This window comes from Halohasta litorea, from assembly GCF_024494645.1.
GTDB classification, from domain to species: Archaea; Halobacteriota; Halobacteria; order Halobacteriales; family Haloferacaceae; genus Halohasta; species Halohasta litorea.
Window position 1 is genome coordinate 53,858 of sequence record NZ_JANHDJ010000003.1, and the last position, 223,401, is coordinate 277,258.

225 protein-coding genes, 3 tRNA genes, 1 pseudogene and 1 CRISPR repeat array (2 of these 230 only partly in view) are annotated in these 223,401 nt (G+C 62.0%); of the genes and pseudogenes, 104 read left to right on the top strand and 125 right to left on the bottom strand.

Annotation, left to right across the window (positions count from 1 at the left end):
- On the top strand, positions 1-426 hold the end of the coding sequence (locus NO877_RS08595; RefSeq protein ID WP_256395923.1) for a M50 family metallopeptidase. Its footprint begins 762 nt before the window's first position; only the last 426 of its 1,188 coding nucleotides appear in the window; its start codon lies off the left edge, out of view; it ends in the stop codon at positions 424-426.
- A gap of 27 nt (positions 427-453) precedes the next feature.
- Here NO877_RS08595 and NO877_RS08600 read toward each other — a convergent pair whose 3' ends face one another.
- Together NO877_RS08600 and NO877_RS08605 are read right to left on the bottom strand one after the other, a co-directional pair.
- Positions 454-1,125, bottom strand: coding sequence for an ArsR/SmtB family transcription factor (locus tag NO877_RS08600; RefSeq protein WP_256395924.1), 672 nt, complete (start codon positions 1,123-1,125; stop codon positions 454-456).
- Between the two features lie 586 nt (positions 1,126-1,711).
- A tRNA-His gene (locus tag NO877_RS08605) sits at positions 1,712-1,784 on the bottom strand.
- A gap of 156 nt (positions 1,785-1,940) precedes the next feature.
- Here NO877_RS08605 and NO877_RS08610 point away from each other — a divergent pair.
- Positions 1,941-2,399, top strand: a complete 459-nt coding sequence (locus NO877_RS08610; protein WP_256395925.1) for a DUF5814 domain-containing protein — start codon at positions 1,941-1,943, stop codon at positions 2,397-2,399.
- A gap of 17 nt (positions 2,400-2,416) precedes the next feature.
- On the opposite strand, the gene NO877_RS08615 is transcribed toward NO877_RS08610, so the two are convergent.
- The 3 genes from NO877_RS08615 to NO877_RS08625 form a co-directional block, all read right to left on the bottom strand.
- Positions 2,417-2,821 carry a DUF8146 domain-containing protein gene (locus tag NO877_RS08615; protein WP_256395926.1) on the bottom strand — a complete coding sequence of 135 codons (405 nt, stop codon included), beginning with the start codon at positions 2,819-2,821 and terminating at the stop codon, positions 2,417-2,419.
- A gap of 117 nt (positions 2,822-2,938) precedes the next feature.
- Positions 2,939-3,574, bottom strand: a complete 636-nt coding sequence (locus NO877_RS08620) for an RPA family protein (protein WP_256395927.1) — start codon at positions 3,572-3,574, stop codon at positions 2,939-2,941.
- A complete protein-coding gene (locus tag NO877_RS08625; protein WP_256395928.1) occupies positions 3,571-4,503 on the bottom strand; it encodes a replication factor A in 933 nt (310 codons plus the stop codon). The genes NO877_RS08620 and NO877_RS08625 overlap by 4 nt, the downstream gene beginning before the upstream one ends.
- Positions 4,504-4,701: 198 nt before the next feature.
- Here NO877_RS08625 and NO877_RS08630 point away from each other — a divergent pair, with 198 nt between their 5' ends.
- Positions 4,702-5,016: a DUF7091 family protein gene (locus NO877_RS08630; protein ID WP_256395929.1), complete on the top strand. Its 315-nt coding sequence runs from the start codon at positions 4,702-4,704 to the stop codon at positions 5,014-5,016.
- On the opposite strand, the gene NO877_RS08635 is transcribed toward NO877_RS08630, so the two are convergent.
- Positions 5,017-5,535: a Tfx family DNA-binding protein gene (locus tag NO877_RS08635; RefSeq protein ID WP_256395930.1), complete on the bottom strand. Its 519-nt coding sequence runs from the start codon at positions 5,533-5,535 to the stop codon at positions 5,017-5,019.
- Between the two features lie 78 nt (positions 5,536-5,613).
- On the bottom strand, positions 5,614-6,090 hold the full coding sequence (locus NO877_RS08640) for a TRAM domain-containing protein (RefSeq protein ID WP_256395931.1): 477 nt from the start codon (positions 6,088-6,090) through the stop codon (positions 5,614-5,616).
- Positions 6,091-6,178: 88 nt separating this feature from the next.
- Here NO877_RS08640 and NO877_RS08645 point away from each other — a divergent pair, with 88 nt between their 5' ends.
- Positions 6,179-6,856, top strand: a complete 678-nt coding sequence (locus NO877_RS08645; protein WP_256395932.1) for a hypothetical protein — start codon at positions 6,179-6,181, stop codon at positions 6,854-6,856.
- Positions 6,857-6,916: 60 nt separating this feature from the next.
- The gene (locus NO877_RS08650) at positions 6,917-7,276 is read left to right on the top strand and encodes a response regulator (protein WP_256395933.1); all 360 of its coding nucleotides are present in this window, start codon (positions 6,917-6,919) and stop codon (positions 7,274-7,276) included.
- 56 nt (positions 7,277-7,332) lie between these two features.
- Here NO877_RS08650 and NO877_RS08655 read toward each other — a convergent pair whose 3' ends face one another.
- A complete protein-coding gene (locus tag NO877_RS08655; RefSeq protein WP_256395934.1) occupies positions 7,333-7,680 on the bottom strand; it encodes a metal-binding protein in 348 nt (115 codons plus the stop codon).
- Between the two features lie 87 nt (positions 7,681-7,767).
- Here NO877_RS08655 and NO877_RS08660 point away from each other — a divergent pair, with 87 nt between their 5' ends.
- The 3 genes from NO877_RS08660 (at position 7,768) to NO877_RS08670 (ending at position 11,337) form a co-directional block, all read left to right on the top strand.
- Complete coding sequence (locus tag NO877_RS08660; RefSeq protein ID WP_256395935.1) at positions 7,768-8,898, top strand: tRNA (guanine(26)-N(2))-dimethyltransferase; 1,131 nt, start codon at positions 7,768-7,770, stop codon at positions 8,896-8,898.
- Between the two features lie 109 nt (positions 8,899-9,007).
- Entirely contained in the window at positions 9,008-10,360 is a 1,353-nt protein-coding gene (locus tag NO877_RS08665) for a YihY/virulence factor BrkB family protein (protein WP_256396247.1), read from the top strand.
- Between the two features lie 53 nt (positions 10,361-10,413).
- A complete protein-coding gene (locus tag NO877_RS08670) occupies positions 10,414-11,337 on the top strand; it encodes a phosphatase PAP2 family protein (RefSeq protein ID WP_256395936.1) in 924 nt (307 codons plus the stop codon).
- On the opposite strand, the gene glnA is transcribed toward NO877_RS08670, so the two are convergent.
- Positions 11,334-12,704 carry a type I glutamate--ammonia ligase gene (gene glnA / locus NO877_RS08675; RefSeq protein WP_256395937.1) on the bottom strand — a complete coding sequence of 457 codons (1,371 nt, stop codon included), beginning with the start codon at positions 12,702-12,704 and terminating at the stop codon, positions 11,334-11,336. The genes NO877_RS08670 and glnA overlap by 4 nt on opposite strands.
- A gap of 125 nt (positions 12,705-12,829) precedes the next feature.
- On the opposite strand from glnA, the gene lrp reads away from it, so the two are divergent.
- The 3 genes from lrp (at position 12,830) to NO877_RS08690 (ending at position 15,621) form a co-directional block, all read left to right on the top strand.
- Positions 12,830-13,291, top strand: coding sequence for an HTH-type transcriptional regulator Lrp (gene lrp / locus NO877_RS08680; protein WP_256395938.1), 462 nt, complete (start codon positions 12,830-12,832; stop codon positions 13,289-13,291).
- A 114-nt stretch (positions 13,292-13,405) separates the two neighbouring features.
- Positions 13,406-14,608: a mechanosensitive ion channel family protein gene (locus NO877_RS08685; protein WP_256395939.1), complete on the top strand. Its 1,203-nt coding sequence runs from the start codon at positions 13,406-13,408 to the stop codon at positions 14,606-14,608.
- Between the two features lie 95 nt (positions 14,609-14,703).
- Positions 14,704-15,621 (top strand): cation diffusion facilitator family transporter, encoded by a 918-nt coding sequence (locus NO877_RS08690; RefSeq protein ID WP_256395940.1) that lies wholly within the window; start codon positions 14,704-14,706, stop codon positions 15,619-15,621.
- Here the strand turns inward: NO877_RS08690 and NO877_RS08695 are convergent, their stop codons facing one another.
- The 5 genes from NO877_RS08695 to NO877_RS08715 form a co-directional block, all read right to left on the bottom strand.
- A complete protein-coding gene (locus NO877_RS08695) occupies positions 15,622-15,984 on the bottom strand; it encodes a thioredoxin family protein (RefSeq protein WP_256395941.1) in 363 nt (120 codons plus the stop codon).
- Between the two features lie 53 nt (positions 15,985-16,037).
- Positions 16,038-16,592, bottom strand: a complete 555-nt coding sequence (locus tag NO877_RS08700) for a PH domain-containing protein (protein WP_256395942.1) — start codon at positions 16,590-16,592, stop codon at positions 16,038-16,040.
- Complete coding sequence (locus tag NO877_RS08705) at positions 16,589-17,275, bottom strand: PH domain-containing protein (RefSeq protein WP_256395943.1); 687 nt, start codon at positions 17,273-17,275, stop codon at positions 16,589-16,591. Before NO877_RS08705 ends, NO877_RS08700 begins: the two co-directional genes overlap by 4 nt.
- Positions 17,276-17,421: 146 nt before the next feature.
- Positions 17,422-18,477: a DUF2092 domain-containing protein gene (locus NO877_RS08710; protein WP_256395944.1), complete on the bottom strand. Its 1,056-nt coding sequence runs from the start codon at positions 18,475-18,477 to the stop codon at positions 17,422-17,424.
- An 86-nt stretch (positions 18,478-18,563) separates the two neighbouring features.
- A complete protein-coding gene (locus NO877_RS08715; protein ID WP_256395945.1) occupies positions 18,564-19,445 on the bottom strand; it encodes an alpha/beta hydrolase in 882 nt (293 codons plus the stop codon).
- Positions 19,446-19,530: 85 nt separating this feature from the next.
- On the opposite strand from NO877_RS08715, the gene NO877_RS08720 reads away from it, so the two are divergent.
- Complete coding sequence (locus NO877_RS08720; RefSeq protein ID WP_256395946.1) at positions 19,531-20,187, top strand: helix-turn-helix domain-containing protein; 657 nt, start codon at positions 19,531-19,533, stop codon at positions 20,185-20,187.
- Positions 20,188-20,226: 39 nt separating this feature from the next.
- Here the strand turns inward: NO877_RS08720 and NO877_RS08725 are convergent, their stop codons facing one another.
- From NO877_RS08725 to NO877_RS08735, 3 genes are all read right to left on the bottom strand, one after another.
- Positions 20,227-20,658 (bottom strand): DUF5518 domain-containing protein, encoded by a 432-nt coding sequence (locus NO877_RS08725; RefSeq protein ID WP_256395947.1) that lies wholly within the window; start codon positions 20,656-20,658, stop codon positions 20,227-20,229.
- 88 nt (positions 20,659-20,746) lie between these two features.
- Positions 20,747-21,814: a hemolysin family protein gene (locus tag NO877_RS08730; RefSeq protein ID WP_256395948.1), complete on the bottom strand. Its 1,068-nt coding sequence runs from the start codon at positions 21,812-21,814 to the stop codon at positions 20,747-20,749.
- Positions 21,815-21,924: 110 nt separating this feature from the next.
- Complete coding sequence (locus NO877_RS08735; RefSeq protein ID WP_256395949.1) at positions 21,925-22,839, bottom strand: 1,4-dihydroxy-2-naphthoyl-CoA synthase; 915 nt, start codon at positions 22,837-22,839, stop codon at positions 21,925-21,927.
- Positions 22,840-22,928: 89 nt separating this feature from the next.
- Here NO877_RS08735 and NO877_RS08740 point away from each other — a divergent pair, with 89 nt between their 5' ends.
- The gene (locus NO877_RS08740) at positions 22,929-24,506 is read left to right on the top strand and encodes an ATP-binding protein (RefSeq protein WP_256395950.1); all 1,578 of its coding nucleotides are present in this window, start codon (positions 22,929-22,931) and stop codon (positions 24,504-24,506) included.
- Between the two features lie 11 nt (positions 24,507-24,517).
- Here NO877_RS08740 and NO877_RS08745 read toward each other — a convergent pair whose 3' ends face one another.
- The 5 genes and pseudogenes from NO877_RS08745 to NO877_RS08765 form a co-directional block, all read right to left on the bottom strand.
- Positions 24,518-24,835 carry a DUF7964 domain-containing protein gene (locus NO877_RS08745; protein WP_256395951.1) on the bottom strand — a complete coding sequence of 106 codons (318 nt, stop codon included), beginning with the start codon at positions 24,833-24,835 and terminating at the stop codon, positions 24,518-24,520.
- Between the two features lie 246 nt (positions 24,836-25,081).
- Positions 25,082-25,729 carry a PrsW family glutamic-type intramembrane protease gene (locus tag NO877_RS08750; RefSeq protein WP_256395952.1) on the bottom strand — a complete coding sequence of 216 codons (648 nt, stop codon included), beginning with the start codon at positions 25,727-25,729 and terminating at the stop codon, positions 25,082-25,084.
- Positions 25,726-26,469, bottom strand: a complete 744-nt coding sequence (locus tag NO877_RS08755; protein ID WP_256395953.1) for a hypothetical protein — start codon at positions 26,467-26,469, stop codon at positions 25,726-25,728. The genes NO877_RS08750 and NO877_RS08755 overlap by 4 nt, the downstream gene beginning before the upstream one ends.
- 302 nt (positions 26,470-26,771) lie before the next feature.
- A pseudogene (locus tag NO877_RS08760) lies at positions 26,772-26,978 on the bottom strand (restriction endonuclease); the annotation flags it as partial.
- Positions 26,979-27,165: 187 nt separating this feature from the next.
- Positions 27,166-27,417: a DUF8015 family protein gene (locus NO877_RS08765; RefSeq protein WP_256395955.1), complete on the bottom strand. Its 252-nt coding sequence runs from the start codon at positions 27,415-27,417 to the stop codon at positions 27,166-27,168.
- 132 nt (positions 27,418-27,549) lie between these two features.
- Between NO877_RS08765 and NO877_RS08770 the strand changes: the two genes are divergently transcribed.
- Entirely contained in the window at positions 27,550-27,927 is a 378-nt protein-coding gene (locus NO877_RS08770; protein ID WP_256395956.1) for an SHOCT domain-containing protein, read from the top strand.
- Between the two features lie 7 nt (positions 27,928-27,934).
- On the opposite strand, the gene NO877_RS08775 is transcribed toward NO877_RS08770, so the two are convergent.
- Entirely contained in the window at positions 27,935-28,204 is a 270-nt protein-coding gene (locus NO877_RS08775) for a DUF7553 family protein (protein WP_256395957.1), read from the bottom strand.
- Positions 28,205-28,256: 52 nt separating this feature from the next.
- The gene (menD, locus tag NO877_RS08780; protein ID WP_256395958.1) at positions 28,257-30,014 is read right to left on the bottom strand and encodes a 2-succinyl-5-enolpyruvyl-6-hydroxy-3-cyclohexene-1-carboxylic-acid synthase; all 1,758 of its coding nucleotides are present in this window, start codon (positions 30,012-30,014) and stop codon (positions 28,257-28,259) included.
- Positions 30,015-30,388: 374 nt separating this feature from the next.
- Between menD and NO877_RS08785 the strand changes: the two genes are divergently transcribed.
- Positions 30,389-32,152 carry an ABC transporter substrate-binding protein gene (locus NO877_RS08785; protein ID WP_256395959.1) on the top strand — a complete coding sequence of 588 codons (1,764 nt, stop codon included), beginning with the start codon at positions 30,389-30,391 and terminating at the stop codon, positions 32,150-32,152.
- The gene (locus tag NO877_RS19810; RefSeq protein ID WP_256395960.1) at positions 32,152-33,042 is read left to right on the top strand and encodes a phosphatase PAP2 family protein; all 891 of its coding nucleotides are present in this window, start codon (positions 32,152-32,154) and stop codon (positions 33,040-33,042) included. Before NO877_RS08785 ends, NO877_RS19810 begins: the two co-directional genes overlap by 1 nt.
- 118 nt (positions 33,043-33,160) lie before the next feature.
- Here NO877_RS19810 and NO877_RS08795 read toward each other — a convergent pair whose 3' ends face one another.
- Together NO877_RS08795 and NO877_RS08800 are read right to left on the bottom strand one after the other, a co-directional pair.
- A complete protein-coding gene (locus tag NO877_RS08795; protein WP_256395961.1) occupies positions 33,161-34,564 on the bottom strand; it encodes an isochorismate synthase in 1,404 nt (467 codons plus the stop codon).
- Positions 34,565-34,615: 51 nt separating this feature from the next.
- On the bottom strand, positions 34,616-35,209 hold the full coding sequence (locus NO877_RS08800) for a sulfite oxidase-like oxidoreductase (protein WP_256395962.1): 594 nt from the start codon (positions 35,207-35,209) through the stop codon (positions 34,616-34,618).
- Positions 35,210-35,320: 111 nt separating this feature from the next.
- On the opposite strand from NO877_RS08800, the gene NO877_RS08805 reads away from it, so the two are divergent.
- The 3 genes from NO877_RS08805 (at position 35,321) to NO877_RS08815 (ending at position 37,792) form a co-directional block, all read left to right on the top strand.
- Positions 35,321-35,554, top strand: a complete 234-nt coding sequence (locus tag NO877_RS08805; protein ID WP_256395963.1) for a DUF7120 family protein — start codon at positions 35,321-35,323, stop codon at positions 35,552-35,554.
- Between the two features lie 62 nt (positions 35,555-35,616).
- Positions 35,617-35,895 carry a UPF0058 family protein gene (locus NO877_RS08810; RefSeq protein ID WP_256395964.1) on the top strand — a complete coding sequence of 93 codons (279 nt, stop codon included), beginning with the start codon at positions 35,617-35,619 and terminating at the stop codon, positions 35,893-35,895.
- Positions 35,896-35,932: 37 nt separating this feature from the next.
- Complete coding sequence (locus tag NO877_RS08815; RefSeq protein WP_256395965.1) at positions 35,933-37,792, top strand: rhomboid family intramembrane serine protease; 1,860 nt, start codon at positions 35,933-35,935, stop codon at positions 37,790-37,792.
- A gap of 9 nt (positions 37,793-37,801) precedes the next feature.
- On the opposite strand, the gene NO877_RS08820 is transcribed toward NO877_RS08815, so the two are convergent.
- Positions 37,802-38,908, bottom strand: a complete 1,107-nt coding sequence (locus tag NO877_RS08820; RefSeq protein ID WP_256395966.1) for a PAS domain-containing sensor histidine kinase — start codon at positions 38,906-38,908, stop codon at positions 37,802-37,804.
- Positions 38,909-39,244: 336 nt separating this feature from the next.
- A complete protein-coding gene (locus NO877_RS08825; RefSeq protein ID WP_256395967.1) occupies positions 39,245-39,871 on the bottom strand; it encodes an METTL5 family protein in 627 nt (208 codons plus the stop codon).
- 374 nt (positions 39,872-40,245) lie between these two features.
- On the opposite strand from NO877_RS08825, the gene NO877_RS08830 reads away from it, so the two are divergent.
- From NO877_RS08830 to NO877_RS08840, 3 genes are all read left to right on the top strand, one after another.
- Positions 40,246-41,199, top strand: coding sequence for a transcription initiation factor IIB (locus tag NO877_RS08830; protein WP_256395968.1), 954 nt, complete (start codon positions 40,246-40,248; stop codon positions 41,197-41,199).
- Positions 41,200-41,300: 101 nt separating this feature from the next.
- Positions 41,301-41,945: a DUF6517 family protein gene (locus NO877_RS08835; RefSeq protein ID WP_256395969.1), complete on the top strand. Its 645-nt coding sequence runs from the start codon at positions 41,301-41,303 to the stop codon at positions 41,943-41,945.
- A 173-nt stretch (positions 41,946-42,118) separates the two neighbouring features.
- Positions 42,119-42,313 carry a cold-shock protein gene (locus NO877_RS08840; RefSeq protein ID WP_256395970.1) on the top strand — a complete coding sequence of 65 codons (195 nt, stop codon included), beginning with the start codon at positions 42,119-42,121 and terminating at the stop codon, positions 42,311-42,313.
- 79 nt (positions 42,314-42,392) lie between these two features.
- On the opposite strand, the gene NO877_RS08845 is transcribed toward NO877_RS08840, so the two are convergent.
- On the bottom strand, positions 42,393-42,833 hold the full coding sequence (locus NO877_RS08845) for a DUF8009 family protein (protein WP_256395971.1): 441 nt from the start codon (positions 42,831-42,833) through the stop codon (positions 42,393-42,395).
- A gap of 94 nt (positions 42,834-42,927) precedes the next feature.
- On the opposite strand from NO877_RS08845, the gene NO877_RS08850 reads away from it, so the two are divergent.
- The 3 genes from NO877_RS08850 (at position 42,928) to NO877_RS08860 (ending at position 44,033) form a co-directional block, all read left to right on the top strand.
- The gene (locus tag NO877_RS08850; RefSeq protein WP_256395972.1) at positions 42,928-43,107 is read left to right on the top strand and encodes an HVO_2753 family zinc finger protein; all 180 of its coding nucleotides are present in this window, start codon (positions 42,928-42,930) and stop codon (positions 43,105-43,107) included.
- Between the two features lies 1 nt (position 43,108).
- Positions 43,109-43,375, top strand: a complete 267-nt coding sequence (locus tag NO877_RS08855; RefSeq protein ID WP_256395973.1) for an elongation factor 1-beta — start codon at positions 43,109-43,111, stop codon at positions 43,373-43,375.
- A gap of 178 nt (positions 43,376-43,553) precedes the next feature.
- A complete protein-coding gene (locus NO877_RS08860) occupies positions 43,554-44,033 on the top strand; it encodes a hypothetical protein (RefSeq protein ID WP_256395974.1) in 480 nt (159 codons plus the stop codon).
- 89 nt (positions 44,034-44,122) lie between these two features.
- On the opposite strand, the gene NO877_RS08865 is transcribed toward NO877_RS08860, so the two are convergent.
- From NO877_RS08865 to NO877_RS08875, 3 genes are all read right to left on the bottom strand, one after another.
- Positions 44,123-44,596 (bottom strand): FKBP-type peptidyl-prolyl cis-trans isomerase, encoded by a 474-nt coding sequence (locus NO877_RS08865; protein WP_256395975.1) that lies wholly within the window; start codon positions 44,594-44,596, stop codon positions 44,123-44,125.
- 67 nt (positions 44,597-44,663) lie between these two features.
- Positions 44,664-45,575, bottom strand: a complete 912-nt coding sequence (locus tag NO877_RS08870) for an SDR family NAD(P)-dependent oxidoreductase (RefSeq protein ID WP_256395976.1) — start codon at positions 45,573-45,575, stop codon at positions 44,664-44,666.
- A gap of 48 nt (positions 45,576-45,623) precedes the next feature.
- Positions 45,624-46,259, bottom strand: coding sequence for a DsbA family oxidoreductase (locus tag NO877_RS08875; protein WP_256395977.1), 636 nt, complete (start codon positions 46,257-46,259; stop codon positions 45,624-45,626).
- Between the two features lie 117 nt (positions 46,260-46,376).
- Between NO877_RS08875 and NO877_RS08880 the strand changes: the two genes are divergently transcribed.
- Together NO877_RS08880 and NO877_RS08885 are read left to right on the top strand one after the other, a co-directional pair.
- A complete protein-coding gene (locus NO877_RS08880) occupies positions 46,377-46,895 on the top strand; it encodes a hypothetical protein (RefSeq protein WP_256395978.1) in 519 nt (172 codons plus the stop codon).
- 85 nt (positions 46,896-46,980) lie between these two features.
- Positions 46,981-47,352 carry a GIY-YIG nuclease family protein gene (locus NO877_RS08885; RefSeq protein WP_256395979.1) on the top strand — a complete coding sequence of 124 codons (372 nt, stop codon included), beginning with the start codon at positions 46,981-46,983 and terminating at the stop codon, positions 47,350-47,352.
- 133 nt (positions 47,353-47,485) lie between these two features.
- Here NO877_RS08885 and NO877_RS08890 read toward each other — a convergent pair.
- The 7 genes from NO877_RS08890 to NO877_RS08920 form a co-directional block, all read right to left on the bottom strand.
- A tRNA-Ser gene (locus NO877_RS08890) sits at positions 47,486-47,568 on the bottom strand.
- Positions 47,569-47,627: 59 nt separating this feature from the next.
- Positions 47,628-48,062, bottom strand: coding sequence for a hypothetical protein (locus NO877_RS08895; protein ID WP_256395980.1), 435 nt, complete (start codon positions 48,060-48,062; stop codon positions 47,628-47,630).
- A 101-nt stretch (positions 48,063-48,163) separates the two neighbouring features.
- Entirely contained in the window at positions 48,164-48,925 is a 762-nt protein-coding gene (locus tag NO877_RS08900; protein WP_256395981.1) for a TIGR04282 family arsenosugar biosynthesis glycosyltransferase, read from the bottom strand.
- A 51-nt stretch (positions 48,926-48,976) separates the two neighbouring features.
- Positions 48,977-49,609: a uracil-DNA glycosylase gene (locus tag NO877_RS08905; protein ID WP_256395982.1), complete on the bottom strand. Its 633-nt coding sequence runs from the start codon at positions 49,607-49,609 to the stop codon at positions 48,977-48,979.
- Positions 49,610-49,678: 69 nt separating this feature from the next.
- On the bottom strand, positions 49,679-50,512 hold the full coding sequence (locus NO877_RS08910; RefSeq protein ID WP_256395983.1) for a CPBP family intramembrane glutamic endopeptidase: 834 nt from the start codon (positions 50,510-50,512) through the stop codon (positions 49,679-49,681).
- A 126-nt stretch (positions 50,513-50,638) separates the two neighbouring features.
- A complete protein-coding gene (locus NO877_RS08915) occupies positions 50,639-50,812 on the bottom strand; it encodes a hypothetical protein (RefSeq protein WP_256395984.1) in 174 nt (57 codons plus the stop codon).
- 39 nt (positions 50,813-50,851) lie between these two features.
- Positions 50,852-51,358 (bottom strand): metal-dependent hydrolase, encoded by a 507-nt coding sequence (locus NO877_RS08920; RefSeq protein ID WP_256395985.1) that lies wholly within the window; start codon positions 51,356-51,358, stop codon positions 50,852-50,854.
- A gap of 153 nt (positions 51,359-51,511) precedes the next feature.
- On the opposite strand from NO877_RS08920, the gene eif1A reads away from it, so the two are divergent.
- Positions 51,512-51,796, top strand: coding sequence for a translation initiation factor eIF-1A (gene eif1A, locus NO877_RS08925; RefSeq protein ID WP_256395986.1), 285 nt, complete (start codon positions 51,512-51,514; stop codon positions 51,794-51,796).
- 51 nt (positions 51,797-51,847) lie between these two features.
- On the opposite strand, the gene NO877_RS08930 is transcribed toward eif1A, so the two are convergent.
- On the bottom strand, positions 51,848-54,100 hold the full coding sequence (locus NO877_RS08930) for a histidine kinase N-terminal 7TM domain-containing protein (RefSeq protein WP_256395987.1): 2,253 nt from the start codon (positions 54,098-54,100) through the stop codon (positions 51,848-51,850).
- Positions 54,101-54,246: 146 nt separating this feature from the next.
- Between NO877_RS08930 and NO877_RS08935 the strand changes: the two genes are divergently transcribed.
- Together NO877_RS08935 and NO877_RS08940 are read left to right on the top strand one after the other, a co-directional pair.
- Positions 54,247-55,059 carry an RIO1 family regulatory kinase/ATPase domain-containing protein gene (locus tag NO877_RS08935; RefSeq protein ID WP_256395988.1) on the top strand — a complete coding sequence of 271 codons (813 nt, stop codon included), beginning with the start codon at positions 54,247-54,249 and terminating at the stop codon, positions 55,057-55,059.
- 123 nt (positions 55,060-55,182) lie between these two features.
- A complete protein-coding gene (locus NO877_RS08940; RefSeq protein WP_256395989.1) occupies positions 55,183-56,706 on the top strand; it encodes an aldehyde dehydrogenase family protein in 1,524 nt (507 codons plus the stop codon).
- 3 nt (positions 56,707-56,709) lie between these two features.
- On the opposite strand, the gene NO877_RS08945 is transcribed toward NO877_RS08940, so the two are convergent.
- From NO877_RS08945 to fer, 3 genes are all read right to left on the bottom strand, one after another.
- A complete protein-coding gene (locus NO877_RS08945) occupies positions 56,710-57,483 on the bottom strand; it encodes a DICT sensory domain-containing protein (protein WP_256395990.1) in 774 nt (257 codons plus the stop codon).
- 74 nt (positions 57,484-57,557) lie between these two features.
- Positions 57,558-58,004, bottom strand: coding sequence for a DUF7960 family protein (locus NO877_RS08950; protein ID WP_256395991.1), 447 nt, complete (start codon positions 58,002-58,004; stop codon positions 57,558-57,560).
- 47 nt (positions 58,005-58,051) lie between these two features.
- Positions 58,052-58,708: a ferredoxin Fer gene (gene fer / locus NO877_RS08955; protein ID WP_256395992.1), complete on the bottom strand. Its 657-nt coding sequence runs from the start codon at positions 58,706-58,708 to the stop codon at positions 58,052-58,054.
- A 117-nt stretch (positions 58,709-58,825) separates the two neighbouring features.
- On the opposite strand from fer, the gene NO877_RS08960 reads away from it, so the two are divergent.
- The 5 genes from NO877_RS08960 to NO877_RS08980 all read left to right on the top strand — a co-directional run bounded on the left by NO877_RS08960 (position 58,826) and on the right by NO877_RS08980 (position 61,636).
- Positions 58,826-59,599, top strand: a complete 774-nt coding sequence (locus tag NO877_RS08960; protein WP_256395993.1) for an alpha/beta fold hydrolase — start codon at positions 58,826-58,828, stop codon at positions 59,597-59,599.
- Between the two features lie 67 nt (positions 59,600-59,666).
- Complete coding sequence (locus NO877_RS08965; protein ID WP_256395994.1) at positions 59,667-60,380, top strand: type 1 glutamine amidotransferase; 714 nt, start codon at positions 59,667-59,669, stop codon at positions 60,378-60,380.
- An 81-nt stretch (positions 60,381-60,461) separates the two neighbouring features.
- Positions 60,462-60,779 (top strand): 4Fe-4S dicluster domain-containing protein, encoded by a 318-nt coding sequence (locus tag NO877_RS08970; protein WP_256395995.1) that lies wholly within the window; start codon positions 60,462-60,464, stop codon positions 60,777-60,779.
- A gap of 118 nt (positions 60,780-60,897) precedes the next feature.
- Positions 60,898-61,350: a CBS domain-containing protein gene (locus NO877_RS08975; protein ID WP_256395996.1), complete on the top strand. Its 453-nt coding sequence runs from the start codon at positions 60,898-60,900 to the stop codon at positions 61,348-61,350.
- Positions 61,351-61,408: 58 nt separating this feature from the next.
- A complete protein-coding gene (locus tag NO877_RS08980; protein WP_256395997.1) occupies positions 61,409-61,636 on the top strand; it encodes a DUF8066 domain-containing protein in 228 nt (75 codons plus the stop codon).
- A gap of 7 nt (positions 61,637-61,643) precedes the next feature.
- Here the strand turns inward: NO877_RS08980 and NO877_RS08985 are convergent, their stop codons facing one another.
- The 4 genes from NO877_RS08985 to NO877_RS09000 are packed head-to-tail and all read right to left on the bottom strand — an operon-like array spanning position 61,644 to position 63,898.
- A complete protein-coding gene (locus NO877_RS08985; RefSeq protein WP_256395998.1) occupies positions 61,644-61,799 on the bottom strand; it encodes a hypothetical protein in 156 nt (51 codons plus the stop codon).
- A gap of 41 nt (positions 61,800-61,840) precedes the next feature.
- On the bottom strand, positions 61,841-62,572 hold the full coding sequence (locus NO877_RS08990) for an energy-coupling factor transporter transmembrane component T family protein (protein WP_256395999.1): 732 nt from the start codon (positions 62,570-62,572) through the stop codon (positions 61,841-61,843).
- 1 nt (position 62,573) lies between these two features.
- Complete coding sequence (locus NO877_RS08995) at positions 62,574-63,311, bottom strand: energy-coupling factor ABC transporter ATP-binding protein (RefSeq protein WP_256396000.1); 738 nt, start codon at positions 63,309-63,311, stop codon at positions 62,574-62,576.
- Positions 63,311-63,898, bottom strand: a complete 588-nt coding sequence (locus tag NO877_RS09000) for a biotin transporter BioY (protein ID WP_256396001.1) — start codon at positions 63,896-63,898, stop codon at positions 63,311-63,313. The genes NO877_RS08995 and NO877_RS09000 overlap by 1 nt, the downstream gene beginning before the upstream one ends.
- Positions 63,899-64,055: 157 nt before the next feature.
- On the opposite strand from NO877_RS09000, the gene NO877_RS09005 reads away from it, so the two are divergent.
- Entirely contained in the window at positions 64,056-64,655 is a 600-nt protein-coding gene (locus NO877_RS09005; RefSeq protein ID WP_256396002.1) for a conditioned medium-induced protein 4, read from the top strand.
- A gap of 57 nt (positions 64,656-64,712) precedes the next feature.
- Positions 64,713-65,366, top strand: coding sequence for a CRISPR-associated protein Cas4 (locus NO877_RS09010; RefSeq protein WP_256396003.1), 654 nt, complete (start codon positions 64,713-64,715; stop codon positions 65,364-65,366).
- Between the two features lie 2 nt (positions 65,367-65,368).
- Here the strand turns inward: NO877_RS09010 and NO877_RS09015 are convergent, their stop codons facing one another.
- The 4 genes from NO877_RS09015 to NO877_RS09030 form a co-directional block, all read right to left on the bottom strand.
- Positions 65,369-67,087 (bottom strand): AAA family ATPase, encoded by a 1,719-nt coding sequence (locus tag NO877_RS09015; RefSeq protein ID WP_256396004.1) that lies wholly within the window; start codon positions 67,085-67,087, stop codon positions 65,369-65,371.
- 98 nt (positions 67,088-67,185) lie between these two features.
- On the bottom strand, positions 67,186-67,788 hold the full coding sequence (locus NO877_RS09020) for an L-threonylcarbamoyladenylate synthase (RefSeq protein ID WP_256396005.1): 603 nt from the start codon (positions 67,786-67,788) through the stop codon (positions 67,186-67,188).
- A 100-nt stretch (positions 67,789-67,888) separates the two neighbouring features.
- Positions 67,889-68,842: a DUF7958 family protein gene (locus NO877_RS09025; protein WP_256396006.1), complete on the bottom strand. Its 954-nt coding sequence runs from the start codon at positions 68,840-68,842 to the stop codon at positions 67,889-67,891.
- Between the two features lie 5 nt (positions 68,843-68,847).
- Positions 68,848-70,203, bottom strand: a complete 1,356-nt coding sequence (locus tag NO877_RS09030; protein ID WP_379827309.1) for an eCIS core domain-containing protein — start codon at positions 70,201-70,203, stop codon at positions 68,848-68,850.
- 130 nt (positions 70,204-70,333) lie between these two features.
- Between NO877_RS09030 and NO877_RS09035 the strand changes: the two genes are divergently transcribed.
- The 5 genes from NO877_RS09035 to NO877_RS09055 all read left to right on the top strand — a co-directional run bounded on the left by NO877_RS09035 (position 70,334) and on the right by NO877_RS09055 (position 76,445).
- Positions 70,334-72,862 (top strand): ATP-binding protein, encoded by a 2,529-nt coding sequence (locus NO877_RS09035; protein WP_256396007.1) that lies wholly within the window; start codon positions 70,334-70,336, stop codon positions 72,860-72,862.
- 73 nt (positions 72,863-72,935) lie between these two features.
- A complete protein-coding gene (locus NO877_RS09040; protein WP_256396008.1) occupies positions 72,936-73,853 on the top strand; it encodes a thiamine-phosphate synthase family protein in 918 nt (305 codons plus the stop codon).
- A 38-nt stretch (positions 73,854-73,891) separates the two neighbouring features.
- On the top strand, positions 73,892-74,167 hold the full coding sequence (locus tag NO877_RS09045) for a DUF7385 family protein (protein ID WP_256396009.1): 276 nt from the start codon (positions 73,892-73,894) through the stop codon (positions 74,165-74,167).
- Positions 74,168-74,266: 99 nt separating this feature from the next.
- Positions 74,267-74,854 carry a hypothetical protein gene (locus tag NO877_RS09050; RefSeq protein WP_256396010.1) on the top strand — a complete coding sequence of 196 codons (588 nt, stop codon included), beginning with the start codon at positions 74,267-74,269 and terminating at the stop codon, positions 74,852-74,854.
- Between the two features lie 70 nt (positions 74,855-74,924).
- A complete protein-coding gene (locus NO877_RS09055) occupies positions 74,925-76,445 on the top strand; it encodes a glutamate-cysteine ligase family protein (RefSeq protein WP_256396011.1) in 1,521 nt (506 codons plus the stop codon).
- Between the two features lie 140 nt (positions 76,446-76,585).
- Here NO877_RS09055 and NO877_RS09060 read toward each other — a convergent pair whose 3' ends face one another.
- Entirely contained in the window at positions 76,586-76,726 is a 141-nt protein-coding gene (locus NO877_RS09060; RefSeq protein WP_256396012.1) for a hypothetical protein, read from the bottom strand.
- A gap of 121 nt (positions 76,727-76,847) precedes the next feature.
- Between NO877_RS09060 and NO877_RS09065 the strand changes: the two genes are divergently transcribed.
- Positions 76,848-78,077 (top strand): cytochrome P450, encoded by a 1,230-nt coding sequence (locus NO877_RS09065; RefSeq protein WP_256396014.1) that lies wholly within the window; start codon positions 76,848-76,850, stop codon positions 78,075-78,077.
- Positions 78,078-78,095: 18 nt separating this feature from the next.
- Here NO877_RS09065 and ilvD read toward each other — a convergent pair whose 3' ends face one another.
- Positions 78,096-79,841, bottom strand: a complete 1,746-nt coding sequence (gene ilvD, locus NO877_RS09070) for a dihydroxy-acid dehydratase (protein WP_256396015.1) — start codon at positions 79,839-79,841, stop codon at positions 78,096-78,098.
- Positions 79,842-79,947: 106 nt separating this feature from the next.
- On the opposite strand from ilvD, the gene NO877_RS09075 reads away from it, so the two are divergent.
- Positions 79,948-80,268, top strand: coding sequence for a DUF7977 family protein (locus NO877_RS09075; protein ID WP_256396016.1), 321 nt, complete (start codon positions 79,948-79,950; stop codon positions 80,266-80,268).
- 27 nt (positions 80,269-80,295) lie between these two features.
- Here NO877_RS09075 and NO877_RS09080 read toward each other — a convergent pair whose 3' ends face one another.
- The 4 genes from NO877_RS09080 to NO877_RS09095 all read right to left on the bottom strand — a co-directional run bounded on the left by NO877_RS09080 (position 80,296) and on the right by NO877_RS09095 (position 84,970).
- The gene (locus NO877_RS09080) at positions 80,296-81,489 is read right to left on the bottom strand and encodes a TIGR04347 family pseudo-SAM/SPASM protein (protein WP_256396017.1); all 1,194 of its coding nucleotides are present in this window, start codon (positions 81,487-81,489) and stop codon (positions 80,296-80,298) included.
- Positions 81,490-81,611: 122 nt separating this feature from the next.
- Positions 81,612-83,030, bottom strand: a complete 1,419-nt coding sequence (locus tag NO877_RS09085) for an NCS2 family permease (RefSeq protein WP_256396018.1) — start codon at positions 83,028-83,030, stop codon at positions 81,612-81,614.
- A gap of 198 nt (positions 83,031-83,228) precedes the next feature.
- The gene (locus NO877_RS09090) at positions 83,229-84,572 is read right to left on the bottom strand and encodes an RNase J family beta-CASP ribonuclease (protein ID WP_256396019.1); all 1,344 of its coding nucleotides are present in this window, start codon (positions 84,570-84,572) and stop codon (positions 83,229-83,231) included.
- A gap of 227 nt (positions 84,573-84,799) precedes the next feature.
- A complete protein-coding gene (locus tag NO877_RS09095) occupies positions 84,800-84,970 on the bottom strand; it encodes an HEWD family protein (protein WP_256396020.1) in 171 nt (56 codons plus the stop codon).
- Between the two features lie 234 nt (positions 84,971-85,204).
- Between NO877_RS09095 and NO877_RS09100 the strand changes: the two genes are divergently transcribed.
- A complete protein-coding gene (locus tag NO877_RS09100) occupies positions 85,205-85,360 on the top strand; it encodes a rubrerythrin-like domain-containing protein (RefSeq protein ID WP_256396021.1) in 156 nt (51 codons plus the stop codon).
- A gap of 25 nt (positions 85,361-85,385) precedes the next feature.
- Here NO877_RS09100 and NO877_RS09105 read toward each other — a convergent pair whose 3' ends face one another.
- Positions 85,386-86,351, bottom strand: coding sequence for a DUF368 domain-containing protein (locus NO877_RS09105; RefSeq protein WP_256396022.1), 966 nt, complete (start codon positions 86,349-86,351; stop codon positions 85,386-85,388).
- Positions 86,352-86,487: 136 nt separating this feature from the next.
- A complete protein-coding gene (locus NO877_RS09110; protein ID WP_256396023.1) occupies positions 86,488-89,505 on the bottom strand; it encodes an oligosaccharyl transferase, archaeosortase A system-associated in 3,018 nt (1,005 codons plus the stop codon).
- Positions 89,506-89,626: 121 nt separating this feature from the next.
- On the opposite strand from NO877_RS09110, the gene aglG reads away from it, so the two are divergent.
- The 3 genes from aglG to NO877_RS09125 are packed head-to-tail and all read left to right on the top strand — an operon-like array spanning position 89,627 to position 91,973.
- Positions 89,627-90,547 (top strand): glucosyl-dolichyl phosphate glucuronosyltransferase, encoded by a 921-nt coding sequence (aglG, locus tag NO877_RS09115; RefSeq protein ID WP_256396024.1) that lies wholly within the window; start codon positions 89,627-89,629, stop codon positions 90,545-90,547.
- Between the two features lie 38 nt (positions 90,548-90,585).
- A complete protein-coding gene (locus tag NO877_RS09120; protein ID WP_256396025.1) occupies positions 90,586-91,743 on the top strand; it encodes a glycosyltransferase family 4 protein in 1,158 nt (385 codons plus the stop codon).
- A gap of 35 nt (positions 91,744-91,778) precedes the next feature.
- Positions 91,779-91,973: a hypothetical protein gene (locus NO877_RS09125; RefSeq protein WP_256396026.1), complete on the top strand. Its 195-nt coding sequence runs from the start codon at positions 91,779-91,781 to the stop codon at positions 91,971-91,973.
- Here the strand turns inward: NO877_RS09125 and NO877_RS09130 are convergent.
- Positions 91,970-93,505, bottom strand: coding sequence for an alkaline phosphatase family protein (locus NO877_RS09130; protein WP_256396027.1), 1,536 nt, complete (start codon positions 93,503-93,505; stop codon positions 91,970-91,972). The genes NO877_RS09125 and NO877_RS09130 overlap by 4 nt on opposite strands.
- Positions 93,506-93,566: 61 nt before the next feature.
- On the opposite strand from NO877_RS09130, the gene NO877_RS09135 reads away from it, so the two are divergent.
- Positions 93,567-94,475, top strand: a complete 909-nt coding sequence (locus tag NO877_RS09135; RefSeq protein WP_256396028.1) for a polysaccharide deacetylase family protein — start codon at positions 93,567-93,569, stop codon at positions 94,473-94,475.
- On the opposite strand, the gene NO877_RS09140 is transcribed toward NO877_RS09135, so the two are convergent.
- Positions 94,476-95,465 (bottom strand): alkaline phosphatase family protein, encoded by a 990-nt coding sequence (locus NO877_RS09140; RefSeq protein WP_256396029.1) that lies wholly within the window; start codon positions 95,463-95,465, stop codon positions 94,476-94,478.
- 202 nt (positions 95,466-95,667) lie between these two features.
- Positions 95,668-97,167: a sulfatase gene (locus tag NO877_RS09145; protein WP_256396030.1), complete on the bottom strand. Its 1,500-nt coding sequence runs from the start codon at positions 97,165-97,167 to the stop codon at positions 95,668-95,670.
- Positions 97,168-97,305: 138 nt separating this feature from the next.
- Here NO877_RS09145 and NO877_RS09150 point away from each other — a divergent pair, with 138 nt between their 5' ends.
- The 3 genes from NO877_RS09150 (at position 97,306) to NO877_RS09160 (ending at position 101,543) form a co-directional block, all read left to right on the top strand.
- Positions 97,306-99,030 (top strand): carbamoyltransferase family protein, encoded by a 1,725-nt coding sequence (locus tag NO877_RS09150; protein ID WP_256396031.1) that lies wholly within the window; start codon positions 97,306-97,308, stop codon positions 99,028-99,030.
- 2 nt (positions 99,031-99,032) lie between these two features.
- Complete coding sequence (locus tag NO877_RS09155) at positions 99,033-100,205, top strand: glycosyltransferase family 4 protein (RefSeq protein WP_256396032.1); 1,173 nt, start codon at positions 99,033-99,035, stop codon at positions 100,203-100,205.
- Between the two features lie 180 nt (positions 100,206-100,385).
- The gene (locus NO877_RS09160; RefSeq protein ID WP_256396249.1) at positions 100,386-101,543 is read left to right on the top strand and encodes a glycosyltransferase; all 1,158 of its coding nucleotides are present in this window, start codon (positions 100,386-100,388) and stop codon (positions 101,541-101,543) included.
- A 23-nt stretch (positions 101,544-101,566) separates the two neighbouring features.
- Here the strand turns inward: NO877_RS09160 and NO877_RS09165 are convergent, their stop codons facing one another.
- From NO877_RS09165 to NO877_RS09190, 6 genes are all read right to left on the bottom strand, one after another.
- Positions 101,567-102,364, bottom strand: coding sequence for an alkaline phosphatase family protein (locus NO877_RS09165; RefSeq protein ID WP_256396033.1), 798 nt, complete (start codon positions 102,362-102,364; stop codon positions 101,567-101,569).
- Positions 102,365-102,528: 164 nt separating this feature from the next.
- A complete protein-coding gene (locus NO877_RS09170; protein ID WP_256396034.1) occupies positions 102,529-103,962 on the bottom strand; it encodes an oligosaccharide flippase family protein in 1,434 nt (477 codons plus the stop codon).
- Positions 103,963-104,111: 149 nt separating this feature from the next.
- Positions 104,112-105,134 (bottom strand): NAD-dependent epimerase/dehydratase family protein, encoded by a 1,023-nt coding sequence (locus NO877_RS09175; RefSeq protein WP_256396035.1) that lies wholly within the window; start codon positions 105,132-105,134, stop codon positions 104,112-104,114.
- Positions 105,131-106,087 carry an NAD-dependent epimerase/dehydratase family protein gene (locus tag NO877_RS09180; RefSeq protein ID WP_256396036.1) on the bottom strand — a complete coding sequence of 319 codons (957 nt, stop codon included), beginning with the start codon at positions 106,085-106,087 and terminating at the stop codon, positions 105,131-105,133. Before NO877_RS09180 ends, NO877_RS09175 begins: the two co-directional genes overlap by 4 nt.
- Complete coding sequence (locus tag NO877_RS09185) at positions 106,080-107,228, bottom strand: NAD-dependent epimerase/dehydratase family protein (RefSeq protein WP_256396037.1); 1,149 nt, start codon at positions 107,226-107,228, stop codon at positions 106,080-106,082. The genes NO877_RS09180 and NO877_RS09185 overlap by 8 nt, the downstream gene beginning before the upstream one ends.
- Before the next feature lie 189 nt (positions 107,229-107,417).
- Positions 107,418-108,266, bottom strand: coding sequence for a TrmB family transcriptional regulator (locus tag NO877_RS09190; protein ID WP_256396038.1), 849 nt, complete (start codon positions 108,264-108,266; stop codon positions 107,418-107,420).
- A gap of 261 nt (positions 108,267-108,527) precedes the next feature.
- Here NO877_RS09190 and NO877_RS09195 point away from each other — a divergent pair, with 261 nt between their 5' ends.
- Together NO877_RS09195 and glmS are read left to right on the top strand one after the other, a co-directional pair.
- Positions 108,528-109,742, top strand: coding sequence for a sugar phosphate nucleotidyltransferase (locus tag NO877_RS09195; RefSeq protein ID WP_256396040.1), 1,215 nt, complete (start codon positions 108,528-108,530; stop codon positions 109,740-109,742).
- Positions 109,742-111,538: a glutamine--fructose-6-phosphate transaminase (isomerizing) gene (glmS, locus tag NO877_RS09200; protein WP_256396041.1), complete on the top strand. Its 1,797-nt coding sequence runs from the start codon at positions 109,742-109,744 to the stop codon at positions 111,536-111,538. Before NO877_RS09195 ends, glmS begins: the two co-directional genes overlap by 1 nt.
- A 3-nt stretch (positions 111,539-111,541) precedes the next feature.
- Here glmS and aglF read toward each other — a convergent pair whose 3' ends face one another.
- A complete protein-coding gene (aglF, locus tag NO877_RS09205) occupies positions 111,542-112,288 on the bottom strand; it encodes a UTP--glucose-1-phosphate uridylyltransferase AglF (protein ID WP_256396042.1) in 747 nt (248 codons plus the stop codon).
- Positions 112,289-112,388: 100 nt separating this feature from the next.
- On the opposite strand from aglF, the gene aglM reads away from it, so the two are divergent.
- Both aglM and NO877_RS09215 read left to right on the top strand, forming a co-directional pair.
- Positions 112,389-113,672 (top strand): UDP-glucose 6-dehydrogenase AglM, encoded by a 1,284-nt coding sequence (gene aglM / locus NO877_RS09210; RefSeq protein WP_256396043.1) that lies wholly within the window; start codon positions 112,389-112,391, stop codon positions 113,670-113,672.
- A gap of 52 nt (positions 113,673-113,724) precedes the next feature.
- On the top strand, positions 113,725-115,527 hold the full coding sequence (locus NO877_RS09215) for an ABC transporter ATP-binding protein (RefSeq protein ID WP_256396044.1): 1,803 nt from the start codon (positions 113,725-113,727) through the stop codon (positions 115,525-115,527).
- Between the two features lie 67 nt (positions 115,528-115,594).
- Here the strand turns inward: NO877_RS09215 and NO877_RS09220 are convergent, their stop codons facing one another.
- Positions 115,595-116,140 (bottom strand): type II toxin-antitoxin system RatA family toxin, encoded by a 546-nt coding sequence (locus NO877_RS09220; RefSeq protein WP_256396045.1) that lies wholly within the window; start codon positions 116,138-116,140, stop codon positions 115,595-115,597.
- A gap of 92 nt (positions 116,141-116,232) precedes the next feature.
- Between NO877_RS09220 and NO877_RS09225 the strand changes: the two genes are divergently transcribed.
- On the top strand, positions 116,233-116,517 hold the full coding sequence (locus NO877_RS09225) for a DUF7545 family protein (RefSeq protein WP_256396046.1): 285 nt from the start codon (positions 116,233-116,235) through the stop codon (positions 116,515-116,517).
- Between the two features lie 38 nt (positions 116,518-116,555).
- Here NO877_RS09225 and NO877_RS09230 read toward each other — a convergent pair whose 3' ends face one another.
- From NO877_RS09230 to NO877_RS09240, 3 genes are read right to left on the bottom strand one after another with little or no spacing between them, the layout of a single operon-like run.
- Positions 116,556-117,653: a metal ABC transporter permease gene (locus NO877_RS09230; protein ID WP_256396047.1), complete on the bottom strand. Its 1,098-nt coding sequence runs from the start codon at positions 117,651-117,653 to the stop codon at positions 116,556-116,558.
- Positions 117,653-118,393: a metal ABC transporter ATP-binding protein gene (locus NO877_RS09235; protein ID WP_256396048.1), complete on the bottom strand. Its 741-nt coding sequence runs from the start codon at positions 118,391-118,393 to the stop codon at positions 117,653-117,655. Before NO877_RS09235 ends, NO877_RS09230 begins: the two co-directional genes overlap by 1 nt.
- A gap of 50 nt (positions 118,394-118,443) precedes the next feature.
- Positions 118,444-119,568, bottom strand: a complete 1,125-nt coding sequence (locus NO877_RS09240; RefSeq protein WP_256396049.1) for a metal ABC transporter solute-binding protein, Zn/Mn family — start codon at positions 119,566-119,568, stop codon at positions 118,444-118,446.
- Between the two features lie 264 nt (positions 119,569-119,832).
- Here NO877_RS09240 and NO877_RS09245 point away from each other — a divergent pair, with 264 nt between their 5' ends.
- The 3 genes from NO877_RS09245 to NO877_RS09255 all read left to right on the top strand — a co-directional run bounded on the left by NO877_RS09245 (position 119,833) and on the right by NO877_RS09255 (position 123,240).
- Positions 119,833-121,926: an acetate--CoA ligase family protein gene (locus NO877_RS09245; protein WP_256396050.1), complete on the top strand. Its 2,094-nt coding sequence runs from the start codon at positions 119,833-119,835 to the stop codon at positions 121,924-121,926.
- Positions 121,923-122,999 (top strand): phosphotransacetylase family protein, encoded by a 1,077-nt coding sequence (locus NO877_RS09250; protein WP_256396051.1) that lies wholly within the window; start codon positions 121,923-121,925, stop codon positions 122,997-122,999. The genes NO877_RS09245 and NO877_RS09250 overlap by 4 nt, the downstream gene beginning before the upstream one ends.
- Positions 123,000-123,066: 67 nt before the next feature.
- Positions 123,067-123,240 (top strand): hypothetical protein, encoded by a 174-nt coding sequence (locus NO877_RS09255; RefSeq protein ID WP_256396052.1) that lies wholly within the window; start codon positions 123,067-123,069, stop codon positions 123,238-123,240.
- Between the two features lie 12 nt (positions 123,241-123,252).
- Here the strand turns inward: NO877_RS09255 and NO877_RS09260 are convergent, their stop codons facing one another.
- Positions 123,253-123,606 carry a helix-turn-helix transcriptional regulator gene (locus tag NO877_RS09260; protein ID WP_256396053.1) on the bottom strand — a complete coding sequence of 118 codons (354 nt, stop codon included), beginning with the start codon at positions 123,604-123,606 and terminating at the stop codon, positions 123,253-123,255.
- Positions 123,607-123,765: 159 nt separating this feature from the next.
- On the opposite strand from NO877_RS09260, the gene NO877_RS09265 reads away from it, so the two are divergent.
- From NO877_RS09265 to NO877_RS09275, 3 genes are read left to right on the top strand one after another with little or no spacing between them, the layout of a single operon-like run.
- Entirely contained in the window at positions 123,766-124,821 is a 1,056-nt protein-coding gene (locus NO877_RS09265; protein ID WP_256396054.1) for a thiamine ABC transporter substrate-binding protein, read from the top strand.
- A gap of 2 nt (positions 124,822-124,823) precedes the next feature.
- Positions 124,824-126,608, top strand: coding sequence for an ABC transporter permease (locus NO877_RS09270; RefSeq protein ID WP_256396055.1), 1,785 nt, complete (start codon positions 124,824-124,826; stop codon positions 126,606-126,608).
- On the top strand, positions 126,605-127,747 hold the full coding sequence (locus NO877_RS09275) for an ABC transporter ATP-binding protein (protein ID WP_256396056.1): 1,143 nt from the start codon (positions 126,605-126,607) through the stop codon (positions 127,745-127,747). Before NO877_RS09270 ends, NO877_RS09275 begins: the two co-directional genes overlap by 4 nt.
- On the opposite strand, the gene NO877_RS09280 is transcribed toward NO877_RS09275, so the two are convergent.
- The gene (locus NO877_RS09280) at positions 127,684-128,427 is read right to left on the bottom strand and encodes an NRDE family protein (RefSeq protein ID WP_256396057.1); all 744 of its coding nucleotides are present in this window, start codon (positions 128,425-128,427) and stop codon (positions 127,684-127,686) included. The two genes, NO877_RS09275 and NO877_RS09280, sit on opposite strands and share 64 nt — an antisense overlap.
- A 233-nt stretch (positions 128,428-128,660) precedes the next feature.
- Between NO877_RS09280 and proC the strand changes: the two genes are divergently transcribed.
- From proC to NO877_RS09295, 3 genes are read left to right on the top strand one after another with little or no spacing between them, the layout of a single operon-like run.
- On the top strand, positions 128,661-129,437 hold the full coding sequence (gene proC, locus NO877_RS09285; RefSeq protein ID WP_256396058.1) for a pyrroline-5-carboxylate reductase: 777 nt from the start codon (positions 128,661-128,663) through the stop codon (positions 129,435-129,437).
- Between the two features lie 12 nt (positions 129,438-129,449).
- Complete coding sequence (gene proB, locus NO877_RS09290; protein ID WP_256396059.1) at positions 129,450-130,313, top strand: glutamate 5-kinase; 864 nt, start codon at positions 129,450-129,452, stop codon at positions 130,311-130,313.
- Positions 130,306-131,649: a glutamate-5-semialdehyde dehydrogenase gene (locus NO877_RS09295; protein WP_256396060.1), complete on the top strand. Its 1,344-nt coding sequence runs from the start codon at positions 130,306-130,308 to the stop codon at positions 131,647-131,649. Before proB ends, NO877_RS09295 begins: the two co-directional genes overlap by 8 nt.
- A 436-nt stretch (positions 131,650-132,085) precedes the next feature.
- Here the strand turns inward: NO877_RS09295 and NO877_RS09300 are convergent, their stop codons facing one another.
- Entirely contained in the window at positions 132,086-133,447 is a 1,362-nt protein-coding gene (locus NO877_RS09300) for a cytochrome P450 (RefSeq protein ID WP_256396061.1), read from the bottom strand.
- Between the two features lie 88 nt (positions 133,448-133,535).
- On the opposite strand from NO877_RS09300, the gene NO877_RS09305 reads away from it, so the two are divergent.
- Together NO877_RS09305 and NO877_RS09310 are read left to right on the top strand one after the other, a co-directional pair.
- On the top strand, positions 133,536-133,976 hold the full coding sequence (locus tag NO877_RS09305; protein WP_256396062.1) for a universal stress protein: 441 nt from the start codon (positions 133,536-133,538) through the stop codon (positions 133,974-133,976).
- 81 nt (positions 133,977-134,057) lie between these two features.
- Positions 134,058-135,719: a tRNA uridine(34) 5-carboxymethylaminomethyl modification radical SAM/GNAT enzyme Elp3 gene (locus NO877_RS09310; protein WP_256396063.1), complete on the top strand. Its 1,662-nt coding sequence runs from the start codon at positions 134,058-134,060 to the stop codon at positions 135,717-135,719.
- Between the two features lie 24 nt (positions 135,720-135,743).
- Here the strand turns inward: NO877_RS09310 and NO877_RS09315 are convergent, their stop codons facing one another.
- Positions 135,744-136,520, bottom strand: a complete 777-nt coding sequence (locus tag NO877_RS09315; RefSeq protein WP_256396064.1) for a class I SAM-dependent methyltransferase — start codon at positions 136,518-136,520, stop codon at positions 135,744-135,746.
- 37 nt (positions 136,521-136,557) lie between these two features.
- Entirely contained in the window at positions 136,558-137,259 is a 702-nt protein-coding gene (locus NO877_RS09320; protein WP_256396065.1) for a hypothetical protein, read from the bottom strand.
- Positions 137,260-137,369: 110 nt separating this feature from the next.
- Between NO877_RS09320 and NO877_RS09325 the strand changes: the two genes are divergently transcribed.
- Positions 137,370-138,149, top strand: coding sequence for an SDR family oxidoreductase (locus tag NO877_RS09325; RefSeq protein WP_256396066.1), 780 nt, complete (start codon positions 137,370-137,372; stop codon positions 138,147-138,149).
- 39 nt (positions 138,150-138,188) lie between these two features.
- Positions 138,189-139,019, top strand: coding sequence for a lipoate--protein ligase family protein (locus NO877_RS09330; protein ID WP_256396067.1), 831 nt, complete (start codon positions 138,189-138,191; stop codon positions 139,017-139,019).
- A 164-nt stretch (positions 139,020-139,183) separates the two neighbouring features.
- Here NO877_RS09330 and NO877_RS09335 read toward each other — a convergent pair whose 3' ends face one another.
- Positions 139,184-140,596, bottom strand: coding sequence for an FAD-binding oxidoreductase (locus tag NO877_RS09335; RefSeq protein WP_256396068.1), 1,413 nt, complete (start codon positions 140,594-140,596; stop codon positions 139,184-139,186).
- Positions 140,597-140,807: 211 nt separating this feature from the next.
- Between NO877_RS09335 and NO877_RS09340 the strand changes: the two genes are divergently transcribed.
- Entirely contained in the window at positions 140,808-141,677 is an 870-nt protein-coding gene (locus NO877_RS09340) for a deoxyribonuclease IV (protein WP_256396069.1), read from the top strand.
- Between the two features lie 5 nt (positions 141,678-141,682).
- A complete protein-coding gene (locus NO877_RS09345) occupies positions 141,683-142,486 on the top strand; it encodes a class I SAM-dependent methyltransferase (RefSeq protein WP_256396070.1) in 804 nt (267 codons plus the stop codon).
- Here the strand turns inward: NO877_RS09345 and NO877_RS09350 are convergent.
- Positions 142,478-142,993 carry a CNNM domain-containing protein gene (locus NO877_RS09350; protein WP_256396071.1) on the bottom strand — a complete coding sequence of 172 codons (516 nt, stop codon included), beginning with the start codon at positions 142,991-142,993 and terminating at the stop codon, positions 142,478-142,480. The genes NO877_RS09345 and NO877_RS09350 overlap by 9 nt on opposite strands.
- A 142-nt stretch (positions 142,994-143,135) precedes the next feature.
- Here NO877_RS09350 and NO877_RS09355 point away from each other — a divergent pair, with 142 nt between their 5' ends.
- Entirely contained in the window at positions 143,136-143,531 is a 396-nt protein-coding gene (locus NO877_RS09355; protein ID WP_256396072.1) for a hypothetical protein, read from the top strand.
- A gap of 37 nt (positions 143,532-143,568) precedes the next feature.
- On the opposite strand, the gene NO877_RS09360 is transcribed toward NO877_RS09355, so the two are convergent.
- The 9 genes from NO877_RS09360 to NO877_RS09400 all read right to left on the bottom strand — a co-directional run bounded on the left by NO877_RS09360 (position 143,569) and on the right by NO877_RS09400 (position 157,229).
- Complete coding sequence (locus NO877_RS09360; protein WP_256396073.1) at positions 143,569-144,396, bottom strand: phosphosulfolactate synthase; 828 nt, start codon at positions 144,394-144,396, stop codon at positions 143,569-143,571.
- Positions 144,397-144,449: 53 nt separating this feature from the next.
- Positions 144,450-145,844, bottom strand: coding sequence for an MmgE/PrpD family protein (locus NO877_RS09365; protein ID WP_256396074.1), 1,395 nt, complete (start codon positions 145,842-145,844; stop codon positions 144,450-144,452).
- A 105-nt stretch (positions 145,845-145,949) separates the two neighbouring features.
- A complete protein-coding gene (locus tag NO877_RS09370) occupies positions 145,950-146,612 on the bottom strand; it encodes a DUF7095 family protein (RefSeq protein WP_256396075.1) in 663 nt (220 codons plus the stop codon).
- A 2,333-nt stretch (positions 146,613-148,945) separates the two neighbouring features.
- A complete protein-coding gene (locus NO877_RS09375) occupies positions 148,946-151,807 on the bottom strand; it encodes a CRISPR-associated endonuclease Cas3'' (RefSeq protein ID WP_256396076.1) in 2,862 nt (953 codons plus the stop codon).
- 14 nt (positions 151,808-151,821) lie between these two features.
- On the bottom strand, positions 151,822-152,760 hold the full coding sequence (cas5b, locus tag NO877_RS09380; protein WP_256396077.1) for a type I-B CRISPR-associated protein Cas5b: 939 nt from the start codon (positions 152,758-152,760) through the stop codon (positions 151,822-151,824).
- 16 nt (positions 152,761-152,776) lie between these two features.
- Complete coding sequence (gene cas7b, locus NO877_RS09385; RefSeq protein ID WP_256396078.1) at positions 152,777-153,892, bottom strand: type I-B CRISPR-associated protein Cas7/Csh2; 1,116 nt, start codon at positions 153,890-153,892, stop codon at positions 152,777-152,779.
- Between the two features lie 22 nt (positions 153,893-153,914).
- A complete protein-coding gene (locus NO877_RS09390) occupies positions 153,915-156,161 on the bottom strand; it encodes a TM1802 family CRISPR-associated protein (protein WP_256396079.1) in 2,247 nt (748 codons plus the stop codon).
- 4 nt (positions 156,162-156,165) lie between these two features.
- Positions 156,166-156,972, bottom strand: coding sequence for a CRISPR-associated endoribonuclease Cas6 (gene cas6, locus NO877_RS09395; RefSeq protein ID WP_256396080.1), 807 nt, complete (start codon positions 156,970-156,972; stop codon positions 156,166-156,168).
- Positions 156,969-157,229: a winged helix-turn-helix domain-containing protein gene (locus NO877_RS09400; RefSeq protein ID WP_256396081.1), complete on the bottom strand. Its 261-nt coding sequence runs from the start codon at positions 157,227-157,229 to the stop codon at positions 156,969-156,971. Before NO877_RS09400 ends, cas6 begins: the two co-directional genes overlap by 4 nt.
- A gap of 161 nt (positions 157,230-157,390) precedes the next feature.
- Positions 157,391-158,021: a CRISPR direct-repeat array (repeat unit 31 nt; unit sequence GGTTCGGATGTACCTCTGGTAGGTTTGAAAC).
- Between the two features lie 879 nt (positions 158,022-158,900).
- On the opposite strand from NO877_RS09400, the gene NO877_RS09405 reads away from it, so the two are divergent.
- Positions 158,901-159,905 (top strand): Cdc6/Cdc18 family protein, encoded by a 1,005-nt coding sequence (locus NO877_RS09405; RefSeq protein WP_256396082.1) that lies wholly within the window; start codon positions 158,901-158,903, stop codon positions 159,903-159,905.
- A 30-nt stretch (positions 159,906-159,935) separates the two neighbouring features.
- Here the strand turns inward: NO877_RS09405 and NO877_RS09410 are convergent, their stop codons facing one another.
- A complete protein-coding gene (locus NO877_RS09410) occupies positions 159,936-160,163 on the bottom strand; it encodes a hypothetical protein (RefSeq protein ID WP_256396083.1) in 228 nt (75 codons plus the stop codon).
- 127 nt (positions 160,164-160,290) lie between these two features.
- Here NO877_RS09410 and NO877_RS09415 point away from each other — a divergent pair, with 127 nt between their 5' ends.
- Positions 160,291-160,935, top strand: a complete 645-nt coding sequence (locus NO877_RS09415; protein WP_256396084.1) for a hypothetical protein — start codon at positions 160,291-160,293, stop codon at positions 160,933-160,935.
- On the opposite strand, the gene NO877_RS09420 is transcribed toward NO877_RS09415, so the two are convergent.
- Positions 160,932-161,447, bottom strand: a complete 516-nt coding sequence (locus NO877_RS09420) for a hypothetical protein (RefSeq protein WP_256396085.1) — start codon at positions 161,445-161,447, stop codon at positions 160,932-160,934. The two genes, NO877_RS09415 and NO877_RS09420, sit on opposite strands and share 4 nt — an antisense overlap.
- Before the next feature lie 256 nt (positions 161,448-161,703).
- Between NO877_RS09420 and NO877_RS09425 the strand changes: the two genes are divergently transcribed.
- From NO877_RS09425 to NO877_RS09435, 3 genes are all read left to right on the top strand, one after another.
- Positions 161,704-163,434 (top strand): transposase, encoded by a 1,731-nt coding sequence (locus NO877_RS09425; RefSeq protein WP_256396086.1) that lies wholly within the window; start codon positions 161,704-161,706, stop codon positions 163,432-163,434.
- Positions 163,435-163,715: 281 nt separating this feature from the next.
- On the top strand, positions 163,716-164,681 hold the full coding sequence (gene ncsA, locus NO877_RS09430; protein ID WP_256396087.1) for a tRNA 2-thiolation protein NcsA: 966 nt from the start codon (positions 163,716-163,718) through the stop codon (positions 164,679-164,681).
- A 118-nt stretch (positions 164,682-164,799) separates the two neighbouring features.
- Complete coding sequence (locus NO877_RS09435) at positions 164,800-165,468, top strand: AIM24 family protein (RefSeq protein ID WP_256396088.1); 669 nt, start codon at positions 164,800-164,802, stop codon at positions 165,466-165,468.
- 56 nt (positions 165,469-165,524) lie between these two features.
- Here the strand turns inward: NO877_RS09435 and ftsZ are convergent, their stop codons facing one another.
- From ftsZ to NO877_RS09450, 3 genes are all read right to left on the bottom strand, one after another.
- Positions 165,525-166,712: a cell division protein FtsZ gene (ftsZ, locus tag NO877_RS09440; protein ID WP_256396089.1), complete on the bottom strand. Its 1,188-nt coding sequence runs from the start codon at positions 166,710-166,712 to the stop codon at positions 165,525-165,527.
- A complete protein-coding gene (locus tag NO877_RS09445) occupies positions 166,712-166,894 on the bottom strand; it encodes a ribbon-helix-helix domain-containing protein (protein WP_256396090.1) in 183 nt (60 codons plus the stop codon). The genes ftsZ and NO877_RS09445 overlap by 1 nt, the downstream gene beginning before the upstream one ends.
- Before the next feature lie 211 nt (positions 166,895-167,105).
- Positions 167,106-167,660, bottom strand: a complete 555-nt coding sequence (locus NO877_RS09450) for a double zinc ribbon domain-containing protein (RefSeq protein WP_256396091.1) — start codon at positions 167,658-167,660, stop codon at positions 167,106-167,108.
- 111 nt (positions 167,661-167,771) lie between these two features.
- Here NO877_RS09450 and NO877_RS09455 point away from each other — a divergent pair.
- The 7 genes from NO877_RS09455 (at position 167,772) to NO877_RS09485 (ending at position 172,781) form a co-directional block, all read left to right on the top strand.
- Positions 167,772-167,845 (top strand) — tRNA-Tyr (locus NO877_RS09455).
- 209 nt (positions 167,846-168,054) lie between these two features.
- Positions 168,055-168,663 (top strand): translation initiation factor IF-2 subunit beta, encoded by a 609-nt coding sequence (locus NO877_RS09460; protein WP_256396092.1) that lies wholly within the window; start codon positions 168,055-168,057, stop codon positions 168,661-168,663.
- 66 nt (positions 168,664-168,729) lie between these two features.
- Complete coding sequence (locus NO877_RS09465; protein WP_256396093.1) at positions 168,730-169,371, top strand: HAD family hydrolase; 642 nt, start codon at positions 168,730-168,732, stop codon at positions 169,369-169,371.
- Between the two features lie 31 nt (positions 169,372-169,402).
- Positions 169,403-170,332 carry an adenosylcobinamide-phosphate synthase CbiB gene (cbiB, locus tag NO877_RS09470; RefSeq protein WP_256396094.1) on the top strand — a complete coding sequence of 310 codons (930 nt, stop codon included), beginning with the start codon at positions 169,403-169,405 and terminating at the stop codon, positions 170,330-170,332.
- On the top strand, positions 170,325-171,086 hold the full coding sequence (gene cobS / locus NO877_RS09475) for an adenosylcobinamide-GDP ribazoletransferase (RefSeq protein WP_256396095.1): 762 nt from the start codon (positions 170,325-170,327) through the stop codon (positions 171,084-171,086). The genes cbiB and cobS overlap by 8 nt, the downstream gene beginning before the upstream one ends.
- Before the next feature lie 15 nt (positions 171,087-171,101).
- Entirely contained in the window at positions 171,102-171,680 is a 579-nt protein-coding gene (locus tag NO877_RS09480) for an NTP transferase domain-containing protein (RefSeq protein ID WP_256396096.1), read from the top strand.
- 96 nt (positions 171,681-171,776) lie between these two features.
- Complete coding sequence (locus NO877_RS09485; RefSeq protein ID WP_256396097.1) at positions 171,777-172,781, top strand: threonine-phosphate decarboxylase; 1,005 nt, start codon at positions 171,777-171,779, stop codon at positions 172,779-172,781.
- Here NO877_RS09485 and NO877_RS09490 read toward each other — a convergent pair.
- The 3 genes from NO877_RS09490 to NO877_RS09500 all read right to left on the bottom strand — a co-directional run bounded on the left by NO877_RS09490 (position 172,778) and on the right by NO877_RS09500 (position 176,252).
- Positions 172,778-174,328: a methyl-accepting chemotaxis protein gene (locus tag NO877_RS09490; protein WP_256396098.1), complete on the bottom strand. Its 1,551-nt coding sequence runs from the start codon at positions 174,326-174,328 to the stop codon at positions 172,778-172,780. The genes NO877_RS09485 and NO877_RS09490 overlap by 4 nt on opposite strands.
- Before the next feature lie 134 nt (positions 174,329-174,462).
- Positions 174,463-174,999 carry a hypothetical protein gene (locus tag NO877_RS09495; RefSeq protein WP_256396099.1) on the bottom strand — a complete coding sequence of 179 codons (537 nt, stop codon included), beginning with the start codon at positions 174,997-174,999 and terminating at the stop codon, positions 174,463-174,465.
- Positions 175,000-175,073: 74 nt separating this feature from the next.
- Complete coding sequence (locus tag NO877_RS09500) at positions 175,074-176,252, bottom strand: M24 family metallopeptidase (RefSeq protein ID WP_256396100.1); 1,179 nt, start codon at positions 176,250-176,252, stop codon at positions 175,074-175,076.
- 327 nt (positions 176,253-176,579) lie between these two features.
- On the opposite strand from NO877_RS09500, the gene NO877_RS09505 reads away from it, so the two are divergent.
- From NO877_RS09505 to aroA, 3 genes are read left to right on the top strand one after another with little or no spacing between them, the layout of a single operon-like run.
- Positions 176,580-177,749, top strand: coding sequence for a tubulin/FtsZ family protein (locus NO877_RS09505; protein ID WP_256396101.1), 1,170 nt, complete (start codon positions 176,580-176,582; stop codon positions 177,747-177,749).
- A 39-nt stretch (positions 177,750-177,788) separates the two neighbouring features.
- Complete coding sequence (locus tag NO877_RS09510; protein WP_256396102.1) at positions 177,789-179,267, top strand: tubulin/FtsZ family protein; 1,479 nt, start codon at positions 177,789-177,791, stop codon at positions 179,265-179,267.
- Between the two features lie 57 nt (positions 179,268-179,324).
- Positions 179,325-180,662 carry a 3-phosphoshikimate 1-carboxyvinyltransferase gene (gene aroA, locus NO877_RS09515; RefSeq protein ID WP_256396103.1) on the top strand — a complete coding sequence of 446 codons (1,338 nt, stop codon included), beginning with the start codon at positions 179,325-179,327 and terminating at the stop codon, positions 180,660-180,662.
- Between the two features lie 9 nt (positions 180,663-180,671).
- Here the strand turns inward: aroA and NO877_RS09520 are convergent, their stop codons facing one another.
- The 3 genes from NO877_RS09520 to NO877_RS09530 all read right to left on the bottom strand — a co-directional run bounded on the left by NO877_RS09520 (position 180,672) and on the right by NO877_RS09530 (position 183,968).
- Complete coding sequence (locus tag NO877_RS09520; protein WP_256396104.1) at positions 180,672-181,472, bottom strand: DUF6517 family protein; 801 nt, start codon at positions 181,470-181,472, stop codon at positions 180,672-180,674.
- 79 nt (positions 181,473-181,551) lie between these two features.
- Positions 181,552-183,417: a cbb3-type cytochrome c oxidase subunit I gene (locus tag NO877_RS09525; protein ID WP_256396105.1), complete on the bottom strand. Its 1,866-nt coding sequence runs from the start codon at positions 183,415-183,417 to the stop codon at positions 181,552-181,554.
- 89 nt (positions 183,418-183,506) lie between these two features.
- Positions 183,507-183,968: a DUF6789 family protein gene (locus NO877_RS09530; protein WP_256396106.1), complete on the bottom strand. Its 462-nt coding sequence runs from the start codon at positions 183,966-183,968 to the stop codon at positions 183,507-183,509.
- A 218-nt stretch (positions 183,969-184,186) separates the two neighbouring features.
- On the opposite strand from NO877_RS09530, the gene thiD reads away from it, so the two are divergent.
- Positions 184,187-185,569 (top strand): bifunctional hydroxymethylpyrimidine kinase/phosphomethylpyrimidine kinase, encoded by a 1,383-nt coding sequence (gene thiD, locus NO877_RS19915; RefSeq protein ID WP_379827340.1) that lies wholly within the window; start codon positions 184,187-184,189, stop codon positions 185,567-185,569.
- A gap of 51 nt (positions 185,570-185,620) precedes the next feature.
- Here the strand turns inward: thiD and NO877_RS09545 are convergent, their stop codons facing one another.
- Complete coding sequence (locus NO877_RS09545) at positions 185,621-186,175, bottom strand: archaellin/type IV pilin N-terminal domain-containing protein (protein ID WP_256396107.1); 555 nt, start codon at positions 186,173-186,175, stop codon at positions 185,621-185,623.
- A gap of 225 nt (positions 186,176-186,400) precedes the next feature.
- Positions 186,401-186,922, bottom strand: a complete 522-nt coding sequence (locus NO877_RS09550; protein ID WP_256396108.1) for an archaemetzincin family Zn-dependent metalloprotease — start codon at positions 186,920-186,922, stop codon at positions 186,401-186,403.
- A gap of 130 nt (positions 186,923-187,052) precedes the next feature.
- Between NO877_RS09550 and NO877_RS09555 the strand changes: the two genes are divergently transcribed.
- Together NO877_RS09555 and npdG are read left to right on the top strand one after the other, a co-directional pair.
- Positions 187,053-187,919 (top strand): TIGR01548 family HAD-type hydrolase, encoded by an 867-nt coding sequence (locus tag NO877_RS09555; protein WP_256396109.1) that lies wholly within the window; start codon positions 187,053-187,055, stop codon positions 187,917-187,919.
- Between the two features lie 81 nt (positions 187,920-188,000).
- Entirely contained in the window at positions 188,001-188,669 is a 669-nt protein-coding gene (gene npdG / locus NO877_RS09560) for an NADPH-dependent F420 reductase (protein ID WP_256396110.1), read from the top strand.
- Between the two features lie 40 nt (positions 188,670-188,709).
- Here the strand turns inward: npdG and hisH are convergent, their stop codons facing one another.
- Positions 188,710-189,363 carry an imidazole glycerol phosphate synthase subunit HisH gene (gene hisH, locus NO877_RS09565; RefSeq protein WP_256396111.1) on the bottom strand — a complete coding sequence of 218 codons (654 nt, stop codon included), beginning with the start codon at positions 189,361-189,363 and terminating at the stop codon, positions 188,710-188,712.
- Between the two features lie 66 nt (positions 189,364-189,429).
- Positions 189,430-189,990 carry a YqaA family protein gene (locus tag NO877_RS09570; RefSeq protein WP_256396112.1) on the bottom strand — a complete coding sequence of 187 codons (561 nt, stop codon included), beginning with the start codon at positions 189,988-189,990 and terminating at the stop codon, positions 189,430-189,432.
- Between the two features lie 213 nt (positions 189,991-190,203).
- Between NO877_RS09570 and NO877_RS09575 the strand changes: the two genes are divergently transcribed.
- On the top strand, positions 190,204-190,338 hold the full coding sequence (locus tag NO877_RS09575; RefSeq protein WP_256396113.1) for a hypothetical protein: 135 nt from the start codon (positions 190,204-190,206) through the stop codon (positions 190,336-190,338).
- 2 nt (positions 190,339-190,340) lie between these two features.
- Here NO877_RS09575 and NO877_RS09580 read toward each other — a convergent pair whose 3' ends face one another.
- The 4 genes from NO877_RS09580 to NO877_RS09595 form a co-directional block, all read right to left on the bottom strand.
- Positions 190,341-190,667 carry a NifU family protein gene (locus NO877_RS09580; protein ID WP_256396114.1) on the bottom strand — a complete coding sequence of 109 codons (327 nt, stop codon included), beginning with the start codon at positions 190,665-190,667 and terminating at the stop codon, positions 190,341-190,343.
- Positions 190,668-190,740: 73 nt separating this feature from the next.
- On the bottom strand, positions 190,741-191,709 hold the full coding sequence (locus NO877_RS09585) for an ROK family protein (RefSeq protein ID WP_256396115.1): 969 nt from the start codon (positions 191,707-191,709) through the stop codon (positions 190,741-190,743).
- 114 nt (positions 191,710-191,823) lie between these two features.
- Positions 191,824-192,207, bottom strand: a complete 384-nt coding sequence (locus NO877_RS09590; RefSeq protein ID WP_256396116.1) for a DUF5611 family protein — start codon at positions 192,205-192,207, stop codon at positions 191,824-191,826.
- Between the two features lie 66 nt (positions 192,208-192,273).
- Entirely contained in the window at positions 192,274-193,248 is a 975-nt protein-coding gene (locus NO877_RS09595) for a DUF7093 family protein (protein WP_256396117.1), read from the bottom strand.
- A 117-nt stretch (positions 193,249-193,365) separates the two neighbouring features.
- Here NO877_RS09595 and NO877_RS09600 point away from each other — a divergent pair, with 117 nt between their 5' ends.
- From NO877_RS09600 to NO877_RS09615, 4 genes are all read left to right on the top strand, one after another.
- Positions 193,366-193,662 carry a DUF6432 family protein gene (locus tag NO877_RS09600; protein ID WP_256396118.1) on the top strand — a complete coding sequence of 99 codons (297 nt, stop codon included), beginning with the start codon at positions 193,366-193,368 and terminating at the stop codon, positions 193,660-193,662.
- A 64-nt stretch (positions 193,663-193,726) separates the two neighbouring features.
- Positions 193,727-194,836, top strand: coding sequence for a CAF17-like 4Fe-4S cluster assembly/insertion protein YgfZ (gene ygfZ / locus NO877_RS09605; protein ID WP_256396119.1), 1,110 nt, complete (start codon positions 193,727-193,729; stop codon positions 194,834-194,836).
- Positions 194,837-194,867: 31 nt separating this feature from the next.
- Positions 194,868-196,316 carry a DUF7125 family protein gene (locus NO877_RS09610; RefSeq protein WP_256396120.1) on the top strand — a complete coding sequence of 483 codons (1,449 nt, stop codon included), beginning with the start codon at positions 194,868-194,870 and terminating at the stop codon, positions 196,314-196,316.
- Positions 196,317-196,318: 2 nt separating this feature from the next.
- Positions 196,319-198,181 (top strand): hybrid sensor histidine kinase/response regulator, encoded by a 1,863-nt coding sequence (locus tag NO877_RS09615; protein ID WP_256396121.1) that lies wholly within the window; start codon positions 196,319-196,321, stop codon positions 198,179-198,181.
- Positions 198,182-198,192: 11 nt separating this feature from the next.
- On the opposite strand, the gene NO877_RS09620 is transcribed toward NO877_RS09615, so the two are convergent.
- The 5 genes from NO877_RS09620 to NO877_RS09640 form a co-directional block, all read right to left on the bottom strand.
- Entirely contained in the window at positions 198,193-199,278 is a 1,086-nt protein-coding gene (locus tag NO877_RS09620; protein WP_256396122.1) for a geranylgeranyl reductase family protein, read from the bottom strand.
- Positions 199,279-199,381: 103 nt separating this feature from the next.
- Positions 199,382-199,594 carry a hypothetical protein gene (locus NO877_RS09625; protein WP_256396123.1) on the bottom strand — a complete coding sequence of 71 codons (213 nt, stop codon included), beginning with the start codon at positions 199,592-199,594 and terminating at the stop codon, positions 199,382-199,384.
- A gap of 38 nt (positions 199,595-199,632) precedes the next feature.
- Positions 199,633-200,640: a WD40/YVTN/BNR-like repeat-containing protein gene (locus tag NO877_RS09630; protein ID WP_256396124.1), complete on the bottom strand. Its 1,008-nt coding sequence runs from the start codon at positions 200,638-200,640 to the stop codon at positions 199,633-199,635.
- 52 nt (positions 200,641-200,692) lie between these two features.
- Positions 200,693-203,641: an excinuclease ABC subunit UvrA gene (gene uvrA, locus NO877_RS09635; RefSeq protein WP_256396125.1), complete on the bottom strand. Its 2,949-nt coding sequence runs from the start codon at positions 203,639-203,641 to the stop codon at positions 200,693-200,695.
- Positions 203,642-203,809: 168 nt separating this feature from the next.
- A complete protein-coding gene (locus NO877_RS09640; protein ID WP_256396126.1) occupies positions 203,810-204,436 on the bottom strand; it encodes a riboflavin synthase in 627 nt (208 codons plus the stop codon).
- A gap of 84 nt (positions 204,437-204,520) precedes the next feature.
- On the opposite strand from NO877_RS09640, the gene NO877_RS09645 reads away from it, so the two are divergent.
- On the top strand, positions 204,521-204,769 hold the full coding sequence (locus tag NO877_RS09645; RefSeq protein ID WP_256396127.1) for a DUF7533 family protein: 249 nt from the start codon (positions 204,521-204,523) through the stop codon (positions 204,767-204,769).
- A 115-nt stretch (positions 204,770-204,884) separates the two neighbouring features.
- Complete coding sequence (locus NO877_RS09650; RefSeq protein WP_256396128.1) at positions 204,885-205,013, top strand: hypothetical protein; 129 nt, start codon at positions 204,885-204,887, stop codon at positions 205,011-205,013.
- Between the two features lie 7 nt (positions 205,014-205,020).
- On the opposite strand, the gene NO877_RS19815 is transcribed toward NO877_RS09650, so the two are convergent.
- The 8 genes from NO877_RS19815 to NO877_RS09690 form a co-directional block, all read right to left on the bottom strand.
- Positions 205,021-206,241 carry a M24 family metallopeptidase gene (locus NO877_RS19815; protein ID WP_256396129.1) on the bottom strand — a complete coding sequence of 407 codons (1,221 nt, stop codon included), beginning with the start codon at positions 206,239-206,241 and terminating at the stop codon, positions 205,021-205,023.
- The gene (locus tag NO877_RS09660) at positions 206,238-208,115 is read right to left on the bottom strand and encodes a UvrD-helicase domain-containing protein (RefSeq protein ID WP_256396130.1); all 1,878 of its coding nucleotides are present in this window, start codon (positions 208,113-208,115) and stop codon (positions 206,238-206,240) included. The genes NO877_RS19815 and NO877_RS09660 overlap by 4 nt, the downstream gene beginning before the upstream one ends.
- Positions 208,116-208,235: 120 nt before the next feature.
- The gene (locus NO877_RS09665; RefSeq protein ID WP_256396131.1) at positions 208,236-208,418 is read right to left on the bottom strand and encodes an HVO_0416 family zinc finger protein; all 183 of its coding nucleotides are present in this window, start codon (positions 208,416-208,418) and stop codon (positions 208,236-208,238) included.
- Positions 208,419-208,708: 290 nt separating this feature from the next.
- Positions 208,709-209,788, bottom strand: coding sequence for a hypothetical protein (locus NO877_RS09670; protein ID WP_256396132.1), 1,080 nt, complete (start codon positions 209,786-209,788; stop codon positions 208,709-208,711).
- A 226-nt stretch (positions 209,789-210,014) separates the two neighbouring features.
- Positions 210,015-210,347: a DUF7126 family protein gene (locus NO877_RS09675; protein WP_256396133.1), complete on the bottom strand. Its 333-nt coding sequence runs from the start codon at positions 210,345-210,347 to the stop codon at positions 210,015-210,017.
- The gene (gene guaA / locus NO877_RS09680) at positions 210,347-211,264 is read right to left on the bottom strand and encodes a glutamine-hydrolyzing GMP synthase (protein WP_256396134.1); all 918 of its coding nucleotides are present in this window, start codon (positions 211,262-211,264) and stop codon (positions 210,347-210,349) included. The genes NO877_RS09675 and guaA overlap by 1 nt, the downstream gene beginning before the upstream one ends.
- On the bottom strand, positions 211,265-212,929 hold the full coding sequence (gene pyrG / locus NO877_RS09685) for a CTP synthase (protein WP_256396135.1): 1,665 nt from the start codon (positions 212,927-212,929) through the stop codon (positions 211,265-211,267).
- Between the two features lie 127 nt (positions 212,930-213,056).
- Positions 213,057-214,382: a DUF389 domain-containing protein gene (locus NO877_RS09690; protein ID WP_256396136.1), complete on the bottom strand. Its 1,326-nt coding sequence runs from the start codon at positions 214,380-214,382 to the stop codon at positions 213,057-213,059.
- Between the two features lie 408 nt (positions 214,383-214,790).
- On the opposite strand from NO877_RS09690, the gene NO877_RS09695 reads away from it, so the two are divergent.
- On the top strand, positions 214,791-215,300 hold the full coding sequence (locus tag NO877_RS09695; RefSeq protein ID WP_256396137.1) for a hypothetical protein: 510 nt from the start codon (positions 214,791-214,793) through the stop codon (positions 215,298-215,300).
- An 18-nt stretch (positions 215,301-215,318) separates the two neighbouring features.
- Here NO877_RS09695 and NO877_RS09700 read toward each other — a convergent pair whose 3' ends face one another.
- The gene (locus tag NO877_RS09700; RefSeq protein WP_256396138.1) at positions 215,319-216,365 is read right to left on the bottom strand and encodes a saccharopine dehydrogenase family protein; all 1,047 of its coding nucleotides are present in this window, start codon (positions 216,363-216,365) and stop codon (positions 215,319-215,321) included.
- A gap of 98 nt (positions 216,366-216,463) precedes the next feature.
- On the opposite strand from NO877_RS09700, the gene NO877_RS09705 reads away from it, so the two are divergent.
- The 5 genes from NO877_RS09705 to NO877_RS09725 all read left to right on the top strand — a co-directional run bounded on the left by NO877_RS09705 (position 216,464) and on the right by NO877_RS09725 (position 220,356).
- Complete coding sequence (locus NO877_RS09705; RefSeq protein WP_256396139.1) at positions 216,464-217,441, top strand: beta-ribofuranosylaminobenzene 5'-phosphate synthase family protein; 978 nt, start codon at positions 216,464-216,466, stop codon at positions 217,439-217,441.
- Between the two features lie 82 nt (positions 217,442-217,523).
- Positions 217,524-218,360 carry an RAD55 family ATPase gene (locus NO877_RS09710; RefSeq protein ID WP_256396140.1) on the top strand — a complete coding sequence of 279 codons (837 nt, stop codon included), beginning with the start codon at positions 217,524-217,526 and terminating at the stop codon, positions 218,358-218,360.
- Positions 218,361-218,477: 117 nt separating this feature from the next.
- The gene (locus NO877_RS09715; RefSeq protein WP_256396141.1) at positions 218,478-219,323 is read left to right on the top strand and encodes a hypothetical protein; all 846 of its coding nucleotides are present in this window, start codon (positions 218,478-218,480) and stop codon (positions 219,321-219,323) included.
- Positions 219,320-220,003 (top strand): DUF8135 domain-containing protein, encoded by a 684-nt coding sequence (locus NO877_RS09720; RefSeq protein ID WP_256396142.1) that lies wholly within the window; start codon positions 219,320-219,322, stop codon positions 220,001-220,003. Before NO877_RS09715 ends, NO877_RS09720 begins: the two co-directional genes overlap by 4 nt.
- A gap of 23 nt (positions 220,004-220,026) precedes the next feature.
- Positions 220,027-220,356, top strand: coding sequence for a transcription factor S (locus tag NO877_RS09725; RefSeq protein WP_256396143.1), 330 nt, complete (start codon positions 220,027-220,029; stop codon positions 220,354-220,356).
- A 73-nt stretch (positions 220,357-220,429) separates the two neighbouring features.
- Here NO877_RS09725 and NO877_RS09730 read toward each other — a convergent pair whose 3' ends face one another.
- The 3 genes from NO877_RS09730 to NO877_RS09740 form a co-directional block, all read right to left on the bottom strand.
- Complete coding sequence (locus NO877_RS09730) at positions 220,430-221,164, bottom strand: hypothetical protein (RefSeq protein ID WP_256396144.1); 735 nt, start codon at positions 221,162-221,164, stop codon at positions 220,430-220,432.
- Between the two features lie 106 nt (positions 221,165-221,270).
- Positions 221,271-222,335, bottom strand: a complete 1,065-nt coding sequence (locus tag NO877_RS09735) for an acetylserotonin O-methyltransferase (RefSeq protein WP_256396145.1) — start codon at positions 222,333-222,335, stop codon at positions 221,271-221,273.
- Between the two features lie 45 nt (positions 222,336-222,380).
- Positions 222,381-223,401 carry the 3' portion of an acyltransferase gene (locus NO877_RS09740; RefSeq protein ID WP_256396146.1) on the bottom strand. It continues 92 nt past the right edge of the window, so 1,021 of the gene's 1,113 nt are visible here — the last part of the coding sequence; its start codon lies beyond the right edge, outside the window — the gene reads right to left on this strand; it ends in the stop codon at positions 222,381-222,383.

A 223,401-nucleotide genomic window follows, 5' to 3' on the forward strand; every position in this document is an offset into this window, starting at 1 on the left:
ACGCCGGGCGAGGAGCTCCACGTCGTCGAGGAGGGGACGACGGTGGCGGAACTCCTCGGTCGAATGTTCACCGAGCGACACACGGGGTATCCGGTGGTCGACACCCGCGGCGAGCTCGTCGGGATGGTCACCCTCGACGACGCCCGGACGATCCAGGAGATCGAGCGTGACGCCTACCGGGTCGAAGAGGTGATGGAACGCGACGTGAGAAGCATCACCCCCGATGCGGATGCGATCACCGCCCTGCGGACGATGCAGGAACACGGCGTCGGTCGGCTGCCCGTGGTCGACGAGCGGGGCGACCTGGCGGGAATCATCTCCAGGACGGATCTGATGACTGCGTTCAACGTGATCCAGAGCCGCGGCGACAACAGCTCGCTCATCCAGTCCGGCGGGTCGACAGCCGATCTGCCGTCGATCCGCTAACTGGCGGCACTCAGCCTCGAATGGCGGCTACTGATCGGAGTCTGCGACCGGAAACGCGACCCGAGAGTCCCGCCGACGCAGGAGGATACCTATGACGACGAGCGCGACCACACAGCCGAAAAAGAAGACGACGCCCGGTTCGGTCAGGAACTCGACGAGGCCGCCGCCGGTCGCCCCACTGGCTTCGGTTGCGGCGTCGGTCGTCTCAACGCTCATTGCGCTGGGTCCGGAGGCGGACTCGGCTGCCGACTCCGTGTCGACATACGTCGTCACGAGATACTGGACGAGGAGGCTCGCGAGTCCGAAAATCCCGAGCGCACCGAGCAGCCGCGTGATGGCGTCTTTGAGTCGGTCGGTCGTCGACTCCCGGCCAGCACAGACGACCAACGCCGACTCGGTCGGTGCGTACACCTTCATCTCGGTGCCTTTCTCGGAGTACCAGGTGTCGGCGACAGCGATCAGGTCGGCCTCCGAGAGGTTGTCGAGGTGATACCGGACGTTCTGGACCGTCGTATCGGTCGCCTCGGCGAGTTCGGCCGCCGGACGCGGCTCCTCGTAGAGCAACGAGAGGATGCGGCGGGCGGTCGACGACGAGAGCGTTTTAAAAACCTCGTCGGCGGCCGCCTCCGAGATGGAGATTACGTTCGCACCGTCTTGGGTCGGCTCCACGCGGGATGTCAGCGGCAGGAGGCTCTTCATAGTCGACTTATAAAGAGATTCCAACGATATGGGGAATAGTTTGTGGTGGGTGAAGTCGGCATTTGGGTCGGCTCGCCGAACGCTGTCAGCCGGATATACCGAACAGAGAGCATAGACGAAGACATGAAGAGAAAACCATAACGGTCGCCGGTGTGTCGGTGGATGCTACGTCAGCGGGGGACTGAGTAGCGCAGCGGGGCGGGGACATCCACGCGAAACCCACCAGCGACGTGGGGAGGGCAGACAGACCGAGGGACAACAGCACCGATGGAGGGGAGGGCCGATGGCGCTGGTCCCGGTATCTGCATCTTAAGGCAAGTCTTTGGGATACTAAACGATTCAGCCTAAGTGAGTAGGCAGAGTTATTGTTAGATACCAATCATCATAGCCCAGTTGCGCCGCTCGCGGTCTGGGTTGGTCCACTGTGCTGCAGATGGTCGTTGGTCTCCTGGATGAGTACTCCGAAAGAGTCCAGGAGCGAGAATCGAACCTCGGTCGGTCCGCTCGTATTCACTCGCTTCACTCTCCGCTTCGATTCCCTTCAGACGGAGTTTCAGCTCCTCGCGTGAGTGCTCGTCGCAGAAAGGTCCAGGGGCGAGAATCGAACCCGCGTCTCAGCCTCCACAAGGCTGAAGGATAGTCCACTACCCTACCCCGGACACGCACTCATCGCTACACTACTCGCAAAGAAATACGTTACGACTCGGGGTTCCCCGCGGGGTGGGCTCTCACACCACGCCGGTCGGCGGCCACCAGGCCGACCACACCACCGAACGCGACGTTTTTGAGGCCCCCACCGTTAGGACCGGGTAGCTGTGGCCATCACGGACAAGATCTATGTCAAAAACCACCGACAGCTCGCCTCCCAACTGGAGACGAGCTTTCCCAAGAGTGCCTTCGCGGGAGCAACCCTCGATATGCTGTTTACCGGCGATAGCCTCGCCACCCTCGATTCGACCACCCAGGATCGAGTCCTGGATTTCGCCGAGGACTTCCTGGACTGCGACTGCAAGTCCCACCCCTACTGTGGCTGTGCCGAACGCAAGTTCATCCAGTATCTCCTGGAGCTCCGCGCTCAGGGGTTCGGCCCCGACGCGATCGTCGACGTGATGGGCGACGACTACATGCTGTATGCCTACTCCGGCGACATTCTCTCCTTCCTGGATCAGTCGGTCCGCACCCTCGAAGCCGCCGAGGCACTCGCCAAAACCGAAGCCGGTGTCGACCGAAGCCAGGAGTTCTACGACGCAAAGCGGGAGTTAACCAACGGCTAATCCCGGATAAAATTCGATTACCCGATCTGGAAGGACGGTTCGTCGCGGTCGCCGTCGAGGTCTTCGAGGTAGACCACGTCTTCTTCGTCTTCCTCGTCGACCTGCTCGCGGAGATGATTCACGTACTGTTTGTGTTCTTCCAACTGTTCGCGGAGATGTTCGGCTTCGAGTTCGAGCCGTTCGTGCTCCCGAATGAAGCTCTTGGGCACCTCGACACTCGGTGGGAACTCCTCGGCGTCCTGCCGCTCGCCGAGTTCCGTTTCGGGGACGACTTCGACGCGGCCGTCGTGGTCGACCAGCATATCGACGTAGTCCCGAAACACTGCCGACAGCGAGATGTCCCGATCCTCCGCGATATCACGGAGCGTCTCGAAAGCGTCCTCGTTGACTCGGAACGAGATCGTCTTGTTTTTGTTTCCCATCCCTACAGACCTCTCTACGAGCACCTGCACACGCTGGGTATTTAATTATTTGTCAGACAGCCGGACGTGCGTGCTGAATAAAACGTATATAATTGGTCGACGGGGCGAGACCGACCGTTAGGCCTGCGGATTGCCGTCGGCAGGTGCGTCTGCAGTGTCGTCGGTGGGAACCGAATCCTCACCGTCGAGGCTTTCAAGTGCCGAAGCGACCGTCTCGGCATACGCCGAGGGGTCGTCGCCGTACTGCTCGCGGGCCATACGGGCGTACTCGTTGGCTTCGTCGTCGAAGGCCTCGATCCGGTCGAGCGTTCGCTCGGCGGTCTCGGCGACCCACCGGTCACGGGTGGCGGCGTCGACGGTCGTGATCGATTCCGGTCGTACGGAGACCGTGATCGAGCCGTCGTCGGTCTCGTAGGTTCGGGGTTTGCCGACGACCGAGACGTATGCGGGCGGTTCGAGCTCCCGCAGCGCGCTGGCGGCCTCGGGCTGGTACTGGCCCGCGTAGACGAAGAACGTCCCCGTTGGGTCGACGATTCGACCCTGCCAGTACTCGTTGTCCTCGCCGACGTCGTCGGTCTCGGTCAGCGTGCCGACGAAGAACACGCGGTTGGCTTTTTCGCCGGTCGGCAGCAGGGCGTACACCGGCGCGCGGTCGTCGTCGGACTCCTTGAAGGTGTAGCTGGCGTCGTTGAACTCCGCGGCGAAGGCCCGCTGGGAGACTTCACGCGTCGGCACTGAATCATCTTGGCTCATTGGAGGGACCTCGCTTTCGTCAGCACGGCATCGGTATCTGTCGGACTGTCCAACTGCTCGAACTCGTTGGCCAACACGTACCGCCCCAGCGTCGGTCCGGTCACGCGGTAGTAGCGACCCAGGATATCGGTCCGGATGCCGTCGGCGACGACCGAGGTGTCGAGGGCGTCTTGAGCCTGCTGTTTGGCGTCTTCGAGTCCGATCCCGGTGAGTTCCTCGGTGGCCTCCCGGTTGAAGATCACGTCCTGGACCTCGTGGCCGTCGTCGAGGACGGCCTTGATCCGGAGGTCGAACTCGCCGTCGACCTCGCCGTGTTCCGAACACCGGCCGTTCTGGAGGACGCGCGTACAGCCCTCCTCGGGACACCGCTTGATGAGGCCACTGCCGGACTGGACGTCGACCAGCGCGCCGTCGACAGTGGTCGTGCTGTCGCCGACCTCGACGTCCTCGTCGAGTTCGGTGATCGTCGTCGTCCGGTTGAGCTTGATCGAGTAGTCGCCCTGGTACTCGTCGGTGACGACGTTGCCCAGTTTGTAGCTCGCGCCTTCCTCCAGCTCGTCGAGTTCGGAGGTCTCGAAGGCGACGAATTTAATTCTCCCTGACTCGTCGCCGACGAGCCCGACCTGCGAGATCGAGTCGCTACGCGGCTCCCAGAGGTCGACGACCTTCACGGTCACGTCGACCCACTGTTCGTCCTGATCGATCTCGTCGACGAGAACCGTCTCCGCGCCGCCGCGGCCCAGCTCGTCGCGGTCGATATCTGCCTCGTCGAGCAGGCTGTTGGTGACGGTTCGCCGCGCCTCATCAATGGGGATCTTGTACTCCGAGACCACCTGATCGAGGCGCTGTTCGATCTCATCGGTCTCGACGTCGATATGGTCCGAAAACTGTGCTGCAATCTCGGCTGCGTGGGTCTGCAACTCTGTCATGGGTTCACTGCCTCCGCTCTGTTTTCAATGGGAGACATACGAAGGTTCGTGCCTCATATTATAAAAGCTATCGGGCGGAGAGTGGAAGTAAAACCGCACGACTCCGCGGGGGACTGGGCTGTCGGCACGCCGGGAATGGATCTCGGCAGGGGCGGACCTCCCAACGAACCTATACGGTCGGCGACCGACAGCGACGGTATGGACGAGGGTTTCGAGCAGTTCGTGCGCGACCGCCTCCGGAAGCTCGGGAAGGGGTACGAACGCACACGTCGCGCCTACACCGAGGGGAAAGGTGAGGCCGATGGCTCGCCGGGTGAGGGGTCGCTCCCGGTCGACGAGGCGGGACGGGCCAAACTCGTCTGTCGGCGCTACGCCGAAAAGCGCGCGGTTGAACTCGACTCGGAGGGGAAACCGGCCTGTTTCGATCCGGATCACACTGACTGTGTCGGCTGTGTAGAAGATATCCAGGACGGAGTAATCGAAACGTGGGACGACCCCCGAGGTAGGCAGTGACTACTCGCCGGAGCGGCGGACGCGAACCTCGCCGTCGTCGGTAACACCGACCAACAACTGTTCGTGAACGGCACGACCTTCGACCGCACTGTCGGCCGCCTCACTTATGTGTGTCATCAGCTCCGGAGCAGTGTGGTTGACTTTGACGTCGGCGTCGTCACAGGCGTCGTACACCATCGTTGGCACGTCGAAGAGATCGGTTCCGGCCGGAACATTCACCCTGACGGGCGAGCCGACGGCCTCGGCGAAGGCGATCGTTTCGGTGGCTCTGGTGACGTTCTCCCGGGCGCTGGCCTCGACGTTCGAGACGTTGGCCCGTGAGGTGCCGAGCCGGTCGGCGATATCCCGCTGTCGCATTCCCCGCTCGCGGAGCGCGAGGACCTCTGCCTGCCGACGTGTCAGCACGTTCGTCTCCGCATCGAAGCCAGCGCGTTCGAGCACCGCGTCGACGTCGATTCGGTCGGGGTCAGCCGCATCGGCGGCTGCCCGATCGGTCTCGGTGTCGGTCCCGTCTGTCATAGGCGGCGGTTTGTGGGCGGCGGGGAAAAAGCTACAGTTCCGACTGTCCACCGGGTTCGACTGCCGCCCCTTACGGCGTTAGCCGCCCCAGAAGTTCTCGCGGCTGCCGAGGTGTTCCCGATCGCCGTCGCGCCGGCTCGGGGAGGAATCCTCGTCGTCGACCTCGCCATCGCCGTCGGCGGTGTCGTCGGTTTCTTCGTCCTCGTCGTCTTCCTCGTCCATCGGAAGCCGTTCGACGATCTCGTTGGCTTTGGCGTGGTTCGACAGCACGCGATCGATCCGCACCTTGGCGCGGGCCTCCGGCAGCAGGCCGTCGACGAAGACGATGAAGCCATCGTCGGTCCGGCCGACACCGGCACCGCTTTCGTGCATATCGGTCACGTCGACGACGACTTCCTCGCCGGGTTTGATCGGCTGCTGTTTCAGGTCGCTGATCGGCATGTTGTAGTGTTGGCACCATTCGGCCCCACCACGATCGCCGTAATGCTGACAGCCCATCCCTTGAATCCGCTCGGAGAAGCTGGGGCAGTCATCCGCCAGTGGACAGTTCGGCATATCTCCCCGTAATCAGGGGGTCGTCTAAACGCTTCCGCTGGGTGAGCCGAATCGGGACGCTCTTTGTGATATCTCGCCAAACGTGAGTATGAACCGCTATGCCCCCGAGTTGGCGCTCATCACGGGGGGACTGCTCGGCATCGTCTTCGGCGGCTTCGTCTTGGTTTCGGTCGGCGAGTTCTACTCGGCGGCCCTGATCTGTGTGCTGTTGGGCTACCCGTTTGCCGCCTACGCGATCCACACCGACGACGAACCAACGACGGTACTCCCACCGCGGGCGGTCATTGCAGTCGCTGGCCTTGCGGCAGTCGGCGTCATCGCCGACGTTCTCCGGCTGTTCGCGCCGAGCCTCGAGTCGCTGCTGGTCGGTATCCTCGTCGCACTGGTTGTGTTCCTCCCTGTCGCCGCCTACGCGGCAGGGTACGGCACGCCGCCAGCGTGGCTGGGTTCCCGGCTGGTCGAAGCCGGTGGCACACTGCTGGCGGCGGGGCTGCTGGCGGCAGGACTCGTCAGCGGGGCAGCCGTCCCGGCGTCGACCAGTGCGGTGGCGGTGTTCGTCGCCACGATGTTGTTTGCTGCGCGGTCGACCGGCGTGAGCCCGCGCCGTCGGCGGCTGGTCCCGGTCGGGGGGCTAGTGGTGGCGGCCGGGATCCTTGCTGTCGGCGTCCTCGGCGACGGGCCGCTCGATCCGTGGGTGACGACCGCGCTGGGTGCCGTGTTCGCCCCACTGCTGTATATCGCACTGGCAACCAGTGGTCGCGCCTAACGAGTCGCTACCAGACACAGTATGGATAAGCTCTATATAGATATCCATCCGATTGCCCGTATGGCATTTCGGACGCTTGTCGTCGACGACTCGTCTTTTCAACGGACCGTCGTCTCTGATATTCTCGACGATCGGTTCGATATCATTGACACCGCCGAAAACGGCAAGGAGGCCGTCTCGAAGTTCGAAGAACACGACCCCGACGTGATCACCCTGGATATCGTGATGCCGGAGATGACCGGCATCGAGGCGCTCGAAGAGATCAAGAACCGCTCCCCGGAGACGACCGTCGTCATGTGTACGAGCGTCGAACAGGAAGAAAAAATGCGCGCCGCGGCCAAAGCCGGCGCCGACGGCTACGTGACCAAACCGATCTCCGAGACGAAACTCCTCGACGAGTTCGACTCACTACTCGAGTAGTCGGTGCCGACGATCCGCCCGCGTCCGCCAGCTCGGTCACCGCTGTCTCCCCCTCCTCACATGAACTCGCGAACGTCGGAGTACCACATATCGTGTTCGTCGACCGCCCCGAGACGGTCGGCGATGTCGACCGCCAGCGCGTGCCAACACTGCTGGCCCGGGTCCGCTGGGTCGAGGTTGTACTGGCTGTCCTTGCAGTCACAGCCGCCGTCCTCGACGACGTACTCCTCCTCGTAGCCGACGACCACGGTGAAATCACGGTACCGTTTGACCCGGCGCTCAGAGACGGCCTCGATGGCCCGCTGGCCGCGGTCGCCGTGTGCCGAGAGGATGGCGGTGACGATCTCGGGCTGTAGCTCGCCGGTCTCGGCAAGCGCGTTGCGCCAGTCGTCGATCTCGGCCACAGCGGCCCTACTCACAGGGTCAGTAAAACAGGTTCGATGCGGCTGTGGCTTCGCATCCTTTTTCGGCTCGCTGGTCCCACCCTCGGTATGCAACTTTCCGAAGGCGGCCTCGAAATCGAGGTCGACCAGCCACGCGATGGCACCCGCGAGGGCAGCGGCGACGGCGTCTTTTTCAACCCGACGATGGAGCTCAACCGGGATATCACGGTCGCGGCCCTGCGGGCCTACCAGGAGCGCGAGCCGCGGGTCGACACCTATCTGGATGCGATGGCGGCCTCGGGAATTCGGGGCGTGCGAGCCGCCAACGAGGGCTACTCGGTCACCTGCTGTGATCTCGACAGCGAGGCCGCCGAGCTCGCAGGGGAGAACCTCGCCCGCAACGATCTCAATGGGGAAGTAGAAAACCGGAACGTCAATGCCCTGCTCCACGAGTCGATGTTCGACGTGGTCGACCTCGACCCCTTCGGGACGCCGATCCCCTTTGCCGACGCCGCGTTTGCGACCACCCGCAATATGGTCTGTGTCACCGCGACCGACACCGCCCCGCTCTGTGGAGCCCACCGCAACAGCGGTATCCGAAAGTACAGTACCGTCCCCCAAAATACCGACTACCACCCCGAGATGGGGTTGCGAACGCTGCTATCGGCACTCGTTCGGACGGCCGCCCGCTACGACGTGGCCGCCACGCCGATCTGTTCGCACGTCTCGCGGCACTACGCCCGAACCTACCTCGAACTCGATCACCGGGCAACGTCGGCCGACAGCCTCCTGGAGAACCTCGGCTTCATCCACCACTGCGAGGACTGTCTCGCCCGTCGACACGAGTTCGGTCACTTCCCCGAGTCGGTCCCAGAGGAGTGTCCGGTCTGCGGCAGTAGTCGGACCCTAACGGCGGGGCCGGTGTGGCTCGGCCCGGTCGCCGACAGCGAGTTCACCGAATCGGTTATCGACCACCTAACACCCGAACTCGACGCCGCCGCCCGCGCCGAGCGGCTGTTGTCGACGGTCGCCGAAGAGATCGATACCCCGACTCACTACGACCAACACCGGCTCTGTAAGCAGTGGGGCGTCCCCGCCAATGCGATGGACGAGTTCGTCGACGATCTGCAGGCGGCGGGCTACTCGGCTTCGAAGGCCCACTACAGCGGGACGGCGTTTAAAACGACAGCAACGGTCGGAGAGATCCGCGAGGCGGCCGCACCCGACGCCGATAGCTGATCGCCCCCACTGTTTCGTTGCTGATGGATGCACCCGGTAACAACCACCTACAGACGTTCTATGTGAGTGAAATACCCTCGATACTTTTGGGTAGCTCGCAGTAACGCGTATAATGACCTCCACGCGTTCCCGACTGGCTACAGCGAAGGCCGTCGTCGAGACGGCCCGCGAACAACAGATCACGTTTCTGGCCGCCAGCGTCGCCTACTACGCGTTCGTCTCGCTGTTGCCCGCCCTCCTGTTGTTGTTGGTGCTGGCATCGACGATCGGCGGCGAGGCGTTCGCCGACCGGATCGTCGGCGCGACACAGGAGTTCCTGACGCCAGCGGGCGAAGACGCCATTACCGGCGCACTCGCGGATGCACCGGGTCGTGGCGGGGCCACCGTCGTGGGGGTCGGCGTCCTCGGCTGGAGTACCCTCAAAGTGTTTCGCGCGCTGGATACGGCGTTTCTCACCGTCTACGGGCAGATCGAGTCGGCGAGCTTCGTCGGCCAACTCAAGGATGCGACGGTCGCACTCGTCGGGATCGGCACCGGCGTCGGCGTCATGATCGCGGCGGGAGCCGTGCTGGCGGCGCTCCCGCTGGGGCCTGCCGGGCAGCTCGTGAGCATTCTGGCGCTTCCCGCGGTGCTGACGGTCGCCTTTCTGCCGATCTATCACCGGTTTCCGAACCCGCCGATCCCGTTCCGGGAGGCGCTTCCAGGAGCGGTGTTCGCGGGCGTCGGTTGGACGCTGCTGCAGGCGGGGTTTCAGATCTACGCCGCCGGGGCCGGACAGTACGAGGCCTACGGCGTCGTCGGCGGGATCTTGCTGCTCGTGACGTGGCTGTATCTCGCTGCCGTGATCGTGATTCTCGGAGCCGTCGTGAACGCCGTGCGGGCGGAAAAAACCGTGAGCCGTCCGCCGTTTCCCCCCGAAGCCGACGGCGGCAACGGACCGACGGCGGCGGCAGCCGACCGGCAGTTACAACAGGGCGGCGGCCATGAATCGAGACATATGGCGCGTGAGGGAAGCGAGGCGTCGACCGATGTCGACGCCGAGGAGACGAGTGTTGGCGAGGAGCCGAGCCGAACCGAGCCACAGGGTGCCCCCGATATCAGCGAGATCGACGAGCGGATCGACCAGCTCCGAGCTGAGTTCGACGCCTTCGAGGGCGACGTTCGGGAACGAACGGTCGACAAACCGAGCGTCGAGTCCGAACTCAAACGATACGTCCGGTCGCGGATGCGTCGCGGCCACGCCCGGGGCTGGGGGCCGTATCTCGTCTTGCTGTACGGGGTGGCACTGACACTCGGGGCGTTCTACTACCTCCAGAGCGACTGGGTCGCCATTCTGGCGATGCTCATCATCTTCCTGTCGACGCTCGGTCTCTACGTCATCTTTGTCGTCGTTGGCGTCGGGCTGAACCTGCTGGGCGTCCCCGGCAAAGCCATCGACATGGCTCGGGACCGGCGGAACTGACACCGCAACCGAAACCACACTTCCTTAATCAGTGGCTGCTGTAGCGCCGCTAGATGCTTCCACTCTCCTCCCCGACGGTACTGGTCTCGGCCCCGGAACTGCTGGTGATCGCCTTCGCGTTCATCACGCTGCTGGGTGATGCGTGGTTCGTCCTCGTCGGCCTCTCCGTCCTCTACTGGATCGGCCCACGCTACGTCGACGATGCCAGAACAGTCGCCGCCGTCTGTGTCGGCTTCGCGACGCTCGGCCTCGCCGCAGTGCTGGCATTCAAAAGCGCGACCGCGATCCCCCGGCCAGCGATGACGCCGGTCGACCCGGCTGGCCTCCCCCCGGTGATCGGCTCTTTCGTCGCAGGCGAGATCGAGTCTGACGGCTTTACGTTCCCCAGCGGCCATGCAACCGCCGCGACGGTCGTCTACGGGGGGTTGGGCCTCCTGTTGTCGGTCGGGCGGAAACGGCTCCGGTATCTACTGGCCGCCAGTCTGATCGTCCTGATCAGCCTCTCGCGGGTCGTCCTGGAGGTCCACTATCCACGGGATATCATCGCCGGAATGGTGTTGGGATCGCTGTTGATCGCAGTAGGACTCGCGGTGGGCCGCAGTAACGACCGGTTGCATCCCGACCGGCTCTTCGCACTCGGCGGCGTCGCCTCGGTGGTTGGTCTCGGGGTCGCGTTGCAGGGCGGTCACGCCGAGGAAGTTCTCCAGGCGGCTATCGGGATCGGCACCGCCATCGGCGGGGTCCTCACGTGGCGGGCCTTCGGCGATCGGCTCGTTGCGGCCCCGCCGGTGTCGCTGCCGCTTGCGGTTGTGGGACTCGCCGTCGCTGGCGGGCTGTGGATCGCAGGGTACGCCGGTGTGCTCCCGGCGGTCGGGGCGGTGGCGGCGAGTGCCGCCGCCGTCGGGATCATTCTCCTGTTGCCACTGGCAGCGGAGCGACGCAAAAAAAGCGGGAAAACGGAGACGGTCGAGGCTTAGAACTTTTCGAGGTACTCGTCGAGTTCCCACTGGGAGACGTCGACAAGGTAGTCCTTGAACTCGGCCTTCTTGGCTTCGACGAACTTCGGACCGGCGTGCTCGCCGAGCCCGTTGTAGATGACTTCGTCGTTTTCGAGCGCTTCAACGGCCTCGCCGAGGTTCGTCGGCAGCGTCGAGATGCCGTACTCTTCGCGTTTTTCCTCGTCGAACTCGTAGATGTTCTCGCGGATCGGGTCCGGCGCTTCGAGATCGCGCTCGATGCCGTCCATGCCGGCGGTGAGCAGCGCGGCGATGGCGAGGTACGGGTTACTCGAGGGGTCGGGGAAACGAGCCTCGATTCGGCTGGCCGCCGGGATACGGGCAGCCGGCTTGCGGATGAGCGCCGAGCGATTGCGGTCGGACCATGCAACGTAGACGGGGGCCTCGTAGCCGGGGACGAGGCGTTTGTAGCTGTTGACCGTCGGGTTGGTCACGGCGGTGATCGCCGGTGCGTGGTCGAGGATCCCAGCAAGGAACGAATGAGCCGTGTCGCTGAGGTCGAACTCGTCGCTGCTGTCGTGGAAGGCGTTCTCACCGTCTTCGAACAGCGAGATGTGAGTGTGCATTCCCGAGCCGTTGATTTTCGGCACCGGTTTGGGCATGAACGTCGCATGCAGGTCGTGCTGTGCGGCGACTGCACGGACGACCGTCCGGAACGTTGCCACGTTGTCGGCGGTGGTCAGCGCGTCGTCGTACTCGAAGTTGATCTCGTATTGGCCCTCGGCGACCTCGTGGTGGCTGGCCTCGATCTCGAAGCCCATGTCTTCGAGCGCGAAGATGATGTCACGCCGGACGTCGCTGGCGAGGTCCTTCGGTGCGAGGTCGAAGTAGCCTCCCTGGTCGGCGAACTCGGTGGTCGCGTAACCGTCTTCGTCGTGTTTGAACAGGAAGAACTCCGGTTCCGGGGCGACGTTGACGTCATACCCGTGTTCCTCGGCCCGGTCGATGGCCTGCTGGAGCACATAGCGTGGGTCGCCCTCGAACGGCTCGTTGGTCGAGGTATTGATGATGTCACAGATAAGCCGCGCGGAAGCACTTTCCTCGTCCTGTCTCCACGGGAGCACGGCGAAGGTATCGGGGTCGGGTTTCAGCCGCATATCGGACTCCTGGATGCGCACGAAGCCCTCGATCGACGAGCCGTCGAAGTAGATCCCGTCGGTGAAGGCTTTCTCGGCCTGCCGGGCGGGAACTGAAACGTTCTTTACGACACCGAGGATATCCGTGAACTGTAGTCGAAGGAAGTCGATTCCTTTTTCTTCGATTTCGTCAATAACTGCCTGTTCCTTTTCGGTCAATCCACCATCAGTGGCAACGTTTTCTTCCGTCATGTTATGGACGCTTGGATCATTCGCTGCCAGTATAAAGATCTTGTCGCTTAGTGCAATTACGCCGCGCAAACTGAGAAATTGGATATTCGTAAAATTCTAATGCCCCCGGTGAGTGGACAACTGTAATGACGTACGAAAACTTGGACGCCAAGTTGATCAATGCACTACTCGGAAACGGTCGGGCCAGCCTGCGAAGCCTCGGCGAGGAACTCGACGTGTCGGTGACGACCGTTTCGAATCACCTTCGAGATCTCGAAGCCGAAGGCGTCGTCAACGGCTATACGCCGATCGTCGACTACGACGCGCTGGGCTACGACGTCACCGCCGTCATCCAGCTCAAAGTCGAGGGGAGCTCGTTGCCCGAGATCACAGACCGGCTGCGCCAGCAGAAACAGATGGTCAGCGTCTACGAAGTAACGGGCGACTACGACATCATCGCGATCGGGAAGTTCACCGACACCGATGGGATGAACAGCCAGATCAAGGAGCTGCTGACCGACGTCGACATCCGGGAGTCGAACACGAGCGTCGTGCTCAACGCGGTGACCGAAAACGAACAGTTCGAACTCGATCTCAACGAGGAGTAGAAAGCGGCTCCGCCCGGGTAGACTGATCCTACTGCTCGCGCCGGACGGCGGCACAGCCGACCGGCGTGCGTACTGTATCAGTATTTCTTTTAGGCTATAGTGACTGTCACAGATATGCAGGTTTCCGGGATCGTCACGCGGTTGGAGTCGGTGTTGGGGGAGTTCGTCTCGCCGGAGGTACGGCTTGGGGTCAGTGTTGCGGTCGTGGTGATCGCCTTCGGGGCAGCCGGGTTAGTTATTCCGAGGCTCGTCACGCGAGCCCAGCGGCTGACGGCCGACTGGACCCGACAGAAGTTCGGCGATCGGGTCGCCGAAGTCGTCGAACTGATCGAGGACGTGGTGCCGGTGTCGCTGATCATCACGGTTCTGGTCAGGCTGGTCCAGTTCCTGCTGTTCGTCGGCTCGGTGGTCGCACTGCTCATCGTCTGGGGACTCGTCGACGTGGCGTGGGGACTCGTCGGGCTCCTGGAGACGGCGATTCCGGTCATCACCAAGCTTCTGATCACCGGCGGGCTGGTCATCGCCGCCGGGTTAGTCAACACCCTCCTCCAGGACGTGATCAGCGATTTCACCACCGACACCAGCCACATCTCAGCCCATCAGGAACAGATCCTCACACGGGTCGGGCAGGTCGCACTGTTGGTGGCGCTTTTGGTCGGCGTGCTCACTGTCTGGAACATCCAGATCGGCGGCGTCCTCGTCGGTGCAGGGTTCCTCGGGATCGTCGTCGGGATGGCCGCCCGCCAGACGCTGGGGTCGCTGATCGCGGGGTTCGTCCTCATGTTCTCCCGGCCCTTCGAGATCGGCGACTGGGTCGAAGTCGGCGACAATCAGGGGATCGTCACCCAGATCACGATCATGAACACCCACCTGCGGAACTTCGATGGCGAACACGTCGTCATCCCCAACGATAACGTCAACCAGCAGGCGGTCGTCAACCGGAGCCGCGACGGCAAACTCCGGATCCACGTCGAGGTCGGCGTCGACTACGAGGCCGATCCCACCCGTGCGGCCGAACTCGCCCGCGAGGCCGTCGAGGAGGCGAGCTTCGTCGACGGTAATCCGAACCCCCAGGTGTTCCCGGTGGGCTTCGGCGGCTCGGCGGTCGACCTCGACATCCGGTTTTGGATCTCGCCGCCGACCCCACAGAAACGCTGGCGGGCGACCGCCGAAGTGATCGAGGTCGTCAAAGAGCGCTTCGACACCGAGTCGATCGCCATCCCGTTCCCCCAGCGCACCGTCGGCTACCGAACCGTCGACGAGGACTCGGTTGTCGATCGCGAGGCGAACGTGGGATCGGTCGAGTCGACGGACTAATTAGACGGAGTCGAAAACGCGTGTAGAACTCACAAAGAACCCGCTTTGAGCCGGGAAACCCGAACGCTCAAGTGCCGTTTTCCGCAAGAGAGGCTATGAACGTCGACGACGCCAAACGCCGCTTTTCGCGTGCGTCGTGGGCGAACGTCCTCGGCAACGCGATCAAAATCGTCGCCGAGGGTGCCGCCGGACTCGCCTTTGGCTCAGTCGCCCTCGTTGCCGACGCGGCCCACTCGGTGGCCGATCTGGTCGCCAGCGTCGTCGTCCTCGTCTGGGGCAGCAGTTCCTTCGACCGGCCCGACGACACCCATCCACACGGCCACGCGCGGATCGAACCGCTGACGGCGCTGTTCGTGGGGGCAGTGATCGTCCTTCTGGGCCTGAACCTGCTGTATGAGTCCACACAGGGGATCATCGAGGGCGGTACTGGCGTACGGTTCAGCCCCCTCCTGCTCGGCGCGCTGGCGTTTGCGATGGTCGATATGTACCTGGTCTACTGGTACACCGTTCGGCAAAACGAGGGGGTCGAATCGACGGCGCTGTCGGCACTCGCCGCGGACTGTCTCAACGATCTGTACACGACCGTCGCCGCGATCATCGGCGTGCTGGGCGTCCTCGGCAGCTACCCGATTTTGGACCCGATCGCGGGCTGGCTGGTGAGCCTGCTGGTCGTCTATCAGGGCATCGAGATCGGCCGGGAGAACCTTGATTATCTGGTCGGGGCGGCACCCACTGGAGCCAAACGCGAGGAGATCACCGCCGAAATCAAGTCCCACCCGGATGTCGAAGGCGCACACGACCTGACGGTGTTTTACGACGGGACGGTCCTGGAGGTCGAGGCCCACGTCGAGGTCGACGGCGAGATGACCGTCCGGGAGGCCCACGACGTCGAAAGCGAGCTGGTCGACCGGCTCAGGGCGCTTGAGGAGGTTGGCGACGCCCACATCCATCTCGATCCCTCGGGGCTCGGCGAGTGGAAGGACGCCGCCGAGACCGACCACCGGAGCGACTGATCAGTATCGGTGTGCTTCGACCCATGCCGTGAGGTCGTCGCCGGGGATGAACCCCTCGGCGCGCCGGGCGACGGGCTCGCCGCCGACGAACAGGACGAAAAGCGGGACGCTGCGGACCTCGAAGCGATCGACGAGCGGCGGGTCGTCGCGCGGATTGACGAGGCCGACCGCCACATCGAGCTGTCGGGCGACGTTGCCAAGTACCGGCTCCATACTCGCACAGATCCCACAGCCGTCGGTGTAGAACTCGACGAGCGCGGTCTCGTGGTCGGCGATGAAGCGATCGACCGCGGGCTCGTCGGCGAGGTGGGTCGGGCGGGCTGGCGTCGCGCTGGCGGCCGACGAGTCGGATGTCTCAGTCATGCCAAGAGCTACGAGTGGCTGGTATCTAAGCCGTTCGCCGGGTGGCCGGTCGGCTACTCGCGGGCTGGGGGTCGGTTGTCGAACCGCTCGCGGACCTCACGAACGGCCGACAGCACGGCCTGCCACTGCTCGGGGCTGCCAGGGAGTTCGGGGGCGTCGCCGCGGTCGATCTGGTCGTTGATCGCCTCCTGAACCGAGCCGGGATCGGAGATCCGCCGGAAGTCGATGTCGTCCCCACCGGCGACCTCGACGGTGACGGTGCCGTAGCCGAAGATCGACCCCCGGATCGACTGCTCGTACGCGGTGTTCTGGACTTTCGAGAGGGTGATCCGACGGACCGACAGCCCGAGCACGCCGGTTTTGACCCAGATCGCCCGCGTCGTCACCAGATACGTCGTCCGTTGGATGTAGAGATAGGCCCAGGCAGGCAGCACGGGACCCAGCAGGCCGACCGCGGCCAGCCGTGGATCGATCGTCGCCGCGAGCCAGCCCGCACCAACGAGGATCGCCAGCCCGACGACGACGCTCCCGGCGATCGTCGTCAGCCGCGGGCGACCCTCCCAGACCTCCGTTTCCGACTCGCGAAGCCAGCGCCAGTCGTCGCTCATTGGTCGTCAGTCGGCTCAGTGACCGCAGGTTCGAAGGGATCGGCCTCGCTCGTCTCGCCGTCAGTCGAGGCTCCTGTTCCACTGTCAGTCGCGGCTTCCGGTCGACCGCTGGTCGCCTCGCCATCGAGGGCCTGTCGAATCCCTTGGAGTTCGGTCAGGATCGCTTCGAGGGTGTCGTCGACGTCGCCCTCGTTGTCACGGCCCCCGTCCTCGCGGCGCTCGATCTCTCTGGAAATGAGCTCCTGGATCTCCGCGGGGGTGGGGATGTTTCGGAACTGGAGTTCGACGCCGGAACTCCCGGCGGTGCTGATCTCGACGCTGCCGTACCCCAGTCGGGCACCGATCGCCGTCTGGCTATAGGAGATGTTTTGGACCTTGTCGAAGCCGATCTGTTTGACGTCCCGCGAGAAGATGCCGCGCTTGCGGTAGAGTCCGCGCGTCGTCACGACGTAGTTGGTGTTTTTGAACGAGAGGTAGGCAGCCGCGAGGATCGGGATACCGACGAGGACGAACGAGAGCGGAATCCCGACCACAAGCGCCGAGACGAGGCTGCTTTTGTGTGGCGTGCTCGCCCAGAGGACCTCCTCGCCGTCGTCGAGGGTCAGCCAATCGAGGTCGACGGCCGCGGTTGATTCAGTCTTCGTCTCGGGTACCTGCGGTGTCTGCCCGGTGTCCGAACTCATAGGCGGCTACAGACCGCCAACGGGCAAAATACTGTCGACGGATCATATTCGAATTGAACCGTCCGGCCAGGTGGGCGAACAGTCGAGTCATCGAACGAACGGTCGAGTCGTCCCGCGAGGTGTATATAAAAGGCAGTCCCCGCGTCTCAGCAGCTCACCGAGGCTGCACTGTCGATGAGCGTCTCGCGGTCGAGTTCGCCGCTGAGGGTGTAGCGTACCCCATCGCAGTCCCACGTCAGCGAGCGCATCTCGTCGTACTCCGAGAGCGTGCCCTCGCGGTCGCCGATCTCGACGGTCTCGCCGCTCGCCTCGTAGGCCGTGTTGTTCGTCACCGAGAAGCTCACCCGCTCGTCGTCGGCGGTATAGCTCAGATACGCCGAGCGGCTGTCACCGGCGTCGGTGATCCGGCCCTCGTGGAACTCGAAACGGTCGGGAAGCTTGGGAGCCGACACGTCGTACGGTGTCTCGTCATCAACCGCGGCCAGCGAATCGACCGTCTGTGTTTCCGGCGGCTCGTACTGCTCGACGGTCGCGTCGGCTGGCGGCTCGAATTCGAAGGTCTCGTCGTCGAGGCCCTCGTTGAACGCCACCTCCTCGAAGACCATCGTCGTCGACAGCTGCTGGTCGCCCCGCTCGGTCGTCGTCTCGTATTTCAGCGGGTACCAGAACTCCGTGTCGACCCAGACAGTCGTCGTCCGGTCGGTATCGGTGTCGGTTAGCTCGATGACGTGGACCTCACGGTCGGCAACCGTGTCGGAGCCCTCATACGAGACGTTGCTCTCGTTGAGCGCGTTGGCGATCAGCTCCTCGCTGGCGAAGGCCGCCGACTCGGGCTCATAGCTCACGTTGTACTCGGTGACGGTGTTCTCGCTGGCGTCGTACATGGACATCGTCTCGCCGTCGTTGACCGTCACGTCACCAGCCGACTGCCAGTCGCTGTTGGTTTCGAGGACTTCCTGTCTGGACTGCTCCGGCGGCCGCTCGGCGATCTCCACCACAGTGCGCTGTGTCGAGTTCGGCGTCTCGACGGTCTGGACGCGCTCGCCCTGGATATCCTCGATCTGTTCGTTTCTCTCCTCTAGTTCGTCGGCGATTCGCTCAGGGTCGGGGTCATCGCCGATGGCGGCCGCACAGCCCGCCGTCACCGTCAGGAGGGCGACGAGAAGAACTCCAATCGTCAGTCGCGGCGTCGGTCGTGTCATCAGTTCGATTTATTTCGCTACGAGTCTTATAACGCTGGCCGATAGTTTCCCAGTCAGAAACTTCGAGGGCTACGGAACTTCGGGAGCTACGGATGACATGCGAGCACGCGCTCTCGGCAGTCGAGCAGCGTCGACAGATGATCGCCGTTGAGGGTCGTTAGCTCGCTGTTCGGCAACTGCTGGCTGAGCTGCCGCACGCCCGCGAGCGGGACGTTGCTGTCCTGCTGGCCGTGCCAGAGCCGTACCGAATGGTCGAGCGACCTCGGCTCGAACCCCCACTCTTCGGCGAGCAGTCGGAATTCGGTGGCGACGCCCGGTCGCCGCCCGCCGACGGCCGCGACGAACTCGTCGGCCAGCTGATCGACGACCCGCGCGTCGAAGCTGTCGACCCCTCGATCGGTGTACTGCGAGAGGAATACGGCGGGTGTAACGTGGTCGGCGATCCACGCTTGGAGGCCAAACAGTCCGCCGAACAGCCGCGGGGTCGCGGCGGCCATCGTTGCCAGCAGTCGTTGTGGGGGTGGCGTCTCGCCGACCGACGGCGGCGTCGCCCCAGAGATCACGTCGACGCTCCGCACGCGATCGGGGTGGGTCGCCGCGATCGCCAGCGCGTGGGGGCCGCCGCCCGAAAAGCCGATCACGCCTGCCCTGTCGACGCCAGCGTCGTCCAGGACCGCCGCGACAACCGCGCCGATGTCGACGAGCGACCGTTCGGGCCACGCTTCGGAGTCGCCGTACCCCGGTCGGTCGACGGCGAGCAGCCGGACCCCCTGCTCGGCGGCCGCCGGGGCGAACAGCCCACCCACTCGGCGGCTGCCGGGCGTCCCATGCAGGAGGATGGCGGGTCGACCCGCCGGATCGCCGTAGGCGGCGTAGGCAACGGTTCGCCCCGCGACCGACACATCCACCGAATCGACTGGCCACTCGATGTCCGCCTCGACCGAGCCGGTCGTCGCTGTCTCTGCCATTACCTGTCCACTCACACGCCGGATAGAATATTATTACTCCGTACTCATGCGGTGCTTTATATACTATGGGCGGGCGAACGCAGCTATGAAGCAGGTGACGTTCACCGCGCGCTATCCCCTGGAGCTTGCTCATCCGATGCACCGGGCGCTGATCGAAAGCGAGCAGCTGTCGCGGGTGGAGCTACTGCTGTGGGGGCCGACCGAGGCGGTGACGACGCTGTGTTGGTACGACGGGCCGAAGGCGGCGGTTCGGGAGCTCCTGGAGGCCGTCGGCTCCATCGAGCGGTCGGCGCTGGTGGCGGCCGATGGTGGCACCTACGGCTTTCTCTCCCAACGCGAGTACGAACTCGCCGCCTCGGTCCTGGAGCTCGTCAGCGAGGCCGAACTGATCTTCCTCCCGCCGGTCACGTTTCTCGACAGCGGGCGGGTTCGGTTCCAGGCGGTCGGCGAGGGACCAGCACTCAGCGAGTTCTACGCCGCACTCGGCGAGGTCATCGAGACGGGCATCGAGCGCGTCCGGCCGTTCCGTCGTGGGTCGGTCGGCCGTGGCGGATCGACCGGGCGGCTCACCGACCGCCAGCGTGAGGCCCTGGCGGCGGCCGTTGAGGTCGGCTACTACGAGGTGCCGCGGACCGGCGACACCGAAGCGGTGGCGGCCGAACTCGACTGTGAGCCGAGTACGGCGGGTGAACTCCTCCGGAAGGCCGAAGCGGCGGTGGTAATCGATTCGGTTACCTCGTGAGTACGTAGTGAGCGCCGATGGAGCGATACAATAGAGCGGCTAGGTAGACTCGGCTGATGGGCGCTTTCGGACGGTTCTCACACCCACCAGCGTTCCCAGAAACCCCTGTAGTGTCGCGGCTCCAACGGCGATCAGAAGCACTAACAGTGGTGGGACGATTTCCATCGCTGTCGTCACCACCGACTGACTCGAACCGATCTCACTGGTGAGCAGCTCGAACGCAGCTGCATACTCCCACAGCGATAGAATCCCGCCGATGATTCCAGCACGAGTCCCGACACGAATCGCCCGTTTCGATTGGTGGCGGTAGTAGTAGCCAACACAGATCCCCGCAGCAAACACAGGTACCGATGTCAAAGACGGTGCATACCTGTAGAACCCGATAGAAAACGGCATTGCGGCACCGCCAGCGAGAACCGCTAGCAGCCAGACGGAGTCAGCGAGCACCGACAACCTCGCCGAGCGCGTCATACCGATTTGTTGTCGGTATTCGTCATGAATCCGTCGACAGCCGACCCAAGGCGATTGATACGCTCACCGGAACCGCCTGACAGCGGCGTCAGTCGAGTTCCTCGGGGTCGGTGTGGTCGAGCGGATCTTCGATATCGCCGATGATCGCCTCCGCGAGGTCGGTGACGGTCACCAGTCCGACGACGTCGCCGTCCTCGACGACGAGCGCCAGCTCCTGGCGTTCGGCCTGGAACTGATCGATCGCGTCGCTCACGTCGGTATCCGGCGAGAGCGTCATCGTCGGGGCCGCCAGTTCGGTGAAGTCGACGTCGCCAGCGGCCAGCTCCTCGCGGTGGGTGAACAGCGCCGGGCTGTAGACGACGCCCAGGAACTCCGTGAGATCCTTCCCAACCAGCGGATACCGCGTGTGTGGATGGGCTTCCAGTGTTTCGAGGTTCGATTCGGGGTCGGCCTCGGTCGAGAGGGCGACGATCTCCTCGCGGGGGCACATTACTTCCCGAACCGACTGCTCGCCGATCGTCAGGGCGTTGAGCACTTCCTCTTGGCGGTCACCCGCGACGTTCCCCTCTTCGAGGACCGATCCGAGCCGGTTGCGGAGGTCGGCCCGGCTCTCGATGACCTCCTGTTCGGTTTCGGTCCAGGACTGTGTCATCTCGATCCCGAACAGGCCGAGGGTCCATTTCGCCACCGAGTCGCCGACCCAGATCGCCGGGGCGAGGATCTTGGCGAACCAGTAGAGCGGTCGCGCCCCGTACTGAGCGACCTGTTTGGAGCGTTCGACACCGAGATATGTCGGCGTCTGCTCGCCGTGTGTGAGGTGGACCAGATTGATGATGAGGAAGCCAAGCAGGGAACCAGCCCCGATCGAGGCGAGGGTGGTGTTTACGAACAGCGGCTCGAACAGCGCCGCCAGTCCGGGTTCGGCGACGATCCCCAGGGCGATGCTCGTCCCGGAGATCCAGACCTGGCAGGTCGTCAGATAGAACTCCAGGTCGGTGGTCATCTCCCAGGCGAGTTCGAGGCCGGGGGTGTCGAACTCCGATTCGGGGTACTGTCTGAGGCGGGTCAGCGCGAACTCGATCGCGACAAAGTAGGCATTGACGCCGATAAGCACGATCCCACCGAGAATCCGTAACCCGATCTCAAGCGGTTCCATCGCCCTCTCGTACTGCTGGCCGATAAAAAACAGTTTTCAAACAGCTCGACCGCTCCCGGCCACTCCGGGAGACGACGTTCAGAAACCGCTGGCGGCGAGTCGGCCTGTGTTCAGTAGTGCCATGGGAACTGCCGGAAGTCGGGCTCCCGGCCCTCCAGGAAGGCGTCCCGACCCTCGGCGGCCTCGTCGGTCATGTAGGCCAGCCGCGTCGCCTCGCCCGCAAACACCTGCTGGCCGACCAGCCCGTCGTCGGTCGCGTTGAAGGCGAACTTCAACATTCGCATCGCGGTCGGGCTCTTCTGGGTCATCTCGTCGGCCCACTCCAAGGCCACGTCTTCGAGCTCTTCGTGGGCGATCGCCTCGTTGGCCATCCCCATGTCGACGGCTTCCTCCGCCGAGTAGGTCTTCCCGCGGAAGAAGACCTCGCGGGCCTTCTTCTGGCCGACCTGCTTGGCGAGATAGGCAGAGCCAAAGCCGCCATCGAAGGAGGCCACATCCGGGTCGGTCTGGAGGAACTTGGCGTGCTCGTCGGAGGCCAGCGTCAGATCACAGATCACATGGAGGGAATGGCCGCCGCCGACCGCCCAGCCCGGGACGACCGCCACGACGGGTTTGGGCATGGTTCGGATGAGCCGTTGGACCTCCAGGATGTGGAGCCGACCCGCTTTGGCCTCCCGAACGGCGGGATCATCGTCGGCGGCCGCGGCGTCGTCGGCGCGGTACTCGTAGCCCGACTCGCCCCGTACGGACTGGTCGCCGCCCGAGCAGAAGGCCCAGCCGCCGTCCTTTTCCGATGGGCCGTTGCCGGTCAGCAGGACACAGCCAATCGAGGCCTGCTTGCGGGCGTGATCGAGCGCGGTGTACAGTTCGTCGACCGTTCCCGGGCGGAAGGCATTGCGGACCTCGGGGCGGTCGAAGGCGATGCGAACGGCGGGGACGTCGGCCCCGCGGTGGTAGGTGATATCGTCGAAGTCGAAGGCCGCGACCGGCTCCCAGCGGTCGGGGTCGAACAGTTCCGAAACCATACGGGGACGAGAGCCGGAGCGAATAAAAAGCCAGCCGAACGGTCGGGGCGACCAGCACCAATAAGAAGACGGACGCCGTACAAATCAGTATGACAGACAGTCGGGGGAGTTTCAACCGGCAGACGGCCTACTCTCGGCTCTACGAGGCCATGCAGACCGACCGGCCGCTGGAGGCCCGTCTGAAAGACGCCCTCGAAATCGGCGTCGAGCAGTTCGGCGTCGACTTCGGCTACCTCACCGAGATCGATACGGAGACCAACGACTGGGAGGCCGTCATCAGCACCGAGTTACCGGACGGAATCAGCCTGACGGGGCTCCAGGAGGACCTCACCAACACCTTCTGTCTGCGGACGATTCGGGACGAAGGCATCGTCGCGTTTGCGGATGTCACCGCCGAGGGGCTCGAAGACCATCCGGGGGCCGCCGAGTACGGCGTTCACTGCTACCACGGCGCGCCGATCCTCGTCGACAACGAACCCCATGGCACGGTGTGTTTCGCCTCCTACGACCCCCGCGCGGAGGCGTTTTCGGAGGCCGAGAAATCCTTCAGCCATCTGGTCGCCCAGATGGCGGGCTACGAGATCGAACAACAGGAGTACGAGGCCGAACTCGCCGAGCGGGCGGCCCAACTCGACGAGCGAAGCGAGATCTACCGGGCGGTCATCGACGCCAGTTTCGAGATGGTGTTCCGGCTCGATCGTGACGGGAAGTTCACATACGCCTCCTCGTCGTCGGTCGAGGCGATCGGATACACCCCCGAAGAGCTCGACGGCGAGTCGATCTCGCTGGTCCACCCGAACGCGGAGGTAAGCGAGCGTGCGTGGGAGCTGTTCGAGCGGGTGTTGTCCGGGGAGACGATCGAGGAACACTACCTGCCGATCGAAACCAAGAGCGGCGAGCTGATCTACGTCGACCTTCGGGCGACGCCGATCTACGACAGCGAGGTGCCCGACGGCGAGCGCACGCCCGACGATATTGTCGCCATCCAGGCGATGAGTCGGGATGCGACCGACCGCAAGCGACGGGACGGACTGATCAGCGTCATCAACCGGGTGCTGCGGCACAACCTCCGGAACGATGTCGGCGTCATCAGCGGCTACGCGGAGATGCTCGAAGACGAACTGGAGGGCCAACAGCAGACGCTGGCCAAACGCGTTCGGACGACTTCGGACCGGCTGCTCGATCTCAGCGAGACGGCCCAGAAGCTCGAAGAGACCCTCGATGGCCCCATCGAGCGGCAGGCGATCGATCTCCGCGCGCTGGCCGAGCGGGTTGCCGACCAGCTCGGCGGGGCGTATCCCGACGCCTCGATCACGGTGAGCGGTCCCGAGACGGCCGTCGTCGACAGCGCCCCACGGCTCGAAACGGCGGTCTGGGAGCTGGTCGATAACGCTGCCAAACACGCTGGCGATCTGCCCAGTATCGAGATCAGGATCGACGAGACCGAGGCCCAGTACGAACTCTCGGTCCAGGACGACGGCCCCGGCCTCCCCGAGTTGGAGCGGTCGGTACTGCAGTCCGGCGAGGAGACACCGCTGGTCCACGGCCGGGGACTGGGGCTGTGGCTGGTCTACTGGATCGTCACCGGCGTCGACGGGACGGTTACGGTCACCGAGCCACAACGGCCGGGGACGACGATCGAACTCCGACTGCCAAAAAGCGAGTAAGGGCCGACAGACTACTCCCCGGGCGCCTCGACCAGCGAGGAGTCGCCCTGTCCGGCGACCATCGCTTCTTCGAGCACGTCGCTCGGATCGCGGTCGGTGCCATTGATGCGGTGGTCGACGGTCCACCCTTCGCCGTCGGTGTAGCTGGCGACGACGGCGACCGACTCGGTCTGGATGACCACCCGGTCGGAGATCTCCTGGCCGTCGTGGGCCTCGGCGAGCAGCGGGATCGCGGTGCGGATGGCGTCGGCGTCTTCGAGATCGGACAACAGGGCTGCCGTTACTCGACTATCGGGAAGGGATTCGAGGAGTGCGCCGTCTGTGGTCATGTCGACGGCCAGTGGGGCTGGGTATTCAAATCCACCTGTTGGCGATAGTGTTACTGCCCATCCCGAAACGCCGTTATCCAATCGTCGTCACTCGTCGCCGTCAGCGGCAGGCCGAGGGGTTCCATCGGTTTCGGGGCCCAACGATGTACAGCCGCGGTGGTTTTCTGCTATCTTAAACCCCTCATGCGCACCTACAGTGATTCGGCGAACCCCGCTCTCACTGGCTCATCGCCCGTCCAAGCCCGGTCAGTGGAGCGTCCGAAACAGGAGCCACAACACGACATACGACACGAGCCCACTCAGGATCGCAACGGTTCGGCCGAGGACCGCAAACAACACGACGAGATTGAAAAGTGCATGGAGGAGCACCGCCAGACAGTAGCTGTACAGCACGAACAGCGGTTTGAATCCGAACTCGTCGAGCAGCGGTCCCGAGACGTAGTAGAGTGCCGCTCCGATGACCCCGGTTGCCGTTCCGTGCATCACCGTCGTCGAGACGCTCCGGGTGATCACATACTGGGTCAGTGCGAGCGAACTCAGCTGTTGTTGTTGGATGAGATATGAGAAGTTCTCAACGAGACTGAAGCCGAACCCGGCGAAGACGGCGGCGAGAATGATATCTCGTCGCTGGAGGTATCTCGGGGCGATGATCGCCACTACGGCCAGCGGCACCGCTTTCAGTAGTTCCTCGACCAGCGGGGCGAACTGTATCTGGAGGGCCTGCAGGGAGAGCCCGGCGACCGCCAGCAGTTCGCTGTTGATCTCCGAGGCCAGAAAGCCCGCGATCGACCCCCAGATGAAACACACCAGGAGAAACCGAGTCTGGGCGTTATCGACGAGCAGTACTAACAACAACAGCGGGACGGTTATCGCAACCGAGAGCGCCAGCATCATTCGACGATCCCCGCCCGCTGGTAGCGAATCAGTGCGGCAGTCAGCAGCGGCGCACCCAGATACCAGACCGGGTCGACGGCGGGCACCGACAGCACGGGGTTGCTGATGGCCAACACGATATAGAGGCCGTCAGCAGCCGCAAACAGACACAGCCCAGCCCCGAACAGTCGGTACCGGGTAGCCGAAGCAAGCGAGAGCCCAAACAGCAGCACGGTCCCGATGAGCGTCGCCGACACTGTGGTGTAGACGAACAGCGACAGGCCGCTCCCGTAGGCGAGATTTGCGAGGAGGACGGCACCGACGAGCAGCGAGACTGCACCACCCAGCCAGACGGGGCGATCGACCGCAGAGCGGCGCTGTAGATGGGCGGCGGCTGGAATCGCGAGCAGATAAAACCCCTGAAAGCCGAGTTCAGCAACCGACGGGTAGCCGATGGGCTGGCCAGCCAGATAGACGTACAGCGTCCAGTAGATGTGCCCTGCCGTCCAGCTTCCGATCCCACAGCTCACGATTGCCAGGAGGCTGGTTTTCGACTGGTAGGCAGCCACGGCCAGCAGCCCCGTCGCAGCAACGAGGGCGGCGTTCATCACGAGATAGTGACCATCGAACCCCAACGGGCTCAACAGCGGCCGACCGTCCAGGAGCCGAGAGAGCATCACGCTCTCGGTGAGCAGTGCCGCGGTGGCTGCGACGGCCACAAGCAGTATCGACAGCCACTGGACAGTGTCCCGCTGGTCCATCAATCGTCACTTCTCAGCGGGGAGCGATCATGAATATATCGTCTAACCACCTTTTTCTGCGTTGGGTGGTTCGCTCCGCTCACCACCGCTCCTTGAAAAATCTGGACCAAAAAGGCCGCGTTCGCTCCTTACAGTCGCTCACGCGGTCGACTTACTCGCCGACAGCCTCCTCCACAATCTCTATTTCCTCAGTCCCACCTTTTTCCGGTTCGGGTGGCCTCACTCCGCTCGGCCACCACTCACCGCAAAAACGTGGGCGAAAAAGGCCGCGTTCGCTCCTTACAGTCGCTCACGCGGTCGACTTACTTGCCGACAGCCTCTTCCACAATCTCTATTTCTTCGTCAGTCAACCCATAGAGTTCATAGACGATTTCGTCGATCAGCGCATCAGTCTGCTCGATTTTCGCTTCTAGCTCCTCGGCTCGCTCGACAGTCTGGACGTAGCTCTCCAGCCCGGCCTCGACATCCGCCACCTTCGGCAGCGTCAGTTTCCGCAACCGATCCACCAGCTCGAAAACAGATTCGAGTTCTGGAACGGCTCGCCCCCAAGCGTGGCCTGACTCATACGAATAGCATACAGTCAGGAAGACGTGATTAAAGAACTGCTGGAGTCGACACCGAGTCCCCGAACCGAGACCCACCAGTGGGACTGACGACCGAGCCGCACGGCTGTCGCACTCACCGACGACCAAGTACTCACCCGGGGGTCACGGCGACCGCCAACAGGAGGACACCGGCGTGCCAGACGACCAGGGGCACCACCAGCGCGGGCTCGGTTGGCGGCAGCGGCGGGTGCCGGATGATGGCATCGTAGACGAACAGCGTGGCAACGAGCGTCCCGGCGAACAGCCCGGACTGAACCCCGATCCCGGTGAGGACACTCACCACCACCCCGGCGAGGATGCAGCCGACGATCGCCACGAGAATCCCATCGTAGTAGTCGACCATAGTCAATCATTAGGACTACAGTACCAACCGACGAATAGCTACGCTTCCACCCGGCTCCTGGACACTCACGCCGCCTGATGCCTCAGTGACACCAGAGGAATCATAGGCTGGGACCCCCAACCCACGGCCAGTATGCCAGTCGACCCCGAGGAAGGCCTCGTGACGGATCTCATGCTCGGCCTGATGGTTGCCTTCGGCGCGGATATCATCATTCTCGTGGGGGTTCTGTGGTATATCGGCAACGTCACGACGCTGGCCTTGGTGACCACCACCGGACTGATCGTCGGGGTTTTCGCGGCCTGGATCGGCTGGCGCTGGCGAGCGATCAGACGCATCGAGTCGGCCGACGAGCCCGAGCGGTCCGCCCTCGACGAACTCACACACCGGTATGCCACAGGCGAGATCAGCGAGGCGGCCTTCGAGCGAAAACTCGACCGCCTTGTCGACATCGAGGACCGGACCGAGCGGGACGAGATCGACGAGGAACGGGCTCCCGAACGAGCCGAGTAACGCCCGCTTACACGCCCTCGACTGTTTTCCGGAAGGCTTTGATGTGGCCGAGCGCGTCGTCGATGCCGTCACCGACCTGCTCGTCGGCCCCGTCTTGCAGTTCGCGGAGCGTGTATTCGATCCGGGCGAGTCGGCCGTGGTCGGCCCCGTGGTCCCGCTCGGCGAGGTCGGCCAGGGTCTCGGCCGTCTCGGTCAGCCCCGCCGCCCGGTCGTCCGATGCATGGTCGGCCACAGCCGCGAGCGCCTCGCTGGCGGCGATGAGTTCGTCGTGTGTCATACGGTCGATTACTGTGAGCAACCATCATAGCTACTTCGGCTCGGACGACCCCTCACTCCTCGACCAACCGCTCGACCGTTGCGGCCTGTAACTCGTCCCGAACCGCGTGGCTCGCTTCAGCATCGGTTTCGACCTCGATCACATGGGAGCCGTCGGCCGCAATCGCCTCGGCATAGGTCTCGCGGAACGCCGACCGACCCTTGACCCGCCGATAGTCGAACCCGTACAGCTCGCCAGTCGGTTCGAAATCCATCCCGTGGGGCGTTTTGAACTGCCGCGTAAACGGCGGCTCGAAGTTCTCGATGGGGAGCTGATGAAAAATCCCGCCGCCGTCGTTGTTGAGCAAGACGATCGTCGCATCGACCTCGGCGCGCCCGATTGCGAGCAGGCCGTTCATATCGTGGTAGTAGGCCAGATCGCCGATTACGAGCGTCACGTCGTCTGTCGTGCCATGCGCCGCCCCCAGGGCGGTCGAGACGATGCCGTCGATCCCCGAAGCCCCGCGGTTCCCGATCGCGGTCACAGACGTCGTGTCCGGCTCGCCGAACCGATCCAGATCCCGGACGGGCATGCTGTTGGAGACCACCAACGTCGCAGGATCGGCCAACCCATCGACCACGTCCGCGAGAATCCCGCCCTCATACAGAGTGTCGCGCCGCTCGCCGACTGCCTCGCTGTGGGCCGAGTCGGCCGCGACCCACCGGTTGCGCCACTCGGCGCTCCCGCCGCTGCGAACCAGCTGGGAGAGGTGACCACAGAGCCGGTCGGGATCGGCGACGACGAGATCGGTGGCAGTGAACTCGGCCTCCCGCCACTCGCCTGCGGGATCGACGACCAACTGCCGCGCGTCGGTCCCGGCGAGATACTTCCGGAGCGGTTTCGAGGTCGGCGACGCCCCCAGCCGCACGACGACCTCGGGATCGGGCCACGACTCGGTGACCGCGGTATCGACATAGGCGTCGTAGCCGCCGATCACGGGCGCGGCACGGGTATGGCCCCCGAAGCGGAGCCCCGAGAGCGGATCGGCGAGGATGGGGAATCCTGTTGCGTGCGAAAAAGCGGTGACGGATTCGGCGGTGAGTCCCGGCGGATCGGCCGGTCCGGCGACGATCAGCCCCCGGTTGACGCTCACGTCCTCGGCCAGCTGGCGGAGCTGCTGGTCGTCCAACTGTGGCTGACCCACTGTCCGACTCACAAAGGGCTCGTCCTCCCCACGACCCATCGCCGCGAGCCGCGAGAGATCGGCGGGAACATCCCCTGCCACCGGCGTCGGCTCCAACGGCTTTTTAAATGGAACGTTGAGATGGACCGGACCCGGAGGCGTCCCCTCGGCGGTCCCTACCGCCCGTGAGATGTCGGTCCGCAGCGACCGCAGGGTTCGGTCCTCGGCGGCCGGTTCGGGGAGGTCCTTGTACCACCGGACACTCTCCCCGTACAGTTTCTCCTGGTCCACCGTCTGGTTAGCCCCCGACTCTCGAAGCTCTGGCGGACGGTCGGCCGTCAGAAGAAGCAGCGGTACCCGACCCTGATTGGCTTCGACCACCGCCGGATGGTAGTTGGCGGCGGCGGTCCCCGAGGTCGACACGAGAACCGTCACCTCGCCCGTCCGGCGGGCCCGACCCAGCGCGAAATACGCGGCCGACCGTTCGTCGAGCGCAGAGACGGTCTGCAAGTCGTCGTGTTCGTCACAGGCAACCGTAAGGGGAGTCGACCGACTGCCCGGCGAGATACAGACGGTTCCGACACCGTTGCGGGCGAGTTCCGCAGCGATCGCCCGACCCCACAGCGTGTTTCGGTTCGGCGCAGTCATTGGTCGCCTCTTGGTCCGAACCGTGATATGTCCGGCGTGTTTCGACGGCCCCGAACGACGGTCGACGATTGGTGTACGGTCAACGAACTCATGGTATCCAACGTGGGACGTGCTTCAGCGGGCTAAACACCCCTTCGCCCCGTGAGCATCCAGTGTCAGCGAGCCACCAATAGTAAAAGACAGACAGGAGTGTGTGAGGGCAGTCATCGAAGAACATCCTGATAAAACCGCACGAGGACAACAGGCGAACGACCCGCAGCACGCCGTCACGAGCAGCCAACTGACCGCATCACCAAACAGCATCAAACGCAGTGGTAACACGATCCTAACATATACTGAAGAATTTATATGTCGATGCGACAAAAGCGTCTCAAATGGCAGCCGAAAGTGTCACCCGTCGTCGATTTCTCGCAACTACGGCGGGGGCACTTGTCACGACAAGCGGTTGTGTCGGCGGCGTCCAAAACCTCGCCGGACGCAGCCGCACGGCGCAGCTGTCGCTCCGGATCTCGACGGTTCCAGCCAGTGAGGACCCCTACGCGGTGTGGATCGCAAACCATCTGGCCGACAACCTCGAAGCCTCCGGTGTCGATACCATCGTCGATCCGATGAGTTACGACGTGTTTCTCAGGGAAGTTCTCATAAACCACGAGTTCGACATCTACATCGGCAGATACCCTCGATTAAGAGATCCCGATGAACTCCGGTCGATGCTGTACTCCGCCTACAGCGAGGAACAGGGGTGGCAGAACCCCTTCGGATTCAGCGATCCAGGAACCGACGAACTGCTCGACGAACAGCGAGCCGTGAGTGGGGACGACCGGATCGACATCACAAACGAGATTCAGCAACAAATCCTAAACGAACAGCCGTTCGTCGTCCTCGGGGTCGCCGACCGGATTTCGGCGGTCAGAACGGACCGCTTCAGCGGATGGCCGGATGGGGGACTCGACAACCCGACCGACTACCTGTTGCTCGACCGTGCCGGGGAGGAAACGACGCTCGAACTGTTGCTCCAAAACGGACGGATTACTGAAAACCGGAACCCGCTGGCGGTCGAATACCGTGACCGGGGGACGCTCGTGGGACTGTTGTACGAACCACTGGTCAGAACGCCCGACGGCGTGGATGAACCCCTCCCATGGCTCGCACGAGACATAGCGTGGGAGGAGTCGGAACCGACAGCTGCGACAGTCCGGCTCCGAGAGACGCCGTGGCACGACGGCCGCTCGGTCACCGCAGACGATGTCGCGTTTACCTACGAGTTCCTCGCGGATACGTCGCTTGGCGAGTACGACACAGCCGTCCCGACGCCGTGGCGTCGCAGTCACGTCTCGCTTGTCGAGTCCGTCACAGTCGAAGCCAACGACCGGCTCCGGATCGAATTCACGACGCCGAACCGATCGCTGGCATACCGGGGGCTTTCGGTACCGATACTCCCCGAGCATATCTGGCGTGAGCGAAGCGACGCCGCCGACCTAGCCGGAGTCGATCTCAGTAGTCGGACGACAAGCGCGCTCGTCGACCCGAACGAAGCGGCGGTCGGCAGCGGGTTCCTCCAGTTCGATGCTGCCGTTCCCAAGGAGTCGGTCTCGCTCACCGTGTTCCCTGAACACTTCCTGTGGAACGGTGATGCCAACGGGATACCGGCTCGGTTCGGCGGGACACAACCGTTTGACCGCGTCGAGTTCACCGTCGTCCCCTCCCAAGATGCCGCGGTGGAGGTGCTCGCCGAGGGGGATGCCGATGCCCCCGCCGATCGGTTACAGGCGTCTATCGTCCCTCGCATTATCGATACAGAGGGTATTTCGATGACACGCAGAGTGCCGTCCTCGTTTTATCATGTCGGTTGCAACTGCCGTCGGGCACCGCTAACTGATCCGCGGTTTCGGCAGGTACTCGCACAGCATCTCGACCGGTCTGCCATCGTCGACGAGGCGTTCGACGGGCACGGGACGCCATCGGAAGTCCCGCTTCGCGGGAAGTGGGTTCCGAAGGAACTCGAATGGAACGGGACTGCCAGCCGACCGTTTCTGGGCTCTGATGGGGATGTGGCTGTCGAGCGGACGCAGGATGCGTTCCGCAGTGCTGGCTACCAGTACGACGGCGACCAGTTGGTCCGGAGGAGCGGACAATAGTGTTCCTCTCGACTGCGGCTCAGGTAGCCGGAATCGTCTCCGTGTTTCTCGTCGTCGCAACAGTCACCATCGTCGGCCCCGACCGACTCCGTGAAACCCGACGAACCTACCGCGAACGGCTGGCGGCGGCCGCACCATACGTTGGGCTTCTCGTGCCGCTGTTGGTCGTGAACAAACTCGCCCGCGATATCGGCCCGGAACTCTCCTGGCTCGTCGGCATCCGGATCACCGGCTGGCTCCAGACGATCGATGGCCTGCTGCTGTGGCCGCTCTATCCCGAAGCGACCCCACAGGTGGTCGTGTGGCTGCAGTCGATGGCGACGCCAGCGGTGACAGCCTACTTTTCCTCGGTGTACGTCTACGGCTACGTCTTCTTGCTCGTGTTTCCGATCATCGCCTACATGTCGCTTTCGTACCCCGAGCCCTTCCGACGGACGGCGATCGCCTACGGGGCGAACTATCTCATCGGCGTGGTCTGTTATCTGGTGTTCATCGCCTACGGCCCCCGCAACCTTCTCGTCGAACAGGTCGAAGGGCTGTTGTTCACCCAGCACACACAGTATCAGTTCGTCACGGCGGCGGTCAACAACGAGACGAACGTGTTCCCGTCACTACACACGTCAATGGCAGTCACGGCGGCGTTGTTAGCCTGGAGTACTCGCGACGAGTACCCGCTGTGGGTGCCGATTGCCACCCTGCTTGCGGTCAGCGTTATCGTCTCGACGATGTACCTCGGAATTCACTGGGCGACGGACGTGATCTTCGGGATCGGACTCGGCTGGCTGAGCGTCGTCATCGGATACCGGTTCGAGGACTGGCAGCCGACGCTTACGGGAGTTAAACTCCGACTCACTGGAATCCGAAACGCCATCCGGAGTCGCCAGCGGTGAGTACAGCCCGACGGTTCCGGCTCGCCTCCGGTCAGGTGTCTCGCTAGGTCCTCGGGAAGTCGATCGGCCGAGCTGCGTCCCGGTTCGGAACGCGTGGGCGCTGCTGTCGTTCGCCACGCTACTCGGCTTCGAGTTCGTCCAGGATGGGTCGGAACTTGAGTTCGACCTCGTCCCACTCCCGGTCAGGGTCGCTGTCGCCGACGATCCCCACACCTGCAAACAGGGTCGCCCGGCGGCGCGTTGCCACGGCCGACCGGAGGCCGACGGCGAAGGTGCCGTTTCCGGCGGCGTCGATCCAGCCGATGGGGGCGGCATACCAGCCCCGGTCGAAGGGTTCGGTCTCCCGAATCGTTTCGAGGGCTCGATCCGGCGGCAGCCCGCCGACCGCGGGCGTCGGGTGCAGCGCCTCGACCAGCGACAGGACGTGGGTGTCGGCGGCCAACTCCGCGGTGATCGGGGTGTGGATGTGCTGGACGGTCGCCAGCCGCTTGATCTGCCGGTCGCCGGTCGACACCGACGCCGCGAACGGCGCGAGTTGCTCGCGGATCGTCTCGGCGACCAACGCGTGTTCGTGGACGTTCTTGGGGTCGGCCAGCAACTCGTCGGCGAGCCACTCGTCCTCGGCGGGAGTCTCCCCGCGGCCCGTGGTTCCCGCCAGCGCGTCGGTCTCGACGGTTCGGCCCCGCAGCGAGACCAGTCGCTCGGGGGTCGCCCCGAAGAAGGCGGGCGGTTCGGGGCCCTCCGGCTCGACGAGAAACCGGGTACAGGAGGGGTACTTTTCGCCGAGCCGTGAGAGGATGTCGCCGACTTCGAGATCCGCCGCGAGGTCGACCTCCAGGACCTGTGCGAGGACGACCTTCTGGAGATCCCCGGCGGCGATGCGGTCGGTGGCGGCGGTGACACCGCCGCGCCACGAGTCGGGCGTGGTGGTTCGGCGTTGATCCGTGAGCCCCGGCTGCGGCGTCTCGGGATCGGCTGCGGGCAGCGAGCAGAGTCGCTCGCGTTCGGTCTCGATGCGCTCTTCGACGGCCGCGACAGAAGCGTCGGGGCCGACCGCGTTGACCGTGAGCCACGGCCCGCGGTCGGTGATCGTCACCTGCACACGGGGAAAGACGAACCGCGCGTCGGGGAACGCCGCCCACGGGTCGGCCGACTCCGGGGTGTCCTCGGCGGGCTCGCCGCCGTCGGTGTCGAGGGCCGCCCGGTCGGTCTGGGAGGGCTGGTCAGCATGGAAGGTGAATCCCCCGAAAAGACGGGGGCAGGCGGCCTCGGTTCCGGCGTGCACGTCGCCGGAGGCGAACAGCGACTCGGCGGCCTCCCGTATATGATCGAACCGGTCGGGGCCCTCGGCGGTGAGTGTCGCGGCGGCTCCACCGGCGATCACCGTGGCTTCGCCGGGCGAGTCCCAGACGGTTCGCGGCGCGTCGAACCCCTTCAGGACCGCCCGAAACGACGGCAGCCCGCCGTCGAGGCGAACCGACCGGCTGATCAGCTGTGGATCGGCAGCACGCGGCGACTCCATTAAAAACGACTCGGGACTCCGGACTCTTGAGCGTGACTATCGGTCGACGGCCTACCCATATCGCTCCTCGTTCCACGGATCGGCCGTCGACGAGTAGCCGCGCTGCTCCCAGTAGCCCCGCTCAGGCTCGGTCAGCAGCTCGACACCGGTGACCCACTTCGCGCCTTTATATGCGTATTTGTGGGGCGTAACCACGCGCAGCGGGCCGCCGTGGTCGGCGGGGAGGTCGTCGCCGTCGTAACCGTAGGCGAACAGGACCTCCTCGCGCAAGCAATCCTCCAGCGGGAGATCGGTCGTGTAGCCATCTGCCGAGTGGAACATAACGTGGACCGCATCGCTGTCGACGCCAGCGCGCTCGGCGATGATCGGAAACGAGACGCCCGTAAACTGGCAGTCGAACTTGCTCCAGCCGGTCACGCAGTGGAAATCCTGCTTCTGAGTCTCGCCCGGGAGCTCCTGGAGTTCCTCGAACGACAGCGCCAGCGGGTCGTCGACCGCGCCGAAGACCTCGAAGCTCCACTCGGCGGGGTCGACTGCGGGCGTGCCGCCCTTCGAGAGCACTGGAAAACCGTCGGTTTGCTGTTGACCCGGCGGGAGTCTGCTGTCGCCGAACTCGGTGTAGAGATCAGTTCGGTCGGTGACCATAGTCGACCAACTGGCCCGGTGGTCGTATATATACCGCCACCGGCCGACAGCGAGCCGGTCGACAACGCCGGTGGTTTTAAATATGCACTCCGGTAACTCCCGACTGTTCAGATGCCGAAAGTCGAGATCAACATCCCCGAACATCTAGAGATGCAGATCGCCCAGCTCGTCGAACAGGACGAGTTCCTCAACCGCGAAGAAGCGATCGAGAACCTGTTGTCGACCGGGATTAAAGCCTACAAAACGAGCGGCCCGATGGACGACGAACCCGGTTCTGGCACCGGCTCCGACTCCGGCTTCGAAGAGGACGGGATGATGGGCCACGAAGACGAGTACGTCTTCTAACCAGTCGGCGTGGGTGACAGTCCCCAACAACTCTTAAATTAGCACCGTTCGTACCCACAGGTATGCACAAAGACGAACTACTGGAGCTCCACGAGCAGATGGTGACCATCATGGAGAGCTTCCGGGCCCAGGAGTCGGTCGACTCCTCGCTTTTCGACCCCTACGACGAGCTGACCGTCGAGCCCGACCACGTCCACAAATCAAAGAGCGAACACAAACACGCCGTCTTCGTCCTCGGCAACGCGCTGGCGACGGCGATGAGCGAAGACGAGTTCTCGAACGCGGGCCGGGTCGGCAAGCGGATGAAGGAGCTGGCCGACGACGCCGAGAGCAAACTGTAGCCGTGGATCGCCCAGCCCCGCAGCCGCCCGTCGATAGATGATTCCACGGATGGGCGGACCCCTGTTGTTCGCCGAGTCGGTCGGCTCAGTTGTCGCCGGACTGCCGCTCCAGCGGCTGCTGCTGGTCGCAGCGGCGCTGCTCGCGGTCGGGACGCTGCTGGTAGTGAGTCGGCCGACGGCGCGACTCACCGACCCGCTGACCGACCGTTTCGTCGCCGGGCTGCCGTGGGGGACGCTCCTCGTCAGTGGCCTGCTTGTTGGGATTTTTTATCTGGTTCAGGACGGCCTCTCGACGCCGACGAACCCGGTCGTCCTCCCGTTTCGGGCCTGGAGCTACTTCGATCCCGTCGGGATGCTGTTTGCTGGCTTTACACACGCCCATATCGGCCATCTCACGGGGAACCTCTTGGGTACCCTCGCCTTCGGCTCGCTGGCGGAGTACTGGTTTGGCCACCACGTCGACCGCCGCGTCGAGACCCCCCTGCAGGCCGTCTGGACCCATCCGGTCGCCCGTGCGGTCGTGATTTTTCCGGCAGTAACGATCCTCGTGGGAACGGTCGGAACGATGGTCGCGCTGGGGCCAGTGATTGGCTTTTCGACGGCCGTTTTCGCTTTCGCAGGCTTCGCGCTGGTTCGCTACCCGCTGGCGACGATCGTTGTGGGAGTGGGACAGGGCGTCCTTGGGCGGCTAGTCGACGCCCTCCAGACCCCACAGCAGGTGGCGGTCGCCGAGGCAACGTACAGCACGCCGTGGTGGGCCTCGGTCGCGGTTCAGGGCCACATGATCGGCCTGCTGATCGGCGTCCTGCTCGGCCTCGCGGTGCTGCGACTACGCGATGAATCGCCGCCGCCAGCGCTTCACGTCTGGACTGGCGTGCTGCTGTTCGTGGTCTCGCGGTCGCTGTGGGCGATCTACTGGTACCGCGGCAATGAAACGTACGTCCTCTACCGGGCGGTTGGACTGGCGCTGGTGTTCGTCCTCGCCGCAATCCTCACGGTCAGCATCCTCGCCAGACACCGGCCGCTGTTCCCGGCTCGGGGCGGCGACGGTGGGTGGCTGGCCGAGGCCCTCGGCTCGATCACCGGCCGCGAGGTCGGCCTGCTGCTCGTGGTCGGTGTCGCCGCCCTCGTCGCTGGCCCCGCGATACCGGTCAACCTCACGACCGCCGACGACGCGGCGCTGCCGGGCGACCCCATCGAAATCGAGGGCTACGAAGTCACCTACGGCGAAAACGTCCCAAACGGCCAGCTGAGCGTGCTTCCGGGCGAACTCGCCGGTGAGACTACCCAGCTCAACACCTCGGGGGTGATCGTCCGCAACACCGACCGCCACATCTGGTCGACGGCGGTCCCGACCGGCGAGCTGGCGGCTAACGGCGGGTCGAACGTCCGCATCGGCGGTCTGGGCTGGGACGAAACCGTGCGGGTCGACCGGACCAGCTGGCAGGCCGTTGGCGGCGGGTCAGCCTACCGGGTCTCGCTGGCCCACGCCAACACGAGCCGCCCCGTCTTCGCCTCCGGGCCCGCAACTGCCGAGCCGGTCGTCGCAGGCCACAGCGTCTCGATCAATGCCACTGACGAAGGGTTCGAGTTGGGCGTCGCGCCGGTCGAAACCGGGACGACCGAAAACGCGACTGACGCCGATACCGCCAGCGACTCACAAAACGCGACAGAAACGGATTCCGAAAACGCCACGCGTCCCGAAAACGCGACCGACGACGGGAGCGAGCCGATCGTCCTCACGAACGTCCCCAACGAGTCGGTCCGGGTCGACGGCGTCGACCTCCCGGCCCCCGGCGAGTCGGTCACGGTCGGGCCGATCCGCTTTGTTAACCGCGAGGACCGGTTGTTTGCAGTCCATGAGGGGACGGTCGTCCGAGTCGCAGCCAAAGCGTAGGCGACACGCTCAGTCGGCGACCGGGAGGTCGACGACGAAGACGGCTCCTTCGGGTTCATCATCCTGGACCCGAACCTCGCCGCCGTAGCTCTCGACGAGCGTCCGGACGAGATACAGCCCGATCCCGGTGCCAGCGCTCTCCAGGCCTTTTTCACCCTTGCCGAACAGTTCCGCCTTTTGGGAGTCGGGGATGCCGGGGCCGTTGTCGGCGACCCGAATTTCGACCCACCCGTCGCGTTCGGTCGCCGAGACGGTCACCCGTGGCTCCTCGCTCCGGTTGTGCTGGATCGCGTTGGTCAGCAGGTTCCGGACGACCGACCCCAAAAGCGAGTTGGCCACGACCGCCGTCTCCGGCAGCGATCCGTCGACCGTAATCGTCGCCCCGGGATTGACCGCTCGCACCTCCGCGATCTGCGTGTCGAGCACCTCGCTCACCACGACCGAGGTGGTCTCGGTCTGCCGACTGCGCATCACGTCGGCCAGGTCACGGGCGCTCTCGGTGAGCCCGATGGCGTTGTCGGCGCTGTCGACGATCCGCTTGCGGTGGGCCTCGCCCGTCTCGTCGACGTGGGGAGCGAGCATCTCGGCGTAGGCGGTCACCAGCTGGAGGTCGTTGCGGATGTCGTGCCGAAGGACCTGGTTGAGCACCTCCAGATCGTCGCGCTGGGCTGCGAGGCGCTGCTGGGACTCCTTGAGGTCGGTGATGTCGGCGTAGTGTTCGATCCGCCCGCCAGCCAGCGGCCCCGAGCGAATGGGCCTGCTCTGGTGGCGTAGCCACCGCTCGGCCCGCCCCTCGCCGGGGAGGACGTGGCACTCGAACTCCTCGACGTAGCTGTTGTCCCTGTAGGTGTCGATCACCGTCTCGGCGAACCGCTCGGGGCGCTCGAAGATCGAGGCGATCGTCGACTCGATCAGCGTCTGTTTGTCCTGGCCGATCACGTCCGCACGCGAGAGACCGAAATACGTCGCCGCAGTCTCGTTGATCCACTCGACGGTGAACGCCGGATCGAGAACGAAAATCCCGATGTCGACCGTCTCCAGGGTCGGGAGGAGGCCGCCCAGACCGTCGGCGAACTGCTCCGAGGGGCGGTTGGCCGTCCCGTCCTGTCCAGTCATACGACATTCTACCCAATATGAAATAAAAACGCTATCGGTTGTCGCTTAAATAGTTTCGTCTTATGGTTTCTGCAGGATATTTACCAAGATTCGTTCATTTATTCAGTAAGGTGTCGAACAACGAGTGTTGAAACGGAAGCATCTTACAGACACCTAGTCAAAGCCATACATGATTGGAGCCGGAACGCTCATCATAGGCATAACAGTTGTTGTTGCAGCGGTTCTGACGCTCGGGCTGTTACTCCGGTTGCTGAGAGCGGCTGATGGATTGTGAGTCGGGATTCGATTCGTCGACTGATACGGACGGCACCCACCAACACCAGCGACCGCGGCGACCTACCGGTCCCACTCGATCCGGTAGACTTCGGTGTCGATGGCTCGCCGCTCGTCGGTATGATGGTCGAACTGCCGGTCGACGTCGAACTCGGCAGCGAAGGCGTGGGTGACTGTGCCGCCGTTGTCGGCGGCGAAGGCCTCGATGAACTCCTGGCTCCCGGTGTTGTGCACCGAGTAGGAGACGCCTGCGATCTCCGCGGCCGTCGTTAAAAAGGCACGGTCGGCCCCCTCCTGGCCGTTCTGTGCGCCGAACGGCGGGTTCATCACGACCGTCACGGGCTCGTCGAGCCGGAGCGGTGGTCGGGTGGCATCGGCCTGGATCCAGTGAATCGGCGTCGTCGTGCCCACTCGGCGGCGGTTCTCGACGGCCGTCCGCAGCGGCCCGCCGTCGAGTTCGAGGCCGATCACCCGCCGGGGGCCGCGGAGGGCCGCCCCCAGCGCGAACATTCCGGTGCCCGCCCCGAGGTCGACGACGGTCCGATCCGTGATGTCACCCTGCAGATCTGCCAGATGGATCACGTGCGCAGCGAGTTCGGGCGGTGTCGGGTACTGTTCGAGCGACGCCTGTGGGTTCTCGAAGCCCGCGACGACCGCCAGCTGGCCTTCGAGTTCGCGTTTGGTCGCCATCTCACTGCCTCCTGACGAGCCACCAGTCGTGGTCACGCCCACTCGATGCTCCGGTACTCATCATACCGGGGGTACTCGCCGTCGACTCAAAAGTGTTGCAACGCCGAACCTCCAGTAATACAACCGACGAAAACCATCGTTCGGAGACTAACGGAACGCATAGGAAACGAGTTGACGATCCAACTCGATGGGACAATCGGCCGAGCCGAGCCAGACGCCCGACTGCCCGCTGGCGGTTCGGCTCTCGATGCCGATACCGGCCGAATCAGGCGATTTTATCGACGTGTCGACCGTCGTGTCTGACGTTTATTACATGAGACAGGTCCGTTTTATTTCAAAAACTTTTAAATAAGGTCCGAACCACAAACCTTATAATGGAACGTCCGAGCAGGCAGCGCCAACAGGAGCGAGAATCGGAGCAACAGTCGGACGAAACCTTGGAGTGTCCGGAGTGTGGGTCCGACGAGATCGTCACCGACGCCGATCAGGGCGAGTTGGTGTGTGACGACTGTGGGTTGGTGCTCGACGAACAGCAGATCGATCGCGGACCGGAGTGGCGGGCGTTCAATCACTCCGAGCGGCAGAGCAAGTCCCGTGTCGGTGCCCCGATCACCGAGACGATGCACGACCGTGGGTTGACGACCACGATCGACTGGAAGGACAAGGATGCGTATGGCCGGTCGCTGTCGTCGGAAAAGCGGAGCCAGATGCACCGGCTCCGCAAGTGGCAAGAGCGCATTCGGACAAAGGACGCGGGCGAACGGAACCTGCAGTTCGCCCTCAGCGAGATCGACCGGATGGCCTCGGCGCTCGGCGTCCCCCGGTCGGTCCGGGAGGTCGCCTCGGTGATCTACCGGCGGGCGCTCAACGAGGACCTGATTCGTGGGCGATCCATCGAGGGGGTTGCCACCGCCGCGCTGTATGCCGCCTGCCGACAGGAGGGCATTCCCCGGAGCCTCGATGAGGTCGCCGAGGTATCGCGGGTCCCACAGAAGGAGATCGGCCGCACGTATCGGTACATCTCCCAAGAGTTGGGACTCGAACTCCGGCCGGTCGACCCCAAACAGTTCGTTCCACGCTTTGCCTCCTCGCTCGGTCTCAGCGAGGAGGTACAGGCCAAGGCCACCGAGATCATCGACGTCTCGGCCGAACAGGGCCTGCTGTCGGGGAAATCGCCGACCGGATTCGCCGCAGCAGCGATCTATGCGGCCTCGTTGCTCTGCAACGAAAAGAAGACCCAGCGAGAGGTCGCCGACGTGGCCCAAGTCACCGAGGTCACCATCCGCAATCGGTATCAAGAACAGATCGAAGCGATGGGCTTCCGGTAAGCACGCAGCCGGGAAGTGACGGCCGTTCGGACGAGACAATCATGGGATTCATATTATTTTTGAACGATAACTATATCTAATACAATATCGTTGAAGCGGGTATGTATACGCGACGGCGGGCAGTAGCGATGGGAGTCATCGGTATCAGTGCGCTGAGTGGGTGTTCGGGTGCTGCCGAGCTTGCGAGAGGTGACGGACCGCTCGAACGTGAAGCCGCCCGCGCGGCAGTCAGCGAGTCGGCGATTGCAGGGACGGAGTACGAACTCAAAGAGGCGACCGACGAGGTGATCGAACAGGAGATTTCGGCCGGTGGACAGGAGCGGACGATTATCGCGACGAACAAGCTCAATCGCTACGCGAAGGCGATCGATATCTCCGAGGAGGGGAGTCTGTTCGGCGTCATATCGAGTCCAGGATTCGAGTTCGCAGGCCGAACGTTGAATCCGGTCGCCAGCCAGAGCAACAGGGAACTGCTCGAACTCGCCCGACAGCAGTTCTCGAATCTGACGATCGGGGGTTCGGTCGAGGAGACCGAACGGACGGTGCTAGGGACCGAAACGACGGTCTCGAAGTTCGAGGCGACCGCGACGTTCGGACCCGAGGAGTACGATATCTACATTCATGTCGGCTCGGTAACCAACGAGGGGGATGTCATCATCGGGCTCGGCGGCTACCCGCAGGATTTCGACGACACGGAAAACGACACCATCGCGGGCTTCTTCGGCGAGATCGAACATCCAGTCTGATCGACGGTCGCTGCCGCCGGAGGTCGACCGTGCCGCCGATTGGATGCCGTGGGAAGCCAGCAGCTGACCGAAGTGAGAGCGACGGTTCTACTGGGCGGAGTACCGGTGAACCACCGAACTGACCCATAGAATTATGTATACGAGTACCATCCCTCCGATTGGAGCAATTGCGAATGGCACAAGGTACGGTTGCGTTCTTCAACGACACAGGCGGTTACGGATTCATCGAAACAGACGACGCGGACGACGACGTGTTCTTCCATATGGAGGATGTCGGCGGTCCTGACCTCGAAGAGGGTGAGGACGTCGAGTTCGACATCGTCGAGGCGGAGAAAGGCCCCCGAGCCAAGAACCTCCAGCGCGTCTAACACACCAGCCATCCGGCTGTCGTTCCTCCATTTTTCGACCGGCGAGCAACGACTATCGGCCAGCAGCCGCCAGCCACGATCAGCCGAGTGCGTGGAGCTGTACCTCGAGCGTCCCAGTGGAATGGTCGACCGAGATCCGTTCCCGAAGCCGGTTGCGGACGGTCTCGCGCCAGGCTTCGACGCGCTCGGTGTGCCGCTGTCGACGCGCCTCGATATCGTCATCACTCGCCGACTGTTCGGCGGCCGTCTCGTCGGCGGTCGGATAGGTGGGTACTTCCGCAACGAGTGTGGCCGGATCGAGATGGATCGGCTCGGCCTCGCCCTCGTAGTCACCGCCGACGGTAGCAACGTGAATCCGGGCGCGCATCCGCCCCGAAAAGGGCGGTGTGACCCGGAGGACGGCTTCACGGTCGGCGCTTGCGTTGGCCTCGAGGGCGGTGACGACATCGTCGACAGTGACGGCGATCGAACGAATGACGGCTGGATCGGAAGACTCCCGGTCGGAACGGCGGTCGGCCATAAACACCCTTGGGCCGACGGGAAGGAAACCGTTTGGGCGGCCGCCGAGCGGTTAAAAGACAATCGTTAAAAGCCGCGCTCCGGTCTGTAGGTGTATGAGCGAATCCGCACAAGAATCCGAGCGACAGTGTGTCTCCTGTGGCATCAACGTCGCAGGCATGAACGCTGCCGCGTTCGACTGCCCGGACTGCGGCACCGAGATCCACCGCTGTGCCAAATGCCGCAAGCAGAGCAACCTCTATGAGTGTCCCGACTGCGGGTTCCGGGGGCCATAAGATGGGGAAAGTCGCCGCCAAACTCAAGGTCATGCCGGAGAGCCCCGAGATCGACCTCGATGACCTCCAGGAGAAACTCGAAGCGTCCCTCCCCGAGGGCGCACAGATCAACGGCTTCGAGCGCGACGACGTGGCCTTCGGCCTCGTCGCCCTGCTGCCGACGGTGATCGTCGCCGACGGTGCCGGTGGCACCGAAGTCGTCGAAGAGGCCTTCGGCGAAGTCGACGGCGTCGAAAGCATCTCGGTCGAAAACGTCGGCCGCGTCTAGGCCGCCACGGTTCTTGCTGAACTGTTTCGGAGCACCGATCGACTAGTGGCCGCTCTACCCTGTTGAAGCCCCCATTTTTCGGGTGTAATGTAGGACCAAACAGTCAATCGACCAGATTGGGTAGTGATCGCTGTACCCTCCACAAGGACTATTCGACACAACAGCAAACCTGACAGCAATGACTCCGTTTGAGGATCTACGCGCCTCCCCGCACGTCTTCGGGGAACCTCGAAGGAGGAGTCTGCTCCCGTTGGCAGTAGTCGGTCTCCTGGTACTCGCCTCCGTCGGATTCGTGATCGGACTGGATGTCGGCCTGTCTCTCGGCTGGATTCTGTTGACGCTCGGGATCGCTATCGTGGCAGGGCTCATCGGTGCGGGTCTCGTACCGACGATCGGTTCGCTGTGGCTTGTCGGCCTCTGGTGGTTCGTGTTCCCACCACTCGTCGGGTACGTTACCGACAGCTGGGCGGGGACGACCCGGTACAATCATCCGAGAATGTTGGGATACGGCTATCGCTCCGCACGCGCCGAGTTATTCGGTGGAATCGAGTACGGTGTCCAGTTCGGCCTCCCGTTTGCTATCGTCCTCGGACTGATCGGATACACTATCGGGATTGCCATCGGTCGGATCTCAACGCGGGCAAACGCATCCCGATGAGAATCACCCCTGTACTGACTCCGGTCCGAACGGATCGCTCTCAGGAAGGTTTCAACAGGAGCGTCGCTCTTTAAAAAGGAGTTGCGCAGCTACCAGACGCCGACGATCTCGATATCGAAGACGAGCGTCGTATCCGCGAGCTCGTGGTTGAAGTCGACCTCGACGACGTCCTCCCGAACGGCGGTCACGTCGCCGTGGAGCCCGTTTTCGGCGTGGACGTGCATTCCCACCTCGGGTGGGTTGCCGACCATTCCCTCGAACGTCTCGGGGTCGTACTCCCGGACCCAGTCGGGGTTGAACTCGCCGTATCCCTTTTCGGGTGGGATCGTGACCGACGCCTCCTCGCCCTCACTCATCCCGACGACCGCCTCGTCGAGCCCCTCGATCACGTCGCCCTCGCCGACCGTGAACGACAGCGGCCCGTAGTCGTCTTCCTCGTTTTCCTGCGCCTCGACCAGTCCGTGTTCGTCGGCGACCGCGTAGCGGGAGGTATCGAAGACGCTGCCGTCCTCGAACCGCCCGACGTACTCGATGGTGACACTGTCGCCCTCGTCGATACTCATATCCGGAGGTCAGTCGCCCCCGATACTAAAACGGGTCGTGTCGACGCCGCCAGCGACGCGGCGGCAGCTACTGACGGCCATCGGCCAGCGGCTCGTCGATCTCCAGGAGGTCGGCACTCTGTTCCCAGAGCCGACGCTGGGTGGCCCGGTCGCGAGCCGCCGCAGAGGGCTCTTTCGGCTCGCAATCGGCGAAGTATCGGCCCGACACGTCGTCGACCCGCGGCGAAGCAGCGAGAGAGACCGCCGTCGCAGCTCCCTCGGCGACCGTGGTGGTCATCGGCAGCCGATCCAACGTGGCGAACAGCCGCGGCAGCGGGCCGGGGAGGAACCGCGAAAAGCCGCTGCCGGGGATGGCTCCTGGATGAAAGGCGTTGGAACTGATCGACCGGTCGGTACGGTCGAGTCGGTGGGCCAACGCGGTCGAAAACAGGACGTTGGCGAGCTTCGAGCGCTGGTAGGCCCGGAAGCCGGAGTAGGAGTCGACCGACTCGATCGCCTCGAAATCCAGCTCCACGCCGCGGTGGGCACCCGAGGAGGTAGTGACGATTCTGGCGTCGTCGGCCAGCGTCTCCAGGAGCTCGGCGGTCAGCAGATACGGCGCGAGATGGTTGACGTGGAAGGTGTACTCGACGCCGAGATCGGTCAATCGACCGTCTCGAAAGAGGCCACCGGCGTTGTTGCAGAGCACGTCGAGGTCGTCGGTCCACTCCTGGACGGCCGCCGCGAGGCCGCGAACGTCGTCGACGCTGGCATAGTCGGCCTGTTGAAAGGTTGCCTCACGGCCCATCGCAGTGAGTTCGTCGACGACCGCTGCTCCGGCCGCAGCGTCGCGGCCATGAACCATCACGTCAGCGCCGAGCCGCCCGAGGGCGAGGGCCGTCTCGCGGCCGATCCCGCTGGTCGACCCGGTGACGAGGGCGTGTTTGCCCGCGAGGTCGACGTGCTCGACGCCAGCGATGTGTTCCGGTCGGTCTCCCATGTGGTAGACGGAGGGGCTGGACGGACAAAGGCACTCCGTCGAGGCTAGCTACTCGGTGCCTTCAACGAGCCGCTGGAGCTGTTCGGGCGGCACCGCGCCGCGGGCGGCGTAGCCGTCGTAGGCGAACGTCGGCACGCCGGTGATCCCCTGCCGCTGGGCGTTTGTCCACTCGGCTTCGATCTCCTCGCGGAGCGTCTCGTCGTCGAGCGCCGACCGGACCTCCTCGGCGTCGACGCCCACCGCGTCGGCCAGGTCGGCCAGCACGTCCGCGTCGCCGATGTCGCGGCCCTCCTGCCAGAGCGCCTCGAAGATCGCCTCGTCGAAGTCGAGCCACGTCTCGTAGGGATAGTGTTCGGCAACGTAGTAGGCGGCGATCTGGGCGTTGAAGGAGTCGACCTCGGTCGCCAAATCGAGTTCCATCTCGACATCGTACTTCTCCTGGAGGCGGCGGACGGACTCCTTGGCCTGCTCGTAGTAGTCGTCGTCCTTGCCGTCCTCAACCGAGTGGTCGATACTCCCGTCGGGATTGCGTTTCCCACTTCGGAGGTCGAACGGCTGCCAGTTGATTTCGAGTGCCTCGTCGCGTCCCTCCTGGTACCGCGACAGCGACTCGCGGCCGAGATAACAGAACGGACAGACGTAATCCGAGAAGACGGTGATCTGCTCGGTGGATTGTGTGCTCATCGTGTGATCCGAGGGGACTCAACCGGAAAAGCGGGGCGGTGGTGTGGGCTGCCGCTGCACAGCCGCGGCAGCGAGAGAACGCATATTCTCTTATCAATCGCGTCGCAATACGCAGGTATGTTCCAACAGCTCCGGGAGAGCGGTCCGGGCCTGCTTGTCCCGCTTGCGTGGCTGTTCGTCGCGGCTGCAGCGGTCGGCGTAGTTGAATCGCGGTCGATCTTCATCGCCCACCTCGTCATGGCGGCCTTTATTACGTTCTTCCTCACGACCGGCTGGGCCGATATGTCGACCGGCGCGCTCACGGGCTGGCGAGCGGTGATGGTCGTCGGCCTCGGGGTGACGCTGGCGGGAGTCGCGGGTTTTCTCGTCGACGCCGGATCGACCGTCCTCTGGACGACGAGCCTCGTCGGCTGGATGCTCCTCCCGGCCGCCGGGCTGGCCTACACCGGTCGACTGCTCGACGAAGCGGCGGAGGTTTATATTGCGAGTGCTGCCATCAGCGGGCTCGGCGCGGTGGTGTATATCCTCTCGCTGGTCGGTTATGGCGATTCGATCGGGTTTGTTGGCTTGGGAGGGCTCGCATTGGTCGGTTTGGGCCAGACCGTGGGGATCGTCGACGCCGTGGTTCGGTTTTAAAAATCGGTAGCCCTGTTTGACTCAACCAGACAAACGAATCCGCGCCAGTGAAAACATCTATCAGTGATATATTCGTCTACGGGATATGGGCTTAGACGATTTCGGGGCTGCCAGCACTGAAGTTCGGGATTATGTTGAAGCATTTAAATCAAAAGACACGGAGCCCCACATCTGGAGTGCGGTCTATGGCATTTACGATAGCCGGTCCGGAGACTGTCTTTATATTGGTGAAGCAAAATGGCTGATTAGTCGACTCAACGACCATTATAACACCCGTACTGGAAGTCAAATAAAAGCGTTCGTAGAGTCGGATGACGAGGTCGATATCGATGCGAGCAACGTGTGGGTGCGTACTGAAATCAAGTACGTGAGTGGAATTGAAGGCGGACAAAAAGGGCGAAAGCGTATCGAGTCGACTCTCATCCAAGAACTCGATCCACGCTACAACACACGGTAGTTGAGTCTATGATAAGCACGAATCGTGTCGGCGGGGACGGGGATTCGAACCCACTCGCAAATCAAAGATTTGCTCGCTGCTCAAATCCCCTCCGCCACAGCAGCCGCTCACGACAGTTGTTGGCGGTAGAATGCGGTGGGACAGGGATTCGAACCCTGGAGGCCGAAGGCCACCTGCTTTCAAGGCAGGCGCAATAGTCCACTCTGCCATCCCACCCTCGCCCGATTCTGGGTGACCGATCATCAAAACGGTTCTGGTCGACACTCCACGACCGATCAGCCACCACTATCGACCACGGTCAGATACCCCACATAGACCAGCGCCGCCAGCACAAGCGCCCCTGCCAGCACCGTCAGCCCGGCGTAGTCGTCGAGCACTACATCCGGGTTCTCCCAGAGATAGACCCCACCTTCGACCGCAACCACGAACAGCGTCCCGTAGAGCACCGTCACCGCGACCGCCCGCCCCAGCGCATACAACCCGAGCAGGCGGCTGTTTAAGAGTTCGATCACGAACAGCAGCGCGAAGACGAAGACGTAGATCGGCTCCGGCAGCGCCTCGCCCACCTCGCGGCCCGCCTCGAAGGCTTGCAGGCCGTAGTAGCCGAGTGCTAACAACACCGCGCCCACGAACGTCATCGTCACTCCGTAGCCGGTCGCCGCCGAGGCCGACGGCACGGCCGGGCCGCCGGGCGTCGACTGATCACCCATAGCCGGAGGCTACCCGACGCCCGCCTTTAGTTAGCCAGTATCAAACAACCGTCCGGCGTGGGCGGCCACCGACCGCTAGCCGTCCTCCGAGTAAGGGAGGCCTACTCGGCGTCGACGACGAGCTCCGGGCCGTCGTCACCGGGAGCCACGTCCAGCCCCTGCTCGTGAACGAAGGCCGCGGTGTACTCGGGGACGATCCGCTCGGCGGTAAACCGCGCCCGCAGCATCGGCAGCAGCGACAGCAGGTCCTGCTTGGTGTCGACACGCGGGCTCATCGGAATGAACTCGGTGTCGAGATCGGCGTCACCCGCGCGGTTGGTCAGCCGCTGGAGTTCGATCCCTTCGAAACTCTCGGTGAAGTCGACCGGTTCGGTGAAACCCGCGTAGTAGACTCGCCCGTCGGCGGCCGGGCCGAGGACGACCTCGTTGGTGCGGAGCTTCATCGCCGCCGAGTCGACCTGCAGGCGGCTCAACAGCGGCGCGGTCCCGAAGACCACCGCGGCGGAGGCGACCTCCTCATTATCGAGGAGGTGGGTGAGCGTGTTCCCAGCCCGCGCCGAAACCGTCGAGCCGACCTGCGGCTCGAACCGGACATCCGAAACGTCCTCGAGCGTGTCGGCCGCGATCGACCGGAGTTCGGCGACCGGGTCGATATCGGTGTGGTAGGCCTCGTCGAACTGGGCTTCCGGCAGGTAGTTGACGAGCAGTTCGCCGCCCGAGCGGTCGGCCGCCAGGAAGGTATCCCGAAGCATCGCTTCGTAGAACTCGGCGACGGCGGCCTCGCTCAACGGCGTGGTTGCGGCCAGTTCCGGCAGCACCAGTCCCTCGCGCGGTGGCTTTGCGAGAACAGCGATAACAGTCATAGCTCACTATGCGGGCGGCGGCGTCTTGAACGCGCTGATACGGAGCGAGGATTAGCGGCTCTGGCGGCCCTTCGTCTGGCGGTAATCCCGCGAGAAGACGTTTTCTCTGACGTGCTCGACAAAGGCCTCGCTGTCGGCGTCGGTCTGCCGCTCCAGTTCGACCATTGGCACCAACTCGAAGCCGCGCCCCCGGATCGTGGTGGCGTGTTCGGCCTCGATATCGAAGCTCTCGGGTTTCCGGGTGGTGTACTCCATCGCCAGCGACTCCAGGACGCGCTGGCCAATCGGAACGATGATCTGGGGGTTGATCATCCTGATCTCGGCATTTAAATAGGGCTCGCAGGTGTCGATCTCGGCGTCGGTCGGCGGGCGTTCGGGGTCTCGACACCGCGTCAGATACGTACAGTAGGCGTTCTGGATGTCCGGCTCGGCCGCATCGGGCTCGGAGCGGACGAAGCCCAGTTGTCCGAGGATCTCCTGGAGCCGCCGACCGTGTTCGTCGCCGGTAAACGGAATCCCGGTTCGGTCGGCCCCCTCGTGTGGTCGTTCGGCGAGGAAGAGGAACTCGCCGCCCACGTCGCCGTAGCCGTGGACGACCGTTTCGCGGTTCTCACAGAGGTCGCAGTTCGTACACTGCTCGTCCATGCCGAAGGGGTTCTCGAACTCGGGCTGATGTGCGTCCACACACCCACCAAGCGATCCGAAAATAAAACCGTACGGGTGGGCGGTCGGCGGAGCCGACGGCGTCGTCTTTTAAATTCCCAGCAGCACGGCCGCCGTCTCGGAAGTAGCCGCTAACTCCTCCATCTCGGGGCCGTAGACGGTGACGATGTACAGCAGCGTGAGCAGAATCCCGTTATAAATACCGTGAACGAGCGCGACGACAGTGAGGTTCCCGGTCCACTCGTAGATGCCGCCGAAGACGAGCGAGCCGCCGAACAGCGCAGTCAGCGAGGCGGCCGTCGACGCGAGTCCGGCCGACCCGAACCCGTGGGCGGGGAGGTGGATGGACGCGAAAATCAGGCTGGCGATCACGATCGCCCCGATCGGGCCGAAGGATTCACGCAGGCGGCCCTGGACCACACCACGGTACAGCAGTTCCTCGAAAGGACCGACGATGAGGATCATCAGCGGCACCAAATAGAGGTAGAAACTCGGGTCGACGCCGGTCAGTCCGCCGAGGGCGTGCTGTGAGGGCTCGATCCCGGCCAGCAGACTCAGCTGCGTGACGATCGCGGTGACGAAAATGATGCCGAACGGCGCAGCGACGATCATCAGTGCCTCGACGAGTGTGGGTCGACGGACCGAAACGTAGGACAGCCCGCGACCCGTCCGCAGGAGGTAGAGTACCGACACGCCGCCCATCACGAGCAGCTGGCCGATGATCAACTCGGCGGTAGTGAGGACCAGCGGCGAGTCTGGAAGCGGGATCTCGAACTCCGTGAGCAGGAACACGAGCGGGAGGATGATGACGTAGGTGAGCGCGACTGCGCCGAGGCCAAGGCCCGTGGCAACACCTGCGGTCGTGAGCTTATCGCGGGTCGAAGCGGCGTCGTCGGCCGGGGGAGAACTGACTGGCGTACTCATGGTGATGGACGTAGGAGCGATCCCGTCGACCGGTCGGGGAGACGGGGAGAAGCGATCACTGGCTGTTCGGGTGGGAGGAACATCTCTGGGGTAGTGTAGGGCTGCGACGAGCAAAAGCCTCCGGTCTCACAGGTGAAACGTATCGCCACGCCGACCGGTCGGTTTGGCTCGTGCGGCACACTCAGCACAGAACCGCAACTCGGCATCGAAATGCATCCGACAGACGATGGTCCCACAGCGCCGACAGACGGCCCCATCGGTCGGCCGTGAACAGAGCTCACAGTGGGTGTCGTCGATCATAGCTCCCCTTCGTCCTGCTGTGGGTTGAGTCTTGAGACCTTATATAACGCCAGCCGTCACGGCGACCCAGCCAGCGGTCACGACGAGGCCGAGGCCGAACAGCCCGCTGTTGGCCCACGGGTTGCTGGCTCTCGCCAGCGACACCGAGAACGTCCGTGAGGAGAGCGGCCACAGGTAGTTCACGCCCGCCGGGGTGAGCGTGTCACCGATCAGATGAGCGATCACAGTCAGTGCGCCGATAGCGAAGCCCACCGCCGGGAGTGCGAGCCCCACGCCGACCGACTCGGCGGTACCCCCGAGGACCAACTCCGCGCCGACGCCGAGGGCCGCACCTACGCCGCCGATGAGCGCCGCGAACGCCAGCGAGTGGGTCGGCCCGCGGTGTTCGATCATCGGCAGCCGGTGGTCGACGTCCGGAAGCATCACCAGCCAGAGCATGACGCCCCCGGTGAGCGCGGCGAGTTCGGGCGCGCCGAGTTCCGCCAGCGTGTAGCCGATCGGCGCGAAGACGAGCAACGAGACGCCGAGATGGCCCTTCCGGTACATACGGTCGACTGTCGGGCCGACAGGAAAAAACGGTTCGACTCTCTGCGGGTGAGACGGCCGAATCACCCGCCGGGAGCGTCCCGTGTGGGCAGTCGACGTGCGAGCCGGTCGCAGGATGCTACGGTTTAACTGTCGGCAGCGCGTACTGGGAGTGTGTCAAACGAATCAGGGAGGAAGAACCTCCGCATGCCGAACGACGACGAAATGTTCGCGGTCGTGACCAGTATGCTCGGCGGTGGCCGAGTCAGACTCCGCTGTAACGACGGCAAAGAGCGAATGGGCCGGATTCCCGGCCGAATGCGGTTCCGCACGTGGATCAACGAGGACGACGTCGTCCTCATCGAGCCGTGGGACTGGCAAGACGAGAAGGCCGACGTCGAGTGGCGCTACGACAGCCAGGACGCCCAACAGCTCCGCGAAGAAGGTCATATCGACTAACACCGCCGCTATTTTGTCGCCCCGACGCACCCCAAATTGCCCGGAGACACATCACCCGTCGCCGCGTGTCGTCGTCTGAATCGGCGCGCCCGTCCGTCGTGAGCCGACAGTATCGGTAAACTGGTCGGCCGATCTGTCGGCGTTCGATGCCGATTCGGGGGCCGACCGGTCTGCGTCGGCGGTGGCCTGCTCGACCGAGGGGAACGAGAGGGTGACGACCGAGCCGCGGGGATCGGTGTTTTCGATTCCCAGGTCGCCGTCCATCCCCTCGACGATCCATTTGACGAGCCACAGCCCGAGCCCGCTGATGTGTTCGAGCGGCGTCTCGATCCCGGCGGTGATCACGCGCTGTTCGGCCTCCGGAATCCCCGGCCCGTTGTCGCTGACCGCGAGTTCGACCCGGCCGGTCTCGGGATTCGTCGAAACCTCGACATCGACCTCGGGGTGGTCGCTGTCGTTGTGTTCGATCGCGTTCTCGATGAGGTTGGCAACCGCCGCCCGGATCAGCGTATCGCCGAGAATCGAGGCCTCCTGGATCCGGGTCCGAATCGCCGTCTCGGGATACCGCTCGTGGAGCGACCGTACCTCGTCTTCGACGATCCGCGAGAGGTCGATCCGCTTGAGCGCCCGATCGCGGCCGTGGAGCCGCTGGTCGATCTTGCGGACTTTCTCGCCCAACCGAACGAGATTGCTCGCCTTCTGCTGGATCGTCTCGGCGTGTCGCACCTGATCGGAGTCGAGGGCGTCGACCAGGATCTCGGCGTGGCCGACGACGACGTTCATATCGTTTCTGAGGTCGTGGCGGAGCACGCGGTTCATCACCCGGCGGCGCTGTTGGTGGCGGTAGCGGTCGGTGATATCGCGGGTCGTCAGGATGACACCGTCGGTGACCGGCGTCGATCGGCCACCCCGGACGGTTGTTTCGACCATTCGCCACTCGCCGTCGCCGGTCCGGATGCGGTACTGTGAGTGGACCACTTTGTCGGTGCCTTCGACGGTCGACAGCTCGGCTTCGACCGCCTCGGTGTCGTCGGGGTGGAACAGCCCGCCTACCTCGGTGCCGATGAGTTCGACCGGCGTGTACGACAGCTCGGGCTCGACGGAGGGGCTCACGTAGGTGATCCGGCCATCGGGGTCGGCGATCGTCACCACGTCGGTCGTATGCTCGATGACGGCCTGGAACTCCAGTTCCTGGTCCCGCTGGGCGGTCACGTCCCGGAACACCAGCAGTTGGCCCTCGACGGTCGTCTCGGCGGGGGCGGGTTCGGTGCTCACGATGAAGTGGCGTTCGCTCCCCTCGGTCTGGAAAAACAGTTCGAGGCCGGACGGATGCGGTCTGAGTTGGGCGGTTCCCCCGTCGGTCCGATGAGTGGTCTCCGAGCCCATCGCGTGGAGCGCGGTCTCGGGGGAGTCATTCCGGCTGGCGAACTGGAGCAACTGGTCGCCGCAGGGCAACACAGCCGCGGCATCACAGCCGATCACCGGCTCGGGGAGGGCAAGCTGGCGGCGGGCGGCCGCGTTGGCGATACGAATCCGGCCGTCGTCGTCGACCAACACCACGCCGTCTTCCATCGTCGAGAGGATGTGACCGCGAGCGGTCGGCAGCACATCGAACAGCCGGTAACGGAGCCCCCCAAGCAGGAGCATCCCACAGAACAGACTCAATACGAGCGGCGGGCCGTGAATGGCCGCGATCGTCAGACTCGATAGCTGTTGAAGCGGCCCGATCAGCGGGAGGCTCCCGGCGGCCACTAATACCAGCAGCTGTGGGTGGTAGGCCGGATCGGTGTCGCCGAGCGTTCGAATGAGCAACAGCAGCGAGAACACACCCAGCAGGAACGTATACAGCTGGTGGAAGACGAACAGCGGCCCGATCGTCGGCACCAGGACCTCGTAGCCAGCGATCGTTCCGGTCGACTGGCCGCTCAAAAACAGATCATGGGCAGGCATCGTCAGCGCGGCCAACAGGACGACCACCGGTTCGATGGCCAACAGGACGAGGATTCGTCGCTTGAACAGCGCCGCCTGATCGGTGTAGGCGATCACGAAGACGACCCACAGTGTGACGAACGGGATCGATCCGAGCCACAGCCACCGCAGTGCGGCGTAGCTCTCTGCGGGGTCGACCAGGAGATAGTTCGCGTAGCCAACCGCCCACAGGAGCCCAGCAACCCCGACGCCGACGAACGAGCCACGCACCAAGCGTGACTGACCCGCGGTCTTCCGGTAGGCGACCACCGCGAGAACCGCCGCCGAAATCCCCGAAAGAACAGCGAGTTCGAATCCGGGGAGCATCGAATACATAGATATGGTTTCTCTTCACTGTATCTGACGTTTCTATTATTAATGTATTGGTTTCAGATATCTCACCTGATAATCAGAAAACGCTCCGAAGCGGGGGCGTCCGGTCGCACTCCCTTTATCAGTGCTCCGGCCTTCAGTAGGAAGTGATGCGTCTGCGCCGCCTGGTCCGCGGCCGGATCGACTGGCCCGACCTGGAGACTGTCGTCAGCCGGATCGCCGAGCGGTACGACCGCGAGACGGTCCGGGCCCGGTTCCTGGAGGCCGACAACTGGCTCTCGACGCCGATGGTGATCGACGACGACCTGTTCGTGAAGGTGATCAGCAGACAGAACACCATCGTTCACGCGCTGTTTACGACCGGCCGAAACCTCGGGGCCGTTTCGACCGGCACCGAGGGGTTTTTCGAGTCGTTCCAAACGCCCTACGAGATGGCCCGCCACGAGCTGGAGGCCACCGAACGAATGCGGGAGTTGGGCCTCAACGCGCCCGAGCCGATCGAGGCCTTCGAGGTCGAGGGGTTCGGCGTCGTCGTCCTCGAATACCTGCCCGACTTCCGGGCGTTCGACGAGCTTGATGTCGAGACCGAAACCGAGCTGGCGGTCGACCTCTTTGGCTCCCTAAAAACGCTCCACGACGCCGGGATGGCCCACGGAGACCTGCGGGCCGAAAACGTCCTGATTCTCGACGACGAGCTGTTCTTTATTGATGCAACGAATATCAAAACGGAGAGCCAACAGTCGATCCAGTCGTACGACCTGGCCTGCGGGCTGGCCGCACTCGAACCGCTGATCGGGGCCCGGGAGGCCGTCGACGCAGCGTTGGCGGTCTATGCAGTCGAGGAGCTCCTGGAGGCAATGGACTTCCTGAGCTTCGTGAAGATCCGGCCGGATCACGATTTCGAGGCCGCCGCGCTCAGAAGCGAGATCGAAAAACGGGCGACCGATAGCCGACGGGCCTGATCGGCGAGAGCGGACTCGACACTCGACAACCACGGGGCCGTCACGCGGATCGCCTGACACACGTCCGGAATCATGGCAGAGAGTGACAAAGATACTTGGCCGAGGCGACGCTATATCGAGGGTATGTCCCACACAGACAGCGTCGACGGCCACTACATCGCTGGCGAATGGGTCACCGGCGAGGGGGAAGAATTTAACAGCGAAAACCCCGCGACCGGCGAGACGCTGGGGCGGTTCACTCGCGGGACCGACCGCGAGGTGACGGCTGCGATCGACGCCGCCGAGGCAGCCTTCGCCGAGTGGCGCGAACTCTCATATGTCGATCGGGCGGAGTACCTCTGGGAAATCTACCACGAACTCCGCGAGCGGACCGACGAACTCGGAGAGATCGTCACCCGCGAGTGCGGCAAGGAGATCAGCGAGGGGCGGGCGGACGTGGTCGAGGCCGCCCACATGGTCGAATGGGCCGCCGGTGACGCCCGCCACCCCAAGGGCGACGTGGTGCCGAGCGAGATCGCCGCCAAGGACGCCTATATGCGGCGCAAACCACGGGGCGTCGTCGGCTGTATCACCCCGTGGAACTTCCCCGTCGCCATCCCCTTCTGGCATATGGCGGTCGCGCTGGTCGAGGGCAACACCGTCGTCTGGAAACCCGCCGAGCAGACCCCGCTCTGTGGACGAATTGTCGCCGAGCTGTTCGACGACACCGGCATCCCGAACGGCGTGTTCAATATGGTCCAGGGGTTCGGCGACGCCGGGAGCGCGATCGTCGACCACGCCGTCGACACGGTGCTGTTTACCGGCTCCGTGGAAGTCGGCCATGAGATTGCCCGCGAGGTCGCCGCCCAGTCGGGAACCCGGGCGGCCTGCGAGATGGGCGGCAAGAACAACATCGTGATCACTGCCAACGCCGACCTCGAAACCGCAGTCCGGTCGGCGGTCCTCTCCAGTTTCAAAACGACGGGCCAGCGCTGTGTCTCCAGCGAGCGGCTCGTGGTGCACGAGGATGTCTACGAGGAATTCAAAAGTCGGTTCGTCGAGATGGCCCGCTCCGTCTCGGTCGGCGACCCCCTCGACGAGGGGACGTTCATGGGGCCGCTGATCGAAGCCGAACACAGGGAGAAAGTCGTGGGGTACAACGATCTCGCCCGCGAGGAGGGCGTCGACGTGCTAGTCGACCGGACAGACCTCGACAGCGAGGAGGTTCCCGAGGGCCACGAGGCAGGTCACTGGGTCGGGCCGTTCGTCTACGAGGCCGACCCCGACGCTGATCTCCGGTGTACCAGCGAGGAGGTCTTCGGCCCTCACGTCGCACTGCTCCCGTACAGCGGTGGTATCGAGCGAGCGGTTGAGATCCACAACGACACCGACTACGGCCTCGCCGGAGCGATCATCTCCGAGGACTACCGCGAGATCAACTACTACCGGGATCACGCCGAGGTCGGGCTGGCCTACGGCAATCTCCCCTGTATCGGCGCGGAGGTCCAACTCCCCTTCGGCGGCGTCAAGAAATCGGGCAACGGCTATCCATCGGCCCGGGAGGTCATCGAAGCCGTCACCGACCGGACCGCCTGGACGCTCAACAACGCCGAAGGGATCGAGCTGGCACAGGGGCTGTCGGCCGAAATCGACACCGGCGAGGAGTAGCCCTCAGACGTAGTCGGCGATGTAACGCTCGATCCGGTCGACGAGTTCGGGCCGAAAGGTCCAAAAACCGTCCCAGACGTTGGGTTCGTCCTCCAACGCGAGGAGGGCCGCATGATCGGCCGGATTGCTCCCCTCCGGCGGCTGGAAGACGACGAACCAGGAGCGTCGGTAGGGGTAGGAGGTTCCGGTGTGAACGGTTACCGGCAGCGATTCGGCGGGGGTGGCATCGCCGACGCCGTAGAGGTGGACATCGACGCCGCCCTTGCTCAGTGTTTCGTAGACTTCGTATGTACCTTTCTCGTCGTTGAGCCGCGAGAGCCGCTGGAAGGACGACCGAAGGATTCCCTCGCCGGTCTCGGCGGCGATCCGCTCGATCACCCGCGAGATGATAATCAACAGCAGTTTCTCCTTGTTCGAGGCCGGATACCCCCGCAGCCGGAACGGCACCTCGTCGAGTCCCCTGAGCACGTCCGGAAGAACGACATCGCCGAGGTCGATCGCGCCGGTCTTATATAAGTCAGAGTTGATCAACAGCACCGATTCGAGGAGTTCATCCAGCGTCGACCGCGCGAGGACCTCGCCGTCCTCGACCAGCGCGACGATATTGCGGTCGGCGGCGGCACTCTCGGTGTCGACATCACTGACCGACACCGGCTGCCCCGCTAACAACGAGTCAAGCAGATTCCGGACCGGATCGGGAGAGTCCCGATTGAGGACGACGAGGTTCCGATCGGGGGCCTCGATCTCGTCGAAAAACGACCGCAGCGAGTCAGTCATCGCTTACCGTTCTCGCTCGCCGATAATAATGGTTCCCCGCACAGAATCAGCCGTGCATGGCGGAGAGGGGCGGCTCAGGATTCGGCGGAGGGATGTACCCCGAGTTCCTCCAGTGCAACCTCGATGACGGTCGCCTCGACGAGCGCCCGCTGTTCGGTCAGTGGATCGTCGGCCGACTCCAGGACCTCGCGGCTCCGCGTGCTGAGTCGGGCTTCGAGTTCGGTCTGGTTCGGTTCCTTGGTCTCGTTCAACAGTGCCTCGAAATCCTCCCGGAGATCGAAGGAGGCGTAGGCGACATTACACCGCGACAGCGGGTGGTGGCCCATATCGAGGGCGAGATCGGCGACGAGCGCCCAGTCGTCCGCACAGAACTGGAGGGTCACCGGGCTGACGATATCCTGCCAGGCGATCGGCCCGCTGTTTTGCATCAGCGTCACCGCCCGTGGCGGCACTTCGATCCGACTGGTGGTTTTGGCCTGCCCGCAGAGACAACACGGGGTGTCGGTTCGCCCGGTGAACATACCCCCTGTAGGGGGCCATCCGCTATGGACCTTGCGTCGGCGTCGACTTATTTCCGGGCGTGGGCCTTCTCGAACCGGTCCGGTGGCAGGCGGAGATCGTCGAGATCCGGCCGGTGTTTGACGTTGTAGACGACCTGCATCTCGTCGGTCGTCGGCCGCCCGTTGCAGGACAGCCGGATACCCTGTTCTAAGAGGTCCTCCGAGAGGATGTGGTCGACCAACTGCGAGAGTTCCCCGTCCAGAAGCGAGACCGCACAGTTCGCACACGCCCCGCCGCGACAGGCATACGGCCACGCGAGGCCGTTTTCCTCGGCGGCCTCAAGCAGGGTATCGTCGCCTTCGACCTCGAAGGAACCGTAGTCGGCGGGATCTAGGCCGGCCGCCGCGGCCTTCTCGAAGAGGTCCTCGTCGTCGAGACTCCAGCCGTGGTCGTCGAGTACCTCGTAGTTGAGGAAGTCAACCTGTGTCGGTTGGTCCTCGGGCTCGGGCTCGACGTGCTGGTCGGAGACGACCGTTTCGCCGTCGAGTTGCTCGGCGGATTCGGCCTCCGACAGCCGCTGGTAGGCCCGCTCGACGCGTTTGAATTCCGCCTCGCTTCCACCGAGATCCGGATGGGTCTCCTTGACCCGGTCGCGGTAGGCCTGTTTGATATCGTCCTCGTCGGCATCGGAGTCGATTCCAAGAATATCGTACGGAGACGCCATAGATCGATAGTTGAACTACCTGATGGGAGGGCCTGCCGCAACCTTAACCCGTCGACTTTCACCGTCGAGGGCGACGGGAGTCCCACCTTTTAGACACGCTCGCCGCGAGAGAGACGTATGAGCTACGCAGACGCTGACGGCTGTGAGATATACTACGAGCGCTCGGCGGCCGACCCCGACGCGCCGACGGTCGTTTTGATCGGTGATCTCGCACTCGGCGGGTGGCAGTGGGGCTGGCAGTACAGCGCGCTGGCCGGACTCTTCGAAACCATCGTCTACGATCCTCGTGGCTGTGGTCGCTCCGACGCGCCACTGGGGCCGTATACGATGCGGGATATGGTCGGCGATCTGGAGGCCATCCTCCAGGAGACAAACACCCGCCGCGCCCACTTGGTCGGCTGTGGGCTCGGCGGCTGCATCGCGCTCGCGGCAGCCCGCTACACGAGCCGCGCCGAGAGCCTCACGCTAATCGGAACCCCCGCCTCCGGCAAAGCGTTCGACGCGTCCGATCTTCTGGCAGATCCTGCCGATACCGAGGCGCTTCGGGCCTCGACGACCGGGCTGCTGTCGACCGACTTCCGTGAGGACCAGCCCGACGTCGTCGACCGAATCGTCGAGTGGCGGAGCGAAGAAGACGCTTCCCCTGGGGCCCAGCAGGCCCAACTGGCCGCCATTGACGGGTTCGATGCCGAACCGCTGTACGAACTGACGACCCCGGCGTTCGTTGTTGCTGGCGGTGTGGATTCGGTCGTCGACGTCGCCGAGAGCAGGCGGTTGGCCGAGGAGTTGCCGCGTGGGGAGCTCCAGGAGTTCCCCGAGGCGGGCCACCTGCTCACCGTCGAGCGGTCGGCCGTACTCAACGACGAACTGGTGGGCTGGTTGGAGGCCTAGTCGACGAGACCGGCAGCACCCGCAGGCGACGCAAGGCACTTAGTGCCGCCTCCTCGACGAACAGGTAATGAAACGCCTCCGATTCGGGCTCCTGCAGGCCGCAGAGGGCGATACGAACACGACGCGTAACTTCAGACGCGAACTCGACGCCGACCTCGTCGAGTTCGACGTGAACAACGGCGAGCTTCCGCCACACACCGAGTTCGACGCGCTCGTCGTCACGGGCTCGCGGGCCTCGGTGTACTGGGACGACGACTGGATCGATCCGCTGGTAGAGTACGTCGGCAAAGCGGCGGCCGACGGCGTGCCGATCCTCGGGGTCTGTTACGGCCACCAGGTGCTCGCCGAGGCCCTCGGCGGCCGCGTGGCCGGGATGGACGACTTCGAGTTGGGCTACAACACGGTCGAGCAGGTCGACGACGATCCCCTATTTAAGCGAATCAGCGACGAGTTCACCGTCTTTACGAGCCACGGCGACGCTGTCGTCGAACTCCCGCCGGGGGCGGAACTCATCGCCCGCAACGACCACGGCGTCCACGGCTTTCGACGCGGCGACTGCTGGGGCGTTCAGTTCCACCCAGAGTACGACATCGAGACCGCCCGCGAGATCGCCGAAAGCAAGCGCGAGCGGTTGGGCGACGAGCAGGTCGACCGCGTGCTCGCGGACATCTCGCCCGAACAGTACGACGCCGCCTGCGAGGCCAAACAGCTCTTCGAGAACTTCACGACGTATATCCGCGAGCAGGTCAATGGGCGCGAGGCTCCGGAAGCGACCGCCTGATTGACGTGTTTTTAAATAGGTGGTGACGAGCCACACCCGTCAAGAACGCCCTTAAGTAGCCGCCTGTCGGACCAATGAGTAATGGCTATCGACCCGAACTTCGATGTGAACCGCGAGAAGGTGGGTGAGGAAAACGGCGTCGACGTCTGGGGGCCCGTCGATCCACCCGAGAAACTCGGCATCCACGGCACCCACGTCGCCGTCGACTACGACATCTGTGTCGCCGACGGCGCGTGTCTCGAAAATTGCCCCGTCGACGTCTTTACGTGGGTCGACACACCCGGCCACCCCGCCAGTGATGAAAAGGTCGAACCCACCCGCGAGGACCAGTGTATCGACTGTATGCTCTGTGTGGATATCTGTCCCGTCGACGCGATCGACGTCGATGGCAGCCGGTAATCGCGTCCAGTTACTCCGCTGACAGCCCCTGTGTTCGGATTGACAACTAGTCACATAGTTTTATTTTCGCCGGGCGACTAGTTCGGCGTAGTGTCGGCGGGCAGTCCAGGAGGCACCCATGAAAGTTCGAGATATCATGCGATCCGGGATGGTGACAGTGCCAGCGAGAGCCGATCTCCGAACGGCGACGCGGAAGCTGCTTAAGCGGCCGGGCCGACCGCTCACAGTCATGCATGACGGCGAGGCCGTCGGGCTGCTGACCCAGTATGCGGTGGTCAAAGCGGGCTGTCTGTCGAACCGGCCCTTCGAGCAGATCCCCGTCACGAAGGTGATGGCCCGATCGTCCGGCTCGGTCGCCCCGACGATGCCGGTTCGGGTCGCCGTCAAGCGAATGAACCGAAACCGAGTGGCGGCCCTCCCGGTCGCCGAGGAGCTGGAAGTCGTCGGCTCGCTCACGCTCAGGGATGTCGCGCGGAACTACTCGAAGCTGCTCAAGGAGGCCGAAACGGGCAGCTCCGAACTCGAAGAAGCGTGGAAAAGCGACGACCATCGAATCGAGTTCGAGAACTGACTGCTGTGATAGAAACGCGAACTGGTATTTTTTGTCAGGCAAGCAGTAACCGTCCTCCATGTCCGAATGGACTCCTCGACAACTGTCTCGCCCAGTAATCATTGGCCTCAGTATCTGTTACCTGCTCGTTCTCGCCTATTCGGTCGTCATCGCTGGCCAGCTCCTTCTCGGGGTGCTGATCGGTGCCGTCTTCGGCGTCGTGTATCTCGGCTGGCGGTTTCTCGCGGCCGTCGAGGCGATCGCCGACGCGCTCCAACGGCTCGCCCGACAGCGCGAGGGCGAGTAACTGACGGCTACCGACCCTCCGGCGGCTCGGCGTCGTCCGAAAGAAAAATGCTGTCCTGCGTCGGGTCGAAATAGACCTCTAGGGCGCGCAGTGTCCCGGCATAGGCGGCGATCATCACGAACGTAAACCCGATCAGGGCTGGCAAGACGAGTCCAACTACCATTGTCGACTGCTATCCGGCACTCTTCAAAGGGGTTTCCGTCGCTACAAAAGCGGCGAGAGCCCCGCGAGCCGTACCACTGCCGCAGTCAGCAACAGCACCGACAGCCCCACAACCGGACCGTCGATCCACCCGAACCGCAACGGCGGCAGCGTCGGGTTCCAGGAGAGACACCGCGCCTGCATCGCCATCGAGAGCCGGTCGGCCCGCCGGAAGGCGCGATTCAACCCGGCGGTCGCCACCGTGGCGATCCGCTCGCGGAGCGGCCGGTCGGTGCCGAGCCGGGCAGCCTCGGCGTCCAGGATCGCCAGCAGATCCCGCTGGAGCACCGGCAAAAAGCGGGCGACGAGTTCGATCCCGAGGCCGAGAAACTGGCCCGGTCGACCCGGCACAGTCCGCTGGATCGCCGCCCGCGAGTCGGCGATCGAGGTGGTCCGAACGTAGCCGCCACAGACGACCACCACGACGAGGTTTCGAACGCTCGCCAGTGCGGGGCCGACGCCCTCGCTGGGAACGAGCCACGGCGAGCCGAGTGTGAGCATGGCGACCAGCGGCGCGGCCAGGAGGAAGGGGAGGACGAACCGGTAGGCCCAGAGTACGCGGAGCGGGTTGGTGTCGGCTCCGGCCAGTGCGAGACCACCGAGCACGCCGACAGCGAGGAGTCCCCGCGGCGTCGTGTAGGCGAAGGCTACGGTCGCAAACGCGATCTGGAAGAGGAGTTTGGTTCGCGGATCGAGTCGGTGGGCCAGCGAATCGCCCGGCTGGTAGTGGAGCATCTTACTCGGGTGTCGATTGCCGTGTCGGCGGTGCGGTCTCGGGCGGGACGTACACGTCCAGCGCCGCCAGCTCCTCGCGGGCGGCCTCGGCGTCCGTCTCGAAGGCGATCGCCCCCTCAGTCATCCCGATCACGCGATCGGCGGCCTCCAGGACGCCCCGCAGATCGTGGGTGACGACGATCACGCTGGTCCCGTCAGCGTGGAGGGCTTCGAGCCGCGAAAGCACCGCTCGCCGGGCGGGCTCGTCGAGTCCGGTCAGCGGCTCGTCGAGTACGAGGTGGTCGGGCTCCATCGCTAATGCACCCGCGATGGCGACCCGCTCGCGCTCGCCGCCGGAGAGCCGGTCGATCCGCTCGTCCGCCCGGCCGTCGAGATTGACCGCCGCGAGCGCGGTCTCGACGCGACGGTCGATCTCGGTCTGCGAGAGTCCGAGGTTGCGTGGGCCGAACGCCACGTCAGCGCCGACGGTCGCGGCGACGAAGCTATCGCGCGGCTCCTGGAACACCATGCCGACGGCCTGCCGTGCGGCCACCAGATCCGCCTCGACCGGCGTGTCGTCGACCAGCACTGTCCCGGTGTCGGGAGCCACGAGGCCGTTGAACGTCCGAACGAGCGTCGTCTTGCCCGAGCCGTTGGGGCCGACGATGGCGACGTACGCGCCGTCGTCGATCCGCAGGGAGACCCCGTCGACGGCGGTCGTCTCGCCGTACCGGACAACGAGGTCGCGAGCCCGGATCATCAGACTGCGGCGATCGAATCGCGGCGGAGGATGCCGATGACCGCGGCGATCTTGACGGCCTCGAAGGGGACGAACGCCAGCGCCGAGACGGTGAACGACTCGACGAGCCCGAGGTCCTGGATCACCGCAAAGCCGACGGTTCCCATCGCATAAATGACGAGCGTGCCAGCGACCATCGCCCCGACGAGTAGCGGGACGCCGACCGCTGTGTAATCCTGGAGATCGGTGCCGCGGTGGACGATGAGACCGACGACGCCCGCCGCGACCGGGTACGACCAGAGGTAGCCGAGGGTCGGACTCCCGATGAGATAGCCGAGTCCCGCCGAGCCACCCGAAAACACGGGAACGCCGATGGCCCCCGCCGCCAGATAGAGGCTGATCGCACTGGTCCCCCACAGCGGGCCGAGCATGATCCCCGCGAGGAAGACGCCGACGACCTGCAGCGTGACGGGGATGTTCGGCGCGAGCGGGTTCGGGAACGAGACGTAGGAAAAGCCCGCGACGAGCGCCGCGAACAGCGCCGCCCGAGCGATGTTGCCGACGATCTCACCGTCGACGAGGTCGACTGAGTCGGTCGAAGTTGCCATACAGGACGACGACTGTAAACCATATTCAAAGGTTCGGTTTACAGCGTTCAGTCCGTCGGTGCTGATACGTCACTGCGGCTGTCTGGCATACGGACCGTCAGCGTTCGGTGGGAATGCAGACAGGTTTTTATATGCCGACACTGTGATGGTTCCATCCATGGACGACAAGACTGCCGAACTGCGGGACATCTTCATCGACGCGACCGGCTCGGATTCGGTCACCGAGAGCCAATCGGAGTCGCCGGGGTCGCTGACCGACACCGACACCGACGTGACCGATCGACTGCTCGAACTCATCGGCCGGATGCGGGAGCGCTACGGCTTCGAAACCGAGTTCGACGACGAGACGTTGTCCCGGATCGTGCAGTGGTACTACACCGACTGCACCGACCGGGAGATCGCCGCCGAACTCGAAGCCAACCCCGAGGCCGTCTTCGCGGCGCGGCTCGACCTCCATCTCGTCGACGAGGCCGACCGGGAGGCCCCCTTCGACCTCGATGATCTCCGCCGACTGGTCGTCGACGACGTATCGCTGGCCGAGCGCGCCGAGCGGCTCGATCTCACCGAGGAAACGGCCCGGCACTACAGCCGGATCGTCAAGGCGGACCTCCGGTCGACGCGGGCCAACGACCGGTTCCGCGACGAGTTCGCCGAGCTGCTGACCGACTCCGACCTCACTGGGCAACTCGCCCGTGATGCTCGCGAAGACGGGCTCCAGGAGGCAACCGAAGACATCGAAACCGACGTTTCGTTCTGAGCTGTTCTCTACTCTCTGCGGCGTACTTTCAAATACGAAGCCCCGGCCACCGACGGTATGCCGACGTTCAGCGATCTGGGTCGGGCCGCCTACTGCCCCCGACAGCTCTACTACGCCCGACGTGACGACGACCGCGGCCCGCCACCCGAAGCCGAAGCGCGGCAGACACTCGCCTTTCGGTACGACGAGCTCCGCAAGGCCGACGACGCGACACTTGCCGACCTCCCGATCGAATGCTCGCCAGCCGCCTATCGGGACGCGCTCGACGGGCTGTCGACCCGCGCCGATTGGCAGCAGCTCTGCAAACCGGCCGCACGAGACTACCACGTCGAGGGAAAGGACTGCCACGGATTGATCCACAAACTGCTGGCTGGCGATCCGCCGACCCCGACGGTGATCTCACCCGGCAGGCCGCCCGAACAGGGAGTCTGGGAGCCCCAATCGGTCCGAGCGGTGGCGGTCGCCAACGCGCTGGCGTGGGAGCGCCAGCGGGAGATCCCCCACGCGCTCGTCGAGTACCCGGCGGTCGGGATCGTCCGCGAGGTGGAGCTGACCTGTCGGCGAACCGCCGCCTACCGGCGGGTGCTGCGAACCGTGCAGTCGATGGACGGCCCGCCGCCGCGGGTCGACGACAGCCGGTGTGAGAGCTGCGACTATCGCTCCGAGTGTGGGGTCAAAACACGGTCGCTGCGCTCGCTGCTCGGCTTCTGAGATCAGCCGGTGAACTCCGCGAGCGCCGCCTCGCAGGCCTCGATACTGATCTCGTCGCCGTCGGGATCGACGAGCGTCCGGCGGGCGGCGTCGGTGACGATCTTCGTCAGATCGCGGGCCGAATAGCCCTCGGTCGCGGCGGCAAGCTCGGCGATCTCGTCGTCAGTCACCGAGTGGGCCCGATCCGAGAGGTGGGTGGCAATGATCTCCCGGCGGGTCTGTTCCTCAGGGAGCCCAACGAACAGCTCCTTATCAAATCGGCTGAGGGCTGCCGAATCGAGCTCTGCATGCACATTGGTCGCCCCCATAAACAGGATGTTCTCCTCGCCGACCTTCTCGATCTGTGTGAGGAACTCGTTGACGACCTTCTGGTCTTCGGCGTGTTGATTGGTCGACTGCCGCGTTTTTAAGACGGAGTCGATCTCATCGATGAATATCAACGCCCCGCCCGCGTGGTCGGCGATGGCTCGGGCCTCGGCGAACAGCTCGTTGACGTTCTCGGTGCTGGCGTTGATGTATCGCGACAGCATATCGCCGCCGCTGAGGGTCACATAGGGGTAGCCGATCTCCCCAGCGAGCGTCTCGGCGAGATAGGTCTTTCCGGTTCCGGGCGGACCATATAAAAGCAGGCTCGGGACGGGAACGCCGAGCTGTTTGGCCTGCTCGGGGCGGTCCCGGAACGGGACGATCACGCTGTTGCGGATGGTTTCGGTCAGCTCCGGCCGTCCGCCGTAGTCGGCCATCGTGACTTCGGACTCCTTGGTCCAGGAGTGCGAAAGCTCCAGCTCCAACCCCTCGGCCCACGGCGGTTGGTCGTCAGCTGACTCTTCGGATTCCTCGCTGTCAGCAGACTCCGTATCGGCGGCAGCCTCGTCGGAGGCGACCGTATCCGAAGACGGGCCGTCGGCTGCCGAGCCGTTCCTGGTGGTCGACTCGGAACCGTTTCGCTGGGAGGACTGAGGGCGATCCAACGGCGGCCCCTCAACCCGCGACTCCCGAGGGAAAGGGTTCGTGTCGGATTCCAGGACGGCCTTTGCGGGTACGCCGTCCGGAAGCTCGGGTCTGAACTGCCGGTATTCCGGGTACAGCAGCTCAGCCTTGTATCGGTCGCCGGTATCGGTCTCGGCGTCGTACTCGTCGAGATAGAGCCGATAGATCTCTTCGAGCGTCTCGGTGATCTCGGTGTGATAGAGAATCGTGACGTAGTCGGTGGTTTCGTTGTTGAAAATCAGGACGTCGGTCGGATGCTCGTCGCCGAACTGTCGGTTTTTGAATTGGGATTCGAAGTCGATCAGCCCGTTCCAGAACATCGTCAGCAGCTCGGTCGACTCTGGTTCGAGAATGATGTCGGCCGTATACTCGCCGTCGTCAGTCTGGAAGCCGCCGGTTACCGTCTCGCCGTCGCCGTCGGCCCAGAGGTCCGCGAACGGTTCGGGTGTGGGTGTGGGTGCGGGCCGCGAAAAGAGTCGGATCGCCCGCCGGTCGATGATCTTCACGGCTTCGAACCGCCCGATGGTCCGTGCGTCGTGAATCCCCGTGGCCACCAGTTTGAGGCCGTCGCCCTGCTGGATTTTGTCGACGACCGACTGGAGGTTCGCGCCGTACCCCTGTGTCCCGACCGTCGCTGGCTCGCCATCCGCGGAGTACATGACGAGATAGCCCGGCTCACGCCGGATGACGCGGTATTTTCCAGTGCTGGTGAGTGGGGGGTTCGTCGACATGATGCGGGTTAAGACTGATTGAGTACTAGTATCGTGACTGTCTTAATCTTTTGTACGGGCGGCCGACAACCCCACGACGAGCCTGCTGCGGTGGGTCCTCAGTGGTCGGCGAGCCAGTCCTCGATCTCTTCGACCAGCGCGCCGCGGCGAATGATCTCGTTGGCTTCGACGTCGACAACCGTGCTTTCGGTGCCGGGTGTCCGACCGGCATCGATGATCGCCCCGACGGCATCGGTGACTGACTCCGAGAGGTCGGTCGGGAGTCGCACGCTCGGCTCGCCGCTCCGGTTGGCGCTGGTGGCAGTGATCGGTCCGGCGGCCTGAGACAGCGCCAACGCGACCTCGTTATCAGCGATCCGGACGCCGACTTTGGGGCGGCCGTCGGTGAGATTGTCGGGGAGCGTGGGGTCGCGGTCAACGACGACCGTCACCGGCCCGGGGAGAAACTCCGTCATAAAGGCCAGTTCGCGGTCGGTTGGATTCGTGTACTGGCGGGCGTGGTCGCGGTCGGCGAACGCCACTGACAGCGGCTTGTCCCGCGGGCGATCCTTGATCTCGAAAACGCGGTCGACGGCCGCGGCGTCGGTGGCGTCGGCGCCCAGCCCGTAGACGGTCTCAGTCGGGTAGACGACCGCCTCGCCCGCCGCGATGGCCGCGGCCGCCTCGTCGACGGCCGTCCGTGTTTCGTCGGCCAGAGTCATACGTCGGGGGAGGGCCAGCGGCGCGAAAAGCGTACTGTTCTGGGGTGGACGGAGCGGTCAGCCGAACACGTCGCCGAGCGAATCAACCATCCTAATTCTGTCAGGCTTCGGCCCATCGGTCGAGAGCCGGATCATCGAGGTGGTAGTACTCGTCGTACATATCGAGCAACCGATATCGCATCGTCGAAGAGTACCGCCCCGGTCCGCGGACGCGGAAGGCTTCGGGTGGTTCGACGCCCATCCCGATGAACAGATCACGGATCTGACAGCGCAGATGAAACGCCAGAAACGCTTGGAACCGGTCGAGTGAGCCGGGATCGACCGATGGGAGTTCGATACGAGCATCAGGTTCACGTGCCAGTGGCGTCTCGGCAGGAACGCGTTGTTCAGTCTTCGACGTGTCCGGATACACAAGATGGATTCCCGACACCGCTGTGAGCTCCATCCCCGACAGCAGCGAGTCCTCGCTGTCGACAGCCACCTCGGCGGCTGTCTGGCCGAACTGCCGCCACGCTTCGGCGCTCGATTCGGTGGCCGGTGCGGTCAGATCGACGCTGTACTCCTCTGCTAACCGCCGTACTTCGTCGGCGAACTCGATGTTGTCCGGCTCGAATCCCAGATACAGGTCCCGCTGGTAGACGACGAGATCCTCGTCGGCTACGTCACTAGGCAGGTCGACGACCCCTTCGGAAGTGGGGTCGAAATCGCTTGTGAACTGCTGGTACAGATCGGCGAACATCGACTCGAACGTCGACGTCGACAGCCGTTTGAGTGCCCGCCGCGCAGCCTCTATACGGACGGGGTTTTCCTGCGGCGGTAGGGTGTCGTAGCCCCGTTCCTGAAAGACGTAGTAGCGAGCAAAGCGGCGGGCTTGCTCATTGTATTCGTTCTCTGTATGTGTCCGGTCATTGGGGTTGTCAGCATATTCATCGCACTGGTGATAAACAATCTCGTATGAGCCCTTCTCGAATGTGATCTCATGCTTGAAACCGTTATTATCGATCACGTCGACACCGATACCTTCCTCATTTTCGCCGGGTATAGTTGCCTGCATGTGTATCACCGAATTCCTTCAATATCCTCGCCACCATGTTTGGATCCGGTAAGGCTCCTGAGTCCAACCGTATCAGCGAGGGCGTTGAACTTCGATTTGAGAGTTTCGAGTTCCTGCTGGAACGGACTGCCCTCTTTGAGACTTCGTTCGATGCTCTGTCCGTAGAGTTCCTTGGCACCGCCTGCGAGGAACGCCCCGCCCGCACCGAACAGAGCTGCCGGGAGCGAAGCGCTAGCCACTATGCCCGCGCCACCGGCGGCGAGTGCAGGGGCGATCCCTTTGGCAGCGACCTTTTTTGTGTCGATACCGTCGTCGCCATAGACCGTTTGTTTGAGATCAGCAACATCGTCGACGACCGTCTGGAGCGTCTCCGAGAGTGATTCTGAATCGAGACTCTCGACACCTTCCTCGCCATGTTCGTACTCGTCGCCGCGCATCCACTTGGCGACTCGTTCGGCTAATCCAGTACCGTCACCACCGGTTCGGTTGCCGGAGAGATACGATGACTCCGTGTCGGCGCTCGGAATCCGTTGGACGTGGACCTCGGTATCGGCCAGCCGCTGAATCCCGAGGTCGCCACCCACCATGACACGCTGAGCAGTTTCCTCCGCCTCGCGTTCTAACGCCGGATCGGGGTCGACCTCCAACTCCATGTCCGCCTGCGGCAACATCGACACGGCCCCACCAGTCTGCTGACGGACGTGGGCCAGTTCGTGCGCTAGCACGTGTTGGCCCTCCGGCGACTTCGGATCGTACTCGCCAGCGTTGAACGCGACGTGATTGCCGACCGTGAACGCACGGGCGTTGATCGCCTCGCACGCAGTGGCTGCCTGCGGGCCGGTATGAATCCGCACGTCGCCGAGCGAATCGCCCATCCGATCTTCCATCGCCTCCTGGATCGATCCGTCGAGCGACCGGCCGGTCGACGAGAGCACCTCCCGAACCGGCTCGGGCACGCCAGCATCACCGGCCGGGGCCGTCTCGGCGGCGGCCTGCTCGCTGCGCTGCACTGACCGCTTGTTTTGCCGCTCGATATTCGTCGGCACCTCCGGTGGCCGCTCGGCCTGCCGCTGGCGAAAGGCGTCCATATCCCGCGTTTTGCCCATGATCTCGGTCGGCATCCCCTCGGCGATCCAGTCGTGAACTTTGGGTCCGAAGGTCGACTCGTGGGTCTGCAACCGCTGGAGGGTTCTGGTGTCGGGGATGGTCATCCCGAAATGCTGTTCGCCCTGTTCGATGTCGTGGGTCCAGACGGTCCCGGCCGACTGCTCGCGGTGGGCGGCCTGCTGCTGGCTCGCGACCCCACCCGAGGTAGCAGCCGACTCGCGGCTCGTGGACCGACGTGCTGATCGGAATCCCATTGGAGAGGCTCTGAGGAGGTTCGTGTCGGCTTTGTATAAATACTCTCGGACCGATATTTTAAACCGGAGAACGAACCCCAGTGCCAGTCGACATGGTTACCGACTGGCTTGTGGTCTCGACTCCTCGCCGATGAGCTACGCCGCTACGCAGGACCACCTCCTCGACGAGTGTGATCGCATCGAGGCCATCCTGGAGGCCTACGAGTCCGACGAGCCGAACGCATCGGCCGAGACGCCAACGGCGTCGGACGATACGGGGTCAACGGTCACCGGTGAGCGACTGATTCGGGAGCCCGCGGCGCTCCCGCTGGCGCTGCCGGCGGCGGCTCGCCAGGAGATTACCAAGCGGACCGAAACGATCCGCGAGCAGTGCCGAAAAACCGACGCGACGCGGCTGCGCTTGCGTGTGCTTGCCGAGACGTGTGAGTTGTCGCGCCGACATCTGGACGTGCTCATGTTGGCGATGGCCCCGGAGTTCGATGAGTCGTTTGCGAGACGGTTCCAGGAGCTTCAGAACCACCAGTCACTCGACCGACCGACCCCGCTTTTTATCGAAGACCTCTTCGGTCGCACACGGGCCGAACAGATCGCTGCGGGAGCCCTCATCAGCAGCGACTCGCCGCTCCGTCGGCACGACCTCATCGAACTTCAGCCGAGTCCTGCTCCCGCGGTCGGCAGCCGCCGTCAGCGCATCACAGTTGCCGATCGGATCGTCGAGTATCTCAAAGGCTACGACGGCGTCGACCCCGATCTCGATGCCACGCTGTCCGAGCACGCCCGGGGAAACCACAGCCAACGGGGGCTGGTCGACTGCGAGGCCACAGCCACCCTCTCGGAGCTTGCTGTCGACGACGCGCTCGGCGAGCGGCTCACGTCGCTTTCGGCGGCTGACGGCGGCCACCGCTGCTACTGGTATGGCCCCGCAAGCGAGAAACACCGGGCCGTCGAGGCCGTCTGTCCCACCGATCGGTATTTAAAAATCGACCTCGCGGCCGCACTCGACGCCGGTGTGCTCGACTGGCTGGGCCGGGAGGCCGCCCTGCTCGGTCGACCGCTCCACCTGTATAATGCGACCATGGCGACGGAGAGTCCGGAGACGCCGACGCTGGAAGCCGTTTTCGACGTGCTTGCGAACCTCGATCAGTCGGTTTTCGTGACGGGCCGCGAGTCCTGGACACCAACCGAAACCATGTCGACGGAGATCGACGCCATCATCGAGTTTCCCTACCCCTCGGTCGACCTCAGACGGGAGTTCTGGCAGAGCCATGCGGCCGAGCTTCCCGACGAGGTCGAGCCGAGGGTACTCGCCGGGACGTTTCGACTCACCCACGAGCAGCTCCGGGCGGCGCTGTCGACGGCCCGGTCGTTCGCCGACGGCGAGGTGTTGACTGCCGACGACATTTATACCGGCTGTCGTGCGCAGTCGGCCGACGAGTTGGCCGAGTTGGCCGACCGCATCGAGCCCGACAGCGAGTGGGACGAAATACAGGTACGGCCGGAGACGAGGCGGAAACTCCGACTCGTGCGGACCCACATCGCCCAGCAGGCCCGGATCTACGACGATTGGGGCTTCGCCGAACAGTTCAGCCGCGGCACCGGCGTTGTCGGGCTGTTCGAAGGCCCCTCGGGGACCGGCAAGACGATGGCCGCCGAAATCCTCGCGGGCGATCTCGGGATGGACCTCTACCGGATCGACCTCTCGTCGGTGGTCTCGAAGTACATCGGCGAGACCGAGGAGAACCTCGAAGAGATTTTCGAGGCCGCAACCAACGCGAACGCCATCCTGCTGTTCGACGAGGCCGATGCCGTCTTCGGCGAGCGAGGCGAGGTTTCGGATTCCACGGACAGATATGCCAACGCCGAGGTGAACTACCTGCTGCAGCGGATCGAAACCTACGACGGCGTGGTGCTGTTGACGACCAACTACGCCTCGGCGATCGACTCGGCCTTCCAGCGCCGACTCGATCACACGGTATCATTTAAACAGCCACAGCAGTCGACCCGGAGTGCGATCTGGCAGGATATCTTCCCCGAAGACGCGCCGCTCGGCGAGATCGACTACGGGTTTCTGTCTTCGTTCGAGTTTACCGGCGGCCGAATTAAACAGATCGCCCAGACGGCTGCAATTTTGGCGGCCGACGAGGCGCAGTCAAACGAGCCAACCATCGAGATGCGGCACCTTGTGAGAGCTATCCAGCAGGCCTTCGAATCCAGCGGCCGGATGGTCGACCCATCGACGTACGAGCCGTACCAACACCTGCTGTACGACGGCTCGGCGACCGGAGACGAGGGGCCTAACCACGAAAACGAGCGTGAGGGCGACACACAGCCACCCGGCCGAAGCCCCGAAGCGGTCGTCCGGGGGTTCGTCGATCGGCTCGACAGCGGTGATCCGGCGATTCACGACCTCTACCATCCACGGGCGGTCGCCGACCCGGTTTCGCGGAAGGAACTCCGCCGGGCGAAGACAGTCGACCACTCGATCGAAGGTGACGTCGACCGAATCGAAACAGCGTCCGATCGGGTCGTCGTCGCGTTCACTCAAAAGTGGGACGGGTCGACGACCGAGACGACGGCCGAGCTCCGACCCGAAGATGGCTCCTGGAGACTGTTCGATCTGCAACGCGAAGCGTCGGCGGAGCGTGTCGGCAGCCGCTGAGACGGTGTGAATATATAAGACCCCGACGTGAGTAGCTCCTTCAAATGAGTGCCATGTATCAACGGGGTGACCGATGACCCTCCAGTTGCCGAGCGAGATCGTCGTCGATCGGTTTCTGCCGACCGTCCGCTCGATGCTGGCGGTCGAACTCGACGATCGGGGGCTGGCCCAACAGGAGATTGCCGCCAAACTCGGGATCTCCCAAGCCGCCGTCAGCAAATACCTCAGCGGGAAACAGACGGGCGAGCCGCGGTTTGCCGAGGACCCCCGGATGGTCGAGACTGTCGAGTACATCGCCGAGGGGTTCGCCACCGGGACGCTCGACGACTACGAGGCGCTGTCGGAGCTCCTGGATCTGATCGAGGCCTTCGAGGACCGCGGGCCGATCTGTGCAGTCCACGAAGAGGAGATGCCCGCACTGGCGGGGATGGGCTGTGACCTCTGTGTGCGCGGCCAGGATCACCGACTCCAGGCCGAACGCGACGTGCTGCGGAACGTTCGCCACGCCGTCCGGCAGTTCGCCAATACGCCCGCGGTCGGCGACCACGTGCCGAACGTCGGCTCGAACATCGGGATGGCGCTGCCCGCCGCCGACGAGGAGACCGACATCGCGGCCGTTCCGGGTCGGGTCCACGCGATGGGCGGCCGGGTCAACGTCCCCTCGAACCCCGAGTTCGGGGCCTCCCAGCACGTCGCCCGAACGATTCTGGCCGTGATGGCCGTCGACTCCGAGATCCGCGGCGCGGTCAACCTCGCGACCTCCGAGGCGCTGCTCGATTCGGCCGCCGAACAGGGGCTCGATACGGTCGTCTTCGATGCGAGCTACGAGAACCGCACCGAGCGGATTCGGGCGCTCCTGGAGGATCGAGGAAGCGTCCCCCGAGTACTCTACCACGAGGGTGCCTTCGGGATCGAGCCGATCACCTACGTCGTCGGCACGAGCGCGGTCGAAGCGGTCGAAACCGCGATCGACTGTCTGCGGACCGCGTAGGCGATGTCTTTATTTTCCACGGTGTGGCTAGATATAGCATGGACGACACAGCGACGAGCGAGGCCGCGGAACCAGAGATCGACGAGGAGGAGTCGCTCGACGAGTTGGTGAACTACCTGACGCCCCGCCGGGACAACGAGATGATGGCGACCTACCAGAACACGACCTCGATCGCCTGTCCGGCCTGCGGCGACCCCTTCGACTATCTGGTTGTCTGTAAACAGGACCAGACCAGCCTCTCGCTGTCGGACGTGATGGACCTCTGTGTGAGCGCCGACCACGACGGTCGCCCGTTCCTCTTTACCCACGAGTAGCCCGCGAAGCGACAGTCCGGATTTCCCCATGGGAATAGATCCCAATAGAGCCATGGCGGCGACACAAAGGCTTTGTCGGCCGCCACGAAGAAGCCGATAATGGTGATCGCAGCACCGGTCGTCGCGACCTTCGGGCTGGTTCTGTTATATGGCGTCCTCCAACCGACCCATCGCGGTCCGGCGGCAACCTTCTGGAACCGGGGCCGGGCGGCGGTGTTGCCAGGACTCGACCGGCTGGCCACTCGGCTCGGCGTGGGGTATGCGGCCTACGAACTCAAACCGCGGGAGTATGCGGGCCGGATCGATGCGCCCGTCGAGGACGTCGACCGGCTGCTTGCGGCCCACGGCTTCGAGCGGATGCCGCTGTCGGCGTGGAAAACCCTCCCCGACGGCCGCAGCGAGGCCGGATCGTGGGCCCGGCGTGACGGGGTGTTGGCCGACCGACAGCTCCACGTCATGCTGTTTCGAACCGAGGATGGGGCAACGGACGTCTACGCCCACGACGAGTTCAACGCGTTTCATCCGCGCTACGCTGCCGAACACTACCACGGGGTCGATTACTGTCCACAGACGGGCTGCCAACAGCTCCAGGAGCTCATCGGCGAGTATCTGCACCACCCTCAGACAGAGCCACCGGGTGGGGCCGACCGGCTGGACGACGATACGGAGCCGCCGGGGTTTGCGTAGCGTCGGCCAACGGGCGCAGACGGAGCCAGAAGCACGAAACCCTATGGAACCGGACACAGTACCAGCAGGTATGGACTCCGTGGTGGCGACCGTCCGGCGGGCGCTCGACGACGACACGCAGGCGACGTTCGACCGGCGGGTCGCCGAGCAGGCCGACCGGCTCCGAGCCGAACTCGACAGGGGAGCCTTCGACAGCAGCGGGTTCGCCGTCGGGTTGGAGCTCGAACTGTACGCGGTCGGTGGGACGGGCGCGCTCACACGGATCGACGAGACGGTCTTCGCCGATAGAACATATACCCGGGAGATCGGCCGTCACAACGTCGAGCTCAACGCCAGCCCCCAGCGGTTCGATTCCGCGGGTGTCGAGGCCCAGTCAGCCGAACTGCGGGCGGCAGTCGGCGGGCTCCAGGAGACGCTGTCAGAACACGGCCAGCAGGCGATCCTCGATGGGATGTGGACGATCCCACCCACCGAAGGGAGCCTTTCGTATCTTGATTCGATCGACCACCACGGCGACATCCGGATGGCGACCAATATGCCAGCCAAGCCACGCTACTGTGCGATGGACAACACGCTCCGCCGGGCAGCCGACGGCGCGATCGAGATCACGGTGCCAGGCGCAGACCACCGGTTTTCGACGATCCTCGTCGAGTCGCTGACGACCTCGATCCAACCCCATCTTCAGGTCCCCGACACCGACCGGTTTCCGACCTATTTCAATGCGGCCGTCAGAACGCTGGGGCCGGTGCTCGCGCTGTCGACCAACTCGCCGTTTCTGCCCGGCGACCTCTACAACGCCGTCGAGGACCCCCAGCGGCTGGTCGCGGAGACGCCGCACGAACTCCGGATTCCGATCTTCGAGGGGACGGTCAACGTCGGCGACGGTCCCAAAGCCTGCTGTCCGCGGGATATCGAGACGCCGACCGATATCGTCGACCGCGTCGTCGACGACTGGACCTGCGGGCCGTTCCTCAGCGAGTGGGCCGAAACGCCGACCGACGAGACGGCCGCCGCGGTCGAACCCTACTGGGAGTTCACCCACAAGTACGGCACCTACTGGCGCTGGGTGCGGCCGATCCTCGGCGGCGATGCGGCGGGCGACGGCGGCTCGCTCCGCATCGAGTACCGCCCGCTGCCGACCCAGCCGACCGTCCAGGACGTGTTGAGCCTCCACTGGCTCACGACCGGACTGGTTCGGGGAATCGTCGCCGCCGACCACCCGCTCGTCGAGTTGGACTGGACCGATGCCGAAGGGAGCTTCTACAACGCGGTCGACGACGGACTCGACGCCGAGTTGTCCTGGATCACCACCGACGGCGAGCCGACGAGTGACCCTCAGGAGATCTATCCCGACCTGTTCGATCTCGCTCGGCGCGGCCTCCGAGAACAGGGCCTCGGCGACGGCGAGATCGAGCGGCTGCTCGCACCGATGGTCGACCGCTGGGAGCGCAGAGCGACGCCGAGCCAGTGGAAGAAAGCACGTGTACGCGAGGAACTCGACAGCGGAGCCTCGCTCACTGGGGCGATCGCAGCCATGCAGACCGACTACATTGCACACAGCCAGCGCGGCGAGCCGTTTGCCGACTGGTAGGATGTGATTACGGCGACTGTGCAGCCGGTAGACTGTGGCTACCTACCGTTCGGCTTTTATAACTGAGTCGAGGTCTGCAGTGTCACGGCGTCGTCAACAGGTGCGCAGAGTAGGAAACAGCTACTCGGAGTAGTTTGGGGCTACTCGTGGTGCGAGACGGCCGCCTCGCAGTACGGACAGCGGTCGGGATACTGACGCCCATCGACCGCTGGCACGCCGTACTCGGCGTTGTCCGGAGTCTGCCGCCGAAGCCGCCGCCCACAGCTGGGACAGTGTTTCATCAGTGGCGCTTCGGCGCTGCGTATATCAACTCACCGCCTCGGGATACTATTTTGTGATGTTGAGAGTCAGCGAATCCGACGGCTGCCAACGGTTAGGGAACTGAACTGCCACAATGAATATATGAGTGCAGCCGACCCCAGCCGACCGGCAGTGAGCTTTCCCGAAGCGTTGTCGAGCCGCGAGCAGTGGCTCGAACCGTTCGGCTGGTATCGGGAGATGCGAGCCGACTCGCCGGTTCGGTACGACGCCGACCGCGAACTGTGGGACGTGTTCCGGTACGACGACGTGAAATACGTCCTGGACAACGACGGACTGTTTTCGGCTGATCCGGCGACCGCGGGGTTCGGCGAGGAGATCGCCGACTCGGAGGGCGAACCGCCGCCGGTGTTCGATACGATGCTGTTCGCCGATCCGCCGGAACACGACCGGCTCAGGGGTGTCGTCGCGGAGTTCTTCAGCCCGCGTGCAATCAACGAGCAGGCCGATCGCATCAGGGGATTGACCGAGAGGTATCTCGACGATCTCAACGACGAGTTCGATCTCGTCTCCGAGCTGGCGTATCCGATGCCGGTCGACGTGATCGCCGAGATGCTGGGCGTCCCGACCGACGACCGCGCGATGTTCAAGCGGTGGTCCGACACCTTGATCGAACGGCCTGAGGCGACCACCGAAGCCGAGATGGAGTCCTTCCAACAACGCCAGCGGGAGACCCAACGCGAGATGAGCGAGTATTTTTCGTCGTTGATCGAGACGCGGCGGGCCGATCCACAGGACGACCTTATTACGGCGATCATCGACGCCGAGGTCGACGGCCACCGCCTTTCGGAGCGGGAAATGGTCGGCTTCTGTACCCTGCTGTTGGTCGCGGGCAACATCACGACCACGAACCTGATTACGAACGCCATGCGGTGTTTCACGTCACGGTCCGGTCTGTTCGACGAGTTCCGGAGCGGCGAGACGGAACTGTCGACCGCCATCGAGGAAGCCCTCCGCTACCGGTCGCCCGTCCAGGCGCTGTTCCGGGTGACGACCGAACCGATCGACCTCGGTGGTCGGGAGATTCCGGCTGGCGAGGGAGTGGTGGCGTGGCTCGGCTCGGCCAACCGCGACGAACGGATGTTCGACCGCCCCGACGAGTTCGTTCCGGATCGGCAACCGAATCAACACCTCTCGTTCGGCTACGGCACCCACTACTGTCTGGGCGCGCCGCTGGCTCGGCTAGAGGCGAAGATCGCCCTTGAGTCGCTGCTCGAACGGTTCGAGACGATCGAGCCGGTCGAGACCGACCTCCGGCCGATCCGGAGTTCGTTTATATATGGTGTTGAAAAGTATCCGCTTCGGATCCGGTGAACGAATCGTAGCGACTGCCTACTCGTCGTCGACGAGTCCAGGATTGGTCACTGCGCCTTTCGCCGCCGAGCCGAAGTCGCGGGCGTACTTCGCCAGCACGCCGTTGGTGTAGTTCGGCGGCCGCGGCTCCCACGCTTCGCGGCGGGCGTCGAGTTCCGCGTCGGAGAGGTCGACCGACAGTTCCCGTTCGGGGATGTCGACGGTGACGGTGTCGCCGTCTTCGAGCAGGCCAATGGGGCCGCCGTCTTTGGCTTCGGGAGCAACGTGGCCGATCATCGGGCCACGCGTTGCACCCGAGAATCGGCCGTCAGTGAGCAGTGCCACGTCGTCCTCGTGGCCCGCGCCGACAACGGCCGCGGTAACGCCGAGCATCTCCCGCATCCCGGGGCCGCCGCGTGGACCCTCGTTGCGGATGACGAGCACGTCGCCCGATTCGATGTGGCCCTCCTGGACGTAGGCCATCGCATCCTCCTCGTTTTCGAACACGCGGGCCGGGCCCTCGTGGTGGAACTTGTCGTCGCCGGTCACCTTCAGGACGCCGCCGTCGGGCGCGAGGTTGCCGGTGAGGATCTTGATCGCGCCCTCCTCGGAGTAGGGGTCGTCGACCGTATAGAGGTAGTCGGCCTCGATGGCATCGTCGTCGGGAATCAGTCCCTCCGCTTCGAGATGCGCCAGTTCCTCGGCGATGGTGCGACCGGTGACGGTCATCGCGTCGCCGTGGATCAGGTCGGCCTCCAGGAGGCGGCGCAGGACGATCGGCACGCCGCCGATCTCGAAGAGATCGTACATCACCCGGGTGCCGCCGGGCTGGAGGTTGGCGATCTTCGGTGTCCGGCGGGAGATCTCGTCGAACTCCGTGATATCGAGGTCGATGCCAGCTTCGGCGGCCATCGCGAGGATGTGAAGCACGGCGTTGGTCGAGCCGCCAGTGGCGACCTGGAGGGCGATGGCGTTCTCGAAGGATTCCTTGGTAAGGATATCCGAGGGTTTGCGGTCGTTTTCGATGGCGTCGACGGCGATCTCGCCGGCGCGCTCGGCGATCTCGTAGCGATCCTCGTGTTCGGCCGGGGCGGCCGCCGAGCCGAGCGGGGCGAGGCCGAGGGCCTCGCTGACCGAGGCCATCGTGTTGGCGGTGAACATCCCGCCGCAGGAGCCCGCGCCGGGACAGGCGTGGCGCTCCATCTCGTCGAGTTCGTCTTCCTCCATCTCGCCCTGAGCGACCGCGCCGACGCCCTCGAAGACGTTTTGGACCGTGATCTCACGGCCGTCGTGTTCGCCGGGCATGATCGAGCCGCCGTAGAGGAAGACCGAGGGGAGATCCGTCCGGATCGAGGCCATCATCATCCCCGGCATGTTCTTGTCACAGCCGCCGATGGTGACGAGGCCGTCCATCCGCTCGCCAAACGAGACGAGTTCGACGGAGTCGGCGATCATCTCACGGGAAATAAGTGAGGCCTTCATCCCCTCGGTGCCCATCGAGATCGCATCCGAGATGGTGATCGTCCCGAACTCGATCGGCATGCCGCCGAACTCGTCGACACCCTCGTAGGCGGCCTCTGCCACGTCGTCGAGGTGGACGTTACAGGGCGTGATGTCGGCGGCGGGGTTGGCGACGCCGACCATCGGCGACGAAAGGTCCTCGTCATCATAACCCATCGCCCGGAACATCGCCCGGGATGGGGCCTGATCGGTACCCTCGGTGACTTCGCTGCTCCGCAGATTCGGGTCTTTGCCCGACTGCTCGCGTGGTTCCTGCTTGCTCATGGCAGTCAGTTACACCCAGCGACTTAAAAGTCCTCGAATACCGACGAGCGGGCGACAGGCGACCGAAACCGGGAGGGCTTTGGCCCGCGAGCGACGACTTCCGACAATGAGTTCCGATTCCAGCGGTCCGGCCGACGGCGACACTGGCTACGTCCACCGGCCGGAAGGAGTCGAAGAGGCCGACTCGGCCAGCGGCTCCGAACCCTACACCGGCGAGCCGGAGGGCGAGGGGTTCGGCAAACAGGGCTGGCTGCTCGTCGCTGGCGTCGTGGTCTGCTTTCTGGTGATTCCTGGAGCGATCTACCTGTATCCGACCGCCCCGGCCCAACTCGGCTGGACCTTCTTTGCGACGTTCCTCGCCTTGCCGCTGGTCCCGGCCGTCCTGCTCGGCCTCCTGGCGGTGTGGTCGATGCAAGCGGCCTCGTAAAAAGCTGCGACAGTTCCGTCTCGTGTCTCAGTCCGCGGTAACGATCCCGATCTCCTCGTCGGAGAGGTAACACTGTGGGTCCGGCGCGAACAGATCGTCGTTGACGGTCTGTGAACGGAGCGGCGAGCCACCCCGGCAGATTTCCTTGTACTGACAGTCGGCACACCGGCCGGTGAGATACTCGGTGCGGTTGCGGAGTTTTCGGAGTACTGGGTCGGATTCATCGGTCCAGATCTCGCCGAACGTTCGCTCCCGGACGTTGCCGACCGTATAGTTCTGCCAGAACTGGTTGAGGTGTACGTCGCCGGTGGGGTCGACGTCGGCCACACGTTCGCCGGTCGGGTCGCCGCCGTTCTGCCGGAGGTAGGCCTCGACTTCTTTCGCCTGGGCCTCGCCCAGCTCCCGGCGGGCGTACTCGACGAGGAACCCGGCGTCGGCGTAGTTGCCGACCAATAGCGTCTCGATCTCCTCGCCGCGGTCGTGGTACTCCCGGGTCAGGTCGCACAGTGTCTCGACGGCCTCGCGTTTCTCTTCAGGCGTTAGGTCGGCGTCGACAATCTCCGCGCCACGGCCACCGTAGTCGAGGTGGTAGAAACAAAAGCGGTCGACGCCCACGTCGGTCAGGAGGTCGATAATGCCCTCCAGGTCGGCGTCGTTGTACTTGGTGATCGTATACCGGAGCCCGGTTTTGAGGCCGACATCGAGACAGGCCTCGATGCCGCGGACCGCGGCCTGAAACGCCCCTTCCTCGCCGCGGAACTCGTCGTTGCGAGCTTCCAGGCCGTCGACCGAGACGCCCGCGTATTTGAGGCCCGCCTCCTTGAGCTCGCGGGCTCGTTCGCGGGTCAGCAGCGTGCCGTTGGTCGACAGCACGGGCCGGATGCCGAGATCGGTGGCATACGCGACCAGTTCGGCGAGATCCTCGCGGACGAGCGGTTCGCCGCCGGAAAACAGCACGACCGGGACGCCGAAATCCGAGAGCTGTTCGAGGAGGTATTTCCCCTCGTCGGTCGACAGTTCCTCGGGAGCGGGCTCGTCGCACGCGCCAGCATAACAGTGGCTACAGTAGAGGTTACACTGTTGGGTCATGTTCCAGACGACGACCGGGCGGCGCTGCTTGGACTCGGTGATCTGGGGCTTCGAGGACTCCTCGGCGGCGGCATACCGGAGCCCGTCGCTTTCGGCATCGAGGTCACAGAGCAGTTTGCTTATCGAGATCATCCCAACGGTCGACCGATTCGAGCAGATCTACATAACCGTCCGGCGGATTCCCAGTTCACGGGAGCGCCAGCCGAACACCTCCGAGAAGACCGGGTGCGGACAGCCGAGTGCCGACTGACCGCTCAGAGTAGCATCCCGCTCGTCTGGATATAGAAGTAGACCGTCAGCGTCGCCGCCATCGTCCAGTGGCCGACGCTCACGTCGCCCCGCCCGTCGACCATGGTCTTGATGATCGGATAGCTGATGATGCCGACGGCGATCCCGTTGGCAATCGAGTAAGTCAACGGGATGACGGTCACGGTGAGCGCCGCGGGCACCGACCAGGCCGGATCGTTCCAGTCGATATCGGCGACGCCTTTGAACATGATGATCCCAACGACGACCAGCGCGGTGAACGACGCGTACGCCGGGATCGCCGCGGCGATCGAGACGAACGGGAGCATAAGCAGGAACAGCCCGGCGACCGTCAGGGCGGTCAGTCCCGTTTTCCCCCCGGCCTCGACACCGGCCGACGACTCGATGAACGTCGTGATCGTCGACGTCCCGAGCATCGCTCCGACGGTCGTCCCAATTCCGTCGGCCATCAGCGGTTTATTAATATCGGGAAGTTTGCCATCGTCGTCGAGGAAATCACCGTACTGGCCGACACCGATCAGCGCGCCAGCGGTGTCGAAGAAGTCGACGAAGAAGAAGGTTAGCACGACGAGCCCGAAGGTCAGCGGCTCGATATCCGAGAAGCCCTCAAGGAACGCCCCGGCCAGCGGCGTGATATCGTACTGAATACCGGTGACAAGCGAGACAGCCCCCTCCTCGCTTAGTCGGGTGAGGACGGATTCATCCACGAGGACGCCCGGCCCGACGAGCCCCGCAAACGTTGCCGCATACCCTGCGAGCGCGGTCGTGATGACGCCGATGAGGATCGCGCCGGTCATGCCGCGTGCCCACAGGATCAAGATTAATGCCGCCCCGAGTGCGCCCAGCAGCGCGACCGGGTTCGATCCGATATCGCCGAGGGTGACAAGCGTTGCCTCGTCGGCGACGACGACCTGGAGTTCCTGGAGACCGATCATCAACAAGAAGACGCCGATACCCGCCCCGACTGCGAACTTGACCGGTTCGGGAAACAGATTGATGATGTACTCCCGCGCGCCGGTGATTGTGAGGAGTATGAAGATCACTCCCTCGACGAAGACGGCCGCGAGCGCGGTTTGCCATGGAACGCCGAGACCCCCTGCCCCAACTCCCACGACTGTAAACGCAAAGTAGGCGTTGAGGCCGAGTCCGGGAGCGAGGCCGAACGGACGGTTCGCATACAGCCCCATCACGACCATCGCAATCGCGGAGGTGATGATCGTGACGATCGCGATCATCTGGAAGACTTCCGCGTCGGAATACCCCTCGATGCTGATCGCCGCAGACAGTATCTGCGGATTAACGACGATAATATACGACATCGCGAAAAACGTCGTCAGCCCGGCAACCAGTTCTGTTCTGACGGTTGTCCCGTGTTCACTGAGACCGAAGTACGATTGTAACCCCATCGATAGTGCATAGAACTGGCAGGGTTCCCTACTTAAGCTATTTGATACATTCTTTAATAAAATCAACATATACAGAACATCGATATCGATTGTTCAAGATAGATGGTCGAAAGGCAGCTATTCGGACCTCCAAGAGGGTTTCAGTAGCGTCGACCGTTTTCAGCGCAATAAAAAAGATGCCTCGCGCGTCCGGGTCAACTACTCGGTTATCTGATGGATGTTACCGTTCCGGCTGAGATGCATATCGCGGCCGACCTCGTAGCCGAAGGCGTTGGCGGTGTCGACGTAGCCCGACAGCCCCTTGAGGTTCTGGTGGGCCGGGATCAGCTCTTTCGGCTGCAGGGCATCGAGCATCTGGTAGTGGCCCTCCTGGCGGAGGTGGCCCGAAACGTGGATGTCGTCGTAGATGCGTGCGCCCTGCATTTTGAGGAGGCGCTCGGACTGATACCGGTTGCCCTCGTTGGTCGGCTCGGGGATGATCCCCGCCGAGAAGATCACCTTGTCGCCGTTGTCGAAGTCGTAGTTGGTCTCGCCGCGGCCCATCCGGGTGAGAAGCGCGCGTGGCTCGCCCTGGTGGCCCGTCACAATCGGCAGGAAGTTCTCCTTGCCGTCTTTCATGATGCGGTTGAGGCTCTGGTCGATGGCCCGTCGATGACCGTACATCTCGATATCGTCCGGCAGGTCGACGTCCAGATGGCTCGCCGTGCCGGTGTATTTCTCCATCGACCGACCCAGCAGGATCGGTTTGCGGCCGATCTCCTGGGCGAACTCAAGCAAGCTGGAGACGCGGGCGATGTGGCTTGCGAACGTCGTCGCCACCATCCCGCCGTCGTAGTCTTCGAGGCTGAGCATGGTGTCGTGGAGCTCCTTTCGGGCGACCGACTCGGAGGGGGTTCGGCCCTTCTTGTTGGCGTTGGTACAGTCCTCGATGTAACAGAGGACGCCGTCGCCCTCGCGGCCGATCTCCTTGAATCGCTGCATGTCGAACGGATCGCCAAGGACGGGGTCGTGGTCGATGCGTTTGTCGAGGCCGTAGACAATGGCCCCTTCAGGGGTGTGGAGCACCGGATTGATGGCGTCGATCGTCGAGTGGGTGACGTTGACGAACTCCATGTCGACCTGGTCGCCGATCCGCATGGTTTCGCCCGCGTTCATCACCTGGAGGTCGTTGCCGACGTCGAACTTGTCCTCGTCGCGGATCTGCTCGCGGACGAGTTCGATGGTAAAGGGCGTCGCAACGACGGGCGCGTCGTAGCGGTGGGCGAGTTTGGGGATCGCACCGATGTGGTCGAGGTGGCCGTGGGTCGGGACAATGGCCTTGATCTCGCCGTCGAGTTCGCTCATCACGCGGTCGTCGGGGATCGCGCCCATGTCGATGAGGTCCAGACTGTGCATGCGCTCGGTCTGGACGTTGTCGTGAATCAGTACCTGCGAGAGGTTGAGGCCCATATCGAAGACGACGATGTCGTCGTCCATCCGGACCGCCGTCATCTGTCGTCCAACTTCTTCGTAGCCGCCAACTGTTGCGATTTCGATTTCCATAGGTATGCCGAACGGAAGCGGTTCACGCGCACACAGCGGCGGAAATCGAGAGGATCAATGCAGGCCGAAAGCGAACCGCAGGAGGTCGCCGGAGCCGAGGACCCGATTCGATGTTCCGCCGCTACTGTACGGGAACCGCGCGTTGGTTACCTTCATAGCTGACCCCGAGACGTAAATAGCCGATGACTCGTGGTGACCGACCGGCGTCGACGACGCGTCGGTGTCGACTACTCGTCGAACGGCATGAATCGGCCGTTGATATCCCACTCGTGAATACAGTAGATGCTGCCCGGCTCGTCGTCGGCGATCTCCCACGAGTCGGTCGTCGGATTCCACTGCTCAGCTCTCCCACACCGTTCACACGTCCTGTCTGTCGGTCGACGAAGCGCTGCGCTCATATCGGAATCGGAGGCCGTCCTCGGATTTAAATATACCTTGTCGGAAGCCGCGCCGGTCGAGACAGGAGGCCCACAGCCGAACCTGCGACCCGATCCAGAACCGCCGAGTATTCATATGTGTGATTTTATTCGGATAAAATTGTGTATTTAACCTTAAATTGGGTTAATAAATTAGAGTATATTAGCGTATACCGGCGAAAAGGTTTATACGTTGAATGATTTCTAAGCTGTCGTATGATACCGAATAACGCGGCTGTCGACCCCTACACACCGGAGACGAACTACTTCGAATGTCTCGACTGCAGTCGCCGGACGACGAGCGACAAGCGACTGGCGACCTGCGGCGAGTGCGGTGGCCAGCTCCGAAACATTGCCGTCCCGCGGGAATAACGTAGTCGGCCAACACCCCGACCAGCTACGCGGGCTGTGAGCTACTCGGCTCGATCCCCCCAGCCAGCCGGTCGACGACGAGGACCGCGGCCGCGCCGCCGACCGCAAACAGCAGAAACAGCCCGACCGTTTCCACAGTCCAGACCGTACCCGCGTCGGCCAGTTCGATCGTCGTCTGTTCGACCGGGGCCCGCAGCGCGCCGACGATGAGACTCACCAAAAACACCAGCGTCGCCTCCCGGTAGCGGTCAAGCGCCCAGCGCACGCTGTGGGCGATCGTCAACAGACCGACGACGCCGCCAGCCATGAACGTCACCACGGGCGTTGCGGTGTCGACGACTGCACTGATACCCCCGCCGTTGAGAACGCCAGCCAGCGCGTCGGTAAACTGGCTCAGTGCGTTCGACATGAACTCGTATTGGCCGAGCATGAGCAGCAGCAACGACCCTGAGACACCGGGGAGGATCATCGCACTCACCGCCAGCCCCCCGGCGGCGAAGATCACCGGCAGCGACGAGCCAAGTGCCCCGGCCGCGTAGCCTGACAGCAGAAACGCCAGCAGGAACCCCCCGGTGGCGGCCGCCTGTCGACCGCGTGTCGCCAGCGAGACGTGGCTGTAGAGGACCGCCGCCGAGGCCCCGATCAGCCCGAAAAAGAAGCCGTAGGTCTCGACCGGGTTGGTCTCCAGGAGGACCGCAATAACCCGGAGGACGGTCACGACCGCCGTTGCAATGCCAGCACCCAGCGCGAGGAGGAACGGCGTATCGATCTCCCGAAGCGCCGCCAGCGCCTCTGGTCGCCCCTCGGCTCGCAGCCCGCCGAGAAGGGTGCGGAGCCGACTGGGGTCGACGGCGGTGATCGCCCCGATCAGTCGTTCGTAGATCCCCGTTATCAGCGCGATGGTCCCACCGGAAACCCCGGGGACTGCATCCGCCGCCCCCATACCGAGGCCGCGGAGGTAGATACCAACCAGATCGCGGAGTGTCGTCATTACCAACCGATGGGGGACCGAAGGCATTGGTAGTTCGGGTTTATCAGCATCCGAACGAGTCAGTTGCCAATAAATGAATCAGAAAACAATCGACTGCGGACGCGACTGCGAATAAATAGGTTAGCTGGCGGTCCGATTACGCACCGCTTTCGACTGCTGTTTCGCTCTCGGGGACATCGACTGATTGGTCTGTGAGTTCGACATCGACGGCGCTGTCATCCACACCGACGACCTGTGCCTCCTCAACCGATGCAGTGCCGCCTTCCCCGGTATCGCTACTGAAGACGTACTGGCCGGTTGCTTGTACGCTCGTGTTGGTGTAGCCGTTTTCCGGGCCGAACTCGTCGTACCCCGTCGTGGAGTACGGCAGCGTCATCTCGAAGTTCCCCTCGGCGTCGGCGGTCGCATACTGGGAGTAGGTGAACGTCTCACCGGATTCGGGAATCTCCATCTCGACGGTCGCACGGACTTCCGTGTCGGGTTCAGCACCCGTGCCGTCGACAGTTGCCCCGGGAACCCGTTCGAAGGTTTTCACCCAGCTCGGGCTCGTTTTAATGACCTGATTGATGTCGAGGTTGGTCGCTTGGGCCTGGTAGAACACCTCACTTTGGAAGTCACGAGAGCTTCTGAGCGCGTTCGATTCGGCGGTGTTGACCAGTCGGTAGTGTTCGAGCGCGTCGACGCGCTCGGTCGGGTTCGCACCGATTCCGCCGAGTTGGGCGTTCGGTGTCTCGTTGACGTAGTCTCGGGCCTCATCGAGCGTGTCAAACGTTTGGACACCCGACTCCGGATCGAAGCCGGGGACGGTGACCTGTTGGCCGCTGCTCGTCTGGGCGGTCTGCGGCTCAGTCTCGACGACGATTGGATCGGGGTCGACCGCGCTCCCATGGTAGTTATACAGCCGGATCATCTGGCTGTCGTAGTACCGCTGGGTGCGGAGCGTGATCGGCTGGCCGAGCTGTTGTTGACCCTGTTGGCCCTGCACAAGCGGATAGGTCTGTTCGATGAAATCACTCTCGCTGACATTATTGTTGAAGACGATCGGCGCACCGAACTTCGAACTCGGCGAGATCATTTCCCAGTCGACCATCACGTACCGGGTCTGTCCGTCTTCACCCATCTTCTCGTTGAGGGCGTCGGCAGCTTCCTGTTCGGACGGAGCCAACAGGTAGTTAGCCGCCTCAGTTGCACCCTGCTGGAAGGGATTAGCGTTCGGAATCCGTTCGCCCTGAGTTGTGATCCAGTGGCCGTAGTCCCACCATGATTGGACACCGTAGGCTCCCTCGGGATAGTCGAAGTCACCGTCGTCAGGGCGATCATAAGCACCGTAGTGTTCCATGGCGTTGTCAGCACCGCCGAGTTCACCGGGTTGGGGAGTCTCGCTGCTCATCCACTCGAACGTATCGTCCCACTGAGTGACTGCTCCTGGACCGTTTCGGTCGGCCGTAGCCCACGCCGACCCCGCGAAGGGAACCAACAGCGGTGCGGTTACGACGAGCAGCACTGCCACTGCAACCATCACCTGCCAGCCTTCGAGGCTCTGTATCGACGCCCGCAGCGATTCACCGGCGGCCGTCACGTCCAGATAACCGAACACCTGACCGACGAAGATTGCCGTGAATACCGCAACGACGACTGCGAGGTAGTAGTTGAACCGCACCTGTGTGAACGCGGCTGACGTAATGAATGCCGCCCAGACGATGAGATACAGCTCCGCCGCATCGTACCGGTGGCGCAGCGTTGCACCGACAAGAATGCCGGACGCAATGAGCAGCCCGATGATCTGCCAACTGGTGCCGAACACTCCGGCGATCGTTTCGAACACAGGGGTTGCGAGATAGATCAAGCCAATGGTGGCAAGGGAGCCGACAACGTAGCCCGTGTCCCTGATATCATCGCTCCGGATGAGCGGGCGAGCCAACACGACGATTGCCGCGATGACGGCGGTGAAGAAGGCGAGCCCGTACTCGGTGTAGATGAAATTGAAAGCGGACTGTCGGGCAAGCGGCGGCGCTGCTTCACCGATAGTCTGCGCATTGGCAGTCGCACTGAAGCCGACCCGCGTGATGAGTGATGAGAGGAGTTGCTGAACGAAACTCGAAAAGATCACGGCCAGCACGGCCAGAATTCCGACGACTGTAACGGGATACAGCAAGAGATCGATATCACGGTCATCCCATACGCGTGCGAGCGCAGCGAGGAAGACGCAGCCCAGCGCAACACCGAGCGGCAGGACCACGTGGAGCAGTGAGTTACTCGTTGCGCCTCCGATCGTGAACTGATTGAGCGGGACGAACATTAGCAGCCCGGTGACAGTCATCGACACAGCACCGACAAACGCGATCGGCTCCGGACTCGATCCGTGGTAGACGTCGCTCGTGAGTTTGACCGCAAAGAAGATACCGGTAAATCCGACCAGGAGAATGCCCGGCGGCCACGCCCACATATAAAGCGCGGCCGCGACGCCAGCCGCAACCGAGTAGGCCAGTGGTCGACGGAGCGCGTCGAAATCACGGTCGGCAACCAGCTCCCAGACCGGCTGTTCTCGTTGTGCGACCGAAAGCGCGACAACGAAACCCAGCACACCGAGCGTCTGGAAGAAGACTTCGGCCGCATGGTGGTCGTAGAATCCGACCAGCGAGTAGTTGAGGAACGTTCCTGGAAGGAGTGCGAAGACGACGACTCCGACGAGAGCAGGGCCGCGCCCGGCGAACCGTGCGGCGATATAGTAGGCCGGAACGACAGCCGCTGCAGCAAATACAGGGGCCGCAATGAGCATGATCACTCCGGCGTACTCCCCGGATGGGTTACCGAAACTCGTCAGGAGGATAAATCCAGAGACGATCTGATCGTAGAGCGTCCCGAACTGTGCCGAACTCGTTCCCGAGGGGTAGTTCGTCAGCGGATCGAACGGCATCGTCCAGGGGAAGTTGTCCAGGAGATACGACGTCTGTCGGAAATGATACCACGGGTCGTTTCCGCGGAACGTAACGCCCCCGTTAGTTTGGAAGTTACCGAGCGCACGAAGACGAACGGCCAACATGAACGCAATGACAGCACCCAGCACTGGCACGTGGTAGAGTTCTTTCAATGCCTCGCCGAGCGAGTCGGCCTGTGTTGCGTCCCGAACGGAGTCGACGATCGCGTCTTTCATTAGTTTGTCACAGATACAAACAGTCAATAAGGCTTGTGAAACTGTGCGTGGGATCCCAGTGATCAACGGTACCTATCACCGAGTCGAAACAGCTAAACGAACACCGAAATTCACGTAGAATGTGCACGTGTCGGTCGTCCTCTGTACGTACGCGGAAGATATGTACAACCATTTCAGGGAGGCAGCCGACAGCATCCTCTCGCAAACGTATGGATCTGTGGAGCTTGTCGTGATCGTCGACGGCACGGAGGCCGTGTACGATCAGGTCGTTGCTGACTACGGAACGCGCGACGACGTCGTGATCCAGTGTAACGAGGAGAATATCGGGCTACTCGAAAGTCGAAACCGGGGAGCCAGCGTAGCCAGTGGGGATGTCGTGGCGTTTATTGATGACGATGCCGTGGCGGACGAACGGTGGATCGAACGGCTGGTTCGGGCCTACAAGGACGAAGAGGCGATCGCTGCTGGCGGTAGTATGACACCGCTGTGGGTTGCCGGGAAGCCGTCGTTCCTGCCGGAGGAGTTCCATTGGCTTATCGGCGTGACTCACCGCGGGTTTGCCGAGGAACCGGGAGAGGTACGGAACACGTTCGGATCGAACATTTCGTTTCGGGCGGACGTGTTTGAGGCTCTCGACGGCTTCGATACAGATATTGGTGGACGAAAAGGTGATCGGAACCTACAGGGTGGTGAGACGGAACTGTGTGCACGGCTACATGACCAATATGGACGTGGTGTGTGGTACGAGCCTGAGGCCGAAGTAGGCCACAAGGTATTCGACTACCGAACACGACCCGAGTGGCTCCTCCAGCGGGCGTTCTGGCAGGGATACTCGAAACGGGCAATGGAAGTCCTCGTTCCCGAATCGAATACTGAAGAGTCGGCGTATCTCGTCGATCTCCTCGTTCGACATATGCCCGCCCGGTTATCGAACGCTATCCGAGGACCGTCGCTGATCGAAGCGACGAAGTTACTCATGCTTTTCGTGTTTACCTCGTGTGTCGGACTCGGATATCTGTACGCATTCACACAGTGGCGGTAGTCACAACGATTTAAACAACGGGTGATATCGTGGATAGCATGGACGCCGGAATCGAGACTGATCGGTCGGTCTGTGTGGTTACACATCCCCTGTCGACCGCGAGCGAAGCGGCTGTCGGTGGGCTTCTGGGGGTTGTGTCCGCGGCTGCGAGTTCAGTCTCTCTGATAACCGCGAACCTCCCCGAGGACTCCGATGTATGGGACAGCTACGAGGTGTGTGAAATAAGCAGCTCGGAAACGGGGGAGTCAGTCGGCACTGCAGCAGTACGATTCATACGGAACCAGATACGGATGTGCAGCGAACTCCGACGGCGCGACGAGGAGATCGTGCTGTTCTTTGGTGCCGTATCCTACCTGCTACCGATACTGCTGTCACGACTGTTAGGAAAAAGGGTCATCGTCGAACCGCGGGGGAACGTCCCCGATTCCCTCTACCGGATCTGGGCTGACCGCCTCCCCGATCGGTTGGCGTTCCTGCTTTCACGGCCGGTGTGGCTACTTGAACGCGCTGGCTACCTCGCCTCCGATGCCATCCTACTGCTTTCACCATCAATGGCCGACGATCTCGATCTGCAGGCTCCGAGATACCAGCACAAAATCCACGAACACGGCGCGCGGCCGGTCGACATCGATCGGTTTGCGCCGACGACACCGTTCGCCGACCGTGAGCGAACGATCGGCTACCTCGGCCGCCTCGACGAGGAGAAAGGCGTCGACGTGCTGACCGAGGTGGTGAAACAGCTCCCCGACGACATCGAGTTCGTCTTCGTCGGCGATGGTACTCTCCGGCCACGGATCGAAAACGAACTGGCCGAGAAGATCGACCGTGGTAGCGTCAGACTCCCCGGCTGGGTCGACCACGACGAGGTTCCAGCGTTCCTCGGCAGCTTCCGTCTACTGGTGATGACCTCACGCACCGAAGGAGTGCCGACGACGGCGCTCGAATCGATGGCCTGTGGAACACCCGTCTGTGCGACTCCCGTCGGCGGGATTCCGGACGTCGTCCACGACGGTGAAACGGGGTGGCTGCTCGAGGACGAGTCGGCGGCGGAGATAGCGGCTCGCATCGAGCGGCTGGTGCGTAACGACGAACAACTTGAGGCGGCAAGCCAGCGGGCTCGATCGTTCGTCGTCGAGCAGTATGGGTTCGATGCCGTCGTCGAGAAGTATCGGCGCGTCTTCGCGTCGGTCCGATAGCTACATTGATTTACCCGAGTGGACAACAGCAGCCCATGTCACGGACTATCGAGTTGGACGACGATCTGTACGCTCGGCTCGACGGGCGAGCGACGAACAACGGCTTCGAGTCGACCGAGGAGTACTGTCAGATGGTGCTCCGGACAGTGTTGGAAGAACTCGAAGACGGCGGAACAGCGATGGATCAGGACGTCGAAGACCGTCTCGAAGACCTCGGCTACCTCAGCTAGAACGCCGCCCGGACGGCCCGGCGGACACGCCGTTTTTCGAGGGCCGTCTCGTCTATGACCTCGTAGGACGGCTCCCGTTGGGCCGAGTCGCTGTTCGGATCGAACACATCGCCCCGAACCTCGCCGTCCATATCGGTTGGAACGTCGTAGCCACGCAGATGCAACAGCGTCGGTGCGAGATCCAGTATACTGAGCGTCTCGGCTGATCCCGTCTCGAAGCTCGGGCCGGTCGCGACGAACAACCCCTCGCGTTTGTTTTCCCCCTTCCAGCCGTCGTCGGCCGGATCGCTGAACACCTGCTGGCGTCCGATGCTTCCCTGAATGTGGACGCCGTTACGCTGGTCAATCACGATGTCGGGAATTTCGTTGCTGTACTCACCCGAATAGACGTCTTCGCCACGGTGGACGGCCGTCGCAACTGGTCGTCCATCAGGGCCAGTCAGCGATTCGAGCCGCTGTATCACCTCGGTACGGAGTTGCTCGTATCGGTCAGCATCGCGGCCGACCGTGAGATAGATCGGTCCCTGTCCGCTTGCGACAACATCGGTCCGATCCCAATCGATGTTCGAGGTCTTGCTCTCTCTGGGGAGTTCTCCCTGCTCGTCGGGAATGAGATCCAGGAGGAACTGTGGGGCGAGGCGAACCGCGAGCGCCTGTAGCCCGAACGCCGAGAGGAGTCGAAGGAGCCGGTCACGATTGATTCCGAGACGGTGGACGAGTTTCGCTGCATCCGCATCGAGTGTGAGATAGCCCTGTTGTTCCAACCAGGAATTGATGTGGAACACGGTATCGACCGCCGTCGACCCGTGATCGCTCATCAACACAACATCGTGACCCTCATCAAGGAACCAGCCGAGGTGATCGTCGATGATCTTCCACCCACGAAGGGTATACTCGTCGTCCCAGAGATAGTGTTGAAGCGAATTGATGTAGAAGGTCGTTACCTGAAGGAATGTCAAATCGTACTCCTCGAAGAGCTCACGGGCGACGGTGAACCGCGTCTCCATCACCTCGAGGATCTCCTCGGCGGCTTTATCCGGAGTCGCTCGTAGCTCGTTTTTGATGGTGACGCGGTAGTCGTGATCCTCGATGAGTCGGTCTTCGAGTGCCTCCGGGTAAGCAAACCCCTCGTTTCTGCCGTCCGGTGCGCCAGCGATCACGAATTCGTCGACGTTTTTGGGCGGATAGGTAGTCGGCACCCCCATGACACCCGGCCGCTCGTGATCCGAGAGGATCTCCCAGTACTCCCGCTGTCTGTGTTTGCGATCCTGTGGATAGTAGATGCGCCGGTCGTCGACGTCGATGTTCTCCCACCAAAAGATGCCTAACTTCCCGGGGTTTTTGCCCGTCGCATACGCTTTCCAGTTCGGAGATGTCACCGGCGGCAGGACGGATTCGAGATCAGCGGTTATCCCCGTCTCTATGGCCTGTTCGATGTTCGGTAACTCACCGGCTTCGATCCAGGGCTCGAGGAGTTCGAAATGAGCACCGTCGAGTCCGAACACGACAGTACGGGGGCGTTCATCAGCCATAGGTGCGATTAGACGGATCGACGCATATATCTTTATCACCTCCATTCTACTACTGAATCAGATGACGGCGACCGCTAGGATAAGTGTCGAGATCGAGCTAGGGTGGGGGTTTCACGACAAGAAACCCCCATCGGCAGTCGCTGAACTGAGCGACGACGGCAGTGCCGAACGTGCGGCACTGCGATGGCTGCTGGATCTGTGTGACGAGTTCGGGATTCCGATCACGTTCAACATGGTCGGTCATCTGCTGCTCGACTCGTGTGACGGCGACCACGACGGTCCCCATCCCGACGATTGGTTCGACCGTGATCCAGGAACCGATGCCGACACCGACCCACTGTTTTATGCACCCGAGATGGCCGAGTGGATTCGAGACGCCGAGGTCGACCACGAACTCTGTACCCACACGTTCAGTCACGTCCTCTGTGACGAGGTGAGCGATGCCGTCCTCAACTGGGAGTTGGATCGTGTCGCCGAACTCCACACAGAAGATGTCGTCTCGCTGGTCCCACCTCGCCACCGGAAACCGCCGTCAGACCTCCTCCAGCGACACAGCATTGGCGTGCTGCGGCTGCCAGTCGACGAACGCCCGCCGTCGAACCCCCTCGGACGGTACCTCTGGACACTCACCCGAAACAACCCCCTCGACGAGCCGACCACCGTCAACGGCGTCGTCGAAACGTACATTTCGCCGGTGATGACGCTGAGCGCGCCGTATCTTTCCCGCGGTGTATCAGCCCCACATCCAGCCTACCGTCTGCTACCTGAAGCCATTCGTCAGAGACGGCACGAAGGGTTCCTGAAATCCGGGCTGGACGCGGCGATACGTACGGAGTCGGGGGTCCACTACTGGACACATCTATACAACATTGCCCACCGTGCCCAACGGCAGCCGCTCCGCCGATTTATGATGCAGCTCGGTCGGAACGAGGGGATTACAACGGACCGGATGGCGGACCTCACGAGATAGTCACATATAGCCGAGGTCTTCGAGGTGCTGTTGGACCTCACGGCCCTTCTCGCCCTCACCGATCCGAGTGTGTGATTCCTGCTGTGCGGGCGTGTGATCCGTCTCGGAAAGCTCGGTTTCGACGGCTGATTTCAGATCGAGAATCGACTCGATATCGGCAATCAATCGCTCGTCGGTAGCCGCAACCGCGGCGGTCTCGGTGTGTTCACCCTCTTGGAGTCCGTGGTCGCTCACGAGCAAGAGTTCGTCGTCGTCGCCAAGGTCGGCCCGGAGTTCACCGACAAACTCGTCGAACTCCCTGTAGGCCCGTTCCTGTAGCCCCGGTTCGGCGTACGAAACGTGGCCGATCAGATCCAGCCCGCTGGTGTATCCGAACACGAGTTCGTATCGTTGACCCCTGAGGGCTCGCCGTGTCAGTGCGATCCGTACCATCGACATCTCCATACAGCGTTCGTAGAACTTACCCGGATCGGATGTCGTGTGCCGATGGTCGGTTTCGTCCTCCAGATCGAGCTGGAACAGCTCGCCCATGTTCTTCCGGAGTTCGTGTTCCCTGTCTTCGTCGTCGGGATCAACAACGTAGTTCGGGATCCCGATCGCCTTCGAGGTTGCGTCATCAAACACCGTTTCGAGTACGTGTTCCTCGTAGTAGGAGGCGGGCGTCCTGAAGTTCCCCTCGTCGGTGTTGTCGAGTAACCACGCACCCAACTTGACCTGTACCTGCTTCGGGAGTAGGACCGTCGACAGCCGACTGGCTGCACTGAATACCGGGTTCTCCCATGCGAGGCCTTCTTTGAGCTCAATCCCGTGAGCTTCGGGCGGCAATCCGGTGATGATGCTGGGCCACAGCTCGTGAGTGCTCGGTCGACCAGTCTGCGAGGAGAGGACGGTGTCGATCTCTTTGGAGGCGTCTAAACAGAGATTCGGGTGCTCCTCTCCGTCGAGAATATCCGGATCTAACGCATCGATTCCGAGGACAACTATGCTCATTTAGATACACCAGTGTTCCCACGATGAGTTCGTGCTGATGTCAATATAGTCCTATAGTCTTCAATAGATATAAATGATGGCTGAAGAGGGCGAATAGCAATAATGAAATGCATCATCAGCCGCTGGGTAATACAACAATAAACGCCTTTTGATATACACACATATTATATCTTGTCATACATATTGTCAGAGAATCTATTTATTACAAGTAGCCGAGTTCTTTCAATCGAGATTTAGTTTCCGGCGCTGTGTCGACTCCGGAGAGAGTCGATAGTTGCTCGCACGCATCGCGAGCAGTTCGAACAACAGTCGTCGGAGCCGTTTCGATCTCAGCTTGTTCGTCGGCATGGAAAGCTAGTTCTGTACCATCAGATTCGATGATTATTCGCCAGTCGTCTTCATACGCTGCGACAGAATTCACCGAGACACGCTGGCGCAAGTAGCTACGATCAATGTCCGGATATCTGTCGTAGAATTCGTTGTCTCCTAATGCAGGATACTCGCAGACGACTGGTTCAGAATCGGGTTCGACAGGTGTAACGTCCTCCGTCGGAACGTCCGGATCACTAGCCTGTAGGAGGAAATCATAGACATCTTTAACCGAAACTAACTCTTCGATATTTCCGTTTAGTTCCGGATGTGAAATAACAAACGGAACGCGAGCAAGAGCGTCACTGATAGATGCTTCATGACCGAAACGCTGTCGACCCATGCAGTCAGTTTCGCCGAGGTTTTCTCCATGATCGCCAACGACGACGATTGCAGTCTCGTCTCGAATACCCGCCTCATCAACAGCATCAACCAGCCGCTGGATGTGGCGATCTACAGATTCCACAGAAGCAGCATACATATGACGGAGTGTCTCGAGATCACTATCGTCGACAGCGTCGTTTTGTACGAGACGGATAAACTCCCACGGAGCTGCAACATCGTCGTTGAGTCGTTCAAACTCCGACTTCGAAATACGGTGTCCGAGATGTTTTCGCTGGAGATCAGGAGGTGATTGATACGGTCGATGAGTATCCATATAGTTGGCAAACATAAAGAACGGCTGATCTCTGGGTGCCTCCTTGTGAATCCTCTCTTCAAGCAGTGTTGTGTTTTTTTCGGGCGAATAGCTGTGTTGTGGGTTCGGTACGAACGTCTGATGGGGAATACGAGTGAGTTGAGGTAGGTACCGACGTGAGAACGCATTTATTCCAACACTGGCGAGGTTCAAACTGCTCTGTAGAGGACGGTCATGTCTCAGACAGGCTTTGATAACCGATGTCGCCATATCCGATGTGGACATATTGTCATCACGATTCCGAAGGTACGTATACGTGTCAAGACCCTTTGGGAAAGGCTCTGGTGTCTGCGTATATCGGAACGTATCGAATGCTCTGTCGAATTGCCAGAGTGGACTCACAAACCCGTTACCCGAAACGCCATGCGTTGAGTAGCCCCGCTCCGAAAACTGGTCAATGAGATCTGTCGGAGCCGTCGACTGGCTAGGTTGTGTAATACCATGTTCGTGTGGATATTTTCCGGTGAAAATTGAGGCATGTGATGGTTGGGTCCATGTTGCGGGTGCAACCGCGTTCTCAAACCAGACGCCATCTCTACCCAACTGCCGAAGATGTGGTGCGTGATCACGTGCGCGGTCTACCCGACAGGCATCCAACACAAGCAAGATAACGTTTGGCTGTGAAGCAGTAGTCATACAAAGAAGATAGATCCAATAGCAATTAAAATATTGATTGATGAAACAGAATTAACCATCACCACAAGATGGCGTTGTTCCAGTGAATCAATAATAAATATAGAAGCAGTTTTTTATCCTCACTCATATAGGTCAGTTATGACCGTCTCTTACATCTTAACATTTCGCCCATCCGGTATCGATCTATATCACAATCATGATCCAAGCGCGGCTATCTTTCGCGATGGAGAACTAGTTTTTGCAGCCGAGGAAGAACGGTACACACGACAGAAGCACGGAGAAAACCAGTTCCCAGACAACGCAATTCAGGCATGTCTAGATTTTTGTGGCATCGAACTCCACGAAGTTGATAAAATTATCATCCCTGACGATCTCCGTCTGCGACGTCATTTCCTCCCGCATCGTCTGAAGAGTAGTGTTTTCAATTCTGAAAGCTCGTTACAGACGCTCTATTGGTTGAATTCGTTATTAGTAAATCATACTCGATCACATTTTACGCCGGTGGAGCCAGTGCGACGGCATCTATCGAATACAAATCAACAGGTGCCACCAATCGAAGCCAAATCACACCATGCGTGCCACGCGGCAAGCGCGTTTCATCCCTCCGAGTTCGATAGAGCGCTTGTGGTTACAATCGATGGAGTCGGTGAGTACGACTCAACAGTTGTTTGGAGAGGTGACGAAAGCGGGATCGAACGACTCCGAACGTACAATTATCCGAACAGTTTGGGGTCGTTCTTCGGTACGGTCACCGAATTCCTCGGCTATCGGAAAAACAACGGTGAAGGAAAGGTTATGGGACTCGCTCCCTACGGCAATCCAAACACGGATATCGCCGCAACACTGCGTAGTGCCGTCGATACGGGCGTAGAGTACGATGTGACAGAGATAGTCGATCCTAAGCCCGGACAGACAATCGACGTTGCGAATCTTGAACGGTTGTTCGGCCGTCAGCGAAAAGAGACGCCGACAGAGTTCACACAGTGGGAGAAAGATCTCGCGTACGAAGCTCAAAAACTTCTCGAAGAGATTGTAACTGGAATTGTGACGTATTATGTGAATAAAACGGGTATCAATAACGTCGCACTAGCAGGTGGTGTCGCACTGAACTGTAAACTGAACAAGGCAGTAATGGACTTAGACGAGGTCGACAACGTATTTATACAGCCGGTAGCTGCGGACAACGGGCTCGCTCTCGGTGCAGGATATCTAGAGCAGAACCCAACCGATGTCGAACCAATGACGGATGTGTACTATGGCGACGAGTTCGAGACGGCGGAGATCCGCAATCTCCTTGAAACCAATAAGATAGACTACTATGAGCCGGATGATCTAGAACAGACGGTCGCTGAGCGACTTGCCGACGGAGAGCTCGTCGGATGGTTCCAAGGGAGGATGGAACTCGGCCCACGAGCATTGGGTAACAGAAGCATTCTCGCTGATCCACGAACAGAGTCCTCTCGAGATCGTGTCAATGAATTTGTGAAACATCGCGAGGGATGGCGTCCGTTTGCACCCTCGTTACGGTATGAAGACGCCGACGAATACTTAGAGGACGCTGTTGAGTCACCATTTATGATTAAAACGTTTGATATTCCTGAACACAAATGTGACGAGATCGCGGCTGTTATCCACCCCAACGACGCGACAACTCGCCCACAAACGGTTCGATCGAACCAGAATCCACGATACCACGCGCTACTCTCAGCGTTCGCAGACATCACCGATGTGCCCGTTCTTCTCAACACATCATTCAACGATCACGGCGAACCAATCATCAGGACGCCAAAAGAAGCCATCAAAGCCTTCTACGCAATGGGGCTCGATATTCTCGTACTCAATGACTTGATAATTGAAAAATAAGAATGGCCACAGACACCAGAAAGCGTATCGCGTTCGTGACAGCTGCCGATCTTTCCGGGACAACCGGTGACAGCGTTGCAACTAAAGAGATTGTGGGTGCACTCGCGGACCGTCCCGACGTCGAGGTCGAGTTGTTTAGTCAGACACCGACAAAGGAACTTCCAGCTGAGATCGAAACCGCAGTCCAACGGGCAACAGCGCTTCCAGAGAAGCCAAATGAGGCAGCCACGTGGCGAACCCTCATTTGGCACGGCCGTCTTCAGACAGCATTAGCCTGGCAGCTCGGTTGGGCTATTGGTGACCGCCAGTTCGATCTCGTTATTACAAGAATCAATCCCTCTATGATCTTTCCACCACTGCTTGCTAGCGCAACCCGAACACCATACTCAATTCTCGTCCGAGGTATGGTCTCACGGAATCTTTCTTTCGGCCGGATCGTGGACCGTGTCGTCTGTCTCAATTCCCGACTCGCAGACAACGCATACGTCGCCTACCAAGAGGTCAAAGAGATGGTCGATCGCTGTCGACCGCCAACCAAACCCCCGTCGACTGTTGTGCCAAACGCGGTCGACCCGGAGGTGTTCCATCCCATCGAGAGGACAGAACAGCGAGATGCTCTCGGCATCGACCCCGACGAGTTCGTTGTCGGATTCGTCGGGACACTACACAAACGCCACAAAACTGAGCTACTACTGCGCGGTGCAGCAGAGTCCAACTGCGATGTTTCAATTCTGATTGTCGGGGATGGACCGGAACGGGAACACTTGGAAGCCGTTGCTGACCAAGTCAGTACTGGTGGAAAGATTCAGTTTATCGGTGCAGTTGCTCACAGCGAGGTTAATCAGTACATCTCTGCATGTGACATTTGTTACGGAGTCGTCGACCCCGATCGACCATCAAATCCGATTAAATTATACGAATATCTCTCGTGTGAACGGCCGGTCATTACCTCCACAACTGACGAACTGGAATTCATTCGGCGTGAGAACTTCGGATCGGTACTTGATACCTTGTCGCTGGAGTCTGTCAGAACTGGAATTGAACAGCTGGAAGCACTCTCACCAACTGAAAGACAAGAGATGGGCCATCGTGCGAGAAACTATATCCGGAACAATCATACATGGTCAGCATTCACTCATATCGTCTGCCCAAATGAGAGAGACAATGACAAATGAATTTTAGATGCGGCAGAGCATTTCCTATAGAATTCTATACAGTATTTGATCTACACGAATTACAAAGTTTGATATCTACCGATATAAAAACAGAACAGAACAGAACATATGCAAATAGCCTACTTAGTCAACGACTTCCCGAGTGCTAGCTCTCCTGCACGTATTAATCAGATCGAAGGGATGTTTGAGAGGGGATACGACATTCACATTTATGCATCACAACGTCCTCCTGAACAGGATTACGCCCCAGTTGATGAAATGGTTTCTGATCGGATAGAGTATACGACAATACCAAAGACGAAACTGAAACGATTGTCTCACAGTAGACCACATCTTTCACGAATTATTGCAACGGATCCAACGAAACTGACAGTGCTTGCAAATTCGTTTCGGTTCGGACGGGACGCACTCTCATTGCATCCTATTTATAAAATGTCACCAATGATTGGAGAATCGTTCGATATTATCCATGCTCATCGAGGAACTACAGCTAGAATCGGAGCGATTCTCAAAGAAGCTGGCGTCTGTGATAACCTTGTGTCGACATTTCACGGATACGGCGTGCGACAGGCAAGAGAAGATCCCCAACGGTACCAGCATCTCTTTGAGACGGGAGATCACTTTATGGGAGTTTCGAAACACATATGTGATGAACTTGCAAATTTAGGTGTTGATAAACAAAAGATCAGCCGCCATTTTAATGGGATTATAATGAGCAACTTCTCATTTCGATGGACAGATACAGTAGATTCTGTTCCCGATCCGGTCAAAATAATCACAGTAGGAAATCTGAAACCAATAAAAGGGCACAAATATGGGATTAAAGCACTAGCAAAATTGCATCATAATGTAGATGTCGATTTAGAATATCACATTGTCGGTGGGGAATCAAACCGGGAAACACGCGACAAGCTGGGATCGCGAAAGGAACAACTGAGCAAACAAGCAGATGAACTTAATATCGCTGACAAAGTCATATTTCACGGTCATATACCTCGACAAGATGTGATAACGAAACTTGACAACTCACACATATATGTGTTGACAAGTATAGAAGAAGGATTACCAACAGTACTGTTGGAAGCACAAGCCGTTGGTCTCCCAGTCGTAACGACCGACGCAGGAGGGGCCGAAGACGCAGTAAGCGAGAGTGCTAGAATAGTGCCACCTCGTGACGTAGATAGACTGTATGAGAACCTACGGAGTCTTATTGAAATTCCAGAACAGTGGCCAGAGATAGGTAAAAAGGGCAGACATTTTGTGGAAAATAATTTCAGCACAGATGCGCTTAATGATGATCTCGTGGAGATCTACGAAAGAGTAGCGGCAGCTGAGTGACTTTATATTTCAATAAATAATTATTATTTATAACCGAGTGCCTCTAATCTGTGTTCTACCGTCTCAGAATCCATCTTTTCCATATTTATAGGGGGTTCTGAGACAGTATCTCGTCTTTCTCCAGAGATCTCGATCCAAGGGACTCGTGTTAGATTCGGGTGAGGGAAATCGATAATATGTCCATACATCCGCATCGGTATCGGAAATCCTCGCTCACCGATGAGGTTCGCATGATCTGCGGTCATCACCGTTTTTCCTTTTAGATATCCAACTAGCTTATCTGCGGATTCAAGTACGATTTCATGGTTTTCCTCGTACGCCTTCAGGAGCTTATGTCTTGGAATTTTGTTACCCCACATCTGTTCGTTCCAAGGGTGAGGAGAATCAGCACCTCCGAGTTCAGTACCGATACCAGCAGCAATATCTTTTCCTGTAGGACCGAGGAACGGATAATGTGGTTGCATGAAGTGAACCACAAGGCGTTTGTCAGGGAATTTTTCGCGGGCCTCTTTCGCCTTCTGCACAACAGCTTCGGGAGGGACCGTCTCTAATTCTTTGTCCCAATGGGTATCAAGAAGGTTCCATACTGCGTGGAAACTCTTGAGATCCAACGTGGTCCCTGAGTGTGGGTTGGCGGTCACATATACCGTGTCGTGATTCTCTTTTTTATTGAAAACCTTCTGCATAAACCCTCCGCTGTAGCTAGCTGGCATCTCAACTGTATCAAAGTCCGAATTCTCCATGTGACCTTTGACATATTTTTTTGTATATTCAGGTCTGGCAGCGTCGACAATCAATAGATTGTCCCAATCCTCTTGCATGGGATCGAAATCAGAGAACCCATACCTAAAACGATACCAGAATCTGTTGATTCGTATACACTTCTGTAAAAATTCTTTTTTGATAGTGTTAAGAGCCCACATGTAAATTCGTTCTACTCCGTGCTATTCCGTTATCTGGCTATGAACCTTTCCATATAATTAAATCAGTTGAGATTCCAAGGTAGATTCCGAACAAGTACTCCCCGAAACCTCCCAGATAGGACATATATAATTGTAAAATAGATCACAGCACCGAAGGATATAAGTAAAAGGAGAGAAACTATGGTCTCAGCAGATTCTACCTCGTTGATTTGAATCATGCCTTTTGCGCCATACACCCCCACTGCCATGATAACGGCAGATATGATTTGTCTAACTATTTCTCGGATAGGCGTCTTGAATTTGACCATCCGATTCAGTTGTATATATGATATGAATGTCCCGATGAACATGGTAAAGGCCGTGGCTACAGCCGCTCCGATCCAGCCAAAAAAGTAGACAAGTGCAACATTCATTACAACGTTCGTCGATATTAGAACGGCGTTGATTTTGAATGTGATATCTGGTCTGTTGAGTGCATTTATTGCACCCATCATCTGTTGTTGGTATGTGTAGAGAAGTGTTGCCAAAATAAGAATTCCCAGAACAGATGACCCCCTTACGAACTCACCTCCATAGATCAACATTATATAATCTCCGAGTACTATTCCTCCAAGCAGTCCTGGCGTCACGATCAGACCGGTGAACGCAAGTGAGTCGTTTACGTAGCCCGCTATTTCATCTTCATCTTCTTCGGGGTCAAGACCACTAATTTCGGGGAAAAGAGTGTTCCTAACAGCCATCCCGAAGAGTTCGAGGAATCTAGCGATAGTCCAAGCCACACCATAGACACCAACAAGAGACGAAGGCACTAGCGCTCCGAGCACCAGTATATCGGTGTCATTGTAGGCCCGATTCTTTACAGATCCAAGCCACGAGAACTTCGCATATTCGAAGAGACTAGAAATGTGCTTCCTCTTCGGCGTCGTTAGACTGGAAGATATGAATCCAGATCCGATTAAGCCAGAAGCTATTTCACCCAGTAAGTAACCAACTATCATACCCTCCAGACCAAACTCAAAATAAACTAGCGTTAACTGTGAGATGCTACTTATTATGAGGTTTGTAGGGGATAATAAACCGGAGATATGCACTTTGGCCTCTCCCGTGAGTGCTGATTGTATGTATGATGAGAATAATCCAGAAAGCAAGAGCAGGACGACGAAGAACCATACCTCCACCCCCACATAATTATCCACAACCTGTCGAAACAGGATTATTGCAGTCGAAAATATAATGGCAAAAAGGCCGATGACTAGCCATCCAACAGTGAAAAATTCCGATTGCTGTCTACCCTCGCTAATCCGCTTAGTAACAGCTGTTGATACCCCTATATTGCCGCCTAGTTTTAGCCACGCGACTAACGACATAGTAACAGTATAAAAACCAATTACTTCTGCACCCAAAACTCGCGCAAAGTATATTGTTGTTATGAATCCCAAAACGGATGCAAACAGTTTAGATACAAAGACCACACCAGCCTTTTGACCTATCCTCATAGTATGATCTCTATTTCCGGGACGAGATACTTATACAGTTAAGTATTAATACTCATCAGACTTCCGTATCGCTCGGAACGTCTGGCTTCTCCAAGATAAGAGGAGGTAGTACATGATCTCATTCAGTATCATTCCGGTAATATCCACAGCTAGTCTCTTGACAATCCGTATTCTTCATCGGTGAACAATTGGTTTATCGATTCGGATACCGAATATTTCGGAACCCAATAGAGGTTGTTTCGTGCTTTAGATATGTCGACACCGAACTCCTCGACCATCGTCTCGGCCGCTCGTGGATTCTCGACGAGTTCTACGTCGACCTCCGTTCCGAGTTCGTCCGCGGCTGCCTCACGAACGACCTCCGCAACCGACAGCACACTCATATCCTCCTCACCTGCGACCTCATAGGTCTCCGTACCGGTAATACCGCTCTCCAGCTGCTCTAACAGCCGTTCGGCACTCCGTACATATACCCGTGCGACATCGACAACGTGAACAAAGTTCCGTGCCTGTGTCCCTGGTTCGTACACGGTCAGCGGCTCGCCAGCAAGCGCACGGTCGACGAAGAAATTGATCACTGTCGGCTTCCGAACAGTCGTCCCGTCGACCTCATGCTCGCCATACAGATTCGATTTCAAAAACAGATGCGCCGGGAACGCACCCTCGGCGAACCCCTCGATCGTCCGCTCGCTGATCGCCTTCGTTCGACCGTACCAGTTGAGCGGGTCCCGCGGCTGGTCGGCGGTAATAGGGAACGACTGGGGATCACCAAGCACAGCCATACTAAACGGAAACGCCATTGCAGCACTGTTTTTCCGGCAGAACCACGCGACGTTATTCGTTCCTTGAATGTTCACCTCATAAGCGAGATCGGCGTTCTCCTCGCAGTCGTCGACACCACTAATCGCCGCGAGATGGCAGACGACATCCGCACCCGCAAGCGCATCCTCCAGCCAATCCCGGTTCCGAACGTCGACGTGGTCGATCTCGACATCGCCGACCGAGTCGACCTGCCCGCGGTACTGGTTGTCGATAGCGATCAGCTCCCACTCCGGGTGAGCCTCCTGCATCTCGACGATGACACGACTCCCGATGTAGCCGGCCGCGCCGGTGATCGCGATCGTCGGGTCGTCGATCGGTGCGTCCGTCTCCGTATCGGCATATTCAGTCATACGTTAACAGCCTTCTTGGATTGTAGTTCGTCAGCCATATCTCGAATCCCGTCTCGAAGCGTCCATTCGGGCTCGAAGCCTGTTTCGTCGAGCCGATCGAAGTTGACGTGGTAGGACGGACCGGGATGTTCGTCTTCGAGATACGTCACGTTCAGTTCGCGGTTGAGTTCCTCGCGGACGATTTCGGCGATTTCCGAGATACGGTAGTTGGCATCGTTCGAGCCGACGTTGTACACCTGCTGTGGCCACTGGTCCGGTTCCAGCGCGGCGTGAGCATAAGCACGGGCGGCATCACGAACGTGAATAAACGGTCGCCAGTTGCTCCCGTCGCCGTAGACCGTCAGCGGTCGGTTAGTGAGTCCACGGAACACGAAGTGGTTCACCACGAGGTTGAACCGAACGCCGGGTGACCAGCCGTAGTTGGTGCTCATCCGGAGTGCGGTGCCGTCGAACCCGTACTCGTCGACAGCCTCGCCAAGCAGTTCCTCGGCGGCGACTTTCGACTCCGCGTAGGGGTTGAGGGGGTTCTGCGGCGTTTCCTCGTCGATGTCCGTGCTTGCCGCACGCCCGTAGTTGTTACACGAGGATGCGACGACGACGTTGTCAATACCGAACTTCCCGGCCGCGGTGAGCACGTTTTCGGTCCCGTCGCGGTTGACCGCGAATGTCTCGGCACGTCGATCGTGGGTCGAGGCCGCGCCAGTAATCGCCGCGAGATGAATCACCGCGTCGACATCTCGTGTCGCGCTTTCGACATCACCATACTCGCGGACATCTCCACGGCGGAACGTCAGTGCATCCGTCACGCTCCCAGCGAGGTTTGCTGGCGATCCCGTGACCAGCGAATCGAACACGACGACTTCGTCGACGCGAGAGTCATCGAGCAGAGATGGAACGAGCGCACTGCCGATGTATCCACAGCCACCCGTGACGAGTACTCGAGTGTTACTCATCGGTCAACACGCCAGGGAGGAACCGGTCTTCGTGGGCGGCGATCCGATCTTGTTCCTCGACGAGTGTCCCAAGAACGTCGCGAATACCTGCTTCCAACTCTTGACGTTGTCCCCCAACGAGTTCGAGAAACCGATCGTTTTCCATCTTCATTTTGTGCTCTTCGTCCTCGTTGCGTGGGTTCTCATAGTGTTTCACCTCGGCATCGAGATCGAACTCCGCGCCGACCTCGGCGATCGTCTCGGCGAGTTCGACGATTGCCACGGGACGGGTCACCTGATTGTAGATGTCGATCCCGTCGTCGCCGGAGTGACCCTCCTCGACGAGTCGGACGAGGCTCTCGACGGTGTCTTCGAGACTGACCATCGGTTTCCGCTGTTCACCCTTGCCGTAGACGGTGATCGGGTAGCCAGCGACCGCCTGCGCGCAGAACCGGTTGACGACGGTCCCGAAGTAGTAGTCGAAGTCGAATCGTGTCAGGCTGTCGTGAGCACGAGTTTCGTCGGTTTCAGTTCCGTAGACGATCGCGGTGCGAACCTCACTCATCGGGAACTCGAACTGCGACTCGGCGAGTCGCATATTCGCTGCATCGAACGACTTCGTCTGGTGGTACCAGCTACCGCCCATCGCCGGAAACGGTACATCGTCGCTGCCGCCCTCGCGGTCGACCGATAGACCACCTTCGGGAATCGGGAAGTGAGGTGCTCCGTAAATCCCGGTCGTCGTGGTTTCGATGAAGTGTGTCTCGTCGAGTCCACACTCATGGAGGCCGTGGAGGAGGTTAAGATTCATCGAGATATTGTTCCGCTGAGTATACAGTGCGCGCTCGCCGTTGATCGACGAGTAGGGCGCACTCGGCTGTGAGGCCGCGTGCAGGACGGTATCGGGCTCGTGGGTGTCGAGCAGTTGGATGACGAAATCGCGGTCAGCAAGGTCGCCCTCGATGAGACTCAAATTCTCGACGGATTCGAACCGGTCTTCCGGCTCCTCGATTCGCGTCGCCGAAACGCTCCCCGATTCCGCGACCCATTCGCGTCGTGCGAAGTTGTCGACGCAGATGACACGCTCGTCGAGTCGATCTGCCAGTCGGAGTGCAGTCGGCCAGCCCAGATACCCGTCGGCACCGGTAAGTAGTACAGACATCGTTACTCAGAATTTGAGTAACCAATTATAAATGTATTGTGTTCTGTCTCTCAATAATGAAATCCGGACCGTACGGTAATCTACTCGGGATATTCTGGTTCGCGGTGAGCAGAACGTTCGAAGTACGCTCCTCAGCAGTGAAGAACAGCGGAACAATCCAGACAGTGATCTCAGATACCAGACAGGTACTCACACCGAGCCGACGGATCGGCTCTCGTGGTTCCAGAGGAGATCGAAATACTGCCACAATCCGGCAACGAACGCCGGGTTTTCGGTGACAGCAGCCTGTCGGAGATGGTTCGGAACTTCCTCCTGCTCGACGAGCAACAGCCCTTGTCCCGTCTCGTAGTGGAGATCCGGATCAACGAACGTCCCCCGCCACGGCAGGACTCGATCGGTGACCCGAACAGTTACCGACGGGAACTGTTCGGCGAGTACTGATCGAATCTCCTGTTGTTGACGGCTGTTTTCCGTAGTGAGGTGTTCTTGAGAGAGCATGAGAATGTTAATTATCACGCCGCGATCGACGGCCTCTCGCATAGCAGGCCCGACGGTTTCAATATACCCGAAACTCTTAGTGAGCATACAGACCTTTTGATCGGCTTCCCGCAATAGCCGCCGTGTCTCACGCTCGCTCGGCTCGCCGACGTCGACCACGTGGAACAGATCTTCCGTCGGACTCAGTTCATCAACCGACCGATCCTGGACCGGTGTGTAGGAGTCGATGAACGACTCGGCAACGCGGTCGACATCGTGTTTGAACTGTTCGTAGGCGTCTTGTCGGTTCGTAATCGCACGGTCGACGATTTCGCTTGGGTCGTGCGGCTGGTACTGTTTCGGGCGTCCAGGAATCACTTTCACGAATCCGGCTTCCGACAGCGAGTCGAGGACACCGTAGATCCGTGCTTTCGGTATGCCCGTCGCTTCGGCGAGATCGGGGGCAGTCGTTCGACCGAGCAATAATAGTTCTTCGAGTGCCGCTTCTTCGTACTCGGTAAGATCAAGCTTTGAAAAGAACGCATCGACGGAATCGGACATAGTAGGCCGTCCTCGTGCAACGGATAAGTAGATGGTGTTACGCAAAAGTTTTATATTTCACCCCTACACAACTTTACTCAGAATATGAGTAACCAAAAAGGGCGGGAACAAACCGAGGAAACATATCTGTCCGAACTGCCGGATGGTGCGGGCTGTACGGAGATCTGGGAACACCTTTCGGAGCAGCGCGACGAATAAAGCAGTACTTGAACCCGACTCACTTCAAACAGAACTTAAATCACCGCAGATACCACTGTCCAAATGCCACATACACCATCTTCATCTGCCAGCCGCCCGCACTCAGCAATCGTGTTGGCCGCCGGCGAGGGAATACGGCTTCGCCCCCTGACGGCAAACCGGCCGAAACCGATGCTCCCGGCCGGAACACGCCCGATTCTCGAACACGTTCTCAATGCGCTGATCGATGCTGGCGTCGACGACATCCATCTCGTCGTCGGTTACCAAGCCAATCGGGTCCGATCACATTTCGGACCGACCTACCGTGATGTTCCGATTACCTACCATACACAGGACAACCAACTCGGGAGCGGCCACGCGCTGCTCCAGGCTCGGGATGGGCCCGACGGGTCGTTTCTACTCGTCAACGGCGACCAGATCATCGACCATCGGATCGTCGAAGCGGTCGGTGATGCCCACGAGACCGCCGGGACGCTGGCGGTCGTCGAGGGGCCCGAAGCAGTCGACTACGGTGCGGTCCATCTCGACGGCGACGAGGTGACGGAACTCATCGAACAGCCCGCCAGCGGCGATTTTCGGTTATTCAACGCTGGGGTGTACGCGTTCACCCAACAGATCTTCGAAACGCTCGATACGCTGTCAGTCGAGCGTGGTGAACTCCCGCTGACCGCCGCTATCCAGCAGTTGATCGGCGACCGTTACGACATTCGTGCCGTTCGGACCGACCATTTCTGGATGGATGCGACCCACCCATGGGACCTGTTGTCGTTGTCCCGGGAACTGCTCACCCGGGGGTGGGTCGACGCCCCAGCCGTCGACAGTGACATTTACGTCGACGACGCCGCACACGTCCACCCCGAGGCGACGTTAGTTGGCCCAGTCGTCGTCGACAGCGACGCCGTGATCGAGCCCGGAGCAGTCGTCGGCCCCTACGCCGCCATCGGCGCGAGTTCGACAATCGGCTCGGGATCAGTCCTCCGTGATGTCGTCATCGACACCGACACCACTATCGGCCCCAACACTACTGCAATCGAACTGGTCGCCGGACAGGGCTGTGTGATCGGTGCCGGACTCACCGCCGGGGGTGGCCCAGCCGATGTCGTCCTGGACGACCAAGTCTACAGCGACGTCGACCTCGGCGGTGTGATCGCCGACCGTGTCGACGTCGGTGGCGGTGCGACGCTTGAACCAGGAGCCCTAATCGGCCCCGAAGCAACAGTCGGAACCGGCGTCGTCGTCCGCGGCCGTATCGATGCCGGCAGCGAGGTGGTCCGCTGATGTGTGGGATCGTCGGCTGTATCGGCCGCGGCGACCACACTGTCGACGTCCTGATGGACGGGCTGCGGAGCCTCGAATACCGCGGCTATGATTCGGCCGGGATCGCCGTCGGTCCCTCAATGGAGGTCCTCCGCAAGTCCGGCGAACTCGACGCGCTCACGGAGGTCGTCGAGGCCAACGGGCCGACCGGCACCTACGGGATCGGCCACACCCGCTGGAGCACCCACGGCCCACCGAATGATCGAAACGCCCACCCACATACCGACGAGACCGGTCGGGTCGCTGTGGTCCACAATGGCATTATCGAAAACTACGGCGAACTCAAGGCCGACCTCCAAGCAACGGGTGTTACCTTCACCAGCGACACCGACACCGAGGTCGTCCCACACCTGATCGCCCAAGCGATCGACGCCGGTGCCGACCCCGAAACCGCTTTCCACGACACGGTCGACCGCTTGGAGGGCAGCTACGCCATCGCAGCGATTATCGAGGGCAGCGAGACCGTCTATGCTGCTCGACAGGGCTCGCCACTCGTCGTCGGTGTCGGCGATGGCTGTACCTATCTGGCAAGCGACGTGCCAGCGTTCGTCGAACACACCCGCGATGTCGTCTTCCTTAACGACGGCCACCGGGTGATCGCCACAGCCGACGGCTACACCGTACTCGACGGGGATCGCGAGCCGGTCGACGTCGAGATCGAGACCGTCTCCTATACGGCCGAAGCCACCGGGAAGAGTGGCTACGACCACTATATGCTCAAAGAGATCCACGAACAGCCGACTGCACTCCGGCAGTGTTTCTCCGGCCGCAGCGACGCCCTCGAAGGCACAGTGACACTGGAGGAGATCGATGGAATTCCACAACCGAACGCGGTCCAGTTCGTCGCCTGCGGGACCTCCTATCACGCTGCCCTCTACGGCGCGGCGATCCTCCGAGAGATGGGGATTCCGGCCGAAACGTATCTCGCCAGCGAGTACGCGCTGTCGCCGCCGCCCGTCTCGCTGGGGACGCTCGTCGTGGGCATCACCCAGAGCGGCGAAACAGCCGACACGCTCGCCGCGCTCCGGGATGCCAAAGGCCGCGGTGTCAGCACACTCGCGCTCACAAACACGGTCAACTCGACGGCCGCCCGTGAGTGTGATCACGCGGTCTACATCCGCGCCGGACCAGAAATCGGGGTCGCCGCGACCAAGACCTTTTCTTCGCAGCTCGTGGGGTGTAATCTACTCGCCGAGGAGCTGGTCGATGGGCCACGGGATCTCCGCCCGCTCATCGAGTCGCTTCGGAATCTGCCGGACGATGTCCAGTCGATCCTGGATACCTCGGCCGCCGAAGAGCTCGTCGAAGAGTATGCCGACAGCGAGGCCTACTTCTTCATCGGCCGCGGGACGAACGTCGCGGTCGCCCTGGAAGGCGCACTCAAATGCAAAGAGATCAGCTACGAACACGCCGAGGGGTTCCCGGCGGGCGAACTCAAACACGGCCCGCTTGCGCTCGTGACGCCCGACACGCCGGTGTTCGCAGTTGTCACTGGTGACGACGAGCGTGCCCGGAAGACGCTCGGCAATATCAAGGAAGTCCAAGCTCGTGGGGCACCGGTAATTGCGGTCACGGATGGCCAATCCGACGCCGCCGAGATCGCTGATGAGACGCTCATGATTCCAGAAACTGACGAACGGGCGGCTCCTGTTCTCGCCAACATCCAACTACAGTTGTTCTCGTACTATCTGGCCAATGCGCTGGGTCGACCCATCGACAAACCGCGGAACCTCGCCAAAAGCGTGACTGTCGAATAGCTGTTAGTTATCAGCAGATGCTATTTCTTTGGACTCTCTTTTTTCCTGTAGCCGTCGCTCAGCCTCATCTCGATCCTCCGGATAGCCGATATCCATCCGCCAGCCATCGAGTCCGATCGCATCAATCGTTCGCCCCGAGCGAATCAACAGATCGATCGCCTCACTGATCTCGTACTCGTTGCGGTTCGAGGGCTGGACCAGATGACACGCGTGGAAGATCGCGGGGGTGAACGTATAGAAGCCAGTCATCACGAGATTCGATGGCGGCTCTTCAGGTTTCTCGACGACATCCGTGATTTCGCCGTACTTGTTTGTATCACAGACACCGTACCGGGAGGCGTCCTCCCAGTCGACTTCCTCGACCAAGAACGCCGCATCCGCACGATCCTCTCGCTGGCGACGAACGACATCCTCCAAGTTAGCCTCGAAGATGTTGTCGCCGAGAATCAGCATGAAGTCGTCGTCGATGTGTTCTTCGACGCTCAGCAGAGCATGAGCGAGACCCTTTTGTTCGCGCTGGTGGGCGTAGGTGATCGGAATGCCCTCGTACTCATCACCGTAGTGATCAATGATCACTTCTTTGAGATAGCCGACGACCACGACGAGTTCGTCCGCCCCGAGGTCGACGAGTTGGTCGAAACAGTGGGTGAGGATCGGCTGGCCGTCGACTTCGACCATCCCTTTCGGTTTGTCCTCGGTGAGTGGGCGAAGCCGCGTGCCCTTCCCGGCAGCGAGTACAACTGCTTGCATACACAGAAGAAACTAATCAGAGTACAAAGACTTTCTCATCGTTGTATAATTCGTTACAGTATCAGAACGTTCATACTCACCTCCCCAAACACCTCATACAATGCATATCACCGTCATCGGGAGCGGCTATGTGGGGACGACGGTTTCGGCGTGTTTCGCCGAAATGGGCCATACAGTGACGGCGATCGACATCGACCAAGGGATCGTCGACACGCTCAACGGTGGCGAGGCACCGATCAGCGAACCGGGCCTCGATGAGCTCATCGCCAAACACGCTGGCGGTCGATTCACTGCCTCGACAAGCTACGATGCAGTCCCCGAAACGGATATCACCTTCCTGGCGATCGGCACGCCCTCAAACGCCGACGGCAGTATCGACCTTGCAGGCCTTGAAGCGGCGGCCAAAGCGACCGGCGAAGCACTTGCCCAAAAGAGCAACCGGCATCTTGTCGTCATCAAAAGCACCGTCACTCCGCCGAGTATCCGAGCGGTACTCGAACCGGCGATCCGTTCGGGATCCAACGACAATGCAGCCATCGACATCGCAACCAATCCCGAGTTCCTCAGAGAGGGGACAGCGGTTTCGGACTTCCAGGACCCCGACAAGCTCGTCGTCGGCACGGACTCCGAGTGGGCAACCGACCGGCTCACAGCCGTCTACGAACCACTTCTCGACTCTGAGATGCCGATCGTCGACACCGATCCCGAGACCGCAGCGATGATCAAGTACGCCAACAACGCCTTTCTCGCCTCGAAAATCAGTCTGATCAACGATCTGGGGAACATCTGCAAGGAGTTCGGCCTCGATGCCTACGAGGTCGCCGACGCGATCGGCCTCGACGACCGGATCTCCGAGCAGTTCCTCAGAAGCGGTGTCGGCTGGGGCGGCTCCTGTTTCCCGAAAGACGTCAACGCACTCATCGCCGCCGCCAAAAGCGAGGGATACGAACCAGCCATGCTCGAAGCCGCCGTGACGGTCAACGACCGACAGCCCGACCGACTGGTAGCGGCCCTCCAGGAGCACGTCGATCTTGAGGGAGCCCGAATTGCCGTGCTTGGGCTCGCGTTCAAACCGGACACCGACGACATTCGGAACTCGCGGGCGATTCCCGTGATCGACGCGCTGCAAGCAGGCGGTGCCGATATCGTCGCGTACGATCCCGTTGCGGCCGAGCAGATGGCCGACCGGTTCCCCGATATCGAGTACGCCGAGACGGCCGCCGAGGCGCTCACGGGAGCCGATGGCGTGGCAGTAGTCACCGACTGGGAGGAGTTCAGCGAGCTCGACGAGGAGTTCAATACGATGTCGACACCAGTTGTAGTGGATGGTCGACGCTGTATCGAACGTCGTGATGGGATCGTGTATGAAGGATTAACGTGGTGAGAACCTGTTTCGTTCCGCAGTCGTTTTACATACGCTACTGTAGCCACTGGTAATGACCGACAGCACCGACCACGAAGATCTCACGTGGGGCGAGAAGTTGGCGGCCCTCCGGCGAGTTGCCAGCTACCGGCCGACGTTTACTGCGGGCCTCATCATACTTGGTGGCTTCGTTGCTGCCCTCGAAGGCGTCGGCCTCGGGTTTATTCACCCGATCATCGAGGTCGCACAGGCCGAGGGCCCGGTCGACAGTGGCGGCCCGGTGTTGGAGACGTTCCTCCGGATCTACGACCTGCTCGGCATCCCGTTCGAACTCGGCTATCTGCTTGTCGGCGTGACGGCCGTAATGACGGTCCGGTACACGCTGTCGTTTCTCGTCGCGTGGCTAAAGGCGTATCTCGCCACAGCCTACGAGGCAGCACTACGGACCCGCGCCTTCGATGACGCGCTTGGGGCCCGTGTCGGCTACTTCGATGCGGAGGGCTCCGACGACATCCTCAACGCGATCATCACTGAAACGCGGTTCTCCGGGCAAGTGATCGAGAAGGGCGTAGCGACCATGGAGCGACTGTTTCTGGTCGGGATGTATCTCGCCGTAATGGTGTACATCACACCGTTGATGACCGGGCTGGCGGTCGGCTTACTGGGGACGATCACCCTCGTGCTTCGGGTCGGGATCGAACCAGCGGTCACCGTCGGCACGCGCGTTGCGGAGGCCAACGAGCGGGTCCAGACTGCAGTACAGGCGGGGACACAGGGCATTCGCGACGTCAAGCTCTTCCGGATGTCCGAAGAGCTCTTCGAGAACTTCCAAAACGCGATCGACCAGTTCCGTACCTCCGAAGTCGCCATCTCGCGGAACGAGGCGGCGATCACCAACTTCTACCAGCTGGCGGCTGCGGTCACCATCTTCGTGCTGATCTACGTCGGGTTCGTCTTTTCGGGCCTCGAACTCGGCGAACTCGGCATCTTCCTCATCGCCATGTTCCAGCTGGCCCCGCGAGTGAGTACGCTCAACAGCCAACTGTACAGCCTTGAGGGAGCGCTATCCCATCTCGTCCGCACCCATGAGTTCCTCGATCGACTCGACGATCGACAGGAGGCAAGCGGTGACCGGCCGGTGTCGTCGGTCGACGAGATCTCGTTTGAGAACGTCGAGTTCGGATACACCGACGAAGAGCGTGTCCTCGATGGTGTCTCCTTCGGTGTTTCCCGCGGCGAGTTCGTCGCCTTTGTCGGCCAATCTGGAGCCGGGAAGTCGACGATCGTCTCGCTGCTCGCGCGGCTCTACGACCCCGACGACGGCGAGATCACTGCCGACGGCATCCCGATCGACGAGTTCGATCTCGACCAGTGGCGCGGACGGATCGCGGTCGTCCGGCAGCGGCCGTTCATCTTCGACGATACCCTCGAACGCAACATCACGATCGGCAACCGCGAAGCCACCCGCCGAGATGTCGAACGGGTCTGTGAGATCGCCATGGTCGAGGAGTTCCTCGACGAACTGCCGAACGGGTACGACTCACAGCTCGGCGATGACGGCGTCCGGCTCTCGGGCGGCCAGCGCCAGCGGATCGCCGTCGCCCGTGCGCTGCTGACCGACGCCGACTTCCTCGTTTTGGATGAGGCGACGAGCGATCTTGACTCCGGCCTGGAGCGTGACCTCCAGGCGTCGATCGAATCAATGGATCGTGAGGTCGGCATTATCGCGATCGCCCACCGGCTCTCGACCGTGCGGAACGCCGATCGAATCCACACGCTTGATGACGGCCAGATTGTCGAATCCGGCACTCATGAGGAACTCCTGGAGCAAACGGGCTCCTACGCCAAGCTCTACGAAATGCAGTCGCGTCAGTAACTGAAATAGATAGTAAATCACTCCACACACCCCCAGAACCGGCCCGGAATCTCGGAGCCGATCCGGATTAGAGATATTCGGAGTCGACCTGCACCGAGAATTCGACGTCCTCGCGTCGCCGACCCTCGACGTCGGCCACCGCACGCTGGACGACGCGCTCGGCCTCGTTTTTGATCAGCGGGATCACCTTCTTGAGTACCCAGCCCCACGAGACGAGCGTCGGGAGGTTCACCGCACTACCGTCGGCCGACTCCGGGTCGAAATCGATCCGCAGGTCGACGTCACAGGCGATCGTAGCATCGTCGGGTGCGTCCGCGGGTAGCTCTTCGCGTTCCTCGACGCGCCAGTGGCCGTTGGCGTTGAGATCCTTGATCACCCGCCAGTCGATCTTTTCGGGCGGGTCGACGTCGACGACCTCCGAGTGAGCCGTGTATTTCAGTTTCCACCACGCGAAGTTGAGCGCATACTGGGTGCCGACCCCGCCGTCGCCCTGGAGGGTGTCGACGCCGGTGAGGTACTCCGAATATCGCGCATAGCGGGGGAAATCCAGGAGCACCTCGTAGACCGTCTCGGGGGCCTCGTAAATCACCGTACTGACGACGATCGTATCCACGCCAACGGGTTCGGACGGGGGACTCTTATACCTTCACGAGAATCGGGCGGCGAATTCCACAGTCACTTATGGCAGTATCGCGACCGTGGGGTATGGTCGAAACGGAAACCTACACCATCGAGGGACCGAGCGGCGATACCGAAGACGTCGAACTGCCCGCGGGCTTGGTCGACACCCTCGCCGAACAGGGCGAGGAGCCGACACAGGTCATCAGCGATATCGTGGTGCAGGCGCTCGCCCAGCACTCCCACGCGCTGGTCCACCACTCGCAGGGCGAGACGCCGTCGGATCTCGTCGACATCAACGAGACGATGGAGGAACTCTTCGAGGACCGCTTCGGGATGCCGCTGGCCGAAGCGATGGGTCACGACCACTAACTCGGCCAGCAACCCGATCCGACGGATCGAACCGCGACTCAGCGCGTCGACATCGCAGTAACACCGTTTTTCGAGAGCGCAATCGCCAAGAGATAGATCACGATCCCGGCCATCACGATCGAGCCACCCGACGGCAGGCTCATCGCGATCGAGAAGGCGAAGCCCGCGAGGATCGCCGTCTCCCCGAAGATGACCGAGAGATACATCGTCTCCCGGAAGGAGACGGCGATCTGTGAGGCCGCCGCCACCGGCACGACGAGCATCGCGGCGACCAGAATGATGCCCAGCACCTGCATCGCCCCGACGACGACGACCGCTGTCATCACGACCAGCAGCGTGTTGTAGCTGTTGACCGGCAGCTGGGCGACGCGGGCGGCCTGCTCGTCGAACGTGATGAAGAGCAACTGCTTGTAGTTGAACAGCACTCCGGCGACGACGAGGACGCTCAAGATCGCCATCATGCGCGCGCCGTCAACGGTTACCACCGCGAGACTCCCGAACAGGTACCCCTCGATGCTGATCCCCGTCAGGCCGCGACCGTAGCTGATCAGCAGCGTCCCCAGGGCGAAACTCCCGCTGAGCATGATCGCGATCGGCACGTCGCCGTAGGTGTCGGTCCGGTCGGCGAGCCACTGGACGCCCAGCGCGCCGATGACCCCGACGATGAGCGCGCCGAACAGCAGCGAGCCGTCCCAGCCCGTCACGGCATTGAAAAGGAGGCTCACCGCGACGCCCGCGAAGGCGGCATGCGCCAGCGTTTCGCCGATCAGCGCCATCTCGCGGTGGACGAGGAAGCTCCCGACGAGCGGGGCGACGATCCCAATGAGGACGCCCGTCGACAGTGACTGCCACATGAATGGATGCTTAAAGACGTTCGTGCCGAGGGAGAGGTCCAGGAGCCGCCCAGCGATCCGGAACTGCTCGTAGGCGGTCGACGCATACGGCAGCTCCTGGAGCCAGTAGAGTCCGATAAAGCCGAGCATCACGACTGCGAGCAGGCCGACGATCCCGAGGGCGAGGAGTTCGACCGTTTCGCGGGTCGTCCCTCGGGTGCGGAGCCGACCCAGCGGCCCCGAGGGAGTGCCGTCTGCGGCGGTGGGTGCGGTGCTGTCGGTGGGAGATGTGTCGGTGCTCATTAGTGATCGTGGTGGACGACGCGACCCGAGACGCCGTAGGCCTCCGTGAGGGCCTCGCTGTCGACGAAGGATTCGGTGTCGCCGTGGTGGAAGAGTTCGGTGTTGATACAGGCGATGCGGTTGGCGCGGTCGGTGACGACGCCGATATCGTGTTCGATCAGGATGATCGTGATCCCGTCGGCGTTGAGATCATCCAGGAGTTGATAAAACGCATCGCGGGATTCGGCGTCGACGCCGACGGTCGGCTCATCGAGTGCCAGCAGGTCTGCTTCACTTGCGAGCGCGCGGGCGATGTAGGCCCGCTGGCGCTGGCCGCCCGAGAGATCGCTCATCCGGCGGTCGGCCAGATCGGCGATGCCGACGGTTTCGAGAGCGTCGTCGACCGTCTCGTAGTCGTGGGCCGACAGCCGCGAGTGGCCGACGTGGGCGAACCGGCCCATGGTAACGTTCTCCTGGACGGTGACGGGCATCGACCCCGACTGGCTGGTCGACTGCTGGGAAACGTAGCCAATGCGGTGGCCGTCGTCGAACTCGCTCACTGGCTCGCCGAACAGCTCGACGCTCCCGCTGTCAGGGTCGTGGAGCCCCAACATGAGATGCAACAGCGTCGTCTTGCCCGAGCCGTTGGGGCCGATGAGGCCGAGGAACTCCCCGGCCTCGACGTCGAGAGTGATGTCGCTGACGGCGGGAGTCTCCCCGTAGGCGAACGTCACCGAATCGAGACTGATGACCGGATTCACGGTGTGTACAGTGACGGGTTGGCCAGCAGCGTGTTTAGTATGTTCATTTCTTACTCCGCGCCGAGGGCCTGGCGGAACGCCGGGAGCGTGACCTGTTGCATCTGGTCGATGAACCCCCAGTCGTTGTCGGCCCACTCTCTGAGCGTTCCGGCTCCGGCGGTGACTGCCATCGTCTCGGTTGCGCTGTTGCTGTTCTCGACGATCGTGTTGGCGAGTCGGTCGGACTCGAAGCGGTCATACAGGATCACGTCGATCCCACTTTCGTCGACGAGGTCGAGCGTCTCGGAGATCTCCGTTTGGGAAGGACTCGCATCCGGTGAGATCCCGGCGACAGTGTGGATGTCGAACCCGTATCGGGCTTCGATATAGGCGAACGACGAGTGCGTAGCGAGAACGACCGTCGACCGCTCGGCGTCGTCGAGGAGCTCCTGGAACTGCGAATCGAGCTCGGCGAGTCGCTCGTTGTAGGCGGCCGCGTTGGACTCGTAGCTCTCGCTGTTGTCGGGGTCGATCTCGGCGAACCCTGTGGCGATAGTCTCGACCATCTCCTGGGCGAGCACGGGGTCGACCCAGACGTGGGGATCGAGCTGGCCGCGGTCGACCTCGCCGTCCATTGGCTCATCGTGCTGTTCGCCCATCTCCCCGTCGTGCTGTTCATCCATCCCCTCGTTGTGCTGTTCGTCGTCGGTCTCGTTGTGCTGTTCGTCGTCGGTCTCGTTGTGCTGTTCGTCGTCTTCCTGGTGCGTGTCCCCCTCGTGTTGGTCGGTTTCGCCCTCGTGGTCGTGGCCACTTTCGATCATCCGCGATTCGAGGCCGTCGAGGGCGTCGATGGCTGCGACAGTCTCGTAGTCGGCTTCGAGCGTCGAGGCGAGATCCTGGGCCCACGAGAACTCCGGCGTATCGAGATACACGAAGGCGTTGGTCGAGGCGACCTCCCGCGGGAGATCGCCGTCGGGCTCCCAGCCGTGGCCCAACTGGCCGAAGTCGACCGGGTTCTCGATCGTCGCTTCGTCTCCGGCAACTGCTTGGGACCAATCCCAGAGCGCGAAGAAGGCTGCGTACGCCGAGTCGAACTCCCCTTGGCCACCGGCCACGTCGTCGAGACAGCCAGCCAACCCACCGAGTGCCAGCGTGCCAGCACCACTCTTGATCGCGGTCCGCCGAGTCAGGTTCATACCCTGTCTAATAGCTCTACCAATAAAAATACTATTATCTAAGATCCTTATTTTATTAATCTGGCTCAAATAGAGTGTTCGAGTTATTATATCCCCGCTCGTAGGCGAGTACCTGATGACTTGTCCACTGCCCCATTGCCATCCACAGCTACACGCACTCGGCGACTAAATATAACGAACAATCACGGGTGAGATGATATATCAATCACCATGTCAGATCCGGCACACCGTACTTTAAGAACGTCGGTGGGGTATATACGGACGATGGGAACCCTAACCGAGCTATTCGCGCCGGAACGCATCGCAGTTGTCGGTGCGACCGCACGCGAGGGGTCGATCGGACGGGCCGTCACCAGTAATCTGGTGTCGGAGTACGATGGGACGGTCGTCCCGGTCAACCCCAACTATGATGAGGTGTTGGATCTCCCCTGTGTCGACGAGATCGGGAAGGCCGACGCCGATATGGCCGTGATCGTCGTCCCGCCGAAGATCGTCATTCCCGCCCTCGAACAGACGGGCGAGGCGGGCGTGACGAACGTTGTGGTCATCACTGCCGGGTTCGGCGAGACCGGCGGCGACGGCGCGAGCCGCGAACAGGAACTCAAAGAGATCGCCGCGGAGTACGACCTGGATCTCGTCGGGCCGAACAGTTTGGGCATCATGTCGACCTCCAACGGGATGAACGCCAGTTTCGGGCCGGAGAGCCCCGAACCCGGCTCGATGTCCTTTATGAGCCAGTCGGGGGCGTTCATCACAGCGGTCCTGGATTGGGCCAACGACGAGGACGTCGGCTTCAAGGACGTCGCCTCGCTGGGCAACAAAGCAGTGTTGGACGAGACCGACTTCGTCGACCACTGGGGCCAAGATCCGGACACCGATGTCATCATCGGCTATCTGGAGGGGATCTCCGAGGGTCGTGACTTTATCGACACCGCCCGCGAGGTCACCCAGGATACGCCGATCGTCCTCGTGAAATCCGGGCGAACCGACGCGGGCGCACAAGCAGCGTCCTCACACACCGGAACCATCGCTGGCTCCGAGCAGGCCTACGAGGCCGGGCTCGATCAGGCGGGCGTCCTGCGGGCCGAGTCGGTCCAGGACCTCTTCGACGCCGCCCAGATGCTGGCCAACCAGCCCGTCCCCGAGAACAACGACATCGCGGTCATCACCAACGCGGGTGGCCCGGGCGTAATGTCGACCGACGCCATCGGCGACTCCGACCTGGAGATGGCGACGTTCAGCCAGGAGACCCTCGACGAGTTCTCCGAGCAGTTACCGCCTGAAGGGAACATCTACAACCCGGTCGACATCGTCGGCGACGCCGACGTCGATCGGTTCGCCGATGCGCTGGACATCGCTCTGGCCGACGACAACGTCGGCTCGGCGATGGTGCTGTCCTGCCCCACGGCAGTCCTCGACTACGAGCAGTTGGCCGAAGAGACCGTGAAGATGCGGGAGAAACACGGCAAACCCGTGGCGGCCTGCTTCATGGGTGGCGAAAGCGTCGATGCCTCCGCCGAAATTCTCAGCGACGCCGGGATCCCGAACTACTTCGATCCCTCACGCGCTATCGGCGCGCTCGACTCGCTGTGGGAGTACCGCGGCATCCAGAACCGCGAGTACGAGGCACCCGCGGACTTCGACGTGGACCGCGAGGCGGCTCGCGAGATCCTCGAACGCGTCGAAGAGCGCTCGGACAACCGCCTCGGCGTCGAAGCGATGGGCCTTCTGGAAGCCTACGGGATTCCGATGCCCGACAGCGAGATCGTCGACTCGCCCGAAGACGCCCGCGAGGTCGCCGAGCGGATCGAGGGCGACGTCGTCATGAAGATCGTCTCCCCCGACATTCTCCACAAATCCGACATCGGCGGCGTCAAAGTCGGTGTCGCCGACGAGGAGGTCCCGGACGCCTTCGAGGACCTGATCACCCGGGCGCGGAACTACCAGCCCGACGCCAATCTGCTCGGCGTACAGGTCCAGGAGATGTCGGACCTCGATGCTGGGACCGAAACCATCGTCGGGATGAACCGTGATCCGCAGTTCGGCCCGCTGATGATGTTCGGGCTGGGCGGGATTTTCGTGGAGGTCCTCGAAGATACGACCTTCCGGGTCGCACCGCTCTCGGAGCCGGAAGCCCGTGAAATGACAGAAGAAATCAAGACAGCGCCGCTCCTACGTGGTGCACGAGGACGGGATCCGGCCGATGTCGACGGGATCGTCGAGACCATCCAGCGGCTCTCGCAGCTGGTCGCGGACTTCCCGGCGATCATGGAGTTCGACATCAACCCGCTGGTCGCAACGCCCGACGGCGTCGATGCCGTCGATATCAGACTCACCGTCGACCCTGAAGAACTATGAACACGCTACTCATCACCGCAACCGAGGAAAGCACCGGCAAGACCGCCATCGCCCTCGCCTTGGCGACGATCGCCCACGAGCGCGGCCAGTCGGTCGGCTACATGAAACCGAAAGGCACCCGCCTGCAGAGCAACGTCGGCAAAACGCTCGACGAGGACCCCATGCTGGCACGGGAGCTCCTGGATCTCGACGCCGAGATGCACGAGCTCGAACCCGTCGTCTACTCGCCGACGTTCATCGACGGCGCAATGCGCGGCCGCGAGGACCCCGCCGAACTCCGCGAGCAGATCCGAACCCAGTTCGACGGCCTCGCCGAGGGACGCGACCTCATGGTCGTCGAGGGCGGCGGCTCGCTCACCACGGGCGGCATCGTCGACCTCACCGACGCCGACATCGCCGAACTGCTCGATGCCAACGTGGTGTTAGTCGCCGACTACACCCAGCCAGCCGACATCGACGGCATTCTGGCGGCGGTCGACGACCTCGGCGAGAACCTCGCTGGCATCGTCTTCAACCGGATCGCCGACACCGCCTTCGAAGAGCTCAACAGCGACGTGATCCCGTTCCTCGAAAGCCGTGGGATCGAGGTCTTCGGTGCGGTCCCACAGGAGACCGATCTCGCGGGTGTCAGTATCGCCGATCTTGCCGACGAGCTCGGCGCGGACACGCTGACCGACATCGAGACCGACGCGGTCGTCGAGCGGTTCCTCGTCGGCGCGATGGGTGGCGACGAGGCACTGCGCTACTTCCGGCGGGCTCGCGATGCGGCAGTCATCACCGGGGGCGACCGTTCGGACATCCACACCGCCGCGCTGGAAGCCTCGGGCGTCAAATGCCTCATTCTGACCGGGGGCCACCGACCCTCGCCTGCGATCTTGGGCCGGGCCGCCGAGGCCAACACGCCGGTGCTCCAGATCAACACCGACACGCTCACCGCGGTCGAACGCGCCGAGTCGGTCGTCCGAAGCGGCCGCACGCGGGACCGACGCACCGTCGAGACGATGGCCGACCTCCTCGGCGAACGTGTCGACCTCGATGCGCTGATCGGCAGCGAAGTCGCCACCGACGAGTAGTCGGCTCCTGCGGCGTGATTTTATAAACGACGAGAAAACAGTTCTGTTAGCTGCTCTATAACTAATTATGGTCGATCGTCCACGACTGCAGAACAGCATCGTCTACGGCGGAGTTGTCGCGTTCGCCCTTGCCCTGCTCGTCCCGGACCCGACAGGGGCGGCGTTCGTGTTTCTTTTTCCGATACTCACGCTCATGGGGACACTGCTTTTCTACTGGACCGGCTGGTTCGTCACCGAATAAGTCGAAACCGAATCAGTGGTCTTCGTAGGCCAGGTTCATCAGCCACTGCGAGAAGGAGTCGCTCTGGGGGTTGACCTCCTCTTCGCCGATAAACGGCGAGAGCATATCCCCGGCCATCAACAGTCGGAAGTCGAGATCCCGCGCGGCGGGTTCGAGATAGTAGGTGTTGTGGCCGTTGTAGACGGTATCCTCGCGTTTGATGAGCCCCGAGTCGACCAGTGCCTCGGCAATCCGGCTTCCCTTCCGAGAGGAGACATCGAGTTCCTTCCAGAAGTCGCTCTGATGAATCCCACCCGTCTCACGAATCAGTTCCAGCCCACGATACTCGTCTTCAGAGAGACTGTCTTCGATCTCGGCGGCACTCATATGTTCCTACTCCGGACGCGAATCGTTTAACAGTTTAGGAAACGACCGGGATGGCCCATCGACACGTCGGTCGAACCCCGTCCACGGGGAGATCGTTCTGAGCAGCTGATAGGACACACAACGAGTAGTTAAAGTATTCCCGAGTGAAACCACCGAAGTATGAAGCGACGGACGTTCCTCACACACGGCGCTGGGAGTGTGGCGGGACTCTCTGCACTGGCGGGCTGTATCGGTGAAACCGAGGACTCGGGCCAAACACTGACTGTCGCGGCCTACTCCTCGTTTACCGGCGAGGACACCGCGGGCAACTGGCTCAAATCCGCGTTCGAATCCGAAAATCCCGAAACGACCGTCGAGTTCCAGACGACCGAAACCGGCGTCAACGAGTTCATCCAACGCCGATCGGAGGACGCACCGATCGACGCGGACCTGTTTGTCGGCCTCAACACGGGCGAGCTCGTCCAGGCCGACGAACAGCTCGACGATTCGCTGTTCGCCGCAACGGACGACGAAGTCGACGGGAGCGGGGCGGTCAAACCCGATCTGGACTTCGACCCCGACGGTCGTGTCGTGCCGTACGATACGGGCTACATCAGTCTCGTCTACGACGAGGGCGAAGTAGCGGAACCGGCCACCTTCGACTCGCTGTTGGACCCCGAGTACGAAGACGGGCTGATCGCTCAGAACGCCCAACAGTCCGATCCTGGCCGGGCGTTCCTGCTGTGGACGATCAACGAGAAAGGCCCCGACGGCTATCTCGACTACTGGAGCGAGCTGGCCGACAACGGCGTTCAGATCCTCTCTGATTGGGGAACCGCCTACGAGGCCTACCAGGACGAGGAGGCCCCAATGGTCGTCTCCTACTCCACCGATCAGGTGTACTACAACGGCGAGGGCGTCGACACCTCCCGCCATCAGGTCGGCTTCCTCAACGACCAGGGGTATGCCAACCCCGAAGGAATGGCCCAGTTCGTCGACGCCGACAATCCCGAGTTGGCCCGCGAGTTCATGTCGTTCATGCTGACAGAGGAGGCCCAAGCCGAGATCGCCACCCGAAACGTCCAGTTCCCCGCCGTCGAGGGTGTCGACCCCGGCGGCGAGTTCAGCGAGTTCGCCCTCGAACCGCCCGAGGCCGTCACCTACAGCTACGACGAGCTGGTCGGCAACGTCAGCGGCTGGATCGACGAGTGGGCCCGCCAGATCGTGAGCAACTGACCATGCGCCCCAAGGCGTCCCGACTGCTCCCGGTCGGGGTCGCCGCCATGCTTGCAACGCTCGTCGCCGTGTTCTACTACCCCGTCGGCAGCGTCCTCAGTAGTGCCATCTACGCCGGTGGTCGACTCACCGTCGACCCGCTCGTGGCCGTCCTCGGCGACCCCTTTTATACCGGTGCAGCACACTCGCTGGTGACCGACCCGGCGAGCGTGCCGGGTGGAGTTGTAGGCTGGATCGACGCCGGGATGCCCCGCGTAGAGTTCGGCCTGTTCGGGTTTACGGCCTATCAGGCGCTGCTGTCGACGGTCGTGAGCGTCGCCGTCGGGCTCCCGGGGGCCTACCTGCTGGCACGCTTCGAGTTTCCGGGCCGGGCGTTCCTCCGGTCGGTGACGATTCTGCCCTTTGTTATGCCCTCTATACTGGTCGCAGTCGGCTTTCTGGCGATGTTCGGCTACACCGGTGTCGTCAACGATCTGCTGGGACTGGTGGGACTCGGCCCCCTAGAACTGGTGGGGACGCTGAAGGTCATCATCCTCGCCCACGCCTTTTATAATGCGCCGCTGGTGACACGGCTGGTGACCGCCGCCTGGGAGTCGGTCGACACCCGGCGCGTCGAGACCGCCCGCACACTGGGTGCGTCGCCACTGCAAGCGTTTCGTGACGTGACGCTCCCGCAGCTCGTCCCCGCAGTCCTCACGTCGGCAGTGCTCACGTTCATTTTTACCTTCATGTCGTTCCCGATCGTTCTCGCCCTCGGCGGGCTCGAACTGGCGACCGTCGAGGTGTGGCTGTTTTCCCGCGTCCAGAACCTCGCGCTGGCCGAGGCGGCGACGCTGGGAGCCATCGAGACGGCCCTCTCGCTGGGATTGATCTACGTCTACTTACGGTTCGAGGCCACCCAGATCAGTGCCCACGGCGAGGGACGCACGCGGGCGAGAACTCCGCTTTTCGTCGGCTGGCGATCACTAGTCGACCCCCGACGGGTCGGCCTCTTGGCCTACAGCCTCGTGGCCGGTGTCCTTTTCGTCGGCCCGCTGGCGAGCCTCGTTATAGAGAGCCTAACAACGCCGGACGGAGCGTTCACCCTCGACTACTACGCCTTTTTGATCGCCCAGCAGGCCTCGGCAGCCGTCGGGACGGTCCAACCGCTGGCAGCGATCACTAACTCCCTGCTGTTCGGGGTGGGGGCGTTACTGTTGGCACTCCCGATGGGTGTGCTCGTCTCGGTGGTGGCCACCCGGGAGAGTCGTGGCTCGCGGCTCGCCGAGGCACTGTTGACCGCGCCGCTGGCTGTCAGCGGGATCGTCCTCGGGCTTGGGATGCTTCGAACGCTCGTCTTCGGGACGACGGCATTCGGTCACCGGCTCACGATCACGGGCCCGGTTGTGATCGTCGCGGTCCACGCCGTCGCGGCCTACCCCTTTGTTACACGGAACGTAACTCCAGCGTTGAGCGGGATCGACGATCGGCTCGTCGACGCCGCCCGGTCGCTGGGAGCCTCGCGGTCGACCGCGCTGGTCGACATCGAACTCCCGCTGATCGTACCGGCGTTGGTCGCCGGGGCGGCGTTCGCCTTCGCGATCAGTATCGGCGAGTTCGACTCGACAGTGTTGTTAGCCGAGGGCGTCGACAGTGCGACGATGCCGGTCGCACTCGAACGCTACACCGCCAACCGCTCACTGGGGCCGAACCTCGGGCCAGCGACCGCGATGGGAACGGTCCTGCTGGCCGTGACAATCGTTAGCTTCGTCTTCATCGATCGCGCGGGGAGGCGCTGGGAGCGATGACGACCACCGACGGCAACAGCAAGGGAGCCGACAACACGGCGGTCGAAATCACGGAACTCGGCGTCGACTTCGGGAGCGTCACAGCCCTCGCCGACGTTTCGCTGTCGATCGACGACGGGGAGTTTTTTACGCTCGTCGGCCCCTCCGGCTGCGGCAAGACGACACTGCTGCGGTCGATCGCCGGACTGGAAACCCCCTCCCGTGGCAGTGTATCCCTTGGCGGCCAAGACGTGACCGACGAGCCACCCGAGGAACGGAACGTCGGGATCGTCTTCCAGGACTACTCGCTGTTTCCCCACCTGAGCGTCGCCGAAAACGTCGCCTACGGGCTGCAGTTCCACGATCTGTCGGAGAGCCGCGACACCGAGGCGCGTGTCACGGAGCTCCTGGAGCTGGTCGACCTTGCGGGATTCAGCGACCGCGAGCCGGGCCAACTGTCGGGTGGCCAAAAACAGCGCGTTGCGTTGGCGCGGGCACTCGCTCCCGAACCCGACGTGCTGCTGTTGGATGAACCGTTGTCGGCTCTCGACGCCCAGCTTCGCAAGGAGCTCCGGGTCCAGATCAAAACCATCCAGCGGGACCTCGGGATTACGACAGTGTACGTGACCCACGATCAGGCCGAGGCGCTGGCGATCAGCGACCGGATCGCCGTCATGCGGAACGGGCGGCTCCAGCAGGTCGACACGCCGGAGACGGTGTACCGCCAGCCCGCCTCGCGGGCGGTCGCCGAGTTCATCGGCGACAACAACGTTTTCGAGGGGAACGTTGCCGACGACGGCCGACACCTCGACGTCGGCGGGACGCTGGTACCGCTTCCCGAGGGGGGCAACCGAGCGGCCGGGCAATCCCGTACCGTCTCGATTCGCCCGGAAGCACTGTCAGTGACCGACGGCCAGCGGGCCGACGCGCCGACGCTGTCAGCGAGAGTCGAAACCGTCGAGTTCCTCGGGGACGCCTACCGCGTGCACTGCCGGTGGAACGACCGATCGATCGTCGTGAAGACGGCTGCAACGACACCGCCGGAGGGCGCAGTCGACCTGCAGTTCGACGCCGAAGACGTCCACATCCTGGAGCCTCAACGATCGGGCTCGACCCGTTCGAACTCGGTCCGACAGGGCGGCCCATCGGCGAACCAGTAGCGGCCGACCACCTCCTCGCTGTCTTCGAGCTGGATCAGCGAGGCCGACCGCGTGCCGAAGCCGTCGCCGTGGACGCAGACGCCGTACTCGTGGTCGCCGAGTGCCTCGCCCGCCCGGTCGAGCCAGTCGCTGGCCGTCTCGCCGTCTTCGGGTTCGAGGGCCGTCCGGAGGGCGCTTGCGTTGGCGGCCTGCTGTCGGCCCACCTCGGGACGGGCCTCGGGTTCGAAGAATGCGCCATCCGCGCCGACGTTGACGACGACGTGGACGCCGGGGTCGAACGCCGTGACCGCGAGCTCGCCGTCCCACTCCAGGAGCACCGCGCGATCGGCGTCCGCGACGACGAGGTTGAAGCCCGCATACGTTTCCTCACTGGTCGACGCCCGCACGTGGTCGATTGCCGCGGTGGCCGACGGCAGTGCGAGACAGTCAGCGACGAGTTTGCCCCGCGAGCGGCCCCCCTCGCGGTCGATCCAGCGGTTCGTGATTGCGACGAACACCCCCTCGTGGTTGTAGCCGATCCAGGTCCCGCCTGCGGTGCTGTCCCGCGGCGCGATGGCGGCCGGCTCCGCGCGGAACCGAGCGGGAGGCTCCGAGGGTCGGCCCAGCGCCTCGTCACGGTTGGCGGCGGCGACGACCGGCGAGTCGGGAAACAGCTGCCAGGCGACGAGGAGTGTACACACGGCCGACAGTAGCACACCGTCATATAAAAGGATGAGTCCCGGCGGAGTCGTCTTGTTTCGGTAACGGAGACGCCGGAGAGCCGACGACTGACGCCGTGTTGCTGCGGTTCCGGCGAGATGGCCACATTGCGAACTGAAGCCGTTCGAGCTGCTGTTTTCGAGGGACTGACGGACGGGGAAGTTGACAAAGCTAAAGTCCGTCTACCTCCGTTCGTCTCCAAGGAGCCCACAGAATGACACAGATAAGCGTTGTTGGCTGCGGAAACATGGGGGGCGCATTTATCAAGGGCCTCCAGGAGTCGGGCGAACACACGGTGACTGCCTGCGATGTCGACCCGGATGTTCTCGACGCCATCGCACCCTACTGCGATGAGACCACCACCGAGCTATCGGTGGCCGCCGAGGCAGAGGTGGTCGTCCTCGCGGTGAAACCGGATCTCGTCGGCGCGATCCTCCCGGATCTCGAACTCGACGCCGACCAGACGCTGCTGTCGATCGCCGCGGGCGTCCCGACCGACCTCCTCGAATCGGAGACCGACGCAAGGGTCGTTCGGATCATGCCGAACCTCGCGGCCGAATACGGGATGATGGCCGCCGCCGCCACCGAGTCGACGGTCACCGACGAGGTCCGGGCGATCCTGGATGCGGTCGGCGAGTTCGTCGAGGTCCCGGAGGCCCAGATGGACATCGCCACCGCGGTCAACGGCAGCGGCCCCGCCTTCGTCTTCTATCTCATCAATGCGATGGCGAAGGCTGGCGTCGACGGCGGGCTGAGCGAGGCCGATAGCCGGACGCTCGCTGCACAAACCTTCAAGGGCGCAGCCGAGACCGTCCTCAACTCCGAGAAATCCATCGAGGACCTGATCGAGGCGGTCTGTTCGCCCAACGGGACGACCATCGAGGGGATGGAGGTCCTGTGGGACAGCGACGTCGAGGCGGAACTCGGCGAGGCCGTCGCCGCCGCCGAGGAGCGCTCGAAGGAGCTGGCGCGGGACGCCGACGGTGAGTGAGGCGGTCGACCAATGAGTGAAACAGTCGACGACGAGGCGGCCGACGAGCACGCAGTCGACCGCGAGACGGTCGATCGGACCCGCGAGCAGGCAGCCGACGCCGACCGGGTCATCGTCAAAGCCGGGACCAACTCGCTGACCGACGCCGAGTCGAACCTCGACGACGAGAAGCTCGACAAACTGGTCGACGATCTGGTCGACCTCCTGGACCGCGGCAAAGAGATCATCCTCGTCTCCTCGGGGGCCGTCGGTGCCGGAAAAGGTCGCGTGGGGAACGGCGAGGAGACCCTCGAAGAGCTCCAGGCGCTGTCGACGGTGGGCCAATCGCACCTCATGCGACGCTACACCGAGAGCTTCGAGCGCCACGGCTACACGGTCGCCCAGATCCTGCTCACCCAGGACGACCTGGAGAACCCCGACCGTTTTACCAACTTCCACAACACCATCGAGACCCTCCTGGAGTGGGGTGTCGTGCCCATCATCAACGAAAACGACGCGATCGGCACCGAAGAGCTGCGGATCGGCGACAACGACATGATCTCGGCATCCATCGCGGTGGGTGTCGGTGTCGACCTGCTTGTCACGCTCACCGACGTTGGTGGGGTCTACACGGGGAATCCGAAGGAGGACGACAGCGCAGCGCTGATCGATGCGGTCGGCGAGAACTACGGCTACGTCCAGGGGCTCGTCGACGAGAGCGCAGGCGAGGAGTTCGGCGGTATTCAAACCAAGGTCTCGGGGGCCCGGACGGTGAGCGAACACGGGATTCCCGCGGTGATCGCCAAGTCGACCGAGCCCGAGGTCTTGGAACAGATCGCCACGCAAAAAGCCGTAGGAACCATATTCGTTCCCATCAACGGTGGACACAATGAGTGAACCTACAACCGAAGAGAAGGTAGCGGAGGCCGAGCGGGCCGCACTGCAGCTCGCGCAGTGTTCGGAAGCCGAACGGAACGCAGCCCTCGAATCGATCGCCGACGCGATCGAGGCCCACAGCGACGAGATCCTCACAGCGAACGAGGAAGACGTCGAGGAGGCCGAGGAACTGCTTGAAAAGGGCGAATACACCCAGGCGCTCGTCGACCGGCTCGCCTTATCCCACTCGAAGCTCGAATCGATCGCCGAGATGGTCCGCAGCGTCGCCGGACAGGACGACCCCCTCGGGAAGACCCTCGAAGCTCGGCGGCTCGACGAGGACCTCGAACTCTACAAGCAGTCGGTGCCGATCGGCGTCATCGGGACGGTCTTCGAGTCCCGGCCCGACGCGCTGGTCCAGATCGCCGCGCTCAGCCTCAAATCCGGCAACGCGGTCATCCTCAAGGGCGGCAGCGAGGCCAGCGAGTCGAACCGCGTCCTCTACGAGATCATCGAGGAAGCCACCAGCGACCTGCCAACGGGATGGGCCCAACTGATCGAAGCCCGGGCCGACGTGAATGCGCTGTTGGAGATGGACGACTCGGTCGACCTCCTCATGCCGCGTGGGAGTTCCGAGTTCGTGAGCTACATCCAGGACAACACCTCGATTCCCGTCTTGGGTCACACCGAGGGCGTCTGTCACGTCTACATCGACGAAGACGCCGACCTCTCGATGGCCGCCGAGGTCGCCCACGATGCGAAGGTCCAGTACCCAGCGGCCTGCAACGCCGCCGAAACCCTCCTGATCCACGAGTCGGTCGCCGCCAATTTCCTGCCGGAGATCGTAGACCGGTACGAAGAGTCGGGCGTCGAGATGCGCGGCGACGCCCGCGTACGCGACATCGTCGACGTGGACGCCGCCACTGACACCGACTGGTCGACCGAGTACGGCGATCTCGAAATCTCGCTGAAGATCGTCGATTCGATGCCCGAGGCAGTCGACCACATCAACGAGCACGGCTCGAAACACACCGACTCGATTATTACCCAAGATGGCGACACCGCGAGCGTCTTCATGCAGGGGATCGACTCGGCGAGCGTCTTCCACAACGCCTCGACCCGCTTTTCGGACGGCTACCGCTACGGCCTCGGCGCGGAGGTCGGCATCTCGACGGGCAAAACCCACGCCCGCGGCCCGGTCGGCCTCGGCGGGCTGACGACCTACCAGTACTTCATCGAGGGCGACGGCCAGATCGTCGCCAGCTACTCCGGTGCCAACCCGCGGGCGTTCGTCCACGAGGAGTTCGACGGCGAGTGGACGCCCGGTCGGCTCAGCGGATCGCGGATCGAGCAGTAAGTACCACCGACTCCGCTGTCGGGTCAAGCAACTCTCGGGCGAGACCATTTATCCGTTCGATGCCAACGGGGCCCATGCTACGACTGCGGTTTTTCGTCTGTCAGCAGTGTGAAACCGTGTTTGCCGATCCTGAAAGGCCACCACCGTGTTCCTGTGGCACCGACGTACCGATGAGAGAGATCACCGGCGACGTCCAGACTGAACCGTACTTTACCGAGTTACGTGATGTCGACACGTGACCAGAGAGTGAACGAACCCGACGGAGGGGTCGCTATCACTCGGTGGTGACGAATGCGGACGACGGTTTCACAGTGTCCGATACCCGGCGAACGCCGTCGATCTGTCTCCCGGCGTAGAGCGAACAGAAGAACACACAAAGATGGAACGCCATGTACGGAACCCTCTCTGCTGGCGGGACGCAATGGCCTGTTATCCGCTATTCTACTGGCCGGATCGTCGCTGCGATGCCCCCACCGGGCCGCAGCGTCGGCGTCGCTCGGAGATCGTCGAGCGCCCCGTCTTCGACGTCGACATCGAAGCGCTGGACGATCGCCGCCAGCGCCAACCGCGCGCCCGTGATCGAGAACTGTCGGCCGATACAGGCGTGGGGGCCGCTACTAAAGGGGAAGTAGGCCTCCACGGACTGCGGTGACCGATCTTCCCATCGGTCGGGATCGAACGTCGCTGGATTCTCGAAATAGCGCCGGTCGCGGTGGATCGACCACTGGGGCATGATGATCGCCGCCCCCTCCGGAACCCGGTACTCGCCGAGCCGCACGTCCGCCGAGGCCTGCCGGAAGACGGCCCAGGCGGCGGGGTACAGCCGGAGGGCCTCCTGGAACACCCGACCCGTGTATTCGAGCTCCGAAACGTGCTCGTAGCTCGGCGTCTCGTCGCCGATGACTGCATTGGCCTCCTCGCGGACGCGCTGTCGAATCTCGGGATGCTGCGACAACAGACACTGCGTGTAGGTCAACGACAGCGCGGTGGTCTCGTGACCGGCGATCAGGAACGTCGCCACCTCGTCGCGGATCTGGTTCGGCGGATACTCCACGTCGGGGTCGTCCTCGGCCAGCAGTAGCATCGTCAGCATATCTTTCGGCCGCTCGTCGGCATCCGGATCGCGGGCCGGGAGGTCCTCGCGGCGGCGCTCGATGAGTTCTTCGGCGAGGCCCAAAATCCCCTCGGCAGCCTCCTCGAACTCGGGATCGGTTCGGGTCGGGACCCACTCGGGGGTGACCGCATCGAGGCCAAACTCGAACTCGTCGCCAGCGACCCGCATCCAGGAGTGGAACTGTTCGGCCCGCTCGCGGCCGATGTCCTCGCCGAGCAGAATCTCGCTTGCGACCCGGACGGTCAGCGCAGTCATCTCGCCGTGGAGGTTCCGGGAGATCGAGTCGCCCTCGGTGATGGCGGTCGACCATTCCTCTACCAGCGTCGAGACGCGTCGGCCGACCGTGTTGGCGTAGGCACGGACCTGCGGGCCCATGAACGCCGGGCCCATGATACCGCGCTGTTGTTCCCAGAGGTCGCCCTCGCTTTGGACGAGGCCCTGAGTGGCGATCAGCGCCGCCGGACCGCTGGCCGGAACGCGGCTGAACTCCGCGGGACGGGACAGCGCGTCATGAACGAGCTCGGGGTTCGTCACGACCACCAGCGGCGCGCGACCGGGAATGGGCACCGCCGCGACGTCGTCGAACCGTGCTTGCATCGCCTCGATAAACCGGAAGGTGTCGTCACCGAACCGGAGTGCGTTTATGAGCCCTGACTCCGGTGGATTCGGCAGCTCGCGTCCCATACACCCTAGAAGGGACGGCGGGGCTTGTAGGTTCGGCCCTGACTGTCCGGGGGATGGAATTAAGCGGCGGGCCGACCAGTATTAAATCATGTACGATACGATCCTCGTGCCGACCGACGGCAGCGACACCGTAGAACAGACGCTCCCCCACGCGATCCGGCTCGCTGCCGACACCGGTGCGACGATTCAGGCCCTCTACGTTGTCGACACACGGGCGATCCACGCCGCCGACGCCGACGAGCGCGAGGCCGTCGAGACCGACCTCGAAGCGGCGGGCCAGCAAGCCGTGGAAACGATCGCCGACCGGGCCGCTGCGGAAGGAATCGAGTTCGAAACCGCAGTCAGACGCGGCACCCCCGACAAGGAGATCGTCCGCCACGCCGAGGAATCGGACAGCGATGTCATCGTCATCGGCACCGACGGAAAGACACCGCGCGAAAAGCTGCAAGCCCTCGGCAGCGTCTCCGAGCGGGTCGTCGACAGCGCGCCGATCCCGGTGTTCGTCATCAAGGGCAAAGACGTCGCCTGATGGACCACAGCAGTGAACGACACGCTTAACCGCGAAACGGCGTGAAAGGAGAGTAATGAGTACCGCCCCGGAGGTGTCGGCGTGAGCTCCGAGACCGCCAGCGAAGCCGATCCGTTCCGGCAGGCCTGCGAGGCACTCGTCGACCGGATCATCGACGGCGAGATCGACCGCGAGGACCTCGAATCGGCCAAGCTCGAGGTCTGTTCGGAGTACTCCGCGCCCAAGGTGCCGAAAAACACCGAGCTCCTGGAGTTCGCCCCACAGGAACACCGCGAAGACGTCAAAGCAGTCGTCAAGCGCAAGCCGGTCAGGACCGCCTCGGGCGTCTCGCCGGTCGCCATTATGACCTCGCCGCATATGTGCCCCCACGGGAAGTGTCTCTACTGTCCCGGCGGGCCTGCCAGCGAGTTCGACTCCTCCCAGAGCTACACGGGCCACGAGCCCGCTGCCGCCCGCGGCGTCCAGAACGACTACGACCCCTACGGTCAGGTCACCCTCCGGCTCCACCAGCTCCGGACGATCGGCCACCCGGTCGACAAAGTCGAGTTGATCCTGATGGGCGGCACCATGACCGCCCGGAGCCACGACTACCAGGAGTGGTTCGTCAAGCGCGCCCTCCAGGCGATGAACGACTACGACCTCGACAGCGACCCCGAGGCCGCCGAGGGCGTCAGCTTTGCCGAAGACCCCGACGACTACGAGTTCGCGTATCTCGAAGACGTGATCGCCGAAAACGAAACCAACGAGATCAGGAATATCGGCACCACCTTCGAGACGAAGCCGGACTGGTGTGACCCCGAGCAGATCGACCGAATGCTCGACCTCGGTGGCACCAAAGTCGAGGTCGGCGTCCAGACCACCTACGAGCGAATCAATCGGGAAATGCACCGCGGCCACGGCTCCCAGGCGTCGATCGATGCCAACCGTCGGCTGCGGGATTCGGGGTTCAAAGTCGGCTTCCACATGATGCCCGGCCAGCCCGGCATGACCAAGGAGATGTGTCTGGAGGATTTCCGCCAGCTCTTCTCGAACTCGGACTACAAACCCGACTACCTGAAGATCTACCCCACGCTCGTCGTTCGGGACACCCTGACCTACGATATGTGGCGGCGCGACGAGTACGAACCGCTGAACAACGAGGAGGCCGCCGAGGTTATCAGCGAGATCATGGGGATGATCCCGAAGTACACCCGCCTCCAGCGCGTCCAGCGTGACATCCCCGCGGACTTCATCGACGCCGGGGTCTGGAAGTCGAACCTCCGACAGCTCGCCGCCCAGCGGGCCGAGGAGAAAGGAATTGAAATCCGGGACATCCGCGCCCGCGAGGTCGGGATGAACGAGGCCGACCCCAATCCCGAGGATATCGAACTCGACATCATGACCTACGAGGTCTGCGGCGGCACCGAGCATTTCATCAGCTTCGAAGATCCCGTCCAGGACCTGCTGATCGGGTTCTGTCGACTCCGCTTCCCGAACGATCCGGTCCGACGGGAACTCCAGGACGCGGCCATCGTCCGCGAACTCCACGTCTACGGCAGCGAGGCGGGCATCGGCAAGGAGGCAGGCGACCGCGACTGGCAGCACCGCGGCTACGGCCGGAAACTGCTCGCACAGGCCGAGGAACTCGCCGTCGACGCAGGATTCGACAAACTAAGCGTGATCTCAGGAATTGGCGTCCGGCAGTACTACCGCGAGAAACTGGGCTACACTCAGGACGGCCCCTACGTCAGCAAGTGGCTGTAGGCCGTAGGTAGTCGCTACCGGTCGTTAGTTGTCTTTTACTACGGCCACGATGCGGAGCCGACGGTAGTCGGCGATCCAGGACCCATCAGCGAAATAGTCGCCGCGAAGCCGGTCTTCGACACCGTCGATGACCGCCTGCTGGTCGGCCGCCGAAAGCCCCGCCAGCAGGCTGTCGCCGAACCCCTCCATCCACGTGGCGAGACCGTCTTCACCGTCGAGTTCGGTCGGCCGGTCGAACAGCCTTGCGTACCGGACTTCGAACCCGTGGGCTTCGAGCCAGCTGGCGTACTCGCCAACAGTTGGAAAGTACCACGGCATCGGCGTCTCGTAGCCACGGGCGGCCAGTTCGGCGTGGGTCGCCGAAACGATAGCCGCGATGTTGCCACTGCCGCCGAGTTCGGCGACGAACCGACCGCCCGGTCGAAGGGCGTCGACAACTGAATCGAGTACAGCATCCTGATCTTCGATCCAGTGGAGCGCGGCGTTCGAAAAGACGGCGTCGAACGGCTCGTCGACCGTAAAATCGCGGGCATCAGCATGGACGAACTCACAGTTAGGGTAGCTGTCGCGGGCGGCCGCAACCATCTCGGCGGACTGGTCGAGCCCGACTGCGGTTGCGCCCGCCTCGGCGATTTGCTGTGTGAGGTGACCCGTCCCACAGCCGAGGTCCAGGATTCGCTCGCCCGCTTGGGGGTCCAGGAGACCGACGACGTCCGCGCCGTACTCGTAGACGAACGAATGAGCGTCGTCATAGGTCGACGTGTTCCACTGGTTCCGAGCCTCGTCCGGTGGCTGACTCATCGTCTACACTCACTGTGTCCGACAGTTATAAACACAGCTACCCGCCGAGGGCAGCGAGCAGCCCACGGAGTTGGGTCGACCCGTGTTCTCGCAGCGCACGCAGGAATCGACGGCGTGCGCCAGCCAGCGCGTCGTCGAGGGCGGCCGCGGCATCGGTGAATACGCCCTGGCCGTAGCCGACGAGCACGCGGTCGGGATCGAACCGATCGAAAAGCGACCGTGGTGGGAACAGCCGGACGACACCGTAGCAGGCGAGTCGCTCGTCACCGACCGTATAAAAGGGGGCCGTACCGAGAGCATCCGGCACGTAGAGCGTCCCATCTCCCTTTCGGTAGGCGACCGCCTCGTCGTAGCCCGGGAGGGGACTGACTCTCGACAGCTCGAACCCCGACGCCCCGAGCGTCGCCTCACACCGCTCGACCGTCGAGGAGAACCGACCCTCCAGACGCGTCAGCCACGTCGGGACGTGGATCGACACGTCGTGTCGGCGGGCGATGGCGTCGGCGTCCCGCGCGTGGTAGTTCGAGCAGATCGCCACCCCCTCAAGCTCGCCGTAGTCGGCGATCAACTCGTCGAGTCCTGAAACGTCGAGGGGGTCGAACAGCCAGACGCCATCCGATCCGGCGAGCAGGTGGCTCGCTCGCCTGCCTGTCTCGTCGGGATGGGCGATCCACTCAGCACCCTCGTCCCACCGGTCGATCTGTGGGTCGGTGGGTCGACTGCGATCGTACATCACCATACAGTCCTCTCAAAGTGATTCATCAAAAACACTCATGGCTCGACGGGAGCCAACGGCTAACCATACGTATTAATCGGGCAAATAAAGCCAGTTGCTGCTAACAACGGCGTATGGAAAACCTACTCCAGGACGAAACGGCAGTGGTTACGGGCGGCGCAAGCGGGTTCGGCCGGGAGATCGCGCTGACGTTCGCCGACCACGGCGCAGATGTGATCGTCGCCGACATCCGAGAAGACCCCCGCGAGGGCGGCGAGCCGACACACGAACGCATCGCAAGCGAGACCGATCGCAGCGCGCACTACGTCGAGTGTGACGTGACAAACCCGGGCGATCTGGAGGTGGCCGTCGACGCGGCCGACGAGCTCGGCGGGATCGACATCATGGTCAACAACGCGGGGATCACCAACGAGACGGACTTCCTGGAGGTCACTGAGGAAGAGTACAACCAACTCATGTCGATCAACGTCAAGGGCGTCTTCTTCGGCTGCCAAGCGGCAGGCAAAAAGATGCTCGACAACGGCGGCGGGAAGATCGTCAATATGTCGAGTGCGGCGGCCTACCGCGCGATGGCCGAACTCTCGACCTACAGCGCCTCGAAAGCCGCCGTCCGGACGCTGACCTACGCGGTGGCCGACCGCCTTGGCGGCAACGACATCCGCGTCAACTCGATCAATCCAGGATTCAGCAACACACAGATGCTGGAAAACTCGGAGTTGGGCAGCGGGATCAAGGGGCGGATCGACGCGAAGCTGCTGAAGCAGACGATCCCGGCTGGGCGGTTCGGCGAGGCCGAGGAGGTCGCCAACGTCGCGCTCTTCCTCGCCAGCGACATGAGTTCCTACGTCAACGGCGAGTCGATTCTGGTCGACGGCGGGATGATCCATACGTAGGGCGCAACCGCTATTGGTCGCGGGCAGTACCCATTCAGTATGTCCGATTCAGTCGACCACGGACCCACCGGGGAGTGGCGGCTCATCCGCCAGCAAGCCCGTTCCGGCCCGATGCAGATGGCCCTCGACGAGATTGCCGCCGAAACCGCCGCCGCGGGCGGCCCGCGAACCGTTCGGGTCTATCAGTGGGAGCCCGGCTGTCTGTCACTCGGCTATCACCAAGATCCCGAGACGGTCGACTGGGCAGCCTGCGAGGCAGCTGGCATCGACGTGACCCGCCGACAGACCGGCGGCGGCGGCATCTACCACGACACTTTCGGCGACATCTCCTACTCGATCACTGCACCGGCCGCGGAGTTTCCGAGCGATCTACTAGAGGCGTATCACCAGCTCTGTGAGCCGGTCCTCGACGCCTTCGAGCGGATGGGCGTCGACGCCTCCTTTGTCGAGACGGAGGCCGACGAACTCTACACTCCTGCGTGCTATCTGCGGGCACTGCACCCGGCCCACGACATCGTTGCCGGAGGCCAAAAGATCAGCGGGAATGCCCAATACCGTCGAAAGGACGCGGTGATTCAGCACGGATCACTGACGTACACGGTGCTAGCTGAGCGGCATTTGTCGACCTTCGTCGACCCGCCGACCGATGCAGAAGCGTTTCGGGAGCGAGTGACGGGGATCGACGAACAGGCCGATTGCAGTCGCAGCGAGGCAGTCGCAGCCCTCGAATCCGCGCTCGCCGAGTGGTCGGGAGCCAGCGAGGGATCGTGGACCGACGACGAACTCCACCGGGCCGAGGAGCGCGTCGCGGAGAAGTACGGGGCCGACGAGTGGGTGCGGCGTGTGCCGGGCGGGCGGGCGGTCGACTGACGGGCGGTTACTGGTCGTCCCCGGGGAGGGATCGACCGCATTCTGGACACTCCGTCTCGGTGATCGTCACCTGGAGATCACAGTCTGGACAGTACCGGCGGTAGCAGGCTGGGTCGCCCATACAGGCAATCGAGTGCGGACCGTCTTAGCCATCACGCCGGGGGCTAGCTGTCCGCCTCAGTACGTGGTGCGATGTTTTGGTTCACGCGGAAGAGGTTCTCGGGGTCGTATTTCGTCTTGATTTCGACCAGCCGGTCGTAGTTGTCGCCGAACAGCAGCCGAGCCGGGTCCTCGTCGAATCCGGGAAAGTTGCCGTACCGGCCGCCAGTGACCGACAGCTTCTCGAAGGCTGCGAACCCCTCGCGGGCCCACTCGATGTTCGCCTCGTCGTCTTCGGGATCCTCCCAGTTGGCCTCGAAGGTGAGCATAAACGGTTTGTCGCGGTGCCAGAAGGCAGTGGCGTCCTGTGGCACCTCGGCGACCGCGCCGCCGAGCCACCAGATGTCGACCGTCGAAAGCGCCGACGGCGCGACCTCGTTGCACCGGAGCATGAGGTCGATGACCTCGTCGGTGAAGTCCGTGAGATAGGTCGACTTCCAGTAGTAGCGGAGGCCGTCGGGGTAGTCCTCGTCGAGGAGTGTCTGCAGCGCCTCGAACTGAGTCGGCCCGCTGAAGTCCGCGATGGGGTCGACGCCCTCGCTGAGCGACGCCATCATGGTCTCGGCCTCCTCGGGATCGGCCCTGATGCAGCCGAGGAAGGCGACTGCGGGCTCGTCCCACAACTCGGCGGGAAACTCGTCGAGTTCGGGGATGGTGGCAGCGAACGGCAGGATCGCGGCGGTTCGCGGTGCCGACTCGGTCCACTCACGGAAGTGACCCAGCAGTCTGGCGGCCTCCTCGCCGTGGTACCACGCGAACACCTGATAGATCTCGGGGCCGACGTCGTGGAGTTCGTACTCGAAGGCGGTGACCACGCCGAAGTTGCCACCACCGCCCCGGACCGCCCAGAAGAGGTCCTCGTGCTGCTGGTCGTTCGCCGTGCGAACCTCGCCGTCGGCGGTCACGATCTCGACTTCGAGGAGATTGTCGACCGAAAGCCCAAAGTCACGCGAGAGGTGGCCGTAGCCACCGTTGAGTGTCAGCCCGGCGATCCCCGTCTCCGAGACGGCACCGAGCGGCGCGGCGAGCCCGAATAGCTGGGTTTCGTGGTCGACATCGCCCAGTGTTGCCCCGGCCTGTGCGCGGACCGCCCGCGCCTCGCGGTCAACGAAGACGCCGTTCATCGCCGAGAGGTCGATCATGAGCCCACCGTCAGCGACGGCGTAGCCAGCAACGTTGTGGCCGCCGCCGTGAACCGCGATCTCCATCTCGAACTCGCGGGCAAAATTCACCGCGGCGACGACATCCGCGGTCCCAGTCGGCTGGACGATCAGCGCGGGCCGCCGGTCGATCATCCCGTTCCAGACCGAGCGGACGACGTCGTAGGCCTCGTCGTCCGGGAGGAGTACCCCACCCCGGAGTTCCGTTCGCAACGTCGGAAGCTGTGATTCCAGTGTGGAGAGTGTGCGAGTAGCCATCATTCTTCACTAACAGTAGCCATAGATCCGCACTGGCATAGAGATACAGTGACATATGCCGTCGAGATAGGGACGTGTTCTCGACGAGTGGACGCAGATACAGTCGACACGACAGCCGGAATCAAGGCCTGTTAGGCAGCAAATATTTATATACCAACAGATCGGTTCCGCCATCGAAGTCGCTTTGAGGGCCGTCGACCTACCATCGCGTATGAACGTCGGTGCACACGTTTCGATCTCGGGCTCGCGCGTCTCTTCGGACACCGCAACCCCGGAGTACAGCGATATTCGCAACGCAGTCGACCGCCAACTGGCCTTCGGCGGCAACTGCGGGCAGATCTTCACCACCTCGCCGCAGGTCTGGCAACAGCCCGAAATCAGCGACGAGGCCGCCGAGGGCTTCCGCGAACTCACTGCCGAAAAGCTGGAGGGGCCGTGGGTGATCCACTCGGCGTACCTCGTCAACCTCTGTACGCCGAAAGACGACCTCCGACAGAAATCTATCGACAGCATGCAGGCCGAACTCGACGCTGCCGACAAGCTGGGTATCCCGTTCGTCAACGTTCACCTGGGTGCCCACACCGGTGCGGGTGTCGAGGGGGGTCTCGACAACGCTGCCAGCGTCATCGATGAACTCGATGTGCCCGAGGACGTCCAGATCCTCATCGAGAGCGACGCCGGGAGCGGCACCAAACTCGGCGGCGAGTTCGAGCATCTCGCGGGCATCATCGACAGAACGGACGAAGGGATCGGCATCTGCATCGACACCGCCCACACGCTCGTGGCGGGCAACGATCTGACGACACCCGAAGCCGTCGACGAGACGGTCGAACGGTTCGACGATGTCGTGGGGCTCGAACACCTCGAATACATCCACCTCAACGACTCGAAACACGACGTCGGCACCCACAAGGACGAACACGCGCTGATCGGCGAGGGCTACATCGGCGAGGACGGCATCGCGGCGATCATCAACCATCCCGAACTCCGTGACCTGCCGTACGCACTCGAAACCCCGACCGAGGACGGCAAAGGCTTCGAGTGGAACATCGCCAAGGTCAAAGAACTCCGCGAGAACTAGTCGCCGTGCGCCGGTTTTCCGCCGAGTATCTCGAACGGACCCGCGAGGGGATGTGGGCCGACTCTCGGGGGGCACTCGTGGACCTCTCGCTGGACAGTCGGAGCCGCATCCTGGATGTCGGCTGTGGCACGGGGGAACTGACTCGGGTGCTGGCCGACGAATCGCCCGCCGAAGTCGTGGGCTGTGATGCCGATACTGACCTCCTCGCAGTCGCCAACGAACACGTCCCAGCTGTTGGTGGTGATGCTTTCTGCCTCCCCTTTGCCGACGACAGTTTCGACCTCGTGGTCTGTCAGGCCCTGCTGGTGAATCTCCCCGATCCAGCGGCTGCCCTCCGGGAGTTCGCCCGCGTCTCGTCGGATCTCGTCGCCGCGATCGAGCCGAACAACGCGGCGGTCAGCGTCGACTCGACTGTCGAGCGTGAAGTCGAACTCGACGCCCGCCTTCGGGAGGCATATCTCCGCGGCATCGAGACCGATGTCGCACTCGGCGACCGGCTCGAAACACTGTTCGAGGAGGCCGGAATCGACCGGCTGTCGACCCGCCAGTATACACACGAAAAGCGGACTGACCCACCCTACAGCGAGATCGACCTCGAAAGTGCGGCCCGGAAGGCCAGCGGAGCCGGACTCGTGGATCACGAACCCGAACTCAAAGCAGGGCTGGCAGACCGGGAGCCGACGTATGACGAACTCCGGCGGGCGTGGCGTGAGATGGGCCGGAGCGTCATCGAGGGGATGCAGCGGGGCGATTACGAACGTATCGAACGCGTCCCGTTCGATGTGATGGTTGGTCGAGTCTCAGTCTAGGTATGGCTTTTCGATCTCCGAGTCGGCGCTCAAAAGCGCGTTGAGCCGCCCCGTGATTGCCTCCAGGACGGAGATCAGTGGCGACAGTGCCCGTTCGACGAACTGGACGGGGCCGATAACTCGCAGCGACCACCGTTCGGCGTTGCCGAGCCCGAAGGCCTTGGGGACGATCTCGCCGAAAATCAAAATCACGAGACTGGTCACCAGTGTCGTCACGACGACCGCAGTTCCGGCGGGGACGTAGCTGATGACCAAGACCGTGATAATGCTCGAAATGGCGATGTTGACGATGTTGTTGCCGACCAGCAGCGTCACCAACAGTCGATGGGGGTTGGTGCGTAACTCCTGGAGGAGCCGTGCGTCGGCGTCGCCGGTGGCTGCCAGCTGATCGATCTGGTCGGCCGACAAGGAGAAAATAGCGATTTCGGAGCTCGAAAAGAAGGCACTCAACAGGAGCAAACCGAGCGTTGCACCGATTCCAGCCACTGTAACCGTCGAAGAGATCATACCGACAGTCCGTCCAGGGAACGGAAGAGGCTATTGACGTCGACAGAGAGATCGGGTGACGTGAGAATCGTCTCCGCACAGAGATCCGCGGCAGCACCCCGATCAGCGACCAGTTTAGGTTCACGCGGGGCCAACGGTAGCTATGGCACGAACACTCCTCGTTGGCCTCGGCATCGTCATGGCACTGTTTCCGGACCGCGTTACCAACTGGTATCAGCGGGTCGCCTTCGAGAACCCCGAGGCGGCCGTCGGCAACTCGTGGCTCGGCTCGGCAGTGCGGATCGAAGGGTTACTGATCGCCCTCTGTAGCCTCACTGGCGGCCGGGGCTACGCGTGGCTGCTGAATCTGATGGGACTCGCGGGTGGAGTCGCCGTCCTGTTCCCGAGGCAGTATCTCGACTGGGGAGCGAGGGTTTCCTACCAGAACCCAGAGGAGATAGAATGGACCGGCTGGTTCCCCACCGTCGCCCGCGGCCTCGGCGTCTGCTACGTCGTCGGGAGTCTGCGTGACTACCGGCGTCGACACAGCGCCGACTGATCGAACCGAATCACGACGGCCATCAAGCGAGTCGGCGTCACTCCTCCCGCGTGTAGGTCACCGTCCGGCCCCAACTGCTCTTTTTGCCCCACAGCCCCGAGCGCATACATTCGAGTTCGACGATCTGGGAGTTGTCGACGAACAGGTTCACGTTCGGCCCGAAGTTCTTGATGTACCACTCGAAGACCTCGGGGTCGGCAGCCTCGAAGACGCAGTTTTCGATCCCGACCTCGTTGGCGATCTCGAAGGCCACATCGGTCCGCCACTCTCTGACCTGCTCGGTGATCCCCTCGGATTCGACCATGATCTTGTAGGCTCCGGCGTCGAGATGCTGTTTGGCCTCCTGGATCGCGCTACCGGGGTCGATCTCGGGTTCGCTCTCCAGTTCTTCGACACTCGACGCGCCACCGGCACCGAACTGGACGTTGATCTCGGGTTTCGGTTTGAGGTCGTGGTCGGCGACGAGTTCGGTCAGCGCGACCATGTCGTCGGTCCCGGTCGCCAGAAACCCGCTGGAGACTTCAACGATGTCGAAGCCGAGTTCGCCGGCCTCGGCGACGTACTCCTCGACTTTGTCGTGGTCCCGGACGAGGACGTTCTCGATGAAGCCGCCGGTCGAGACCGAGACGTTGTACTCGTGGCAGATGTCGATCAGCTCTCGGACCGCCGACTCCGGCATCAGGGCGAAGGAGCCGCCCGAAAACTTGTAGATGTCGACATACTGGCCCATCGTCTCGAAGATGTCCCGGAGTTCGCGCGGGCCCATCGGATCGTAGTAGGGGCCGCGCATCTCGGTGATGCCGGTGTCGCGTGGCTTTTCCGGCCTGTGGTTCTGGTGGAGGAACTCGAAAGTGCGGTCGACCATGGCTGACCTGACGGCCGTACATCACTTAGCGGTAGTTCCCAGCTACGTTGCAGCTACATCGACGCCGGTGGGTCGAACAGTTCGGTGAGATCGGTCGCGTCGTACTGTTCGAGCGTCCGAATGGTGTCGACGAAGCCGTAGCGGTGGGTGTCGCCGTACCGCCCGCGGGCCATCTCGTGGAACTTCGCCTCGACATCCGCCCAGTCCATCGGATCAGTCGGGTGGCCACGGAACGAGCGCTTTTCGACGGTATAGGTCGTTTCGTCGCCGAGTTCGATCTCGATGCGAGCGGGCATCTCACCGGCCTCGAACCGCTCGGTGAACCCCCCGTCCGCTTCGACGGTGACTGTCCGAAGCAGTGTCTGGACGTCTTCGCTGTTGATGCGTTCGGGCTCGTACGCCTCGTTCGTGAGTTCGTGGTCGATGAGCGCGACCGCCAGCATATACGGCAGCGAGTGGTCGGCCTGGGCTTTCGTTTCGACCTCGTAGCGCGAGCCCTCGCCGCCGCCGATGATGAGCTTCGCACCCGCGAAGGTATCGAGGTGGATCGACGCTACCTCGCCGGGGTCGATCTCCTCGCGTTCGGCGAGTTCGATCACCCCTTCGACGGCCGACTGAGCGTAGGTTTCGGCGACGTACCGCTTGGTCATCACATCGAAGACCCGCTCACAGCCCGGATTGAGGTCGATCGAGAACTCGCCCGAGATTGTGTCCTTCCACCCCTTCTGTCCCTCGAAGAGATCGATTGGTCCCTCGACGCCGTTGCGTGCGAGCAAGCACGAATAGACGGCGTTGCGGGCAGCATTCGCACTCGCCAGTCCCTTCCACTCGTTGATGCCGCCGGTCCGGGTCACCCGCAGGGCGTTGTGGGCTGTGCCTGCGATCCCCAGTGCGTTCCGCAGTTCCCCATGGTCGAGGCCGAGGATTTTCCCCGCGCCCGCCGCCGCGGCGATGACGGTGTGGGTAACGTGGTCCCACCCCTTGTCCCGGACCGGTGCGTTCCACGCCAACTCGCCCTGTACTTCGTAGGCGACGCCCACCGCCTCGATGAGTTCGCGGCCCGAGGCGTCGACGACCTCGCCGCAGGCGACGACGCTCCCGATGGTGTCGCTCGGATGGGGCGTCTCGCCGGGTGCGAGAAACGAGTCCATGTAGTCGAGGTATCGCGTGAGGGCGGTGTTGTACATCGCCGCCCCATCGGGTGTGGCCCACATCGCCGCCCCATCGGGTGTGGCCCGCTCGTCGCGGCCCCAGAGTCGACACGGACCTTCGACTTCGAACTCCGTGACCGTCTCGCCGACTGCGTCGACCGGCGGCTTGCCCATCGCGCCGATAGCGATTCCAGCCGAATCGAGGACGCGTTTCTTGAGTTCCTCGATCGTCTCGTCGGAAAACTCGTCGTACGAAACGCTCTCGATGAAACTCGCCAGTTCCGCGGTGGTGGTCATACAGCAATAGCCACGACCAGCCCCAAAGCTATGCTGTGTTCGCCTGTTTGTTATAGCAATATTCAGTTTATCGACTGGTATCGGACGATAACTGGTAACCAGTAGTTAAATAACGTCGCCGCGGACGGTCGCGCCGGTCTGTTCGGTTCGGTAGCGGCTCACGCGTTCTGCGGCCGCCTCGGCCGTCTCACTGTCGACGCCCATCTGTTCGAGCGCCCCCGAGAGCGTCGGAAACGGCAGCTCGCCTCCGCGGAGCTTGCCGAGGAGGTCGTCATCCCACTGGCCGTCGACCCACAGGCAGACGCCGCGGGGATCGAGAATTTGTTCATAGGACTCCCGAGCGAGCGCGCCGCGAAGCCGCTGGGTGACGTTCTCGTCGAAACTCGCATTACAGACTTCGAGGTGGATCGGCTCGTTGCCGCCCAGTAGGTGGGCGGCCAGACATTTCTCGGGGGCAGCGTGGCCGTTGTCGTTGGCCCGGACGTACTCCGGGAACTGTTCGGCCCACTCGGCGGAGACGCTTTGGCCGATACCCTTGACCCCGTGTTTCTCGTGGTAGGCCTCAGCCGTCTCGCTGTCGCCGCGGAGCCGGATGTCCTTTTTCAGATAGATGTCGAGCCGTTCGATCGGGTCGAGGCCGAGGGCCACGTCGCCGTAGACCCAGATTTCCCGTACTGGGACGGGCATGGGGTCGGCATCGACCGTCTCGATGAGCTGCTCGACGCGGTCGAGGGCGCTGTCCCTGTCGAGTCGTTCGGAGTCTGCCATTGGCCGATTCACGCACGCCGCAGAGAAACGGGTTTCGACCCAGTAGAGAACTATTTTGCAGTCCAGGAACCGTCAGACCACGACGCGATCGGCGATATAAATTACATACTGCGATACCAAATACCAGAGTGGGCGAACGTCAGAAGTTCGGCAGATGGATTTCTACTAACCATAAGATATGTGATAGATAGGCGACAATCATACATTACGTGTTTGAAAGCTCTGCGGGGGTACATCCAGATCCACACGTCTCAGTACTCCTCGGGATCGACATCGCATTGTTTCAAGCTCACTACGGGTACATCCAGATCGCTACACCCACCAGTTCGCCAGCACAGTCTTGCCGCCATTTCAAGCCCACTAAGGTACATCCAGACCTCCATAGACCCGGTTCGTGTAGTCTTCATCAATGTTGTTTCAAACCGACAACGGGTACATCCGATCCTATCCAGATTATGCCGGGTATGGTGTCCTCTCCGTCGTTTCAAACCTACAATAGGTACATCCAGACCGTGCGCATATGGCAGTGGTGAACCTCGTGATCGCGTTTCAAGCCTTCAAGAGTACATCCAGATCCCGCCGTAGTGCGGGCATCCCTCGCAGACATCGGGGTTTCAAGCCGACAACGGGTACATCCAGATCCGACCTCACCAACAAGCGGATTCACTCGCCGCCGTTTCAAGCCCATTATGGGTACATTCAGATCCGGCCGCATTACCATTGTATCGTCGTTACCGATTGGATGTTTCAAGCCCACTTTAGGTACATCCAGTACCAGCGGGCAGCGAACGACGTGGCACGGCTGTCTCGCGTTTCAAGCCCGTAAGGGTACATCCAGACCTCGGATGCTTCAATTGAGCCGATCGCTGGCTGTGCGTTTCAAGCCGACGATGGGTACATCCAGTACCGTGTCTTTATTCGTTGAGTAGATAACGTAGCGATTGTTTCAAACCCACAACGAGTACATCCTGACCTGTCCCCCGGACACGCATATCGCCCCATGTGTACCGGTTTCAAGCCCGTAAGGGTACATCCAGACCAAGCCTCCTTGATGCGTGAATCGCGTCCACGCGGCGTTTCAAGCCTTCAGTAGGTACATCCAGAACCCGTCGCAGGCCGACAAGCGATTAGGCTTCTATACGTTTCAAGCCCACAATGGGTACATCCAGACCGATCAACGTCGCCGACTGGTCCGATCAATGGCTCGTTTCAAGCCTACAACGGGTACATCCAGATAGCATCTTCTCATAGTCGAACGCACCCATGTTATGCTGGTTTCAAGCCCGCAACAGGTACATCCCAACTGACGACGAGCGCGATTGCGCCCATGATCAAGACCATGTTTTAAACCCACTAAGGGTACATCCAGTCCGATGACAACGAATACGGTCGGTAGGTGCGTATTTCAAGCCCATTATGGGTACATCCAAACCGACTGCGTGGACGATTGAACACAACGATTTCTGGATATTTCAAACCCAGAAGGTACATCCAGACCGATCCCGACCGTCTCCGTTCTCGGCTACATCGTCATGTTTCAAGCCGACAACGGGTACATCCAGTCTCTTCTCAAGTGCGGCGCGGATCACGGCGGGGTAGTTTCAAGCCCACTAAGGGTACATCCAGATCACTGTACCCACCAGTTCACCAGCACAGTCTTACCGCCGTTTCAAGCCCACAACCGGTACATCCTGAAAGACCAGAAGACCAACTCTGTCTGTTTCGGGAGTGCGTTTCAAGCCCGTAAGGGTACATCCAAGCCTCGTTCTCCGGCTCACCGAGTTCCTTGATTGCGCCATTTCAAACCCAATAAAGGTACAATCCAGTGCCCGACCGTAATTGTGGACTCGCCCGCACTCGTCGCAGTTTCAAACCCTCCGAGGTACATCCAGAACCGAAGGCATCCACATCGCGGCGGCCAACAAACCGATGTTTCAAGCCTACAACGGGTACATCCAGAACGCTTACCCCCCAACCCGACCGGAGGAGCCGCACCCGGTTTCAAGCCCACTACGGGTACATCCAGACCACTGAAAGACATCGCTCCGTCGGTCCTCGGCAACACGTTTCAAGCCTACCACTGGTACATCCAGAACGACGACGGCACTATCTACCGCGATCCAGCGGGCTGGTTTCAAGCCAACAACAGGTACATCCAGACCCAGCAAGGCCACTAAGACCTCTCTCGCTCTCTGCACGTTTCAAGCCGACAGTGGGTACATCCAGACCTACCCGAAATCAGGTAGTTACACTATTCTCTTGCCTGTTCACACTAAGTTGTTTCCGTCGACTATCAATCACTCCAAAACCCACCGAGGGTCGACTGAAACAGACTACAGAAGCCGGTGTGTTATAGACTTAGATTCGTCATTTGACAGCCCTTTCCAACCATATAACCCCGTATTCTCAGCTGCCTCTTGGTCAAGTAGATAGAGATCGTCATCCAGTTGATGTGCGACCTGCGTAATTGGATTCTCATCTCGATTACGCGGTACGTCACAACCAATATGCCGCAGACACTCTCGAAGCGAGAGCTTGTGAGACGTGTGGTTGATCTGATCTGCTCTCCGATAGGCTTCTAAGAGCTTGTCTTCAGTTGATGACTGTGACACATAGACGGTGATTTCTGGACGGTCGTCGTCTATCAGTGACGTTTGACTCATCGCCGTACCGTCGACAGAGTCCATATCCGGCGTCTGGTGTGGGATCTCGGTTGCGATCTCCTCGCGGTAATCATCGTAACCCCCCAAGAAATCTTGTTGTGAGATGTGTCTGCGATCAGTCCTGATGTGCTGTGTGAGGGACTGAACCGTCTTATTGAGTTCATTAATCCCACTTTGGTTATAGACGTACTCAGCGGGGATACGGTTCATATTCGCAGGATCTTGGGCGTCCAGCTGCCATACTGTGACCTTACCGTTCCCGATACCGTACTCGTAGTCACGGTTACATCGCCCTGCGGCTTGGACGAGGCTATCGTAGGGGGCAATATCGCGGTATAGACTCTCGAAGCTAATGTCGACGCCTGCTTCAATTAGTTGGGTCGTGAGCGCAACGATTGTCGGTAGATCGTCCCGATCGGCCTCAGAACGCGGATACTGTTCGAGCAAGTCCGAAAGCCCATCGAGTATCCGTGAACGGTCACACGGTCTGTTGCGGGTCGTAAGCGGGACTACGAGAACGTCGGCATCGGTCGAAAGCAATGACTCAACAAGATCCTCTGGTGTCGGGAGTTGGTTGTAGACTGTATCCCTATCAAAGTCACTCGGAGAGTCTAGATTCTCTGGGAGCGGTGGTTCTGCGTCTGTTATCAGATCACGATAGACTGTATGGATATTGGCGTACTCAATTTCGGTGTCAACATCGAGGTCGGCTATCAGTGATTCAGCAACGGCTCTCGCATTTGAGACGGTATTATGGATCGACAAGATACTATCCCGGCCGCTGCCGATCTCGTCTCGAAGGCGTTGGGCGGCGGTTGTTGGTGGAATCGGATCGTCGGCTGTCACTGACTGGTCGACGGTGACAGTGACGTTTTCGGGAAGCGTGACTGACGGTGCTAATTCAGCATCTTCGGGTGTTTCAGAGGTTGGGGTTGGATACTCAAGCGGGGGATGGGTCGCACTCATCAAGATGACTGTTGCATCGAATACCGTGTAGAGAGTGTCAATCAGTTGTTCGACCCGGCTCCACCATGTCGGCGGTGTAGTCTGTGGTTCGTCGATGATGATGGTACTATTGTAGAACTGCGGGAGTTTCGTCGCCTGAGATTTTGATGGACCGTATAGCGATTCCCACAGCTGGACAGTCGTACTAAGTGTAATATCGCTGTGCCACGACTGGTAGGCCATTTCCGTCACATCGTCTGAGTCTGTATCAACATCCTCTTCATCGCCATCTGAGGTATTGTCTGCAAGATAGTGGTCGACACCGATTGAAACGTCTGTCTGCAAGGCGTTGGTGTCGGTATTAAACTCACTCGCTGGGTCGAATAGCGTCTGATACACATCTTCTGTCTGTTCGATGATCGACGTGTACGGCAAAATGTGGATCAGTGGGCCACTCTGCTCGCTTGCAGCATTGAGCTTGAGAGCGGCCTGTGTCACGGTGAGTGTCTTTCCGGCTCCGGTCGGGAGAGTGACCCGATAGACCCCGGATTGTGTCGGGTTCTCTTCTCCTGATTCTTCTGTGTCCGGTGTCGTGTCGGTCACGAACGCATCGAGTTGGTAGTCCTCGCCTGAGTTTGTCGGTGGCTCTCCTCGTGCTTCCGTAGAGTGTTCCCGACTCTCACCAGTGAGTGATTCGACCCGTTTGAGCGTTTCTTGACGGGTTTCCTCGCGTTTCTGATTCAGTAGTTCTTCTGGTGTCTCTGCATTCGTCGGTGGCGAGAGTTCTGTATCGACGTAGGTGTCGATGACAGCTGGATCTGGTAGATTATGGCTGGGTGGCGAGAGGCCAGCGGAAGCAGGAGTATCAGCCCCTTTCAACCCGCCCCATAGTTCAAGCAGATCGTGGTACACATCCACCGATTTGTAATTTGATTTGAGCGAGACGCCCGTCAGACCGGATATGTCGTCGGCGATACCTTCTCGTAACCCGTCCTCAACGATGTCGATGAACCGTTGCCATGAGATTTCAGGCGGAGTATCTGGGTCGGCCAGTAGCCCATCATTTTGGGATAAATGCTCAAGCAGCTGCGTAGCGATCTCCCGGCTCTGAGTGTGTTGATGGATGTTATCAACTTGATGTTGAACCGTCTCCCACCGCGTTGTGTCGACGAACCGGTCAAACGAATAACTCTCAAGATCGGGCAGCGTCCCGTGGTGTCGGGCCACAGCTATCGACGCCGGGAAGGCAACCCGAACGGGATACCCTAGCTCTCGGAGAACCCACCATGTCGTGACACCACCGATGAAGCTATGATCTGCAACCCGCCCCGGCGGTCGGTCGATCGATGGAACAGTAGTGTTAGCGTGGTCTTCTTGCCACCACGTCGTGATTTTTCCAATATCGTGACACCACGCCATGACGTACAAAACTGGTCGTGTTGGCGTTCCATCAGCGAGTGTCGTATCCGGCGGTGTGTTTGCCAGACAGTGATTCCCGACAGCAGCTAGATGATCGAGGACCGGTTCGTGTGTCCCCGACGCTATCGGGTGGTCGGTATGTGCAAAGTAGATCGGATCGTTTGTCATGCGGCTCTCCTCACTTATTTGAAGATGACCGTCTGCTCATCGACGGTGGCCGCATAGTCGGTGTCGACTGGAAGAGAGCCTGCATCCTCGCGGTACTGGTATGCAGTATAGGCCGTCGTTCGGCGTGTTTTGAACCCATCGTCGACCTGTTCCATCTCTGCTGGTGTCTGTTCGGTCGTGAGTTGTGTATTCGCCTGCATCTGCACGGTTCCGGCAGATGACGGTACAGCAGAATCGACTTCGACAGCTCCATCTCCGTCGACTGGCGTAGGTGAGAACTCACCGTGATACTCAATCGACGCAAGACACTCTGACAGGCCGAGTGTTGGTGTATAGTGGCTTTCTCCTGTCTCAAGAAGCTGTTTCAATTCGTTGTAGTAATCCTCCGAGCTTAACCAGATGTTGATCCGATACCGAACGTCTCGAAGCATCGTGTGGGCAACCCGTTGATGCACCTTCCCCTCGTCAATCTCCGAGGGATGCTTTTCGTATTCAAGTGTCAACCCACCCCCTGAAACAGATTTCATCTGATCGGGGTCGGTGTTCCGGTGTTTGATCGGCATACTGATGTCTCGAAGCGGATTCTCAACACTCACACTGAGGGCCGAGTGGGTAAGGTCGAACAACTGGTAGTAGCTGTTGACCTCTAAGCCGAGCATCGCCGCGATCATCCCGTTCAGTGTCGTTCGGGGTGGCAAACCGTAGGTGAGCCGCGTCGACGAGGTTTCGATCTTACGGAAGTGTGCGAACGGTGCTGTCACAGTGAACGATAGACACTTCTCGGGTATCTCGTGAACCGACGCTAACTCCTCGCCGGTCGGCTCATAGTTGGGTGTCGTGTATTCTCCGGATTCATCATCGCGGTTGGTACTCTTCGTCGGTCGGTCGATTTCTGTCTTCTCTTCACTACTCCCTGACGCAAAATCAGAGAGCGTCGTATTCTTTTCCGACATAGGCTATCTCCGGTCGCTACTCATACAGCGAGATTCGATCCACGTCCACACCGAGTTCAGATTCGATGTAGTCGGGGAGAGTTTGATCCAGCACGTTAGAATCTTCTTCTAACGTGAGGCGGGTGTCCTGTAGGATGTGAACTGTCTGGATTCGTTCGGCGGCTTCTTCCAGTGTCTCCATCAACCCAGAGATGTCGACAGTCACGTCGTGGATGCTGGTGAGGGCGTCGACGTCGTCGCTGTTCTCTCCGAGATCGAGAGTGCGATCTAGGTTGCCCATGTGGAAGCCTTCGTCGTACTCGACACGGAGGTAGAGGCGGGGGTGCTGGCCGCGTTTGCTCCGGCTGTTGGCTTGATTCTTGACGCCCTTCCAGAACAGTTCATCCAACCACTCGACATCTGATTGCCGGAGTCGAGTGTCGTCTGCGTTGTGTTCGTTGATGACCGCACTGAACCCGTAGAGGCCGTACACGATTCGATGATCGTCCAACTGGAACCCGCCTTGTTCGTTCCCTCTGTCTTCATTGGCCTCATCACCACTGTCGTCGTTCTGGTTTGTGCTAATAACCGACGTGAGTGAGTTGTACCCGCTGTTTTCCCGAACACGGTGGTATGTCCGACCGGGTGAGATTTGAACCGGACCTTTTAGATGGGCCGGAAGGTGGTTGTCAATCTGTTTGGCGATTGCCTGCGCCTCGTCGTTCTCGTCGATCGAGAATGAGAACGTCGCTCCGAAAAACCGAACATCGACGGCTGTATCGAGGAAATCGTCGAAGAATCCCTCGCCAATATCTTCGGGGCTGTCGACATCTGCGATTGTCTCGGCTAGCTCTGATCGGGTTTTTCGGTTCCCTGCTTCGGTGCGAACATCTGCGATATACACACCCTGATCGTCGCCACACTCAACGGCCATCTGATCGCGGAGATAGCGTTTGAGCCGAACGTCAGTGATGATTCCCTGTCCTGTTGATGGGTCTTGTCGTGGCTTGTTACTCGGACTGAGTGGGTCGCCGTTCGGGTTCGCATCTTGAGCATCCATCAAGAACAGAATCTCCGATCGGTTCTCGACGGAAGTGAATGCGTTGTTGTCTGCCTCTGTGCCTTCGCTGTCGGTTGGGTCTTGAGTTGACATTGGTAGTCTCTCCTGTGAGTGATTACGTGTGTGTCTGCGCTCCAAACGCCATGCCGAGTGCGACGTGGTACTGAATATCCGACGACGATAGCTCCCACTCACTGACCGGCATGGTGGTGAGGTCTTCGGTCAGCTGGCTTGTCTGAGTCTCGTACTTCCAGATGTTGTCCCCGTTTTCAGCGGTCGCATACGTGTTGATGAGATCGAGTACGTCTGTGACGTATTCCTCGACGTTGTGTTTTGTAATCGTCGACGGGCTGAGTCGGGAATTGAGTGGTTTGGTTCCCTTCGACGATTGATACGCCGAAACGGTCGTAATGAGTGACCCTAGTGTGAATACTGCTCGCCGTGACGGGCTTTCAGCTAACACCGGTTGTTCGGTTATCATCCGCTCGTAGGCTTCTTTTTCTGCTATCGCTCGTTGCTTGGCTGTAACGTCTGTACTCCCGTCTTCGTCTTGATCGGCACTATCGTCTGCGTCTGTCATAGGATCTGTGTCGGTGAGATCGGTGTCACTACGATTCTTCTGGGCTGGGATACAGTACGGTTCGTCAGTGTCCGGCGTCTCTGGAAGGTCTACATCGAGTAATCCAGACCGGCCGAGCGTGACTAACTGTGCAAACTGCTGGATGATCTGAAGGGTTGGAACACGTCGACCATCATCCGCTGTTGGGTCGTATCTATCCTCAAGATGCGGAATATAGGCGTCCAACAGTTGACTCAACGAAATCGGCTTCTGTTGAAGTAACTGCTTGTAGAACGCATATCCCGGCTCGTTCTGGTCGACATCGTCCTCATCGGTCGTCGTGACTGTCGTATTGATGAACCAATACGGCGTCGTGATCTGGGCGAGGAAATCTGTTTCAGGGGTGGCAAAGTCCCATGTGTACGTCTCGAACAAGCCTGTCTCCGACAGATCACGGGCGACTCCTGTAGCCTCCTGTGCAATGTCGACCGTCGCAAGCATACTCCCGCCTTTGACCTCTGCAATCGCCCGGTTGCGGTCACTCTGGTAGTTGACGATAGCGACTGTCCAGAACCGAAGCGATTTGACGATTGATTCGGGGACGTGATCTGAATCGACTTCTTCCTGAATCAGTCGGTAGAACTGTTCGATTGGGGTGTGCGTGACACCTTCATCATCCTCGTCCGGGTCGGAACGGGTGTACGTCTCCCACAGTAGCTCGTAGAGATACCGCATCTTCTGTGGGGTCTGTTCACCCCCAAAGTACGGGAGGTGGTAGAGACTCAACCCAGCTGACTGTTTGCAGGCATCAAGGAACGGCGTTGATTTGCCGATCACAGCCGACGTTTCTGCTGTGAATGGGTGGGTCGCGGCCGAAAGGTCACGATTCAAATGGGGCATCCACGCCCGCTTCTTGCCTGTATAGAGCGATAGCGGGGCCGCCCCCTGACCGAACACTTGCTGTTCAGCACCACTCTGGACGTATCCGACAGCCGTCCCTGACGCATCACAGTCGTTCTTTGTTCGCCACTTCCCCTTTCGTTGGGCCTTCATCGCCTCCAATAGGACATCCATGTCTGCCGGATACAGCCACCTATCATCGTCGGGATCGGCCGGAGGTGATAGTTCATCCGCAGACACAGACTCAGATGACTCATAGAACCGTATCGACACAAGCCGAGTTACATCCTTACTGTCGTCTACAGTGAGTTTGGTTTCGATCTCATCTCTCAATTCGTCCATCTCCTCCGATTCGTGGAGCGACTTGATTTGCTCGATGATCCAGCCATCTTCGTGATCGTCGATCACTGGCTGAATGAGGTCTTGGGTCGGCCACCCATCAATAATATCACTGAACTTATTTTCAGAGATGTAACTGAAATCCTTGTATGTGGACTTATCAGGATCTATACCGCCTTCTTTCGATGTCTTCTGCGTGATGCTGTGGTCGACACCATTGCTGGCTTCGTACTCGGAAAACGCACACCGGTCGATATGCTCTTTTGTGCCGGTAACGACCGAAGTTCCGATGGGTGTGACTGACCGCTGTTCTCGATTCAGTTGCACATCAAGGTAGATGATTGCCTGCTCCTCACCGATGATAGAGTTGACTTCCATCGGCGTTAAGAACTGCTGGTACTCCTCGGAAGCGGCATACGGAGTTGGTTCCTGCCCCAACTCAAGCATCTTCCCGTAGATGTACTGAAGGTCTGTCAACGATCCCGGCTCGCGGCCACCGGGGAAAATCACACCCTCAAACTCGGTGTCAGGAATGTCACCCTCGGGACGATAGGCACTACTCATACGATCACATCCCCGTCAGTACCGGCTCTTGTTTGGATGTGAGCGAAAGCGTACCCAACCCGAAGTTGTTCCGTTCGCCAATCCCTGCTCCCAGTGCAAGATTAAGGGCGTCTCTGTGGGCCTGACTCCGCACCTCGTAGTCAAACTCCCACTTGCTCAGGACGATTCTCTGAGTGTGGTCGACTGTAACACGCAACGGTATCGAATACGTCTTCTGTAGCGTTTTACGGTCGAATAGCGGGCCATGAATATCCTCCGGGCTGTCTCTCGACTGGTCAGTAAGTGACTCCCACTTGCCTGTGAGATTTTCTCTGACCCGATCAACAAAGGCTTGTTCCGGATCGTCTTCTGACCAATAGTACACATCCGACCCCGGATTCTCTAATCCAAACTCGGATACTCGGTCATTAGGGACTGAAATTAACACCCCGGTATCCGATTCAAGCGTTCCCTGAGTTCCGACCTGTCCAACATCAACTGTTGATTGGTCAATCCCCTGTACGGTGAATTGCATTTCACCGATATTGAACGATGGATCACTCGACACTGACTGGGCTATGTGACCGACGATCTCCGGATCGACCGTGTTCACGACTAACTGCCGTGTCTCGCCCGCCGATACATCACCCCACGGCATGAGTTCGGTGAACGAAATGCCAAGTGTCGACGGTGTGTCTCCCTTTTTCGATTCCTCAATGATTGGATCGGGTATCCGATTGAGGACCGCACCGTGCAACTTTCGATGGTACATATCCGGATACTGGCAGTCGGTGTCTGCTTCCAGATAGAGAATGAGCTTCGTTACGTTCACTTGTCGATGCTCACCTCATCTACAACACTCCATAGCAGAGCGTTCCCGACTTTCTCAGACTCAACCTTCCCGTCTTGTTCCAGCTGGCGTAACCGGCGGTACGCAGTCGGTTGTTTGTAGCCAAACCGATCTGCGACAGCCTGTGTCCCAGTTGGACCCTCTGTATCGAGGTAGTCCAAGAGGTCTGAGTCGGAGTAGGCTTGGATGTATTGCCCTGTATCCGAATCACGATTTCTCGCCACAACGGTTCCTTGCATACCTCACTACATAGTAGTCACGCTAAATGACATAAAACCTTGTATTATTCAATACATGGATTTCAGTCGGCTCCCGGTGGGTTTGGAGGTTATTGAGGGTCGACGGAAACAGTTTAGTGAGAACAACTAATAGAAGGCTCTAACAACCCGATACGGGATTGGGTTCGGATGTACCTCCGGTAGGTTTGAAACCTCACCGCGATCGGGCTCGGCGGCGCAGCAGTATGGGTTCGGATGTACCTCTGGTAGGTTTGAAACACCCCGGAGTTGGTGACGTAATTGACCCCTGCGGGGTTCGGATGTACCTCTGGTAGGTTTGAAACCTCACCGACGGCTCGGGGACGTACCGCGTCAGAATGGTTCGGATGTACCTCTGGTAGGTTTGAAACGCCCAAATCGAGAGCGCGCTGCCAGCTATCGACAACAGGTTCGGATGTACCTCTGGTAGGTTTGAAACAAAGCCGAACACGCCGACCGAGACCTCACGGCGTACTGGTTCGGATGTACCTCTGGTAGGTTTGAAACGGTAACTGCCAGCAGATGATTGGGTTGCGTGCTGGAGGTTCGGATGTACCTCTGGTAGGTTTGAAACATGGGCGTCGTCGAAGACTACCTCGACCTCCAGCGGGGTTCGGATGTACCTCTGGTAGGTTTGAAACGGGCTCGTGAGACCACAGGGCGTGGAACACAGACTCGGTTCGGATATACCTCTGGTAGGTTTGAAACACCGGGAAATCCCGGGTTTTACCGGCTCTGGCCGGGGTTCGGATGTACCTTTGGTAGGTTTGAAACGTCACCCTCGACGACGGACGGATCGGCCGGGTCGAGGTTCGGATGTGCCTCTGGTAGGTACCCGTAGGAGGATTGAAACCCGCCGTAGTCAGTTTTCGACCCTATCGGACCTGTTCCGTCTGGATGTACCCATTGTCGGCTTGAAACGTCTGCATGGCTGTCGCCTGTCGGATAACCTGAGTCGGTCTGGATGTACCCGTTGTAGGTTTGAAACTTGACTCGGCGGTGGTAGGTTGAGACGCCGTATTCGTAGTCTGGATGTACCCGTTGAAGGCTTGAAACGAGGCGAATACGCTGAGTCCGTACCTCCAACAATTGGTCTGGATGTACTCGTTGTGGGCTTGAAACGTTGAGGACGCAACCGAGGACTGGCAGATTGAGAAGCGTACTGGATGTACCTGTAATGGGCTTGAAACGTGATTCGGTGTATGATCCAGCCCGTCTCGGTTTCGAGGGTCAGGATGTACTCTAGTGAGCTTGAAACAACGGCGTACCTATCGCGGAACAACTGATCAAGTCGTATTGGATGTACCTATTGAGGGCTTGAAACCCTGCTGCCTCAACTGCTCGGAGTCCTTTGAGAGTACTGGATGTACCATAGTAGGCTTGAAACAACGCCATCTGGTGTGATGAACCCGCCCACTACGATAGCATTGGATGTACCTATAGTAGGCTTGAAACGGGGGAACCGCACCGCAGTCAGCTGGTTTCGGGATATGGATGTACCTAGTCGGCTTGAAACAAAAATGCGCTCTACACCACTCCGAACCTGATCAGGTGGTCTGGATGTACCTGTCGTGAGTTGAAACTATGACTTCTTTCGGAAGATTCGGAAACTACCCACTTCCGTTTATTTATCAAGAGGACGTATCAGATCCCATGATTACGGACGCACGGGTGCTACAGCCCGAATTTGTCCCGAACGACGTAAAGCACAGATCGGCAGAGGTGAGCCACCTATCGGATACGCTCCGCCCGATCGTCGACGGCGACCGGGCGACCAACTCCCTACTGTATGGTCCATCAGGAGCCGGGAAGACGTGTATCGCCCAGTTCACCATCGAACAGTTGCGAGAGAACGTCGTCGACCTGAACTACCAGTACGTGAACTGCTGGGAGGACCACACTCGGTTCAAAACGCTCTACAGGCTGTTGGACGGCATCGAGAGTACATTCGACATCCACCGACAGTCGACGCCCAAGGACGAACTGTTGGAACGGCTGAGAGGCTACGACGGCCCACCCTACGTCGTGATCCTTGATGAAGTCGACCAGCTACAGGATAAGAGCCTGCTGTACGATCTCTACCGGATGCGCGACCTCACGATGGTTCTGATTGCCAACCGAGAGGAAGACGTGTTCAGTACGCTCGATGACCGGCTGAACAGCCGTCTTGAGTCGTGTGCGCGTATCAGATTCGGGCAATACGATATTCGAGAGTTAGTCACGATCCTCGAAGATCGCGCTCGATGGGGACTTGAGCCGGATGCAATCGACACTCAGGAATTAGAGACGATTGCCGACTATGCAGCCGGGGATGCACGGGTGGCTATCGGGATTTTCCGAAACGCCGCACGGGTTGCTCGACGCAACGGTGATGATCGGATCACGGTCGACGTGATTGACGGGGTAGTTTCGGAAGCGAAATCGGAAATCCGTCAAAAGACGACAGACAAGCTCACTGACCACCAACAGGCTCTCTACGATATCATCAAAGAAGCCGGAGAGATCAGCGCGGGCAACCTCTACGACTCTTACTGTAAGGCGGTTAAAAACCCGAAAACCCGTCGAACAATGCGGAACCACCTCTCGAAACTGGAACAGTACAACCTCATTTTCGCCACCGGGAAGACGAAAGCACGTAGCTACCAACCCTATTCGTAGATAAGCCGGATTTCGCTGGCTTGTATCTGATCAGTAGAACCGATATTCATTCGATACACTGTCGCTGTCATGCCTAATCACATCGTACTCTAAACCTTCAAATTCCAAGACACCGAATGTGAGTCTCATTCCTAAAAGAGAACTATCGTCGACATTTGCCCTTTCGGCTATTCTACCCGCCCGAACGCGTTTCTCACCTTCCTTCATCAAGTCGTTACAGGCTTGTTCGACCTTCTGGATGTATTCCTTTTCCACCATACCATATATGTCCATATATCAATAGTAAATACTATCGGTGAATATAATGGGACTCTACTATACCTTTCCGGCCTGATTTCGGAAACTACACTCCGAACTTCATATCGGTTCCGTCGAACCAGCATCTATGGGTGATTTAGACCCAATCGCGTTCGACATCGAAACCAGCGGCTTCGGAAACGAATCGGTACTCACTGTAGCAGGGTTCGCCTCTACACTCGGTGAGGTCGTTATCCTGAACACAGCTGGTCGACAGGCGAACAGCACTCAGTTAGAACAGGCTCTTGCCGAGTATTCTGACTACGGCGTCGACGTAATCGTCACAGACGATGAGGCAGGGCTACTCTCTGCCGTCGAACAGGTGGCTACCGACCGACTGAACAAAGATCGCCACTATCTGACGGCCTACAACGGTGAGACGTGGAAAGGCGGGTTCGATCTGCCGTACCTTCGGACGGCGTGCATCTCTCATGACGTTGCGTGGCCGTTTCCGAATATGGCCTACGCCGACGTGTTCGAGTTCGTCGATCGGTTCGACACCCACGACGAGAAAGGACTGGTCGGCGTCTACGACGAGTTGATCGGGAAGGCGAACTGTGACCCCTTCGACGACAGTAAAGAGGCCGTCGACGCCTTTGAGAGCGGTAAGTGGGAGCCGCTATTGTTGCACAACCTTGCTGACATCCAACGAACGCTTGAGCTGGCGATGCTCGGCGAGCGGTACGTCCCTCGGTCGGATTTCAAAATGAAGAATCTCTCGCCGCCAAACTAACGGTCAAACGGATTGTCATCTGGCTTACTTGTTGATACTTTCAGGTCGACTGAAAACTCTGAACCTTTTTCGACATCCTTGTTTTCTATTATTTCATCTGCGAAATCTTCAATGTTTTCTGGTTTTCCAGACCAATCTAAGAATTCATCCTTCTTTTCTTGAAAATTCTTTCGTACAGATACTAGTTCATCGTGGATTTGCCTGACTCCATTGATTCGCATCCTATAGACGATAATCATACCAAGTGGTGAAAGTGCCCAAACACGACGAATGGTACCATCACGATCTTCCTGAGTAGGATATATCAAATCCAGATTCAATGCCTCATCTCTTCGATCATTGATATAGCCTCTGCTGATATCCAGTGCATCATCTATTTCTTCAAATCGGTAGCCAAACCCATCAAGAAATGCCAATAGCTCGACTGCTCCTTTTTCTTTGATAAACTCGGAAATTCCCTCGTAATCGACATTATCCCAATCAACAGGAGAGTCGGTTATATTGCCGTCCATTAAGACACCATCTGCGGGGCTACCTATTCATTATGTATACTAGTTCAATTTGTACTTAGATACAAAATGAATCTATATTCTGATTGAACTGCTGTATTGATTTTCTGCTTATAACCTTCTGGGCAGTATATTGATTCGGAATTCGGAAATCACACCCTCGAAAATAGATACAATTTGAATCTACAGAAACATACGATGAGTACGGTTTGCCTGTCTACAAGAGCGGGTGAGAAATTATGCAAATGGGGGAATCAGAGTGCAGACTGATTCTCCCGCAGTGGCTCAAGCGATAGTCATTCATGCAGAAACCCTCTGTGAGCGCGAGTCTAATCTATGGGATGTAATTGACCGGCTCAGTATTCCGGTCGATGACTTGACTGACAACCGCAACCAAAACAAGGTCACGTTCGGGACTGAGCCACTTGTTCGGGCGTTTCTCTATCAGCAGGCGAAAGGAATGTCACAAAACGAACTCGCCCATCGGCTCCACACACGACCGTCACTGATCAAAGCCTGCGGATTCGATATTCGGAAACGCGAACACGCACCCCAACAAGGAACGATCAACCATACGTGGCGACAGTTCAGTGAGGCTACCCAGAATATCATCGAAGCAGCTGCAAAGGGGATCGCACAGGTCGCTGTTGAGAACGACGTGATAGCCGAATCGCTCGTGGCTACCGACCCCTCGAAAGACGACGACACTGACCAAACGGAGCAGGAAGCACACAGACAGAAAACGACTAAGACTATCAAGCTCGCTCGACAGCACGCCTTTCCAGAGTTCAAGAGCGGGCGGGCCGTCAACAAAACCTACGAGGACGAAGAAATCCTCGAAATGTTCACACGCGCCTGCGCTCACCGTGGCAGTGCCAAATCCGAAGGTGACTACGGCTGGTTGACCGACGACGATCAGACTGCCCACGGCTCGACGATCCTGCGTGTGATTAAGCAGTTTGCTACCCCCAGCGACGAGGACGCCCAGCTGACGATTGATGACCTCCTCAAGAACGACAATATGCCGGAGGTTGATGCTATCAGAGACGAACTGATGGGGTCATTCGATGGTGCCGTCGACAATATCATCTCGTCTATCCGGGGAGCGGGGCCGTTCAGCGACCGCAAAAAGACCGCTGCAATCGACATCACTCCCGAAGAAGTGTTCATGTCGCCGTGGAAAAACAAGACCGAGGAAATCACTCGCCCCGATTTTCCCCGGATGGTCAGCGGCTACAAGAAAGATAACGACTACAAACGGGGATACAAGTACGCCACGATCACGCTGGCTGGTGATTTAGCACCGATCATTCTGGGTGTCGAACCCGTCAAAGAGAACTCGAAATGGGAAGACGACGACGCACCATCCTACTCGAAAGCCGACATCGTAGCCCGATTGTTAGCCAAAGCCGAGCGGTTCGTCGATCTTGATGAAGTGTACTTGGATCGCGGATTCCACAGCAAGGGCGTCTACGCCTCTATCGAGAACCGAGACATCATCTACACCGCTCCGGTTCCGAAGTACGAGGACGATCTGGATACAATCAAGGACATCAAAGAGCATCCTGACGCCGATGCAGCTGTCAAACACAACGTTCCAGTCGGATACGACGGTGAGCTACACCACACCGCTGAATATCTCTACGTTCCGAGTACAAGCGATGATGCAGATGGGAAGTATGCCGTCTTCACGACGAATCGGGATGAGGTTGGGACCGATGAGATCGCGCCGATCAGCGATAGCTACAGTCGACGGTGGGACATCGAAAACCAGTACAAGTCTATCGAAGAGTTCCTGCCGAAAACGTCGTCGACAGACTACCGCGTTCGATTCACGAATTTCGTGTTGGCTGCACTGCTCTACAACCTGTGGCGGCTAACCGACTATCTGATCAAGGTAGCACGGGAGCAACCGATTCGATCACCACCGGTAGTGGGCGTTAAGACGTTCGTGAGAGCTATCGGCGACTTCCTCAGAGAGATAGATTAACATGGACTCGCTTCTTCGGGTTCTCCTAACTGGTAGTCGCAACACTGTGCAGTAATCCGATTTTTCGGCCTCATTTGTCGGTCAGCTAACCCGACTCCGAGCAGATCCCTGACTTTTCTTGCGGCTACTTATTTTCACACAACCAAGTGTATGTTAGATCCAGATACTACCGCCAACTCGTTGGTAGCACCCCCTATCTGCCGATTATGTGAACGTATGCGCTCGGGGCGACTGTGCGGGAGACGAAACCGGTATCCCCACCCATCAGCAACCCACTGGTAATGGAGTGCGACAAGTGCGACAAGGAGGCGGTGATGCACGCATCGTATTCGGGGGCCCACCTCTGTGGGACCCATCTCTGCCTCTCGGTCGACAAACGCGTCCGTCGCCGGATTCGGGAGGACGCGCTGCTCTCGGCAGAGAGCACCCCCGAGGACCCTGAAAAGTGGGTTATCGGGCTCTCGGGCGGCAAGGACAGCGTCGTGTTGACTCACATCCTGGACGAAACGTTCGGACAGGACCCGCGGGTCGAGATGATGGCCCTGACTATTCACGAGGGGATCGAAGGCTACCGCGACGAGAGCGTCGAGGCCTGTGTCGAGCTCGCCGAGGATATCGACATGCGCCACGAGATGGTCACTTACGAGGAGGAGTTCGACGTGCGGATGGACGACGTCGTCGAGGACGACCCCGAAAACATGGCCGCCTGCGCCTACTGCGGCGTGTTCCGCCGGGACCTTCTCGAACAGTACGCCGACGAGTTCGGTGCGGACAAACTGCTGACGGGCCACAACCTCGACGACGAGGCCCAGACCGCGCTGATGAACATCCTGGAGGGTGACGTGAAACAGATCGCCAAACATTTCGACGCCAGCCTCGGCAGTTTCGAGGACCGAAACGAGGGAACGGACTTCATTCCGCGGGCCAAACCCCTCCGGGACATCCCCGAAAAGGAGGTCGCGCTGTATGCCCATATCAAGGACTTGCCTGCCCACATCACCGAGTGTCCCCATTCCAGCGAGGCCTACCGCGGCGAGATCCAGAAGTTGTTGTGGGATCTCGAAGAAAATCACCCCGGCACTCGCCACTCGATCATGTCCGGCTACGAGGAACTCGCAGAACTGACCGCCGACCGCTACCGCGGCGACGAGGGCGCGGACCTCAACGAGTGCGAGCAGTGCGGCTCGAAAACCGGGAGCCGCGTCTGCCGGAAGTGTCGACTGATCGAATCAATCAACGCGGTATAAGAGTCGAGCAGGGCGACACAACCGATGGTTCGGCCACTGTAACCGCTGTTTGAGCCAGCCGTGCTTTTATACTCTCGCCGCCGGACCAGTCAGTAGGGTCACCGGACCCGGATACATCATGGAACTCAACGACTTCGTCGCGGCAAACGAACCCGGAGAGACCGGCAAACGCTTCGAGTTGGAGAACAGCAAGCTCCTGGATATCGATGTCGACGGAACGATCATCGCCAAGGCCGGATCGATGATCGCCTACGACGGCGACCTCTCGTTTACCGGGAAATCCTCCGCCGAGGGAGGATTAACAGGGATGATCAAAAGCAAGGTCACAAGCGAGGGGACGCCCGTCATGGAGGTCGAAGGCCAGGGCCACGTCTATCTCGCCGACCAGGAAAAGAAGATCCAGATTCTCGAACTCGACGCCGGGGAGTCGATTTCGGTCAACGGCAACGACGTGTTGGCCTTCGAGGATCGGGTCGACTACGAGATCAGTACCATCGGCAGCATCGGCGGCGCGTCGGCGGGGGGTCTGCTGAACGTCTATCTCACCGGGCCGGGAACCATCGCGATCACGACCCACGGTGACCCCCTGGTGTTGGAGCCGCCCGTGCGAACCGATCCCGATGCGACCGTCGCGTGGTCGAGTAACCTCTCGCCGAGCCTCAAAGCCGACCGGAGCCTGAAGGACTCGATCGGCCAATCGTCGGGCGAAACCTACCAGATGAGCTTCGAGGGATCGAACGGCTTCGTCGTCGTCCAGCCCTACGAGGAAGGGACACAGCCGGTCTAAGCCAGCGGCTCGGTGAGCTGGTAGTAAAAAAACAGGAACCACTGACGGAGTCGCGGTTAGCGGATGACGTCGAGCCCGTTGGACTTCTCGAGTTCGTCGGTCCCGCCGTCGGACTCCCAGGAGGTTTTGTTCTGGTTCGAGACGTTCGCGCTCGCGTCGAACGACTGATTCTGCTGTTGATCGAGGCTCTGTCTGGATTTGTCGGCCTGTTTCTGCGTCGTCGGGCCGAGGACCTGGGCGCTCTGGACGCCGGTCATGATCGCCATGACGCGGACTTTGCCCTTGTAGTTGTCCTGGATACGGGCACCCCAGATCACGTTCGCACTCGCCTCCAAGCGTTCGGTGATGTTGTCGGCGATCCCTTCGGCCTCCTTGAGTGTGAGGTCCGGGCCGCCAGTGATGTGGACGAGCCCACCCGAGGCACCACGGTAGTCGACATCCAAGAGTGGATGGTTCATCGCCTCGTTGACGACTTCCTGGGTCTTGTTTTTGTCCTGCGTCTCACCAACCAACATCACCGCGACGCCGCCCTGATTCATAATCGTCGACATATCGGCGTAGTCGAGGTTGATGAGGGAGGGCTGGGTGATCGTCTCGGAGATGCCTTTGACGGTTTCGGCGATGATCTGGTCCATCACCGAGAAGGCCTTGCCGATCGGGAGGTTCGGGACGTAATCGAGCAGGCGGTTGTTGTCCAGTACGATGATCGAGTCGGCGGTGTTGCGGAGCCGTTCGAGGCCCTCTTCGGCTTTCACCGTGCGGGCTCGCTCGACGTTGAACGGCGTCGACACCATGCCGACGACGATCGCGCCCTGGTCTTTGGCGATCTGTGAGACGACGGGAGCCGCACCGGTACCGGTGCCGCCACCCATGCCCGCGGTGACGAACACGAGGTCGGCCTCGCCGAGAACCTCTTTGATCGTTCCTTGGGCCATCTCGGTTGCGCGCTCGCCCATTTCGGGGTCGCCACCGGCACCGAGGCCGTTGGTCAGGGATTTCCCGACCAGGATCTTGGTGTCGGCTTCGATCATCTTCAGGTGCTGTTTGTCCGTGTTGATCGCGATCGTGTCAGCGCCGTCGACGCCGATGTTGTACAGTCGATTGATGGTGTTGTTCCCGGCACCACCGGCACCGACGATCACGATCCGTGGGTCGCCGAACTCGTCGTCGTCATCGAGTGCGGCGTCCATGTCCCGCTTCTCGGCCTCGGCGTTTTCAAGCGCGTCCTGGACGATGTCTTGCATTATGCTTTCACCCAGTTGCGCTCGGTGTTCGATCGTCGCGTCTCTGCCTCGTCGTGTTCATTGAGCATATCGCGGACAGCCGACCGGATCGCCTCGCTCCGGTTCGGAAATTGGCCGGTGTCGACCATTTCCTCGACTTCCTCGATCTGCTGCTTTGGAATTCGTAGTGTCACACGCTCCATGCTTACATTCCCCGGTAAGACAGTCGACAGTATCACGCCAGTGAGGCGTGCTACCGTCGGCGGGGACCGTTTCCGTCCGACCGACGTACACTGTAAGACGACTGTCTTACGCAACCGAACAGTATCCCTGAATGTATATAAAAGTATCGGCAGTTGTCTTACACACGGCGTAAGACGCCGTTATGGAGCCTGTACCGCCTGTTTTCGTGTGTTATGCGTTGTCTAACACGTCGGCTGCGGGTGTCCGACGGCCGCAGCTGGGGCAGAACCCCCAGTCGGACTGGATCTCATCGCCGCACTCACAGAACAGTCTGTGGGTAGCTTTTTCGCCGCAGTTGGGACAGTAGACGTGGTCGTCGTCGACCGTCTCACCGCACTGGGCACAGCTGGTGGCGCTCGGCTCCGGGGCGGCGGCCCGGCCGGATGTCTTACGATTTGTTGGCTCGGCCTCGCGGTCGACGGCGACGTTGTCGGCGGAGAGCCCCTCCAGCGAGACGTTGACGTTGATGTCGGGCACGCGGGGCTCCGCGCGGCGCTCGGGTCGGCTCGACTCCCGTTCGGCCAGCAGTTGGTCGAGCCGGTCGGTCACCAGTTCGTCGATCGTCACGTCGCCGGTCTCGGACCGATCGTCGGACTGCGTTGAGGCACGCTCCAGGGAGTCGAGGTGAGAGCGGAGCGCCTCCCGCATCACCTCGCTTTTCGAGGCCTCAAGGGCCTCCAGCCGACTGACGAGCTCGTCGTCGGCGCGGAACGTGATCTTACTCATCGGGTGTGTCTAACACAGTACAGGTATTTGAACGTTCGCTTGTGGCAGACAGATGTCAGACGGACGCCGAACAGTAACCCTTAATTGTGGCAGCGGGGTACGGTTCGGTGACCGCCCTTAGCTCAGCCTGGTAGAGCAGTCGACTGTAGATCGACTTGTCCCCCGTTCAATTCGGGGAGGGCGGACTGAACCTCAGCACCAGTGAGCTACTGCGAACGGTGCTGAGTGTGAAGGATACCCCGACCCGAATTGAGCTTGTGAGTCGCGCGCAACGAAGTGAGCACGTCTCACAGTGTTCAATTCGGGGAGGGCGGATTTTTCAGTCGACGCGAGACCGTTAGAATGCGGATCGCTCTCTCACAAGCCATTTACCCCCTGCTCACGTCGATCCGATATGGACTACGAATCGAACCTCGATCGAGCAATCGAGGAGCTGCCGGATCTCGGCGGCTCCGACGAGCGACTGGACGTACCGGACGCCGAGGTGCAGAAAGACGGCGCGTTTACGCGGTTTACGAACCTCTCGACGATCGCCGACGCCCTGGACCGCGATCCCGAACACCTCCACAGTACGATCCAGCGGGAGCTCGGGACCGCCGGACAGTACGAGGACGGCCGGGCCCGCTACAACGGGTCGTTTTCGTCGACCGAACTGAATGCGGCGATCGAATCCTACATCGCCGAGTACGTCACCTGCTCGGAGTGTGGTCTGCCGGACACCAAACTCGTCACCGAAAACCGGACCCAGATGCTGCGGTGTGAGGCCTGTGGGGCGTTCCGACCGGTCGCCAAACGCCGCCGGACCGACGACCAGACCGACACCCCGGATATCGAGGAGGGCAAAACCTACGAGGTCGAGATTACGGGCACGGGCCGCAAGGGCGACGGTGTCGCCGAGCGCGGCAAGTACACGATCTTCGTCCCCGGTGCCGAGGAAGGCGACCAGGTTGAGATCTACATCAACAACGTCAGCGGGACGCTGGCGTTCGCGCGGCTGGCCTGAGGTTTCGATCGACTGCCCACCACCGGGATCGGTGTTTTCAAGCCCGTCGTGTCGTAGTTCTCCACAGTGAGTTCCGTCGCCATCTGTTTCGATCTGTTCGGCACGCTCGTCGAAAGCGAGCGGCCGGACGATCCAGCCCGCGCAGTCGCCGATGCCCTCCGCGGCCGCGGCGTTGCGGTTCCCGACGACTGGGCGGCGGCCTACAGTGAGCCACATATCGACGCTCCAGAGGGCGCGGAGGTGCCGCTGCCAGCCCACGTCAGCGCCGCCCTCGCCAGCCGCGGCGTTGAGGCCCCGAACAACGCCCCCCGCCGAGCCGTCGTCTCGACGTTCGACCCTCAGGTCGAGACCCGCCGCGGAGCGGTCGAGGCGGTCGCGGCCGCCCGCGAGTATGGGCCGGTCGGCCTGCTGTCGAACTGTTCGGTCCCCGAGCTCGTCGGTCGAACGCTGATCCGCTCCGAACTCTCCCGCGATTCATTCGATCAAATCGTCTCCAGCGTCGCCTGCGGCTGGCGCAAACCCGACCGGCGGGCCTTCGAGACGGTTGCCCGCCAGCTGTCGGTGCCCGTCGACCAGCTGGTCTACATCGGCGACACGCCCGCGACCGACGGCGGCATCGAGGACTGCGGCGGGACGTTCGTCGACGTAACCGACACCCCACTGTCGCGGCTCCCTCACCGTCTCGACGAGGTGTGTCGGACAGTATGAGCATGGAGTCAGATACTGCGAGAGGTCGTGTATGCCAGTAACCCTCGCTGTGGTTGTCCTGATCGTCGCGCTCCTGGACCGCCTGGTCGGCGAGCCACCGGCCCGGCTGCATCCGGTCGTCTGGTTCGGCCGACTCGTCGGGCCCCTCGACCGCCCGTGGGCGTCGCCACGAGCGGTCGGGACGCTGGCGGCGGTCGGGCTCCCGCTGTCGGCGGCGGCCCTCGTTGCCGGTGCGGTCTGGCTCGCGGGGGACGTCCATCCGGTGGCCGGGGGTGGCGTCGCCGCTTTCGTGCTGTTTTCGTCGACCAGCCTCCGGCTCCTGTCGTCGACCGCCCGCGAGGAGATCGCGCTGTCGGAGACCGACCTCCCGCGTGCACGAGACGAACTCAAAGCGTTGGCGGGCCGCGAGGCGAGCGAGTTGTCGCCCGAACTGGTTCGGAGCGCGGCCGTCGAGAGCACCGCCGAGAACCTCGCCGACGGGCTCGTCGCCACGCTATCGGCGGTTAGTGTGGTCGCCATCGTCGCCGCAGTGTCCGGCTGGTCCGGTCCAGTGCTGCCGGTCGCGGTTGCGGCTGCCGCGTGGGTGAAGGCGATCAATACGATGGATTCGATGATCGGCTACCGCTCGAAGCCGGTCGGCTGGGCGGGCGCACGGCTCGACGATCTGGTTATGTGGCTTCCCGCCCGGCTGACCGCGCTCCTCATTGCGGCTGCAACGCCGAGTCCCGACCCACTGTTGAGCGGTCGGCGCTGGGCGCGGATTCCGGCCTCGCCGAACTCGGGGTGGCCGATGGCGACACTGGCGGCGGCGCTGGGGGTCCGGCTCGAAAAGCCAGACACGTACACGCTGAACGACGTGGCCGAACTGCCGACCGCCGGAGCCGCCAACCGGGGCGTCGATCTCGTCGATCGGGCTGGCTGGCTCGCCTTCGGTTCGACGGCGGTGATCAGCCTTGTCTGACGGTCCCATCACGGCACTCCGGGGCGCGGTCGCCTTTTTAACCCGGCTGCCGGTCGGCGGCGGGGAGGCGGCGTGGAACGCGTTCCGCGAGCGTCCCTACACGATACCGGTGGTCGGCTACCTCATCGGCGGGCTCGCCGGGCTGGCCTTTTTCCTCCCGGCCCAGCCGACGACCGTCGTCGCGGGCTATCTCGTCGTTCTCTACGGCCTGACGGGCATCACTCACGCCGATGGACTTGCCGATATCGGTGACGCGATGGCAGTCCACGGCGACCGGGAGCGCCGACGGGAGGTCCTGAAGGACTCCGCGATCGGTGTCGGCGGCATGCTCCTGTTGGGGCTGACGCTGATCGTCCTGACGCTCGGGGTGCTCGGCTTCGCGGGGACGGATGCGATGACGTCCGTTCGGCTCGTGATCGCCGCGGAGGTCGGCGCGAAACTCGGGATGGTCTTGGTGATCTGTTATGGCCGCCCGGCCCACGAGGGATTGGGCTCCCAGCTCGTCGGGCGGCTCGATCGGGCGGACTACGGCCCGGCGGTGTTGGTGGCGGCTCCGGCGGTTCTCCTCGCGCCGGGGGGATCGACTCCCGCGCTGCTCGGGGCGGTCGTCGCCGGACCGCTGGTCGGCGCGGTGATGTTGACCTGGGGCTACCGCTCGCTGGGTGGTGTCACCGGCGACGTGATCGGTGCGACGAACGAACTCGCCCGCGCGGTCGGACTCCATCTGGGGGTGGCCGTATGGATCGTGTTCTGAGCGGAGGCCGGTAGTATGGACGGCCTACTTATGTGTGGTGGCGAGGGGACGCGACTCCGACCGGCGGTCGGCGAGACCGAAAAACCGCTGGTGGAAGTCGACGGTAAGCCGATGGTCGACCACGTCGTCGAGGCCCTCCAGGAGAGTCGGGTCGAGAGTGTCATCGCCGCCGTCTCGCCCGCAACCCCGGAGACGGCCGCACGGCTGGCCGACCGCGAGGGGGTTCGGCTCGTCGAAACGCCGGGGGAAGGATATGTCGCCGATCTCGCCACGGCGCTCGATGCCGTCGAGCAGCCGGTCGTCACCGTCACGTCGGATCTCCCGCTTTTGACCGGCGGGCTCGTCGACCGTGCCATCGAGGCGGCCGACGGGGAGTCTCTGGCGGTCTGTGTCCCCCGCTCGTTGGTCGAACAGGTGGGGGCCAGCGTCGATACGACAGTCGACCACGACGGGAAACGGGTAGTGCCGACGGGGCTGAACATCGTCGGCCCAGGAGAAGATCGGCGTGTCGTCTGGAGCGCCGAGCGGCTGGCGATCAATGTGAATCGGCCCGTGGATCTCCGGCGTGCCAAAGAGTTGTTTATTGATATGTGAAAATCGGTTTTCGAATAGCCCGATTTGACTTTGGAAACGGCAGATTTCGCTGTTAATAGAAATATAATTTAGAGGGATACCCCTGTTTATGTTCGTATGGACCCCCAGAATCTCGATACACTCGACCGCGTGCCACACGGTGGTGCGTCGGACCCGCAGCTACTCGACTTCAGTGCAAACACGAACCCTGCTTCTCCCACAGGGGCCGCAACAGTCTACGAGTCGGCGTTTTCGGCGGCTCGCCAGTATCCGGTCGACGACTACTGTGAGTTCCGCGCTGCCGCCGCAGAATACATCGGTGTCAGCGGCAGACAGATCATCCCAGCCCCCGGCGGGCTGGCCGGGATGCGGCTCCTGTTGTCGGTCGTCATCGACGACGGCGACAGCGTCGCGATCCCGGCACCGAGTTTCGGCGAGTACGCCAAGGAAGTACAGCTTCAGGGCGGCGAGCCGACGTTCGTCGACCACGACGAGATCCAGACGATCGATCCCGAACCACACGAACTGGTGATCGTCTGTAATCCGAACAACCCGACTGGTACCGCCTACTGCCCGATGGGGCTTCGAGCACTGGCCGACCGATGTCGGGACGCCGGGACGACGCTGCTCGTCGATGAGGCCTTCCTGGACTTCACCGACGAGCCGTCGCTGGCTGGCACCGAGGGGGTCGTCGTCGCCCGCTCGCTGACGAAGATCTTCGGGCTCCCCGGGCTCCGGGCAGGCTTTCTGGTGGCGACCGGCCAGCTCAGAGAGCGCCTCGACGTGGCGCGACTCTCCTGGACGCTGAGCACGCCCGCCGCGGCGGTCGGGGCTCACTGTCTGGGCGAGACCGAGTTCGTCGAGGAGACCCGCCAGCGCGTCGAGGCCGAACGGCAGCGAATGGCCGAGCGACTCTCCGAGCGGTTCACCGTCACGCCCTCGGAGGCACCGTTTCTGCTCCTGGAGACCGACGAACCGGTCGCGGAAATCATCGACGAGGCCCGCTCGGCGGGGATCGTCATCCGGGATGCGACGACCTTCCGCGGGCTCGATTCGCACGTCCGGGTCGCAATTAAACGAGACCACGAAAACGACCAGCTCCTGGAGGCACTCGGCGTTTAGCCGAGGCGGTTGGTCGTCGCGGCGGTGGGTTGTGAGCGGTCGACGCGGTCCATATCGGCCAGTTCGTTGAGGTAGTCGACCATGTCGTCGATCGCGTCGCGCTGTTCGGCGGCCCCCTCGGTGATCTCGCCGATGCTCGCTTCGATTTCCTCGGCCTGTTTGGCGACCGATTCGGCCGTGGCGGTGATCTCTTCGAGCGACGCGGCCTGATCGTCGTTGGTGTCGGAGACCTCCGAAATCCCTTGGGCGGCCTCCTGTGAGGCGGCGACGATGTCCGACAGCGACTCCAGGACGCCGGAGATCTCGGCGTTGGCGCTGCGGACCTGACTGTTTGTCGTCTCGGAGACTGCGGCCGTCTCGCGAGTCCGGTCCTGAATCTCGCCGATCAGCTCGGAGATCTCGTCGGCGTTCTCCTTGGTCTCCTCGGCGAGGTTCTTGACCTCGTCGGCGACCACCGCGAAGCCATCGCCCGATTCGTCGGCCCGGGCGGCCTCGATGTTGGCGTTGAGCGCGAGGATATTGGTCTGGTCGGCGATGTCGGCGATCACCTCGACGACCTCGTTGATCGCGTCCATCCGGCCCTCCAGCTGTTCGACTGTCTCGACGAGCTCCTCGGTCGACTCGACGACCTCCTCCATCTCCTGTTGGGCGCTCTCGCCCGCCTCCGCACCCTCTTCGGCGGCCTGCTCGGCACGGTAGGCCGCCGAGTCGACCTGATCGGAGGTGGCCGCGACCTCCTCCATGGTCGCACTCAGGTTCTGCATCTCGTCGCTGACCTGCCGGAGGGATTCGTTCTGGTCGCTGACCTCCTCGTCGATGTCGGCCGCGCCGGAGGCGATCTGGTCGGCCGCCGCCGACAGCTCCTCGATCTGGTCGACGAGTCCCCGAATCATTGTCTGGGTCGAGTCGGCGACGCCGTTGATCGCGTCGGTGATCTCCAAAACCTCGTCGTCGAGCAGATCGCGGCCGTCGGTGTACTCGACACGCGCGCCGAGCCGACCGTTTTCGATCTCCTGGGCGGTGTCGGAGACCTCCTCGACCAGCCCGCCCATCGCCTCCCGGCGGCGGATGACTTCGGTGTTGTCCTGGATGAGTTGGATGACGCCCTGCAGCTCTCCGGCCTGGGTGATCGGCGTTGCCACCGAGTGGACGTACAGCGTCTCGCCGTCGGCGTTGTCGAGTTCCTGTTCGAGTTCGTAGGCCCGCTGGTCGCGGCCCGAGCGGTCGGCCCCGAACGTCTCGTCGGCCCGGTCGGGGTTGTCGACGACGGCGTTGGCCAGCGTTCGAGTGCGGTCGTCCTGGAAGAACCGTGCGGTGTCGTCGTCGCCCAAGACGGATTCGCTGTCGATCCCTGTCAGGACCTCCATCTCCCGGTTCCAGCCGATGATGCGGTGGTGTGTGTCGATCATGAACGCTGGCTGCGGAAGCGTGTCCAACAGCGCGTCCGTCGAGATGTCGATCTCCTCGTCGGCCGACTGTCGACCGCCCAACGTATCGTCAGTCCCGCCGGTCGCACTCCGGGCCCCTTCGGGGTTCCCTTGTGGCATAGCAACCGATAGGGAACACAGAATGTTATTGGTTTCCGTACTATTATCAGATTTTATATTTTATCCACAGTATCGTTGTATTATATCACACATTATGGGCATAAATAGTGCGGTTTGATGACGGTCACAGCTACTCAGTGAAGGGTCCCCTCACGATGCTCGACGTCGTAGGCGAACAGCGCGTAGCCAACGTCTTCGGGCGAGTAGCCGGTCTCGCTTGCGATCTCGCGGATCGGCTCGATCATCGTCACGTAGTCGGCGGCATCGAACGACTCCTTGCGGCCCTCGACGAAGTCGAACCGTTCGAGTGTGGCCCAAACGCGGGTATCGACGATCGCGTGCCGCGAGGGGTCGAGGGCAGTGAGCACACAGGAGGCCGTCGGAGCCTTGAACCCACTGAGGCCGGTGAGCAGGTGGATCTTCGAAAAGTCGCCGTCGACGCGCCGGACGTTGGCGGTGACTTCTACACAGCGGTCGGCAGGGTTGCGGTCGACGTGGTAGGCGCTGCGGGTCGAGGATTCGTAGGCGATCTCGTATAGCTGCTCGCGGGTCAGGTGGCCCTGCTGGCGGTACTGCTGGCCGAAGTCGGCGATTCGCTCGGGAAGAACACCCTGTGTTTCGGCGTACGACTCCAGATACTTGGCAACGAGTGTCCCGTCGATCCCAGCCATATCGGCGAGAGACACGACAGCACGGAAAACGTTCGCATTTGGGAGCTCAGGACGGCTGTGGCTGCGTGGGCCAGTTAGTCGACGACTAACTCGATCGGATACTCGGTGATGTTCTCGTAGCCGTCATCGGTGACGATCACGATGTCCTCGATCCGGACCCCGCCGACCGCCGGATCGTACAGTCCCGGTTCGACAGTGATCACCTGTCCGGCCACCAGATCGCCGCCATCGGTCGAGAGCCGCGGCCGCTCGTGGACATCCAGGCCGACGCCGTGGCCGGTGCTGTGGATGAACCCGGTCTCGGTCGAAGGGTCGGCCCGCAGCGTCGGGAGTCCGGCGTCCTCGTAGACCGCACAGGCTGCTGCGTGGACGTCCTCGCCAGTGTTTCCGGGTTCGACCGCATCGAGGGCCGCCGCCAGCGCCCGCTCGGTGAGGTCGTACCACTCGGCGAGCGTCTCGTCCGGCTCGCCCTTGCAGAACGTCCGGGTCATATCAGCGTGGTACTTCGTCGACTTGTTCCGGGGGAAGATGTCGACGATGATCGGCTCGGTCGCGTACAACGGCCCGCTGCCGCGGTCGTGCGGGTCAGCCGCCCGCTCGCCGCAAGCGACGATGGTCTCGTCGAGTCCACAGCCGTGTTTTAAGAGGGTGATCTCGATGGCCTCTTTAACGCGCTCGCTGGTCAGGGTCTCGCCATCGACGAGCAACTGCCCGTCGGCTCCGATAGTCGACCGTTCGATCAACCCCTCGGCGGCGGCCATCGCGGCCTCGTTGGCCCGCTGGGCCGCCCGAACGTGGTCGAGTTCGGGCGGCGTCTTGACCGCCCGGATGTCGACCAGTACGTCGTCGGTATCGACGACGACTTCGATGCCCTGCTCGCGGAGACCGTCGGCGGTCCCCACGGGAAACCGCTCGGGGACCGCGACCGATTCGACGCCGCCCGCCGAGAGGAAGGCCGCTGCGACCCGATGGCTCGCCTCGCGCGGTCCGTAGGCGTCGACTAACTCCCGTTTGTCGTAGGCTACCGGGCGCTCAATGCGGTCGGCACGGCTCTCCGTTCGTGCCCGACCGTATTCGAGCCCCGAGACGAGCACCGAGAGTTCCTCCGGCGTGTAACACGTGAAAAACGGATCGGGGGCGTCGAACCCCGAGAGATACCGCTGATTCGAGTCGGTGCTGGCGGCGTCGATAGCGTAGGCATCCACCCCAAGCGAGTCGAGATGGGCATCGAGACGACTGAAATCCGGGTCCATATCTCGGTTGTAGCGACAGAAGGGTAAGATCGTTGGCCCTCACAGCGACCGGAAACAACTGTTCGGCCCGGGAATCTTTCACGCAGAATTGAAAAATCAGATATAGTATATATAAAGCTGGGATCGCCGCAGAGCGTGTCGGCTTCACGTCCTACCTCCGTCAGACACATATCAGTTTGAATTATATTTTCTGCAATGGGTTAATATGCGTGGCTATCATATGCAGGTGTAGCTTATGCTCTTGCCTCTTCGTGACCAGATCGGTACCGCCCAGGGAGAATCAGCCGGGCAACTGCCCCGTAATCGCCGTCTCGACAGGGTCCGACGATGAAACTCGCAACGATCGGCGTCGGCAACGCCGGTAGCAAGCTCATCGACCGGATGCTCGAATTCGAACAGGAAACCGGACGGGACCTCTGTCGACACGTCCTCGTGATCAACACCGCCCGCACGGACCTCGCCAAACCGGACCACGTCCCGGAGGACCGCCGGGTGTTGATCGGCGATACTCACCAGAAAGCCAAGGGCCACGGCGTCGGCGGCGACGGCGAGGTCGGCGCGGAGGTCGCCAAAAACGATATCGACGAGATCCGCCGGGTGTTCGACGACGTTGAGATCCACGAAGTCGACGCGATCCTCGTGGCGGCTGGCCTCGGCGGTGGCACCGGCAGCGGGGCCGGGCCGGTCGTTATCGACGAACTCCAGAAGATGTACGACGAGCCGGTATACGGGCTCGGCGTCCTGCCGGGCGAGTACGAGGGCGGCCGTCCCGCCTTGAACGCCGCCCGTTCGCTGCAGTCCTTTGTGACGAAAGTCGACAACTTCATCGCCTTCGACAACGACGCCTGGCGCTCCCGCGGCCAGACCGTCGAGGAGGGTTACGAGGAGATGAACCGCGAGCTCGCCACCCGGATCGTCACCCTGCTCGCAGCGGGCGAGGTCGACGACTCCGACGTCGGGGAGAACGCGATGGATTCGAGCGACATCATGCGCACCCTCGACACCGGCGGAGTCTCCTCAATCGGCTACGCCTCGACGGATCTCGACAAGCCGGAGGGACTGCTCTCGAAGTACAAAAAGAAAGAAGACGACGAGATCAACTCGATGGACGCCGCCAAGATCAAGGGGCTCGTCCGTCGGGCGGTCAACTCCCGTCTCACGATCCCGTGTGAGGTCTCGAGCGCCGACCGCGCGCTGATTATCTTCGCCGGGCCGTCATCGATGATCTCCAGGAAGGGGATCGAATCCGCCCGCGAGTGGCTCGAACAGGAGGCCGACACCGTCGAGGTGCTGGCGGGTGACGATCCCCGTGAGGATTCCGATACGCTCGCGGCGGTCGTTCTGCTGTCGAACGTCACCGAGACCCCGCGGATCAAGGAGATCCAAAATCAGGCCGTCGACGCCCAGAACAAGATCAAGGAACTCGACGCCGTTCGGGAGGAGGAAATTGCGTCGCTGATCACCGACGATGACAATGAACTCGACCCGATCGTCTAGTAGCCGCCGATCGGCGATTCCGACGGCGGGGACCGAGCGATGAAACTCGCGCTGTTCGGCGTCGGCAACGCGGGCACCCGGATCGTCGACCAGCTGCTCGACGCCGAGTCACGGACCGACCGGCCGCTGACCGACGGCAACGTCCTCGCGTTCAACACGACCCCCTCCGCGTTCGCAGACACCAGCCACATCGACGACGAGCGGCAGGTCGTCATCGGCGACATCCATCCGGACGTGAGCCGTCCCGAAGATCTCGCCGACGAGAGCGGGGAGGACCGTCGGGAGGGGGTCGCTGGCGATCCGGAACTCGGCGTCGAAGTCGCCCGCGACGATCTGCCGGAGATCCGGCGTGCGCTCGATCTGGTCGACGACACCGAAGTCGATGCGGCAATGATCGTCGCCGGGCTGGGCGGCGGCACGGGCTGTGGGCTCGGCGCGGTGCTGCTCGAAGAGCTGGCGTCGATCTACGAGCTCCCGATCTACGTCCTCGGCGTACTGCCGACCAGCGAGGAGTCCGACCGACGAGCGTGGACCGCCGCGCGTGCGGTGCGGACGTTCGTCCCATTGGCCGATGCCGTGTTTCCGATCGACACCGAGTCGTGGCTCGCCAGCGCGGAGAGCGACGACTACGACGAGCTCAACAGGGCAATCGCGACCCGACTCGTCTCGCTGTTCGGAGCCGGAGAGCGCGAGACGGCGGCCATCTCGGAGCTCCGGATGGACCCGAACGACCTCAAGCGAACCCTCGATGTCGGCGGACTGGCAACCATCGGCTACGCCGAGACCGAACTCGAGGAGGTATCGGAGGGATGGTACCGACGGCTCCGCCGACTGCTCGGCTTGGACGTGCCGGAGCGCGAACCCCAGACCGATGCGGTGTCGATCAAGAACCTCGTCCAGCGGGCTGCCGACTCGAAGCTCACGCTGCAGTGTGATATCGAGACGGCCGACCGCGTGCTGCTGGTGTTGTCGGGCCCACCCAAGGAGCTCTCACGGAAGGGGTTCGAGACCGGCCGCTATCTGCTCGAAGACAAAACCGGGACCGTCGAGATCCTGGCCGGGGACGAACCGCTGCCGGAGGGCTCGCGGATCACGGCGACGATCCTGCTGTCGAACGTGACCGGCGTGCCGCGGATCGAGACGCTCCAACGGCGGGCAGTCGAGTTCCAGCGCGAGCAGGATGACCTCTCAGCATCCGATCCGGACGATTTGTCGGCCGCTACTACCCTCTCGACAAGCGACACCCAGCGATCAGCAGGCAACCAATCGACAGGAGACGACCAGTCGGCGGGAGACGAACAGCCACCCAGCGACGACCACGGGTTCGACTTCCAGGAGGCCGAATTGGTCGACCAGTCCGAAGCCGACTCCGAAGGGGAGTCCACGTCCTCGGAAGACGAAACCGAGGAAGAACCCACGCCCGCGGACGGTGATACTGCTGACGACGATACTGCCGCCACCGAATCCGAGTCCACGGGGGACGGGTCGGCTGCCGAAAACGAGCCACAGAAACAATAACTGACGCCGCCGATCCAACTCCGGTATTCTGATAGCCTTTCGCTGGGACCACGGGGTATGGACGTTCACATCTCGACCTCGACAGTCGCGGGCATCGCCCGGGCACCACCATCGAAAAGCTACACCCACCGGGCGATCCTCGCGGCGGGCTACAGCGACGGCGCGACCGTCTACGACCCCCTCGACAGCGCCGACCCCCGAGCGACGATGCGCGCGGTCGAAGGCTTCGGCGGAACGGTCGACCGCCCCGAGACCGAGGGCTCCCTCGAAATTTCCGGGTTCGACGGGACGCCGGAGGTTCCCGACGACGTAATTAACTGTGCCAACAGCGGAACGACGATGCGACTCGTCACCGCGGCGGCGGCGCTCGCCGACGGCGGGACGGTGCTCACCGGCGACGACTCGCTCCGCTCGCGGCCACAGGGGCCGCTCCTGGAGGCCCTCGACTCGCTCGGCGTCCGCGCCACGAGCACCCGCGGCAACGGCCAGGCCCCACTGGTCATCGAGGGACCGCTCGCGGGCGGCGAGGTCGACATACCCGGCGACGTCTCTTCCCAGTACATCTCGGCGCTGCTGATGGCCGGTGCCGTCACCGAGAAGGGGATCGAACTGAACCTGACAACCGAACTCAAAAGCGCACCCTACGTCGATATCACGCTCGAAGTCCTGGAGGATTTCGGCGTGGTCGCCGAACCGGTCGGCGCGAGTGGTGCGGACGGCGTCCGCTCGGCAGGTGCGGAGGGGTTCGTCGTCGAGGGCGGCCAGCAGTACAGCCCCGAGGGCGGCACCTACCACGTCCCCGGCGACTTCTCGTCGATGTCATACCTGCTGGCGGCGGGCGCAATCGCCGCGGCCGACGGCGAGTCGGTCGTCGTCGAGGGAGCCCAGCCGAGTGCACAGGGAGATAGCGCGATCGTCGACATCTTAGAGGCGATGGACGCCGACATCGAGTGGGACCGAGACGCGGGCGAGATTACTGTCGCACAGTCCGACCTCACCGGGACGACCGTCGATGTCGGCGACACCCCCGATCTGCTGCCGACGATCGCAGTGCTCGGCGCGGTCGCCGAGGGCGATACCGTCATCGAGAACTGCGAGCACGTCCGGTACAAGGAGACCGACCGGGTGAGCGCGATGGCCACCGAACTCGAAAAGCTAGGCGCGTCAGTGACCGAGGAACACGACGTACTGACGATCCACGGCAGCGACACGACGCTCTCGGGAGCGGCGGTCGAGGGCTACCACGACCACCGCGTCATCATGTCGCTGTCGGTCGCGGGGCTCGTCGCCGAAGGAACGACCACGGTGACGGGGGCCGATCACGTCGACATCTCGTTCCCGGACTTCTTCGACGTGCTCGACAACCTGGGCGGCGCGGTCGATCGAACCGAGTAGTCCGGTGCGCTACGCGAGACGGTCGGTGACGTCGAGCAGTCCATCCGACTCGTTGCTGTCGGATTCGTCGCTGGTCGACTCGGTTTCCTCGGTCGAACTGTTGGTCGGCTCGGTGTCGGCCGATTCATTGCCCGTCTCCGTGCCGTTGGCGGCCTCGGCGGCTGTTGGCTCGGCTGTGATCGACTCGGCGAGCGTCCGTGCGTTCTCACCTTCGGTCATCCGGAACTGTCGGGGATAGACGCCGATGGCGACAAGCAGGTCGTCGCCGCGATCGACGGCCTCGGTCACGTGAATGTCGAGCTCCAGGGGCAGCCCGGAGAAGTTCGCCTCGGCGACGAACCGCGATTTGGTGGTCGACTGGTCGAGGATCGTGATCGTCTCATCGCTGTCGTGTTCGATTCCGTCGATCGACTCGTAGTTGTCCCCGATCAGTTCGACCACCTCTCGACCCGACATCTCGCCGACCGGGTTCATCGTCCGCCCAGCGATTTCGAGCTTCGGCGTCGAGAGCACCGCGAACGTCGCGGTCGCCTGCTGGGCGAGTCCCTCGATGCCGACCTGTTTTTCGTAGTTGGAGAGATAGCTCGTGACGGCGATCGTCTCCGACTGCCCGGCGACCTCGACCGTTTCCTCGGTGACGATCTCCTCGATCCCAACCGCCGCGTAGCTGGTCGAATCGAGCGCCGACTCGCTGACGCCTGCCGGTGTCGACTCCAGACTGGTCACCGTACCCAATACGCCACTGAGACAGCCCGAGACGCCGAGCATACCGGCAGCTGCGGTTCCTGCGAGGAGGGCCCGTCGGTTCATTCACCAAAGACAGACCACCCGTTGATAAGTGCTTGTTGGAAACTGGTCAGTACAGTTATACAGTTCGCTACTGCGCTCCTCAGTCCTGGTCCCCATCACCCAGGCCGCCGTCGGCGTGTGGATCGCCCGTCGCGTCATCGCTGCTGTCGGCGGGCGCAGCCGACGACGCCTCGCGTTTCTCGGCGAGTCGCTGCTCGAACCACCGCCACTCGGCGGAGAACTGATCGGTCTCTTTGAGGTTCCAGACATCGGCGTCCTCGACTTTCGGCCCCACCCGGAACGACTGGAACAGGTTCAGCGCCCAGATGCCCAGCCCGATGATCAACAGGACCGCGCCGAAGGTGGCCAACTGCTGGAGCACCTCGAACTCGGCGGGGTAGGCCGCCCGGCGGCGCGGCAGGCCGAGATAGCCCAGCGCCAACAGCGGCGTAAACGTCGTAAACACGCCGACGATGGTGATGTAGGCGTGAACCTTCGCGGCCCGCCGGTCGTACATCCGACCCGTGAGCAAGGGGAACCAGAAGTAGCCCGCCGCAAAGGCCATGAACGTGATGATGCCGACGACGATGAAATGGAAGTGACCGACGACGTAATAGGTATCATGAAGCACGAGATCGATCGGAATCGACGCCAGAAAGACGCCGGTGACGCCGCCGATGATGAACGTGCCGATCGAGCCGATCGAGAAGATCATCGGCGCGGTCAGTCGGATCGAACCGCCCCACAGGGTCGTGATCCAGTTGAAGACCTTGACCGCCGAGGGGATGGCGATGGCGATCGAGACGGCCATAAACGCCGCCCGGAGCCGGGGGTCGATCCCCGTCGAGAACATGTGGTGGGCCCAGACGCCGAACGAGAGGACCCCGATCGCCAGCGTCGAGTAGACGATGAACTTGAAGCCGAACAGTTTGCGGCCCGCGAACTTCGGCAGGATGTAGCTCACGAGCCCGAAGGCCGGTAAGACGAGGATATACACCTCGGGATGGCCGAAGAACCAAAACAGGTGTTGCCACAGAATCGGTCCGCCCTCGGCGGTGAAGAAGGCGGTGCCGATGTTGCGGTCGGCCAGCAACATTAGGAGGGCACTCCCGAGCAGCGGGAACGCAAAGAGGACGATCCCGCTGGTGGTGAGGAGTGTCCAGGAGAAGATATCGAGACTCGACCACGTCACCCGCTCGCCGCGCATGGTGAAGATGGTCACGATGATGTTGATCGCCCCCATCACGGTGGCGAGACCGCTGAGGTGTAAGCCCAGCAAGAGCAGGTCCATCTGGGGGTTTTGCAGCGTCGTCGACAGCGGGACGTAGAGCGTCCAGCCGCTGGCTGGCGGTTCCAGGATCAGTAAGACGGGGATGTCGATCCCGAAGGACAACAGCAGCTTCCCCAACACCTCGGTGAGCAGGCCAGCCCGCGCTAACAGGAAGGCCATCGGGATGAGCCAGAAGGCGATGGCGTTGATCCGGGGGAACGCCATGTCCTCGGCGTCAAGCAGGATCGGGATGAAGTAGTTGGCGAAGCCGAAGAAAACGGGGGTAACGAAGAAAAACAGCATCGTCAGCCCGTGCATCGTGAAGACGGCGTTGTAGGTCTGGGCGTCCCAAATAGTCGGGTTCGCCGTGAACAGTTCCGCCCGAATCATCATTCCGTCTGTCGCCCCCCAGGTCCCGGCGGCAATCCCGAAGAGGATGTAGAGAATCCCGATATCCTTGTGGTCGACCGTCGTCAGCCACCGAAGCAGGCCATCGGGTTTGTGCGCAAAGCCGGTTTGTCGCCCCGGCAGCCAGGCCGAAAACCCGCCGTCCGAGACGAGTTGCCTGTCAGTCGGCTCGGAAGCGGTCGCCCGACGAGCCACCAGCACCGCACCTCCGACGAACGTGACCGCAAAAAAGGCCAGCAACGCGAGGTCTATCGGCACTGTCGACCACTCCCGCGGTCCTGTGAACACATATCATGCCGCTACTGTCTCGGGGTTGTTAGATGTGTTTGAGTGTTGTCATGAATGTCGGTCGACTTGATAGCCATGGCGGCGACCAGTCAGGGAGAGTTTTGGCCGACCTCGGGCTCCGGCCGATCAGGGGTCGGCTCAGCGGAGTCGCTGAACCGGTCGTAGAACGCCCCCAGCAGGAAGCCGTAGGCGAGGTGGGCCAACAGCGTGAACCCGGCGAACACCGCCAACAGTGGGCCGGTGATGTCGCCACGGCCGAGGATGAAAAAGGCGATCCAGAGGGCTGCGCCGAGGATCATCCCGTTGGACGGCGAGTCATCGAACGGGAAGTAGGGCTCGATGGCGACGAACAGCAGCGGCCAGATGACCGTGCCGACGAACGCGAAGGTAATGAAGCCGATAAAGGTGTTGCCGGGCATCCCGACGTAGCGGGCGACCGCGTCGAAGGCCCGAACCTGCTCTCTCGTTTCGACCTCCAACATGAGAAAGACGACCGACATCACCGAGATTCCGGTCGCCCCGCCGAGGATGCCGCCTGCGATCCGGTTCACGCCACCTCACCCAGAGTCTCCATACACCTCCATCAGCACCGCAGTCGACATAAAACTCGGTTCCCGTCGGATTCGGCGACTGTGTTATAAACGGACCAGTGAATCGGACCCCACAGATCAGTCAACACTACGTAGCTCGCGTCACTACGAGCAGCCATGATTACAGTCGAGGGACCGACGGCCAAGTGGACTCGCATCGAGACGGGAGGAACCGACTCATGACACGCCAGTACGCGCCCGTCTCGCCGCCGGTCGCGCTGACGATCGCTGGCAGCGACTCCGGCGGCGGCGCGGGCATCCAGGCCGATTTAAAAACGATGGAGGCCCACGACACCTTCGGGACCTCCGTGGTCACCGCGACGACCGCCCAGAATACCACAGGTGTCCAGGACGTACACGTCCTCCCCCCGGACCATATCGAAGCCCAGTACCAAGCCGTCGTCGACGATTTCGCCGTCGAAGCGATCAAGACCGGGATGTTGGCGAGCGAAGAGGTGATTGAGACCGTCGCCGACTGCATCGACCGCTACGGGGGACCACTCGTCGTCGACCCCGTGATGGTCGCTGCCACTGGTGACCGACTGCTCAGCGAGGACGCCGAGGATGCGTATAACGAACTCATCGCCCGATCGACGCTCGTGACTCCAAACGTCGACGAGGCGGAGATCCTCACCGGTACCGAGATCGACGACCAGGCGGCTGCGGAAGCGGCTGCCACCACACTCGTCGAGCAGGGAGCCGACGCCGCCCTCGTCAAGGGCGGCCATCTCGACGGCGACGAAGTTGTCGACACCCTTGTCGTCGGGCAGGGCGACGACAGCCGGACCGAACGATTCAGCCATCCACGGATCGAGACCGCCGCGACCCACGGCTCGGGCTGTACGCTGTCGAGTGCGATCGCCGCCCGGGTGGCCGCCGGGGAGTCGCTGTCGGAAGCGGTTGCTGGCGGCGCCGCGTTCATGGAACGCGCCGTCCGCTACGGAATCGACGTAGGGTCGGGGTCGGGGTCGGTCCACCACATGGTCGACATCCGCGAGCGGGCCGACCGCGTGGCGGTAAGTGAGGCCGTCGAGTCGGTCGTCGCCCGGCTGGTCGATCGGAACGTCGAGACGCTCGTTCCCGACATCGGGATGGGTGTCGTCGGCGCGACGCGCTACGCTGAGACGCCAGCCGAGGTCGTCGGTGTCGACGGTCGGCTCAGCCGGACACGGAGCGGAATCCGACCGACAGCAGGGGTTCGCCCCGGTGGCTCGCGGGGGCTCGCCCGACAGCTCGTGGCTGCCCGCGAAACGCATCCCGAGCTTCGGTTCGCGGTCAACTGCCGGTTCGATAGCGGGGTCGAAAGCGCGCTGGCGGCGGTCGACGGGCCGGTAGTCGAAGCAGCGACCGCCGACCAAGACGAAGCGCGTATCGAACGGGTCGACCACACGGCCCCAGTGGTGGGCATCGATGAGGATCGACTGCCAGAGGGCGACCCGCCAGCGGCCGTGGTCGACCGCGGTGGCGAGGGTCGGGAGCCCGGCGTCGTGCTGTTCGCGTCGGATTCGGAGACGCTCCTGGAACGAACACTGACGCTCTACGAGGCACTGATTACGGAGTAATCGCTCGGCGTGGGGAGTCGACGAATAAATAAAACCGAAGCAGGTGGCAGTCTACAGCGAGACGGCCGATTTGCTGACGAGCGAATCGGGCACGCGGAGTTCGGTGACCGTCGAGGCACCCGGTGCGGTGGTGAGTGTCAGCGACACCCGCTCGCCGCCGCTGAGTGGGCTACCAAGGGCTTCTGCAGCATCGAAGGAGATCTTGTAGCGGTCACTACGATCGGTGATCACGTTATCGTTCGTTGTCGACGTGATGTTACTGATCGAAGCTTCACTGTCACCGACGACACCGGTTACGACCGAGTCAGACGTAACGAACTCGTAGGTGACGTTTTCGAGCTGTATATCCTCGGCTCCTGCTGCTTTCGTGAGGGTGACGTTGACTTTGTCAATCTCGTCGCCATCGGTCACGTTGCCCGTTGCCGACAGGATGTTAATGCGGTCGCTGACCTGCTGTGTCGATTCTTCACCGGTTGCTTCGGCCTGTGTCTGGAGGAGTCCGGCCGTGTTAATCAGTACACCTGCGGCGATTGCGGCGACCAGCACCATCGCAATGAAGACGATGAGGGTGCCGATTCCGACTTGACCTCTGTTTTCTGTGAACATTGTCTGTATAGTCTGTAGTTGTTGCGTGCTACAGACACTGTGTGATCGAAAAAGGCGGTTGTAATTAAACTCATCTCCCCAAATATTTATTTTGATATCAGAAAGTAAACTAGGTGACAAGTCCATGGAAGTTCGCACAACGACCTCGATCAGCGGGCTGCGGAGAATCGGACACTCTGTGGGTTCGGAAAGCAAAAAGCGTAGCCGATAGGCCGTCGGTACGTCTCAGCGAACGAGCCGACTACAGGAGCCACAGAGGTTCTCTTCTTTGACATCGACCTCGCGAACGGTCGGTGAGAAACTCATCACGCATTTGGAGTTGTCGCAGTGTTCCAGCCCGAGGGTGTGGCCGATCTCGTGGACGACCTCCTTGCGGACGCGGTCGGAAAAGACGGCGGTTTCGGGCTTCGAGGAGATCCCGCCATCCGAGGAGGTCTGGAGGCGGTACGTCGAGATGACCGAGCCGTTGCCGTTGAGATAGGCGAGGCCGAACACGTAGTTGCGGCGGCGGTAGTAGAGGTCCTCGGCGGTGACGCCGATGTTTTTGTCGCCCGATCCCACGCGGCTGACGAGTTCGATCAGGTCCTCGGCGCGGTGTTGGTTCCGATTGGGGTCGAACGCGCCGTCGGGGATGGGTTGGCTGTCCTGGACGGTCACATTACAGCCGTAGACCGACCGCAGGCTAGCCGAGGATTCCCGCTTGACCTGCGCGGGGACGTCCCCGATCGGCACGATGTCGACAAGCATGGAAAGCGGTATGGAGGGGCTGTTATTAAGTCTCACGCCAGACCGGCGTGCCGTCCCACGATTGGCGGCGGCCAGCACCGCGTTCGGCGTCTCGGTACGTTTTTTTCAGTGCCACGTTTCGGTTCGGTTGATGGACGTAGATACGGTCGTACTCGACATCGACGGCGTACTGCTCGACGTGGCCGACTCCTACCGGCAGGCGGTCGTCGACAGCGTCGACCGCGTGTACGGCGAGACGGTCGACCGCGAGGCCATCCAGGCGTTCAAAGACGCCGGGGGGTTCAACAACGACTGGCTGGTGACCGACGCGGTCGCCCTGTACGTGTTGGCCGGGCAGGCGGGCTACGAGGCCGATATCGGGACGTTCACCGACGACATCGCCGCTCACGGCGGCGGCTTGGAGGGCGCGGAGGCCACACTGGCGGCCGAACTCCCGAACGCGACCTTCGAGGAGATCGTCGACGAGTGGGACCCCGACGAACTCCGCGAGGTGTTTCAGGCACTCTATCTCGGTGCTGACCTCTATCGAGAACTCGAAGCTAGCGAGCCGCCGTTCGAGACGGCGGGCTACATCCACGACGAGCCAGTGGTGGTTGACCCCGAAACGCTCGATGTACTCACGGACCGCTACAACGTCGGCGTGGTGACGGGGCGACCGGCCGCCGAGGCGACGATCGCGCTGGATCGTGCCGGGATCGAAGTCGACGACGCCCACCGGTTTACGATGGACAACTGGGAGCAGGGCAAACCACACCCCCACGCACTCATGACGCTGGCCGACCGCTTCGGTTCCGAATCCGTGGTCTTCGTCGGCGACACGCTGGACGACATCGAGACGGCCGTCAACGCAGCCAGCGAGGACCCGGAGACGATTTATAAGGGAATCGGCGTACTTACCGGCGGGCTGACCGGCGAATCGGGCCGCGAGAAGTTCACCACTGCCGGGGCCGCCGCGGTGCTCGAATCGGTCAACGAGCTGCCTGAGTATTTAAATTAGTCACCGGCTACCGTCCCACAGATACCGGGGTCGTTCGCCGCACACGCAAGTCTTAGGGTCGAACCGTTCCCACGATTCGTCATGCGAATCGCACTCCTAGGCGGCACTGGCGATATCGGCGAGGGGCTCGCCCTGCGGTGGGCGTTCCACTCCGACCACGAGGTCGTGATCGGCTCCCGTGATCCCGAGAAAGCTCGGGCGAAAGCCGACGAGTACGAAGCCGAGATCGAAGAGCGAGGCGTCGACACCAAAATTACGGGCTTCGAGAACGCGATGGCTGCCGACCGCGCCGACGTGATCGTCTTGGCGGTTCCGGCCTACCACATTGCCGACACCGTCGAAGCCGTCGAAGACTCGCTTTCGGAGGGAGACATCCTCGTCACGCCCGCAACGGGGATGAAACGCGACGAGGACGGTTTCCACTACCATCGGCCCGGCGCGGGCAGCGTGACCAAGATCGCGGTCGACGCCGCCCCCGAAGGTGTCCCCGTCGTCGGCGCGTTCCACAATCTCGCCGCGGGGCGGCTCACGGATCTGGACGCTGACTTAGGTATCGACACGCTACTTATAGGGGATGACGAGTCTGCGAAGTCGACGGTCGGCTCGCTCGCCGAAGATATCGACGGGCTGCGGGCACTGGATGCGGGCGGCATCGCAAATGCCGCCGAGATCGAAGCGGTCACGCCACTGCTGATCAACGTCGCGATGAACAACGACGGCCTCCACGATCTGGGCGTCCGGTTCGACTAACCTATATAAACAAACGGCGGTTATTTATATACGATTGCGGCTACTCGGCACAGAGATCGACGAAGTTCCGGAGAATCCGCAGGCCGGTCTCGCCGCTCTTTTCGGGGTGGAACTGGGTGCCAAAGACGGTTCCCTCCTCGTTGGCGATCACCGCAGGGAAGTCGACGCCGTAGTCGGCGGTAGCGACGACAGCGTCCTCGTCGTCGGGGTCGGCGTAATACGAGTGGACGAAGTAGGCGTACTCGCCATCCACACCCTCGACGAGGGGGTGCTCGCGCTGCACATCGAGTTCGTTCCAGCCCATGTGGGGAACCTTGCGGTCGACGTCGAAGCGTACGTTCGTGCCGGGGACGAAGTTCAGCCCCTCGACGTCGCCCTCGCCCGCGTGTTCGGCCTCCTCGCTCGATCCCAGCAGCATCTGCATCCCGAGACAGATGCCGAAGATGGGCTGGCCGCGGTCGGCTGCCTCGGCCAATGCCTCGCGGTAGGGACCGGCGTTGTCCATTCCCTCGCGGAACGCGCCGACGCCCGGGAGGACGATGCCGTCGGCGTCGGCGAACGTATCGGGGTCTTCGGAGATCGTGACGCCCGCGCCAGCGCGTTCGAGGCCACGGGTGACGCTGCGGAGGTTGCCGAGGCCGTAGTCGACGACGACGATCTCGGCAGCCGTTTGTTCGGGTGGGGTCGCGCTCATACAGGCTCTCTGGGGGCGGGAGGCAAGTGGTTTTCCGTTCGCGCAGTCGGGTCGCGACGAGACGAGTTAGATAACCGCCGAGACGCCGCCGAACAGCCCGACGGTGACCAGCAGTCGACCCAAACTGCCGATGAACGTCGCAATGGCGAACTTCAGGTAGTCCTTTTCGAGGATGGAAAACGCGTAGATCGAGATCGTATCGGGGAAAAACGGGACCGACAGCGCCATCGCAAGCCCGGCGTAGCCGTACTGCCGGGCCAGCTGGACCGACTGCTTTTCGGACCACGCCAGGATGTTCCACCGCGAGTCCCGGAGCCAGCGGACGATCGGCCCGGCCTGTTTGACCTCCTGGCCGATATGGAAGGCAAACAGGCTACCGGCGGCCTTGCCGGTCGCGCTCACCAGCATGATACTGGCGAGTCGACCCCCGGGGCCGAGACCCAGATCGATCGGCGCGACCAGTACGACCTCGCTCGGCCCTGGCAGGATGAACGCGATCAGAAACGAGTAGACGAAGATGATGCCCATGCCGGGCCACCCAGTCGCCGACTCGACGAGGGCTTCGACACCCTCTGCGACCGAAATCAGCGGCAGTTCGGCGACGTGTGTGAGAGACAACACGCCCATGTTAGTGGTCGCCTCTCATCTGACTACTGGCCCGCCGGTGGTCGGTATCGACACGATTGTCCAGGACGACATGGAGTGGCAATATTGTTAGTAACTCACTAATCGACCGGCAAGAACGTACCGATACCGTCGACCCATGGAGGTCTGGTCGGATCAACTCAATAGCATGATATTTTGTCACTATTGTCGCTGTGGTTGGTGTGAACGGTTAGCATGAGAGTTCGGCCCCGTGAGATCAACGACGAAGCAGCACTCGCCGATGGACTGGCCGAATATCTCCCACGACTCAGTGATGAAGGATCAGAAGAGACTGTCAGAGACGTCAAGTCGGCGCTGGTGAGCGAATAGAGTTAGAAGTGACCGGCCGACTCGTTGGAGTACTGCAGATCGCCGCCGCGACCGCCCTCGACCGTGTCGGCACCGGTATCACCAGTAGAGGGGACCTTGACCTCGACGTTTTCGATCTCCTCGAACTCCATGAACATATCCCGCTTGATGTTCTGGGCGGTAACGTTCGAGATCCCACAACCCGAACAGGTACCGCCGAGTTCGACGACGACCTGTCCGGTCTCGGCGTCGGCCTCCCGGACCACGCTTGTGCCGCCGTGCATCTGGATGATCGGCATCTGTTTGACCATCCACGTCTCGACTCGTGATTTGAGGCTCTCGTCACTCATTACTCCTTCTTGGGGCTGCAGCTATGGGTAAGTTGTGGTTCGAGTGCGAATCAGCCACAAACGATCATCGCGTTTAGAGCCGCGAGCGGTCGCCGGTGCCGTCGGTGAGGGCGCTGGCGACCGCCCCCTTAACGACGACGTCGTCGCCGTGGTCGGTCAGCATGACCTCGGGGATGTTCGCCATCACCATGTCGTCGAGGCGTTCCCGGAGGGGATCGACCACCAGCTCGGGGTTGTTGAGCGCGACCGCGCCGCCGACGCTGATCACCAGCGGGGCAAAGGCATGGACGATGTTGGCGACGCCCATCGCGTTCCAGTGGGTGACCTGCTCGATGACGTGGTCGGCGAAGGCGTCCTCGCCAGCGTGCTCGAAGACGTCGACCGCCGAGAAATCGGGATCTTCGAGGGGGAGGGCAGTGTCGATGGGGTCGTCGTCGTGGAGGCGGCGGGCGTAGGCGGGGATGTTGTTGCCCGAGCAGTAGGCCTCCCAGTGGCCGTCGTGGCCACAGCCGCAGGTCATGATTCCCTGGGGGTCCAGCGTCATGTGGCCGACCTCGCCAGCGTTGCCGTCCCAGCCAGCGATGACGTGGCCATCGACACAGACGCCCGCGCCGATCCCCGACGACATCGTCAGGTAGACCATGTCGTCGGGGTTGCGCTCGGAGTGGAACCGCTCGCCGATGACACCCGCGATCGTGTCGTTGTGGAGGTAGATGTCGTCGGTCGCCAGCAGTTTCGAAATCGGTCCCGTAAGCGGGATGCGGTCGATCCGGTCGGGGAGGTTGGCCGGGTCTTCGACCGCGCCCGCGGCGAGATCAAGCGGGCCGATCGAGCCGATACCACAGGCACTCGCAGCCGAGGGGGCGACCCCGGCCTCGTCGCAAGCCTCACGGATGTGGTCCAGGATCGCTTCGGTGACCGCGATGCCGGTCGGTCCGCGCGGCGTCGACCCACGGGCCGAGCCGAGGATCGTCGCCGAGTCGTCCGCGACGACCGCTCGCACGTTCGTTGCCCCGAGGTCGACGCCCACGTAGTAGGCCATCACGCGAATAGGGAGGGCGATAGCACTTAATTGAGCCGCTTTTTGCTCACGCGTGAATAGAGTTCCCACGGGAGCTGTCGAGGGCCGAGCACAGAGAGCGATAACGGTCGCAGCTCAGTAGTCCGGCGTATCGTCTTCGACGGTCCGTTTCATGGACTTGCGGCGGGATTTGGCGTCCCGACCGGTCGCCTCAAGCAGGAACTCGTTTTTCAGCGAGACCGCCTCGGCAGCGGCGTCGGCCTCGCCCGCGGCGATGACTTCCTCGGCGGGCCGCTCCTCGAAGTGGACCGCGAGCTTGTCCTTTTTGCCACTGTACTCTGCGGCCCCGGCGAGAATCCGGTTGAAAACCGGGTTGTCCGGCTCTTCGACCACATACAGCTCGTGGCCGTTTGCCTCTTCGGTGCCGGTGACGGGGCCGAAGTACGATTCGATCGTCGACTCGAGGTCGGGGACGCGGTCGTCGAGATGCTCGCCGCGACGCATCTTGTACTCCTTCATCGGCCATCCGTTTGCGAGGCGACGGTTTACCTGTTTCGTCGTTCCGATCTGACAGCACCCCGAAAATTAGGTCGGCCGCTCGGAGATGTAGCCGCGTTTGCACTCCGGACAGATATCGCCAGCGCGCATCGAGGAGTCCCCCGCCAGCCGCGAGAGGCCGCACTCCGGACAGTAGAACTCGGTTTCGATGTCGTCGACGGTCGGCTCGTACTCGACGGTCGACTCCTCGGCACGGGTAAAGGAGAGTTCGACCTCCTCGCCGTCGGCGGCCGGTTCGGCCTCTGATTCGGTGATCTCGGGGGTGAAACCGCCGCCGAAGGTCATATCCTCGGGCTCGCCTTCGGGCGGCTCGTCGGCCGAGTAGCCTTCGTCATCGCCCTCGACGTCGGGCCACTCGGTGTCCCCGTCGCTCTCCTCACCGGTGTCGTACTCGGGCCACTCGCCGGGTTCGCGCTCGGCCGACGGCTCGTCGGCCTCCTCGTCGGTGTCGTCATCGGTGAGAATGACGCCGTCGTCTTCGGCCGACTCGACGGTATCGGTCGGCTCGTCGGCGGGGTCGGCGGGCGCGGCGGCGTCGGCCGCGGCGGCCTCCACGTCGTCGACGGTCATATTGGCGGGTTCGGCCGCGCCGAGGTCCTCCGGCTCGCCGCTCTCGCCGGGCTCGTCGTCCTCGTCGGTCCAGACCTCCGCATCCTCGGTAGTCGAGACCGAGTCGTCGATCGTCACGCCGAGATCGTCGCCACCGGTGGTCCCTGTCGATTCGGCGGCCCCGGTGGCGGTCTGCTGTGTGGCCGACTGCCCGGCGGTATCGGCGGGACCGGCGGCCGACTCGGCGTCGGGCGCGTCGGCTTCGGCCGCGGTTGCGGTGAGCTGTTCCATCGAGGTGACCTCGGTGTTCTCGCTGACGATCCGCCGCTCACCGCACCGACTGCATGTTTTGACCTCGTTGACGGTGATTACCACTTCGTTTCCCTGTTCTTCGCGTTCGCGTTCGAGTTCGGGCTCGCCAAAATCGTGGCTGAGCAGACACCGGAGTCCCATTAGACGACATATCGAAGTAGACGACTAAAAGCTACTCCCTCTTGTCCGCCACGTGTCTGACGCTCCGGGCCATTCGCGCCGGTAGACGTAAATCCGTACCCCTCGTTAGCTGTGAGTATGGGAGCGAAGCCCGAGTATCGGGATCGCCCGGCCGTCGAGGTCGACATCCTCGATGCACTCGTCGAGCGCGCCGACGAGGGGATGACCGTCCTGGAACTCCGGGCGGTCGTCGACAGCGACATCGATCGGATCGAAACCGGGCTGTCGACGCTGAAAGACGACGGCCTCATTACGGTCGACAAGCAGGACGGCACTGTTCGCATCCAACCGGCCGACCACGTCATCGAGACGAATCCGACACCCGAGGATGAGGAGACATGGGTCGACGTGCTTCGGGATCGGCTCGGCTTTTAACTAACAGGCCACTGTCGCCTGCCGAGGCGTCGCTGTTTTACTCCATCGGGACCTTGAGTCGGTAATGACACTTGTCGGAGACAGTCACACCGAACTCGGTGCGACGTTCGTGAGCCGGAGCGGCCGCGAGGTCGTCGACCACTACGGCCGCCCCGAAGTCGCCCATCGGGCAGTTCGCAACGGGGTCGGCGTGATCGAGATGGCCTACGGCATCGTCGCCATCGAGGGCGACGACCGCGTGGAGTACGTCGACAACATCGTCTCCAACCGGGTCCCCGAAGAAAACGGCGAGGGCTGCTACGCGCTACTTTTGGACCCGCAGGGCCGAATCCAGTCGGATCTCTACATTTATAATGCCGGAGAGCGGCTCCTGCTGTTTACGCCGCCCGCCGAGGCCGCGCCGCTGGTCGAGGCCTGGCGCGAGAAGGTCTTTATTCAAGATGTCGAGATAACCGACGAATCCGATTCGTTCGGCGTCTTCGGTGTCCACGGGCCGATGTCGACCGAGAAAATCGCCTCGGTGCTCAACCATGCGGGCGCACCCGAACCCGAACTCACCTTCGAGCGCGGCTCGATGGGCGACGCCGGGGTCACCGTCGTCGCGAGCGACAACCCGACCGGTGAGGAGGGGTACGAGGTGATCTGTGGGGCCGACGACGCCGAGAGCGTCCTGGATACCCTGATCAATCACGGCCTCAACGCCGCGCCCTTCGGCTACCGGACGTTCGACTCGCTGAGCCTCGAAGCGGGGACGCCGCTGTTCGAGACCGAGCTCCACGGTCGGGTTCCCAACACCGCGGGGCTCCGTCACGGCCTCGACTTCGAGAAGGGCTGTTACGTCGGCCAGGAGCTCGTCTCGAAGGTCTCAAACCGCGGCCAGCCGAGTTCGCGGCTCGTTGGGCTGCGAACCGACTCGCTGGTCGAGGCCGGGGCGACAGTGACCGACGCGGGCGAGGAAGTCGGCGAGGTGACGCGGGCCGTCGAGAGCCCCTCGCTCGACGAACCGATCGCGCTGGCGTTCGTCTCCTTCGATGCCCAACTCGACAGCGCCGCCGTCGAGAACGCCGAGGCGGCAGCCGATGCCGAAGCGGTCGATCTCCCGTTCGTGACCGGTAGCAGAGACTCCCTTCGGCTGCCGAGCTATCCCGACCCGAAGACGACAGATCAGGGGTAGGTTAATACAGCTACCTGATCTATACGGGATTATGAACATGGATCCCCGACTCTCGACGGGCGTCTCGGGGTTGGATGCGGTACTGTCGGGCGGGGTACTGCCCGAGCGGTCCTATCTCGTTCGAGGCGGACCGGGCACGGGCAAGACCATTCTCGGCCTCCAGTACCTGCTGGCGGGCATCGAGGCCGATGAGACCGCGCTCTATCTCAGTTTCGAGGAGCCGCCCGACAACATCATCGAAAACGCCGCCCGACTCGGCTTCGACCTCTCGGGGATCGAGTTCCTGGATCTCACGCCGAGCGGTGACCTGTTTGCGGACCCACGGCCATACAGCATCTTCGAGCCCGACGAGGTCGAAGGCGAGACCGTCCTCGGGCGGGTCAGCGAAACGATCGACCGGCTCGCTCCCGACCGGGTGGTGTTGGACTCGGTTAACCGGATGGAGGCGCTGACGGCCGACCGGTATCAGTTCCGCCAGCAGCTGGTCTCGCTGATGACGCGGCTGACCGACAACGGCGCGACGGTGCTGTTTACGACCCAGCCGACCAGCGAAACTCCTGACGACGAACTCCAGTTTCTGGCCGACGGGACGATCGAACTCGATTTCGGATCGAAGGGCCGAACCATCCAAGTCACGAAGTTCCGCGGCTCGGGGTTCCAGAGCGGCTCTCATACGGTCCAGATCACCGACACCGGGATGGCGGTCTACCCGAAGCTCGTTCCCGGCAACTACGAGCGGGAGTTCGTCGCCGAGACCGTCTCTTCGGGTGTCGAGGGGCTCGACTTGCTTTTGAACGGCGGGATCGAACGCGGAACGGTTACGGTGCTGAGCGGGCCGACCGGCGTCGGCAAGACGACGACCGCGACGAGTTTCGCCGTCGAGGCGGCCAGACGCGGCGAGCGGGCGGCGCTCTACCTCTTCGAGGAGAGTCCCGGCACCTTCCGCCACCGCTGTGCAGGCATCGGGTTGCCGATCGACGAACAGATTGACGCGAGGACGCTCGCGGTCGAAGCCGTCGAGCCGGTGACCATCTCGCCCGACGAGTTCGCGGACGCGGTCCGCGAGGAGGTCGAGACCCACGGGACCCGGCTGGTGATGCTCGACGGCATCTCGGGGTATCAGCTCTCGATGCGCGGCGAGGACGACGACATCGTCACCGAACTCCACTCGCTGTGCCGGTATCTCAACAACATGGGGGTGACGACGATCCTCCTGGACGACGTCTCGAAGGTCACCGGCAACACCGAGGTGACGAGCCACGGAATCAGCTATCTCGCCGACAACGTGGTCATGCTCCGCTATCTCGAAATCGAGGGCGAGCTTCGGAAAGCCGTCGGCGTGCTGAAAAAGCGGGCCAGCGACTTCGAGCGCAGCCTGCGAGCCTTCGAGATCACCGACGACGGGATCGTCGTCGGTGAGAAACTCACCGATCTCCACGGGATCCTCTCCGGAACCCCCGAAACAACCGACCCACCGTAAAAATGAGCGAAGAGTCCTCCACCACACCGATTCAGCCGCTCGGCGACACCCCCCGCTCTCAGTCCCCGCGGCTCCACGTGGTCTGTTCGATCCGGAGCAGTCGGGATCGCGAGCTGCTGGTCGGCTGGCTCGAATCGATCGACCGGGTGACCGTCTCGACGGCCAGTCCCGAGGAGCTGGCCGTCGTCCCGTTCGATCTCTGTATCGTCGACCAGCCGACGCTGTCGCAGAGCGGCGACCGGCTGCTCGCTCGCAGCCAGCGCGCCCAGCCCGTCGCGCTTCCCTGTTTGTTGGTGACTGCTCGGAGCGAGAGCCACACAAGCGCCGGGAGAGCGGTGGTTCCGGACGATCTGCAGCCGTTGGTGACAGACATCATCAAACCCCCGGTTCGGAAAGCGCAGCTCCGGCGGCGACTCGACGTGTTGTTGGAGATCCGCCAGCAGTCCAAACAGCTAGCGAGTTCGAACGCCCACCACCGGGAGCTGTTGGAGCTGCTGCCGGAGGCCGTCTTCGTGATCGCCGACGGGGAGATTCAGTACGTCAACTCGGCCGGGGAGTGTCTGCTGGATGCCAGCGAACCGATCCTTTTGGGAACGGCGTTTCTCGACTACGTCGCAAGCGAAGATCAGTCGACGGCGGCCGATCTGCTCGATCCCGAGACGGCCGCGGCAGCCGTCAGCGAGCATCGCACGGCGTTCGTCGAGCTCGAACTCCACGTCGACGGCGAGGCGGTCATCACCGAGGCGGCTGCGACACCAGTCGGCCTGGACGAGGATGCGGTCCAGCTCGTCTGCCGGGATATGACCGAGCGAAACGAGCGGGAAAGTCGGCTCCGGCTCTACCGGACCGCGATGGACGAGGCGACAGTCGGCATCACGATCACCGACGCCAGAGAGTTGGATAACCCGCTCGTCTACGTCAATCGGGAGTTCGAAAAGCTGACCGGACACGACGGCGAGGAGCTACTCGGAGAGAATCCCCGGCTCGTCCAGTCGCCACGAACGGACCCCGAGACGGTCGCCGAAATCCGCAAGTCGGTCGACGCGGGGGAGCCGATCTCGGTCGAGCTCATCAATCAGCGGGCCGACGGCACCGAGTGGTACAACGCGCTGACGATCTCGCCGGTCCACCAGGACGGCGAGCTGACTCACTTTCTGGGCTTCCAGCGCAACGTCTCGGCGAGCCGCGCCCAACAGAACCAGCTGGCGGTCCTCGATCGGGTGCTGAGACACAACCTCAGAAACCGCCTGAACGTCGTTCTCGGCCACGCCGAAACGCTTGCCGACGGCACGAGTACCGAGGCTGTTCCGATCCACGCGAGTGCGATCTGCAAGACGGCGACGGAGCTGTTGGCGCTCAGTGAGAAGACCAGACGGTTTCGGACCGCCCTCGAAGCCGACGCCGAGACGACCACAACGGTGGGATTGGGCGGGGTGATCGAGGACAGTCTCGGACCGGTCCGCGAGGAGTGGCCGGATGCCCGCTTCGAGTATCGGGTCGATGAGACGGCCCGCGTTCAATCCGAGAACGCGGTTCGGTTTGCGGTCACCGAGCTGCTGACCAACGCGGTCGACCACACCGAAAGCGAGATGCCACAGGTCAGAATCGAGGTGACGACCGCCGACGGGGAGATCGAAATCCGGATTAGCGACACCGGTCCAGGAATCCCGGAAGACGAGCGGCAGCCATTCGACGATACGACCGAGACGCCGGTCGATCACGCCATCGGTATCGGGCTGTGGCTCGTCCGGTGGGCCGTCAACAGTGCGGGCGGCGACCTCGACTACGAGGAGCGCGATCCCCACGGCAGTCGCATTACGATTCGGCTACCTGCGGTGGCCGACTCGCCGAACGACCGGACCTAAACCGACGCTCCTCAGGACAACAGCCGTCTGAGGTGGGCCTTCGAGAAGAACGAGGAAGGTTTGTCCATATGGACGCCGATCTCACCGGCCAGCAGCCGGAGGCCGACCCGCTGGACCGGCTCGGGCAGCGAGTAGGCCCGGCGGATCAGCCGGCCCATTCGGATCTCGGTCGCCAGCGTCTCGCGCCACGCCGACTCGTAGATCCCCAGCGACGCGGGACTGTCGGGCCGGATATGCCGGGCCGCACAGTCGGCGGCGGTCATCCCGTAGAGGATGCCACCGCCGGTGAACGGTTTGGTCTGTCCGGCTGCATCGCCGAGCAGAAAGACCCGGTCGGTCGTCACCGTGTCGGGCGGCCCGATCGGGATCGCTCCCGAGCAGAACCGGTCGGTCTCGACGCCGTAGGCATCGGTCAGACGGTTGAACAGCGCCGTCACGTCGTCGCCCGGCGGGGCGGCCAGCCCGTATTCGACGCCCGCCTCGCCGCGAGGGATGCGCCACGCGAAGAATCGCGGGACGGTGAGGTGGACATCGACGTGGTCCGAGTGGTCGGCCTCGTCGGTAAACGCCAACACGCCGTGGAGTTTCTCGCCCGGTTCGGGGAGGCCCGCGGCCTGCCGGACCCGCGAGACAGGACCGTCACAGCCAGCGACCATTTTGGCCTCGAAGGCAGTAGTCCCCTCCTCGCCAGCGACGCTCGCAGTGATGTCGACGTGGTCGGGGTGTTCCTGGATTCCAGTGACGGTGTGGCCCTCCCGAACGTCGGCTCCGGCCCGGCGGGCGCAGTCGGCCAGCGTGCGGTCGAGGCCGACGCGGTCGATTACGTTCGAGATCTCCTCGGTTTTATAAAAGAGATGGGCGTCGGCCTCGGGCCCACCGGTGTAGAAGTTCGCGCCGTAGATCCGGTTCTGAAAGAGTTCGTCGCGGGCGTCCTCGGGGACGTAGTCCCAGATGTCGGTGCTGACGTGGCCCGAGCAGGCCAGCGGCTCGCCGACGGTCCCCTTTTCGAGGGCGAGCACGTCGTAGCCCGTCTCGGCCGCGCGGCGGGCGAACCGCGCGCCCGCCGGGCCGACGCCAACGACGACGAAATCGTACATACCCGCTCATTGGGTCCGATTTGCATATAGTTTGTTAGTTTGTAAACCGTCTCCGTGGTGAAGTCCGTCCCTCGTCGACTGGACGGAGACGAGTAGGCAGTGGCTACTGAGCTAAAACGCGTGTTTTACTCTTTTTCGAGTTCGTCGACGCGCCGTTCGAGCGCCTCGATTCGGCTTCATCGCCGGACTGTTGGCGTCTGAGCCCTACGAGAACGACGACGCCGATCCCGAGCAAGATCACGAATAGAGTGAGGGCCACGAGCAGTATCACGAACACTTCCGGCCCGACGGGGATCTGAAGGGGGGTGACTGGCATAGATCGATGTATGGAAGCCGATTAAAAAGTAAACCCGGTCACTCAAAAACAACAGCCAGCCCACGCGGCGTCTGCTCTGTCAGCGGCTCGTCCCACGGGATGTCGACCGGGGTCCAGGAGTCTCCCTGATCGGCCGTTCGATACAGCCCTTCGTTAGTCGCCGCATAAAATACGCCAGCCGACCGGCCACGGGCGACGAGGGCCCGGACGACGCCCTCACCCATCGGCAGGCCACGATCGTCGAGGCGTTGCCACCGCTGGCCGTCACGTCGCCGGTAGAGGTAGCTGTCGGCGGTCTCCGGCGTGTTGGCCGCCCGCGCGCCGTGAGCCGCTGACAGCAGGACACAGCTCGGGTCGGCGGCGTCGACCGCGATGCTCCAGCAGTAGTGATGGTCGAGGCCGTCTTGTGGCTTGGCCCAGCTCACGCCGCCGTCGCGGGTTTCGGCGTAGCCGTCACCGGCGGCGACCCACGCGTGACCCGGGAGTTCCGGATGGGTCGTCATCGTGTGAACGTCCCGCCGCGCGGTGGGGCGGCGATCCTCCCACGTCTCGCCGCCGTCGTGTGTCTGGACCAGCGCGCCCGCCTCGATGCTGACGTACAGATGGTCGGCATCGTAGGGGTCGGGTTCGATCCACCGGACGTGGTGGGTATGGGGGCGCGGCGGAAACGACCACTCCGACGCCGAGGGCAGATCGGTCAGGCCGGGTTTTTCGGTCCACGTCCCACCGGCGTCGGTCGACCGATACACCCGGCTCGGCTCGGTACCGACCCAGATCTCGTCGGGGCTCCGGGAACCGATCGCGACGGCCGTGATCCGGTCGGGACCGATCTCCTCGGCTCCGACCCGGTCGAAGGTGGTGCCGCCGTCGGCGCTGCGGAGCAACCCCGAGTCGGTCGTACCGACGAACAGGCGCTCGGGGGCCGCGGGGGCGACCGCGAGACACGCCAGCGAACGGCCCTCTAGTCGGGTGTCAGCTGTCGGTGCATCACCCCCGTCGGAGACGATACGGAGGGCGTTCCGCATCGCTAGATAGCAGGTGACCATAGCGACCCATTCGATACGGGATGTAGAAAAGCCTCGTGGCGGTGGGCAGGATTCAGTCGTCGCTCGGGACTGTCGCGGGTTTCCGACGGTCCGATCGGGGACCCTCCATGTCGACCTCGGGCAGGTAGTCACGAAGGTACTCGCCCGTATACGACCCCTCGGTCCGGGCGACGTCTTCGGGCGTGCCGCTGGCGACGATTTCGCCACCGCCCTCGCCGCCCTCGGGCCCGAGGTCGACGATATGGTCGGCGTTCTTCACGAGGTCGAGTTCGTGTTCGACGACGACCACGCTGTTGCCGTTATCCACGAGGCGTTGAAGTACCTCGATCAGCTTGCGTTCGTCCTCCTTATGGAGACCGGTGGTTGGTTCGTCAAGCAGGTAGAGCGTGTCGCCGGTCTGTTTTTTCCCGAGTTCTTCGGCCAGCTTCACGCGCTGGGCCTCCCCACCCGAAAGAGTGGTCGAGGGCTGGCCGAGCGACATATAGCCAAGCCCGACGTCTTTGAGCAACTTGAGCCGCCTGCGGAGCTGGGAGTTGGCCTCGAAGAAGTCGTAGGCCTCGGCGACCTCCATCTCCAGGACGTCGGCGATCGTCTTGTCCTTGTAGGTCACATCCAGCGTCTCGTCGTTGTAGCGCGCGCCGCCACACTCCTCACAGGGGACATGGACGTCCGAGAGGAAGTTCATCTCGATTTTGACCGTCCCCTGGCCGCCACAGGCCTCACACCGGCCACCTTTGACGTTGAACGAGAACCGACCCTTCTTGTAGCCGCGCTGTTTCGAGAGTTTGGTCTCCGCAAAGAGCTCCCGGATGTAGTCGAAGACGCCCGTATACGTCGCGGGGTTCGACCGCGGCGTCCGACCGATCGGGCTCTGGTCGATCAGCCGGACGGTCTCGATGTTGTCGAGACCCTCCAGTGCATCGTGGTCGCCGGGATCGACGCTGGTGTTGTCGTTCATCTGCCGCGCGAGGCTTTTATAAAGGATGTCGTGCATGAGCGTCGACTTCCCCGAGCCCGACACGCCGGTGACAGCCGTAAAGACGCCCAGCGGGATCGACACATCGAGGTCCGAGAGGTTGTGCTGGCGTGCGCCACGAATCACGAGTTCGCCGTCGGCCTCGCGTCGCTCGTCGGGGACCGGGATCTCTTTGCGACCCGAGAGGTAGTCGCCGGTCATCGATTCGTCGGCCGTACAGACCTCGTCGAACTCGCCTTGGACGACGATCTCGCCGCCTCGTTTGCCGGGTCCAGGACCCATATCGATCACGTTGTCGGCCCGCCGCATCGTCTCCTCGTCGTGTTCGACGACGATCAGCGTGTTGCCGAGATCTCGCAACCCCTCCAGCGTGTTCAGGAGGCGGTCGTTATCCCGCTGGTGAAGGCCGATCGAGGGTTCGTCGAGCACGTAGAGCACGCCGACCAGCCCGGAACCGACCTGCGTTGCGAGTCGAATACGCTGGCTCTCGCCGCCCGAGAGCGTCGAGGCCTCGCGGTCGAGGGTGAGATATTCGAGCCCCACTTCCTCCATGAAACCGAGCCGCGCGCGGATCTCCTTGAGGATCTCCGTGGCGATCGTCCGGTCGCGCTCCGAGAGGTTCGATTCGAGCCCCTCGAAATGCCGTCGGGCATCGCCAATTGACATCTTGTTGACTTCGGTGATCGAGGTCCCATCTACGAGGACATGCCGGGACTGCTCTTTGAGGCGGGTCCCCTCGCAGGCCGGACAGTCGGTGACGGCCATGTAGTCCTCGATATGCTCTCTGGTGCCTTTGGATTCGGTTTCGACGTGGCGGCGTTCGAGGTTGGGAATGACGCCTTCGAACCGCTTTTCCTTCCGGCGGGTGCCGTTTTTCGTGGTTCGCTGGAAGACGACCTGCCGGTCGGTGCCGTAGAGGAACTGCCGCTGGACGTCGTCGTCGAGCTCCTCCCACGGCGTGTCGACGCTCAGGTCGAAGTGGGCCGCCACGGAGTCGATCCGGGTCCGGTAGTACGAACGGTTGTAGCTCCAGGCCTCGAAGACGTCCTTCAGTGGTTTGGAGGGGTCCTGGACAACGAGCGCTTCGTCTACCTCCTTGGCCTGGCCGATCCCCTCACACTCGGGGCAGGCTCCGTGTGGGCTGTTGAACGAAAAGGAGCGGGTCTCGATCTCCGAGAACTGAAAATCGGTGTTGGGGTTGCCGAGTGCCTCGGAGAGTTCGACGACGAGCCGGTCGTCGCCCTCGCCCGCGAGATCGCCGGTCGACCGGGAGTTCGATCCCAGCGGCGGATCCGCGGGTGGATCGGGGACGATCAGTTTGAGATTGCCGTCGGCCTCCTCCAGTGCCGTTTCGACGCTGTCGGTAATCCGCGAGCGGGAATCGGCCGAGAGTTTCACCCGGTCGACGATCACGTCGATCGTATGATCGAAATTCTTGTCGAGCTCCGGCTTGTCGATGGTCAGATCGAACCCCTCGCCGTCGACCTCGACCCGAGAGTAGCCGTCGGCCACCAGTTCGTCGAACAGGTCCTCGAAGGCCCCCTTCTGGTCGCGGACCACGGGGGCGGCGATCATCGCGCGGGTGCCCTCGGGGAATTCGAGCAGTTGCCGGACCATCTCCTGGGCGCTCTGTTCGCCGACTTCCTCGCCGGAGATCGGGTCGTACTGGGTGCCGATCCGGGCATACAGCAACCGAAGGTAGTCGTGGAGCTCGGTGACCGTGCCGACCGTCGAGCGGGGGTTGTTGGCAGCGTTCTTCTGGTCGATCGAAATCGCGGGCGAGAGTCCCTCGACGGCCTCGACTTTCGGCTTGTCCATCTGTCCGAGGAAGTTCCGGGCGTAGGCCGACAGCGACTCGATATACCGTCGCTGGCCCTCGGCGTAGATCGTGTCGAAGGCCAGCGAAGATTTACCCGAACCCGACAGCCCGGTGACGACCGTGAACTCCTCGCGGGGGATCTCGACGTCGAGGTCCTTGAGGTTGTGTTCTTCCGCGCCACGGACGGTTATATACTCTTTACTCATGCTGATCCGGTCGGCGTCGATCGTTCGTCAGCGACTGCCCAGTGCATACAGACGGATGGGTGGCGAGGAACTTAACCCGCCCGCTCCGTGGTACTGGCTGCCGCCAAACCGGCGGCTCGGCCCCTCCTGTGTCGATCTTCAGTATTTGAATCCGCTAGTAGTCAGTGCCTACGATCCGCCCCGATAGCCGTCGAGCATGTTCTCGACGTACTTGGCGATCACGTCGACCTCAACGTGGACCGGATCGCCTGCGGATTTCTCCTGGAGCGTCGTCAGCTCGTAGGTTGTCGGGATGATCGCCACCTCGAAGCGCCCGGCTTCGCGGTCGATAGCGGCGACAGTGAGTGAAATACCGTCGAGACAGATCGATCCCTTGTCGACGATGTACTGGCCGTAGCCGTCGGGAAGTGCGAAGGAAAACCGCCAGTCGTCGCCGACCTGTGCGATGTCGGAGACGGTAGTGACGGTGTCGACGTGGCCCTGAACAACGTGACCGTCGAACCGGCCGTCGGCAGCCATCGCGCGCTCGATGTTGACCGCGTCGCCGACAGAGGCGTCGCCGAGGTAGGTTTTCTCGACGGTCTCGCCTGCGAGAAACACCTCGAACCAGCGGTCGTTGTCCGTCTTGGAGCCGGATTCGAAGGCCTCGACGGTGAGACAGACGCCGCTGACACTGATCGACTGGCCGTGATGGAGGTCGTCGAGTCCCGAGGCCCGAACCCGGAGCCGACGGCCACCCGCGTCGTCCTCGACAGCAACCACTTCGCCCGCAGTTTCGACGATCCCGGTGAACATACCGATTGCAGGCGGCACACACAAAAAGCGGTTGTGACTACGGTGGCGGCGTGTTTTTATTCGACCGGACGGAAACCACCGGTAATGAGACTCGGACTCATCGATATGATTGGCCTCGCGGCAACGCTGATTTTCGCCCTCCCCGTCGCGAACTTCGGCGTGACTCGACTGCTGGCTGGCGAGACCGTCATGGGAGCGACGCTGCTGGTCGTCGCGGTGGCGATGGTCGCCGTCCCCCACTATTTCATGGACCCCCGAACGATCCTCACGAAGCTTTTCAAAGGGCTGCTTCCCGGTCGGGTTCGGGACACCGACGAGCAGTCGAAGCAGTGACCGATTACGAACCGTCTCTAGCAGTCGCTACGCGTGTGAAAACACACCAGTAAAAACCATTTAACGGCCAGTTAAACAGATCATAACATTATCCAACGGGGATATGGTTCGATCTATGAGTCCCCAACTGGAAGACCGGACGACGACGGAGAAACACCTCCACGAAGCCCTCGAAGCGGCCGAACACAGACAGACGAAATACCACATCCGCGAAGCGCTTCAGCTGACGAAGGTGAGTCAGTAACGACGGCTCAGTCCGTATCGAGACGGTCGACCGGCGACAGCGAGTACGGATACTCGACGAGCGTCTCCACACCCTCCTCGGAGAGTTCGAAGAGCGTCCCGAGTCGAATCGCACCGCGGGTGGGGTCGTCGACGCCAGTTTCGACGGCGACCACCGAGCCGGAGTGGAGTTCGCTCTCGGTGCCGCTCGCTGGCGGCTCGTATGCCGACAGCCCGACGCCGTGGACGACTGCGGTTGCCCGCGCCCGTGTCGATGGGTCATCGGAAGCTACGGCAAAGCCGTAGGCACCGACCTCCGCGACCGCCTCCCCTTCGACGGTCGAGACATCGACGCCGGGTTCGAGCTGGCGTACTGCGGCCTGGAGTCCGGCCTCGGCCGCGATGAACCCCCGTCGCTCCCAGCCACCCTCGCTGTCGACGGCGAGGGTTCGTGTGAGAGAGCCATGGTAGCCATGTGGTCCGCGGGGGGCGACCTGGAGCCGAATCGGCTCGCCCGCCGGAAGCGGGGCACTCGCGGCTGTCGAGGCCGTGATTCGGGTGTTGGCAGCCGGTGAGACACCGACTGACACGAGTTCAGCGTCGATCCGACGACGCAGCCGCTCGGCAGTAAGCGGTCGACCGTCGAGAGTCAGTCCCTCATCGGCGGGCTCGCTGGTCGCCAAGACGGCCTCGGCGCGAGCCATCCCGGCAGTCGCGGCCGCCTGCACGGTCCGGAGACAGTCGCGTTCGACTGGAGTTTTGGTCGCGCGTGCGGTCGTGATGGCGGCCGTCGACTGCAGTTCGTAGCCCGCCTGCTGGAGAAAGACGGCCGTATCATGGGGGAGCTGCCGGGGAACGAGAAGCGTTCGGTCGTCGCCAGTGGCTTGGTGACGCTCGGCGAGGATCGCCCGGACCTGCTGGCCGGTCGCTGTGGTGGGATTCCGACTGACGACACGGTGGGCGATATCGGGCGGGTCGGCACGCTCTTCGAAGACACTGACCGCCCCGACCACATCGCGCGGGACACAGTAGACTGCCTCCGGCTCGTGGTCGGCATCACCCGGCAGGAAGACGACCGCCATCTCGCGATCGGGGCCGTCGACGCGGGTTAGATACCGCAGATCAGCATCGGCGCGGCCGCCAACGTGGACGAAGCCCGCGGCCCCGGTCTCCTCTATGGCCGCCTGAACGGCCGGAAGGCCCGACGAGGGCCGAGCGGAGTCCGCTATCGGCTCCGGCTCGCCGGTCACGGCTCGGGTTCGGGGGCATCTTCAGCCGCCTGGACGGCATCGAGCAGCTCGTCGACCGGCTCCTCGCGGAGTTCGTTGTGGAGCAGCACGCTGATCGGTACCGTCGGCGCGCCGTCGATCAGGTTCTCCAGGAGGACGAGCCGCTCGCGGGCCCGGCTCATCCCGACGTAGAAGACGCGGCGTTCGTTGTCGGTCAAAAGCGGCACCGGGTTGGTGTGTTTGGTGAACTCGTCTTCATCGGGGAGCTCGTCGTCCGATGGCTCGACGTCGCTCTCCTCGCGGCCGGTGACGGTCGCGGCCATCTGCTCGACGACCTTCTCGGTGAGATCCGTCCCAACGAAGACGTGGTCGGCCTCACGACCCTTCGCGGAGTGGATCGTCCCCACCCGGACGAGGTTGGGATCCTGGCCGTGGTAGTCGCCGCCGAAGTAGGCGGCGATCGATTTCCGCTGGAAGCTCGTCACCTTCCGGACCATATCGTCCGCCGAGGCCGGGTCGGGGATGAACGGCGCGAAGTTCTTGACGTCCTCGGGGGCGAGCGGTACCTCGGCGAGATCCTCGGTATCGGCGGCCTCTTCGCGCTCTTCGAGGAACTCGTAGAACTCGTCGCGTTCGTTCGAGCCGAAGGCGGAGGTCTGGAGCATATCCGCCAGCCGTCGACCCTGCAGCAGGGTGAGGTCCTCGTCGGCGTCGTAGGCCTCGATCGCCCGGACGTAGTCGACGAGCCGATCGGTCCAGAGCCGCTGGTCGGTCAGCGCCTTGAACGGAATCCCCTCGTCGATGAACTCCTCGATGAACTGGAACAGCTGGTAGCGGGCGCGGAACAGCACCATCACGCTGCCGTCGTCCTCCTGGACCGTATAGCGGACGTTCCGGACGAGTTCGAGCATCGACGCGTTGGGGACGCCCTCGACGACGCCGCCCTCCTTGCGGGGTTTGAGGTCCTTTTCCTGGCGTTTGTCGATATGCTGGATCTCCTTGTTGACGACATCCAGGATCCGCGAGGGCAGTCGGTAGGAGTTCGGCAGGATCTCGTCGGTGTCGCGTTCGGCATCGAGCAGGAGGTTGGGGTCCGCACCCTGCCAGGCGTAGACGACCTGGTCGTCGTCACCGGCGATCAGGACCTGCTTCATGTGGGGTTTCCACTCCTCGAAGACGTCGTACTGGAGGGTCGTGATATCCTGAAACTCGTCGATGACGAGATAGTCGACGTTCGGCAGCAGCGAGCGCTGTTTGACGCGTTCGAGCATGTCGGCGAAGCCGACCAGCTCGTGGTCGCCCTTATAAGCGCGCCACGCACGAATCGCCTCGGGAATGTCGACCCGGTCGTCGTCGGCGGTCCACGTCGGGGTGTACTTGTTTCCTTCTTGGGCGTTGGGATCGATCTCCGGCGGGAGGCGAACCTCCTCGACGTTCCACTGGAAGGGAACGTCGTACCAGTCGGAGACTTCGCGGCCGGTCCGCTGGAGCCACTGGCTCGTCGAGATGATCTTGTTGCCGAGCGTCGTCGAACGGGCGGTACGGCGGCCGCCGCTCTGGTACTCGTCTTCGTATTCGAGACCGTAGTCTTCACAGAACTCCGTCTTCTCGGATTCGCCGACGACGTCACCACGGGAGAGATTCAGCAGCTCGTAGGCTTTGGCGTGCATCGTACAGACGTTGCCCTTGAGCTCGCGGGGGTTCGTGTCCAGTCGCTCGGCGAGCCGCTCGCGGATCTCGGCCGCGGCGGCGCGGGTGTAGGAGACGACCAGAATGTCGCGGGTGTCGACGGTGTCGTCTTCGAGGATCGTCTCGACGCGGTCGAGGAGTGCTGTCGTCTTCCCGCTGCCGGGACCACCGAACAGGCGAGTGATCTCCACATCCGTGGTACTCATTGTACCATCTACATGGGCCCCGACCTGATAAACGACGTGACTTCGGGCCGTGAGAGCCGACGCCTGTAGGCCGCTCGCGGGAAAATCGGTCGCACAGCGCAGTCGGCTGGCGCTGCCGGGCTACCGTTCGGGGAACCAGCCACAGACGGAACACTGCTGTGCGCCGTCATCGTGGATGCCTCCGCACTCGGGACACTGCTTTTTGTTATACGAGTGGTCCCAGCCAGCCGGTGTCGTTTCGTGCCCGTTCGCCGAAAGGAACTCGTCGAACAACTCCTCGTCAGTGTTCTGTGCTGAGGCCATACTGTATCGTGATAACGTGTGTCACCCACTTAGCTGTTTGGCTCCTGGAGGTGATTGCCCCGACTCGGTGAAACGGATCGTCCAAACCGTGTCAAAAGGGTGTAGTCGACCGGTATTGCGGCGATATCGAATCGTGGGGTGCACAGGTCTGACTGCCCGATACTGGGACGAACGTCCCTGTCCGAGTGCCCGCAGACCGTCCCTCGCGGTTGGAGGGTGCCCGGAATGTGATGCCCGCAGTGGGATGCGTTCGTAACTGTGTCGGTGGTTGCTGTCGACCGGACAGCTACTTACTGACCGCCAGCGCCCTGTCCGTTACCTTGGCCGCCATTGCCCTGGCCGCCACTGTTACTGGAGCCGCCGTTCCCCTGACCCTGACCACCGCTCCCGCCGCGGTCAGAGCCACCGTTGGCCCCGCTGTTGTCCCGTCCGTTACCCGCGCCGTCTTGCCCGTTGCCCGCGTCTTCCGGCGCGTTACCGGAGCCGTTGCCCGCTTGGTCCGGTGAGTTGCCCTGTCCGTTGCCAGCGTTCTCTGGTGCATTGCCCGGGTTTTCTGGCGCGTTATCGGAGCCGTTGCCGACGTCGGCTGGCGGCCCACGACCGGCGGCTTCCGAGACGATCGGACCGAGTTTCTCGAACTCGCCGTTACGGAACGCCGAGATCAGTTTCTGAATCGACGAAACCTGGTCGGCTGCCTCGTCGGGGACTTCCTGTGCGTCCTCCGCGCTCTCTTGGGTGACGAGTTCACCGGCGACAACCTCGTAGGTCATCGTCTGGGTGGTCCCGTCGACCGTCACTGCAATCTCGACCGCCGATCGGTTCTCGAGAGGGAACTGGAGGGTTCCGTTTGCGTCAGTGGAGCCTACATCGCTTCCGTTGACCGCGACTGTCGCGTTCTCGACGGCCGTGCCGTTCGAGGTGACCGAGAGGGTCACCGTCTCGTTGTCGAGGGTCGCATCGGAAACGAAGTCGGTCGTCTCGTCGGTGGGTTCGGTCTGCTCGACGAGACTGCCGTCGACTACCTCGTAGGTCGTCGACTGGGTCGTGTTGTCGACCGTCACTCCGATCTCGACCGCCGAACGGTTATCGAGGCCGAACTGGAGGGTACCGTTCTCGTCGGTCGTGCCCGCCGAACTGCCGTTGACCGCGACCGACGCGTTGTCGACGGCCGTGTCGTTCGAGGTGACCGAGACGGTCACCGTCTCGTTGTCGAGGGTCGCGTCGAACGCGAAGGCGGTGTCGTTCGTCGTGTTCGTTTCGTTCGTCGTTCCGTCGTCTGCCGTCTGCGCCCCGACAGTCGTTGCCATGGCAGGAACAGCCATGAGCAAACAGCCCATCAGGACGAGCAGCATGATCGGACGTCTGTTCATTGCGATCTATCGTACTGGTGGATAGTACATCAATCAGAACAGTAGTGGAGCCGATTTGCGCCGGATTACCCCCGAAAACGTCGCTGGTTTTAAATACTAGAAACGAAATTCGGCAAAAAATGCTGAAATCTTCACGGCGGTCGGTGGGTAGTCAAGCGGATGAGATCGTCAAAGTCGACCGCGCGCGTCGCTAGCTCAACAGATCCGAAAAATCACACACCGTCGACTAACTGTCGGCAGCCAGTTCCTCAGCCACTACGTCCGCAGCCAGCAGCGCCGGGTCGACAGCCAGATCGGCCTGTCCCTTGGCGAACTCCGGCAGCGACTCGCGGCTGTAGACGACCGCCCGCACGTCGGGGTTGCGGTCCTTGGCGACCGAAATCCCGGTCGCTTCGGCCACGTCGGTCAACACCAGCAGATCGGCGGCGTCGATGTTGGCCGCCCGAAGCGTCTCTCCGGAGACGACATCAGTGATCCGGCTCACGGCGAGCCCCTCGGCTTCCAGTGCGTCGCCGACACCCTCGGGGTCGGGTCCGGCGACGATTGCGACTTGGTCCATTACTCGTACTCGATGGTCGCTGGCGGCTTGTGTGTGACGTCGTAGACGACGCGGGCGACGTTCTCGTTTTCGCCGGTGATCCGGCTCTGGATACGCTGGAGTGTCTGCCAGTCGATCTCCTGGGCCCGAGCGGTCATCCCGTCGCGGCTCTCGACCGACCGCACTGCGACGACCCAGCCGTGGACCCGGTTGTCACCCTTGACACCGGTGGCCTTGCCGATGACGGCGGCGAAGGCCTGCCACGGCTCGTACTCTTCGAGTTCCTCTTCGACGACGTGGCAGGACTCGCGGGCCACCTCGACCTTCTCGGGAGTGACCTCGCCGATGATTCGGACGGCGAGGCCGGGGCCGGGGAACGGCATTCGCTCGGAGATGATCTCTTCGAGTTCGAGTTCGCGGGCGACCTCTCGGACTTCGTCCTTGTAGAGGTCGCGGACAGGCTCAACAATGCCCTCGAAGTCGACCACGTCCGGGAGGCCCCCGACGTTGTGGTGGGATTTGATGTTACCCTCAGATTCGATGCGGTCCGGATAGATCGTGCCTTGGACCAGCTGTTTGGCGTCGGTCTCTTTGGCCTCACGTTCGAACTCCCGGATGAACTGCTCGCCGATGACCTTGCGCTTCTCCTCGGGGTCGGTGACGCCAGCGAGGGCCTCCAGGAACCGTTCGCGGGCGTCGACGATTTCGAGGCTCTCCATAAATGAGAAGGTCTCGCGGATCTGGTCGGTCTCGCCTTTGCGCATCAGGCCAGTGTCGACATACACTGGCGTGAGCTGGTCGCCGACCGCCCGATAGGCGAGCGTCGCGGCGACCGACGAGTCGACGCCGCCCGACAGCGCGATGATCGCGTTGTCGTCGCCGATCTGCTCTGTAATCGATTCGACTGCCTCGTCGATGAACTCAGTTGGATTAACCATTTAAACAGTAACCTCGTCTTCGGCTGTCGTCTGGGTTTCGGATTCGCTGCGGTCAATGACGGCATCTAGGAAGCCGACGAACGGCGGGCTGGCGCGGTCGGGACGGGAGCGGAACTCGGGGTGGAACTGCGTACCGAGGAAGAAGGGATGATCGTCGAGCTCCAGGATCTCCATACGTCGGCCCGCAGTGCCGGAGAACGTCATGGTCTCGGATTCGAGCTGTTCGATGTAGTTGGGGTTGACCTCGTAGCGATGGCGGTGCCGCTCCGTGCAGGAATCGGATTCATAGATCGCCTCGGCCAGCGTGCCGGGGTCGATCTGCGTTTCGTGTGCGCCGAGCCGCATCGTCCCGCCCATGTCGTCGATCTCCTTCTGTTCGGGGAGGATATCGATGACGGGATGGGGCGTCTCTTCGTCGATCTCCGCGGAGTGTGCGCCCTCCAGTCCGAGGACGTTGCGGGCCTGCTCGATGACCGCCATCTGGAAGCCGAGACAGAGCCCGAGGAAGGGTACGTCGTTCTCGCGGGCATACCGGACGGCCTCGATCTTGCCGTCGGTGCCACGGGAGCCGAAGCCGCCGGGGACGATGATCCCGTCGGCCCGTCGGAGTCGGTCGCGGTGGTCGTCGTGCATCTCGTCGGAGTCGACCCACAGCACCTCGACGTCGACTTCCTGTTCGATCCCGGCGTGTTTCAGCGCCTCGTGGATCGACATATAGGCGTCTTCGAGGCCGTACTTGCCGACCAGGGCGATCTCGACGGTACCCTCGCGGTCGCGGGTGACCAGTTCGCGCCAGCGCTGGGAGCGGTCGGCCTTGGGGAGGGCCCCCTCGCTGATCCCGAGTCGGTCCATCACGTGCTCGTCTAATCCTTCGTCTTCGACCATCAGCGGGACCTTGTAGATGTCGTCGACGTCAGGATTCGAAAAGACCGCCTCGGTCGAGACGTCACAGAAGCGGGCGATCTTGGTCTTGGTTCCCTCTTCGAGCCGCTCTTCGTTCCGCCCAACGAGAATATCCGGCTGCAGCCCGATCGAGCGGAGCTCCTTGACGCTGTGTTGGGTGGGTTTGGTCTTCTGCTCGCCGTTCATCGAGTCGGGGACGAGGGTGACGTGCATGAAGAGGAGATCCTCGTCGTCCTCCTCGCTGGCGAACTGCCGGAGGGACTCCAGGAAGGGCATCGACTCGATGTCGCCGACGGTGCCGCCGATCTCGACGATACAGACGTCGGTGCCTTCGGCGGCCTCCCGAATCCGCCGCTTGATATCGTCAGTGACGTGGGGGATGATCTGGACCGTTTTGCCGAGGTAGTCGCCCGCCCGCTCGGCCTCGATCACGCTCTGATACGTTTTGCCCGTGGTGACGTTGTGATCCGAGGTCATGTCGATCCCGAGGAACCGCTCGTAGTTCCCCAGATCGAGGTCGACCTCGCCGCCGTCCTTGAGGACGTACACCTCCCCGTGCTCGTAGGGATTCATCGTCCCGGCGTCGACGTTTAAATAGGGGTCGACTTTGACCGCCGTGACGTCGAAGCCAGCGTTGGCCAGCAGTCGGCCCGTACTCGCGGCTGTAATTCCCTTTCCGAGCCCGGACATCACACCTCCCGTTACAAAAATGAACTTCCGCCCCAGTGTGGGGTCATATCCCGTGGTGGGTTCCGTCGGCATACTGACTGTCCGCAAGGTTTCGTCAAAACGGTTTCGATGGGGTCGATGGGCTGTCTCGTGTTGGCATGGGCACGGTAGTCGACGGCTACTGGGCGACCGAGGCAGCGTAGTCGGCGGCTACTGGCGACTATTGTTCGGTGAGACGTTGAACGCTCGTGTTCGGCTGAGTGAGCGAACTCGTCCGATTGTAGTCGGTGAATCTGGTCCGAACCGTCACCGGCTCACCAGTTGCGGTACTGATTCGATCTTCCAGTTCGGCGGCGACAGCGGGCGGGTCACCACTGCCGGTGTAGGCGAAATGGACCGTCACGGTTTCCGGCTGGGCGAGGAGCGTGTCGTCGCTGTATTCGGTCCGAACAGCAATCGGGTCGATCGACCGGTAGTCGGGCTGTTGTGCGAGGCTGTTAACCTCGGTGGTGACCTGTCGATCAAAGCCCACCTGCTGGGCGGTCCCAACGCCAACGGTTCCGACGACCAGCACCAAGGCAACCGCAGTCGCGATGACAGCGACTGTTTCGCGCCGTGAGGCCGAGCCGAGGAGCCACCCGGATTCGTCGGGTCGGTAGCCCATCGCGACCAACACGAGAAACGCACCGAGGTTGATCAGTACCATCGTCACCACCAAGAGTAACAGCGAGCCGACCGCGAGCCGCGGCTCGCGCCAGACGATCGCGATCCCGGTGGTTGCGGCCGCCGGAATCAGTGCCGCCGCGATCATGACGCCGATCAGTGAGGTCGGGCCCTTGGTCGTGAGTCCGAACGCGCCCGCGGCCCCCGCAGCGAGTCCGACGGTGACCGAAAGCACTCCCGGCGAGAGACGGACACCGATCAGTTCGATGGCGGTGACAGCGAGCTGCTGGGGCACGAATCCCGTGACATAGACGATTCCCGAAAACAGTGCGGCCCCGGCGACTGCCACGGCGAGGCCGCTCGCTTGGAGCCAGATGCTATCGAGCAGCATTCGTCGGTCGCCGGTGACAGCACCGACGGTCGCGGTCAACACCGGGCCGACGATCGGCGCGATCACCATCGAGCCGACGATGATCGCCGGCGAATCCATGAGGAGTCCCACGACGGCGATGACCGCACTCAGAAAAATCATCGACAGAAACGAGGTCGGGTCCGAACTCATATCGGTGGCTTTCGAGCGAAGCTCCGGCTGTGTGAGCGGGTCGAAATCGCTGGCGAACCGGGCCTGGAGGGCCTTGTCGTTGGGAGTGACCGCGCTTTCGAGGCTCCCGATGACGGTGTACTGGTCTTTGTCGAGGCCGACCTCGTCGAGCCGTCCTAACAGGTAGCCGATCGAGTCGCTGGGGACGGGGGCCGAAAACAGCCACCCTCGGCGGCCGTCGGTCCATGCCTCCTGCCGGACGTAGTCGACACCCTCCTCGGTGAACAGATCGGCAACGGCCTCGCGGGTATCGTCGTCGACGAGGACCTGCAACTGGCGCACACCGGAGGCACCACGCCACCGCTCAAAAGACTCGTGGCCGTCTGACCGGTGCCGACCGCGCGCTGAGCCAACCGGCCACTACAATCATGTGGAGCGAGACACACTTCTCTGTATCGCCACAACTCGTCGTCAACCCTCCAAAAATCCGTACGATCCGGCACAAATTGGGGTCAAAGCGTGACCCATCCAGTCGGTCCAGGACGGCGAGGTCGACACCCTCGGCGCGTCGCGGAGTAGTTCGGTCGGCGGCCCAGCCGAGAACGCTGGCCAGTCCACCGCCTCACGGTCGACCACGACAGTCCCACGATCCACACCACACGCCGTTTGTATACCAATGACACACACTCGCGGTTTGAGACACGCAACGTCGACGAGACATCGGCACCAGCCACGGGGGGCGATCCGGCGGTGAGCCGACGGCTCCTCGCCGGTGGACTCCTTGTCGCGGTACTGGTGGTCGGTGGACTCGGCGCGGCCATCTCCTCCGACATCGGCCCGACTCCTGGAAGCGAGCCCAGCTTCGGGAGCGACACCGAGGCGTTGCCCAGCGAGACGGACGACGAAGCCGCCGCGGCGGAGCCGTTCGCGTTCGCCGTCGAGGGGATCGACGACTGCGGCGAGACCTGTCGTGACGTGACCGCGACCGTCGAGAACAGCCAGGACGAACCGGCCGAATCGGTGACCGTCTCCACCAGCATCTTCGCTGGCGAAAACAGTACCGAAGAGCTCGTTTGGGAGGGTACCGAGGCGGTCGGCACGCTCGACGGTGGTGACTCTACCACCACGACCAAGCGAGTCGACCTCTCGTTGAGCGAGGCCTACGCGATCGACGAGACCGACGGCTGGATCACCATCGTCACCACTATCGACTCCGAGGAGGAAACGGTCACCGTTCGTGAAAGCAGACAGGTGGGGTGATCGAGCGACGCCCCCGACTCACCGATCCTGCCGAGTCACACCGGGGAGTTCGACGACGAGATCGGGACCGAACGCGCCCGCAGGTGTGGCAACTCCGGCTGGGGCCTCACCCGCGGTGACACGCTCGGCGCAGGCCAACGCGGCCTCGACAGTCAGCGCGTAGGTGTCGGGCGTCCGGAGGATCGACTGGACGGTCTCGCCGCTTTCTTCGCTCCAGGCTTCGCCCCACACAATCGTTTCATTCTTTTTCCGGTCGGCCTCGCTCGGCCCCTCGACGAATCGATCGACGAGTCCTTTTAAAAATCGCTGGACCAGTTCGGTCGCCAGCACGCCCTCGAAGGGTCGGGCGACCATGAGCGCGTGTCGAACCGCGTCCGGGACCGCCACGTAGACCGCGATGTTGGGGATGCCGGTCGTCCGGTAGGCCGTCGAGAGATCGCCCCACGGGATCGTCATCACCGTCTCGGTGCCCGCCCCGAAGTCGACGACCCGCTGTTTGGACGCCGTGGGAATCGCCCGGAGTTGGCCGTCCTCGCGGACCGCACTCCCCGAGCCGAACCCGTTTATAAGGGTCTTGAGCGTCCCACCGGAGAGCGACCCCGACGCCGAGAGTGCCAAGGAGAGATGCGTCGCCTCCGGGAGTCGCTTTTGGAGATGCGCAGCCAGCGAGTCGGTCGGCACCACGTCGTAGCCGACGCCGGGCATGAGCGTGATGCCCGCGTCGCTGGCCGCCCCGTCCCGGCGGGCGAGTCGCTCGAAGACCGGGAGTTCGCCCGTAATATCGAGATAGTCGACCCCCCGGTTTAGACAGGCCTCGACCAGCGGTTCGGCGGTCGTTTCGAACGGTCCGGCACAGTTGAGTACCGCATCGACCCCCGAGAGCTGGGCTTCGATATCGCCAGTCAGACCGAACGCACGGCTTCGACAGTCGAGTTCCGTTCCGAGTGGGTGGAGGCGGTCGGGGTCGCGTCCGGCCAGTATGGGATCGAACCCACGGTCGGCGGCCGTCCGAGAGATGAGTTCACCCGTGTATCCGTACGCGCCATAGATCAGCAGGGAGTCCATACGGATCGGTTGGTACGTCGACACAAAAAGCCTGTAGGCGAGTGGGCTATCGTTGCCACCGTCGAAACCCGAATACCGGCGGGGTCCAAACGGGGGGTATGACGAGGGTCGACGTTGGATCGCGGCTACATTTCGGCTTCGGAAACCTCTCGTTGGCCCACGAACGGCTGTACGGAGCCCTCGGCGTCGCACTCGACCGCCCACGGCTCTCGCTTCGGGCCGAGCCAGCCGACCGGGTCGACGCCCCCCAGCGTTGTGAACGAACTGTCGAGACCGTCTGTGACCTCCTGGAGGTTCCAGGAGCATCGGTCACCGTCACCGACCCCCTCCCCCAGCACGTCGGCCTCGGCAGCGGGACGCAGTTGGCGCTGGCGGTTGCAGTGGCCGTCGGGGGTGCCTACGACCGATCGATCGACGTCCGGTCGCTCGCGCCGAAACTCGGCCGTGGGGGACGGTCGGGAATCGGCGTCGCCACCTTCGAGGGCGGCGGGTTCGTCCTCGACGGCGGCCATCCGACCGCGCGGTTTACGACCGACCGACCGGTCGACGGCGCGTGGACGGTCCCACCGGTCGCGGCCCGCCACCGGATTCCCGACGACTGGCGGTTCCTGGTCGTCCTGCCCGACGCCGAGCCCGGCCGGAGCGGCGAGACCGAAGAGGAGAGCATCCGCGGGGTCGTCGAGCGGGCCGATCCAGATCCCGCCGACCGGATCGCGGGACTGATCAATCGGCGTGTACTGCCCGCGATCGCGACGGGCAACGCCGACCGGTTCGGGAGCGCCGTCGCCGAGATCGGGCGGCTCAACGGCACGTGGTACGCCGACGAGCAGGGCGGCGTCTACCGGCCGCCGGTGGGCGAACTCGTCGGCGCCTTGGCCGCCGAACCTGCCGTCTACGGGGCCGGACAGTCCTCCTGGGGACCGGCCGTCTACGGCGTCACCGACGCGGCAAACGCGGCCGCCGCCCGGAGCGCCGGGGAGGCTGCGCTCGCCGACGCCGGACTCGACGGCGAGGTCGTGATCGCCAGCGGGCGGAACCGGGGGGCCAGCGTCGACGGAGGTCACCGACCGGAGTAGCACGGAGAGCGTTGGCAGTCGGCTCCGATTGCCGGTGTAGGGTCGTCGTAACGGCTAAGGAGTGGCCCGAATAGTGGTCAGTATGCAGGATATTCCGTTCGGTATCTCGCGGCTCGACTCGCTCCTGGAGGGGGGTGCGCCGCCGGGGAGCGTCGTGCTGCTGTCGGGCGAGGCGGGGGCGGGAGCCCGGGAGTTCGTCTACACGAGCGCGGCGATGAATGCCCTCGCGCATACGAACGACGACCTCTTCGACCTCCACTACGGCGAGCTTCCCGAGGGGGCAATTTTGCCGCCGGAAGTCCACTACGTCTCGTTTACCTCCTCGAAGGAGACACTCGAACAGGAGCTCCGGTATACGATGTCCGACGACATCGTCGACGACGCCATCGACCACATCAACTATCAGGATCTGTCGGTCGAATACTTCCAGTCCAGTCGCATACCACAGGACTGGTATCTCGGGCGGACGACCGATCTCTCGGATCTCAGCGGCGGCGGCAACCGCGAAAAAGTGCTCAGCGTCCTCGGGGACTACCTCACCGAACACGCCTCGGGGAACCTCGTCGTCTTCGATGCGATTACCGACCTCCTGAGCGCGCTGGGCGACGATTTGGAGTGGCAGGATATCCCGATGTTGATCCGCGGGCTCAAACGCGCCGCCGCCCAGTGGGGCGGCCTCATTCTCGTGTTGGCCAGCGAGGAGACGCTGACACCCACCCGACTCGGCCAACTGTCGGATGCCGCCAGCGGAACGATCAACTTCTCGTGGGAGACCGGCGGCTCGAAACGGGCTCGTGTCATGGTCGTCAAACAGTTCCGTGGGGTCCTCTCGCGGCTCGAACAGGAGGATATCGTCCAGTTCGAAAGCGAGATCCACGAGGGGGGCTACGACCTCAGTAACGTCCGGAAGATCCGGTAGCGACATCCAATTTCGGGATACAGTCGGTTCCAGTGCCGAACGCGTTCTCAGGACCGGAAATAGTGTCCAATCAGTTATGGTGGATATTTAAGTTTGAGGAATGATAGGAAGATATCAATGGCGAGTGAGCAGGAAGATCCGGCACCACTTCCGTCGGGGATCGAGGAGTGGATCGCCGATCGGACAGCCGAGACGGGAGACAGCCGAGAGACGGTGCTTGCTCGTGCGGTTGCATCCTACCGACTGCTCGCAGAAAACGCCGACGAAGACGAGGTCTTAGAGACGACGCTTTCGGAGCTCGAAGCACGTATCGCGGCCCTCGAAAGCGACTCTGACCCCGACGCCGACCGGATCGAGGCACTCGAAGCCGAACTCGATGAACACGTCGAGGACCTCCGGTCACGGATCGTCGATGTGGTCAAGGAGGCCCGCTCGCGCGCACCAGCCGACCACAGCCACGAGGAGCTTCGAGCATCGATCGAGGGCATCGAGGCCGAGGTCGAGACGCTCGACGAGATGGTCGAGGACCGCCTCGGAGTGGCCGAAGGCGAACTGGGGTCGGTCTCGGAGTCCGTCGAGACGCTCGAAACGAAGGCCGACCGGCTTGCTGGCGCGGTCGTCGACCTCCGGCGGCGACTGAAACGGGTCGAGAGCCACATCACTCATCAGACCGCGCTCGCGGAACTCCTCGAAACAGCAGCCCGCGAGGAAATCGAGAAGGCCCGGTGTAACAACTGCAACGAGACGGTCCAGCTGGGGCTGCTCGTCGAGCCCGCCTGCCCGCACTGCCGGAGCGTCTTCGATGGGATCGAGCCGGGATCGATGTTCTTCAAATCGGCGTGGCTCACGATCGCCGACCGACCGGCGCTCGAAGCCGGATCGACGACCGAAGAGCCGTTCGATGCCGACGGCACTGACACACAACCAGTCGACGACGGCCATACCCACCGGAACGACCAATGAGCGGACGCGACGGGGACGAGGAGTCGAGCGAGGATCTCTGGGACGAAGTCGAGGAGTTCGCCGAGGACGATCCAAGCGAGATCGAAGAGTTCGCCGACCAGGATTCGAACGACGAGGAGTTCATCGAAGCCGAAGCGATCGAGGCTGACCCTGTCGAGTCCGAGGCGGTCACCGACCCCGAGCCGAGCGACGACCCGCCGACGGACGCGTTCGGCGAGCCTGAACAGGCGACGGTCGACGAGCAGCTGCCGAACACCGGGGATGCGCCCGACGCCGACGAGGTGTTCGACGAGATGGACGTCTCGGCGGTCGACGGAGAAGCCCTCTGGGACGAGCTGGCCGGTGCCGAGGCCGAGGCCAAGTCGTTCGAGGGCGAGGCGGCCGACGACGAGGCCGATGACCCGATCGATGCGGAGCCGGTCGAGCCGTCTGTCGGGGCTTCGGCCGACGGGCCGACTCGCGATCGATCGACCGGCAGCGAGGGCGACACCGAGACGCTCGTCGACAAGCGGGCCTACTGCCAGCAGTGTCCCTACTTCAGTGAGCCGCCGACCGTGAGTTGTGGGCACGCTGGCACCGAAATCATCGAGGTGCTCAAGGACGGCCGGTTCCGCGTGCGGAACTGCCCGGTGGTCACCGACACTGGCCCCGATCGGACGATCCTGAACGACGGTCATTAACTGCCGGAGCCCCAACCCCCGGTATGCAATTCTGCGATGACTGCGGGTCGATGATGCGCTCCGAAGACGGCGTGATGGTCTGTTCCAACGAGGACTGCGGGGCAACCGCCGAACAGGACACAGAGCGCGCCGCCCAGTTTACCTCAACCGAGTCCCAGAGCGGCGACGAACTTATCGAAACCGAAGAGGGCGCGGAGTTCGAGGGGAAACCGACCGCCGACGATATCGTCTGCGAGGAATGCGGCCACGGCGAGGCGTGGTACACGATCAAACAGACCGGCGCGGCCGACGAGCCGCCGACGCGGTTTTTCAAATGTAAAGAGTGCGGGTATCGGTGGCGAGAGTACAACTGAGACTAATGACACAATGGCTTAGATTATCGTTTGTGACTGGATTGCGTTTTAAGTCCATAAATTATTATTTGTGTCAAATATCAAAATATCCGTCTGGTAGATCAAAATAGGCTTCTGCTCGGTTTATATGAACATACAACCGGCTTTCTTCGTAAGACAACTGATCAATGTTACTCATACACCAAGAGAAATGATTTTCTAAATAGCTTATAATATTTTGGCGAGTATCATCATCATATGATTCCCACCATTTCCAGTTACGAGGATTGTCTGATGCAGATTCATGAATTCCAATTCCGTAGGGAGCTAACCCTCTTTCAATATTGTGTGCATTTGCTATTGGTTCACCAAATGGAATACTATCTAACCAATCAACATTTGAAATGTCAGAATCCCCATTGGAATCGAAATCGGATCCATGATATACTACACCTTGTGCTATTCCTCCTCTCAGTAGGAAACCTAACCAAGGGCCATAATTATCACTAGCGTCATTATCCCTCATATATGTTAAATTTCCAAACTGTCTAAATATGTTACTCAGGATAGTTGGGATATACATCGGTTCATCATCGTTTGGATCATCGTCAGATAATATGTACATTCCATCTACCATAGGGTACACTTCAACATTTCCAACAAACCTATGATTCGCAACCGCTGCGAAAAGCTTCCCCACATTGACTGCAGCAGATTGATAGCTCCTACTCATTGCATCTCCAACACCCATTAAATCAACCCAACCAACATAGACTTCATCACCTTCAGCTGGAAGATGTTGAGGACCTAACCATGGATCATCTGGCATAGGTCAAGATATTCATACTCGAATTAATAATTTCCTGTTACGAACATGCGCTCAAGTCATGATTTCGCAAGTACAAGAAGTGCGGCTATAGATGGCGAGAGTACAACTAACGGCACTCACGCTTTTTTGCTTCGAGGACGCTCATATCTCCGTCGGGTTCGCTCCGGTCAACCAGTTCCCATCCCGATTGCTCGAAGAGCGACCGATACTCCGCGTCGGTGCGCTCGCGGCCATCCATGTGGACCAGCATCGTCATATCCAGCCGTTTGGCGAACCCCGGTCTGTCGGGGCCCGGAACGATTGCCTCGATGACGAACAGCCGACCGTCGGCCGGGGCGGCATCGTGGATCGTCGAGAGGATCTCGACACACTCCTCGTCGCTCCAGTCGTGAAGCACCCATTTGAGAAGGTAGCCGTCGGCAGTCGGCACCGACTCGAACATATCCCCGCCGACGTACTGACAGCGATCGTCGACGCCGAGTTTCGGGGCCCAGTGGTCGGCGGTCGCGTCGACGACGCTCGGCCGTTCGAGGACGGTTCCGTCGAGGTGGGCGTGGGCGTCCAGGAGACGACTCAACAGATAGCCATGGCCGCCCCCGACCGCACAGAGATGGGAGAGCCCGTCGACAGCGTCGGCGAGTGCAGCCAGAATCCCCTCTGTCTGTCGCCGCGTCTCGGCGGTCATGAAGTCGTTGAACGTCTCGCCGAACTCAGGGTTCGCGTCGATATACTCGAAGATGTCAGTGCCGAACTCGCGGGTGAATCCGCCCGGTTGGCCTTCCTCGACGATCTCTGGGAGATGAAACATCGCTGAGACCCACTCGGGGCTGTGGAGACAGCGGAGATACGCCCGCATCGATTGGGGATGGTCCGGTTCGAAGACCTCGCCGACGGGCGTGAGCGTGAACCGTCGGTCGTCGTCTTCGGTGAGCACGCCGTAGTGTGCCAGCGTTCGAAGCAGGCGGTAGGTGGCCTCGGCGTCCAGTTCCAACTCCTCGGCGAGCCTCCCGGCGGCTGTCGGTGTGTCGTCGAGCGCGTCAACGATGCCCAGCGTCACCGCCGTATACAGGAGTCGACCGCTCCACAGGCCGCTGACCAGTTTGTATGCGTCGCCGAGGTGTTCGTCGTGCGATTCGGCAGCAGTCGTCGTGGGTTCCGTTTCGGTCGTCATAGATACCGGACCAATGGCTACTCCAACGGAGGCTACTAAGCGTGTCTATCCCGACCGAATCGCCCGCAGCCACGGCTCCCCCGGCCAATGCGTGCCGCCGATCTCGATCACGCGGAGTTTGGACGCCAGCACGTAGACCGCGAGCGCGCCGAAGAACGTCGCGGGCGTCGACAGCAGATGCCAGCCGAGGGTCGCTGCCAGCGGGTAGCCAGCCGCTTCGAGTAGTTCACGTCCGGCCCGCAGGGCCGCAAACACCACCGGGTGGCAGACGTAGATCCCGACGGCGTAGCTCCCCCACGACGGCAGCGGCGTCCCACGACCGAGTTGTGGCCGCGAGAGGAGGAACAAAAACAGCGAGGCTGTCAGCAGCGCGGTCGTGATCCCGTAGCTCGGCGCGTAGACGTACGCGCCGAAGGCCTCGCCGCGCAGTGGGTAGCCCAGCGCATAGAACTCGCCGAACTGGGCGAGAGCGAACACGCCCGTCGCGGCGAGATACCGCCGACTGCGGTCGGACGAGGGCCGCCAGTCGCGGGCGGCGATCGTGTAGCCGAGGCCGGTATAAAAGAAGCCGAAAAACAGCCCGTCGCGGATCTCGAAGGGCACCTCGACGAACATGGTGTAGTTCGTCCCAAGCAAGCCGACGACGTGGAACGCCGCCGCGACCGGCAGCAGATAGCCGGGCTTACCGACCGCGATGAAGGCGTATACGAGGAGGAACGACACCGCCAGCGCCGGGAGGAACCACAGGATTTCGGAGACCGAGGTGCCGTAGTACAGCAGTTCGACCGGCGAGAGGAACGCGGCGACCGTCTCGATGGCGGCCGGAGCCAGCGGTCGACCGTCGAGTGCCTCGCTGCCGACGAGACCGATGAAAAACACTGGCGCGGACAAGGCCAATCCGAACACGTAGAACGACGAGATCGACGCGACCCGTTTTTTCAGGTAGGCGGTCGGCTCCCGGTCGGCAGTTTTGAGCGCGAACAGGAAGCCAGCGGTGACGAAAAAGAACGGCACGGCGAAGCGGGCGGTCGTTTTAATTGCAAAGTTAACCATGTTGCCCAGCGTG

What these genes read in the sequence shown, in the direction of transcription:
- NO877_RS09705 (WP_256396139.1), top strand. Translation starts at nt 216,464, where the DNA reads ATGACGAGGGTCGACGTTGGATCGCGGCTACATTTCGGCTTCGGAAAC.
- NO877_RS08965 (WP_256395994.1), top strand. Translation starts at nt 59,667, where the DNA reads ATGAAACGCCTCCGATTCGGGCTCCTGCAGGCCGCAGAGGGCGATACG.
- NO877_RS09305 (WP_256396062.1), top strand. Translation starts at nt 133,536, where the DNA reads ATGTACGATACGATCCTCGTGCCGACCGACGGCAGCGACACCGTAGAA.
- NO877_RS09055 (WP_256396011.1), top strand. Translation starts at nt 74,925, where the DNA reads ATGGACTCCGTGGTGGCGACCGTCCGGCGGGCGCTCGACGACGACACG.
- NO877_RS08805 (WP_256395963.1), top strand. Translation starts at nt 35,321, where the DNA reads ATGCCGAAAGTCGAGATCAACATCCCCGAACATCTAGAGATGCAGATC.
- NO877_RS09160 (WP_256396249.1), top strand. Translation starts at nt 100,386, where the DNA reads ATGTTTGAGAGGGGATACGACATTCACATTTATGCATCACAACGTCCT.
- NO877_RS08920 (WP_256395985.1), bottom strand. Translation starts at nt 51,358, where the DNA reads ATGTACCGGAAGGGCCATCTCGGCGTCTCGTTGCTCGTCTTCGCGCCG.
- proC (WP_256396058.1), top strand. Translation starts at nt 128,661, where the DNA reads ATGACACAGATAAGCGTTGTTGGCTGCGGAAACATGGGGGGCGCATTT.
- NO877_RS09190 (WP_256396038.1), bottom strand. Translation starts at nt 108,266, where the DNA reads ATGTCCGATTCCGTCGATGCGTTCTTTTCAAAGCTTGATCTTACCGAG.
- NO877_RS09330 (WP_256396067.1), top strand. Translation starts at nt 138,189, where the DNA reads ATGTCCGATTCAGTCGACCACGGACCCACCGGGGAGTGGCGGCTCATC.
- NO877_RS09035 (WP_256396007.1), top strand. Translation starts at nt 70,334, where the DNA reads ATGAGCTACGCCGCTACGCAGGACCACCTCCTCGACGAGTGTGATCGC.
- NO877_RS09045 (WP_256396009.1), top strand. Translation starts at nt 73,892, where the DNA reads ATGGACGACACAGCGACGAGCGAGGCCGCGGAACCAGAGATCGACGAG.
- NO877_RS09630 (WP_256396124.1), bottom strand. Translation starts at nt 200,640, where the DNA reads ATGGTCACCTGCTATCTAGCGATGCGGAACGCCCTCCGTATCGTCTCC.
- glnA (WP_256395937.1), bottom strand. Translation starts at nt 12,704, where the DNA reads ATGACGGAAGAAAACGTTGCCACTGATGGTGGATTGACCGAAAAGGAA.
- NO877_RS09730 (WP_256396144.1), bottom strand. Translation starts at nt 221,164, where the DNA reads ATGCCAGATGATCCATGGTTAGGTCCTCAACATCTTCCAGCTGAAGGT.
- NO877_RS08725 (WP_256395947.1), bottom strand. Translation starts at nt 20,658, where the DNA reads ATGACGCGCTCGGCGAGGTTGTCGGTGCTCGCTGACTCCGTCTGGCTG.
- NO877_RS08885 (WP_256395979.1), top strand. Translation starts at nt 46,981, where the DNA reads ATGGGCTTAGACGATTTCGGGGCTGCCAGCACTGAAGTTCGGGATTAT.
- NO877_RS09415 (WP_256396084.1), top strand. Translation starts at nt 160,291, where the DNA reads ATGGGTGATTTAGACCCAATCGCGTTCGACATCGAAACCAGCGGCTTC.
- cas7b (WP_256396078.1), bottom strand. Translation starts at nt 153,892, where the DNA reads ATGTCAACTCAAGACCCAACCGACAGCGAAGGCACAGAGGCAGACAAC.
- NO877_RS08640 (WP_256395931.1), bottom strand. Translation starts at nt 6,090, where the DNA reads ATGCCGAACTGTCCACTGGCGGATGACTGCCCCAGCTTCTCCGAGCGG.
- NO877_RS09585 (WP_256396115.1), bottom strand. Translation starts at nt 191,709, where the DNA reads ATGGCCTACTACGTGGGCGTCGACCTCGGGGCAACGAACGTGCGAGCG.
- NO877_RS09370 (WP_256396075.1), bottom strand. Translation starts at nt 146,612, where the DNA reads ATGGCAGACTCCGAACGACTCGACAGGGACAGCGCCCTCGACCGCGTC.
- NO877_RS09080 (WP_256396017.1), bottom strand. Translation starts at nt 81,489, where the DNA reads ATGATCTCGATAAGCAAACTGCTCTGTGACCTCGATGCCGAAAGCGAC.
- NO877_RS09260 (WP_256396053.1), bottom strand. Translation starts at nt 123,606, where the DNA reads ATGAGTGCCGCCGAGATCGAAGACAGTCTCTCTGAAGACGAGTATCGT.
- NO877_RS09225 (WP_256396046.1), top strand. Translation starts at nt 116,233, where the DNA reads ATGGTCGAAACGGAAACCTACACCATCGAGGGACCGAGCGGCGATACC.
- NO877_RS08620 (WP_256395927.1), bottom strand. Translation starts at nt 3,574, where the DNA reads ATGAGCCAAGATGATTCAGTGCCGACGCGTGAAGTCTCCCAGCGGGCC.
- NO877_RS09580 (WP_256396114.1), bottom strand. Translation starts at nt 190,667, where the DNA reads ATGAGTGACGAGAGCCTCAAATCACGAGTCGAGACGTGGATGGTCAAA.
- NO877_RS08670 (WP_256395936.1), top strand. Translation starts at nt 10,414, where the DNA reads ATGCTTCCACTCTCCTCCCCGACGGTACTGGTCTCGGCCCCGGAACTG.
- NO877_RS09155 (WP_256396032.1), top strand. Translation starts at nt 99,033, where the DNA reads ATGGCCACAGACACCAGAAAGCGTATCGCGTTCGTGACAGCTGCCGAT.
- ncsA (WP_256396087.1), top strand. Translation starts at nt 163,716, where the DNA reads ATGGAGTGCGACAAGTGCGACAAGGAGGCGGTGATGCACGCATCGTAT.
- NO877_RS09390 (WP_256396079.1), bottom strand. Translation starts at nt 156,161, where the DNA reads ATGAGTAGTGCCTATCGTCCCGAGGGTGACATTCCTGACACCGAGTTT.
- NO877_RS08810 (WP_256395964.1), top strand. Translation starts at nt 35,617, where the DNA reads ATGCACAAAGACGAACTACTGGAGCTCCACGAGCAGATGGTGACCATC.
- NO877_RS08625 (WP_256395928.1), bottom strand. Translation starts at nt 4,503, where the DNA reads ATGACAGAGTTGCAGACCCACGCAGCCGAGATTGCAGCACAGTTTTCG.
- NO877_RS09180 (WP_256396036.1), bottom strand. Translation starts at nt 106,087, where the DNA reads ATGAGTAACACTCGAGTACTCGTCACGGGTGGCTGTGGATACATCGGC.
- thiD (WP_379827340.1), top strand. Translation starts at nt 184,187, where the DNA reads ATGACACGCCAGTACGCGCCCGTCTCGCCGCCGGTCGCGCTGACGATC.
- NO877_RS09125 (WP_256396026.1), top strand. Translation starts at nt 91,779, where the DNA reads ATGTCACGGACTATCGAGTTGGACGACGATCTGTACGCTCGGCTCGAC.
- cbiB (WP_256396094.1), top strand. Translation starts at nt 169,403, where the DNA reads ATGCCAGTAACCCTCGCTGTGGTTGTCCTGATCGTCGCGCTCCTGGAC.
- NO877_RS09315 (WP_256396064.1), bottom strand. Translation starts at nt 136,520, where the DNA reads ATGAGTCAGCCACCGGACGAGGCTCGGAACCAGTGGAACACGTCGACC.
- NO877_RS09725 (WP_256396143.1), top strand. Translation starts at nt 220,027, where the DNA reads ATGCAATTCTGCGATGACTGCGGGTCGATGATGCGCTCCGAAGACGGC.
- NO877_RS09255 (WP_256396052.1), top strand. Translation starts at nt 123,067, where the DNA reads ATGGTCGATCGTCCACGACTGCAGAACAGCATCGTCTACGGCGGAGTT.
- menD (WP_256395958.1), bottom strand. Translation starts at nt 30,014, where the DNA reads ATGACTGCGCCGAACCGAAACACGCTGTGGGGTCGGGCGATCGCTGCG.
- NO877_RS08735 (WP_256395949.1), bottom strand. Translation starts at nt 22,839, where the DNA reads ATGGTTTCGGAACTGTTCGACCCCGACCGCTGGGAGCCGGTCGCGGCC.
- aglM (WP_256396043.1), top strand. Translation starts at nt 112,389, where the DNA reads ATGCATATCACCGTCATCGGGAGCGGCTATGTGGGGACGACGGTTTCG.
- NO877_RS08975 (WP_256395996.1), top strand. Translation starts at nt 60,898, where the DNA reads ATGAAAGTTCGAGATATCATGCGATCCGGGATGGTGACAGTGCCAGCG.
- guaA (WP_256396134.1), bottom strand. Translation starts at nt 211,264, where the DNA reads ATGGTTAATCCAACTGAGTTCATCGACGAGGCAGTCGAATCGATTACA.
- NO877_RS09250 (WP_256396051.1), top strand. Translation starts at nt 121,923, where the DNA reads ATGAACACGCTACTCATCACCGCAACCGAGGAAAGCACCGGCAAGACC.
- NO877_RS09120 (WP_256396025.1), top strand. Translation starts at nt 90,586, where the DNA reads ATGGACGCCGGAATCGAGACTGATCGGTCGGTCTGTGTGGTTACACAT.
- NO877_RS09365 (WP_256396074.1), bottom strand. Translation starts at nt 145,844, where the DNA reads ATGACCACCACCGCGGAACTGGCGAGTTTCATCGAGAGCGTTTCGTAC.
- NO877_RS09720 (WP_256396142.1), top strand. Translation starts at nt 219,320, where the DNA reads ATGAGCGGACGCGACGGGGACGAGGAGTCGAGCGAGGATCTCTGGGAC.
- NO877_RS09140 (WP_256396029.1), bottom strand. Translation starts at nt 95,465, where the DNA reads ATGAGCATAGTTGTCCTCGGAATCGATGCGTTAGATCCGGATATTCTC.
- NO877_RS08775 (WP_256395957.1), bottom strand. Translation starts at nt 28,204, where the DNA reads ATGACACACGACGAACTCATCGCCGCCAGCGAGGCGCTCGCGGCTGTG.
- NO877_RS09620 (WP_256396122.1), bottom strand. Translation starts at nt 199,278, where the DNA reads ATGTACGATTTCGTCGTCGTTGGCGTCGGCCCGGCGGGCGCGCGGTTC.
- NO877_RS09735 (WP_256396145.1), bottom strand. Translation starts at nt 222,335, where the DNA reads ATGACGACCGAAACGGAACCCACGACGACTGCTGCCGAATCGCACGAC.
- NO877_RS09275 (WP_256396056.1), top strand. Translation starts at nt 126,605, where the DNA reads ATGACGACCACCGACGGCAACAGCAAGGGAGCCGACAACACGGCGGTC.
- NO877_RS08650 (WP_256395933.1), top strand. Translation starts at nt 6,917, where the DNA reads ATGGCATTTCGGACGCTTGTCGTCGACGACTCGTCTTTTCAACGGACC.
- NO877_RS09460 (WP_256396092.1), top strand. Translation starts at nt 168,055, where the DNA reads ATGGACTACGAATCGAACCTCGATCGAGCAATCGAGGAGCTGCCGGAT.
- NO877_RS08690 (WP_256395940.1), top strand. Translation starts at nt 14,704, where the DNA reads ATGAACGTCGACGACGCCAAACGCCGCTTTTCGCGTGCGTCGTGGGCG.
- NO877_RS08840 (WP_256395970.1), top strand. Translation starts at nt 42,119, where the DNA reads ATGGCACAAGGTACGGTTGCGTTCTTCAACGACACAGGCGGTTACGGA.
- NO877_RS09060 (WP_256396012.1), bottom strand. Translation starts at nt 76,726, where the DNA reads ATGAAACACTGTCCCAGCTGTGGGCGGCGGCTTCGGCGGCAGACTCCG.
- NO877_RS08740 (WP_256395950.1), top strand. Translation starts at nt 22,929, where the DNA reads ATGACAGACAGTCGGGGGAGTTTCAACCGGCAGACGGCCTACTCTCGG.
- NO877_RS08700 (WP_256395942.1), bottom strand. Translation starts at nt 16,592, where the DNA reads ATGAGCGACGACTGGCGCTGGCTTCGCGAGTCGGAAACGGAGGTCTGG.
- NO877_RS09510 (WP_256396102.1), top strand. Translation starts at nt 177,789, where the DNA reads ATGAAACTCGCGCTGTTCGGCGTCGGCAACGCGGGCACCCGGATCGTC.
- NO877_RS09040 (WP_256396008.1), top strand. Translation starts at nt 72,936, where the DNA reads ATGACCCTCCAGTTGCCGAGCGAGATCGTCGTCGATCGGTTTCTGCCG.
- NO877_RS09325 (WP_256396066.1), top strand. Translation starts at nt 137,370, where the DNA reads ATGGAAAACCTACTCCAGGACGAAACGGCAGTGGTTACGGGCGGCGCA.
- NO877_RS09445 (WP_256396090.1), bottom strand. Translation starts at nt 166,894, where the DNA reads ATGGAGCGTGTGACACTACGAATTCCAAAGCAGCAGATCGAGGAAGTC.
- NO877_RS09005 (WP_256396002.1), top strand. Translation starts at nt 64,056, where the DNA reads ATGGACGACAAGACTGCCGAACTGCGGGACATCTTCATCGACGCGACC.
- NO877_RS09650 (WP_256396128.1), top strand. Translation starts at nt 204,885, where the DNA reads ATGAGTCCCCAACTGGAAGACCGGACGACGACGGAGAAACACCTCCAC.
- NO877_RS08660 (WP_256395935.1), top strand. Translation starts at nt 7,768, where the DNA reads ATGCAACTTTCCGAAGGCGGCCTCGAAATCGAGGTCGACCAGCCACGC.
- ftsZ (WP_256396089.1), bottom strand. Translation starts at nt 166,712, where the DNA reads ATGCAAGACATCGTCCAGGACGCGCTTGAAAACGCCGAGGCCGAGAAG.
- NO877_RS08765 (WP_256395955.1), bottom strand. Translation starts at nt 27,417, where the DNA reads ATGGTCGACTACTACGATGGGATTCTCGTGGCGATCGTCGGCTGCATC.
- NO877_RS09230 (WP_256396047.1), bottom strand. Translation starts at nt 117,653, where the DNA reads ATGAGCACCGACACATCTCCCACCGACAGCACCGCACCCACCGCCGCA.
- NO877_RS09295 (WP_256396060.1), top strand. Translation starts at nt 130,306, where the DNA reads ATGAGTGAACCTACAACCGAAGAGAAGGTAGCGGAGGCCGAGCGGGCC.
- glmS (WP_256396041.1), top strand. Translation starts at nt 109,742, where the DNA reads ATGTGTGGGATCGTCGGCTGTATCGGCCGCGGCGACCACACTGTCGAC.
- NO877_RS08915 (WP_256395984.1), bottom strand. Translation starts at nt 50,812, where the DNA reads ATGATCGACGACACCCACTGTGAGCTCTGTTCACGGCCGACCGATGGG.
- NO877_RS08820 (WP_256395966.1), bottom strand. Translation starts at nt 38,908, where the DNA reads ATGACTGGACAGGACGGGACGGCCAACCGCCCCTCGGAGCAGTTCGCC.
- NO877_RS08860 (WP_256395974.1), top strand. Translation starts at nt 43,554, where the DNA reads ATGACTCCGTTTGAGGATCTACGCGCCTCCCCGCACGTCTTCGGGGAA.
- NO877_RS09075 (WP_256396016.1), top strand. Translation starts at nt 79,948, where the DNA reads ATGAGTTCCGATTCCAGCGGTCCGGCCGACGGCGACACTGGCTACGTC.
- NO877_RS09300 (WP_256396061.1), bottom strand. Translation starts at nt 133,447, where the DNA reads ATGGGACGCGAGCTGCCGAATCCACCGGAGTCAGGGCTCATAAACGCA.
- NO877_RS08990 (WP_256395999.1), bottom strand. Translation starts at nt 62,572, where the DNA reads ATGCTCCACTACCAGCCGGGCGATTCGCTGGCCCACCGACTCGATCCG.
- fer (WP_256395992.1), bottom strand. Translation starts at nt 58,708, where the DNA reads ATGGCGTCTCCGTACGATATTCTTGGAATCGACTCCGATGCCGACGAG.
- NO877_RS09550 (WP_256396108.1), bottom strand. Translation starts at nt 186,922, where the DNA reads ATGCTTGTCGACATCGTGCCGATCGGGGACGTCCCCGCGCAGGTCAAG.
- npdG (WP_256396110.1), top strand. Translation starts at nt 188,001, where the DNA reads ATGCGAATCGCACTCCTAGGCGGCACTGGCGATATCGGCGAGGGGCTC.
- NO877_RS09265 (WP_256396054.1), top strand. Translation starts at nt 123,766, where the DNA reads ATGAAGCGACGGACGTTCCTCACACACGGCGCTGGGAGTGTGGCGGGA.
- NO877_RS08710 (WP_256395944.1), bottom strand. Translation starts at nt 18,477, where the DNA reads ATGACACGACCGACGCCGCGACTGACGATTGGAGTTCTTCTCGTCGCC.
- NO877_RS09030 (WP_379827309.1), bottom strand. Translation starts at nt 70,203, where the DNA reads ATGGGATTCCGATCAGCACGTCGGTCCACGAGCCGCGAGTCGGCTGCT.
- NO877_RS09050 (WP_256396010.1), top strand. Translation starts at nt 74,267, where the DNA reads ATGGTGATCGCAGCACCGGTCGTCGCGACCTTCGGGCTGGTTCTGTTA.
- NO877_RS09480 (WP_256396096.1), top strand. Translation starts at nt 171,102, where the DNA reads ATGGACGGCCTACTTATGTGTGGTGGCGAGGGGACGCGACTCCGACCG.
- NO877_RS09340 (WP_256396069.1), top strand. Translation starts at nt 140,808, where the DNA reads ATGAACGTCGGTGCACACGTTTCGATCTCGGGCTCGCGCGTCTCTTCG.
- NO877_RS09360 (WP_256396073.1), bottom strand. Translation starts at nt 144,396, where the DNA reads ATGGTCGACCGCACTTTCGAGTTCCTCCACCAGAACCACAGGCCGGAA.
- NO877_RS09485 (WP_256396097.1), top strand. Translation starts at nt 171,777, where the DNA reads ATGGACCCCCAGAATCTCGATACACTCGACCGCGTGCCACACGGTGGT.
- hisH (WP_256396111.1), bottom strand. Translation starts at nt 189,363, where the DNA reads ATGAGCGCGACCCCACCCGAACAAACGGCTGCCGAGATCGTCGTCGTC.
- NO877_RS09645 (WP_256396127.1), top strand. Translation starts at nt 204,521, where the DNA reads ATGAGACTCGGACTCATCGATATGATTGGCCTCGCGGCAACGCTGATT.
- NO877_RS09520 (WP_256396104.1), bottom strand. Translation starts at nt 181,472, where the DNA reads ATGAACCGACGGGCCCTCCTCGCAGGAACCGCAGCTGCCGGTATGCTC.
- NO877_RS08865 (WP_256395975.1), bottom strand. Translation starts at nt 44,596, where the DNA reads ATGAGTATCGACGAGGGCGACAGTGTCACCATCGAGTACGTCGGGCGG.
- NO877_RS09670 (WP_256396132.1), bottom strand. Translation starts at nt 209,788, where the DNA reads ATGAACAGACGTCCGATCATGCTGCTCGTCCTGATGGGCTGTTTGCTC.
- NO877_RS08910 (WP_256395983.1), bottom strand. Translation starts at nt 50,512, where the DNA reads ATGAGTACGCCAGTCAGTTCTCCCCCGGCCGACGACGCCGCTTCGACC.
- NO877_RS08895 (WP_256395980.1), bottom strand. Translation starts at nt 48,062, where the DNA reads ATGGGTGATCAGTCGACGCCCGGCGGCCCGGCCGTGCCGTCGGCCTCG.
- NO877_RS09145 (WP_256396030.1), bottom strand. Translation starts at nt 97,167, where the DNA reads ATGACTACTGCTTCACAGCCAAACGTTATCTTGCTTGTGTTGGATGCC.
- NO877_RS08635 (WP_256395930.1), bottom strand. Translation starts at nt 5,535, where the DNA reads ATGACAGACGGGACCGACACCGAGACCGATCGGGCAGCCGCCGATGCG.
- NO877_RS09135 (WP_256396028.1), top strand. Translation starts at nt 93,567, where the DNA reads ATGACGGCGACCGCTAGGATAAGTGTCGAGATCGAGCTAGGGTGGGGG.
- NO877_RS09590 (WP_256396116.1), bottom strand. Translation starts at nt 192,207, where the DNA reads ATGAAGGAGTACAAGATGCGTCGCGGCGAGCATCTCGACGACCGCGTC.
- NO877_RS08900 (WP_256395981.1), bottom strand. Translation starts at nt 48,925, where the DNA reads ATGACTGTTATCGCTGTTCTCGCAAAGCCACCGCGCGAGGGACTGGTG.
- NO877_RS09175 (WP_256396035.1), bottom strand. Translation starts at nt 105,134, where the DNA reads ATGACTGAATATGCCGATACGGAGACGGACGCACCGATCGACGACCCG.
- NO877_RS08845 (WP_256395971.1), bottom strand. Translation starts at nt 42,833, where the DNA reads ATGGCCGACCGCCGTTCCGACCGGGAGTCTTCCGATCCAGCCGTCATT.
- NO877_RS09215 (WP_256396044.1), top strand. Translation starts at nt 113,725, where the DNA reads ATGACCGACAGCACCGACCACGAAGATCTCACGTGGGGCGAGAAGTTG.
- NO877_RS09010 (WP_256396003.1), top strand. Translation starts at nt 64,713, where the DNA reads ATGCCGACGTTCAGCGATCTGGGTCGGGCCGCCTACTGCCCCCGACAG.
- NO877_RS09025 (WP_256396006.1), bottom strand. Translation starts at nt 68,842, where the DNA reads ATGCAGGCAACTATACCCGGCGAAAATGAGGAAGGTATCGGTGTCGAC.
- NO877_RS08800 (WP_256395962.1), bottom strand. Translation starts at nt 35,209, where the DNA reads ATGGTCACCGACCGAACTGATCTCTACACCGAGTTCGGCGACAGCAGA.
- NO877_RS08685 (WP_256395939.1), top strand. Translation starts at nt 13,406, where the DNA reads ATGCAGGTTTCCGGGATCGTCACGCGGTTGGAGTCGGTGTTGGGGGAG.
- NO877_RS09495 (WP_256396099.1), bottom strand. Translation starts at nt 174,999, where the DNA reads ATGGCTGGGATCGACGGGACACTCGTTGCCAAGTATCTGGAGTCGTAC.
- NO877_RS09375 (WP_256396076.1), bottom strand. Translation starts at nt 151,807, where the DNA reads ATGACAAACGATCCGATCTACTTTGCACATACCGACCACCCGATAGCG.
- NO877_RS08795 (WP_256395961.1), bottom strand. Translation starts at nt 34,564, where the DNA reads ATGGAGTCGCCGCGTGCTGCCGATCCACAGCTGATCAGCCGGTCGGTT.
- NO877_RS08945 (WP_256395990.1), bottom strand. Translation starts at nt 57,483, where the DNA reads ATGACTGACTCGCTGCGGTCGTTTTTCGACGAGATCGAGGCCCCCGAT.
- NO877_RS09170 (WP_256396034.1), bottom strand. Translation starts at nt 103,962, where the DNA reads ATGAGGATAGGTCAAAAGGCTGGTGTGGTCTTTGTATCTAAACTGTTT.
- NO877_RS09165 (WP_256396033.1), bottom strand. Translation starts at nt 102,364, where the DNA reads ATGCAAGAGGATTGGGACAATCTATTGATTGTCGACGCTGCCAGACCT.
- NO877_RS08995 (WP_256396000.1), bottom strand. Translation starts at nt 63,311, where the DNA reads ATGATCCGGGCTCGCGACCTCGTTGTCCGGTACGGCGAGACGACCGCC.
- uvrA (WP_256396125.1), bottom strand. Translation starts at nt 203,641, where the DNA reads ATGAGTAAAGAGTATATAACCGTCCGTGGCGCGGAAGAACACAACCTC.
- NO877_RS09665 (WP_256396131.1), bottom strand. Translation starts at nt 208,418, where the DNA reads ATGGCCTCAGCACAGAACACTGACGAGGAGTTGTTCGACGAGTTCCTT.
- NO877_RS09545 (WP_256396107.1), bottom strand. Translation starts at nt 186,175, where the DNA reads ATGTTCACAGAAAACAGAGGTCAAGTCGGAATCGGCACCCTCATCGTC.
- NO877_RS09450 (WP_256396091.1), bottom strand. Translation starts at nt 167,660, where the DNA reads ATGAGTAAGATCACGTTCCGCGCCGACGACGAGCTCGTCAGTCGGCTG.
- NO877_RS08600 (WP_256395924.1), bottom strand. Translation starts at nt 1,125, where the DNA reads ATGAAGAGCCTCCTGCCGCTGACATCCCGCGTGGAGCCGACCCAAGAC.
- NO877_RS09490 (WP_256396098.1), bottom strand. Translation starts at nt 174,328, where the DNA reads ATGCCACAAGGGAACCCCGAAGGGGCCCGGAGTGCGACCGGCGGGACT.
- NO877_RS09715 (WP_256396141.1), top strand. Translation starts at nt 218,478, where the DNA reads ATGGCGAGTGAGCAGGAAGATCCGGCACCACTTCCGTCGGGGATCGAG.
- NO877_RS08645 (WP_256395932.1), top strand. Translation starts at nt 6,179, where the DNA reads ATGAACCGCTATGCCCCCGAGTTGGCGCTCATCACGGGGGGACTGCTC.
- NO877_RS09640 (WP_256396126.1), bottom strand. Translation starts at nt 204,436, where the DNA reads ATGTTCACCGGGATCGTCGAAACTGCGGGCGAAGTGGTTGCTGTCGAG.
- NO877_RS09150 (WP_256396031.1), top strand. Translation starts at nt 97,306, where the DNA reads ATGACCGTCTCTTACATCTTAACATTTCGCCCATCCGGTATCGATCTA.
- NO877_RS08745 (WP_256395951.1), bottom strand. Translation starts at nt 24,835, where the DNA reads ATGACCACAGACGGCGCACTCCTCGAATCCCTTCCCGATAGTCGAGTA.
- NO877_RS09575 (WP_256396113.1), top strand. Translation starts at nt 190,204, where the DNA reads ATGAGAGTTCGGCCCCGTGAGATCAACGACGAAGCAGCACTCGCCGAT.
- aglF (WP_256396042.1), bottom strand. Translation starts at nt 112,288, where the DNA reads ATGCAAGCAGTTGTACTCGCTGCCGGGAAGGGCACGCGGCTTCGCCCA.
- NO877_RS09615 (WP_256396121.1), top strand. Translation starts at nt 196,319, where the DNA reads ATGAGCGAAGAGTCCTCCACCACACCGATTCAGCCGCTCGGCGACACC.
- NO877_RS08940 (WP_256395989.1), top strand. Translation starts at nt 55,183, where the DNA reads ATGTCCCACACAGACAGCGTCGACGGCCACTACATCGCTGGCGAATGG.
- cas5b (WP_256396077.1), bottom strand. Translation starts at nt 152,760, where the DNA reads ATGTCGGAAAAGAATACGACGCTCTCTGATTTTGCGTCAGGGAGTAGT.
- NO877_RS09270 (WP_256396055.1), top strand. Translation starts at nt 124,824, where the DNA reads ATGCGCCCCAAGGCGTCCCGACTGCTCCCGGTCGGGGTCGCCGCCATG.
- lrp (WP_256395938.1), top strand. Translation starts at nt 12,830, where the DNA reads ATGACGTACGAAAACTTGGACGCCAAGTTGATCAATGCACTACTCGGA.
- NO877_RS09505 (WP_256396101.1), top strand. Translation starts at nt 176,580, where the DNA reads ATGAAACTCGCAACGATCGGCGTCGGCAACGCCGGTAGCAAGCTCATC.
- NO877_RS08980 (WP_256395997.1), top strand. Translation starts at nt 61,409, where the DNA reads ATGTCCGAATGGACTCCTCGACAACTGTCTCGCCCAGTAATCATTGGC.
- NO877_RS08705 (WP_256395943.1), bottom strand. Translation starts at nt 17,275, where the DNA reads ATGAGTTCGGACACCGGGCAGACACCGCAGGTACCCGAGACGAAGACT.
- NO877_RS08630 (WP_256395929.1), top strand. Translation starts at nt 4,702, where the DNA reads ATGGACGAGGGTTTCGAGCAGTTCGTGCGCGACCGCCTCCGGAAGCTC.
- proB (WP_256396059.1), top strand. Translation starts at nt 129,450, where the DNA reads ATGAGTGAAACAGTCGACGACGAGGCGGCCGACGAGCACGCAGTCGAC.
- NO877_RS08835 (WP_256395969.1), top strand. Translation starts at nt 41,301, where the DNA reads ATGTATACGCGACGGCGGGCAGTAGCGATGGGAGTCATCGGTATCAGT.
- NO877_RS09240 (WP_256396049.1), bottom strand. Translation starts at nt 119,568, where the DNA reads ATGAACCTGACTCGGCGGACCGCGATCAAGAGTGGTGCTGGCACGCTG.
- NO877_RS08825 (WP_256395967.1), bottom strand. Translation starts at nt 39,871, where the DNA reads ATGGCGACCAAACGCGAACTCGAAGGCCAGCTGGCGGTCGTCGCGGGC.
- NO877_RS08830 (WP_256395968.1), top strand. Translation starts at nt 40,246, where the DNA reads ATGGAACGTCCGAGCAGGCAGCGCCAACAGGAGCGAGAATCGGAGCAA.
- NO877_RS08750 (WP_256395952.1), bottom strand. Translation starts at nt 25,729, where the DNA reads ATGATGCTGGCGCTCTCGGTTGCGATAACCGTCCCGCTGTTGTTGTTA.
- NO877_RS08880 (WP_256395978.1), top strand. Translation starts at nt 46,377, where the DNA reads ATGTTCCAACAGCTCCGGGAGAGCGGTCCGGGCCTGCTTGTCCCGCTT.
- NO877_RS08730 (WP_256395948.1), bottom strand. Translation starts at nt 21,814, where the DNA reads ATGGAACCGCTTGAGATCGGGTTACGGATTCTCGGTGGGATCGTGCTT.
- NO877_RS08615 (WP_256395926.1), bottom strand. Translation starts at nt 2,821, where the DNA reads ATGGGAAACAAAAACAAGACGATCTCGTTCCGAGTCAACGAGGACGCT.
- NO877_RS09700 (WP_256396138.1), bottom strand. Translation starts at nt 216,365, where the DNA reads ATGGACTCCCTGCTGATCTATGGCGCGTACGGATACACGGGTGAACTC.
- NO877_RS09595 (WP_256396117.1), bottom strand. Translation starts at nt 193,248, where the DNA reads ATGGGACTCCGGTGTCTGCTCAGCCACGATTTTGGCGAGCCCGAACTC.
- NO877_RS08815 (WP_256395965.1), top strand. Translation starts at nt 35,933, where the DNA reads ATGATTCCACGGATGGGCGGACCCCTGTTGTTCGCCGAGTCGGTCGGC.
- ygfZ (WP_256396119.1), top strand. Translation starts at nt 193,727, where the DNA reads ATGACACTTGTCGGAGACAGTCACACCGAACTCGGTGCGACGTTCGTG.
- NO877_RS09410 (WP_256396083.1), bottom strand. Translation starts at nt 160,163, where the DNA reads ATGGTGGAAAAGGAATACATCCAGAAGGTCGAACAAGCCTGTAACGAC.
- NO877_RS08930 (WP_256395987.1), bottom strand. Translation starts at nt 54,100, where the DNA reads ATGTATTCGATGCTCCCCGGATTCGAACTCGCTGTTCTTTCGGGGATT.
- NO877_RS08870 (WP_256395976.1), bottom strand. Translation starts at nt 45,575, where the DNA reads ATGGGAGACCGACCGGAACACATCGCTGGCGTCGAGCACGTCGACCTC.
- NO877_RS09675 (WP_256396133.1), bottom strand. Translation starts at nt 210,347, where the DNA reads ATGGACCAAGTCGCAATCGTCGCCGGACCCGACCCCGAGGGTGTCGGC.
- NO877_RS08850 (WP_256395972.1), top strand. Translation starts at nt 42,928, where the DNA reads ATGAGCGAATCCGCACAAGAATCCGAGCGACAGTGTGTCTCCTGTGGC.
- NO877_RS09195 (WP_256396040.1), top strand. Translation starts at nt 108,528, where the DNA reads ATGCCACATACACCATCTTCATCTGCCAGCCGCCCGCACTCAGCAATC.
- NO877_RS09555 (WP_256396109.1), top strand. Translation starts at nt 187,053, where the DNA reads ATGGACGTAGATACGGTCGTACTCGACATCGACGGCGTACTGCTCGAC.
- NO877_RS09710 (WP_256396140.1), top strand. Translation starts at nt 217,524, where the DNA reads ATGCAGGATATTCCGTTCGGTATCTCGCGGCTCGACTCGCTCCTGGAG.
- NO877_RS09015 (WP_256396004.1), bottom strand. Translation starts at nt 67,087, where the DNA reads ATGTCGACGAACCCCCCACTCACCAGCACTGGAAAATACCGCGTCATC.
- NO877_RS09335 (WP_256396068.1), bottom strand. Translation starts at nt 140,596, where the DNA reads ATGGCTACTCGCACACTCTCCACACTGGAATCACAGCTTCCGACGTTG.
- NO877_RS08755 (WP_256395953.1), bottom strand. Translation starts at nt 26,469, where the DNA reads ATGGACCAGCGGGACACTGTCCAGTGGCTGTCGATACTGCTTGTGGCC.
- NO877_RS09245 (WP_256396050.1), top strand. Translation starts at nt 119,833, where the DNA reads ATGGGAACCCTAACCGAGCTATTCGCGCCGGAACGCATCGCAGTTGTC.
- NO877_RS09355 (WP_256396072.1), top strand. Translation starts at nt 143,136, where the DNA reads ATGGCACGAACACTCCTCGTTGGCCTCGGCATCGTCATGGCACTGTTT.
- NO877_RS09320 (WP_256396065.1), bottom strand. Translation starts at nt 137,259, where the DNA reads ATGGTGATGTACGATCGCAGTCGACCCACCGACCCACAGATCGACCGG.
- ilvD (WP_256396015.1), bottom strand. Translation starts at nt 79,841, where the DNA reads ATGAGCAAGCAGGAACCACGCGAGCAGTCGGGCAAAGACCCGAATCTG.
- NO877_RS09100 (WP_256396021.1), top strand. Translation starts at nt 85,205, where the DNA reads ATGATACCGAATAACGCGGCTGTCGACCCCTACACACCGGAGACGAAC.
- NO877_RS09085 (WP_256396018.1), bottom strand. Translation starts at nt 83,030, where the DNA reads ATGGGGTTACAATCGTACTTCGGTCTCAGTGAACACGGGACAACCGTC.
- NO877_RS09660 (WP_256396130.1), bottom strand. Translation starts at nt 208,115, where the DNA reads ATGAGTACCACGGATGTGGAGATCACTCGCCTGTTCGGTGGTCCCGGC.
- NO877_RS08855 (WP_256395973.1), top strand. Translation starts at nt 43,109, where the DNA reads ATGGGGAAAGTCGCCGCCAAACTCAAGGTCATGCCGGAGAGCCCCGAG.
- NO877_RS08970 (WP_256395995.1), top strand. Translation starts at nt 60,462, where the DNA reads ATGGCTATCGACCCGAACTTCGATGTGAACCGCGAGAAGGTGGGTGAG.
- NO877_RS09405 (WP_256396082.1), top strand. Translation starts at nt 158,901, where the DNA reads ATGATTACGGACGCACGGGTGCTACAGCCCGAATTTGTCCCGAACGAC.
- NO877_RS08715 (WP_256395945.1), bottom strand. Translation starts at nt 19,445, where the DNA reads ATGGCAGAGACAGCGACGACCGGCTCGGTCGAGGCGGACATCGAGTGG.
- NO877_RS09130 (WP_256396027.1), bottom strand. Translation starts at nt 93,505, where the DNA reads ATGGCTGATGAACGCCCCCGTACTGTCGTGTTCGGACTCGACGGTGCT.
- NO877_RS08875 (WP_256395977.1), bottom strand. Translation starts at nt 46,259, where the DNA reads ATGAGCACACAATCCACCGAGCAGATCACCGTCTTCTCGGATTACGTC.
- NO877_RS09185 (WP_256396037.1), bottom strand. Translation starts at nt 107,228, where the DNA reads ATGTCTGTACTACTTACCGGTGCCGACGGGTATCTGGGCTGGCCGACT.
- NO877_RS09020 (WP_256396005.1), bottom strand. Translation starts at nt 67,788, where the DNA reads ATGACTCTGGCCGACGAAACACGGACGGCCGTCGACGAGGCGGCCGCG.
- NO877_RS09435 (WP_256396088.1), top strand. Translation starts at nt 164,800, where the DNA reads ATGGAACTCAACGACTTCGTCGCGGCAAACGAACCCGGAGAGACCGGC.
- NO877_RS09400 (WP_256396081.1), bottom strand. Translation starts at nt 157,229, where the DNA reads ATGCAAGGAACCGTTGTGGCGAGAAATCGTGATTCGGATACAGGGCAA.
- NO877_RS09625 (WP_256396123.1), bottom strand. Translation starts at nt 199,594, where the DNA reads ATGCCAGTCACCCCCCTTCAGATCCCCGTCGGGCCGGAAGTGTTCGTG.
- NO877_RS09095 (WP_256396020.1), bottom strand. Translation starts at nt 84,970, where the DNA reads ATGAGCGCAGCGCTTCGTCGACCGACAGACAGGACGTGTGAACGGTGT.
- NO877_RS08950 (WP_256395991.1), bottom strand. Translation starts at nt 58,004, where the DNA reads ATGTTCACCGGGCGAACCGACACCCCGTGTTGTCTCTGCGGGCAGGCC.
- NO877_RS09065 (WP_256396014.1), top strand. Translation starts at nt 76,848, where the DNA reads ATGAGTGCAGCCGACCCCAGCCGACCGGCAGTGAGCTTTCCCGAAGCG.
- NO877_RS09350 (WP_256396071.1), bottom strand. Translation starts at nt 142,993, where the DNA reads ATGATCTCTTCGACGGTTACAGTGGCTGGAATCGGTGCAACGCTCGGT.
- NO877_RS09610 (WP_256396120.1), top strand. Translation starts at nt 194,868, where the DNA reads ATGAACATGGATCCCCGACTCTCGACGGGCGTCTCGGGGTTGGATGCG.
- NO877_RS08985 (WP_256395998.1), bottom strand. Translation starts at nt 61,799, where the DNA reads ATGGTAGTTGGACTCGTCTTGCCAGCCCTGATCGGGTTTACGTTCGTG.
- NO877_RS08960 (WP_256395993.1), top strand. Translation starts at nt 58,826, where the DNA reads ATGAGCTACGCAGACGCTGACGGCTGTGAGATATACTACGAGCGCTCG.
- NO877_RS09110 (WP_256396023.1), bottom strand. Translation starts at nt 89,505, where the DNA reads ATGAAAGACGCGATCGTCGACTCCGTTCGGGACGCAACACAGGCCGAC.
- NO877_RS08770 (WP_256395956.1), top strand. Translation starts at nt 27,550, where the DNA reads ATGCCAGTCGACCCCGAGGAAGGCCTCGTGACGGATCTCATGCTCGGC.
- NO877_RS08720 (WP_256395946.1), top strand. Translation starts at nt 19,531, where the DNA reads ATGAAGCAGGTGACGTTCACCGCGCGCTATCCCCTGGAGCTTGCTCAT.
- NO877_RS09500 (WP_256396100.1), bottom strand. Translation starts at nt 176,252, where the DNA reads ATGGACCCGGATTTCAGTCGTCTCGATGCCCATCTCGACTCGCTTGGG.
- NO877_RS08935 (WP_256395988.1), top strand. Translation starts at nt 54,247, where the DNA reads ATGCGTCTGCGCCGCCTGGTCCGCGGCCGGATCGACTGGCCCGACCTG.
- NO877_RS08785 (WP_256395959.1), top strand. Translation starts at nt 30,389, where the DNA reads ATGGCAGCCGAAAGTGTCACCCGTCGTCGATTTCTCGCAACTACGGCG.
- NO877_RS09090 (WP_256396019.1), bottom strand. Translation starts at nt 84,572, where the DNA reads ATGGAAATCGAAATCGCAACAGTTGGCGGCTACGAAGAAGTTGGACGA.
- NO877_RS09600 (WP_256396118.1), top strand. Translation starts at nt 193,366, where the DNA reads ATGGGAGCGAAGCCCGAGTATCGGGATCGCCCGGCCGTCGAGGTCGAC.
- NO877_RS09105 (WP_256396022.1), bottom strand. Translation starts at nt 86,351, where the DNA reads ATGACGACACTCCGCGATCTGGTTGGTATCTACCTCCGCGGCCTCGGT.
- NO877_RS09570 (WP_256396112.1), bottom strand. Translation starts at nt 189,990, where the DNA reads ATGGGCGTGTTGTCTCTCACACACGTCGCCGAACTGCCGCTGATTTCG.
- pyrG (WP_256396135.1), bottom strand. Translation starts at nt 212,929, where the DNA reads ATGCCGACGGAACCCACCACGGGATATGACCCCACACTGGGGCGGAAG.
- NO877_RS09420 (WP_256396085.1), bottom strand. Translation starts at nt 161,447, where the DNA reads ATGGACGGCAATATAACCGACTCTCCTGTTGATTGGGATAATGTCGAT.
- aroA (WP_256396103.1), top strand. Translation starts at nt 179,325, where the DNA reads ATGGACGTTCACATCTCGACCTCGACAGTCGCGGGCATCGCCCGGGCA.
- NO877_RS08695 (WP_256395941.1), bottom strand. Translation starts at nt 15,984, where the DNA reads ATGACTGAGACATCCGACTCGTCGGCCGCCAGCGCGACGCCAGCCCGC.
- NO877_RS09000 (WP_256396001.1), bottom strand. Translation starts at nt 63,898, where the DNA reads ATGGCAACTTCGACCGACTCAGTCGACCTCGTCGACGGTGAGATCGTC.